At 62.5% G+C, this 225,061-nt stretch carries 214 protein-coding genes and 2 tRNA genes (1 of these 216 cut by a window edge); 121 read left to right on the forward strand and 95 right to left on the reverse strand.

Annotation, left to right across the window (positions count from 1 at the left end; genetic code table 11):
* Window positions 1-163: 163 nt before the first annotated feature.
* The 10 genes from ACSSV3_RS04490 to ACSSV3_RS04535 all read right to left on the reverse strand — a co-directional run bounded on the left by ACSSV3_RS04490 (window position 164) and on the right by ACSSV3_RS04535 (window position 4,057).
* Window positions 164-574 carry a SufE family protein gene (locus ACSSV3_RS04490; protein WP_354322472.1) on the reverse strand — a complete coding sequence of 137 codons (411 nt, stop codon included), beginning with the start codon at window positions 572-574 and terminating at the stop codon, window positions 164-166.
* A 185-nt stretch (window positions 575-759) separates the two neighbouring features.
* On the reverse strand, window positions 760-936 hold the full coding sequence (locus ACSSV3_RS04495) for a hypothetical protein (protein ID WP_354322473.1): 177 nt from the start codon (window positions 934-936) through the stop codon (window positions 760-762).
* Window positions 933-1,184 carry a hypothetical protein gene (locus ACSSV3_RS04500; RefSeq protein ID WP_354322474.1) on the reverse strand — a complete coding sequence of 84 codons (252 nt, stop codon included), beginning with the start codon at window positions 1,182-1,184 and terminating at the stop codon, window positions 933-935. The genes ACSSV3_RS04495 and ACSSV3_RS04500 overlap by 4 nt, the downstream gene beginning before the upstream one ends.
* Window positions 1,181-1,504, reverse strand: a complete 324-nt coding sequence (locus tag ACSSV3_RS04505; RefSeq protein WP_354322475.1) for a hypothetical protein — start codon at window positions 1,502-1,504, stop codon at window positions 1,181-1,183. Before ACSSV3_RS04505 ends, ACSSV3_RS04500 begins: the two co-directional genes overlap by 4 nt.
* Entirely contained in the window at window positions 1,504-1,860 is a 357-nt protein-coding gene (locus tag ACSSV3_RS04510; protein WP_354322477.1) for a hypothetical protein, read from the reverse strand. Before ACSSV3_RS04510 ends, ACSSV3_RS04505 begins: the two co-directional genes overlap by 1 nt.
* Complete coding sequence (locus ACSSV3_RS04515) at window positions 1,860-2,171, reverse strand: hypothetical protein (protein WP_354322479.1); 312 nt, start codon at window positions 2,169-2,171, stop codon at window positions 1,860-1,862. The genes ACSSV3_RS04510 and ACSSV3_RS04515 overlap by 1 nt, the downstream gene beginning before the upstream one ends.
* 26 nt (window positions 2,172-2,197) lie before the next feature.
* Complete coding sequence (gene pspC / locus ACSSV3_RS04520) at window positions 2,198-2,575, reverse strand: envelope stress response membrane protein PspC (protein WP_354322481.1); 378 nt, start codon at window positions 2,573-2,575, stop codon at window positions 2,198-2,200.
* Window positions 2,572-2,883 (reverse strand): envelope stress response membrane protein PspB, encoded by a 312-nt coding sequence (pspB, locus tag ACSSV3_RS04525; protein WP_354322483.1) that lies wholly within the window; start codon window positions 2,881-2,883, stop codon window positions 2,572-2,574. The genes pspC and pspB overlap by 4 nt, the downstream gene beginning before the upstream one ends.
* A 3-nt stretch (window positions 2,884-2,886) precedes the next feature.
* The gene (gene pspA, locus ACSSV3_RS04530) at window positions 2,887-3,732 is read right to left on the reverse strand and encodes a phage shock protein PspA (protein WP_454184754.1); all 846 of its coding nucleotides are present in this window, start codon (window positions 3,730-3,732) and stop codon (window positions 2,887-2,889) included.
* 139 nt (window positions 3,733-3,871) lie between these two features.
* Window positions 3,872-4,057, reverse strand: coding sequence for a hypothetical protein (locus tag ACSSV3_RS04535; RefSeq protein ID WP_354322485.1), 186 nt, complete (start codon window positions 4,055-4,057; stop codon window positions 3,872-3,874).
* On the opposite strand from ACSSV3_RS04535, the gene ACSSV3_RS04540 reads away from it, so the two are divergent.
* The 10 genes from ACSSV3_RS04540 to rbfA all read left to right on the forward strand — a co-directional run bounded on the left by ACSSV3_RS04540 (window position 4,056) and on the right by rbfA (window position 12,833).
* On the forward strand, window positions 4,056-4,208 hold the full coding sequence (locus ACSSV3_RS04540; protein WP_354322487.1) for a hypothetical protein: 153 nt from the start codon (window positions 4,056-4,058) through the stop codon (window positions 4,206-4,208). The genes ACSSV3_RS04535 and ACSSV3_RS04540 overlap by 2 nt on opposite strands.
* Window positions 4,209-4,216: 8 nt before the next feature.
* Window positions 4,217-5,263, forward strand: coding sequence for a phage shock protein operon transcriptional activator (gene pspF, locus ACSSV3_RS04545; protein WP_354322489.1), 1,047 nt, complete (start codon window positions 4,217-4,219; stop codon window positions 5,261-5,263).
* Between the two features lie 43 nt (window positions 5,264-5,306).
* Window positions 5,307-5,627 carry a hypothetical protein gene (locus ACSSV3_RS04550; RefSeq protein WP_354322491.1) on the forward strand — a complete coding sequence of 107 codons (321 nt, stop codon included), beginning with the start codon at window positions 5,307-5,309 and terminating at the stop codon, window positions 5,625-5,627.
* 95 nt (window positions 5,628-5,722) lie between these two features.
* A complete protein-coding gene (locus ACSSV3_RS04555; protein WP_354322493.1) occupies window positions 5,723-6,124 on the forward strand; it encodes a PilZ domain-containing protein in 402 nt (133 codons plus the stop codon).
* 159 nt (window positions 6,125-6,283) lie between these two features.
* Complete coding sequence (rimP, locus tag ACSSV3_RS04560; RefSeq protein WP_354322494.1) at window positions 6,284-6,853, forward strand: ribosome maturation protein RimP; 570 nt, start codon at window positions 6,284-6,286, stop codon at window positions 6,851-6,853.
* The gene (gene nusA, locus ACSSV3_RS04565; RefSeq protein ID WP_354322495.1) at window positions 6,853-8,502 is read left to right on the forward strand and encodes a transcription termination factor NusA; all 1,650 of its coding nucleotides are present in this window, start codon (window positions 6,853-6,855) and stop codon (window positions 8,500-8,502) included. Before rimP ends, nusA begins: the two co-directional genes overlap by 1 nt.
* Window positions 8,483-9,274 carry a DUF448 domain-containing protein gene (locus ACSSV3_RS04570; protein WP_354322497.1) on the forward strand — a complete coding sequence of 264 codons (792 nt, stop codon included), beginning with the start codon at window positions 8,483-8,485 and terminating at the stop codon, window positions 9,272-9,274. Before nusA ends, ACSSV3_RS04570 begins: the two co-directional genes overlap by 20 nt.
* A 9-nt stretch (window positions 9,275-9,283) precedes the next feature.
* Complete coding sequence (gene infB / locus ACSSV3_RS04575; RefSeq protein ID WP_354322499.1) at window positions 9,284-11,836, forward strand: translation initiation factor IF-2; 2,553 nt, start codon at window positions 9,284-9,286, stop codon at window positions 11,834-11,836.
* 154 nt (window positions 11,837-11,990) lie between these two features.
* Window positions 11,991-12,431 (forward strand): PaaI family thioesterase, encoded by a 441-nt coding sequence (locus ACSSV3_RS04580; protein WP_354322501.1) that lies wholly within the window; start codon window positions 11,991-11,993, stop codon window positions 12,429-12,431.
* Between the two features lie 3 nt (window positions 12,432-12,434).
* A complete protein-coding gene (gene rbfA / locus ACSSV3_RS04585) occupies window positions 12,435-12,833 on the forward strand; it encodes a 30S ribosome-binding factor RbfA (RefSeq protein ID WP_354322503.1) in 399 nt (132 codons plus the stop codon).
* Window positions 12,834-12,843: 10 nt separating this feature from the next.
* Here the strand turns inward: rbfA and ACSSV3_RS04590 are convergent, their stop codons facing one another.
* Window positions 12,844-13,425: a YceI family protein gene (locus ACSSV3_RS04590; protein WP_354322505.1), complete on the reverse strand. Its 582-nt coding sequence runs from the start codon at window positions 13,423-13,425 to the stop codon at window positions 12,844-12,846.
* An 81-nt stretch (window positions 13,426-13,506) separates the two neighbouring features.
* On the opposite strand from ACSSV3_RS04590, the gene ACSSV3_RS04595 reads away from it, so the two are divergent.
* From ACSSV3_RS04595 to ACSSV3_RS04620, 6 genes are all read left to right on the forward strand, one after another.
* A complete protein-coding gene (locus ACSSV3_RS04595) occupies window positions 13,507-14,082 on the forward strand; it encodes a thymidine kinase (protein WP_354322506.1) in 576 nt (191 codons plus the stop codon).
* Window positions 14,083-14,134: 52 nt separating this feature from the next.
* The gene (locus ACSSV3_RS04600) at window positions 14,135-14,860 is read left to right on the forward strand and encodes a site-2 protease family protein (RefSeq protein ID WP_354322508.1); all 726 of its coding nucleotides are present in this window, start codon (window positions 14,135-14,137) and stop codon (window positions 14,858-14,860) included.
* Window positions 14,861-14,916: 56 nt separating this feature from the next.
* On the forward strand, window positions 14,917-15,861 hold the full coding sequence (truB, locus tag ACSSV3_RS04605; RefSeq protein WP_454184755.1) for a tRNA pseudouridine(55) synthase TruB: 945 nt from the start codon (window positions 14,917-14,919) through the stop codon (window positions 15,859-15,861).
* 12 nt (window positions 15,862-15,873) lie between these two features.
* On the forward strand, window positions 15,874-16,143 hold the full coding sequence (gene rpsO, locus ACSSV3_RS04610) for a 30S ribosomal protein S15 (protein ID WP_354322510.1): 270 nt from the start codon (window positions 15,874-15,876) through the stop codon (window positions 16,141-16,143).
* A gap of 172 nt (window positions 16,144-16,315) precedes the next feature.
* Window positions 16,316-18,613 carry a polyribonucleotide nucleotidyltransferase gene (gene pnp / locus ACSSV3_RS04615; protein ID WP_354322511.1) on the forward strand — a complete coding sequence of 766 codons (2,298 nt, stop codon included), beginning with the start codon at window positions 16,316-16,318 and terminating at the stop codon, window positions 18,611-18,613.
* A 77-nt stretch (window positions 18,614-18,690) separates the two neighbouring features.
* The gene (locus ACSSV3_RS04620; protein ID WP_354322513.1) at window positions 18,691-19,368 is read left to right on the forward strand and encodes a spermidine synthase; all 678 of its coding nucleotides are present in this window, start codon (window positions 18,691-18,693) and stop codon (window positions 19,366-19,368) included.
* 109 nt (window positions 19,369-19,477) lie between these two features.
* On the opposite strand, the gene ACSSV3_RS04625 is transcribed toward ACSSV3_RS04620, so the two are convergent.
* The 12 genes from ACSSV3_RS04625 to ACSSV3_RS04680 form a co-directional block, all read right to left on the reverse strand.
* Window positions 19,478-20,890: a peptide MFS transporter gene (locus tag ACSSV3_RS04625; RefSeq protein ID WP_354322514.1), complete on the reverse strand. Its 1,413-nt coding sequence runs from the start codon at window positions 20,888-20,890 to the stop codon at window positions 19,478-19,480.
* A 5-nt stretch (window positions 20,891-20,895) separates the two neighbouring features.
* Window positions 20,896-22,260 carry an APC family permease gene (locus ACSSV3_RS04630; protein ID WP_354322516.1) on the reverse strand — a complete coding sequence of 455 codons (1,365 nt, stop codon included), beginning with the start codon at window positions 22,258-22,260 and terminating at the stop codon, window positions 20,896-20,898.
* Window positions 22,261-22,309: 49 nt separating this feature from the next.
* Window positions 22,310-23,542 (reverse strand): DUF418 domain-containing protein, encoded by a 1,233-nt coding sequence (locus tag ACSSV3_RS04635; protein ID WP_354322518.1) that lies wholly within the window; start codon window positions 23,540-23,542, stop codon window positions 22,310-22,312.
* Between the two features lie 198 nt (window positions 23,543-23,740).
* Window positions 23,741-24,196, reverse strand: coding sequence for a hypothetical protein (locus ACSSV3_RS04640; RefSeq protein WP_354322520.1), 456 nt, complete (start codon window positions 24,194-24,196; stop codon window positions 23,741-23,743).
* 59 nt (window positions 24,197-24,255) lie between these two features.
* Window positions 24,256-25,644, reverse strand: a complete 1,389-nt coding sequence (locus ACSSV3_RS04645) for an MFS transporter (protein ID WP_454184756.1) — start codon at window positions 25,642-25,644, stop codon at window positions 24,256-24,258.
* A gap of 407 nt (window positions 25,645-26,051) precedes the next feature.
* Entirely contained in the window at window positions 26,052-26,222 is a 171-nt protein-coding gene (locus ACSSV3_RS04650) for a hypothetical protein (protein WP_354322524.1), read from the reverse strand.
* A 46-nt stretch (window positions 26,223-26,268) separates the two neighbouring features.
* A complete protein-coding gene (locus ACSSV3_RS04655) occupies window positions 26,269-27,552 on the reverse strand; it encodes a TRAP transporter large permease (protein ID WP_354322526.1) in 1,284 nt (427 codons plus the stop codon).
* The gene (locus tag ACSSV3_RS04660; protein ID WP_354322528.1) at window positions 27,552-28,025 is read right to left on the reverse strand and encodes a TRAP transporter small permease; all 474 of its coding nucleotides are present in this window, start codon (window positions 28,023-28,025) and stop codon (window positions 27,552-27,554) included. The genes ACSSV3_RS04655 and ACSSV3_RS04660 overlap by 1 nt, the downstream gene beginning before the upstream one ends.
* The gene (locus tag ACSSV3_RS04665) at window positions 28,022-28,960 is read right to left on the reverse strand and encodes a TRAP transporter substrate-binding protein (protein ID WP_354322530.1); all 939 of its coding nucleotides are present in this window, start codon (window positions 28,958-28,960) and stop codon (window positions 28,022-28,024) included. Before ACSSV3_RS04665 ends, ACSSV3_RS04660 begins: the two co-directional genes overlap by 4 nt.
* Before the next feature lie 118 nt (window positions 28,961-29,078).
* Window positions 29,079-29,294 (reverse strand): hypothetical protein, encoded by a 216-nt coding sequence (locus ACSSV3_RS04670; RefSeq protein WP_354322532.1) that lies wholly within the window; start codon window positions 29,292-29,294, stop codon window positions 29,079-29,081.
* On the reverse strand, window positions 29,294-30,283 hold the full coding sequence (locus ACSSV3_RS04675; protein WP_354322534.1) for an alpha/beta hydrolase: 990 nt from the start codon (window positions 30,281-30,283) through the stop codon (window positions 29,294-29,296). Before ACSSV3_RS04675 ends, ACSSV3_RS04670 begins: the two co-directional genes overlap by 1 nt.
* A gap of 103 nt (window positions 30,284-30,386) precedes the next feature.
* Window positions 30,387-33,131: a TonB-dependent receptor gene (locus tag ACSSV3_RS04680; RefSeq protein WP_354322536.1), complete on the reverse strand. Its 2,745-nt coding sequence runs from the start codon at window positions 33,129-33,131 to the stop codon at window positions 30,387-30,389.
* A gap of 225 nt (window positions 33,132-33,356) precedes the next feature.
* Between ACSSV3_RS04680 and ACSSV3_RS04685 the strand changes: the two genes are divergently transcribed.
* Both ACSSV3_RS04685 and ACSSV3_RS04690 read left to right on the forward strand, forming a co-directional pair.
* Entirely contained in the window at window positions 33,357-34,643 is a 1,287-nt protein-coding gene (locus ACSSV3_RS04685; RefSeq protein WP_354323017.1) for a pectate lyase family protein, read from the forward strand.
* Window positions 34,644-34,645: 2 nt separating this feature from the next.
* On the forward strand, window positions 34,646-35,071 hold the full coding sequence (locus ACSSV3_RS04690) for a cupin domain-containing protein (protein ID WP_454184765.1): 426 nt from the start codon (window positions 34,646-34,648) through the stop codon (window positions 35,069-35,071).
* A gap of 5 nt (window positions 35,072-35,076) precedes the next feature.
* Here the strand turns inward: ACSSV3_RS04690 and ACSSV3_RS04695 are convergent, their stop codons facing one another.
* From ACSSV3_RS04695 to ACSSV3_RS04715, 5 genes are all read right to left on the reverse strand, one after another.
* On the reverse strand, window positions 35,077-36,648 hold the full coding sequence (locus ACSSV3_RS04695; RefSeq protein WP_354322537.1) for a carboxylesterase/lipase family protein: 1,572 nt from the start codon (window positions 36,646-36,648) through the stop codon (window positions 35,077-35,079).
* Complete coding sequence (locus ACSSV3_RS04700) at window positions 36,635-37,639, reverse strand: sugar kinase (protein WP_354322539.1); 1,005 nt, start codon at window positions 37,637-37,639, stop codon at window positions 36,635-36,637. The genes ACSSV3_RS04695 and ACSSV3_RS04700 overlap by 14 nt, the downstream gene beginning before the upstream one ends.
* Before the next feature lie 9 nt (window positions 37,640-37,648).
* A complete protein-coding gene (gene kduD, locus ACSSV3_RS04705; protein ID WP_354322541.1) occupies window positions 37,649-38,404 on the reverse strand; it encodes a 2-dehydro-3-deoxy-D-gluconate 5-dehydrogenase KduD in 756 nt (251 codons plus the stop codon).
* 22 nt (window positions 38,405-38,426) lie between these two features.
* Window positions 38,427-39,059, reverse strand: coding sequence for an RpiB/LacA/LacB family sugar-phosphate isomerase (locus ACSSV3_RS04710; RefSeq protein ID WP_354322542.1), 633 nt, complete (start codon window positions 39,057-39,059; stop codon window positions 38,427-38,429).
* A 111-nt stretch (window positions 39,060-39,170) separates the two neighbouring features.
* A complete protein-coding gene (locus ACSSV3_RS04715) occupies window positions 39,171-40,190 on the reverse strand; it encodes a LacI family DNA-binding transcriptional regulator (protein WP_354322544.1) in 1,020 nt (339 codons plus the stop codon).
* A gap of 144 nt (window positions 40,191-40,334) precedes the next feature.
* Between ACSSV3_RS04715 and ACSSV3_RS04720 the strand changes: the two genes are divergently transcribed.
* The 4 genes from ACSSV3_RS04720 (at window position 40,335) to ACSSV3_RS04735 (ending at window position 43,145) form a co-directional block, all read left to right on the forward strand.
* Entirely contained in the window at window positions 40,335-41,138 is an 804-nt protein-coding gene (locus tag ACSSV3_RS04720; protein ID WP_354322546.1) for a 2-keto-4-pentenoate hydratase, read from the forward strand.
* A gap of 413 nt (window positions 41,139-41,551) precedes the next feature.
* Window positions 41,552-41,770, forward strand: coding sequence for a nitrate/nitrite transporter NrtS (gene nrtS / locus ACSSV3_RS04725; RefSeq protein WP_354322548.1), 219 nt, complete (start codon window positions 41,552-41,554; stop codon window positions 41,768-41,770).
* Window positions 41,771-41,991: 221 nt separating this feature from the next.
* Window positions 41,992-42,384: a thioredoxin family protein gene (locus ACSSV3_RS04730; protein WP_354322549.1), complete on the forward strand. Its 393-nt coding sequence runs from the start codon at window positions 41,992-41,994 to the stop codon at window positions 42,382-42,384.
* Window positions 42,385-42,425: 41 nt separating this feature from the next.
* The gene (locus ACSSV3_RS04735) at window positions 42,426-43,145 is read left to right on the forward strand and encodes a cytochrome c biogenesis CcdA family protein (protein ID WP_354322551.1); all 720 of its coding nucleotides are present in this window, start codon (window positions 42,426-42,428) and stop codon (window positions 43,143-43,145) included.
* Here the strand turns inward: ACSSV3_RS04735 and ACSSV3_RS04740 are convergent.
* The 5 genes from ACSSV3_RS04740 to ACSSV3_RS04760 all read right to left on the reverse strand — a co-directional run bounded on the left by ACSSV3_RS04740 (window position 43,129) and on the right by ACSSV3_RS04760 (window position 48,546).
* Entirely contained in the window at window positions 43,129-43,920 is a 792-nt protein-coding gene (locus ACSSV3_RS04740) for a YiiX/YebB-like N1pC/P60 family cysteine hydrolase (RefSeq protein ID WP_354322552.1), read from the reverse strand. The genes ACSSV3_RS04735 and ACSSV3_RS04740 overlap by 17 nt on opposite strands.
* Before the next feature lie 3 nt (window positions 43,921-43,923).
* Complete coding sequence (locus tag ACSSV3_RS04745; RefSeq protein ID WP_354322554.1) at window positions 43,924-44,379, reverse strand: CBS domain-containing protein; 456 nt, start codon at window positions 44,377-44,379, stop codon at window positions 43,924-43,926.
* Window positions 44,380-44,471: 92 nt separating this feature from the next.
* Window positions 44,472-45,449: an MBL fold metallo-hydrolase gene (locus ACSSV3_RS04750; RefSeq protein ID WP_354322556.1), complete on the reverse strand. Its 978-nt coding sequence runs from the start codon at window positions 45,447-45,449 to the stop codon at window positions 44,472-44,474.
* 89 nt (window positions 45,450-45,538) lie between these two features.
* Window positions 45,539-46,864: a sigma-54-dependent transcriptional regulator gene (locus ACSSV3_RS04755; protein WP_354322558.1), complete on the reverse strand. Its 1,326-nt coding sequence runs from the start codon at window positions 46,862-46,864 to the stop codon at window positions 45,539-45,541.
* A complete protein-coding gene (locus tag ACSSV3_RS04760; protein WP_354322560.1) occupies window positions 46,861-48,546 on the reverse strand; it encodes a sensor histidine kinase in 1,686 nt (561 codons plus the stop codon). The genes ACSSV3_RS04755 and ACSSV3_RS04760 overlap by 4 nt, the downstream gene beginning before the upstream one ends.
* Before the next feature lie 212 nt (window positions 48,547-48,758).
* On the opposite strand from ACSSV3_RS04760, the gene ACSSV3_RS04765 reads away from it, so the two are divergent.
* From ACSSV3_RS04765 to ACSSV3_RS04780, 4 genes are read left to right on the forward strand one after another with little or no spacing between them, the layout of a single operon-like run.
* Window positions 48,759-50,150 carry a dicarboxylate/amino acid:cation symporter gene (locus tag ACSSV3_RS04765; RefSeq protein WP_354322561.1) on the forward strand — a complete coding sequence of 464 codons (1,392 nt, stop codon included), beginning with the start codon at window positions 48,759-48,761 and terminating at the stop codon, window positions 50,148-50,150.
* The gene (locus ACSSV3_RS04770) at window positions 50,147-51,115 is read left to right on the forward strand and encodes an alpha/beta hydrolase (protein WP_354322563.1); all 969 of its coding nucleotides are present in this window, start codon (window positions 50,147-50,149) and stop codon (window positions 51,113-51,115) included. The genes ACSSV3_RS04765 and ACSSV3_RS04770 overlap by 4 nt, the downstream gene beginning before the upstream one ends.
* Window positions 51,115-54,162 carry a TonB-dependent receptor domain-containing protein gene (locus tag ACSSV3_RS04775; RefSeq protein ID WP_354322565.1) on the forward strand — a complete coding sequence of 1,016 codons (3,048 nt, stop codon included), beginning with the start codon at window positions 51,115-51,117 and terminating at the stop codon, window positions 54,160-54,162. The genes ACSSV3_RS04770 and ACSSV3_RS04775 overlap by 1 nt, the downstream gene beginning before the upstream one ends.
* 23 nt (window positions 54,163-54,185) lie before the next feature.
* The gene (locus ACSSV3_RS04780) at window positions 54,186-55,355 is read left to right on the forward strand and encodes a M14 family metallopeptidase (protein ID WP_354322567.1); all 1,170 of its coding nucleotides are present in this window, start codon (window positions 54,186-54,188) and stop codon (window positions 55,353-55,355) included.
* Between the two features lie 13 nt (window positions 55,356-55,368).
* Here ACSSV3_RS04780 and ACSSV3_RS04785 read toward each other — a convergent pair whose 3' ends face one another.
* Window positions 55,369-58,407 carry a TonB-dependent receptor gene (locus tag ACSSV3_RS04785; RefSeq protein WP_354322568.1) on the reverse strand — a complete coding sequence of 1,013 codons (3,039 nt, stop codon included), beginning with the start codon at window positions 58,405-58,407 and terminating at the stop codon, window positions 55,369-55,371.
* A gap of 285 nt (window positions 58,408-58,692) precedes the next feature.
* Between ACSSV3_RS04785 and ACSSV3_RS04790 the strand changes: the two genes are divergently transcribed.
* From ACSSV3_RS04790 to ACSSV3_RS04820, 7 genes are all read left to right on the forward strand, one after another.
* A complete protein-coding gene (locus ACSSV3_RS04790; RefSeq protein WP_454184757.1) occupies window positions 58,693-59,016 on the forward strand; it encodes a BufA1 family periplasmic bufferin-type metallophore in 324 nt (107 codons plus the stop codon).
* Window positions 59,017-59,037: 21 nt separating this feature from the next.
* Window positions 59,038-59,376: a BufA1 family periplasmic bufferin-type metallophore gene (locus ACSSV3_RS04795; RefSeq protein ID WP_354322569.1), complete on the forward strand. Its 339-nt coding sequence runs from the start codon at window positions 59,038-59,040 to the stop codon at window positions 59,374-59,376.
* A gap of 66 nt (window positions 59,377-59,442) precedes the next feature.
* A complete protein-coding gene (gene bufB, locus ACSSV3_RS04800) occupies window positions 59,443-60,312 on the forward strand; it encodes an MNIO family bufferin maturase (RefSeq protein ID WP_354322571.1) in 870 nt (289 codons plus the stop codon).
* Window positions 60,299-61,042 carry an HvfC/BufC family peptide modification chaperone gene (locus ACSSV3_RS04805; RefSeq protein ID WP_354322573.1) on the forward strand — a complete coding sequence of 248 codons (744 nt, stop codon included), beginning with the start codon at window positions 60,299-60,301 and terminating at the stop codon, window positions 61,040-61,042. The genes bufB and ACSSV3_RS04805 overlap by 14 nt, the downstream gene beginning before the upstream one ends.
* Before the next feature lie 32 nt (window positions 61,043-61,074).
* Window positions 61,075-61,533: a DoxX family protein gene (locus ACSSV3_RS04810; RefSeq protein WP_354322574.1), complete on the forward strand. Its 459-nt coding sequence runs from the start codon at window positions 61,075-61,077 to the stop codon at window positions 61,531-61,533.
* Complete coding sequence (locus tag ACSSV3_RS04815) at window positions 61,530-62,054, forward strand: sigma-70 family RNA polymerase sigma factor (protein ID WP_354322575.1); 525 nt, start codon at window positions 61,530-61,532, stop codon at window positions 62,052-62,054. The genes ACSSV3_RS04810 and ACSSV3_RS04815 overlap by 4 nt, the downstream gene beginning before the upstream one ends.
* A gap of 3 nt (window positions 62,055-62,057) precedes the next feature.
* On the forward strand, window positions 62,058-62,702 hold the full coding sequence (locus ACSSV3_RS04820; RefSeq protein WP_354322576.1) for a DUF1109 domain-containing protein: 645 nt from the start codon (window positions 62,058-62,060) through the stop codon (window positions 62,700-62,702).
* A 13-nt stretch (window positions 62,703-62,715) separates the two neighbouring features.
* Here the strand turns inward: ACSSV3_RS04820 and ACSSV3_RS04825 are convergent, their stop codons facing one another.
* A complete protein-coding gene (locus tag ACSSV3_RS04825; RefSeq protein WP_354322578.1) occupies window positions 62,716-63,366 on the reverse strand; it encodes a DUF6969 family protein in 651 nt (216 codons plus the stop codon).
* A 77-nt stretch (window positions 63,367-63,443) separates the two neighbouring features.
* Entirely contained in the window at window positions 63,444-63,593 is a 150-nt protein-coding gene (locus ACSSV3_RS04830; protein ID WP_354322579.1) for a hypothetical protein, read from the reverse strand.
* 529 nt (window positions 63,594-64,122) lie between these two features.
* Here ACSSV3_RS04830 and ACSSV3_RS04835 point away from each other — a divergent pair.
* The 5 genes from ACSSV3_RS04835 to ACSSV3_RS04855 all read left to right on the forward strand — a co-directional run bounded on the left by ACSSV3_RS04835 (window position 64,123) and on the right by ACSSV3_RS04855 (window position 71,872).
* The gene (locus tag ACSSV3_RS04835; RefSeq protein ID WP_354322581.1) at window positions 64,123-65,331 is read left to right on the forward strand and encodes an acyl-CoA dehydrogenase family protein; all 1,209 of its coding nucleotides are present in this window, start codon (window positions 64,123-64,125) and stop codon (window positions 65,329-65,331) included.
* A 25-nt stretch (window positions 65,332-65,356) separates the two neighbouring features.
* The gene (locus ACSSV3_RS04840) at window positions 65,357-66,487 is read left to right on the forward strand and encodes an acyl-CoA dehydrogenase family protein (RefSeq protein ID WP_354322582.1); all 1,131 of its coding nucleotides are present in this window, start codon (window positions 65,357-65,359) and stop codon (window positions 66,485-66,487) included.
* Window positions 66,488-66,506: 19 nt separating this feature from the next.
* Window positions 66,507-67,409, forward strand: a complete 903-nt coding sequence (locus tag ACSSV3_RS04845; protein WP_354322583.1) for a DUF1295 domain-containing protein — start codon at window positions 66,507-66,509, stop codon at window positions 67,407-67,409.
* A 145-nt stretch (window positions 67,410-67,554) separates the two neighbouring features.
* Window positions 67,555-70,188 carry a TonB-dependent receptor plug domain-containing protein gene (locus tag ACSSV3_RS04850; RefSeq protein WP_354322584.1) on the forward strand — a complete coding sequence of 878 codons (2,634 nt, stop codon included), beginning with the start codon at window positions 67,555-67,557 and terminating at the stop codon, window positions 70,186-70,188.
* A 250-nt stretch (window positions 70,189-70,438) separates the two neighbouring features.
* On the forward strand, window positions 70,439-71,872 hold the full coding sequence (locus ACSSV3_RS04855; protein WP_454184766.1) for a porin: 1,434 nt from the start codon (window positions 70,439-70,441) through the stop codon (window positions 71,870-71,872).
* Between the two features lie 25 nt (window positions 71,873-71,897).
* On the opposite strand, the gene ACSSV3_RS04860 is transcribed toward ACSSV3_RS04855, so the two are convergent.
* Both ACSSV3_RS04860 and ACSSV3_RS04865 read right to left on the reverse strand, forming a co-directional pair.
* On the reverse strand, window positions 71,898-73,673 hold the full coding sequence (locus tag ACSSV3_RS04860; RefSeq protein WP_354322588.1) for a DEAD/DEAH box helicase: 1,776 nt from the start codon (window positions 73,671-73,673) through the stop codon (window positions 71,898-71,900).
* 171 nt (window positions 73,674-73,844) lie between these two features.
* Complete coding sequence (locus tag ACSSV3_RS04865; RefSeq protein ID WP_354322590.1) at window positions 73,845-74,105, reverse strand: hypothetical protein; 261 nt, start codon at window positions 74,103-74,105, stop codon at window positions 73,845-73,847.
* On the opposite strand from ACSSV3_RS04865, the gene ACSSV3_RS04870 reads away from it, so the two are divergent.
* Entirely contained in the window at window positions 74,098-74,259 is a 162-nt protein-coding gene (locus ACSSV3_RS04870) for a hypothetical protein (protein ID WP_454184758.1), read from the forward strand. The genes ACSSV3_RS04865 and ACSSV3_RS04870 overlap by 8 nt on opposite strands.
* A gap of 12 nt (window positions 74,260-74,271) precedes the next feature.
* Here the strand turns inward: ACSSV3_RS04870 and ACSSV3_RS04875 are convergent, their stop codons facing one another.
* Both ACSSV3_RS04875 and ACSSV3_RS04880 read right to left on the reverse strand, forming a co-directional pair.
* A complete protein-coding gene (locus ACSSV3_RS04875; RefSeq protein WP_354322592.1) occupies window positions 74,272-75,297 on the reverse strand; it encodes a LacI family DNA-binding transcriptional regulator in 1,026 nt (341 codons plus the stop codon).
* 2 nt (window positions 75,298-75,299) lie between these two features.
* The gene (locus ACSSV3_RS04880; protein WP_354322594.1) at window positions 75,300-76,628 is read right to left on the reverse strand and encodes an MFS transporter; all 1,329 of its coding nucleotides are present in this window, start codon (window positions 76,626-76,628) and stop codon (window positions 75,300-75,302) included.
* 176 nt (window positions 76,629-76,804) lie between these two features.
* Between ACSSV3_RS04880 and ACSSV3_RS04885 the strand changes: the two genes are divergently transcribed.
* The 3 genes from ACSSV3_RS04885 (at window position 76,805) to ACSSV3_RS04895 (ending at window position 81,299) form a co-directional block, all read left to right on the forward strand.
* Window positions 76,805-79,270: a TonB-dependent receptor domain-containing protein gene (locus tag ACSSV3_RS04885; RefSeq protein ID WP_354322596.1), complete on the forward strand. Its 2,466-nt coding sequence runs from the start codon at window positions 76,805-76,807 to the stop codon at window positions 79,268-79,270.
* An 86-nt stretch (window positions 79,271-79,356) separates the two neighbouring features.
* Complete coding sequence (locus tag ACSSV3_RS04890; RefSeq protein ID WP_354322597.1) at window positions 79,357-80,442, forward strand: glycoside hydrolase family 68 protein; 1,086 nt, start codon at window positions 79,357-79,359, stop codon at window positions 80,440-80,442.
* Complete coding sequence (locus ACSSV3_RS04895) at window positions 80,439-81,299, forward strand: ROK family protein (protein WP_354322599.1); 861 nt, start codon at window positions 80,439-80,441, stop codon at window positions 81,297-81,299. The genes ACSSV3_RS04890 and ACSSV3_RS04895 overlap by 4 nt, the downstream gene beginning before the upstream one ends.
* Here ACSSV3_RS04895 and eda read toward each other — a convergent pair.
* The 4 genes from eda to ACSSV3_RS04915 all read right to left on the reverse strand — a co-directional run bounded on the left by eda (window position 81,291) and on the right by ACSSV3_RS04915 (window position 86,527).
* The gene (eda, locus tag ACSSV3_RS04900) at window positions 81,291-81,902 is read right to left on the reverse strand and encodes a bifunctional 4-hydroxy-2-oxoglutarate aldolase/2-dehydro-3-deoxy-phosphogluconate aldolase (RefSeq protein ID WP_354322600.1); all 612 of its coding nucleotides are present in this window, start codon (window positions 81,900-81,902) and stop codon (window positions 81,291-81,293) included. The genes ACSSV3_RS04895 and eda overlap by 9 nt on opposite strands.
* 2 nt (window positions 81,903-81,904) lie before the next feature.
* Window positions 81,905-83,716, reverse strand: coding sequence for a phosphogluconate dehydratase (gene edd, locus ACSSV3_RS04905; protein WP_354322602.1), 1,812 nt, complete (start codon window positions 83,714-83,716; stop codon window positions 81,905-81,907).
* Window positions 83,709-85,148, reverse strand: a complete 1,440-nt coding sequence (gene zwf / locus ACSSV3_RS04910; RefSeq protein WP_354322604.1) for a glucose-6-phosphate dehydrogenase — start codon at window positions 85,146-85,148, stop codon at window positions 83,709-83,711. Before zwf ends, edd begins: the two co-directional genes overlap by 8 nt.
* 89 nt (window positions 85,149-85,237) lie before the next feature.
* Window positions 85,238-86,527, reverse strand: a complete 1,290-nt coding sequence (locus ACSSV3_RS04915) for a sugar MFS transporter (RefSeq protein WP_354322605.1) — start codon at window positions 86,525-86,527, stop codon at window positions 85,238-85,240.
* 138 nt (window positions 86,528-86,665) lie between these two features.
* On the opposite strand from ACSSV3_RS04915, the gene ACSSV3_RS04920 reads away from it, so the two are divergent.
* Window positions 86,666-87,700: a LacI family DNA-binding transcriptional regulator gene (locus tag ACSSV3_RS04920; protein WP_354322607.1), complete on the forward strand. Its 1,035-nt coding sequence runs from the start codon at window positions 86,666-86,668 to the stop codon at window positions 87,698-87,700.
* Between the two features lie 22 nt (window positions 87,701-87,722).
* Here the strand turns inward: ACSSV3_RS04920 and ACSSV3_RS04925 are convergent, their stop codons facing one another.
* Window positions 87,723-90,503 carry a phosphoenolpyruvate carboxylase gene (locus tag ACSSV3_RS04925; protein WP_354322609.1) on the reverse strand — a complete coding sequence of 927 codons (2,781 nt, stop codon included), beginning with the start codon at window positions 90,501-90,503 and terminating at the stop codon, window positions 87,723-87,725.
* Window positions 90,500-91,498, reverse strand: coding sequence for a glucokinase (gene glk, locus ACSSV3_RS04930; RefSeq protein WP_354322610.1), 999 nt, complete (start codon window positions 91,496-91,498; stop codon window positions 90,500-90,502). The genes ACSSV3_RS04925 and glk overlap by 4 nt, the downstream gene beginning before the upstream one ends.
* Before the next feature lie 166 nt (window positions 91,499-91,664).
* Between glk and ACSSV3_RS04935 the strand changes: the two genes are divergently transcribed.
* Window positions 91,665-92,504 (forward strand): hypothetical protein, encoded by an 840-nt coding sequence (locus ACSSV3_RS04935; protein WP_354322612.1) that lies wholly within the window; start codon window positions 91,665-91,667, stop codon window positions 92,502-92,504.
* A 32-nt stretch (window positions 92,505-92,536) separates the two neighbouring features.
* Here ACSSV3_RS04935 and hemN read toward each other — a convergent pair whose 3' ends face one another.
* From hemN to ACSSV3_RS04990, 11 genes are all read right to left on the reverse strand, one after another.
* Window positions 92,537-93,847: an oxygen-independent coproporphyrinogen III oxidase gene (gene hemN, locus ACSSV3_RS04940; RefSeq protein WP_354322614.1), complete on the reverse strand. Its 1,311-nt coding sequence runs from the start codon at window positions 93,845-93,847 to the stop codon at window positions 92,537-92,539.
* A gap of 45 nt (window positions 93,848-93,892) precedes the next feature.
* Window positions 93,893-94,111 carry a hypothetical protein gene (locus ACSSV3_RS04945; protein ID WP_354322616.1) on the reverse strand — a complete coding sequence of 73 codons (219 nt, stop codon included), beginning with the start codon at window positions 94,109-94,111 and terminating at the stop codon, window positions 93,893-93,895.
* Complete coding sequence (gene ccoS, locus ACSSV3_RS04950; protein WP_354322618.1) at window positions 94,108-94,257, reverse strand: cbb3-type cytochrome oxidase assembly protein CcoS; 150 nt, start codon at window positions 94,255-94,257, stop codon at window positions 94,108-94,110. The genes ACSSV3_RS04945 and ccoS overlap by 4 nt, the downstream gene beginning before the upstream one ends.
* Window positions 94,254-96,374, reverse strand: coding sequence for a heavy metal translocating P-type ATPase (locus tag ACSSV3_RS04955; RefSeq protein ID WP_354322620.1), 2,121 nt, complete (start codon window positions 96,372-96,374; stop codon window positions 94,254-94,256). Before ACSSV3_RS04955 ends, ccoS begins: the two co-directional genes overlap by 4 nt.
* Window positions 96,371-96,829 (reverse strand): FixH family protein, encoded by a 459-nt coding sequence (locus ACSSV3_RS04960; RefSeq protein WP_354322622.1) that lies wholly within the window; start codon window positions 96,827-96,829, stop codon window positions 96,371-96,373. Before ACSSV3_RS04960 ends, ACSSV3_RS04955 begins: the two co-directional genes overlap by 4 nt.
* On the reverse strand, window positions 96,826-98,367 hold the full coding sequence (gene ccoG / locus ACSSV3_RS04965; RefSeq protein ID WP_354322624.1) for a cytochrome c oxidase accessory protein CcoG: 1,542 nt from the start codon (window positions 98,365-98,367) through the stop codon (window positions 96,826-96,828). Before ccoG ends, ACSSV3_RS04960 begins: the two co-directional genes overlap by 4 nt.
* Window positions 98,360-99,286 (reverse strand): cytochrome-c oxidase, cbb3-type subunit III, encoded by a 927-nt coding sequence (gene ccoP, locus ACSSV3_RS04970; protein WP_354322626.1) that lies wholly within the window; start codon window positions 99,284-99,286, stop codon window positions 98,360-98,362. The genes ccoG and ccoP overlap by 8 nt, the downstream gene beginning before the upstream one ends.
* Entirely contained in the window at window positions 99,276-99,440 is a 165-nt protein-coding gene (locus ACSSV3_RS04975) for a cbb3-type cytochrome oxidase subunit 3 (protein ID WP_354322627.1), read from the reverse strand. Before ACSSV3_RS04975 ends, ccoP begins: the two co-directional genes overlap by 11 nt.
* Complete coding sequence (ccoO, locus tag ACSSV3_RS04980) at window positions 99,437-100,201, reverse strand: cytochrome-c oxidase, cbb3-type subunit II (RefSeq protein WP_354322628.1); 765 nt, start codon at window positions 100,199-100,201, stop codon at window positions 99,437-99,439. The genes ACSSV3_RS04975 and ccoO overlap by 4 nt, the downstream gene beginning before the upstream one ends.
* Window positions 100,202-100,223: 22 nt before the next feature.
* Window positions 100,224-101,891 carry a cytochrome-c oxidase, cbb3-type subunit I gene (ccoN, locus tag ACSSV3_RS04985; protein ID WP_354322630.1) on the reverse strand — a complete coding sequence of 556 codons (1,668 nt, stop codon included), beginning with the start codon at window positions 101,889-101,891 and terminating at the stop codon, window positions 100,224-100,226.
* A gap of 88 nt (window positions 101,892-101,979) precedes the next feature.
* Window positions 101,980-102,729: a Crp/Fnr family transcriptional regulator gene (locus ACSSV3_RS04990; protein ID WP_454184759.1), complete on the reverse strand. Its 750-nt coding sequence runs from the start codon at window positions 102,727-102,729 to the stop codon at window positions 101,980-101,982.
* 148 nt (window positions 102,730-102,877) lie between these two features.
* Between ACSSV3_RS04990 and ACSSV3_RS04995 the strand changes: the two genes are divergently transcribed.
* Both ACSSV3_RS04995 and acs read left to right on the forward strand, forming a co-directional pair.
* Entirely contained in the window at window positions 102,878-103,558 is a 681-nt protein-coding gene (locus ACSSV3_RS04995; protein ID WP_354322634.1) for an OmpW/AlkL family protein, read from the forward strand.
* 275 nt (window positions 103,559-103,833) lie between these two features.
* The gene (gene acs / locus ACSSV3_RS05000) at window positions 103,834-105,765 is read left to right on the forward strand and encodes an acetate--CoA ligase (protein WP_354322635.1); all 1,932 of its coding nucleotides are present in this window, start codon (window positions 103,834-103,836) and stop codon (window positions 105,763-105,765) included.
* A gap of 13 nt (window positions 105,766-105,778) precedes the next feature.
* Here the strand turns inward: acs and ACSSV3_RS05005 are convergent, their stop codons facing one another.
* From ACSSV3_RS05005 to ACSSV3_RS05025, 5 genes are all read right to left on the reverse strand, one after another.
* Window positions 105,779-107,554 (reverse strand): sodium:solute symporter family protein, encoded by a 1,776-nt coding sequence (locus tag ACSSV3_RS05005; RefSeq protein WP_354322637.1) that lies wholly within the window; start codon window positions 107,552-107,554, stop codon window positions 105,779-105,781.
* Between the two features lie 13 nt (window positions 107,555-107,567).
* A complete protein-coding gene (locus ACSSV3_RS05010) occupies window positions 107,568-107,939 on the reverse strand; it encodes a DUF4212 domain-containing protein (RefSeq protein ID WP_354322639.1) in 372 nt (123 codons plus the stop codon).
* A 163-nt stretch (window positions 107,940-108,102) separates the two neighbouring features.
* Entirely contained in the window at window positions 108,103-108,405 is a 303-nt protein-coding gene (locus ACSSV3_RS05015; RefSeq protein ID WP_354322640.1) for a hypothetical protein, read from the reverse strand.
* Between the two features lie 155 nt (window positions 108,406-108,560).
* Window positions 108,561-111,410: a M16 family metallopeptidase gene (locus ACSSV3_RS05020; RefSeq protein WP_354322641.1), complete on the reverse strand. Its 2,850-nt coding sequence runs from the start codon at window positions 111,408-111,410 to the stop codon at window positions 108,561-108,563.
* 40 nt (window positions 111,411-111,450) lie between these two features.
* Window positions 111,451-113,652: an acylase gene (locus ACSSV3_RS05025; protein WP_354322642.1), complete on the reverse strand. Its 2,202-nt coding sequence runs from the start codon at window positions 113,650-113,652 to the stop codon at window positions 111,451-111,453.
* A 204-nt stretch (window positions 113,653-113,856) separates the two neighbouring features.
* Between ACSSV3_RS05025 and clpB the strand changes: the two genes are divergently transcribed.
* On the forward strand, window positions 113,857-116,433 hold the full coding sequence (gene clpB / locus ACSSV3_RS05030; protein ID WP_354322644.1) for an ATP-dependent chaperone ClpB: 2,577 nt from the start codon (window positions 113,857-113,859) through the stop codon (window positions 116,431-116,433).
* A gap of 90 nt (window positions 116,434-116,523) precedes the next feature.
* Here clpB and ACSSV3_RS05035 read toward each other — a convergent pair whose 3' ends face one another.
* Window positions 116,524-119,715, reverse strand: a complete 3,192-nt coding sequence (locus tag ACSSV3_RS05035) for a TonB-dependent receptor domain-containing protein (protein WP_354322646.1) — start codon at window positions 119,713-119,715, stop codon at window positions 116,524-116,526.
* Between the two features lie 336 nt (window positions 119,716-120,051).
* A complete protein-coding gene (locus ACSSV3_RS05040) occupies window positions 120,052-122,997 on the reverse strand; it encodes a TonB-dependent receptor domain-containing protein (protein ID WP_354322647.1) in 2,946 nt (981 codons plus the stop codon).
* A 270-nt stretch (window positions 122,998-123,267) separates the two neighbouring features.
* On the opposite strand from ACSSV3_RS05040, the gene ACSSV3_RS05045 reads away from it, so the two are divergent.
* The 6 genes from ACSSV3_RS05045 to ACSSV3_RS05070 all read left to right on the forward strand — a co-directional run bounded on the left by ACSSV3_RS05045 (window position 123,268) and on the right by ACSSV3_RS05070 (window position 128,222).
* Window positions 123,268-123,822 (forward strand): hypothetical protein, encoded by a 555-nt coding sequence (locus ACSSV3_RS05045; protein ID WP_354322649.1) that lies wholly within the window; start codon window positions 123,268-123,270, stop codon window positions 123,820-123,822.
* A gap of 226 nt (window positions 123,823-124,048) precedes the next feature.
* The gene (locus tag ACSSV3_RS05050) at window positions 124,049-125,218 is read left to right on the forward strand and encodes an acetyl-CoA C-acetyltransferase (RefSeq protein ID WP_354322651.1); all 1,170 of its coding nucleotides are present in this window, start codon (window positions 124,049-124,051) and stop codon (window positions 125,216-125,218) included.
* A 112-nt stretch (window positions 125,219-125,330) separates the two neighbouring features.
* On the forward strand, window positions 125,331-126,116 hold the full coding sequence (locus ACSSV3_RS05055) for an SDR family NAD(P)-dependent oxidoreductase (protein ID WP_354322652.1): 786 nt from the start codon (window positions 125,331-125,333) through the stop codon (window positions 126,114-126,116).
* A gap of 169 nt (window positions 126,117-126,285) precedes the next feature.
* A complete protein-coding gene (locus ACSSV3_RS05060; protein WP_354322654.1) occupies window positions 126,286-126,597 on the forward strand; it encodes a GIY-YIG nuclease family protein in 312 nt (103 codons plus the stop codon).
* Window positions 126,598-126,880: 283 nt separating this feature from the next.
* A complete protein-coding gene (locus ACSSV3_RS05065) occupies window positions 126,881-127,753 on the forward strand; it encodes a crotonase/enoyl-CoA hydratase family protein (RefSeq protein WP_354322656.1) in 873 nt (290 codons plus the stop codon).
* Window positions 127,746-128,222 carry a MarR family winged helix-turn-helix transcriptional regulator gene (locus ACSSV3_RS05070; RefSeq protein ID WP_354322658.1) on the forward strand — a complete coding sequence of 159 codons (477 nt, stop codon included), beginning with the start codon at window positions 127,746-127,748 and terminating at the stop codon, window positions 128,220-128,222. Before ACSSV3_RS05065 ends, ACSSV3_RS05070 begins: the two co-directional genes overlap by 8 nt.
* 44 nt (window positions 128,223-128,266) lie before the next feature.
* Here ACSSV3_RS05070 and ACSSV3_RS05075 read toward each other — a convergent pair whose 3' ends face one another.
* The 7 genes from ACSSV3_RS05075 to ACSSV3_RS05105 all read right to left on the reverse strand — a co-directional run bounded on the left by ACSSV3_RS05075 (window position 128,267) and on the right by ACSSV3_RS05105 (window position 135,695).
* A complete protein-coding gene (locus ACSSV3_RS05075) occupies window positions 128,267-129,262 on the reverse strand; it encodes a type II secretion system F family protein (protein ID WP_354322659.1) in 996 nt (331 codons plus the stop codon).
* A 19-nt stretch (window positions 129,263-129,281) separates the two neighbouring features.
* A complete protein-coding gene (locus ACSSV3_RS05080; RefSeq protein ID WP_354322661.1) occupies window positions 129,282-130,253 on the reverse strand; it encodes a type II secretion system F family protein in 972 nt (323 codons plus the stop codon).
* A gap of 107 nt (window positions 130,254-130,360) precedes the next feature.
* Window positions 130,361-131,641, reverse strand: coding sequence for a pilus assembly protein CpaE (locus tag ACSSV3_RS05085; RefSeq protein ID WP_354322663.1), 1,281 nt, complete (start codon window positions 131,639-131,641; stop codon window positions 130,361-130,363).
* A 3-nt stretch (window positions 131,642-131,644) separates the two neighbouring features.
* On the reverse strand, window positions 131,645-132,322 hold the full coding sequence (locus ACSSV3_RS05090; RefSeq protein WP_354322664.1) for a CpaD family pilus assembly protein: 678 nt from the start codon (window positions 132,320-132,322) through the stop codon (window positions 131,645-131,647).
* A gap of 19 nt (window positions 132,323-132,341) precedes the next feature.
* Entirely contained in the window at window positions 132,342-133,928 is a 1,587-nt protein-coding gene (locus tag ACSSV3_RS05095) for a type II and III secretion system protein family protein (RefSeq protein WP_354322666.1), read from the reverse strand.
* 85 nt (window positions 133,929-134,013) lie between these two features.
* Window positions 134,014-135,114 carry a Flp pilus assembly protein CpaB gene (cpaB, locus tag ACSSV3_RS05100; protein ID WP_354322667.1) on the reverse strand — a complete coding sequence of 367 codons (1,101 nt, stop codon included), beginning with the start codon at window positions 135,112-135,114 and terminating at the stop codon, window positions 134,014-134,016.
* A gap of 89 nt (window positions 135,115-135,203) precedes the next feature.
* Window positions 135,204-135,695: an A24 family peptidase gene (locus ACSSV3_RS05105; RefSeq protein ID WP_354322668.1), complete on the reverse strand. Its 492-nt coding sequence runs from the start codon at window positions 135,693-135,695 to the stop codon at window positions 135,204-135,206.
* Between ACSSV3_RS05105 and ACSSV3_RS05110 the strand changes: the two genes are divergently transcribed.
* The 3 genes from ACSSV3_RS05110 to ACSSV3_RS05120 all read left to right on the forward strand — a co-directional run bounded on the left by ACSSV3_RS05110 (window position 135,679) and on the right by ACSSV3_RS05120 (window position 138,134).
* Window positions 135,679-136,770 (forward strand): alpha/beta hydrolase, encoded by a 1,092-nt coding sequence (locus ACSSV3_RS05110; RefSeq protein ID WP_354322669.1) that lies wholly within the window; start codon window positions 135,679-135,681, stop codon window positions 136,768-136,770. The genes ACSSV3_RS05105 and ACSSV3_RS05110 overlap by 17 nt on opposite strands.
* A complete protein-coding gene (locus ACSSV3_RS05115) occupies window positions 136,767-137,894 on the forward strand; it encodes an NAD(P)/FAD-dependent oxidoreductase (RefSeq protein WP_354322670.1) in 1,128 nt (375 codons plus the stop codon). Before ACSSV3_RS05110 ends, ACSSV3_RS05115 begins: the two co-directional genes overlap by 4 nt.
* Before the next feature lie 63 nt (window positions 137,895-137,957).
* Entirely contained in the window at window positions 137,958-138,134 is a 177-nt protein-coding gene (locus ACSSV3_RS05120) for a YegP family protein (protein WP_354322672.1), read from the forward strand.
* A 36-nt stretch (window positions 138,135-138,170) separates the two neighbouring features.
* Here the strand turns inward: ACSSV3_RS05120 and rnhA are convergent, their stop codons facing one another.
* From rnhA to ispH, 3 genes are read right to left on the reverse strand one after another with little or no spacing between them, the layout of a single operon-like run.
* Window positions 138,171-138,617 carry a ribonuclease HI gene (rnhA, locus tag ACSSV3_RS05125; RefSeq protein ID WP_354322673.1) on the reverse strand — a complete coding sequence of 149 codons (447 nt, stop codon included), beginning with the start codon at window positions 138,615-138,617 and terminating at the stop codon, window positions 138,171-138,173.
* Window positions 138,618-138,643: 26 nt separating this feature from the next.
* Entirely contained in the window at window positions 138,644-139,615 is a 972-nt protein-coding gene (locus tag ACSSV3_RS05130) for a homoserine kinase (protein WP_354322675.1), read from the reverse strand.
* 16 nt (window positions 139,616-139,631) lie between these two features.
* The gene (gene ispH, locus ACSSV3_RS05135; RefSeq protein ID WP_354322677.1) at window positions 139,632-140,624 is read right to left on the reverse strand and encodes a 4-hydroxy-3-methylbut-2-enyl diphosphate reductase; all 993 of its coding nucleotides are present in this window, start codon (window positions 140,622-140,624) and stop codon (window positions 139,632-139,634) included.
* A 102-nt stretch (window positions 140,625-140,726) separates the two neighbouring features.
* On the opposite strand from ispH, the gene ACSSV3_RS05140 reads away from it, so the two are divergent.
* The 9 genes from ACSSV3_RS05140 (at window position 140,727) to tatC (ending at window position 148,174) form a co-directional block, all read left to right on the forward strand.
* Complete coding sequence (locus ACSSV3_RS05140) at window positions 140,727-141,377, forward strand: hypothetical protein (RefSeq protein ID WP_354322679.1); 651 nt, start codon at window positions 140,727-140,729, stop codon at window positions 141,375-141,377.
* Window positions 141,378-141,563: 186 nt separating this feature from the next.
* Entirely contained in the window at window positions 141,564-143,312 is a 1,749-nt protein-coding gene (argS, locus tag ACSSV3_RS05145) for an arginine--tRNA ligase (RefSeq protein ID WP_354322680.1), read from the forward strand.
* Between the two features lie 31 nt (window positions 143,313-143,343).
* Window positions 143,344-144,036: an SPOR domain-containing protein gene (locus ACSSV3_RS05150; protein ID WP_354322681.1), complete on the forward strand. Its 693-nt coding sequence runs from the start codon at window positions 143,344-143,346 to the stop codon at window positions 144,034-144,036.
* Between the two features lie 197 nt (window positions 144,037-144,233).
* Complete coding sequence (gene nagZ / locus ACSSV3_RS05155) at window positions 144,234-145,256, forward strand: beta-N-acetylhexosaminidase (RefSeq protein ID WP_354322682.1); 1,023 nt, start codon at window positions 144,234-144,236, stop codon at window positions 145,254-145,256.
* Window positions 145,253-146,044, forward strand: coding sequence for a segregation and condensation protein A (locus ACSSV3_RS05160; protein ID WP_454184760.1), 792 nt, complete (start codon window positions 145,253-145,255; stop codon window positions 146,042-146,044). Before nagZ ends, ACSSV3_RS05160 begins: the two co-directional genes overlap by 4 nt.
* Window positions 146,041-146,646: an SMC-Scp complex subunit ScpB gene (gene scpB / locus ACSSV3_RS05165; protein WP_354322684.1), complete on the forward strand. Its 606-nt coding sequence runs from the start codon at window positions 146,041-146,043 to the stop codon at window positions 146,644-146,646. The genes ACSSV3_RS05160 and scpB overlap by 4 nt, the downstream gene beginning before the upstream one ends.
* Window positions 146,647-146,743: 97 nt before the next feature.
* The gene (gene tatA, locus ACSSV3_RS05170; RefSeq protein WP_354322686.1) at window positions 146,744-146,980 is read left to right on the forward strand and encodes a twin-arginine translocase TatA/TatE family subunit; all 237 of its coding nucleotides are present in this window, start codon (window positions 146,744-146,746) and stop codon (window positions 146,978-146,980) included.
* Between the two features lie 35 nt (window positions 146,981-147,015).
* Window positions 147,016-147,390, forward strand: a complete 375-nt coding sequence (gene tatB / locus ACSSV3_RS05175; protein WP_354322688.1) for a Sec-independent protein translocase protein TatB — start codon at window positions 147,016-147,018, stop codon at window positions 147,388-147,390.
* Window positions 147,377-148,174 carry a twin-arginine translocase subunit TatC gene (gene tatC, locus ACSSV3_RS05180; RefSeq protein ID WP_354322690.1) on the forward strand — a complete coding sequence of 266 codons (798 nt, stop codon included), beginning with the start codon at window positions 147,377-147,379 and terminating at the stop codon, window positions 148,172-148,174. Before tatB ends, tatC begins: the two co-directional genes overlap by 14 nt.
* Here the strand turns inward: tatC and ACSSV3_RS05185 are convergent, their stop codons facing one another.
* On the reverse strand, window positions 148,175-149,827 hold the full coding sequence (locus tag ACSSV3_RS05185) for an amidohydrolase (protein WP_354322692.1): 1,653 nt from the start codon (window positions 149,825-149,827) through the stop codon (window positions 148,175-148,177).
* Window positions 149,828-149,980: 153 nt separating this feature from the next.
* On the opposite strand from ACSSV3_RS05185, the gene ACSSV3_RS05190 reads away from it, so the two are divergent.
* The 4 genes from ACSSV3_RS05190 to ACSSV3_RS05205 all read left to right on the forward strand — a co-directional run bounded on the left by ACSSV3_RS05190 (window position 149,981) and on the right by ACSSV3_RS05205 (window position 158,824).
* Window positions 149,981-151,243: a threonine ammonia-lyase gene (locus ACSSV3_RS05190; protein WP_354322693.1), complete on the forward strand. Its 1,263-nt coding sequence runs from the start codon at window positions 149,981-149,983 to the stop codon at window positions 151,241-151,243.
* A 207-nt stretch (window positions 151,244-151,450) separates the two neighbouring features.
* Entirely contained in the window at window positions 151,451-152,296 is an 846-nt protein-coding gene (locus tag ACSSV3_RS05195) for an arginyltransferase (protein WP_354322695.1), read from the forward strand.
* Window positions 152,265-154,601 (forward strand): BamA/TamA family outer membrane protein, encoded by a 2,337-nt coding sequence (locus ACSSV3_RS05200; RefSeq protein WP_354322697.1) that lies wholly within the window; start codon window positions 152,265-152,267, stop codon window positions 154,599-154,601. Before ACSSV3_RS05195 ends, ACSSV3_RS05200 begins: the two co-directional genes overlap by 32 nt.
* Entirely contained in the window at window positions 154,601-158,824 is a 4,224-nt protein-coding gene (locus tag ACSSV3_RS05205; protein ID WP_354322699.1) for a translocation/assembly module TamB domain-containing protein, read from the forward strand. The genes ACSSV3_RS05200 and ACSSV3_RS05205 overlap by 1 nt, the downstream gene beginning before the upstream one ends.
* On the opposite strand, the gene ACSSV3_RS05210 is transcribed toward ACSSV3_RS05205, so the two are convergent.
* Window positions 158,818-159,483 carry a lysozyme gene (locus tag ACSSV3_RS05210; protein ID WP_354322701.1) on the reverse strand — a complete coding sequence of 222 codons (666 nt, stop codon included), beginning with the start codon at window positions 159,481-159,483 and terminating at the stop codon, window positions 158,818-158,820. The genes ACSSV3_RS05205 and ACSSV3_RS05210 overlap by 7 nt on opposite strands.
* Before the next feature lie 131 nt (window positions 159,484-159,614).
* Between ACSSV3_RS05210 and ACSSV3_RS05215 the strand changes: the two genes are divergently transcribed.
* On the forward strand, window positions 159,615-159,788 hold the full coding sequence (locus tag ACSSV3_RS05215) for a hypothetical protein (protein WP_454184761.1): 174 nt from the start codon (window positions 159,615-159,617) through the stop codon (window positions 159,786-159,788).
* 37 nt (window positions 159,789-159,825) lie between these two features.
* On the opposite strand, the gene ACSSV3_RS05220 is transcribed toward ACSSV3_RS05215, so the two are convergent.
* On the reverse strand, window positions 159,826-160,212 hold the full coding sequence (locus ACSSV3_RS05220) for a hypothetical protein (RefSeq protein ID WP_354322704.1): 387 nt from the start codon (window positions 160,210-160,212) through the stop codon (window positions 159,826-159,828).
* 175 nt (window positions 160,213-160,387) lie between these two features.
* On the opposite strand from ACSSV3_RS05220, the gene ACSSV3_RS05225 reads away from it, so the two are divergent.
* Window positions 160,388-160,594, forward strand: coding sequence for a helix-turn-helix transcriptional regulator (locus tag ACSSV3_RS05225; RefSeq protein WP_354322706.1), 207 nt, complete (start codon window positions 160,388-160,390; stop codon window positions 160,592-160,594).
* Entirely contained in the window at window positions 160,591-161,268 is a 678-nt protein-coding gene (locus ACSSV3_RS05230; protein WP_354322708.1) for a hypothetical protein, read from the forward strand. The genes ACSSV3_RS05225 and ACSSV3_RS05230 overlap by 4 nt, the downstream gene beginning before the upstream one ends.
* 27 nt (window positions 161,269-161,295) lie before the next feature.
* Here the strand turns inward: ACSSV3_RS05230 and ACSSV3_RS05235 are convergent, their stop codons facing one another.
* From ACSSV3_RS05235 to ACSSV3_RS05265, 7 genes are all read right to left on the reverse strand, one after another.
* Window positions 161,296-162,519 (reverse strand): IS256 family transposase, encoded by a 1,224-nt coding sequence (locus ACSSV3_RS05235; protein ID WP_354322710.1) that lies wholly within the window; start codon window positions 162,517-162,519, stop codon window positions 161,296-161,298.
* A 94-nt stretch (window positions 162,520-162,613) separates the two neighbouring features.
* Window positions 162,614-163,573 carry a calcium/sodium antiporter gene (locus ACSSV3_RS05240; RefSeq protein WP_354322711.1) on the reverse strand — a complete coding sequence of 320 codons (960 nt, stop codon included), beginning with the start codon at window positions 163,571-163,573 and terminating at the stop codon, window positions 162,614-162,616.
* 156 nt (window positions 163,574-163,729) lie between these two features.
* Entirely contained in the window at window positions 163,730-165,139 is a 1,410-nt protein-coding gene (gene glnA / locus ACSSV3_RS05245) for a type I glutamate--ammonia ligase (RefSeq protein ID WP_354322713.1), read from the reverse strand.
* Window positions 165,140-165,218: 79 nt separating this feature from the next.
* Window positions 165,219-165,557: a P-II family nitrogen regulator gene (locus ACSSV3_RS05250; RefSeq protein ID WP_354322715.1), complete on the reverse strand. Its 339-nt coding sequence runs from the start codon at window positions 165,555-165,557 to the stop codon at window positions 165,219-165,221.
* Window positions 165,558-165,756: 199 nt separating this feature from the next.
* On the reverse strand, window positions 165,757-166,692 hold the full coding sequence (argC, locus tag ACSSV3_RS05255; protein ID WP_354322717.1) for an N-acetyl-gamma-glutamyl-phosphate reductase: 936 nt from the start codon (window positions 166,690-166,692) through the stop codon (window positions 165,757-165,759).
* A gap of 3 nt (window positions 166,693-166,695) precedes the next feature.
* A complete protein-coding gene (locus ACSSV3_RS05260; protein WP_354322719.1) occupies window positions 166,696-167,058 on the reverse strand; it encodes a hypothetical protein in 363 nt (120 codons plus the stop codon).
* Between the two features lie 106 nt (window positions 167,059-167,164).
* Window positions 167,165-168,562, reverse strand: a complete 1,398-nt coding sequence (locus tag ACSSV3_RS05265) for a leucyl aminopeptidase family protein (protein ID WP_354322721.1) — start codon at window positions 168,560-168,562, stop codon at window positions 167,165-167,167.
* A gap of 221 nt (window positions 168,563-168,783) precedes the next feature.
* Between ACSSV3_RS05265 and map the strand changes: the two genes are divergently transcribed.
* Complete coding sequence (gene map / locus ACSSV3_RS05270; protein WP_354322723.1) at window positions 168,784-169,611, forward strand: type I methionyl aminopeptidase; 828 nt, start codon at window positions 168,784-168,786, stop codon at window positions 169,609-169,611.
* A gap of 267 nt (window positions 169,612-169,878) precedes the next feature.
* On the opposite strand, the gene ACSSV3_RS05275 is transcribed toward map, so the two are convergent.
* Window positions 169,879-170,529, reverse strand: a complete 651-nt coding sequence (locus ACSSV3_RS05275) for a heme exporter protein CcmB (protein WP_354322725.1) — start codon at window positions 170,527-170,529, stop codon at window positions 169,879-169,881.
* Window positions 170,526-171,137: a heme ABC exporter ATP-binding protein CcmA gene (gene ccmA, locus ACSSV3_RS05280; RefSeq protein ID WP_354322726.1), complete on the reverse strand. Its 612-nt coding sequence runs from the start codon at window positions 171,135-171,137 to the stop codon at window positions 170,526-170,528. The genes ACSSV3_RS05275 and ccmA overlap by 4 nt, the downstream gene beginning before the upstream one ends.
* 64 nt (window positions 171,138-171,201) lie before the next feature.
* Between ccmA and ACSSV3_RS05285 the strand changes: the two genes are divergently transcribed.
* Complete coding sequence (locus tag ACSSV3_RS05285; protein ID WP_354322728.1) at window positions 171,202-171,501, forward strand: 4a-hydroxytetrahydrobiopterin dehydratase; 300 nt, start codon at window positions 171,202-171,204, stop codon at window positions 171,499-171,501.
* 132 nt (window positions 171,502-171,633) lie between these two features.
* Here the strand turns inward: ACSSV3_RS05285 and ACSSV3_RS05290 are convergent, their stop codons facing one another.
* The 3 genes from ACSSV3_RS05290 to ACSSV3_RS05300 form a co-directional block, all read right to left on the reverse strand.
* Complete coding sequence (locus tag ACSSV3_RS05290) at window positions 171,634-172,446, reverse strand: SDR family oxidoreductase (RefSeq protein ID WP_354322730.1); 813 nt, start codon at window positions 172,444-172,446, stop codon at window positions 171,634-171,636.
* An 83-nt stretch (window positions 172,447-172,529) separates the two neighbouring features.
* Window positions 172,530-174,605: a S9 family peptidase gene (locus tag ACSSV3_RS05295; RefSeq protein WP_354322732.1), complete on the reverse strand. Its 2,076-nt coding sequence runs from the start codon at window positions 174,603-174,605 to the stop codon at window positions 172,530-172,532.
* 89 nt (window positions 174,606-174,694) lie between these two features.
* Entirely contained in the window at window positions 174,695-175,312 is a 618-nt protein-coding gene (locus ACSSV3_RS05300; protein WP_354322734.1) for a DNA-3-methyladenine glycosylase family protein, read from the reverse strand.
* 107 nt (window positions 175,313-175,419) lie between these two features.
* Here ACSSV3_RS05300 and ACSSV3_RS05305 point away from each other — a divergent pair, with 107 nt between their 5' ends.
* The 27 genes from ACSSV3_RS05305 (at window position 175,420) to ACSSV3_RS05435 (ending at window position 203,139) form a co-directional block, all read left to right on the forward strand.
* Window positions 175,420-175,737 carry a 2Fe-2S iron-sulfur cluster-binding protein gene (locus tag ACSSV3_RS05305; RefSeq protein WP_354322735.1) on the forward strand — a complete coding sequence of 106 codons (318 nt, stop codon included), beginning with the start codon at window positions 175,420-175,422 and terminating at the stop codon, window positions 175,735-175,737.
* Window positions 175,738-175,761: 24 nt separating this feature from the next.
* Window positions 175,762-176,133, forward strand: a complete 372-nt coding sequence (locus ACSSV3_RS05310; RefSeq protein ID WP_354322737.1) for a DUF1905 domain-containing protein — start codon at window positions 175,762-175,764, stop codon at window positions 176,131-176,133.
* Window positions 176,134-176,192: 59 nt separating this feature from the next.
* On the forward strand, window positions 176,193-177,221 hold the full coding sequence (locus ACSSV3_RS05315) for a cysteine synthase A (protein WP_354322739.1): 1,029 nt from the start codon (window positions 176,193-176,195) through the stop codon (window positions 177,219-177,221).
* A complete protein-coding gene (locus tag ACSSV3_RS05320; protein ID WP_354322741.1) occupies window positions 177,218-177,652 on the forward strand; it encodes a hypothetical protein in 435 nt (144 codons plus the stop codon). The genes ACSSV3_RS05315 and ACSSV3_RS05320 overlap by 4 nt, the downstream gene beginning before the upstream one ends.
* A complete protein-coding gene (locus ACSSV3_RS05325) occupies window positions 177,633-178,412 on the forward strand; it encodes a motility-associated ABC transporter substrate-binding family protein (RefSeq protein ID WP_354322743.1) in 780 nt (259 codons plus the stop codon). The genes ACSSV3_RS05320 and ACSSV3_RS05325 overlap by 20 nt, the downstream gene beginning before the upstream one ends.
* A 351-nt stretch (window positions 178,413-178,763) precedes the next feature.
* The gene (locus ACSSV3_RS05330; RefSeq protein ID WP_354322745.1) at window positions 178,764-179,258 is read left to right on the forward strand and encodes a division/cell wall cluster transcriptional repressor MraZ; all 495 of its coding nucleotides are present in this window, start codon (window positions 178,764-178,766) and stop codon (window positions 179,256-179,258) included.
* The gene (gene rsmH, locus ACSSV3_RS05335; RefSeq protein WP_354323023.1) at window positions 179,258-180,199 is read left to right on the forward strand and encodes a 16S rRNA (cytosine(1402)-N(4))-methyltransferase RsmH; all 942 of its coding nucleotides are present in this window, start codon (window positions 179,258-179,260) and stop codon (window positions 180,197-180,199) included. The genes ACSSV3_RS05330 and rsmH overlap by 1 nt, the downstream gene beginning before the upstream one ends.
* Window positions 180,196-180,732 carry a hypothetical protein gene (locus ACSSV3_RS05340; protein WP_354322747.1) on the forward strand — a complete coding sequence of 179 codons (537 nt, stop codon included), beginning with the start codon at window positions 180,196-180,198 and terminating at the stop codon, window positions 180,730-180,732. The genes rsmH and ACSSV3_RS05340 overlap by 4 nt, the downstream gene beginning before the upstream one ends.
* 5 nt (window positions 180,733-180,737) lie before the next feature.
* On the forward strand, window positions 180,738-182,453 hold the full coding sequence (locus ACSSV3_RS05345) for a peptidoglycan D,D-transpeptidase FtsI family protein (RefSeq protein ID WP_454184767.1): 1,716 nt from the start codon (window positions 180,738-180,740) through the stop codon (window positions 182,451-182,453).
* Window positions 182,453-183,940, forward strand: coding sequence for a UDP-N-acetylmuramoyl-L-alanyl-D-glutamate--2,6-diaminopimelate ligase (locus ACSSV3_RS05350; protein ID WP_354322750.1), 1,488 nt, complete (start codon window positions 182,453-182,455; stop codon window positions 183,938-183,940). Before ACSSV3_RS05345 ends, ACSSV3_RS05350 begins: the two co-directional genes overlap by 1 nt.
* Window positions 183,907-185,418: a UDP-N-acetylmuramoyl-tripeptide--D-alanyl-D-alanine ligase gene (locus tag ACSSV3_RS05355; protein ID WP_454184762.1), complete on the forward strand. Its 1,512-nt coding sequence runs from the start codon at window positions 183,907-183,909 to the stop codon at window positions 185,416-185,418. The genes ACSSV3_RS05350 and ACSSV3_RS05355 overlap by 34 nt, the downstream gene beginning before the upstream one ends.
* Before the next feature lie 33 nt (window positions 185,419-185,451).
* Window positions 185,452-186,522 (forward strand): phospho-N-acetylmuramoyl-pentapeptide-transferase, encoded by a 1,071-nt coding sequence (gene mraY / locus ACSSV3_RS05360; RefSeq protein WP_354322752.1) that lies wholly within the window; start codon window positions 185,452-185,454, stop codon window positions 186,520-186,522.
* 14 nt (window positions 186,523-186,536) lie between these two features.
* Window positions 186,537-187,910, forward strand: a complete 1,374-nt coding sequence (gene murD, locus ACSSV3_RS05365; RefSeq protein ID WP_354322753.1) for a UDP-N-acetylmuramoyl-L-alanine--D-glutamate ligase — start codon at window positions 186,537-186,539, stop codon at window positions 187,908-187,910.
* Window positions 187,907-189,136 carry an FtsW/RodA/SpoVE family cell cycle protein gene (locus tag ACSSV3_RS05370; protein WP_354322755.1) on the forward strand — a complete coding sequence of 410 codons (1,230 nt, stop codon included), beginning with the start codon at window positions 187,907-187,909 and terminating at the stop codon, window positions 189,134-189,136. Before murD ends, ACSSV3_RS05370 begins: the two co-directional genes overlap by 4 nt.
* On the forward strand, window positions 189,133-190,356 hold the full coding sequence (murG, locus tag ACSSV3_RS05375) for an undecaprenyldiphospho-muramoylpentapeptide beta-N-acetylglucosaminyltransferase (protein ID WP_354322757.1): 1,224 nt from the start codon (window positions 189,133-189,135) through the stop codon (window positions 190,354-190,356). The genes ACSSV3_RS05370 and murG overlap by 4 nt, the downstream gene beginning before the upstream one ends.
* Window positions 190,353-191,786 carry a UDP-N-acetylmuramate--L-alanine ligase gene (gene murC, locus ACSSV3_RS05380; protein WP_354322758.1) on the forward strand — a complete coding sequence of 478 codons (1,434 nt, stop codon included), beginning with the start codon at window positions 190,353-190,355 and terminating at the stop codon, window positions 191,784-191,786. Before murG ends, murC begins: the two co-directional genes overlap by 4 nt.
* Window positions 191,783-192,748 carry a UDP-N-acetylmuramate dehydrogenase gene (murB, locus tag ACSSV3_RS05385; protein WP_354322760.1) on the forward strand — a complete coding sequence of 322 codons (966 nt, stop codon included), beginning with the start codon at window positions 191,783-191,785 and terminating at the stop codon, window positions 192,746-192,748. Before murC ends, murB begins: the two co-directional genes overlap by 4 nt.
* Window positions 192,745-193,737 (forward strand): D-alanine--D-alanine ligase, encoded by a 993-nt coding sequence (locus ACSSV3_RS05390; RefSeq protein WP_354322761.1) that lies wholly within the window; start codon window positions 192,745-192,747, stop codon window positions 193,735-193,737. The genes murB and ACSSV3_RS05390 overlap by 4 nt, the downstream gene beginning before the upstream one ends.
* Window positions 193,715-194,638 carry a cell division protein FtsQ/DivIB gene (locus ACSSV3_RS05395; RefSeq protein ID WP_354322763.1) on the forward strand — a complete coding sequence of 308 codons (924 nt, stop codon included), beginning with the start codon at window positions 193,715-193,717 and terminating at the stop codon, window positions 194,636-194,638. Before ACSSV3_RS05390 ends, ACSSV3_RS05395 begins: the two co-directional genes overlap by 23 nt.
* A complete protein-coding gene (gene ftsA / locus ACSSV3_RS05400) occupies window positions 194,638-195,972 on the forward strand; it encodes a cell division protein FtsA (RefSeq protein ID WP_354322764.1) in 1,335 nt (444 codons plus the stop codon). The genes ACSSV3_RS05395 and ftsA overlap by 1 nt, the downstream gene beginning before the upstream one ends.
* Before the next feature lie 157 nt (window positions 195,973-196,129).
* A complete protein-coding gene (gene ftsZ / locus ACSSV3_RS05405; RefSeq protein WP_354322766.1) occupies window positions 196,130-197,878 on the forward strand; it encodes a cell division protein FtsZ in 1,749 nt (582 codons plus the stop codon).
* A gap of 127 nt (window positions 197,879-198,005) precedes the next feature.
* Complete coding sequence (locus ACSSV3_RS05410; protein ID WP_354322767.1) at window positions 198,006-199,448, forward strand: SPOR domain-containing protein; 1,443 nt, start codon at window positions 198,006-198,008, stop codon at window positions 199,446-199,448.
* A gap of 161 nt (window positions 199,449-199,609) precedes the next feature.
* Window positions 199,610-200,116, forward strand: a complete 507-nt coding sequence (locus tag ACSSV3_RS05415) for a YbjN domain-containing protein (protein ID WP_454184763.1) — start codon at window positions 199,610-199,612, stop codon at window positions 200,114-200,116.
* A gap of 15 nt (window positions 200,117-200,131) precedes the next feature.
* Window positions 200,132-200,935 (forward strand): pyrroline-5-carboxylate reductase family protein, encoded by an 804-nt coding sequence (locus ACSSV3_RS05420; protein ID WP_354322769.1) that lies wholly within the window; start codon window positions 200,132-200,134, stop codon window positions 200,933-200,935.
* 139 nt (window positions 200,936-201,074) lie between these two features.
* A complete protein-coding gene (locus ACSSV3_RS05425; RefSeq protein WP_354322770.1) occupies window positions 201,075-201,818 on the forward strand; it encodes a Bax inhibitor-1/YccA family protein in 744 nt (247 codons plus the stop codon).
* Between the two features lie 193 nt (window positions 201,819-202,011).
* Entirely contained in the window at window positions 202,012-202,959 is a 948-nt protein-coding gene (locus tag ACSSV3_RS05430) for a hypothetical protein (protein ID WP_354322771.1), read from the forward strand.
* A 104-nt stretch (window positions 202,960-203,063) separates the two neighbouring features.
* A tRNA-Ala gene (locus tag ACSSV3_RS05435) sits at window positions 203,064-203,139 on the forward strand.
* A gap of 116 nt (window positions 203,140-203,255) precedes the next feature.
* Here ACSSV3_RS05435 and merA read toward each other — a convergent pair.
* Genes merA through ACSSV3_RS05450 form a run of 3 tightly spaced genes read right to left on the reverse strand, consistent with a single transcriptional unit; the run spans window position 203,256 to window position 205,434 of the window.
* Window positions 203,256-204,680, reverse strand: coding sequence for a mercury(II) reductase (gene merA / locus ACSSV3_RS05440; protein WP_354322772.1), 1,425 nt, complete (start codon window positions 204,678-204,680; stop codon window positions 203,256-203,258).
* A 20-nt stretch (window positions 204,681-204,700) separates the two neighbouring features.
* Window positions 204,701-205,024 carry a heavy-metal-associated domain-containing protein gene (locus ACSSV3_RS05445; protein WP_354322773.1) on the reverse strand — a complete coding sequence of 108 codons (324 nt, stop codon included), beginning with the start codon at window positions 205,022-205,024 and terminating at the stop codon, window positions 204,701-204,703.
* Window positions 205,025-205,038: 14 nt separating this feature from the next.
* Window positions 205,039-205,434 carry a mercuric transporter MerT family protein gene (locus tag ACSSV3_RS05450; protein ID WP_354322774.1) on the reverse strand — a complete coding sequence of 132 codons (396 nt, stop codon included), beginning with the start codon at window positions 205,432-205,434 and terminating at the stop codon, window positions 205,039-205,041.
* 76 nt (window positions 205,435-205,510) lie between these two features.
* On the opposite strand from ACSSV3_RS05450, the gene ACSSV3_RS05455 reads away from it, so the two are divergent.
* The 4 genes from ACSSV3_RS05455 (at window position 205,511) to pssA (ending at window position 208,928) form a co-directional block, all read left to right on the forward strand.
* Window positions 205,511-205,918, forward strand: a complete 408-nt coding sequence (locus tag ACSSV3_RS05455; protein WP_354322775.1) for a MerR family transcriptional regulator — start codon at window positions 205,511-205,513, stop codon at window positions 205,916-205,918.
* A gap of 151 nt (window positions 205,919-206,069) precedes the next feature.
* Window positions 206,070-207,236: a beta-ketoacyl-ACP synthase III gene (locus ACSSV3_RS05460; RefSeq protein WP_354322776.1), complete on the forward strand. Its 1,167-nt coding sequence runs from the start codon at window positions 206,070-206,072 to the stop codon at window positions 207,234-207,236.
* A gap of 58 nt (window positions 207,237-207,294) precedes the next feature.
* Complete coding sequence (locus ACSSV3_RS05465; protein ID WP_354322778.1) at window positions 207,295-208,047, forward strand: phosphatidylserine decarboxylase; 753 nt, start codon at window positions 207,295-207,297, stop codon at window positions 208,045-208,047.
* Entirely contained in the window at window positions 208,044-208,928 is an 885-nt protein-coding gene (gene pssA / locus ACSSV3_RS05470; protein ID WP_354322779.1) for a CDP-diacylglycerol--serine O-phosphatidyltransferase, read from the forward strand. The genes ACSSV3_RS05465 and pssA overlap by 4 nt, the downstream gene beginning before the upstream one ends.
* Here pssA and ACSSV3_RS05475 read toward each other — a convergent pair.
* Window positions 208,864-209,118, reverse strand: a complete 255-nt coding sequence (locus ACSSV3_RS05475) for a hypothetical protein (protein ID WP_354322780.1) — start codon at window positions 209,116-209,118, stop codon at window positions 208,864-208,866. The two genes, pssA and ACSSV3_RS05475, sit on opposite strands and share 65 nt — an antisense overlap.
* A gap of 290 nt (window positions 209,119-209,408) precedes the next feature.
* Here ACSSV3_RS05475 and rpsB point away from each other — a divergent pair, with 290 nt between their 5' ends.
* The 13 genes from rpsB to rpmE all read left to right on the forward strand — a co-directional run bounded on the left by rpsB (window position 209,409) and on the right by rpmE (window position 222,061).
* Window positions 209,409-210,215: a 30S ribosomal protein S2 gene (gene rpsB, locus ACSSV3_RS05480; protein WP_354322782.1), complete on the forward strand. Its 807-nt coding sequence runs from the start codon at window positions 209,409-209,411 to the stop codon at window positions 210,213-210,215.
* Between the two features lie 142 nt (window positions 210,216-210,357).
* Window positions 210,358-211,284 carry a translation elongation factor Ts gene (gene tsf, locus ACSSV3_RS05485; protein ID WP_354322784.1) on the forward strand — a complete coding sequence of 309 codons (927 nt, stop codon included), beginning with the start codon at window positions 210,358-210,360 and terminating at the stop codon, window positions 211,282-211,284.
* Between the two features lie 144 nt (window positions 211,285-211,428).
* A complete protein-coding gene (locus ACSSV3_RS05490) occupies window positions 211,429-212,337 on the forward strand; it encodes an alpha/beta hydrolase (protein WP_354322786.1) in 909 nt (302 codons plus the stop codon).
* Between the two features lie 108 nt (window positions 212,338-212,445).
* Window positions 212,446-213,165, forward strand: coding sequence for a UMP kinase (gene pyrH / locus ACSSV3_RS05495; protein WP_354322788.1), 720 nt, complete (start codon window positions 212,446-212,448; stop codon window positions 213,163-213,165).
* 36 nt (window positions 213,166-213,201) lie between these two features.
* Window positions 213,202-213,759, forward strand: coding sequence for a ribosome recycling factor (gene frr, locus ACSSV3_RS05500; protein WP_354322790.1), 558 nt, complete (start codon window positions 213,202-213,204; stop codon window positions 213,757-213,759).
* Window positions 213,760-213,826: 67 nt separating this feature from the next.
* Window positions 213,827-214,468 carry a polyprenyl diphosphate synthase gene (gene uppS / locus ACSSV3_RS05505; protein WP_354323027.1) on the forward strand — a complete coding sequence of 214 codons (642 nt, stop codon included), beginning with the start codon at window positions 213,827-213,829 and terminating at the stop codon, window positions 214,466-214,468.
* Window positions 214,455-215,225, forward strand: coding sequence for a phosphatidate cytidylyltransferase (locus tag ACSSV3_RS05510; RefSeq protein ID WP_354322792.1), 771 nt, complete (start codon window positions 214,455-214,457; stop codon window positions 215,223-215,225). Before uppS ends, ACSSV3_RS05510 begins: the two co-directional genes overlap by 14 nt.
* Window positions 215,226-215,232: 7 nt before the next feature.
* Complete coding sequence (gene dxr / locus ACSSV3_RS05515) at window positions 215,233-216,399, forward strand: 1-deoxy-D-xylulose-5-phosphate reductoisomerase (protein WP_354322794.1); 1,167 nt, start codon at window positions 215,233-215,235, stop codon at window positions 216,397-216,399.
* A gap of 16 nt (window positions 216,400-216,415) precedes the next feature.
* Entirely contained in the window at window positions 216,416-217,513 is a 1,098-nt protein-coding gene (gene rseP, locus ACSSV3_RS05520) for an RIP metalloprotease RseP (protein WP_354323029.1), read from the forward strand.
* 255 nt (window positions 217,514-217,768) lie between these two features.
* Window positions 217,769-220,480, forward strand: a complete 2,712-nt coding sequence (gene bamA / locus ACSSV3_RS05525) for an outer membrane protein assembly factor BamA (protein WP_454184768.1) — start codon at window positions 217,769-217,771, stop codon at window positions 220,478-220,480.
* The gene (locus tag ACSSV3_RS05530) at window positions 220,480-221,166 is read left to right on the forward strand and encodes an OmpH family outer membrane protein (protein WP_354322795.1); all 687 of its coding nucleotides are present in this window, start codon (window positions 220,480-220,482) and stop codon (window positions 221,164-221,166) included. Before bamA ends, ACSSV3_RS05530 begins: the two co-directional genes overlap by 1 nt.
* 27 nt (window positions 221,167-221,193) lie before the next feature.
* The gene (fabZ, locus tag ACSSV3_RS05535; RefSeq protein WP_354322796.1) at window positions 221,194-221,667 is read left to right on the forward strand and encodes a 3-hydroxyacyl-ACP dehydratase FabZ; all 474 of its coding nucleotides are present in this window, start codon (window positions 221,194-221,196) and stop codon (window positions 221,665-221,667) included.
* 169 nt (window positions 221,668-221,836) lie between these two features.
* Entirely contained in the window at window positions 221,837-222,061 is a 225-nt protein-coding gene (gene rpmE, locus ACSSV3_RS05540; RefSeq protein WP_354322797.1) for a 50S ribosomal protein L31, read from the forward strand.
* A 97-nt stretch (window positions 222,062-222,158) separates the two neighbouring features.
* On the opposite strand, the gene ACSSV3_RS05545 is transcribed toward rpmE, so the two are convergent.
* The gene (locus tag ACSSV3_RS05545) at window positions 222,159-222,476 is read right to left on the reverse strand and encodes a TraR/DksA family transcriptional regulator (protein ID WP_354322799.1); all 318 of its coding nucleotides are present in this window, start codon (window positions 222,474-222,476) and stop codon (window positions 222,159-222,161) included.
* Window positions 222,476-223,111: a prolyl hydroxylase family protein gene (locus ACSSV3_RS05550; RefSeq protein WP_354322801.1), complete on the reverse strand. Its 636-nt coding sequence runs from the start codon at window positions 223,109-223,111 to the stop codon at window positions 222,476-222,478. The genes ACSSV3_RS05545 and ACSSV3_RS05550 overlap by 1 nt, the downstream gene beginning before the upstream one ends.
* A 231-nt stretch (window positions 223,112-223,342) precedes the next feature.
* Between ACSSV3_RS05550 and ACSSV3_RS05555 the strand changes: the two genes are divergently transcribed.
* The 3 genes from ACSSV3_RS05555 to ccmC all read left to right on the forward strand — a co-directional run.
* Window positions 223,343-223,419 (forward strand) — tRNA-His (locus ACSSV3_RS05555).
* 50 nt (window positions 223,420-223,469) lie between these two features.
* Window positions 223,470-224,537 carry a Glu/Leu/Phe/Val family dehydrogenase gene (locus ACSSV3_RS05560; protein WP_354322803.1) on the forward strand — a complete coding sequence of 356 codons (1,068 nt, stop codon included), beginning with the start codon at window positions 223,470-223,472 and terminating at the stop codon, window positions 224,535-224,537.
* A gap of 97 nt (window positions 224,538-224,634) precedes the next feature.
* On the forward strand, window positions 224,635-225,061 hold the 5' portion of the coding sequence (ccmC, locus tag ACSSV3_RS05565; RefSeq protein WP_354322804.1) for a heme ABC transporter permease CcmC. It continues 332 nt past the right edge of the window; the window shows 427 of its 759 coding nt (coding positions 1-427); the start codon lies at window positions 224,635-224,637; its stop codon lies off the right edge, out of view.

Consider the following 225,061-nt stretch of genomic DNA (forward strand, 5'->3'; position numbering starts at 1 on the left):
CCAGCCATCCAAAGCCCTTCGTCTGGAAGGCGGACCCCGACGAAATCATCGCCGCACGTAACCGGGGGTTCCAAACGTTGGAGTCAATCCACTAGACTCTTGTTAGTCTGCTTTTGGGCGGATGTTTCACGTGAAACATTGCTGGCTGTTGAGTGTTTGGCGGTCAGCCCGCCGCCAACCGCGCGGCGTGTCCTTTCACAAGTGCGATCATATTGGGCACGCCCTGGGTGCGGTTGCTCGATAGCTGGTTTTTGAGGTCAAACGGGGCCAGCGCGCCCATCACGTCCATTTGCGCGACTTCGGCGGCGGGCTTGTCCTGCACGGCGGCGATCACCAGCGCGACGATGCCCTTGGTGATCGCGGCATTGCTGTCGGCGAGGAAGTGGAGTTTCTGCTCCTGTTGCGAGGCGGGATAGACCCACACTGCGGCTGAACACCCGCGCACCAAAGTCGCATCGGTTTTCAGCGCATCGGGCATCGGTTCCAGCGTCCGGCCCAGCTCGATCAGCAACCCGTAACGGTCATCGCCTTCGAGGAATTCATACTCTTCGAGAATGTCGGAAAGGGTGCGCATGGAGTGCAGTTAGTTTGCCTTTTGCGAAAACCCAACCCCCTTCGTCCCACCCCCCCTTCGTCCCAACCCCCCTTCGTCCCAACCCCCCTTCGTCATTGCGAGGAGCCAAAGGCGACGCGGCAATCCAGAGCGTAGCGCGCGCCGCGCTGGATTGCTTCGCTACGCTCGCAATGACGCAATCAGCCTCACCCGCTCAGCCCGCCGGGGCGGGTGAAGGCGTGGTAGATGACATAGAACCAGCCGAAAAACCCGTGGACGATGGCCCAGATGATCGACTTGTTGAGGCTCCAGCTGATCGCCACCGCAATCGCGCTGCCAAGCCCGATCCCCGCCTGCGCGGCGGTATTGGCCCCGCCGCTCACAGTTCCACCCCGCTGGCGATGGCTTCCAGTTTGCGGATGCGTTCCTTGAGGTCAGCCAGTTCGATCCGCGCGGTGCCGATGGTCGAACCTTCGTCGGAGGCAGGGCGGTGGCCGCTGCGCTCCAGCTCCTGCCGTTTCAATTCCAGCCAGCCGTTCCATGCGCGCAGCAGGGCGGCGGCGATGACGATGATCGCGATCAGGCCGGATGTGGCGGTGATCAGCGTCGGGTCGAGAAGGGGCGTAATCATTCGCTGCGTTCCTCCTTGCTTGGCTTGTCTGTCGCAGGCAGTGCCCGCAGTGCTTCGATTTCGGCGGCGATGCGGTCGCGTTCGCGCGCCTCGCCGGTGTTGCCATCGGTGGCGATGCGTTCGAGCACCTTCACCCGTTCGCGCAGTTCTTCGACTTCGCGGCGTGCCTGTTCAAGCTCGGCAGCGCTGCGGCCATCATCGCGCGGGGCGAGGGTTTCCTTGCCATATTCATCGGAAATGATCCCCGCGCGGGCCTTGGCATATTGCACCACGCCCCAAACGATGATCGCGATGACGGCAACGATGGCCCAACCGCTCATCACGCTTCACCTTTGTCCTTGAGGTTCGACAAGGCCCGATCCCTGAGCGCATCGATTTCCGCGCCGAGGTGATAGCCGCCATCGGTCACGATTCGTTCGACATTGGCCATGCGATCCTTGAGGCTGCCGAGTTCAGCGCGCAGTTCGGCGTTTTCCTGGGTCAGCAGGGTGACGCGCTGGGCGTTCTGGGCATCCGATCCGGGCTTCAATGACTGGCCCCACATCCCTTCGAGCGGGTAGCCATTCTTGATCTTCATCCGGGTGGTCTGGAACGAGGTGAGGATTCCCGCCACGCCCAGCACAAACGCCCCGCCGATGATCCAGCCGAGATAGGGGAGAAAGTCGGCAGGCTCCATCACACGCGCTCCTTGCTGCCAAGGCCGAGCGGCACGCCCGCGCCTTCCTCGTCCACCCGGCGCTGGTCGCGCAACGCTTCGATCTGGGTGGCGATGTCGTAACCGCGATCGGTGACGATGCGTTCTAGCACCTGCACCCGGTCTTCCAACCGCTGGATGTGGGTCGCATATTGCGCGGCCTTTTCAGCGGTCTGTTCGGCAGTGGAGCCGATCTGCATTTCGGTCATCTTCTGCTGATGCTTGGTCCAGATTGCCACAAGGGGAATCGACAGGACGATGACGGGTAGCAGCAGTGCGAGTATGCCTTCCATTATTCAAACCCCCTCAGGTCAAAAGTTCAGCGCAGCCGCTCGATTTCGGCGGTCAGGCGCGGGTTGCTGCTGACATAGTGGTGTTCCACCGCCGCCAGCCGCCGGTCGATATCGCGGAAATTGGCGCGGATTTCGCGCGCGGTGCGCTTGGGATTCTGGCGCACGCCCTGCCAGTATTTCTGCTCGCTTTCATCGCGGTAAAGATAGGGCGGTTTTTTGTTGAGCAGGAACCCGGCGATCAGATAGCCGATGATCGATGAGCCGCTAGTGATGAAGAGCGAAGCAACGGCAGCCAGCCTGACCCAGAACACGTTGACCCCGGTGTAATCGGCAATCCCGGCGCAAACGCCCATCAGCTTGCCGTTATGCTTGTCGCGGTAAAGCGTGGTGTGGGGGGTGTTCATGCGCGGGTTCCTTTCTTTTCGGCCATCAGCGCGTCGAGTTCGCGCAGTTGCTGGTTGTCCTTTTCCTGATCGGAAATCAGGCGGCGGGCGGGGGTGAAGGCGGGGTCGTCACTGGCGACCAGCCGTTCCACCGTGTCCATCCGCTCATCCAGCCGCTTGGCGAGGTTGTAGAGTTCCTCCAGCAGCACTTCGTCATCGGTGGTGATGGTGGCGGCGGTTTTCCACTTGGTCATGTAATGAAGGATGACCCATGGCAGGCCGATGAAAAGCGTGGCGACGATCATCACCGCGATAAGTCCGTCTTCCATGGTCTATTCCCCCTTGCTGTCGTCGGCTTTGCCGAGCGCTTTTTTCATCGCTTCCAATTCATCATCAATCGCGTCCGATCCGGCGAGCGCCGCAATTTCATCGGCGAGCGTCGGGGGCTTGCCTTCGGCGATCTGCAAAGCGTCGGCGCGGCCTTCGGCGTAATCGACCCGGCGTTCGAGCTGGTCGAAGCGGGCGAGCGCCTCGTCGGTGCGTTCGGTGCTCATCAGCGTGCGCAGCTTGACGCGGTTTTCCGCGCTTTCGAGCCGCGCGGCGATCGCAGTCTGGCGGCTGCGGGCTTCGCGCAGGCGGTGCTGCAGCTTGGCGATATCGTCTTCGTAAGCGCGCAGCGCATCATCAAGAACCGCGATTTCGGTCTTGAGCTGATCGGCCATGTCACCGGCCTTCTTCTTTTCCACCAGCGCCGCACGGGCGAGGTCTTCGCGATCCTTGGACAGGGCGAGCTGCGCCTTTTCCCCCCAGTCGGCCTGAAGGCGGTCAAGCTTGACCGTGTGGCGGTGCATTTCTTTCTGATCGGCAATCGTGCGCGCCGCGCTGGCGCGGACTTCGACCAGGGTTTCCTCCATTTCGAGGATGATCATGCGGATCATCTTGGTCGGATCATCGGCCTTGTCGAGCATATCGTTGAAATTGGCGGCAATAATGTCGCGGGTGCGGCTGAAAATGCCCATGAAGGCTACTCCATCAAGAAACGAATTGATCTGGTCGCGGGGAGCGACTCGGTCTTGCTCCGGTTCACCGGTGCGCCCGCGCGTTTGCTTCGCGGAAGGGTTGCGGCGCAAGGCTTCGATTTCCTCATCAAGCCGCGACAGCCGCCCTGCGCTCAGCAAGCGGGAAGGTTGGGCCGGAGCGTCGCTGCTCTGGTCGACGCCTGCGGGGCTTGCGTCACCGGCAGCATTTGCGGGGGGGACATTTCGCTCCGGCCCGAGGGGATCGTGTTGGTCACGCGGGTTTCTGGGATTACCCATATCAGGCGATCTCGATCATCGCGCCGACTTCGGACGCGGGGTGAACGATCGGGGCGGCGCTGACCGCACCCGGCTGGATCTGCGAAGACAGCGCGATCATCATCACCATGGCGGCAATGCTGGCCATCGCGGCGTGCCCGAGCTTGCTGCTCCAGAAGGTGTTAGTGGCGGGTTTGGAGTTGATCATGATGAGCCTCTCAGGTGGTATCCGTGGTCTTGCCGAGTATTTTGCAACCCCCGTGCCAAATCGCAAAAATGGCGGATTATCACGGTTTTTTGCTGAAAATCAGCCACGCCCATTGGGGTCTATTGCCAAGCATTGGGAAATTTCACTATAAGTTTGGATATGCAGCACGAAACCCAATTCATCGGCCAGTCGGGGGCTTTTCTGGATGCGGTCGAACGAGCCAGCCGCGCGGCATCGATGAACCGCCCAGTGCTGGTGATCGGTGAGCGTGGCACCGGCAAGGAACTGATCGCCGAACGCTTGCACCGCCTGTCGAGCCGCTGGGACGAGCCGCTCGTCACCATGAACTGCGCGGCCTTGCCCGAAACCCTGATCGAAGCCGAATTGTTCGGGCACGAAGCCGGAGCGTTTACCGGCGCAACCAAATCGCGCGCGGGCCGGTTTGAGGAAGCCGACCGCGGCACGCTGTTCCTTGATGAACTCGGCACGCTGTCGATGGGCGCGCAGGAGCGGTTGCTGCGCGCGGTCGAGTATGGCGAGATCACCCGCATCGGTGCCTCCCGCCCGATCCGGGTCGATGTGCGAATTGTCGCGGCGACCAATGATGATCTGCCCGCGCTGGCAGCGGCGGGCGAGTTTCGCGCCGACCTGCTCGACCGGCTGAGCTTTGAGGTCATCACCTTGCCGCCCTTGCGGGTGCGTGAGGGTGATATCGGCGTGCTGGCGGAATATTTCGGGCGGCGCATGGCGGCAGAGCTGGAATGGGATCGCTGGCCGGGATTTGCAGATCACGTGATGGATGCGCTGGAAGATCACCAGTGGCCCGGCAATGTCCGCGAATTGCGCAACGTGGTTGAACGCGCGGTCTATCGCTGGGCCGATGCAGAAGCGCCGATTGCGCACGTGCAATTCGATCCGTTCGACAGCCCGTGGCGGCCGCAACCGCCGCAGCATCGCCGCGCGCCAACCGCGCCACCTGCCACCGGTGCCGCTGCCCATATTGTGTCTGCTGCAACCGAGGTCGACGCAATCGACGACCTGCGCGCAGCGGTTGACGCGCACGAACGCACCATCCTGCAACATGCGCTGGGCAAGCATCGCTGGAACCAGCGCCAGACCGCGCGGGCGCTTAACCTGACCTATGACCAACTGCGCCATGCGATCCGCAAGCACGGGCTGATGGAGGGGCAGGAGGAGGGCGCCTAATCAGGGATTAATCGCAACCTCATGTTCGTTTGGGAGCGGGACGATGCGCGCACTTCTCGATATTGTTGAAAACCTCACCAGCACTGTCCGGTTCATTTTCGGGATCATTGCGCTTGGCTTTATTGTCACGGGCCTGATGTTCACCATAGGCGCGTCCTATTTCGTGCCCAAGGCAGTCGATTCAGTAGGCGAACGGGCCGAGCGGATCGGCGAAAAGGCGATTATCGCCGCTCAGGAGGAACGCCGCGCTGCAGAAATGGCCAAGGATGGCTGGGGCTACCGGCCGCCAAGCGCGGCATCCCAGCGCGATCGGCAGCCCGATAACTCGCGCGACAGCCACAAGGATGGTGGCTGGGGCTATTAGCTCCTGACCTTATGATCGCCGTCTGATGTCTCAGTAAAAACCCGTAGGTGCATGGTCGCACCGCGCTTACCATGCTGCTGTTATCCTGCAGCACTATGTTGCCGAAACTTGCCACGCCTGATCGCGGCCCGCTGGAAAACGTCGGGCGGCGCGGCGCATCGCGATTGCGGCTATCGATACCAGCGCGGTTGATTACGACCTGCGAAACACAGATGTGCGTGCTGCTCGACCTATCACGAACAGGGGCGCGAATCGGGTTGGCGCGTCCTCTCAATGAAGGCGCAAGCGGCTATCTCCGGATCGAAGGCATGGAGATGTTCGTCACCGCGATCCGGCGCACTGCTGGCATTGATGGCGGCACCAATGGTTTGGCGTTCGACCTGCCGATTGCGCATGATGCGGTCGTGGCGATGCGGCATTACGCAGCCTCCTTCGAACGGCGCAAGCGTGAGGACTTGCGCGATCAGGTTCGCCGCTGGGTCACTGGCTGCAACTGACAGTTGCGACACGGCCCGCTGCCTTCGCGCTTGCCAAACCGGGCGCGCGCGCCTAATGGGCCGCTAATCCCGGCATTGTGGTAACAAGGTTTGGATGCTGGCGCCGCTTGGGGCCGGCACAAACCCGCATTTCTGCATGGCGGCCCTGATGGAGCAAGAATGGCCGATATCGCGCGCCTTATCCAGTTGATCGAACCCGAGGCGCAGGCGCTCGGGTTTGAACTGGTGCGCGTGGCGATGATCGCTTCTGAAGCGGGTGATGGCGGCATGGCGCTGCAGATCATGGCCGAAGACCCGGCTACCGGACAGCTGGTGATCGATCAATGCGCGGCCCTGTCGCGCCGGGTATCCGACGTGATCGACGCCGCCGAAGAAGCGGGCGACGTGCTGATCGAGGGGGCATACCACCTCGAAGTCAGTTCGCCCGGCATCGACCGCCCGCTGACCCGCGAAAAGGATTTCGCGAATTGGGCAGGTCACGACGTGCGGATCGTGATGGACAAGGGCTTTGACGGCCAGCGCGTCAACAAGGGCGTGCTGCATGGCCTTGAAGATGGTATGGTGCATATTACCGAAGTCAAGGCAGGCGATGTTCGCCTGCCGCTGACGCAGATTCACACGGCCAAGCTCGTCCTGACCGACGCGCTGATCGCCGCTACCCGCCCGCTGGATACCAGCGGGGCCGACGAACTTATCGAAGACAACGTAGAAGAAAAGGCAGACGACTGATGGCCAGTGCCATTTCCGCCAATAAGGCCGAACTCCTTGCGATTGCCAATGCGGTCGCCACGGAAAAGATGATCGACAAATCCATCGTTATCGAGGCGATGGAAGAAGCGATCCAGAAATCCGCGCGTAACCGCTACGGTGCGGAAAACGACATCCGGGCCAAGCTTGATCCGCTGACCGGCGATCTGACGCTGTGGCGCGTGGTCGAGGTGGTCGAAGAGGTTGAAGACTACTTCAAGCAGGTCGATCTGAAGCAGGCTGAAAAGCTGCAACCGGGTGCGACCGTTGGCGATTTTATCGTCGATCCGCTGCCGCCGGTCGATCTTGGCCGCATCGACGCGCAATCTGCCAAGCAGGTGATCTTCCAGAAGGTTCGCGATGCTGAGCGTGAGCGCCAGTTCGAAGAATTCAAGGATCGTCAGGGCGAAGTCATCACCGGGGTGATCAAGTCGGTCGAATTCGGCCATGTGATCGTCAACCTTGGCCGCGCCGAAGGCGTGATCCGCCGCGATCAGCAGATCCCGCGCGAAGCCGCCCGCACGGGTGAGCGCGTGCGCGCGCTGATCACCAAGGTCGAACGCAATAATCGCGGCCCGCAGATTTTCCTCAGCCGCGCGCACCCCGATTTCATGCGCAAGCTGTTCGCGCAGGAAGTGCCCGAAATCTACGACGGCATCATCGAAATCAAGGCCGCCGCCCGCGATCCGGGCAGCCGCGCCAAGATTGGCGTGATCAGCCACGATTCCAGCATTGACCCGGTCGGCGCCTGCGTCGGCATGAAGGGCAGCCGCGTGCAGGCGGTGGTGCAGGAATTGCAGGGCGAAAAGATCGACATCATCCCGTGGTCGGAAGACACCGCGACCTTCGTGGTCAACGCGTTGCAGCCCGCCACTGTCAGCCGCGTCGTGCTCGACGAAGATGATGGCCGCATCGAAGTCGTGGTGCCCGACGATCAGCTCAGCCTGGCAATTGGCCGACGCGGCCAGAACGTGCGGCTGGCGAGCCAGCTGACCGGCCACCAGATCGACATCATGACCGAGGAAGAAGCCTCGGAAAAGCGGTCGAAGGAATTTGCCGAGCGTTCGAAGATGTTCGAGGAAGAGCTCGACGTCGACGAAACCCTGTCGCAGCTGCTGGTGGCCGAAGGCTTCGCCGAACTGGTCGAAGTCGCTTATGTCGACCTGGCTGAACTCGCGACCATCGAAGGGTTCGACGAAGAACTCGCCGAAGAATTGCAAAGCCGCGCGCTCGAAGCGCTCGAACGTCAGGAAGCAGCCCACCGTGAGGTGCGCCGCGAACTGGGCGTTGAAGACGCGCTGGCGGAAATGCCGCACCTGAACGAAGCGATGCTGGTCACGCTCGGCAAGGCGGGGATCAAGACGCTGGATGATCTGGCCGATCTTGCCACTGACGAATTGATCGCCAAGAAGCGCGAAGCCCCGCGTCGCCGCAATAATGATGCCGCCGGCCCGCCAATGCGGCGCCCGCAGCGTGAACAAGACAAGGGCGGCGTGCTGGGCGAATATGGCCTGAGCGAAGAACAGGGCAACGAAATCATCATGGCAGCCCGCGCACACTGGTTTGAAGACGAAGACTCCGTCTCCAACCCCGACACTCAGGAGGCCGCCCATGCGGACTCCACCCAATGAGCGCCTGACGTCCGACATCGTTGAGCCGGAACTCCCCGCTGCGGTCGCCAATGACCCGGGGAGCGAGCGGCGCTGTATCCTTTCCGGGGAATGCTCGGCGCGGGATGATCTGCTGCGTCTGGCGATTTCGCCCGACGGGCTGGTGCTGCCCGATGTGGCCGGCAAGGCCCCGGGGCGCGGGGCTTGGATCACGCCGGACCGCGCGCTGCTGGAAACTGCGCTGGCCGATGGCGCGCTGAAGAAAGCACTGCTGCGCGCGTTCAAAGGTGCAGCTCTGACTATCCCCGATGACCTGGCTGACCGCGCGGAAGCCGCGCTGGCGCGCCATTTGTGCGACCGGCTGGGGCTTGAACTGCGTTCTGGCAAGATTGTGCTGGGATCGGCGCGGATCGAAGAACAGGCGCGATCAGGCAGGCTTGCCGCCTTGCTCCACGCCAGCGACAGCAGTGAAGACGGGCGGCGCAAGCTGGATCAGGCCTGGCGCGTCGGGCGTGAGGTTGAAGGCTCGGGCGAACGGGGCCAGGTCTTGCCACTGGACCGCACCGCGCTGTCTGTGGCATTGGGCCGCGACAATGTCGTCCACTTGGGCGTTGCCGGGCATCCCGGCGATACACGCGCGGCGAAGCGGGTGCTCGATCCGGTCACTCGGCTGACGAACTACCTTGGTGAGCGCGGCGCGCACATAACGAATGATATCGGTCGGGACGCATCCGGCCACGGCGACCAGCCCATATCGGGGCTGGCGACAATTGATGAATACGTGAAGGATTAAAGAGTTACAATGAGCGACGACGACAACCAGCGCACCCGCAAGCCCCTCGGCCTCAAACGGTCGGTTGACGCGGGCGAGGTCAAGCAGACCTTCAGCCATGGCCGCACCAACAAGGTGGTGGTCGAGGTGAAGCGTCGCCGCGCGATCGGCAAACCCGGTAGCGAGCCCGCTGCGCCTCCGCCGCCCGCGCCGCCTCCGGTCGCCGAAACGCCCGCTCCGGCGCCAACCCCGAAGCCGCGCCCGGCGCGCGCCGCGCCTGCTGGCGAAACCCCGCAAGAGCGTGTCAAACGCCTCCAGCTTGAAGCCGAGGAAGAGCGGCTGCAACGCGCCCAGGAAGCGCGCAAGCGTGAAGAAATCGAAGCGCGCGAGCGCGATGACGAAGAACGCCGCCGGGTTGAGGACAATCGCCGCGCTGAAGAAGAAGCCGAAAAGCAGCGCGGTGAAGCTGCAAACGCGGCGCCAGCGGTTGAGTCTGAACCTAGTGATGCCGCGCCGGTAGCTCCGGTTGAGGCAGAGTCTGCAACCCCTGCCACAAAGGCGGACGCTGCGCCCAGCCCGCGCCGCTTCACCCCGATCGAACGGCCCGAGCCCAAGCGGCCCGAGGTCAAGAAGAAGAAGGAAGACAAACGCGCCGCGCCAATCGATGCTGACAAAGACAAGCGCCGTTCAGGCAAGCTGACCGTCACCCGCGCACTCAACGAAGACGAAGGCCGCCGCGCCCGCAGCCTCGCCGCGCTCAAGCGTGCGCGCGAAAAGGAACGCCGCGGGCAGGGTGGCCCGTCCAAGCCGCGTGAAAAGCAGGTGCGCGACGTGGTCGTGCCTGAAGCGATCACCGTCGGCGAACTGGCCAACCGTATGGCCGAAAAGGGCGCGGATCTGGTGAAGGCGCTGTTCAACATGGGCATGATGGTCACGGTCAACCAGACCATCGATCAGGACACTGCCGAACTGCTGGTCGAGGAATTCGGCCACAATATCACCCGCGTATCGGCCAGCGATGTCGATATCGACAATTCCGAGGCAATGGACCCGGCAGAAACGCTGCGTCCGCGTCCGCCGGTGGTAACGATCATGGGCCACGTCGATCACGGCAAGACCAGTCTGCTGGATGCGCTGCGCGGCACCGATGTGGTGAAGGGCGAAGCTGGCGGGATCACACAGCATATCGGTGCCTATCAGATCACCGCGAAATCGGGTTCGGGCGATGAGCAGAAGATTACCTTCCTTGATACGCCGGGCCACGCCGCCTTTTCCGAAATGCGTATGCGCGGTGCGAACGTCACCGATATCGTGATTCTGGTGGTCGCGGCGGATGACGGGATCATGCCGCAGACGATTGAAGCGATTAAACATACGCAGGCAGCGGGTGTGCCGATGATCGTGGCGATCAACAAGTGCGACAAGCCCGAAGCCAATCCGCAAAAGGTGCGGGAGCGCTTGCTTGAGCATAACGTGATGGTCGAGGCGATGTCGGGCGAAGTGCAGGATGTTGAAGTATCGGCAACCACCGGCGCGGGGCTTGATAAGCTGATCGAAGCGATCGGATTGCAGGCTGAATTGCTCGAACTCAAAGCCCGGCCTGACCGTGATGCCGAAGCAACCGTGATCGAAGCGCAGCTCGACAAGGGCCGCGGCCCGGTGGCGACTGTGCTGGTGACGCGCGGCACGTTGAAGCGCGGCGACAACTTCGTGGTTGGCACCCAAAGCGGCAAGGTGCGCGCGATTGTCGACGACAAGGGCAATCAGTTGAAGGAGGCCGGGCCTTCGATGCCGGTTGAGGTGCTGGGTCTGGGCGGTGTGCCGTCAGCAGGCGACAACCTCACCGTGGTCGAAAACGAACAGCGCGCGCGCGAAGTTGCCAAATATCGTCTCGAAATCGCGACCGAAAAGCGCACCGCGCTGGCCCCGACCAATTTCGACACGATGTTCAGCACCTTGTCTTCCAGCGTCATCGAATTCCCGGTGGTGGTGAAGGCCGATGTGCAAGGCAGCGTCGAGGCGATCGTCAACGCGCTCCACAACCTGTCGAATGACGAGATCAAGGTGCGCGTGCTGAATGCCGGCGTGGGCGCGATCACTGAAAGCGATGTGACGCTGGCAGCAGCGTCAAAGGCGCCGATCATCGGCTTCAACGTGCGTCCCAATGCCAAGGCGCGCGATTTGCTGAAACGCGATAATGTCCGGATGATGTATTATGATGTCATCTATCACCTGACCGATGCCATCGCCAAGGAAATGGCGGGCGAGCTGGGGCCGGAACGGATCGAAACCGTGGTTGGCCGGGCCGAAGTCAAGCAGGTGTTCCCGGCGGGCAAGAAGGACAAGGCAGCCGGGCTGCTGGTTCTGGAAGGCGCGATCCGCAAGGGCCTGTTCGCGCGCCTTACCCGCGCCGATGTTATCGTTTCGGCGACCAAGATCCAATCGCTGCGGCGGTTCAAGGACGATGTCGACGAAGTCCGCACCGGTCTGGAATGCGGCGTAGTGCTCGAAGACACCAACGACATCAAACCGGGCGACAACCTCGAAGTCTTCTCGGTCGAGGAGCGTGAGCGGACGCTCTAGTCTTGCCTCGAATGCATGACTTTCGACGAGGAGGTTGAATGCCATATAGACCAAACAGGTGGCCTCGATTTGCCGCAGCGATTGTCTTGGCACCAATTGCCTTGATGATGCTCGTGTTTGGTCTTTACGTCCTATGGGGCGCTGGAGTGGGACTGTGAGCGACGACGCCTTTTACCCTGACGATGCCGGGCAGTCGCCGCATACGGCGCTGCTCGGCTCGCAATTTGTGGGCTGGGATTCCGCCAGCCAGACTGCCACCATGCGTTTCACCGTGAAGCGTGAAATGACCACCTGGCGCGGCGGCGTGCAGGGGGGCTTGGTTGCGGGCTATCTGGATGATGTGATGGGCTATGCCTATGTCGCGTCAACCGATGGCGAGATGGCGCCGCTGAACCTGGAAATTTCCATGTCGCTGATCCGCCTGATACCCGAAGGCGCGACGATTATCGGCAAGGGCAGGGTGGTCAAGGCCGGTCGGCGCGTGGTGTTCCTTGAAGGTGAATTGCTGGGAGAAGACGGCACGCTCCACGCCCGCGCCACCTCAACCGCAATCCCGACCCCGCGCCCCACGCCAACCTCCACCGGGATGGTTTGAGGCATGGCAAAGACCCCTTTCACCCCCGAACAGCAATCGGTACGCGTGCTCAAGGTGGGCGAGCGGGTGCGGCATATCCTGTCGGAACTGCTGGCGCGCGGCGAAGTGCATGATGATGTGGTCAGCGCGGCGAACATTTCGGTCACCGAAGTGCGCATGACGCCCGATCTGCGCCACGCCACCGCTTACATCAAACCGATGCTGGGTGCGGGCGAGGATGAGGTGGTGCACGCGCTGCGCCAGAACACCGCGTTCCTGCAGCGCGAGGTGGCCAAACGCCTCGGCCTTAAATTCGCGCCCAAACTGCGCTTTCGCAAGGATGAAAGCTTTGCCGAGGCTGACCGGATCGAGGCGTTGCTGCGCGATCCCAAGGTGGCGCGCGATCTGGGCGAAGAAGAGTGAATCCCCGCCTCTAACGCGGCACCATTCGTGCCTTCAGCATGATGTCCACCTTGTTGCCGACGATCAGCTGATAGGATTTCATTCCATATTGCCGCCGGTCAATCGTGGTGGTGCCGGTGAAGCTGACCGGCTGGCCTACCTGCGTCAGTGGGTCGGCATCGAAGGTGACGGTAAGCGTCTGCGGCTTGGTCACCCCGCGCGCGGTCAACTCGCCTTCCACGGTGCCGCGCGTCGGGCTGGTCAGCTTCAACGATCGGCCGACGAAGTGCACGGTCGGGTATTTTTCGACCCAGAAGAACTTCTCGCCGCGCAGGCGGCTTAACGTCAGGTCATCGGGCGCTTCAATCGCGGTGGCATCAAACGTCACGTCGATTACCGCGCGTTCGGGCGCGCCGGGAACAATCGTGACTGCACCCTGCATTTGGGGAAAGCGTGCGGTTTTGCTGGCGATCCCGAAGAACGGAACCTTGGCCGATACATTGCTGGCGCTGGCATCAAGCGTGTAGCGCTGCGGCGCGCCGATATTCGCAATCGCAAATATCGCCAGCAGCGGCAGCAGGATGATCCGAACAAGGACGGCTGGTTTGCTCATTATGCTGCTTATACGCCTCAACCGGGCAAAAGGTCCAAGCCCTATCTCGCCGTGCGCGCGACGAATCGTTAGGTTGGCGCGATGGCCAAACTCTATTTCTACTATGCCAGCATGAACGCGGGCAAATCATCGCACCTGTTGCAGGCGGATTTCAATTACCGTGAACGCGGGATGCGCACGATGTTGTGGACCGCCGCGCTTGATAGCCGATCAGCCGGGATGGTGCGCAGCCGCATCGGGCTGGAAAGCGCGGCGCAGCGGTTCCACCCGGACACTGATCTGTGGGCAGAGGTTGCCGCTGCCCATGCTGCCACGCCGCTCGATTGCGTGCTGGTGGACGAGGCGCAGTTCCTTGACCCCAAACAGGTTTGGCAGCTTGCGCGGCTGGCGGATGAGACCGGGGTGCCGGTGCTATGCTACGGATTGCGCACCGATTTTCAGGGCGAATTGTTCCCCGGTTCGGCGGTGCTGCTGGGGATTGCGGATGCACTGGTGGAACTGAAAGCGGTATGCCACTGTGGGCGCAAGGCGACGATGAACTTGCGGGTTGATGCCAGCGGAAAAGCCGTGCGGCAGGGCCAGCAGACCGAAATCGGCGGCAATGATCGCTATGTCGCGCTGTGCCGCAAACATTTTTCGCAAGCGTTGGCCGGGTGATTGTGCCCTGCGCCTCTGGCTTTCGCCGGGCTGCACCCTACATGCTGCGGCGATGACCCAAACCCTCTCCCTTGCGCTGGTGCTGATCCCGGCGCTTGTCATTGCCATCGTGTTTCACGAGGTCGCGCATGGCTATGCCGCCAAATTGCTCGGCGATACCACCGCGTCGGATCGCGGGCGGTTGACGCTCAATCCGATCAGGCATGTCGACCCGGTCGGCACGCTGTTGGTGCCGGGCGCGCTGGCGCTGCTGGGCGGGCCGGTGTTTGGCTGGGCCAAGCCGGTGCCGGTCAACAAATGGCGGCTTAGCAATCCGCGGTTCGGGATGATGGCGGTGGCCGCCGCCGGGCCGGGGAGCAATTTCGTGCTTGCAGCTGTGGGCGCAGTGCTGCTGGGGCTGGCGATGCCTTCGGGCGTTGGCATGGGCGGCGATGTGGACGGCGGCGCGGCGCTGCTGGTCAATCGGCTGGGTGAGACCCAATGGCTTGCTACCGGCTTATTTTACTTCATCCTCATCAACATCTTCCTCGGCCTGTTCAACCTGTTGCCGATCCCGCCATTTGATGGATCGCACATTGTCGGCGGGCTGTTGCCAGCGCGGTTGCAGGCGGGGTGGGAAAAGTTGCAAGGCATTGGCATGGCGCTGTTGTTGATCCTGATCGCGGCAAGCTGGGTGTTCGGAACGGGTTGGCTTAGCCAGGTGCTGATGCCGCCGGTCGCCGCGATGATGGGCCTTTATCTAGGTCTGGCAGATGCGATTGCGGCGCTGATTGCCTGATTTGTGCGCGGGCGCATTGCGTGGCGTTTTGGGCGCGGCCTGATTAAGAGGACACGGTGAACGATAGCGTTAAACCTGTGCCGCTGTCTGGCTGGCTGATCCTTGATAAGCCGCGCGGGCTGGGCAGCACCCAAGGCGTGAGCGCGGTCAAGCGCGTGCTACGACAGGGGGGCTATGCCAAGACCAAGGTGGGGCATGGCGGCACGCTCGATCCGCTGGCTGAAGGCGTGCTGCCGATCGCGCTGGGGGAGGCGACGAAACTTGCCGGGCGGATGCTCGACGCCAGCAAGATCTACGAATTCACTGTGCAGTTTGGGGCTGAAACCGCAACGCTTGATACTGAAGGTGAGGTGGTGGCGACCAGCGATCACCGTCCGACGATGGCTGAGATAGAAGCGATACTGCCGCGCTTTACCGGGCCGATCGAACAGGTGCCGCCGGCCTATTCCGCGCTGAAGGTCGATGGCCAGCGCGCCTATGACCGCGCACGGGCGGGCGAGGCGGTGGAATTGCAGGCGAGGGCGGTGACGATCCATTCGCTCGCTATCCGTCATTCCGGCGAAGGTCGCGGTGACGATATTGTGCAAGACATCACCCTTGCCGCCCACGTGTCCAAAGGCACCTATATCCGCAGCCTCGCGCGCGACATTGCCAGCGCGCTTGGCACCTGCGGTCATGTCACCTACCTGCGCCGCACCAAGGCTGGGCCGTTCACCGAGGCCCAAGCGATTTCGCTGGACTTGCTGGAGGAATCCGCTAAGCGCCGCGCATTAGAAAACCTGATCCTGCCGTTAGAGGCAGGGCTGGACGACATCCCGGCCCTCCACCTCGATCAGACAAGCGCGCAGGCGGTCCGTCAGGGCCGGGTATTGTCTGACATGCCCCAATCATCCGGGCTTTATCTGGCGAAACTGGGCGCTGTCCCGGTCGCGCTGATGGAAATCACGGATGGCATGGCCGCGGTCGTGCGGGGTTTTAACCTTCCCGATGTCGCTGAGTAAGGATGAAAAACTATGTCGGTAACCGCCGAAAAGAAGCAGGAAATCATTGCTGACAACGCCCGCGATCCCAAGGATACGGGCAGCCCCGAAGTTCAGGTTGCGATCCTCACGCAGCGCATCCGCAACCTCACCGAACACTTCAAGGGCCACCACAAAGACAACCATTCGCGTCGCGGCCTGTTGATGATGGTCAACAAGCGTCGCACGCTGCTGGCCTACCTCAAGAAAAAGGATGTGGAGCGCTATAATGCTCTGATCCAGAAACTGGGCCTGCGGAAATAAGAGTTTTGCGAAAAGGCGGCTCAACGGGCCGCCTTTTTTGCTTTTGGGGCAAGCAGACATCCGGTCTGCCCGCCTTGGGGCCAAAGCGCCCCACACCGGACCGGGACGGTCTTTTCCCCGGCACATGAGGCCCCGCACGCAATAGGGCGACCGCGGGACAGAAGGAAAATCAATGTTCGACACGAAAACCGTATCGCTGGAATGGGGCGGCAAAACCCTCACTCTGGAAACCGGGCACGTTGCCCGTCAGGCCGATGGCGCAGTGCTGGCCACCTATGGCGAAACCGTGGTGCTGTGCGCCGTGACCGCCGCCAAGAGCGTTCGGGAAGGGCAGGATTTCTTCCCGCTTACCGTCCATTATCAGGAAAAATTCTCAGCCGCCGGACGCATTCCGGGTGGCTTCTTCAAGCGTGAACGCGGCGCGACCGAAAAGGAAACGCTGGTTTCCCGCCTGATCGACCGTCCGCTTCGCCCGCTGTTTCCCGAAGGTTTCTACAACGAAATCAACGTGATTTGTCAGGTTCTTTCGTTTGATGGCGAAACTGATCCCGATATGGTCGCGATGGTCGCCGCTTCGGCTGCGCTAACGATTTCGGGCCTGCCGTTCATGGGCCCGATTGGTGGCTGCCGCGTGGGTTATATTGATGGCGAATATGTCCTCAATCCCAAGCAGGATCGCGCGCTCGCCGAAGGCCGGCTCGATCTGATCGTCGCTGCCACCGATAAGGCGGTGATGATGGTCGAATCCGAAGCCAAGGAACTGACCGAGGAAGAAATGCTCGGCGCGGTGATGTTTGCGCATGACGAATGCCGCAAGGTCATCGGCGCGATCGTCGATCTGGCTGAACAGGCGGCGAAGGAACCGTGGGTGATCGACACCTCGGATGACACCGCCGACATCAAGGCCAAGCTCAAGGATCTGGTGGGCGCGGATATCGCCGCAGCTTACAAGATCACTGACAAATCGGTTCGTTCCAACCTTATCAACGAAGCACGCGCCAAGGCCAAGGCTGCGTTCGCCGATGAAGGCGGGCAGACCCAGAACGTCGCCAGCAAGGTGATGAAGAAGCTCGAAGCCGAAATCGTGCGCGGGGCGATCCTCAAGGATGGCCAGCGGATCGACGGACGCAAGCTTGATCAGGTGCGCCCGATCGAAGCGATCGTTGGCTTCCTGCCGCGCACGCATGGTTCGTCGCTGTTCACCCGCGGTGAAACGCAGGCGATCTGCACCACCACGCTGGGCACCAAGGATGCCGAGCAGATGATCGACGGGCTCGAAGGCCTCAGCTATACCAGCTTCATGCTTCACTATAACTTCCCGCCCTATTCGGTCGGCGAAGTGGGCCGGTTCGGTGGTTCAAACCGCCGCGAAATCGGGCACGGCAAGCTGGCGTGGCGCGCGCTCAACCCGATCCTGCCGTCAAAGGAAGACTTCCCCTATACCATCCGCGTGTTGTCGGACATCACCGAGTCCAATGGCTCGTCCTCGATGGCGACGGTGTGCGGCGGGTGTCTGTCGATGATGGATGCCGGCGTGCCGGTGAAGGCGCCGGTTTCGGGCATCGCGATGGGCCTGATCCTGGAAGGTGATGAATTCGCCGTCCTGTCCGACATTCTGGGTGATGAAGATCACCTGGGCGACATGGACTTCAAGGTTGCGGGCACCGAAAACGGTATCACCACCATGCAGATGGACATCAAGATTGCCGGCATCACGCAGGAAATCATGGCCAAGGCATTGGAACAGGCTAAGGCTGGCCGTGCGCACATCCTGAGCGAAATGACCAAGGCGCTGGGCTCTGCCCGCACCGAAGTTTCCAAGCACGCGCCGCGCATCGAAACGATCCAGATCGACAAGTCGAAGATCCGCGACATCATCGGCACCGGCGGCAAGGTGATCCGCGAAATCGTGGCTGAAACCGGCGCCAAGGTCGACATCGACGATGAAGGCGTGATCAAGATCTCATCGAGCAACGTCGATGAAATCGAAGCCGCCAAGAAGTGGATCCTCGGCATTGTCGAGGAAGCCGAAGTCGGCAAGGTCTATAACGGCAAGGTCGTGAACATAGTCGATTTCGGCGCATTCGTGAACTTCATGGGCGGCAAGGACGGACTCGTCCACGTTTCGGAAATGCGCAACGAGCGGGTTGAAAAGCCCACCGATGTCGTTTCCGAAGGCATGGACGTGAAGGTCAAGGTGCTCGAAATCGACCAGCGCGGCAAGGTGCGCCTGTCGATGCGGGTGGTCGATCAGGAAACCGGCGCAGAGCTTGAAGACACCCGCCCGCCGCGCGAACCGCGTGAGCCGCGTGAAGGCGGCCGGGGCGGTGATCGGGGTAACGACCGGCGCGGGCCCAGAGGTGATCGCGGCGGTGATCGGGGTGGCCGTGGTCGCAGCGGCGGCGGTGATCGCGGTGGCCGTGATCAGGACAGCGGACCGGCCGGTCTGCCCGACTTCCTCAAGGACTGATCGTCTTATTTGAGGGTAACAATTGGGGCCGCCCGGAGCGATCCGGGCGGCCTTTTTGTTGAAAGGGATATCTGAGGATGCTCAAACGCGAACACCTCGCCAGCGCACAGATTGCCGATGGCGAATTGCTCGATCTCTATACCCACGCTGGCCACTTCATGATCGTGATGGGGCGTAATGAGTTGATGAGCTCGCGGATGCGCTTTTCCGAAGAACAGCTCGCCGAACTCACCATCGACCGGCTCGGCAAAGCCAATGCGCGCATCCTGATCGGCGGTTATGGCATGGGCTTCACCTACCGAGCCGCGCGCGCGCGGCTGGGTGACAAGGCACAGATCATAATCGCTGAAATCGCCGAGGCGATCATCGATTGGGCCAAGGGTCCGATGGTCGAGTTGACCGGAGACAGCCTGTCAGACCCGCGCCTCGATCTCAGGATTTGCGATGTCGCGGCGCTGATCGATGATGCCAATGATGGCACCTCGGCCAAGTTTGATGCGATCCTGCTCGATGTCGATAACGGCCCCGATGGGCTGGTGCGCGAGGCGAATAACCGGCTCTATTCGCGCACGGGTCTTGCCAAGGCGCGCGATGCGCTTGCACCCGGCGGTATTCTGGCCGTGTGGTCAGCTGCGCCCGACCCCGCATTCCGCAAGCGGTTGTACGACACCGGCCTCACCGTGATCGAGTGGAACGTGCGTTCGCGCCCCAACAACAAGGGCGCGCATCACGTGATCTGGTTTGCACAAAAATGATCGCGCACTGTGAGAAGCTGGATCGGGAATTTGCGCGTGATGGCGTCGATCACACCCGCTACATGCTGCGGCGCAGTAACGCTGATAAATATAGTAATTGCATGATTAGTCAGAGAGCTTTTAATGGGCCAATGCGTTGCCCTGCGAAGGGCTGCTCTGCCGCGCCTTTGTGCAGCCCCCGCACCAGCATCGGGCCGAAGACATAGAAGGCCGCGCTGCCTGCAAAGCACACGCCTGCATTCAATGACCAGAACAGCGCAGGCGACATGGTTTCGTAGAAAGTGGCGATGTAGCCGCTGATTACGTTGCCGAAAAAGGCGACCAGATAGGCGGCAGCCATCATGCGTGCGGCAATCTTGGCCGGTGAATAGCGCGATACCAGTGCGAGCCAGGTCGCCCAGAACCAGGCAAAACCAATCCCGGTGAATGCAAAGGCCAGGACGGGGAAAGCGATACTGACCTTGCCACTTTCCGCCATCGCTGCGCCGACAGCGATGATTGCGACCCCGATGGTGGTCAATGCCCCGCCAATCGCGATCTTTGTGCTTTCAGAACTGCTACGCCCGTGGTTCGCCTGCCATTGCCATAATGCAATCACGCCGGCCGTAGCCGCGACGATCGCGACGGAATCTATCGATACGAACCAGGCGACCGGCAAGCGCCCCAGCGCAGTGTCCAGATCAACCGCCTGATCGATCCAGACCATGCCCATATTGTACATCTGATCGTAGCCCAGTCCCAGCACAACCATCATCGACAGCATCGCCATGATCGCTGCGATGCTGCGCCATTCCTGCATCGTCAGCGCACCTTCCTGCGACCGGTCGCGCCGGACAGGCGGTTCCTCCGGAAAATAGCGCAGGCCCTTCAGGTATACGCCCAGCGCTACCAGCATCAGCAGGCCTGCCACACCAAATCCATAATGCCAACCATAGGCCTGCGCCAGCAAGCCGCACGCCAATGGGCCAAATATCGCGCCGATATTGATGGCCATGCTGAAGGCGGCAAAGGCGGTAGTCCTGCGCGCATCCTGTGTCGCGTAAAGTTGACCGACCTGTGCTGCGATATTGCCCTTGAGTGCGCCCGAACCCAGGATCAGCAGCAACAGCGCCAACAGGAAACTCTGGTCGAACACCATCGCCGCGTGTCCGGCGGTCATAAGCACGACACCGATGACCACGGTTTTTTTCGAGCCAAGCCAGCGATCCGCCACCCACCCGCCGATCAGCGGGGTGAAATAGACCAGTCCGGCATAAAAGCCGAAGGTCTGCCCGGCCAAGGCCTGCGCCGAAAGCGGCCCCAGCATTGCCTCAATCGCGCTGCGATAGGCCGCCATCCCTGCCACATTCTCGATCTGCCCTGGCACGAACAGCGACTGCACCATGTACAGCACCAGCAGCGACTGCATCCCGTAGAACGAAAACCGCTCCCACGCCTCGGTAAACGCCAGATAGGCTAGCCCGCGCGGATGGCCGAGGAAGGTGGCGTCAGTGCCTTGCGATCTGATTGAAAGGGATGCCATGTTCGTTAATTCCCGGCCTTTCGGTGGCGGTGCAGCAGGATGCCGACCGGAATGCAGGTGGCGATCAGCGCGGCCATATAGGCCCCGCTTACCGGATCGGCTGCGATGAAAGCGATCAGCAATGATCCGTCGATCAGCAGCAATAATGCTGGCAGGAATGGATAGCCGATGGCGCGGAACGGTCGCGGCAGATCCGGCTGCTTCCAGCGCAGGCCGAACAAGGATGCGTCGTAAAGAATGAAGGAGAAGATGATCAGCGCGCCCATCAGCCGGAATACAAATTCAAACCCGCCGGAGAAGATCAGCAGCACCGACAACGCCAAAGTCATCGCAAACGCAATATCAGGCGTGCCGCCCGCATTGACCCGCATTGTTGATCGTAGGAACAGGCCATCGCGCGCCATTCCGTATAATATGCGCGGGCCGCCCATTATGTTGGCATTCAGAGACGTTGACGCCATGACGATGGCCAGCACAGCCACTGCAATGGCACCGGCAGGGCCAAATATATTCGCCAGCACCAACGCAACGGGGAGATCGGACGTGCGGATCGCATCAAGGTCGAGCGCCTTCATGATGCCCAGATTGAACAGCACATAAACCGCGCTGATGGCGAGGATCGATAGCGCCAGCGCACGCGGAATATTGGTCAGCGCATTTTCGTCTTCTTCGACGAAATTGATCGCGCTGTCCCACCCGGCGTAGGCACCGTAGATCATCTGATAGGCGGCGATCACAGCGAAAGCGCCAAGGGCAGCTGTACCGCCTTGCGTCCCGACACTCGAGAAACCGGGCCGGGGCGGCTCGGCAAAAAACGCGATGGCGATCACGATGACGAGCAGCGCGAATTTGATGGCGCTGCCAGCGGTTTGCAGCGCCGCCCCTTCGCGCACGCCGAGCCAGTTGAAACCAAAGAGGATCACGATAAGACTTGTCGCGATACCAATACTGTGGACGGCCAACGGAGGGAAGATGACGGCCGAAAAGTCGGCGCAGACAATCGCGAGAGATGCGCCAGCGGCCACATAGGAAAGATAGCTCGCCCAGCCGGACAGCAGCCCCATTGAATCGCCAAACGCCGCACGAACCGGCACAAAAATACCCCCAGCCTTGGGGATGCTGGTAACAAGTTCGGACGCCACATTGGCTGCCAGCATCACATGGACACCGCCGAGCGCCCATAACAGGATGACAAGCCAGGCGAGCGGCACCTCGTCGATGACCGAGCCGCTGGTGCGCATCAGACCTGCGCCGATCACCGCACCCAGTCCGATCGCGGCTGCAAAGGCGAAACCCAATCGCTTTTGCAAGCCGCGCGGCTGGCTGGAAAGAAGGGCATCAGCCTTGGCTGCAGCTCTGCCCATTGTCATGCCGCCGCATCCATCAGGACAATGTCCCCGCGATACCCGGTGGGCGCGTTCATGCTTGCACGCCCGCTATGGCGGCGCGGCGCATCGGCGGTGGTTTGCCATAGGTCAGCGCGCGCCAGAGCCATTCCGCAGGGCCAAACGCGAAGGCCTTCATCCAGACGTGGCTGAACACGATCTGCGCGGCGAAAAAGGCGATGACGAGCGGCAGGAAGGTTGAAACACCCGCTTTCCCGGCAAGACCAAGGCCCGGCCCCACGCTGGTCAGGATCAGAATGATCGCGACGCTTTGCATAAGGTAATTGGTCAGCGCCATCTGGCCGACCGGGGCAAACGGTTTTACCAGCCATGCGAGCGAGCGTTTCTGGAACAGCAACACCAAAGCGCAGACATAACCTGCCGCGATCATCGGTGTGGCGACCGCGTGGATAGCACCGCGCGCCAGTTCAAACCACGGCGCATCGGCAGCATCGATGCTGAGCAGGTGCACCAGTTCCAATGCCAGCCCGCCCAGCAGCAGCGGCCACAACCACCGCCGGAACAGCGGCAGATTGGCAGGTGCGTTCTGGATCCACTCCTTACGCGCAACCCATGCGCCCATCAGAAACCGTCCCAGCGCATAGGCAATCCACGCCATCAGGGCGCCGGTCATCAGCCACTCGTAATAGAGCATCTCGCGCATCGCCGCAGTGAAGGCGAAAAGATCGCCCGATTGCGCCGCCGCCTGACGCGCGAGCACCGCCGATTCTGCTGTCCAAATGGCATCGAAAGGCCCAGAAATGCCGCTCGCTGCAAATATCCAGGCAATCAGCGGCTTACCAAACAACAGCAGTGCCGCGCCTAGCCAAAACAAGGTGCGATCAGGCAGCTTGCGGCAGAAAAACAGGATGACGGCTGCGATGGCGTAAACATGCAGGATGTCCCACGCGAACAAGAACATTACATGCGCCAGACCGATCATCAGCAGGATCGCGATACGGCGCAGATAGATTGGCGCGAACGCCGCACCGCGTGCTTCCAGCCGCTGCATCTGGATTGCAAACCCCAGCCCGAACAGGAACGCGAACAGCGTGTTGGCCTTGTCATAAACCAACAGCTTCACACAGAATGACATTGCATCATTCAGACCGGCTGATGGCAATGCCGCCAATTGCTGGGCGGTGATCAGAACATCTTCGCCGCCCAGTTCGTAAATGTTGACCAGCATCACTCCGAACAACGCAAAGCCGCGCAGCACATCCATGATGAGGTAGCGGTCGTCCTTTGCCGTCGGCGCGAGTGCCATCGTTTTTTCCTTTGGGTTTTGGAGTGATGAAGCCCCGGGGAATCGCCATTCGACCATTGCGTGCGGCGTTGCGGTCGAAAAAACAGCCCGGCGGATGACATTCGCAGTTCCACCCGCCGGGCCGTTGCCTGATCATAATCGCCCGCACGCTTCAGAATTACGGGCGCAGCGCACACTACGGTCAGGGTTTTCGCAGTTCTAGCGCTTGGTCCACTCCTGCAGCATCATCGAGCCGCGAACGGTGCGGAATTCGGCGCGATTGCCGTTTTCCGCTTCCAGCTGCGCGTCAGACTTTTTTGCCCAGGCGCGGTAGGCCGCGCCGCGCCGTTCACCTTCAGCGGCATCGGGAACGGAGGGGTAAGTGACCACCAGATACAGATCAGGCTCACCATCGCGCCTGTTCACATTCGCATAAATCCTGTAATCCGTGATCCAGCCTTGCGACTTGGCAAATTCCTGATTTTTCACCCATTGGTCAGCCAGATAGGTGGCATAGGCCAGGCCGCCGCCATCCTTGACGGTGATGCCGGTAATGTCCGAATATTGCCCACCAACCAGCGGGAATTCTTGCGCCGCAGCGGCGGTTGGCAGCGCCATCGGCGCAGCGATCAGGGCGACACTGGCCGCCATCATCATGGTTTTGATCAATTTCATTGCTTCTCTCCTGTTTGGTGCCCTCGGGACTGAGGGCGGCTCGTAAAAACTTGCTGCGATTATGAGATTGCGCTGCCTGCCGGGACGCCGGGCAGTGGTGCGGGATCGGTCATGATGCGGGCGCTGGCAGGATTTCGGATCGTCTCCAGCCGTCCATATCCGGCGATCAGACACAGGCCGACACCCATGGCGACAGAGCCAGCCGCGACCAGAAAAGCAGCGTCATAGCCGTAGCTGTCGACAATCTGGCCATGACCGCCCGAGCCAAGCGAGCGCACGAAGTTGGGAATGGCCATGAACAGCGCATACTGGCTGGCGGCGACCACCGGATTGGTCAGGTTCATCGACCAGGCAATGTTGAGGACGAAGACACCTGCAAAACCACCCCAGAACATAGTGATGTAGGTCTGCATGGCCAGGGTTCCGAATGTCCCTGCCGGGGCAAGATAGGCTGCGAGGTTGGGCAGCAGCATCAAGCCTGCGAAAAATACCATCAGGATGCGGTTGTCGAACCGGCTGCACAGGGGGCCGATCGCCACCATCACGAGCAGCGTGGTGGCCATCGCGCTGATGCTGCTGTAATTGGTGAATGCTTCGCTGCTCCAGCCCAATTCGGATACGCTGAAAACTGGGGAGACCACGTCGACCATACCCACGCTTGACGTGATGAACCCAACGCCAGCCATAAACAGCGCGGTGCGCCATTGTGCCAGCCCGCGCAGCACTTTCCCCAGAATGGGCAGGAACTTGGTGTGCGCGCTCGCCAGACATTCCGCCGATGCCAAACCAGCAGTCCACGGCAGAAACTTCTCGCCGGGCCGTTCGCGCAGCAAGGTGACGGTGATGGTCAACACCACAATCACCGCCGCAGCCATAGCGGCGGCCAGCTCCACGCCGCCCGCGACAAGAGCCGCGCCCGCCATGATCGCGGAACCGGAAATGCCAATGATCTGCCCACCCGCCATGGCTCCGTTAACCTTCTCGCGCTCATCTTCGGGCAAGATGTCGACCGCCATCCCGTCGACCGCGACATCGTTCACCGCGGCGCACAGGTTGAAGGCGAAGGCCAGACCGGCAAGCAGGGCGATCTCGTCAGGGCCGGGCGCAAGAGAGGCTGTGACAATCAATGCGGCAATCATCATCACTTGCGAACCGATGATCCACGCCCGCCTGCGTCCCATCGGGCTGTAGCAAAAGCGGTCCATCACCAGCCCGTTCACCAGCTTAAAGGACCACGGCAGCATCGCGGTGCCGATGAAGAACCCGACTTGTCCGGCGCTCGCGCCATTGGCGGCGAGCCATGCCGGGATCGCCGTCATTACCAATCCCATGGGCACGCCCTGCGAGATATACATGAGAAAGAAGCCCACCAGCCGCAGGCGGCGGCTTTCGGATAGCGCAGGCAGCGCAGACAGCGCGCCCATCACCACGCGCCGTCCCGCCCACATCCGTCCTGAACCGCGTTTGGCGGTGACACCATCCGTTTCAGAAATCGAACTTCGCCGCCTATGCAATCGGAATGGGATGAAGGTGGTATGCCAGCATCGACTTGATCAGGCAGCGGGCCCACAGCTTCGAACTGGGCGGCCGTTTGCTGTTCGTTTGCAGCATCCGCAGTTGTCAACGCGGTAGCAATGGCCGCTGCGGCTACCAGCCAAAATCCAGCGCTGACGCGTGATGATCCCGGCTTCAACGAAGTAATCATGGACGCCCCCCAGCTACACACACAGCTTCCCCGCAGGCGGCAACGCGGTTTCCCGGGCCGGTCCAAGGATCTGAGCTGTTTGCGATTTCCCCGCGCCGTTAATGCGCCAAAGCGGGATTCGGCGTCAACGCCGCTACCGTCAATAAAACGTCAATAATCGCCTATCTGGCGCTGGCAGGGGCCGGGATCAGGTCTGGGATCAGGGTCAGGCCAGCCATCTTTGTGCCAACCGATGCGTTCGGCAAAGCTCAGAAAATCGGACTGGGTGCGAGTCTGCCTGACCGGTTCGATGTCGGCCCACAGCGCCATCAGGCCGACCATGGCGCGGGCGCATCACTTGCGACCGCCTCGGGCGCGCGGATAAGCTTTATCCGGCAAACCGCGCTGGAAGCCACAGAGACAGCGCGGGAACATAGGTTATCAGCAACAGCGCCGCAATTAGTGTAAGGTAGAATGGCAAGATGGTGCGAACCAGCGTCGTCACCGGGATATTGCCCACCGCAGAACCGACAAACAGCACTGAACCGACTGGCGGCGTCACCAGTCCGATGCCGAGATTGATCATCATGATGATCCCGAAATGCACTGGGTTCACCCCGACATCCATTGCCACCGGCAGGAAAATCGGCGTGGTGATCACGATCAGCGGTGCCATGTCCATAAAGGTGCCGAGCAGCAGCAGAAGCACATTGATGATCAGCAGGGTCAGCAACGGATTGTCGGTCATGAACCCGATCATCTGGCCCAGAGCTTGCGGCACTTCCAACAGCGCCATGGCAAAACCGAACGCGGTGGCGGCTGCGATGATGAACAGCACCATTGCTGCCGTCCGCACTGATTTGCCCGCAGCTTCCCAGAAACTGTTCCAGCCCAGACTGCGATAGACCAGCACGCCGACCAGCACGGTATAGAGCACCGCCACGGCGGAACTTTCTGTCGGTGTGAAAATACCGCTCAGGATTCCGCCCATGATGATGATTGCGGTCATCAAACCGGGCACCGCGAAAACCAGTGCGCGGGCAAATGCGCGCCAACCGGGAAAGTTGCCGTGCGGCAGATTGCGGCGGCGCGCCACCAGCCAGGTCGTGCCCATTAGCATGATCCCGGTCAGCAAGCCGGGGATCACCCCAGCCAGAAACAGATCGCCGATCGACACGCCAAGGCCCGAAGCCGCCGAATAGATGATCATGTTATGCGAAGGCGGAATCAACAGCCCGACAATTGCCGCTGTCACCGTGACATTGACTGCGAAATCGGGCGGATAGCCTTTTTCCTTCATCAACGGCACCATCGTCGATCCGATAGCCGATGCGCTGGCAATGGCCGATCCCGATACCGCGCCGAACATCATCGAAGCGCCGACATCGACCAGCCCCAGCCCGCCGCGCACCCGGCCCATCGCCGCATCCGCGACGCGTACCAACCGTTCGGCAATCCCGGCGCGGTACATGAGGTCTCCGGCAAAGATGAAGAACGGGATCGCCATCAGAGTGAATACGCTGATGCCCGCCGCCACTCGTTGCACCGCGACCAGTGGGGGTATCCCCATCACCGCAAAACAGGCCAGCGCCGCGCCCAGCAGCGCATAGGCGACCGGCACACCCAGGATCAGCAGCGCGAACAGCGCGCCGAACAGAACCACCACTTCCATCAGTTGTCGTCCCTTGCGCCGCGCGGTTTTCCGTCAAGGATCTGCGGTACTGAAAACAGCGCCATCAACAGTCCGGCCACCGGCATGGGGGCATAGGCAACAGCGCGGCTGATCCCCAGCGACGGCACAACATTGCCGCGCACCAACCAGACCAACTGCGCGCCATAAACCAACAGCACCAACCCCAGCCCCAAGACGATCAGCGCAGTAATCCGCCGGACGGGCTCAGCGCGTGCGCCCAACCGTTCTTCCAACAGCGCGATACGGATGTGGAAACCTTCATGCACACCTGCCGCCGCAGCGAACATCACGTACCAGATCATCAGGATCAGGGCCGCCTGTTCGGTCCAGGATGGGCTGGCATCAAGCACATAGCGCCCGAACACCTGCCACACCACGATCGCTGCCATCGTCACAAGACCCAGTGCGGCAAGACTGGCCAGCCAATCGGACATTCGTGTCATCCAGTTCATGGCGCGCGCATTTCCAATATCCGTTGAACCACTGATTTTTGTGCAGGCGTGGTGGTGAAACGATCCCAGACCGGGCGCATCAGTGCGGCGAATGGCGCCCTGTCCACATCATTCACCTGAACTTGCGACCCCGCCAGCGTTGCACGCGCATCGGCCACCCGCGCATCCCATAATTTCCGCATTTCAGGCACTGAACGCCGAGCGGCCTCGCGTACCAGTTCCTGGTCGCTGCCCGACAGGCGATCATAGCTGGCCTTGCTCATCACCAGAGCTTCAGGCGTAAGCAGGTGATCGGTGATGCTGAAGAAAGTCGCAACTTCGTAATGGCGGGCACTTATGAACGACGGCAAGTTGTTCTCAGCTCCGTCAATAACCCCCTGCGCGAGCGATTGATATGTCTCCCCAAACGGGATGGGGACGGCATTGGCTCCCAGCGCATTGATCATCGCCACGGCAAGATCGGACCCCGGCACGCGCAGTTTTAAGCCAGACATGTCAGCCGGGCTGCGGATCGCACGTTTTGTGTTGTAAAAGCTGCGCGATCCGGAATCGTAGATGCACAGCCCGACCAACCCATGCGGTTCCAGCGAAGCCAGCACTTCATCGCCAACCTTGCTGTCAACCACGCGGCGCATATGATCAATCGTATCGAAGACGAACGGAAGCGAGAATGGCAGCGTCATCGGTTCGACCGAATTCAGCGCCGCGAAATAGACACGATTGATATCAATCCCGCCGAAGCTGGTAAGTTCCAGCGTGTCGGTCTCGCTGCCCAGTTGACCACCGGCAAACATCTTCACACCCAGTCGCCCTCCGGTCCGTTCGGCCAGAAACTGCCCCATGAATTCAACCGCGCGCACTGTGGGATAATCGGCCGGGTGGGCATCGGCCGCTGTGAACATCCCGCCAAGTCGCGGCGCACATCCCGCCAGCATTGCGCCCGCGGATAGCAATAGTCCGCCGCCAAGAACGCCGCGCCGCGTGTGCCGACCTGCACCCACCCGTGGGTCTGCTAATGTCTGCCCAGCTAGTGTCCTCGAAGCCATTTCCATCTCAATCGTCCAGCGCGGTGAAGCGGAAATTGCGAAACCGGGAGTGCCTCGGCCTCGCCGCGAAAAGTCCCGGGCGCAGCATCAGGAATTCGCCGTGTACATTATGGTGATAGGCCGAAACTTCCATCCCCTGATCGAACCACAAGCGGGATTTTCCGCCATCACAGCCGGTGGTTCGCATGAGTGCGGGAATCAGGGTGCGGCTTTCGGTCTGCATCAGCCCAGACCAGCGCCCCGCGCCCATTCCCGCCACAGATCGGGCCATGCTGCAACCGGCTTGCCCACCGCTTGGCGCAGACCAAAGCCGTGACCGCCATGTTCGAACAGGTGCATTTCGACCCTGACTCCCTGATCGCGCAAAGCTGCACGCATCAAGAGGCTGTTTTCAACCGGAACCACATCGTCATCGTCGGCATGGAGGAGGAAGACGGGCGGCGAGTCCTTCGGCACGTTGCGATCGGGGGAATGTATGATCTCCAGCGCGGGCGCGGGGTTCGCGCCGAGCAAGCGTTCACGCGACCCGGCGTGGGCGGTGGGTAGTCGCATTGAGACAACCGGATAAATTGGCGCGGCGCATACCGGCTTGGCGCTGAGACTGTCGGCGCTGTCAACTGCAGCATAGGTTCGCGTGGCAAAGCGCGTGCAGAGGTCAGCGCACAAATGGCCCCCTGCGGAAAAACCCATCGCCGCCACCCGTTCGGGGTCTATGGCAAAATCGGCATGGCGATGGCGGATCAATCGCATGGCCCGCTGCGCGTCGGACAGGCATACATTCGGCCCCGCAGACCAGCCGTCAGTGGGCAGCCGATAGAACAGCACGAACGCCGTGAAGCCACGCGCTGCCAGCCAGCGCGCCATTTCATAGCCTTCTTTGTCGACCACAACATGGCGGTAGCCCCCGCCAGGGATCAGCAGCACCGCTGCACCGTTGGGTCGATCGGGGCGGAACACTGCCATCCGGGGAACCGCAATGCCCATCACCGCGCGATCTGTGACCAGTGGATTGATCGAACGTTCGGTTGTCACTTCGGTCGGCAAAAGCGCCGGTGCCCCCGGCGCGCCAGACGGCCACAGATCAACCGTTTCGCGGGGCTGCGGCAGGCCCGGCGGCGGCTGACCGACTGCCGTCGGTGGGGCGGTCTGAGCGGCCGCGCCGCTGGCCCATAGCGCGATCGTACCGCCAAGAAATATCCGTCGGTCGATCATCCGTGCCGCCTTTCGGTCAAAACCACCCTGCCGACCGGTCTGATCGTGCGGCGATTCCTCAATATAAGGCGCTGCACGACCGGACTGGCGGGCAGACCTGGCATTACAGCGTGAAGCGTGCCCCGAACAAAATGGTTCGCCCGGTGTGGTTATGCGTAACCGGACGCTGGCCGACGCTATCGACAAATTGCGTGCGGATTTCGTCGGTGAGGTTAATCCCCTCCAGCGTGAGCTTGATCTGCTTGGTCAAGGCATAGCTCATCGACGCATCGATATTCAGCGTTGCATTTGTGCCCTCGATGTCATTACCGTTCTGCCCGGGAACCCGTGTCAGGAAGCTGCTGCGATAAGCGCCGGAAACGCGCGCGCTGAATTTCTCGTCCTCATAATACAGCGTCGAATTGAACCCGGTCTTGGACAGACCGGTAAGCTGGTTGAGGTTGGGATTGGCCAGCGTCCCGAAATTCACTTTGGAATCCAGCAACGTCAGGTTGCCGATGAAGCCGAAATTACGCAGCACCCCGGGTAAGAAGGTGAAGGGCTGCTGGTACTGGATTTCCACCCCCTTCAGATTGCCGCCTTGCCCATTGATGTTGCGTGTAACGGTGAAGATATTGTCGGGCGATGACGGCGTGCCGTCCAACAGGCTGTCGGGCAGGCCAAGATCCCTGAACGGCACCGATGCCGTCTCGCGTGTCACAAAAGTCCTGATATCCTTGTAGAAAAATGCTGCCGACAGCAAGGCTTCGGGCGCAAAATACCATTCCACCCCGACATCGATTGAATTGGCCCGGAACGGATCAAGCTGCGGATTGCCAAAGGACAAGGTCTCGCTGAACGCGCTGAAGGTGCCGCCGGGGGTCAGGCTGGTCAGCGTGGGCCGCGCCATCTGCCGCGCCACATTGGCGCGCAGCAGCAGCTTGTCGCTGGGTTCCAGCACCGCAGACAGCGATGGCAGCCAGTCGTTGTAGCTGTTGTCGACTGAGACCGTAGTGCCGCTCAGGATACCGGTTGCGGTGACTTCAGTGCGGACATAGCGCAGCCCGCCCAGCAAGCGAAGTCGCATCGCCCCCAATTGCGTATCGATCGCGCCCTGCAAGAAGGCGGCATAGTCATCTTCCACCACATCGTTGACAGCGCCGTTCTGTAGCACGAGCGGGAAATTGCCTGTGAACAGGCCGATCTGGCTGGCAATGCTATCAATATCGGGGGTCACGAACACCCGGTCGATCCCGTCGGGCGCGCCAAAACCATTTCCTAAAGTGGCGAGCGTGGACGTGGCGTCGGTCAGCTGAAACGGCTGAACCACGGTGGCACCGGAAAGCACCGTGTCGCGCCGCGATTCCGTCGAAGAAAATTCGAACTTCTTGTAAGACCCGCCCGCCTGGACGCTCAAGATATCGCTGGCTTGCCAGTCAGCCTCCATCGACAAGGTCGAAAACTGGTTCAGCGTCGATTGCGGACGGTCGCGCACTTCATTGACCAGGAAATTGGCCGGATTTGTGGGATCAATTCCAAAATTGATGAAGGGCACATTGCGGTTCTCAGTGAAATCAAGCCCGAAGCCATCCACATTCAAAGCATCAGCAATGATCGTGGTCTGCTGTTTGACCTTGAAATCGGATTCCGACAGGCCGCCCAGCACACGCACATTGAGGCGATCCGAAAACTCATGCGTAAGTTCCAGTGTCCCCTGCGTGAAATCGGTTTTCAGATCATCCAACCGGTTTTCGATGCGGACATCGACATTGTTGAATGTGCCGCTGACGATGTTACTCGTGGCGGGGTCAACCGTCAGACTGACGATCTCGGTCTCGCGGATACCGGTCGCATTGTTGCGGCTGAAGGAAATGGCTTCCACAAATTGTTCGCGCCTGGTGCCCTTGAACTGGGAGTAGAGCAGGTCGAGCGAAATCAGAGTGCGGTCTGACGGACGAAACTGCAGCGCACCGGTAATGCCCAGCCGTTCCTGATCAGACGTTAGCACGCCATAGCGCGGAATGCGCGGGAAGAAGGTTGTGGCAGCATCGGGAAAAGCTGCCTCGTTCGCAAAGGCATTGCGCTGCGTGAAGGATTGCGCGCCCCCGGCTGCGGGCGGGGCATTGCCGGCAAACCGCACCGAGGAAAAACCTTCCTCGATAATGTCCCGTTGACTGAACGCGACCGACACCAACGCCCCGAACGTTTCGTCCTCATTGGACCAGCCAAGCAGACCGGCAAGGCGAGGGTTCAGCTGCTCGGATGCATCATTATACAGCCCCTGCGCCGACAGGGCGGCGGTAACTCCGGCACCAAAGTCCAGCGGCCGTCCGGTCGAAAGGTCGACCACTGCGCCCAATGAGCCTTCTTCGGTCGACGGCATCGGCGATTTGCTTACCTTGATGCTGCGGAACAGTTCAGAGGCAAAGGTATTGAAATCGAATCCGCGCCCGCGATTGGTGCCTCCTGATGAATCAGTCGAACCCGTGGTCGAAAGCGTCTCCATTCCATTGATCCGCACGCGGGTGAAATCAGCATTAAGACCGCGCACCGTGATCGTCCGGCCTTCGCCATTGTCGCGGTCAATCGAGACGCCGGGGATGCGTTGAATGGATTCGGCAAGGTTGAGATCAGGGAAGTCGGCAATATCCTCGGCTAGAATGACATCAACCGCATTCACCGCTTCGCGTTTTTGCCCAAGCGCCGCGTTCAGGCTGTTGCGAAACCCAGTAACAATGATGTCCGGCGCATTCTCGTCCGCACTTACCGAAGCTTCAGCCGTCTGGCCTAGCGCCGCAGTCGGCAGAAACAGCGCGCTGCCGACCAGCAGAGCAGACTTGAAACCAAAGTTACCGAAAATGTGTGACACGCCGCCTTCTCCCTCTGTTTGAAGAAGTGACACCGGTTTCCGTTCGCGACACAAAGTCCCGATCCTGTCCCTGCATCTCTCTTCTTCCCGATTTTGGTAACCGGTGTCATTATGAATTGCCATGCCCTGTCGTTTCTGTCAAGCAGATAGGAGAAACTTGGGAGAGTGGCGGAAATGCGTAGATTATTCACCCTGATTGCAGCCTTCGCGCTGCTTGCTGTGTTCATGCCGCAACAGGCCAGTGCGCATCCCGACGATCCAACCCAAGGCGGCGCGGGCGGGCAGATCATTCGCGTTACGACGCTCGCCAAATCGGGGCCGGGAAGCCTTGCCGAGGCATTGAAAAAGAAGGGGCCGCGCATCATCGTGTTTGAAGTGGGCGGTGTGATTGATCTTGAACGGTCAACCCTTTCGATCCGCGAACCCTTTGTCACTATCGCCGGTCAAACCGCGCCATCGCCCGGGATTACATTGGTCAAGGGCGGGATCGATGTGCGCACCCATGACGTGAAGGTACAGCACCTGCGTATCCTGAGCGGAGCCGATGGTCAGGCCAGGCGTAGCGGGTGGGAAGCCGATTCAATCTCGACCGTCGGTGCGGCACGCGTGGTGATTGAAAATTCCACCTTCATGTGGGGGGTGGATGAAAACATGTCCGCGTCCGGCCCGCGCTTTACCGGTTCCACTGTTGCCGAATGGCGCGCAGGCACCAGCCACGACATTGTGTTTCGGCTCAACATCGCCGCCGAAGGGCTGGCGGATTCGAGCCACCCCAAGGGCGAACATTCCAAGGGGTCACTGGTTCACGACAACGCCACCGGGATCGTGTTCGATCGCAATATCTGGGCGCACAATGTCGAACGCAGCCCGCTGGTAAAGGGCGGGGCGCAGGTGTTGATGGTCAACAACCTGATCTACAATCCAGCCCGGCGCGCGGTGCATTACAACCTGATGGATCTCGAATGGGCCGGGCAACCACACGTGACCGGAGAGATCACGGCGATCGGCAATGTCATGCGCGGCGGCGACAATACCGATCCTGGCCTGCCGTTCCTGATGCTGGGCGGGGTGGGCGATCTGGCCTATTACGGGCGCGATAACAGCGCGGTCGACCGGCTGGGCAATCCGCTGCCGATGTTCGGCCGCTATGGCAAGACACAGGCGAAGCTGATCGAGGCTGACGCTCCGCTCGCCAGTCTTGATGGTTACGATATTCTGCCCACCGACGACGTTGAAACCACCTTGCTCGCCACTGCTGGCGCGCGCCCGTGGGATCGCGGCGAGCATGAAATCAGGATGCTGTTCTTCGTGGCCGAGGGGCGCGGTGCCATCATCGACGATGAAAGCGAAGTCGGCGGCTATCCGGTGATCGAACCATCGGCGGCTCCGTTCGTTGAGGCCGATTGGGATCTTGCCACCATGACGCCCCGTTCAGGCACCTTTCCGGGGCAGAAGCCCGGCGCGCAGGAGCATCTGTCGCCGCGAGACCGCGCAATGCGGCAGCAGCCATGACCATGATCGGATGCCTGTTTCTGCCGCTGCTGATCGGGGCTGTGCAACCCGCACCAGCCGCACCGACTGCTGCCCCGCCGATGGTGGTGATCCACGAGGCCGATACGCAGCGCGAAGAACCGCCGCCGCATGGGGCAATCGGCATGAGCACCGCGTTCCGCATATCCGATGCAGCGGCGCAACCGCGGGCGATGGAATTCCGTCGCCGGGTATTGCATCCAGGCGCCGCGATTGGCGAACATCTGATCGATCATGATGAGGTCTATTATGTTCTGTCTGGTCGGGGGGAGGTGGTGTCGGATGGGGTAAAGGCGACGCTTGAACCAGGGATGGCGGCCTATCTCTATCGCGGCGCAGTGGTGGGAATCGTGCAGGTCGGCGATGCACCGCTGAACCTGATTATAAGCTATCCCAACTCGCCCCGTTAAATCGCTCAGGTGCCCGGCTGCACGTAGGGCACGCGGGCGAATAGCCGCCGTTCCCACCCTCGCGGATCGCTGACCACTTGGCTTTGGCGGTCGAACACCATGGTTGCGCGGGTATCCAGATCGTAGGCTGGCCAGCCAGGATCGCCGCTGCGGGCAAAGCGGACGAAGGTGTCCATCATCACCGCGCTCATCGTGGATTGCGCCGCAGTGGAATCGGGCACTGTGCCAAATGCCAGTCCGATATCGTCGGTATGTCGGGCGTTTTCAAAATCAAGCTGATAAACGAACGTGTTACCCTGTGCGCTGCGGGCCCGCGCTTCGGCCTCCTCAACCTGTCCGCGCCAGCTGCGCGCTGCGGTGACAATGCGGTGGAACAGGTCGAGCGGGGAGGCTTCGGGGTAACGCACGCGGAACTGATCGACCACCCAATCAGGCGCGATATCGATCCGCATTTCGGGCGCGATCCGGGCTGCGAGATTTTCAAAATCCAGCCCTTTCAGTACCTTGCCATCGGCAGGATAGAAGGCGCGCGTCTCAGCAATGGTGTTCCCCAGCAACATCGGAATCTGTGCCGATTGCGAAGGGGCATCGGGCCAGAACGGGTGGCGCAGCAGGCTGCGCATATCCATCACCGGCCCCATGTAAACCCGCCCGCCCAGCACCGGATCGGTGGCATCAAGCGCCATCAAGAGCTGGTCTAGCGGCACCAAGACGGGGTCAAGCCGAGGCAAGGCGGGGTCAAGACCGCCCCTAAGCCGGGCAAGAAACGCCTCGGCGCGCTTTTTCGCGTTCAACGGGCCGGACGCGGTGACCTGCTGGCCGCTCATGGTGATGGCCTTGTGAAATAACCCGGCGGCAGCGGGCATTGCCATCAGCGTCGCGATTTTCGCGCCGCCGCCAGATTGACCGAACAATGTGACATTGCCCGGATCGCCGCCAAACGCCGCGATATTGCGCTGCACCCATTTGAGCGCGCAGATCAGATCAAGCTGCCCGGCATTCCCGCTGTCAGGGAAGCGGTCTGGCAAGTAGAGATAGCCCAGCGCGTTCAGCCGGTGGTTTACCGTCACCACCACCACATTGCCGCGCGCCGCCAGCGCCGCGCCATCGTTCAGCGGATCGGTGACGCTACCGGTCGAGTAAGCGCCGCCGTGGAAATACACCATCACCGGCAGTTGCGTGCTCAGGCTACGCTGCTCCCTTGCCGGAACCCAGACATTTAGGAAAAGACAATCTTCCGATTGCGGCTGATAGGCCCCCACCCCTGTCTTCGGCCCCGGCTGCGGGCAGGCTGGGCCGAAGCCGGGGGTTTGTTCCGCCATCGGTGCGCTTGAAACGACCGGCACCGGCGGCTGGAACCGCTCAGCACGGGCATAGCGGATGCCGGCGAAGCGGTGGGCGCGCACCGTAACGCGGTCGGCGGGGTCATAGACGAAGCTGCCGACATATTCGCCCGAGGCGCTGCGCACCTGCGGGCTGAATATGGTCGTCGCACCAGCAGGCACCGCCATCGCGCCCACCGCCGCCGCGCCGCCCGCCAATACAGCGCGGCGCGTGATGCCGTCAGCGGCGGACATCGCCGGCGCCTATGCTGAAGCTGTTCAGCGTCGCCCGGTTGATCAGGCACATATCGCCGGGGATCGTGTGCTTGAGCGCGGCCAGCGCCAGCCCGCGATGCGCCATCACCGCCAGATCGCCCGCTTCCATCCAGCCATCTAGCACGCCTGCGGCAAAGGCATCGCCGGTGCCGATCCGGTCGACGATCCCGGTTACGTCAATCTCGTCGGTCTGATATCCGCCAGCGCGGCTATCGACCCGCGCTGAAATCCGGTGGTGATCACTGGTGACCAGATGGCGCGCGGTTGAGGCGATCAGTTCAAGGCCGGGGAAGGCGGCAAACGCTGCCTCCGCCGCCTCGCGCCGCCGCGCCTCACCCTCGCCCGAAAATTCGCGGCCCAGCAGCAACGAAATGTCGCGGTGGTTGCCGATCAGGATGGTTGCCTGACTGACCAGATCGCGCAGGATCGCGCGCGGATCGCTATCCCATGCGTCCCACAATTGCGCACGGTAATTGCCATCAAAACAGATCGGCACACCCGCCGCGCGCGCCGCGGCCTGCGCCGCCTGCGCCAATTTTACCCCGTTCCTGCCCAATGCCGGAGTGATCCCGCCGCAATGAAACAACGTCGCGCCGGTCAATGCCGCCGTAAAATCAATCTGGTCTGGATCGGCCAGCGCAAATGCGCTTCCTGCCCGGTCATAGGTGATTGCCGCCGGACGCGGGCCTGACCCTGTTTCGAGGAAATAGAGCCCCATCCGCCCTGATGCGCGGGCGATGAAGCTGGTGTCGATCCCGCAGCCCCGCAGCGCGGCCAGCGCCCGGTCACCCAGCGGATTATCGCTCACCATCCCGGCAAACCGCACCACGTGGCCAAGCGAGGCGAGCGCCGAGGCAACATTGGCCTCTGCCCCGCCAACTGCCAGATCAAACCCGCCTGCCTGCACCAGTAATTGCCGCTGGGGTGGCGAAAGGCGCAGCAGAATCTCGCCAAAGCAGGTGACGCTCATGATTGCTGCCTACCGTGCCAGCCAGCCGCCGTCGACCGCGAGGATATGTCCGGTGACATAATCCGCCGCGCCCGATGCGAGGAACACCGCCGCCCCGGCAATATCCTCAGGCTTGCCCCAGCGTCCCGCCGGTATCCGTTCAAGGATCTGGCGATTGCGGGTTTCATCCGCCTGCAACGCGGCGGTGTTGTTGGTGGTGATATAGCCCGGCGCGATTCCGTTGACCTGCACGCCCTTGGGCGCCAGTTCGTTCGCCATCGCCTTGGTTAGCCCGGCCACGCCCGATTTCGCCGCCGCGTAACTTGGCACCCTGATGCCGCCCTGAAAACTGAGCAGGGACGCGATGTTGATGATCTTGCCCGATCCCTGCGCCATCATCGCCCTGGCCGCTGCCTGGCTGAGAAAGAACAGCGTCTTCAGATTGGTATCGACCACCGCATCCCAATCGCCTTCGGTGAAATCGGCCAGATCATTGCGGCGGATGATCCCGGCATTGTTCACCAGGATATCGATCCCGCCCAGCGCCGCGACGGTCTGATCGACCAGCCCCTGCACCGGGGCGATGGAGGACAGGTCGGCGCGCAGATCAAGCCCCACGCGCCCCGTCTCCGCGATCAACGCCAGCGTTTCGGCAGGTTCGCTGCGTCCGGCCAGCGCAATATCGGCGCCCGCCTGCGCCAGCGCGACTGCAATCGCCTGACCAATGCCGGTATTGGCACCGGTCACCAACGCGCGTTTGCCGGTCAGATCAAATGATATCGCCATGATTGCCCTTTTCCGATCTGTATCACAGCGCTTTCAGATAGGCCGCAATCCCGGCGTCCTGCGCATTGGGGTAGAAATAATCCGCGAACCTTTCACCTGCGATCGCAGCGCGCAGCAGATCCTGATCGACCGTCTTCAGCACCGTCAGCATATCGTGGCAGCTTGCCGCCTTGACGTCGGCCAGAATCCCGCGATTGGTGGCCATGATCGCGGCGCGTTCTTTCGGATAGCCCAGCCCCGGCTCGCTTTCGAACAGCTTGCGATAACAATCCTGCAAGTTGAGTTCTGCCGCCCAGCCAAAACCCTTGGCATAGGGCATCGACATCGCGTTGCCCGCGTTGATCTGGCTGAACAGGAAGGCATCGGTCGGATCGATAACCAGCCCGCAGAATACCCCCGGCATGGCGTTGCAGGCGAGCATCGATCCCATGCCGGTGCCGCAACCGGTAACGACGAAATCAGCCGCCTTGGCGTTGAGCAGAATTCCGGTCAGCAGCCCGTTCATCACGTAGGTTAGCGAAGCGTTGTCTTCAGCGCTGTACATGCCGTAATTGAACACCTCGTGTCCCAGCGGTTCGGCAACTGCGGTCAGCGCGTCGTGGATGATGCCGTTTTTGGCAGCCTGACTGTTCTCGGTAATCAGCGCTATCTTCATGATCTCTCTCTTTCGCCCCCCTGAGTGAGGGATTGCCTTCATGGCCGTGTTAGGAAACCGGTGTCATCAGCCGGTATAGCCGCAAACCCATCCACCTTTCAACCGTGCATTTCATCTGCGCGGTGGGCCGACTGACTGGCGCTTTACCAAGGTTGCGGGAAAGCGGTATTGCTGCGCGGCTTCATCGGTCGGCGCCATCAGTTTGAGCGCGGCGGCACGTCCCATTTCGCGTATCGGCCAGCCAACCGTTGTCATTGGCGGCCAGATGTGTGCGGCGATGGGCGAATCGTCGAAACCGATGATCGACAGGTCGTCGGGCACCTTGAGTTCGCGTTGGCGCGCGGCGTGAAATGCGCCCGCTGCCATTTCATCATTGCTGGCAAAAATTGCGGTCGGCCGGTCGGCAATGTCGAGCAGGCGGCTAGCGGCGGCGATGCCGGAATCGAACCGATAATTGCCTTGTGCACGCATTTCCGGCGGCAAGGTCAATCCGTGCGCCTGCATCGCCGCGAGAAACCCCTCCCGCCGTTCGAAGGCGGAACGGAATCCTTCCGGCCCTTCGATCAACGCAATCCGCCGGTGCCCCAGTTCGATCAGATAATCGACTGCCTGGCTTACCACTTCGCGATCATTCGAGGCGACGATATGGTCGGGATCGTCAAGCATGGCGGATCCCATGCGAACATAGCCGCAGCCCATTTCGTGGCACAGTTCGGCAAGCGCATCATTTTCGGAAATCGGCGGCAGGATCAGCACGCCGTAAAGCCGCTGCAATTCCAGAAACCGCCGGATATCATCCATCATCCTTGGCGAATGGCGATCCACCGGACGCACCACCAGCGCAAATTCGGTTTCGCGGATCGCGTCAAGCACGCCTTCCTGAAAATTGAGCACGGTCTGCGCATTGGGATTGTCGTGCAGCAACCCAAGCAGGAAATTGCGCCGCAGCGCCAGCGCGCGGGCCTGCGGATTGGGGACATAACCAAGGTCGGCAATCACCGCCTCAACCTTGATTCGGGTATCTTCGTTCAGCAAGGCAGAGCGGTTGATGACGCGGCTGACGGTCTTTTTCGACACCCCGGCAAGCCGGGCCACGTCATTGATCGTTGGCGTCTTGTTCGGCTTTGACATATCGAGTTTTGAACGCCTTTTGTTTGATCGGACACCCTCATAAAGAACAATCGCGCGATTGCCAAAATCCCCTGCAGGACATCAGACTGCGGCTGCGTGGAAAGCTTTTGACACCGGTTACCTTTTTCGCCAAGGCTCCGTTTCGTGAGATTAAGAGACGAGAGGAACATTGTGCCTTACGAAGCTCGCGAAATCGCTGAAGCGTTCGTTGCCGCGCGTCGCAGCGGAACTGCGATCAGCCAGTTTCCGGGCCGCCGTCCGCGTGATCTTGCCAGTGCTTACGCCATTCAGGATTGTGCTATTTCGCTATGGGACCGGGAGATCGGTGGCTGGAAAGTCGGCCGGATCAACGCGCCTGATGATGTGCGGCTGGGTGCCAATCGACTGGTCGGCCCGGCGTTCAGCGACGCGATTATCATGTCCGCAGATGGCCCCGGCACATTGCAAGTGTTTCACGGCGGATTCGCTGCGGTCGAGGCTGAATTCATGTTGCGGCTTGCCCCGCAGGACGGGCCGCTGCCCGCGACTCCCGATGCCGCGATGGCGTGGATTGACGAGGTACGAATCGGCATCGAAATCGCATCGTCCCCCTATGCTGCAATCAATGCCGATGGCCCGTGCGTTACCATTTCGGATCACGGCAATAATGCCGGGCTGCTGCTTGGCCCGCTCGTGCCCCGAGCCTTGTGGGATCGGCTCGACGAGGTTGAGGCAGAACTGGTGATTGACGGGCGCGAGGTCGGCCGTGCGACGACGGCATCCATGCTTGATGGCCCCTTCGGCGCGGCACGGTTCCTGATCGAAAATCTTGCCGGACGAGGCATCGCGCTGAAGCCCGGATGGTGGATTTCAAGCGGAGCGATTACCGGCGTCCATAAGATTTCGCCGGGCAGCAAGGCGGTGGCCACCTTTGCTGATATCGGATCGGTGGAGGCATGGGTCAGCTGATCACACTGGCTTTCCAGACGGATCGATCACGCCGGGTGTGACGAACGCGAACCAACACGGGACTGCTCCGGCCAAGCAAATGGCGCGGATTACAGGTTTCTTTCCTTTGAGGGGGGGCTCGGTCTAGGTGCACCACAAGCGCCATCGGCACCGTTAGAGAAGTGGGCCGCGCTGCCCGATCATGCGATCTTGTAAGCGGCGCGGCCCCGACCAGCAGTTGGGGTTGGGGGGGGGAGCTGCTGGTTCAATGGGTCATTCGCGATAAACCCGCAAACGGTTACAACACCGATTTCAGCGCCCGCTTGTTTCCCGATGTCTTGCGTGTAACCCGCAGGGGGATCGCGCCGAACGGGGTCGGGTGCGGCAACCATGCTGTGCTGGCATGCTGGTGCTGGAAAGGAAAAGGGCCAATCATGAAGCTGTTGCAATATGCCTTGACGCGGCCTGTGATCACCAATGCGTTGAAGGTGGCGCTGGTTGTGGGGCTCTGCCTCAATGCCATCAATCAGGGGTCGCAGCTTTGGCATGGTGTGGGGATTGACTGGCCCAGAGTCGGGATGAACTTTCTCGTCCCCTACCTCGTGGCAAGTTACAGCGCGGCCCGGATGTTCATGAAATCGGGCCCTGATTAGAGCATCGTGCTGAAAAGTGGGAACCGGTTTTCAGCTTTTCACGATGCGACAACCAAAGTTAGAGCGGGCGACCTGCGTCAGATTTAACGCAGCCCGCTCTGGATCGCCGATCCGTCTGCGCAATTGTAACCTTTGGCGCCGCGCGGCCGAAAGGAAAGACAGCATGCCTGCAACAGGCAACCTGCAATCCCATAGCCATTCGACCTGAAAGGACGCCGCTGATGTTTGTTCGAGCCATAAGCACCTTTTTAGCTTTTCTTGCTGTTGCCTTCACGGCACCGGCAATCGCGGCCCCGGCATGGCAGGATTACACCCCGGCCGCATTTGCCCGCGCGCAAGATGCCGGCAAAACGATCGTGGTTGATGTTCATGCCGTGTGGTGCCCAACCTGCAAGGCGCAGGCACCGACATTGGATGCCTTGCGCCAAGAACCCCGGCTTAAGGACGCGGTGTTCTTCAAGGTCGATTTCGACAAGGAAAAGGCGTTTCTGCGTCAGCACCGCATTCCGCGCCAATCGACCGTGCTGGTGTTTCGCGGCAAGCAGGAATCGGTGCGCTCGATCGCTGAAAGCCGGCCAAAACAACTGCGCCAAGCGGTGATGGCGGGGATCTAGATTCTGACCTTACGGCGCTTGCTCCATTTGAATGGGAACTGATGTTCAGCGAACTTGCACTTGCGTTCGTTGCCGGTCTGGTAACGATCCTCAACCCTTGCGTCTTGCCCTTGATCCCGATCCTGGTCGGATCGGCGCTGGGCAAGCACCGCATGGGGCCGGTGGCGTTGGCAAGCGGGCTGGCGCTGTCGTTTTCGACATTTGGCTTTGTGATCGTCGCTTTCGGATTTCAGCTGGGCATTCCCGAACAAGGCATCCGAATGTTCGCCGGAGGCCTGCTTGCGGCGACGGGGGTTATCCTGCTGGTTCCGGCCTTGCAGACCCGGTTGACGATGCTGTTTGCGCCCCTCACCAACCGCGCCCAGGGCGCGCTTGAACGCACCAGCGGCGATGGGCTGGGCGGCCAATTCGCAATCGGGGCGCTGCTCGGTATTGTCTGGGCACCCTGTGTCGGCCCGACGCTGGGCGCAGCCATCGCTGCGGCCAGTCAGGGTGAAGACCTCGCATCGGCATTTGTGACATTCCTGGTGTTTGCCATCGGCGTCGCGCTGTCGGTGACGGGCTTTGCCTATGGATCGAGGCGCGCCATCGGCAAACGGGCCGGAACGCTGCAAAAGCTGGCCCGTTATGCCAAGCCGGTGTTCGGTGCGATGTTGGTGCTGGTCGGCGCATTGGTGCTGACGGGCGCGGACAAGCTGATTGAAGCGGCGCTGGTGAACATCATGCCCGACTGGCTGATCATTTTCACGACACGCTTTTGACCGGCGCGCTTTCGATCAGATCGGCAGGATCGCTCCAACTGATGGCCCGGTGATCGAAACCTGCACGAAGCGTCGGCTTGATCACCTCAAAATAGGGTGAGACATCGAAATCGCGCGGGGTAAACAGGCTGTGGTGGCGAATATGCATGATGTCACGCACGCAGCCTTCACAATCGGGGTCGTTGCTGATTTGCTGCGTGATTTCGGGCAGGATCGGATAGCGGATTGACTGGAACGCTTGGGCGATCAGCGTCGAACAGATCGCCTTGGTCGGCTCCCCGCTGCCCAGCGCAATCATCCGCCGCCGCCAACTGGTCGGCACTGGTGGGGTGGGGATAAGGTAGCGTGCGAGGTCGATGACATTGTCGAGATCATATTCGTCGCCAATATGGCTTTTGGCAAAGGCGACAATCTGCGCCACCTCGTCATCGCTCAACCCCGGGGGCCGGCAGATTCTGGTGTGGTTATCAGCAAACTGGCTAAGCGAAACCTGCCGAACGCCATCCACGACATCGGCTTCGACGAACAGCGGTAACGCGCCGGTTTCGCGGTCCTGCCCGGCCACGCACAAGGCGGCGTGTGACCAGGTTGATTGCGTTAGATACTTGATCGCGGTGCTGACCCGCTGGCGTCCGTCAACCAGCAGGACATCGCCGGGGCGCAGGCAATTGGCGAGCGCATCGGGATCGGCTGGCAGTGCAGCATAGGGAGCGCGCGAGGGGCCGGTGAGGAAGCCTGCCAGAAGGCGGCCCACTGTCCTCAGCACCAGCCCCATCCGTCAGGCCGATTCGGACAGAAGATGCGATCGTGCCATATCGCGCAGCACGCCCGCTTCAAGCTGTGCATCTTCAAGCAGCGCGGCGACCAGATCGCCCATCGATACCAGCCCGGCCACATCGCCTGTTTGATTGCGGACAATGGCGTGGCGGCTGCGCGCGCGGGTCATCGCCTGCATCACGCTGGATGCATCATCCTCGCACGTGCAGCTGAGGATCGATCGGCGCACGAAGATGACGACGGGCAGGTTGAGGCCATGGATGCCGCGGGTGGAAATGGCTTCCATCAATTCCGGCTGCGACACGATGCCGATGATTTCGTGCGTATTGTTCGCCGCAACCCCGATAGAGCCGATCGACAGTTCGTGCATGATCCCGACCGCTTCGATCAACGGAACCGCTTCCCGCACTGTTTCAAAATGGCGACCCTTGCGATTGATGATGGAAGCGATCTTCATTCTAGGCACTCCTTTACGAGACCCCTTCCATTTGTTCGACGCGCCGCAACAATCCGTTACAGATTAGCCTGTTTGATTTGCGGTTGGGCCTGTCAGAGTGTGACGCAGGTGCCGTCCGCAGCGATCAGCGTGGCGCCATCATAGTTACGCGCAATCGCCGACAGGCTTTCTTCCAGACGCGAAATCGAACGCTCCATATGGTGTGACAGCAGCAGTTGGCGCGGGGCGATACCCGCCGCCATTTCGCCGATCCCGCTGGGCGGGCGATGCAGGCCGATCGGCTGGCCATCACCTTCGGGGATCACGTGATGCGCGATCAGCAGATCGGGCTTGCTGTCGCGCAATTGCCGCTCAAACCCGATCGAGGACGCGCTCTGATCGCTCGCAAACACGATGGAGCGGCCCTTGACCTTGACCAGATAGGCCAGCGTAGGGACAACGCCGTGGTGAACGGGAATGGCGGTAATCGTCAGATCAGGGGCGATTTCCACCTCAGCAGTGGGGGATTCCTGGGTATTGTTGGCCGCGATCTCGCGCACATCCAGCTTCCGCTTGTCCTCGGTGCCGTCCATGTAACCGCCCAGATAGCTCCACGCGCCGCGCTCGCGCCCGATCTGTGCCCGGATAAAATCGCCCGCACCGGGAAACACGCTGCCCGCAGCCGGGCCGATGACCGTCAGCGGTTCGCCTGATTGTTCAAACCCGCCGGAATTGAGGATGCCGGTCAGGCCTGCGCTGTGATCGGCGTGAAAATGGCTGAGCGCGATGGCTTTGAGGTCCGCGACCTTCAGCCCCGCCTCGCCAAAGCGGATAAAGCTGCCCGGCCCGGCATCGATCAGCAATTGCGCGCGTCCATCGATCCATACCGCGTAACTGGTCCCGGCGCGCGAACCTTCGGCAATCGGCCCGCCCGAGCCCAGCACCTGCACGCCGACTTCGGCCTCGCGGCAGATGTCAGCGCCGCTTGCCGCGGGCGGCAGTTCTTCCGGGCTGGCGGACGTATTGCTGCACGCTGCGATCAGGATACAGCACGCGGCAGAGGCGCGCAGCGACAGGGAATTTTTCAGCATGGAGTGACCTTTCGCCTGATCTTACGTTTGCTGCCGCCGAATTACTACAGCGCAGCATCATTCAGCAACCGCTGATCCCGCCTGCGGTTCTACCGGAAGCGGGCAGGCTTTAGATCGTATTTCGCCAGCTTGTCGTAAATCGTCTTGCGCGGGGTATTGAGCAGGGCTTGCAGTGTGGCGATGTCTCCGCGAGTTTGTCGCAGCCCGTCTTCGAGCACCGTCCGTTCAAAATCCGCGACGATCCGTTGCAGCGTGCGCTGCTCACCGCCTGACGTGGGCGCGGTGCTGATATCCGCCAGCCCCAGCACGAATGCGCGCGCGAAGCCGCCGAGTTCGTGCAGGTTGCCCGGCCAGTCATGCGACTGGACGTGGTGCCATTGCCGTTCACCGATGGCGGGTGCGGGAAGGCCGAGTTCGCGCGCGTGACGGGCAACGAACAGCCGGAAAATCTCGGGAATGTCCGCGCGCCGTTCGGACAGCGGCGGGAACGCGATCTGCACCGCGCCGAGCCGGTGCCACAGCGGATCGCGCGGCAGGGGCGCTGGCCCCGCGCTGTCATCCAGCAAATGCGATACGATGATACGGATGTTGAGCCTGCGCGCCCGGTCCGCGCCGATTGGCAGCACCTGCCGTGTTTCGACCAGCGATAGCAGCCGGGCGGACAGCGCGCTGCTCGCGCTCTCGATCCCGTCGATGAACAAGGTTCCACCATTGGCGCGTTCGACCAGGCCGGTGCGCGATAGTCCTGCGCCGGGGTCGCGTCCGAACAGCAGCAATTCGGCATCCTCATGCGCCATCACCCCGGCATCAACGCTGATGAACGGCCGTGCGCGGCGCGGGCTGGAATCGTGAATCAATCGCGCCGCATGGGTCTTGCCAGTCCCCGGCGGCCCGATCAGCACCACATCGATTTCCGAGCGCGCCACCCCTTCGATCACCGATCGCAGCCGTTCGGCGGTTGGTGATGTGCCGGGAATTGCGGCACCGGCGCTGCGCCCGGCTTCCTCTCGCAGTCGGCGGTTTTCCAAGGCCAGCCCGCGCCGCGATGCCGCCGCGCGCACCGCGCGGATCAGGTTGGCTGAGGCGTAAGGCTTGGTCAGAAAATCCGCCGCGCCATTCTTCATCGCTTCCACTGCCATCGCGATGTCGCCATGTCCGGTGGTGAGGATCACTGGCAGATCGGGATCGATGTCGCGCAGCCGGGTGAAGAATTCGATCCCGTCGATGCCCGGCATCCGCACATCACTCACCACCACTCCGGGAAAGTCTGCCGATAACCAGCCGAGCGCAGCGCGCGCATCGGGAAAGGCAACCACTTGCGCCCCGTCAAGCGATAATGCCTGCGTGGATGCATCGCGCAGCGCCGTATCATCCTCGACCAGCGCGACGTGTATGGGCTCATCGGCGGGGTTCATGCGGCGGGCATGATCATGGTGAAGCGCGCGCCCTTTTCCATGTCTTCGTGGATCAGATCGCCGCCCAGCTGCCGCATGATGTCGCGGGAAATTGCCAGCCCCAGTCCGATGCCTTCAGCCTTGCCGGTGACGAAGGGCTGGAACAGTTCATCGCGCAAGTTCTCCGGCACGCCCGGCCCATCATCGCTTACGCTTAGCCGGATTATTGGCCCGTCCGCCACAATCGTCACCACAATCTGCCCGCCATCCGTCTCGGTAGCCTGTAAAGCGTTCTGGAGCAGATTCACCAGCACCTGTTCCAGTTGGACGTGCGGCGCACACACCGCTGCGCCAGCCGCTTCGGCCCCCGGCAATGTCAGGCTTATGCCCTTTTGCCGAATCTGATCGCGCAGCAGCAGCAGCGAACCGTCGATCACTTCGGCAAGGCTGATCTGTTTGGGTTCACCCACCGATCGCCGGCTGAATTGCAGCTGTTCCTCGGTAATCTGGCCGATCCGCCCTGCAAGCCCGGCGATCTTGTCGAAATTCCCGGCTGCTTCTGCGTGGCGTTGGGCCTGGATCAGGCGTTCGCCGCTTTCGGCATAGACCCGCATTGCGGCGAGCGGCTGGCGAATTTCATGGCCAAGCCCGGCGGTAATCTGGCCCAGCGTTGCCAGCCGGTTGGCCTGTTGCAACTGTTCGCGCAGAACTGCCGTATGCGCATCGAGTTGCGCCGTCGCGCGAGCTTCGCGGCGGCGTTGCCATACAAATGCACCAGCCGCCATCAGACCCAGCACACCCAGTCCGACAACTCCCGCCAGCCGCCCATTGGCGACGGCCGCCGACAGGCGCGGGGCCGGATCGGTGAGCAGGTGCAATTCCCAGTCGATGGGGGCGATTGGTTGGATATTCTCGATCATTCGCACCGGCGATCCGGCTGCACCGGCATCCGGAAGTGCCAAGGGGGCGATCCGGTCTTTCCCGAACCGCATCGCATCGCGCGCTGGATCGCGGGCTGCCAGGCGGCTATCCTGATTGTCGCTGGCCGCCGCCCGAAAACGCCAGTCAGGATTGCTGCTCAATAGCACGATCCCATCGGCATCGGTAACGAACACGCCTGCCTTGGCATCGCGCCATTTGCGTTCGAGGGTATCGAATTCGACCTTTACGGCGACCACGCCCTGCGGGCTTTGGGATGTGCCGACCCGTTCGGAAAGATACAGGCCCGGACGGCGGCTGACCGTGCCGAGAGCAAATTCACTCGCAGTGCCATCGCCCAATGCGTCCGTGAAATAGTCGCGGAAGCCATATACCGACCCGACAAAGCTATCAGGCCGCTCCCAGTTGCTCGCCGCCAGCGTCAACCCGTCAGCATCCATCAGGTAGATCGCCGCAGCATTGGTCTGCTGTGCCAGCGCGGCCAATCGCCGGTTGAGCACATCGCGCTGGCTTCGATCCCCGGCGAGCAACGCGGAGACTTCGGGATCGACCGCGAGCACCTGCGGAACAAGCGAAAATTTGTTGAGTTCGCTTTCGAGGCCCGCCGCCAGTATAGCCGCGTCGCTTGTCGCCTCTGCGCGGGTTTCTTCCAGCGCGTTGACCCGCATTGCGCGGTCAAGCCCAAGCATCGCCAGCGCGCCGATCAGGAACACGCCGATCAGTGCGATCAGCAGCAGATTCCGGCGTTCCATTCTGCTGCGCATGATGCGCGCTCCCTTGGTATCCCGAGCAGGTCTTGTGCGGATTTTCGCACTCAGCGCAAGAAATTTGTGCGGATTTTCGCACAAAATGGTCACGGTGAGGTCACAACCTGTTGAATTTGCGCCGCTGTTCTGTGGGTTGCGATTTGCTTGCAGCCGGGCTCCTGTGGCCCGATCCTGCGGATGGGAAATATGGGGCAGAGGATCAGCGACCAATGGTATCGCACGCAGCGATAATGCCGGAAATACCAATGGTGCCGCCGCGCCGAAAGCCGCTGTATCAGCAGTTATACGTGCAGGTGCTGACGGCGATCGTGCTGGGCGCGCTGATTGGCCATTTCTATCCCGAATTCGGAACCGCGCTGAAACCGCTGGGCGATGGCTTCATCAAGCTGGTCAAGATGATCATTGCGCCGGTGATTTTCCTGACGGTCGCCACCGGGATTGCCGGGATGAGCGACATGAAGGCGGTCGGCAGCGTTGCGGGCAAGGCCTTTGCCTATTTCCTGTTCTTTTCCACGCTGGCGCTGATTATCGGGCTGATCGTCGCCAACGTCGTGCGGCCGGGCGAAGGGCTGAATATCGATCCCGCCACGCTCGATGCGGGCGCCGTTGCGACCTATACCAAAAGCGCCGAAGCCCACACGATCAGCGCGTTTCTGCTCAACATCATCCCCGAAACCCTGTTCAGCGCGATGACCGAAGGGCAGATTCTGCAAGTGCTGCTGGTCGCTATTCTTGCAGGAGTAGCGTTGGCCATGACCCGCCCGGCGAGCGATCTGGTGCTGGACGTGCTCGCCTCGTTCAACGCGGTGGTGTTCCGGCTGGTGCATATGCTGATGAAGCTGGCCCCGATCGGCGCGTTCGGTGCGATTGCGTTTACCATCGGCGAATTCGGGATCGGCAGCCTCGCCAATCTCGCCGCGCTGATTGCGACCTTCTATCTCACCTCGCTATTTTTCGTGATCGTAGTGCTGGGGCTGGTCGGTTGGTTCAACGGCTTTTCGATCTTCGCGCTGATCCGTTATCTGCGCGAAGAATTGCTGCTGGTGCTGGGCACGTCATCCTCCGAAGCCGCGCTGCCGAGCCTGATGGAAAAGATGGAGATAGCCGGATGCCGCAAGGCGGTGGTCGGGTTGGTGGTGCCCACCGGTTACTCGTTCAACCTTGATGGCACCAACATCTACATGACGCTCGCCGCGCTGTTCATCGCGCAGGCCGTTGGGGTCGATCTGAGCCTTGGCGAACAGCTGACGCTGGTGTTGGTGGCGATGATCAGTTCCAAGGGCGCAGCAGGCGTGACCGGCGCGGGCTTCGTGATCCTGGCCGCGACGCTTTCGGTCGTGCCGAGCGTTCCGGTGGCGGGCATGGCGCTGATCCTCGGGATTGACCGGTTTATGAGCGAATGCCGCGCGCTGACCAATTTTGTCGGCAATGCCGTGGCGACGATTGTGGTGGCGCGCTGGGAAAGCGCGTTGGACAAGACCCGGCTGGCAGCGGCGATGGCGGGCGCTCCGATGCCGCTCCCGGAGGAGGACATCGAACGCCACGAACGCAGCGGCCCGGTAAGCGAGAAAATCGCCGAAGTGCTGGAGGAGCGGCAATGATCGCGCCAATTTTCGCACGCCGCATGATGATTGTCGCAAGCGCGGCGCTGGTGTTGCTGGCAGCCGCGTTCCCGGCTTTTCCGCTTGCGGCTGCCGCGCCTGAGGAGATCCTGCTGTGGCCGGGCACACCGCCGGGCAATGGCGCGGTCACCGGGCCGGAAAAACTGGGGGAGGCGGGCGCAGGTTATGGCGCGGTCTCCAATATCGCCACGCCGCGAATGCGGGTCTTTCGCCCAGCGGTGCCCAATGGCGCGGCGGTGCTGGTGGCAGGCGGGGGCGGCTATTTTCGCATCCAGTTGTGGAAGGAAAGCACCCCTGCGGCCGAATGGTTGCAGGCGCAGGGCTTTACCGTGTTCGAACTCATCTACCGCTTGCCCAATGATGGGTGGGACGCGCCTGCGCCGTTTATGGACGCGCAGCGGGCGATGAAGATCATCCGCACCCGCGCGGGCGAATTCGGCATCAAGCCTGACCGCATCGGGATCATGGGCTTTTCTGCTGGCGGGCATCTGGCTGGTTTCACCGCGTATCAGCCCGAACGTGCGCTGTATGCCGGGGCGGATGCTTACGAGCGGGTGTCCGCGCGGCCCGATTTCGCGGTGCTGCTGTTCCCGGTGGTGACGCTGCGCAAGCCGTATGACACCACCCGCACCCGGCGCGAGATCATCGGCGAAAAGCCCACGTCCAAGGCCGAGGCCGAATGGTCGCTTGATACGCACGTCAGCAAGGACGCGCCGCCGACGATTATCTTCGCTTCGGCCGACGATAAAACCACGCCGCCGGGGCACAGTATTTTGTTGTTCGAAACCCTGATTGCCTCCAGAGCAAGTGCAGAACTGCATTTGTTCCGTGACGGCGGTCATGGCTGGGGTCTGGGCAAGCCCGAGCAGGTTATCAGCCAATGGCCCGCGCTGTTCGCGAAGTGGGTCGAATCACTTAAAATCATTGAAAAACGGGGAGAATAATGATGTCGATTACACTTTTAAGCAGGCTCGCCCTGATGTGCGGTGGCAGCATGATTGCCGCCAGCGCCCTCCACGCGCAAGAGGCTGAGGCGCCCGCGAATGCACCGCGTCCCGAACGTGAGATTATTGTTACCGGCACGCAGATCCAGGGGGCCAAGATCAACGACGTGCTGCCGGTCACGGTGGTGGACGAAATCGATATCGAAAATACCGGCGCGGTATCGGGCGACGAGATTTTCAGGGCGATCCCGCAGGCTGGCTCAGTAGCGTTCAACGAACAGAACGCCACCACTCAGAACAATGCACGCGGCGATGTTGCATCGATCAACCTGCGCGATCTTGGCACCGGCAATACGCTGCTGTTGATCAATGGTCGCCGGATGAACCTGCATCCCGGTTTCCAGACCGAATTGCTGGTTCCGGTGGTCAGCCCCGACGCCAATGAAATCGCACCGGGCAGCGTGCGCCGGATCGAGGTGCTGCGCGATGGCGCTTCGGCGCTTTATGGTGCGGATGCGGTTGCGGGTGTGGTCAACACTGTTCTGCGCGGCAAGCGCAAGGGCGGTTTTATCGAGGCCGACTGGCGCGGCTCGGATGAAACCGACCTTTACAACGTCACCATCAACGGTGGTTTTGGTTTCGATTTCGGCGGCGGGCGCGGCAATCTGACGGTCTATGGCGGCTATTTCCACGAAAACGGCATCGCTGCGTCCGAACGCGATTTTTCCGCCGATGATAACCGGTTGCCGCTGGTCGTCGGCACGGATTTCGAAGGCGATGCCTCGTTTAACAATCGCAACACTTTTGGCCCGTTTGGTCAGTTTGATATTCAGGCACCAGCCAACCGCACGCCGATTGGCGATGATGATTTCTTTCTTCAGCCGAGCAGCTTTCCCGGTTGCAGGCTCGATTTTGGCAATGGCCTGTGTGCCCGCAATGGCACAACCCCAGTCACCGCAGTGCGTTTCAACACCCTCGACGGCGATACCCTGATCAGCCGCAAAAACCGCTATAACGCGAGCGCGCTGCTCAGCTATGACCTGACCGACAACGTCGAAGCCTATTTCGAAGGCAGTTTTTTCCGGTCAGAAAGCCAGCGCAATAATGATGCATCGGCCATCCTGAGCGCGGTGCCGGTAGGGATTGCCCGCGATGCATTCTGGAACCCGTTCGGCCCGGTTCTGTTGGCTGATGGCTCGCCCAATCCCAACCGACTGCCCGGAACCACGATTGCGGCGGGAGGGGCTGACGTTATCTTGGAACGTCTTCGGTTCGTGGATGTCGGCAATCGCAATATTACGGTAAACAAGGACTCCTATCGTCTGGTGACCGGTCTGCGCGGTGACTTGGGCGCATGGAATTTTGACACGGGCTTCGTCTATTCCGACGCCAGGCTGAGCGATATCACCGGCAACCGCGTTTCGCTCACGCTGTTGCAGCAGCAGATGAATCTTACCACGCCGGATGCTTTCAACCCCTTCAACGGCGGCTGTGTTACCGGCGATCCGGGGATCGGCGATTGCACCCCCAACCCGGCTTCTTCGATTGATCCGTTCCGCATCAATGTGTTCCGCAAGGGTGGAACCACGCTGGCGCTGGCCGATTTCAAGGTCAGCCGTGATGATCTGTTCCAGCTGCCGGGCGGCGACCTTGGCGTTGCGGCGGGGATTGAATGGCGGCGAGAAACCTTTTTCGATGACCGCGATCCGCGGTTGGATGGCACGATCACCTTCACTGACAGCGTGACCGGTGTGTTCAACGGCAGCGACGTTTCCGGCACCAGCCCCACGCCTGATACCAATGGTGCGCGGCAGGTTTATTCCGCCTTTGCCGAAGTGTTCGTCCCGCTGGTTAGCGAGGACATGAACATTCCTCTGGTTGAGGCGCTCAACCTGCAAGTTGCCGGCCGGATGGAATATTTCACCGATATCGAAGAGACCGCCATCGTCCCGCGTGTTGCGGCATCATGGACCGCCATCCCCGGTGTCACCTTTCGCGGTGCATGGTCGCAGGGCTTTCGTGCCCCCAACCTTGTTCAGGTGAATGATACAGGCACCACCCGGGTCAACACGCGCGACGATTTTGTGATTTGCCAGGCGCAGCTTGAAAAGGGGCTGATTGCCAATCTTGGCGTATGTACCGGTGGGGGCACGGTCAGCTTCCGTTCGGGCAGCGACCAATTGGAACCTGAAGACAGCACCAGCACAAATTTTGGCGTGGTGCTGGAACCCCGGTTTCTGCCGGGGCTGACGCTGACCGGGGATTACTGGCGGGTCAAACAGACTGGGCTGGTCGGCACACTTGGCGATGATAATGCCATCGCGCTTGATCTGCTGCGGCGGATCAATGGTAGCACCAACCCGAATGTCATCCGTGCCGATCCGACTCAGGAGGAGCTTGACCTGTTCGCCGGCACCAGCCTTGCGCCGGCTGGCAGGATTATTCAGGTGCTGGACCCCTTCTTCAATCTCGACAGCCGCATTTCCAAGGGTTGGGATTTCGGGATGTCCTACAATGTGCCGGACTTTGGCGTGGGCAAGTTCCGGCTGCGCTTCAACGCTGCGCGGCTGGAAAGCATTGTCCAGAATGCCGGGGCGGATGGACAGGAAATCCTTGATGCGATTGATAGCGGAGTGCTGCCGCTTGATGTTGCGGTTGAGGGGCTGGGCCAACTGCTCGAAATTGATGGTCGGCCAAAATGGCGCTTCAGCAGCTCGATCAACTGGGACAATGGGCCTCTCGATATTGGCCTGTTCGGCCGATATGTCGGTAAGGTGTGGGATACCAGTGTCATCCGTGACGAGTTGATCGTGAGTGACGACCCCAATGCCAATTTCTTCCGGGTGGATTCGTTCTTCACAATGAACTTTTCGATCGCTTACACCATCAACAATGACACCGCGCTTGATGGCACGCGGTTGCGGTTTGCGATCAACAACCTGTTCGATGAGGATCCGCCGCTGGCTGACGAAACCTTTGGCTTCTTCAGCGAGCTGCACAGCCCACGCGGGCGACAATTCGCGGTGCAAGTGCGCAAGACGTTCTGATCGGAACGTCGATGGAGATGTCGGTGCGATATTTGTTGGTCGCAATGGCAGTGATGCTGGGGGTGGGCGCGCAGGCGCAGCCCCCGGCAACTTCCGTCGATCCAATCGTCCCCGCTAACGAATGTCGCACCGCATCAGCGACGATCGCGTTCGATTTCGATGGCGCGTCAGCCTCTGCCTGCGCGATTTTGGGTGAGCGCGAATTTGCGGTGCTGGTGTCACCCGAACACGCTCCGCCGATCAATCCGAGCCCGTGGTATGCATTTCGTTATGAAAGCACGGGCGATGCACCGGTCACGATAACCTTGCGCTATCTGGGTGGGAAACACCGCTACGCGCCGAAATGGAACGGCGGTGGTGGCTGGCGCGAATTGGTGGCCGATGTCGCCGATGACGGCGCGGCGGCGCGCCTGCGTGTGCCGGGCGGGACGGGCATGATCGCAGCGCAGGAAGTGATCGTGCAGGACAATCACGCAGCCGATCTGCGGCGCTGGAGCGCGGCGACCGGCGCACCGGTATTCACCCTTGGCCAGTCTCACGATGGCCGCCCGGTCGAGGCTTTGCGCTTAGGCCGCCACGATGCACCGCGGCTGGTGGTGCTGATCGGCCGTCAGCATCCGCCCGAAGTGACCGGGGCGATTGCCATGCAGGCATTCGTCGATGAACTGGTGGCGATCGCCGGGCGCGATCCGGGGCTGGGCGCTGACACGCAATTTCTGATCGTGCCGCTGATCAACCCCGATGGCACCGCGCGCGGGCATTGGCGTGCCAATCGCGGTGCGACCGATCTCAACCGCGACTGGGGCGCTTTCGCCCAGCCGGAAACCCGCGCGGTGAAAGCATGGCTGGATGCGTTACCGGCCCACGTCCGGCCAGTGTTGATGATCGATTTCCATTCGACTACCCGCAATCTGTTTTACGTGCAAGGCGATGAGGCAAGCGCGGTGCAGCAGCGGTTTCTGGCGGCATGGCTTGCCGGACGGGAGGATGATTTTGTAGGCTATCCCTTCACAGTCGAACCGCGCAACGCCAACCCCGACAGTGGCACCGCCAAGAACTGGTTTTATGCCACCTATGACATCCCCGCTTACACTTACGAGGTTGCCGACACCGCTGATCGTTCCGCCGCACGACGGGCGGCTGGCGACCTGGCCGCCAGCCTGATCACGGCGCTTGCGGAACTGAAGCGTTAGAGCTGCCTTAGCCTCAGAATTTTATCGCCAGCCCGAACTGGAACTGGCGCGGCGGGCCGGCATTGCGTTGAACAAATGGCGCGCCGCCGCCGAACTGCACCTGGTTGGAGGTGGTCGCGGCGTTGGCAAAACCGCTTTCGTTGTTGGTGTTCAGCAGGTTGAACACATCCGCGCTCACCTCGATCCGTCGGCCCAGCACCGGCAGGGCATAACGCAGGCCCAGATCGACCGTGGCTGACCACGGCAGGCGTTCGCTATTGCGGCTGGCACCGGGGAAACGGTCGGAATTGCCGACGAAGTTCTCGCCAAAGCTCGCCCCGTCGCCGTTGAGATCCTGCGTGCCGAAGATCAGCGCATCGGGCACCAGATTGACCGGTTGGCCCGATTGAAACAGCCCCGCCAGCGTCACCGTCAACCCGTCAACCGGATACACATATCCCACCGCCGAAATGACATGGCGGCGATCATTGGCTGATGGCCCCCATTCGGTGCTGAAATCATTGGCATTGGGGCTGCGGAAATTGATGTCGTCGGTATCATTGCGCAGCCGCGACAGCGTGTAGTTGATCTGAAAGCCATAATCATCATCGCCGCGCGCCTTGTTCGCCTGCAGGATCAGCGCGAGATATTCGGCCTTGCCTTCGGTTTCGGAGGTGGTGATCTGGCGCGCGCCGCCGGGCAACAGGCCGACCGGGCGCGACGCATCGGCATCAGCTTGCGAACGCACCAGCCCCAGGTTTTGGGCGAGCGCAAACCGGGCGGCATTATCGGGCTGGCTGCGCAACAGCGCAATGTTCGCTTCGGTCAGATTGGCGATGTTGGGCGTGAAGGATGCGGGCGCATTCAGATCGCGCAGCCGCACCAGATTGTGCGAGCGGCTATACAGCCCATCAATTGATAGCGTCAGATTATCGGCGGCCTGATACTGATAACCGCCGCTCAATTGCAGGCTCCATGGATTGTCAAAGCCATCGGGGTTGAGCACCCGCGCCTCATTGATGATCGCGGTGTCGCGCAAGTCCTGCACCTCAGCCGGGGTGGGGCATTCGGACACGGTCGCACAGGGCGGCGATACGGCAAGGTTGCCGTCAAAGGTAATCTCACTCAGATCGGCCCCGGCAGGGATCACGCCTGCCGCTTGCAATTGGCTGAGCTGGGTCAGGAACCCGGCTGAGGTGGTGTTGCGTTGCAGGGCGTCGGAAATCACCGCGTAGGATAGCTTGCCGGTGAAAATCCCCGCGCCAAACCGCACCGATGATCGCGCATCGGGCTGCCAGTTGAGCGCAAAGCGCGGGGCGATGTTGTCATAATCGCCGCCCCCGCCGCCGCGCGCGGTCAGGGTGTCGTAATCCCACCGCAGGCCCAGCGTCGCCGTGACATTGGGGGTGAGCTGCCACTGGTCTTCAAGGTAAAAGGCGATCAGGCTCTGGCTGGTACCGAAACTTTGCGGGCGCAATTCAACCGCGAAATTGGCAACCACCGGGTTGAGCGCGAGCACATCCTGCGCGGTCAGCCCCAGCCCGGGCGCGGTCAGGCTGGCGAGTTGATCGGCGGTCAGATCGACGGTGAAATTGCCCTCGGGATTGCCGCCGCCCAGCAGCGAAAAATCGGAATGGATCAGGTCCGCGCCGATGCTCAGCCGGTGCGCGCCGAAATCGCGTTGCAGTTTGTGGGTGGTCTGCCAGGTTTCCTCCAGATCATCGAACACAAAGCCCGGATGGCCAACCACGCCCGCCACCAGCCCCGATGGATCGCGCAGCGTCACCTGCGGCCCCGGTTCGCCGATCGGCTCACCGAAATCCCAGCGAAAGCGGCTATATTGCAGAGCCCCGTCATAGCTCCATTCCAGCCCGGAATAGCTGGCGGTGGCGGCCAGCAAGGTCGAAAACCGATCCTGCTTTGATCCAGCCGAGGGGAAGGTGGCGTTGCCGCCGCCCAGCCCGCCGCCGGGCCGGTCAATCGTCACCCGCCCGACATTGGCACGAAAACCCAGCGTCCAATCCTCGGTCAGCCGGTGGTCGAGCCGCAGCGAGCCGAGATGAAATTCATTATTGCCGGTGACAGTATCGACAATCCCCAGCGCGGGCGCATCGACCACCTGGGTGTTGCGATCACGGGTATATTCGTAATTGGCGTAAAAGAACGTGCGGTCGCGTTGCAGCGGCCCGCCGACGGCGAACCCGGTCTGATAGCGTTCAAAGCTTTCGCCCACGGCATTGCCCGAAAGGTCGCGGCGCGGGAACGGGGATCGCGAATCGAGCGGGCGGCCGGGGCGCACCAGCGCATAGACTTCGCCAGTATAGTCGTTGCTGCCCGAAGGCGTGGTGTAATTGACAATCCCGTTGGCCGTGCGCCCGAAGGCGGCGGAATAGCTGTTGGCCAGCACGGTCACTTCGCGGGTGAACCCCAATGGCACGGGAAACTTGATCCCACCGAGGAAATTCTCGTTATTGTCCATCCCGTCGATCAGGTAATTGGTGTCCAACCCGTTCGATCCGTTGATCGAAATCGACGGCGCTTCGGCAAAGAACCCGGTTGATGGCACCACGCCCGGCAGGCGGATCAGTGCGCCGATCACGTCGCGCCCTTCGATCGGCAAGGCCACCAGTTGTTCGCGCCCCAGCGAAGCGGAGATTTCGGCGTTGGAGGTGTTGAGCCCGGTAATCGCGCGCGATGCGGTAACGGTGATGCCTGCGCTGCCGACGTCGGCCAGTTGCAGGATCACGCTGCGCGAGAAATTGGCGCGCAATTCCACCGGGCGGGCGGCGATGGCTTCATATTTGTCCGAACCGGGAACCGAGACGAGGTATTCGCCCGCCGTGGTCAATCCGTCGACCCGCGCCTGCCCGCGTGCGTCGGTGCGAACTGTGCGGGCAAGGCCGATGGCGGTGTTTTCGATGACAACCTCGGTATCGGCGACCGGCGCACCGCCCGCATCGACCACCGCAATTTCGATGCCCGCCTGCTGGGCATATGCGGGCGGGGCAAGCACAAGCGAACCCGCGCCAAGCGCCGCAGCCCCGACGCTTGCGCGCAGAATATTCAAGATCATCAATGTCCTCGTATTGTTTTACCGCGCGGCACAGGCGGGTAGCGCGTCTCCGCCATCGTTCGTCTGTCTTGGGCAGGAGGTTACATGGCGTGGCCGATGCGCATTGGCAATGTTGATTGGGCGCGGGGCGCTCCCCTCCCTGCCGCGCTGGCAAGTTACCATTGCACCAGAGCGGCAATAGTGCCATGTTTTACCGCAGGATTGGTGTCCAGCTGCGGTTGGTCGATTTACCTGTAACCAATCCACGCATGCATTCGAACAAGTGCATGTGAGCCCACGAGGCTCATGCTGGTATGGGAAAGGAACCCCAACATGAAATCGACATTTGGTATGGCAGCTGCCTCGATGGCATCGCTCGCAGTAGCTTCGCTGATCACCGCTTCACCCGCCGTTGCTCAGGAAATGGGCGCCAAGGAAAAATGCTATGGCGTCGCGCTTAAGGGCAAGAATGATTGCGCTGCGGGCCCGGGCACCAGCTGTGCTGGCACCTCGACCGTTGACTATCAGGGCAATGCCTGGAAGCTGGTTGACAAGGGTGAATGCGAAAAAATGGGTGGCTCGCTCGCTGCCAAAAAGGGTAATACCAAGCCCGTGCCCAAACAGGGCTGATCTCGTTAGAAGGAAACACGAATGAATATTGCATTGGAAACCCGTGGCCTGATGGCCGTGATGGCATCGTCCGCACTGCTCGCAGCCTGTGGCTCGGGCGGCACCGCTCCTGCCGCTGAAGGTGACGGCGCGGCCGAAGCCACCAAAACTGCAGCAGCGGAACAGGAAAAATGCTTTGGCGTGGCGCTCAAGGGCGAAAATGATTGCGCTGCCGGGCCGGGCACGAGCTGTGCTGGCACTTCGACGGTAAACTATCAGGGCAATGCCTGGAAGCTGGTTGACGCCGGGGCCTGTGAAACCATGGGCGGGTCGCTGGTTGCCAAGGAAGGCAATGAAGCTCCGGTTCCCCAGCAGGGCTAACGCCCTCGGGTTGCCGCAATGCTGGCCGATATCACCCCACCTAGTCCTCTCCCCCCAGGTACTGGGGTGGGGCTCAAGCCGCAGCATTACTCGCAAGCGCTTGATCTGGTATCGGCCAGTACTTTCTGCACTGACAGCGTCCTCAGCTGGTTTGAGGTGCATCCGCAGAACTACTTTAGTGCAGGTGGCCCGCCACATCGCTGGTTGACCGCCTTTGCCGAACGCGTCCCGCTCAGTTTTCACTCGGTCGGCCTGTCGCTGGGCAGCCGCGATGGCGTGGATCTCGATGAGCTGGAGCAGCTCGCCGCGCTGTGCGATCGCTATGCGCCAGCGATGGTGTCCGATCACCTCAGCTGGAGCGGCAGTGCCAGCAACCGCTACCCCGATCTTCTCCCGGTGCCTTACACCGACGAGGCGCTCGATCACTTCGCGGCGCAAGTCGCCCGGGTGCAGGATCGCTTGGGCCGCACCATGCTGATCGAAAACCCCTCGCGCTATCTGGCCTTTGCCCGGGATGACATGAGCGAGGCTGATTTCCTGCACGCGCTGTGCGCCCGGACAGGCTGCGGTATCCTGTTTGATATCAATAATATCGAAGTGTCGGCCACCAATCTCGGGCTTGATGCCGATGCGATGGTCGATGCGATCGATCCGACGCTGGTCGGCGAAGTGCACCTGGCGGGCCACGCCCGTGAAGATCATGTGCACGGCGCGCTGCTGATCGATGACCATGGTTCGCAGGTGACTGATGAAACCTGGCACCTGTTCGAACGGTTCGCACTGCGCGCAGGCGCGCGTCCGGTGCTGATCGAATGGGATACGGATATCCCCGAATTTGATGCCCTGCTGGCCGAAGCCGCAATCGCCGCTGCAATCACCCGGCGGGCAACGCGCAACCGCCAATCGGTGCGGGGAGAGCTCCATGCGCTGGCTTGACAGCGGCCAGAGCGCGATGATGGCGGCGCTCGATCACGGTCCGGCGCATCTGCCCGCAGAACTGTTTGCCGGGTCGCCCGAACGGGTGCTGGCGGGCATGAAGGTTCATGCCAACACCATTTCCCATGCCCGGCTGGTGGCGCTGGAAGAGACATTTCCGCGCACCCGCGAACATATCGGGCATGATCGGTTTAACGAACACTCCCGGTTGTTCCTCCTTCAGCCGGGAGTGACCGCGCAGCCGCTTACGCAGATTGGCGCGGGGTTTGAACAGTTTCTGATCGATCAAGGCGAAGCCGCAGGCACCGCCGATCTGGCCCGGTTTGAATGGCTGTGGCTTACCGCCTATCACGCTGCCGAGGCAGAGCCGCTCGCGCTTGACGTGCTGACCAGCTTTGCGCCCGATGAATTGCTTGAACACACAATCGTGCATCATCCGGCGGCCATTGCCAGCCGGTTTGATCCGCTGGTGCACCAGGTGATCGGCGCGGAGGTTGCCGGGCTCGACGCGGCGGAGGCGATCGTCATCGCCCGCCCGCAAGCCCAAGTTCTGGTTTCCCCGGCGAGCGCGTTGATGGCGCAATTGCTGGCCGAGGCAAAAAATCCCGTCACCATCGGTAACCTTCTGATGCAGACGGGCGAAAGCATGGATAACAACGAGGCTGCGGTGGCTGCAATCATGCAGGCGCTGGTGGCGCTCATCAATGCAGGTGCCATCGCCCGATTGTGATGGTATCTGTTCGATAATTTAAGGGGACCGACATGAAAGCCATTTTTTCTGCCTATGATCGCGCCGTCGCATTTGTCAGTGGCACCATGGTGGAAGGCCTGACGCTGCTGCTCACCCGCATCGTGCTGGCGGGCATTTTCTGGCGTTCGGCGCGAACCAAGGTTGAAGAGGGTAGCTGGCTGTCGATCAATGACGGCACCTATTACCTTTTCGCCAATGATTATTCGGGTGTTCCGCTGCCCAGCGAATTTGCCGCTGTGCTGGCGACGGTTTCCGAACACGTCTTCCCGATCCTGTTGGTGCTGGGTCTGTTCACGCGCTTTTCTGCCTTGGCGCTGCTGGGGATGACGATGGTGATCCAGATCTTCGTCTATCCCGAACAATGGTGGGCGGTGCACTCGCTTTGGGCCGCGCTGGCGCTGATTCTGGTAGTGCGCGGCGGCGGGATGATCAGCCTTGATGCGGTCTTGCTTAAGGCTCGTCCCGCATGAGAGCTGACGAAGCCTCGCTGGCACGCCTGATGGCGATGTCGCAAAAAGGCGATCGGCACGCCTATGCGACGCTGCTGACGGAATGCCAGCGTTGGCTACAGAGGTATTACAGTCGCCGCATTGCTCCGGCGCAGCTTGATGATCTGGTGCAGGAAACGCTGATGGCGCTGCACAACAAGTTGGCCACGTGGGATTCCTCGCGCCCGTTCTTGCCGTGGCTGGCAGCGATTGCGCGCTATCGCTGGGTTGATCACCTGCGCCGCCTGTATCGCGCGGATGAATGTGAATTGGATACGGATTTTGCCGGGCATGATGATGAGCCTGCAATTTCCGCGCGGATCAGCATTGATCGGTTGCTGGGCATTCTGCCCGACGCTCAGGCCCGCGCTATCGAATTGGTAAAGATCGAAGGATTAAGCATTGCCGAGGCATCACAAGCCACCGGACAAAGCGAATCGCTCATTAAAGTAAACATCCACCGCGGCCTCAAGAAGCTGGCCCACATGGTCGAGAAAGCCTGATAAATGACACACAACTCCGATGTCCTGATTGCGAATCTGGTCGGCAATCTTGAGCCGGTAAAGCCGCTGCGCTTTGCCCACGGGTTTGGGCTGGCGCTGCTGGCTGCGGCGATATCGACGGTGCTGTTGATCGGCCTCTATGGAATGCGCCCGGATCTTCAGGTGGGCCACGTCAATCCGGTGCACCTGATCGCTACGGGCCTGTATCTTGGGCTGGCGATTGCCGCGAGCGTGACGGTAATCGTGATGAGCCGTCCGTGCGTTGGCACGGATCACAGCGGCTGGACATGGGCGGCGGCGATGGCTGCGCTGTTACCGGCGGCCGGGCTGATTGTCGGGCTGGCGGGCGGCGGCGACTTGTTGTCGCAGGACAGCCTTCGTCACGGGATTAATTGTTTCATGATCGGCGGGGCTGGCTCGCTGCTGGTGTTCGCGATGCTGGTGTGGTGGCTGCGCAAGGGCGCGCCGACCGCGCCTGATCGTGCTGGATTGGTGGCCGGGATCGCGGCAGGCAGTTTCGGCATCTTCGCCTTCTCGCTGCACTGCGCGGAAAACGATATCGTCCATATCGGTGTGTGGCACAGTGCTGTGGTGCTGGCGATGGCAGGCGTGGGCCGCGCGATTGTGCCGTCGCTGGTGCGCTGGTAATCGGCCCCGGCTTCTATTCGAGGTCAAGGCTTTCGATCTTGGCGTCAAGATCAATCGGGATGATTGCCAACACGGCATTGTCCGCCTCGTAAGCGGCTGGCCCTTGCGCCTCGATCAGCGGCACCATTGCAGCGTCGCGCGCATGCAGCAGGTCAACCAGCTCATCCCGATAAAGCGCGACCATTGCGGTCAATAACCGATTGACGAGCGTATCTTCAGCCGTCTGGTCGACATCGTAGCGCGCCAGATGCGCTGCCATGAACGGCGCCGGGTACAGAAACTCGTCAGTGACCCAGCGATTGGTGACAAACCAGCTGATCGGAATGCCGACATGGTTGACCGACAGCCCGGCAATATGCGTGACGTGCGCGGGTGCGTCTTCGCCCGCAGCTGGCGCCACGGTAAACGCTGCCGGATCATCCAGCTGGGTGCGGTGCAGGAAAAGATGGAAATGGCCATGTTCGCCCGGATCACGATCGCCCGGCGCATGTACGTGGTAATACCAGCGTGAGCGGGTGCGTTTGTCGCGGGCGTCTTTGTCGGGATAGTGTTGCCAGAACCGTACATCGGTCTCTGGTAAAACGCGCTGCATCAGCGGAACGCCTTCACCGGCCATCGCGGTGATCGTTTCGATAACGGTCAGGGCTGCTTGCCGCTGATCCATTGCTGCAATGCTCCTGCGCGTCATGGTGGGTCTGACGGGCAGCTATTGCCTCCGCCAGACCCGAACCAATCAAGCTGTCAGCGATTACTCGGCTGCAGCGGCGCAACCAGCGGCAGCACAACCAGCAGCAGCGCAACCAGCAGCGGCGCAGCCAGCAGCGGCGCAACCGTCAGCGGCGCAACCAGCAGCGGCGCAACCGTCAGCAGCGCAGCTGTTGGCAGTTTCATCAGCAGCCGCTTCGGCAGCGGGAGCGCAGTTGGCAGCTTCACAGGTGCCCGAGCAGGCGCCGGTTGCGAGCGTCAGGCCGCCCATGACGGCGAGCAGGCTGGTCAGTTTTGCATTCTTCATCGAATAAGCCCCTTATTGATCACGGTGCGATTGTTGAACCCTGATCCGCCGTGCACCAGCGACGAATCAGAACCTTGCAGGATTGCTCCTGCACAAATGGCGGCACTCGTTTGGCGCGAAACACAGGTTCGTGACAAGGTGGAAATGCCCCCCGGTCGCTTTTCGCTTCGTAGCGCGCCGTGGTTACAAGCGAAAAAAAATTATCAAACAGGCCATCTCATCAAGCCATCCGCGCCCGTGCAGACTTACTGACCGCACACTACGCCGACAATCGATCCGATCGACAATGGCCACATAGCTGCCACTTTGTCTTGGTGCAACGATTGCGTTCAGATTGCCTCTTTCAGTCCAGCCGCTCTCGTGACAAGAGGCAGGGTAACAACAGTCCCATCCAGGAGTGCCAAAATCATGAATCTCGAATTCACCCCGGAAGAGCAGGCGTTTCGCGACGAAGTGCGCAGCTTCATCGCTGACAATTATCCCGCGCATCTGGCCGATTTCGGTATGCGCGAAGATATGTCGCCTGAAGACATGCTCGCCTGGCACAAGATTCTGGGCGCGAAGGGATGGTCGGTTCCGGCCTGGCCGGTCGAATATGGTGGCACCGGCTGGACCCCGACCCAGCGTTATATCTGGTCGGAAGAAAACGCCCGCGCCAGCACCTTCATGCCGCTGCCGTTCGGCGTTTCGATGGTTGGCCCGGTAATCTACACCTTCGGCAACGAAGCGCAGAAAGCCCAGCACCTGCCCGGCATCCGCAGCGGCGATGTGTGGTGGTGTCAGGGCTATTCCGAACCGGGCGCGGGCAGCGATCTTGCCAGCTTGAAAACCACCGCCGTGCGGGACGGCGATCACTACGTCATCAACGGGCAGAAGACCTGGACCACGCTGGCGCAGCACGCCGACTGGGGTTTCTTCCTGTGCCGCACCGATCCCGCTGCTGCCAAGCCACAGGAAGGTATCAGCTTTATCCTGGTCGACATGAAAACGCCGGGCATCGAAGTGAAGCCGATCAAGCTGGTGGACGGCAGTTACGAGGTCAACGAAACCTGGTTGACCGATGTGCGCGTGCCGGTTGAAAATCTGGTGGGCGTCGAAAACAAGGGCTGGACCTATGCCAAGTTCCTGCTCGCGCATGAACGCAGCGGGATCGCCGGAGTCGCCCGGTCAAAACGCGGGGTGGAAAAGCTGCGCGAAATTGCTGCGGCTGAAACGCTGGACGGCGCGCCGCTGATCAAGGATTTCGATTTCGCCCGCAAGGTCAGCCAGCTGGAAATCGATCTGGCCGCTTTGGAAATCACCGAATTGCGCACGCTGGCAGGCGAACAGGCGGGCAAGGGGCCGGGGCCGGAAAGTTCAATCCTCAAGATCAAGGGCACCGAAATCCAGCAGCGCCTGACCGAACTGACACTGGAAGCGGTCGGCACCTATGGCACGCCGTTTTACGGAAATATCGCCAAGGTGCCGGGCGATGCGGGGTCGAACCAGTATCCGGTCGGCCCGGATTACGCGCAGCACGCCGCCGCGACCTATTTCAATATGCGCAAGACCTCGATCTATGGCGGATCGAACGAAATTCAGCGCAACATCATCAGCAAAATGATCCTCGGCCTTTAAGCGCCTGAGTGACGGGAGAGTTTACGTGGATTTCAATTTCACCGAAGAACAGGAAATGGTGCGCGATGGGCTGTCGCGGCTGGTGCGCGAACAATATGACTGGGAAACGCGGCGCAAAGCGGTCGCCAGCAATGATGGCTGGCGTCCCGAAATCTGGGCGCAATTGGCTGAACTGGGCATTCTCGGGATGCCGTTCAGCGAAGCTGATGGCGGCTTTGGCGGCGGCGCGGTTGATTCGATGATCATCATGCAGGAATTCGGCAAGGGGTTGGTGGTTGAACCCTTCCTGCCCACCGTGGTGTGCGCGGGCGGCTTTCTGAAGCACGCGGGCACGCCTGCACAAAAGGACGAACATATCGGCGGGATCGTGGCGGGCAGCCGGGTGTTCGCCTTTGCCTATGCCGAACCGCGCGGGCGCTATGACTATGCCGATCTGGAAACCACCGCGAAGAAGGACGGCAGCGGTTATGTGCTCAATGGGCACAAGGCGGTGGTGATCGGCGCGCCGTGGGCGAGCCATCTGATCGTGACCGCGCGCACCAGCGGCGAACGGCGCGATCGTGCTGGCGTGTCGGTGTTCGTGGTCGATAAATCCGCCCCCGGCATCGTTACCCGCGATTACGAGACCTTTGATGGCCGCCGCGCGTCGGAAGTCTATTTCGAAAAGGTGGCGATCCCGGCTGATGCCTTGATCGGGGAAGAGGGCGCAGGCCTGCCGCTGATCGAACTGGTGACAGATGAAGCCATCGCCGCGCTGTGCGCCGAAGCCTGCGGGGCGATGAAGGTCGCCCACGCGATGACGGTCGAATATTCGCGCCAGCGCAAGCAGTTCGGGGTGGCGATTGGCAGCTTCCAGGTGCTCCAGCACCGCATGGTCGATATGTACACCGCCTACGAACAATCAGTGTCGCTGACTTATCTTGCGACGCTGCGGCTTGACGCGCCCGACGCCGAGCGCGAGCGCGCGGTTTCGGCAGCCAAGGTCGGGGTTGGGCAGGCGGCGCGGCTGATCGGTCAGGATGCGGTGCAGATCCACGGCGGCAACGGCGTGACGGATGAATATGCGATTGGCCATTACTTCAAACGGCTGACCATCTTCGATTCCGAATTCGGCAATGTCGATCACCATATGAAGCGCCACATCGCATTGGCCTGAAAAACGACGGGGGGTAGACATGGAGAAAGACGGCTTATCATTCCGCCATGCACCGCGCAGCCTGCTGATTACAGTTGTGGCGGCGAATATCGGCCTCGCTTTTGCATGGCTGTCCGGTAGCGCTAGTATTGTGATTTCAGGGGTGCCAGCGGTGTTTTTGTGCGCGTGCCTGGCATTCGCGGTCAACTGGCTGGCATTCATACCGGCCGCGCTGTTCCAAAGCGACCGGTTTTACGACACGACCGGCGCGCTCACTTATCTGACGGTGATCGCGGCGGCGTGTCTGGCCGCTTGGCCGCTGGATAGCCGCGCGGCGGTGGTGGCGGTGATGGTGGCGATCTGGACGGTGCGGCTCGGCAGTTTCCTGTTTACGCGCATCCATGCCTCGGGCGGCACCGATCAACGGTTCGCAAAGATCAAGATCAACCCCCCGCGCTTTCTGGTGGCGTGGACGTTGCAGGCGGTGTGGGTGATTTTCACCGCATCAGCGGCGCTGATCATCATCACCGCGCCCAATCCTGTGCCGCTCGACGGCTTCTTCTGGGCGGGCGCGTTGCTGTGGGTGATCGGCTTCGCGTTCGAAGTGATCGCCGATGAACAGAAACGCCGGTTCAAGGCTGACCCCGCGAATGAAGGTCGCTTCATCACATCGGGCCTGTGGGCATGGTCACAGCATCCCAATTACTTTGGTGAAATCACGCTGTGGCTGGGTATTCTGGTGATCGCGCTGCCGCTGCTGTCGGGCTGGAGCTTCCTTGCGATTATCTCGCCGCTGTTTGTGGCGCTGTTGCTGACCAAGGTGAGCGGGATCAACCTGCTCGATGGCATCGCCAGAAAACGTTGGGGCGATGATCCGGCCTATCAGGCCTATCGCAAGACCACCCCGGTGCTGTTCCCACGGCCGCCGCGCGCGAACGGCTGATCTGATCCGAACAGAAGTTGCTCTAAACTGTGGCCTCTCGGTAACATGATGCAAACGTTTGTCGCTGTGTTGAATTTTTATTGCACCATTTTGACACTTTTGCGTTCATGGCGCGTCTCAGAAAAAATTTGAAACAGGGGTCTCTATGCGAATTCGTGCTCTGCTGCTTGCCAGCCTCGTCATGCCTGCAGTGCCCGCCTATGCGCAGGATGCCGACACCGCCGTTCAAGACGCCGGGCAGGCGATCATCGTTACCGGTTCGCGCCGGGCCGACCGCACCGTGGGTGACAGCGCGGTGCCGATCGATGTGATTTCTGCTGAACAGCTCAGCAATTCCGGCTTCACCGAAACCACGCGTCTGCTGCGCGATCTGGTGCCCAGCCTCAATTTCCCGCAGCCGTCGGTTACCGATGGCACCGATGTAATCCGCCCGGCAACCCTGCGCGGGCTGGGCGCGGATCAGACGCTGGTGTTGATCAATGGCAAGCGGCGCCATGCCTCGGCCCTGCTCAACATCAATGGTTCGGTCGGGCGCGGCACGCAGGCGGTGGACATCAACTTCATCCCCTCCTCCGCGATCCGCCAGGTCGAAGTGCTGCGTGACGGCGCGGCGGCGCAATATGGCTCGGATGCGATTGCAGGTGTGATCAATTTCCAGCTGAATAACGCCAGCGAGGGTGCAACCTTCAGCGCGACCTACGGCGGCTACATCACCTCGATTGAGGGGGTGAACCAGATTGACGGGCTGGCGTTGGATGGCAACGGTCAGCCCACCCTGGCACCGGACGGCACGCTGGCGGTCAATGATACCGGGCGCAACCGGAGCGTCGAAGATGGCGGCGTGCTGACGCTGGCGTCCAATTTCGGCCTGCCGCTGGGCGAAAATGGCTTTCTCAACCTGACGGCGGAATATCGTGACCGCAATGCGACCAACCGCACCGGCGCTGATCGCCGCCCGCAATTCAATGTGGTCGGCGGGGTGTTTGACCCGCGCGAGCAGAATTTTGATCGCCTGTCGCACCGGTTTGGTGATGCCAAGACCGAAGATTTCTCGCTGTTCGCCAACGCGGGCATCGAACTGAACGAGCAGGTCAACCTCTATGCCTTTGGCGGATATGGTGAACGCGATGGCAATTCTGCCGGATTTTTCCGCAGACCATCGGATGCGCGCAATGTGCCAGCCATTTTCCCTGACGGGTTCCTGCCCGAAATCGATACGCAGACGACCGACTGGGCGATTACCGGCGGCGTGCGCGGCGAAGTCAGCGGCTGGAATTACGACCTGTCGACGCAGTATGGCCGGAACGAGGTCGATTTCGAGATCCTGAATACGCTCAACGCATCGCTCGGCGCGGCCAGCCCGACTGAATTTGATGCGGGTGGCCTCGAATATACCCAATGGGTCAGCAATTTTGACGTCAGCCGCGACATCGCAGGCTTGTTCCAACGCACGACATTGGCCCTGGGGCTCGAATACCGGCGGGAAACCTTTCAGTTAAGCGCCGGTGAACCTGACAGCTTCCGCTTTGGCGGCGTTACCATAAACCAGAATAACCCGCTCAATTCCAGCACGGCAGGCGCTGCGCCCGGTAGCCAGGTGTTCCCCGGCTTCCAGCCGACCATCGGCGGGGTGTCGGTGGTGGACGGCAATGCCCGCAACAACTTCTCGGCCTATGCCGAACTCGACATCGACGTGATCGAACAGTGGAACGTCCAGTTGGCTGGCCGCTATGAAGATTATTCGGATTTCGGCAGCGACTGGAACGGCAAGATCGCCACCCGGTTCGAAGCGACCGATTGGCTGGCGCTGCGCGGTGCGGTTTCCACCGGTTTCCGCGCGCCGGGTGTGGCCCAGCAGTTCTTCGCCGCTGCGGCTACCAATAACGTGAACGGTGTGTTGGTGGATGCGGTGACGCTGCCGGTTGGCAACCCGGTTGCACAGGCGCTGGGTTCTACCCCGCTCAAGGCTGAAACCGCGGTCAACTGGTCGGTCGGGGCGGTGTTCAATCCGATCCCGCGGTTCAACCTGACCGTCGACTGGTTTCAGATCAATATCGATGATCGGATCGTGCTGACCGAAAACCTGACGGCGTCGCGTGACGCTGCCGGCAACCCCAACGGCAATCCCACGCAGCAAGCGATCGCGCAGATCCTGAATGATGCCGGGTTCAACACGATTTCCGCCGCGCGGTTCTTCATCAACGGGGTCGACACGCGCACGCGCGGGATTGATGCGATCGCCACCTATCGCATGGATGTTGGCGATGAGGGCAAGCTCAATCTGACCGCAGGCTACAACTGGACGCAAAACCGCATTACCGCGCGCAATGATACGCCCGGCGCGCTCAATCAAGTGCCGGGGATTGAACTGTTCGGGCGGCAGGAATCGCTGCGGATCGAACAAGGTCAGCCGCGTAACCGGACGAATCTTGGGCTGGATTATTCGCAAAACTGGCTCGGGTTTACGCTGCGCGGCAACCGCTACGGACGGGTGCTGGCTGCGGGCGGCAGCGAGTTTACCGATCTGAACATTGAATCGGCCTGGGTAGTGGATGCCGAAATCCGGGCGGAAGCGGTCAACGGGCTAGAGTTTGCGGTGGGTTCGAACAACCTGTTTGACAAATTCCCGACCAACCTGCCGACCGGCGTGGGCGTTGATCCGGACACCGGCAACCCGCGCAACAATTCAGCGAACAATTTCTTCCTGCCGTTTTCCAGCTTTTCACCGTTCGGGTTCAATGGCCGGTTTGTCTATGGCCGGGTGAGCTACCGGTTCTAGGGCAGTCTGGGCCAGTCTAAGGCAGGGCAAGAAAGAACTGATGCCAAAGGTCGACGAGTCAGACTCGTCGGCCTTTGGTTATGCCTGCGAACCAAGCTGGGCAAACCGGACTGGTCGCATTTGTCACATGGATGACACATAAACGCCATAATGGCGCGCAGGTGCTCACGCTTTGGTGGGCGTTTGCCAAAGGCTGTTGTCGATGCCGTTTGCGGTTCGGAATATTGGTGTGAGTGTTCTGGCTTTGGCGATGGCGGCAGGTGCCCATGCGCCGGTGCTAGCCCAATCCAACGCTGCTGCCGAAGCGGGCGAGGCCGATCAGGCCCGAACCATCGCCGATCTTCAGCGCCAGATTGATGAATTGAAGGCGGTGGTTGAACAGTTGAAAGCGGCGCAAGTGGCGACCGGACCTGCGCCCGAACCCGCCGGCACGGCGCTGGCGCAGCAGCAGCCTGTCCAGCAGGCAGTCAACCCGACTCAGCCGACTCCAGTTCTGGCACAGGTCGAAGCCCCCACCCGCGCCGCTGCGCCAACGCGCAAGGCCTGGTATGAAAAGCTGTCCCTGCGCGGCTACACCCAGATGCGGATAAACGAGATCGTTTCCGGCGATTCGACCGCACCTGCGGGTGTTTCGCGCCTGCGCACGATCGGCGATAGCGGCGTTCGCGATAACAGCAATTTCAGCCTGCGCCGCGTCCGCCTTGCGGTGCAGGGCGACGTCAACGACCATGTCTCGATCTACCTCCAGCCCGATTTCGCCGTTGCGGTATCCAACCAGACAGCGGGTGAGCGGCGCGAGGGGTTTGTGCAGTTGCGCGATGCCTATGCCGACGTGTTCCCGACCGGCGACAAGTCGTTCCGTATCCGGCTTGGCCAGGCGAAAGTGCCCTATGGCTGGGAGAACCTGCAATCGTCGTCCAACCGCCTCGCGCTGGATCGGACGGACGCGATCAACAGCGCCGTTCCGGGGGAGCGCGATGTGGGGATCGCCGCCTATTACACCCCGCCTCAGGTGCGCAAGATCTGGGATCGCTTGTCAGCCGATGGGCAGAAACTTTTCGGCAATTACGGCGCGTTCGGGCTGGGCGTGTTCAACGGACAGGGCACCAACCGCACCGAAACCAATGATAGTGTGATGACTGTGGCGCTGGCCACCTGGCCGTTTGAACTTGATGGTCTGGGGCTTGATGGGCAGGTGCTGGAACTGGGCGGATCGGCGATCCGCAACCGTTTCAACCCAGAACTGCGCAGCGGCGGGGTCAGCCCTGTCAGTTTCAAAGACAATCGCGCCGGGGTGCACGCGGTGCTGTATCCGCAGCCTATCGGTCTGCAGGTCGAATGGAACTGGGGCACCGGGCCGGAATTTGATCCGGCGACCGGGCAGATCGAACAACGTTCGCTCAATGGCGGCTATGTGCAGGCGATGGGGCGGGTCAAGCAGTCACCGCTCGGGCCGTTCTATCCCTTCGCGCGGTGGCAATATTATCGTGGCGGCTTCAAGGGCGCGGTCAATGCCCCCCGGCTGGAAACCGAGGAGCTGGAACTGGGTCTCGAATTCCTGCCAACTTCGGCGCTGGAACTGACCGCGACCTATGGCTGGGCATCGCGCAAGGAAGCCGACGAACGCCGGTTAGGGCAGGCTGACGGCCAGATCCTGCGGTTGCAGGCGCAGTGGAATTACTAATACCGGCGCGCTGGCATAGCGCGCTTTAGCCGCGACCCGTGGGTTTTGGCTTTGGCTTTGGCTTTGGCCTGCCATGCGCTGGGGCGTGGGGTTTGGCCTGTGCGCCCGCATGGGGCTTGGGCTTGAACGGGCGTGCCTGCGCGGGGCCGTTGGGTTTGCCGCGCTTGGCATTTTCGCGCGCGGCCATGCGCGGCGGTTCGGTGGAGGGGGCAATCGCGACATAACCGCCGTCCTCCTCGTTTCCGGCGGTTGCCACAATCGCTTCGGCAAATTTGCCTGCAATCGCGCGCGGCACCTGGAAAAAAGTTTCCTGCTGGCCGATGCGGATCGCGCCGATTTCGTTGCGGGTGATGTGACCGCGGCGGCAGATCAGCGGCATCACCCAGCGCGGATCGGCGTTCTGGCGGCGGCCGATATCCATCTTGAACCAAACCGTATCTTCAAATCCGGGGCGGTGTTTATCCTGATGCGCGCTACGCTGCGCTTCGACCGAGGCGGCGAGCAGTTCTTCGGGTTCGGGCATCGACGCGCGGTGCGCCTGCACAAGCATCGCGGCGATTTCCTGCGGTGAGCGGGTTTCGAGCAGCTTGTCCGCCAATTCGCGGTCGCCATCGGTCACTTCGACCGGCTGCATCAGCTTGTCGAGCAGCCGCACCCGGTCTTGGGCAATGATCGCATCACGATCAGGCGCGGTGGTCCATTCGGCGTTGATCTTGGCATGGCGCAGCATCGATTCGATCCGCTTGCGGCGCGGGTAGGGGACGATGATGACCGCCACGCCTTTCTTGCCCGCGCGCCCGGTGCGGCCCGAACGGTGCTGCAGGGTTTCGGCATCGCGGGGGATTTCGACATGGACGACCAGGCTGAGCGACGGCAGATCGATCCCGCGCGCGGCCACATCGGTCGCCACGCAAACGCGGGCGCGGCGGTCGCGCAGCGCCTGCAACGCCTGATTGCGTTCCTGCTGCGAATGTTCGCCCGACAGTGCGACCACGCCGAACCCGCGTTCCTGCAAGGTGGCATGGAGGTGGCGCACATTTTCGCGCGTCGCACAGAACAACATCGCGGTTTCCGCCTCGTGGAAACGCAGCAGGTTGACCACCGCGTTTTCAATCTCTGACGGTGAAACGGTGACCGCCTGATAGGCAATATCGCCATGCCCACGCTCGCTGCCGGCGGTGGAGATGCGCAGGGCGTTCTTCTGGTAACGCCGGGCCAGTGCCTCGATCGGGCGCGGCATGGTCGCCGAAAACATCAGCATCCGCCGTGTTTCGGGGGTGGCATCGAGGATTTCTTCCAGCTCTTCGCGGAACCCCATGTCGAGCATTTCGTCGGCTTCATCGAGCACCACGACCGCTAGCGATGACAGGTCGAGCGCACCGCGTTCCAGATGATCGCGCAGCCGCCCCGGCGTGCCGACAACTATGGTCGCCCCGGCTTGCAGCGCGCGGCGTTCGACCTGCGGGCTCATGCCGCCGACGCAGGTGGCGATGCGCGCACCGGCGGCCTTGTAAAGCCAGTCAAGCTCGCGCGCGACCTGCAACGCGAGTTCGCGGGTCGGCGCAATCACCAGTGCCAGCGGCGCGCGCGCGGGCGGCACCCGGCCATTATCGCCCAGCACCTGTTCGGCAAAGGCAAGGCCAAACGCCACGGTTTTGCCCGAACCGGTCTGCGCCGACACCACCAGATCGCGCCCATGCGCTTCGGGTTCCAGCACGGCGGTTTGCACCGGGGTGAGCGCTTCGTAGCCGCGCTGGGTCAGGGCCTCGGCAAGGCCAGCGGGAAGATCGGGAAATGGCATGGAAAAAGGCTTTCAGGCGAGTGCGCGCGCCAAGGGCAGGGGCACAAAGGAATGTGAAATCGACCGAGCAAGAACGGGGCGCTTGGCCCGTTCGCGGGTGCGTCGATGCGCGGCCCATACACGTTTGCAGGCGGTTTGGCTTGCGTTTAATTATACGGGCGCGGGCAGGGGTCAATCAGGCGCGGCGGCGGCCAGCATATCGATCAGATTGCGCGCGGCTTCACGGTCTTCCTCATGCGCGAAGGCAATGTCGAGATCGGGCGCATCGCCCAGCACCATCAACAGCGTCCACAGGGCAAAGCGCTGCCCGCGATCCTGCACCATGCCGAAATCCACCCGCATCCGCTCCACCCCGGCGGGCAGCGCAGCGGGCGCGACCTCGGCCAGATCGCGGGTGCCGAAATAACGTTGCAACAGGTCAGCCATGTCCATGACGGGGGCTTTATCGCAGCATTGCCCGCTTGGCTATCGGGTCATCGGGCGCTCAGAACGACTGCACCATTTGCAAGGGCATTTCATCGGGCGGCCACTGACTGCCGCAGATCTGGCCGCGCTGGTCAGCCAGCCTGAACCTGTCGCCGCCTGAAGGCCGCCAGCGTCAGGCGGTTTGCCGCACCACCAGTTGCGGGGGCAACACCAGGCTTTCGGTCTGTTCCCCGGCCAGCCGCCGCAGCAGCAGGTCAACCAGCCCGCGCGCGCCGGCCGCGATGTCCTGCTTGACCGTGGTCAGCAGCGGCACGGTATGCGACGCGATCGGCAGATCATCGAACCCGATCAGCTTGATGTCACCCGGCACCGCCACTCCGCGTGTCCGCAGGGCCGTGAGGCATAGCGCCGCAAGCGTGTCGGTCGCAGCAAAGATCCCGTCGATCCGGCCCATGACGGTGTCAAGATGGCGGGCAATTTCATCGCTCGCTCGCTCGGGGGAAAGGTGGGTCGGCAGTTCGATAATTGGCGGCAGGCCCATGCGCCGCGCGACATCTTCGGCGCCGGCAAAGCGCGCGGCGAATTCGATCGCGGTGGTGTCGCCCAGAAACGCCAGCCGCTGCGCTCCGGCAGCGATCAGGCGTTCAGCCGCCTGCCTGCCGCCCAGCCGGTTATCGGTGCCGACCACGCAATGGCGCTGGCCTTCGGCATGATTGCCCCACACCACCATCGGGCCATAGCCATCGGCGACCTCCTCGATCCGGTCGAACTGATCGGACTGACCGATCACGATCACCCCGTCGATCATGCCTGATCCGATGAACCGGTCGAGCCAGTCGGCGTCGTCCTTGGGCACCACGCGCCGCAGCATCAGGTCATAACCTCTGAGCGTAAGTTCATCGGCAAGGAAGCCGAGCAGGGTCATGAAGAAGGTGTCGGAAATCTGCTGGCGGGTGTCATGCCCCAGCGGGATGACCACCCCGATCACCCCGGTTTTCTGGCGGCGCAGCCCGCTCGCCATCTGGTTGGGGCGGAACCCGTGTTCGCGGGCAATCGCTTCGATCTTCTCGCGGGTTTTGGCGTTGACCAGGCTCTTGCCCGCCAGCGCGCGCGATACCGTTCCGGGCGATACCCCGGCCAGCCGTGCCAGATCGGTGATGGTGCGCACTGCGGTGCGCGCCGTTCTGTCCTCGCCCATGTCTAGCTTGCCACCAGCCCCTGTTCGCGCGGGCGGCGGTGCCCGGCATCGACCCGCAGCGTAGCTATCGCGCCAGCCAGCATCAAGACGCCGCCCAGCATCAGCACATTGCGCGGATCGCCGCCCAGCAGCGGGCGATAGATCAGCGGCATGGTGAGCGTCTGGATCAGCATCGGGATGACGATGAACAGGTTGAAAATGCCCATGTAAATGCCGTTTCGCGCCGGGGGGATGCAATCGGCCAGCATCACATAGGTGTTGCCCATCATCCCCGCCCAGCCAATCCCGATGCCCAGCATCAGCACAAACAGCGCCGCAGGCGTGCTGGCGCCAGGGATCATCAGCATCGCCGCGCCCGATGCGGCGAGGCACACCGCATGGACGTGCCGCGCCCCGAACCGCGCCACCACCGGGATCAGCGCCAATGCGCCCAGAAACGCGATGAAATTATACAAGGCACCCGCCTGCTGGGTGGTCAGCGTGGCTTCACGAAAGGCGGCGCTGGCAGGCGCGCTAGTATTGTAGATGCTGCGCCCCACGGCAAAGGTGATATATTGCCAGTATGCGAACATCGCATACCATTGGCACAGCATCGCGGCGGCAAGCTGGCGCATCGGGCGCGGCATATCGCGGATGGCGGAACCAATGTCAGCAAAGGTGGCGCGCACGGTCAGCGGTTTGGCCTCCAGATCAGCCAATTGTTCGGGCGACAGCGGCAGTTCGCGCACCCGGAATACCGACCACACAATGGTCGATATCGACAGGATCGCCCCGATGATGAAGGCAATCCGCACGATCACCGGAATGCCATTGGCGTCGAGCACATCGCGCGCCACGAACGCGGTCAGCAGGCTCGGCGCGAGATAGGACAGCGTCTGCGCAAGCCCGGTAAAGGCGCTCTGGGTCAGGAACCCGACCGAACGCTGGCTCGCCTTGAGCCGGTCGGCAACATAGGCGCGGTATGGCTCCATCGTGATGTTGTTGCCCGCGTCGAGGATCCACAGCAGGCTGGCTGCCATCCACAACGTGCTGGAATAGGGCATGGCGAACAGCGCCAGCGAACAGATCACCGCGCCGATCAGGAAATAGGGCGTGCGGCGGCCCAGCCGGGTGTTGGTGCGGTCGCTCATCGCGCCGACAATCGGCTGGATGATCAACCCGGTCATCGGGCCTGCCAGCCACAACAGCGGCATGGTTGCCTCGTCCGCGCCAAGAAAGCCGTAGATCGGCCCCATATTGGCCTGTTGCAGCCCGAAACTGAATTGCAGCCCGAAGAAGCCGATATTCATTTCGATGATTCGCAGCAGCGAAAGCCGGGGCTTTTCCGTCATATGCGCCTGTCCGATCCTCTTGTCCGCACGGATCTGTCGCCGCGCTGTGACATGGAAGTGACACGTTTCCCGGTAAAATGCAAACGTTTGCAAGATTCCTGTTGCAAACGTTTGCAATGGGCGTAGTCATGAACGTGTCGGCGCCACAGAAGCGCGAATTCGAGAGGAGACTACCCATGAAATTGCGTATCGCGCTTTGTGCAAGTGCAGCCCTGTGTGCCATCGCCAGTCCGGCTGTGGCGCAGGATAATCTCGCTGATGAAACGGCTGAGACCCAAGGCAACGAAATCATCGTCACCGCGGTTGCGCGCGGCCAGAACCGGATCGAAAGTTCGGTTTCGGTCAGCACCATCGGCGCGGACACCATCGCCAATCTTGGTTCGCCGTCTTCGGCTGACCTGATCCGCCAGATCCCCGGCATCCGTTCCGAAGCATCGGGCGGTGAAGGCAACGCCAACATCGCGGTGCGCGGCATCCCGGTATCAACCGGCGGGGCACGCTATATCCAGTTGCAGGAAGATGGCCTGCCGATCCTTGAATTCGGCGACATCATCTTCGGCAATGCCGATAACTTCCTGCGCGCCGATCGTTCTGTCGCCCGCGTCGAAGCGGTGCGCGGCGGCTCGGCCTCGACCTTCGCCTCGAACGCGCCGGGGGCGGTGATCAACTTCATCTCCAAGACCGGCCAGCAGGAAGGCGGCGCGATTCAGGGCAGTGTCGGGCTGGATTTTGAAAGCTACCGGCTCGATTTCGATTACGGCGCGCCGCTGGCTGATGACCTCTATTTCCATGTCGGCGGCTTCTACCGCACCGGCGAAGGCCCGCGCGATATCGGGTTCAACGGTTATGATGGCGGCCAGATCAAGGCCAATATCACCAAGGAATTCGATGGCGGCTATATCCGCTTTTCGGCCAAGTATCTGGATGATCGCACCCCGACCATTCTGCCGCAGCCGGTATTTGTGGGCGGGACTGACGCCAGCCCGGATTTCAACGCGATCCCCGGCTTCAACCCGCGCCGGGATTCGCTGCTCAGCCCGTTCCTGACCCCGGCGGTGACGCTGGATGGCAACAACAACCCCGCCAGCTTTGATTTCCGCGACGGGCTTTCGGTCGAAAGCTTCGCCTTCGGGATCGAAAGCGAGATCGACGTGGGTGGCGGGTGGACGCTGACCAACCGGTTCCGGTTTGCGGACAATTCGGGCAGCTTCCAATCGCCCTTCCCGGCGAGCGCCGACACCGCGCAGAATGTTGCCGACGCCATCGGCGGCGCGGGTTCGACGATCGAATTTGCCTCTGGCCCCAACACCGGCGCGGTCGCCAATGCGGCCAATATCGGCGGCAACGGGTTGCTCACCAATGTGGTGGTGTTCAACGTCCGGCTCAACAGCCTCGACAACATCACCAATGATTTTCGGGTGAACAAGGAATTCGATTTCAGCGGCGGTTCGGCCAATTTCACCACCGGCTTCTACCTGTCGCGCCAGACCATTGATACCGACTGGCTGTGGACGTCACACGTCCAGACCGTGCAGGGCAATGGTGAGGCGGTGCTGGTCGATATCCGCGATGTGAATGGAGATCTCGTCACGCAGAACGGCACGGTCGGGTTCGGCGCAAGCTTCTTCGGCAATTGCTGCCGCCGCAATTATGATGTCGATTACAGCACCTACGCACCCTTCGCGTCGCTTTCGCTGGAACTTGACCGACTGACGCTCGATGGCAGCATCCGTTATGACTTTGGCGATGCCGATGGCACGATCACCGGGGCTGACAGCGGCTTTGGCATCGGGCTGACCAGCTTTGATTTCGATAATGACGGCGTGATCAGCCCGGCTGAGGCGCAGACCAGCGTGCTCCCGCTCGGCAGTGCGCGTCCGGTCAATTACAACTTCGATTATTTCAGCTTCTCGCTCGGCGCGAATTACCTGCTGACCGATGATCTGGGCGTCTTTGCGCGTTACAGCCAGGGCGGCCGTCACACCGCCGACCGCAGCCTGTTTTCGCCCGCAGTCAGCGCGGTCGATGGCAGCCTGCCGGGCGGCGATTCCGGGGTGATTGCCAAGGTCGATCAGCTTGAAGCGGGGCTGAAATATCAGGCCAACGGATTGTCGGTATTTGCCACCGGCTTCTATGCTGAAACATCGGAAACCAATGTCGATATTGCCCCGGTGGTGCTGTTCGATACCGAGTTTGAGGCTTACGGTGTCGAACTCGAAGCTGCATACCGCATGGGCGGTTTCACCCTGTCAGGCGGCGCGACCTGGACCGATGCGGAAATCAAGGATGCGCTTGACCTCACCGTCATCGGCAACACGCCGCGGCGTCAGGCTGATCTGGTCTATCAGGCGACCGCGCAATATGATGCCGATCTGTTCACGCTGGGCGCGAATGTGGTGGGCACCACCAACAGCTTCACGCAGGATTCAAACCAGTTGAAGCTGCCCGGATTTACGCAGGTGAATGCGTTTGTCGCGGTGCGCCCGGTTGACCGGATCGAAATCGGGCTTAACGCGCAGAACCTGTTCAATTCCAACGGGTTCACCGAAGCGGAAGAAGGCGCAATCCCCGGCAACAACATCGTGCGTGCGCGCTCGATTGCGGGCCGGACGGTGCTGGCTTCGGTGCGGTTCGACTTCTGATCCACACCATCGCAAACGGGCTGGCCGCCAACTCTCCCGGTGGCCAGCCCGGTTTTTTGATTCAAGATTTGGGATAAGCTGCTGCCATGACGACAGCCTGGACCGCGGAGCACGTGCGCCAGATTACGCCGGGCGCTGCGGCGTTGATCCCGCCGATTATCGCGCCGGATTACTCGCGGCTTGATCCCGCGCGGCTCTATTGGGATATGTGGCCGGTGCAGGACGCGCACGGCCAGCCCGCCACCATCGCCGGGCGCGCGCTATGGATGGCCCTGACCGCGCCTGACAGGGGCGATCCGGGGCTGCGCCACTTCGAAGCGAAGATACACCTGATCGAACGGCGAGAAGGTGAATGGCTGGATCTTGGCCCGGTCCTCCCTGATTTTGATGTGCCATACGAACGCGAATGGGCAGGATCGGCGCTGTTTGATGACGGGGTGATGACGCTGTTCCTCACCGCCGCCGGCACCGCCGCAAAGGCCGGGGGCTATCAACAGCAGCTTTGGCAGGCGAGCGCGGCGGTAGGGGCCGATGGCCTGCCGGGCGAATGGAGCTTTCCCACCCCGTGTTTTGATAATTACGGCGCAGATTACATGCCCGCCGATGCCCATGATGGCGCACCCGGCATGATCAAGGCGTTCCGCGATCCGGCCTATTTCCGCGATCCGGCGGACGGCACCGAATACCTCGCCTTCACCGCGTCGCTGGCCGGGTCTGACAACGCGTTCAACGGTGCGTTCGGATTGGCGCGCAGGGATGCGTCAGGGTGGGTGTTGATCCCGCCTTGCCTCCATGCAGACGGCGTCAATAATGAGCTGGAGCGCGCGCATCTGGTGTTTCACGGCGGGCATTACTATGCCTTCTGGTCAACGCAGACAGGGACATTCGCACCCGAATTGCGCCATGCGCCGGGGGGGCTTTACGGGATGGTGGCGACATCGATGCAGGGGCCGTGGAAGCCGTTGAACGGCACCGGGCTGGTGCTTGCCAACCCGGCCGACCGCCCGCTGCAGAGCTATAGCTGGTTCGTCGATGCCAGCCTGACGGTGTGTTCCTTTGTCGATATGCTGCCCGATGGCGGTTTTGGCGGCGTGCCCGCGCCGTTGTTGCAGCTGGAACTGGATGGCGAGCGCGCGGCGCTGCGCGCGGTGCAATCACAAGGGGTCGCATGATGCTGGGCGGGATCGAGGCGGGCGGCACCAAATTTGTGCTGGCGGTGGGTTCTGCGCCTGATGCGATCAGCGCCCGCCACACCATCCCCACCCGCGATCCGGCCACGACGCTGGCCGAGGCGGCGGCGTGGTTCAAGACGCAGGGCGCGATCACAGCGCTGGGGATCGGCAGTTTCGGCCCGGTTGAACTTGACGCAGGCAGCCCACGCTGGGGCTTCATCACCAACACGCCCAAACCGGGCTGGGCCGATTGCGACATTGCCGGGTTCTTTGCAGGCAAGCTTGGCGTGCCGGTCGGCTTCGATACCGACGTGAACGCCGCCGCGCTGGCCGAATATGTGGCGGCCGGGGGGCAGGGCGGCAGCCTCGCCTACCTTACCATCGGCACCGGCATCGGCGGCGGACTGGTGCTGGATGGCGAGCCGGTGCATGGCATCGCGCATCCGGAAATGGGCCACATCTACCCGCGCCGCCACGCGGATGACCGCGACTTTGCCGGGATATGCCCGCATCATGGCGATTGTCTGGAAGGCCTTGCCAGCGGCCCCGCGATTGCCGCACGCTGGGGCAAGTCATTATCGCAATTGCCCGCGGATCACCCCGGCCATGCGATCATCGCCGACTATATCGCGCAGGCCTGCCATATGCTGTTCGCGAGCATCGCGGTGGGCGAAGTGGTGATCGGCGGCGGCGTGGCGAACACGCCCGGTCTGATCGAGCGGGTGGCTGATCGCGCACGGGAACTCGATGCGGGCTATCTGCCCGGCGGCCCGCGCCACCGCATCATCCGCCCGCGACGCGGCGCAGACGCCGGGATTATCGGCGCGCTGATGCTGGCGAAAGGTGTCTCAGCCTAAGCCGTAAGCGGCCTTTGCCATCGCTTCGATTGCTGCCTTGTCAGGCGCGCCCTTGGGAGACACCCAGCTTCCGCCAACGCACAGCACCGGATCGAAGGTGAGCCATTCGGCGGCATTGTCCGGCCCGATCCCGCCGGTGGGGCAGAACCGGCACTGACCAAACGGCGCGGCCAGCGCCTTTAACGCGGGCAAGCCGCCCGCCGCCATCGCGGGGAAGAACTTGAACCGGGTCAGCCCCATGTCCAGCCCGCGCATGATGTCACCGGCATTGGCGATGCCGGGCAGGAACGGGACACCGCTGGCAATCGCCGCCCTGCCCAATGGCTCGGTCAGGCCGGGGGAAACGATAAACTCGCTCCCCGCCGCCAGCGCCGCGTCCAGTTCTGCCGGGTTGGTGACGGTGCCCGCGCCGACAATCGCGCCGGGAACCTGTTTCATCGCGGTAATCGCGGGCAGCGCCGCCGGGGTGCGCAAGGTGACTTCGAGCACGCGCAATCCGCCTGCCACCAATGCCTCGGCCAGCGGCACCGCGTGGGCGACATCGTCAATCACGATCACCGGGATCACCGGGGCGATGCGCATCAAGTCATCAATCGTGGCCATCGTCAGATTCCCCCGGTGGCGAGCATCGCGCTCGCGCCTTGTTCGGCCCCATCGGCAAAGCGGCGCATCATCCCGAACAATTCGCGCCCCGTGCCCATGTCGGCGCGCGGATCGGGCACCGGATCGCGGGCCGAAAGATCGGCGGTGGTCGAAAGCTCACCCGTGACCGCGCAGACCTTGACCACATCGCCATCGCGCAGGCGCGCCAGCGGGCCGCCACCCAATGCTTCGGGCGTGCAGTGGATCGCGGCGGGCACCTTGCCGCTCGCCCCCGACATTCGCCCATCGGTGACGAGCGCCACGCGGAATCCGCGATCCTGCAACACGCCCAATGGCGGGGTGAGCGAATGCAGTTCGGGCATTCCGTTGGCGCGCGGGCCCTGGAACCGCACCACCACCACCACATCGCGGTCAAGCTCGCCCGCCTTGAACGCAGCCGAAACGGCGGCCTGATCGGCAAACACGCGGCACGGCGCCTCGATTGTCCAGCGTTCGCGATCAATCGCCGAGGTTTTGATGCAGGCGCGCCCCAGATTGCCGGTCAGCAACCGCATTCCGCCATCGGGCTTGAACGGGTCAGACACCGGGCGCAGCATCGTATCATCGCCCGCCGCGCCCACTTCGCGCCACGTCAGTTCTTCGCCATCAAGGCCGGGTTCGCGCGCATAGTCGCTGAGATCGCTACGCCCCACGGTCAGGATATCGCGGTGGGCAAGGCCCGCTTCGATCAGCTCGCCAATCACATAGCCCATGCCGCCCGCCGCGTGGAACTGGTTCACATCGCCCGATCCATTGGGATAGACCTGCGCGATCAGCGGGACGACCGATGACAGCGCCGACAGATCATCCCAGTCAAACACGATCCCCGCCGCGCGTGCCATCGCGGGAAGGTGGATCGCGTGGTTGGTCGATCCGCCGGTCGCCAGCAGGCCAACCGCGGCGTTGATGATCGCCTTTTCATCGACGCAGCGGCCCAGCGGGCGGTAATCATTGCCCTTGCGCCCCAGCGCGGCGACACGGTGCACCGCTTCACGGTCAAGCGCCTGACGCAATTGCGTGCCGGGCTGGATGAAGGCGCTGCCCGGAATGTGCAGCCCCATCATCTCCATCATCATCTGATTGGAATTGGCGGTGCCGAAAAAGGTGCAGGTGCCGGGCGAATGGTAACTGCCCATTTCGCTGGCCAGCAGTTCGGCGCGGGTCGCCTTGCCTTCGGCATACAGCTGGCGGACGCGCTGCTTTTCCTTGTTGGGAATGCCGCTGGGCATCGGGCCGCTGGGGACGAAGATGGTCGGCAGGTGTCCGAACCGCAGCGCCCCGATCAGCAATCCGGGCACGATCTTGTCGCAGATGCCGAGCATCAGCGCGCCATCATACATCGCATGGCTGAGGCCGACGGCGGCGGACAGCGCAATCACATCGCGGCTGAACAGCGACAATTCCATGCCGCTTTCGCCCTGTGTCACCCCGTCGCACATCGCCGGGGTGCCGCCCGCCACCTGCGCCGTGGCACCGATTTCGCGGGCGTAAATCTTCAGCCGATCGGGATAGCGGCCATAGGGCTGATGGGCGGACAGCATATCATTATAGGCGGTGATGATCCCGATATTCGCGCCCTTGCCCGCAACCAGCGCGGCCTGATCTTCCACCGCCCCGGCATAGGCATGGGCGAGGTTGGAGCACGATACAGCGCTGCGTTCACCCATATTATCGGCTTCGCGCGCGATCAGATCGAGATAGGCGGCGCGGCTGGAGCGGGAGTTTTCGATAACCCGCTGGGTGACGCGGTGAAGCGTGTCGTTGAGATCATTCATGCCACGTTACTCCGTCGCGTTCCGCCAGCGCGATGGCGGCGCTTGGCCCCCAGCTTCCGGCGGTATAGGTTTTTGGCGTCAGGCCTTCTTCTTCCCAGCCAGCGCGGATTGCGTCGATCCAGTCCCACTGCGCTTCCACCTCGTCGCGGCGCACGAATAGGGTCTGATCACCCTCAATCAGATCGAGCAGCAGGCGTTCATAGGCAATCCGCCGCACCGCGCCGCTGAATGCATCCTGCATCGCGATATTGAGCGGCACCTGCCGCAGACGGATGCCTTCGCGGTCCAGCCCCGGCACCTTGGCCATCAGCGACAAGGTGATGTTTTCTTCCGGCTGAATGCCGATCACTAGCTGGTTGGGCTGCATCGTTGCGCCTTTTCCGGCGAAAATGCTGTGCGGCACACTGCGGAACTGGATGACGATTTCGGTCACGCGCCGGGGCATCCGCTTGCCGGTGCGCAGGTAGAACGGCACGCCCTTCCAGCGCCAGTTATCGACGTGCGCCTTGATCGCGACAAAGGTTTCGGTGTCCGACGGCTTGCCCAATTCATCGTCATAACCCGGCACCGCAGCACCGTTTATGGCACCTGCACGATATTGCCCCGTCACCGTCTCGCCCGCTTCGACGGCGCGTAGCGCGCGCAGCACCTTGACCTTTTCATCGCGCACAGCCGTCGCATCGAAATGCGCGGGCGGCTCCATCGCCACCAGCGCGAGCAATTGCAGCATGTGGTTCTGCACCATGTCGCGGATTGCGCCCGCATCATCATAGAACGCGACGCGGCCTTCCAGCCCGACGGTTTCGGCGACGGTGATCTGCACGTGATCAATATGCGCCGCATTCCACAACGGTTCGAACATCAGATTGGCAAAGCGCAGTGCCAGCAGGTTCTGCACCGTCTCCTTGCCAAGATAGTGATCGATCCGGAAAATGCGGTCTTCGGGGAAGGCGGCGGCGACCGCATCATTGATTTCGCAGCTGGTAACGAGATCGGTGCCGAGCGGCTTTTCAAGGCACATCCGCACATTATCACCTGTCAGCCCGGCGGATTGCAGCCCCTTGATGGTGGGTTCAAACAGGCTCGGCGCGGTCGAGAGGAAGATCGCAAGCCCGCGCGCCGGGGTGCCGACTCTGGCGGCAAGATCGCCATAACCTTCAAGCGTGGTCGCATCGAGCGTCTGGTAGCTGAGGCGGTTGAGGAAATCCGCCATCCGCCCGCGCCGGTCAGCGGGGAGGTATTTCTCCAGCGCCGCGCGCGCGAAGCTGCGATATTCGCTGCTGGTCAGCTGGCTGCGGGCGGTGCCGATAATCTTGAGGTCATCGGCCAGCAAGCCATCGGCATCGAGCGCAAACAGGCTGGGCAGCAGCATCCGTTGGGCAAGGTCGCCCGTGGCTCCGAACAACAGCAGGCGGTCAGCGGTGAAGCTCATGCAGGGCGGCCTTTTTCCTAGAGCCCCCTACCTAGGCGCACGCGGCCGTCGCCGCCACCCCGCGCATACTTATTCAAGTGTGCGCAGGGTCATGCAGGTCGGCGGGCAAAGATCCCGAAGCCCGCAATAATGGCATAGCAAACAGCCGGCAGCACCAGCGCAAACGCCAGGCTGGTGGCATCGGCCAGCGCGCCATAAAGCACCGGCACCACCGCGCCGCCGCAAATGGCGACGTTGATGATCCCCGATCCGTCCGCAGTGCGCGGCCCCAGCTTTTCGCAGGCGAGGCTGAAAATGGTAGGGAACATGATCGCGTTCATCAGACCCACTGCCAGCAGCGAATAGCCTGCGATCACCCCGGTCGAATTGGCCGAAATCGCAATCAACGTGATCGCGCCCGCCGCCACCGTCGCCAGCAACAGGCCGGGGCTGACCATGCGCAGCAGGCCCGAGCCGATAAAGCGCCCCACCAACGCGCCGCCCCAATAGATTGAAATCAGCTGCCCTGCGCCTTGTTCGGGCAGGTTCAGCACGTGCGATTGCATCAGGTAGTTGACGATGAAACTGCCAATCGCGACTTCCGCGCCGACATACAGGAAAATTGACGCCGCGCCGTAGCCAAAGCGCGGGCGCTTGAGCAGGCCAAGCCCTTCGGCAAGGCTGGTGTGTTCGTGCTTTTCACCCTTCAACCGGTTGCGGAACAGCCAGACCACGCCCGCGACCACCGCAAGAGCGGCGGCAAGGCCGAGATAGCCGTTCACGATCGCCTGACTTTCCGCCGTGCGATAGGCGGCCAATTCGGCGCCTGACAATTCGGCGGCGGTGACGCTGGCTAGGCTGCCAAGGATCAGAATCGCGCCGAAATAGGGGAAAATCGTGGTGCCTAGCGAATTGAACGCCTGTGCAAAGGTGAGCCGGCTATGCGTCGTCTTCGCGGGGCCAAGCACGCTGATCAGCGGATTGGCGACAATCTGCACCAGCACCACGCCGGTGGCGAGGATGAAATAGGCCAACAGGAACATCGGGAACAGCGCCGTCTGGCTCGCCGGGATGAACAGCAGGCAGCCTGCCATCATCGTTACAAGCCCGGCCACCGCGCCGCGCATATAGCCCAGCTTCTTGACCAACCGCGCGCCGGGAATGCCGACCACCGCATAGGCGATGAAGAACCAGAACTGCACCAGACTCGCTTCAAAAAAGCTCAGCGTGAACAGTTCTTTCAGCTTGGGGATGATCACATCGTTCAGGCTGGTGATCCCGCCGAAGATGAAGAACAGCGCGAACACGAAATAGTTCAGCCCCGGCGCATCGACCTGCGGTGTATCATCCGCCCCGCTTGCCAACACCTCTGCCGGACTCACGCCTGGTGCAATTGCCATCGCTGCTCTCTCCTGTTGCGAACGTTCTCTCGACGCTCCCGCGCAATCCATGCGCGAGGCCGCTCTACAATTCCAGTGAGAATAGGAATGCACACGCGCGCTTGCACAGGGATATCAACAGGCCGTAGAGGTGCGAGCATGAGCGGAGCATCACGCAGACGGCCAACATCATTCGACGTGGCAGAGCGGGCGGGGGTCAGCCAGCCCACTGTCAGCCGCGCGCTATCCGGATCGCCCGCGATTGCCGAGGCGACCCGGCGCAAGGTGGTCGAGGCTGCCGAGGCGCTCGGTTACTTCGTCGATGAACGCGCCGCGCGGCTGCGGCGCGGATCGACCGGGACGCTCGCGGTGGTCGTCATCTGCCGCGAAGGCGATAGCGCGGCCACTATCAACCCGTTTGCCTACGCGCTGCTCGGCTCTGTCTGCGTCGCCGCGTCGGAACGCGGGTTTGAAACGCTGGTGTCGTTTCAGGCGCGCGCCGAGGCGTTTTTCGGCCACTATCAGGAACAGGGCCGCGCCGATGGTCTGGTGGTGATCGGCACCACCACCAACACCCCCGCATGGGAACATTTCCGCGCGCTTGATGGGGAAGGGCGCAGGGTCGCCTATTGGGGATCGCCGTTTGACGAGCTTGATTGGGTGCGGTCAGACAACCGCGCGGCGGGCAGGCTGGCGGTCGAACATCTGCTGGCCGCAGGCTATCGCCGCCCGTGCTTCCTCGGCGCGCTGAATACGCCGCAGGTGCAGTTTACCGAACGCTATGAAGGCTATGCCGAAGCTATGCGCGCCGCCGGGCTGGAGCCGTGCCTTGCCCCCACCGTCAACGCCGCCAGCCGCGAAGAAGAAGGCCGCCGCGCCGCGCGCCGCCTGATCGAGCGGGGCGATTTCGAACAGGGGGGCGTGGACGCGGTGTTCGCCGCCTGCGATGCGATGGCGCTGGGCGCGATGGAGGCCTTTGCCGCCGCCGATCTGACGGTGCCTGCGGATATGGGGGTGATGGGGTTCGATGATCTGCTGGCGGGCCGCTTCGCCCGTCCGGGGCTGACCACGATTGCCCCCGATCCCGCCGAAGCGGGCGCGGCGCTGGTCGAAGCGGTGCTCGATGAGAACGACGATAATGCCCGCCGCCGGGTGCCGGTATCGCTGATCGCGCGCGGCAGCACGGCGCGTTAAATCCTCCCCCACGGGAGGAGGATTACCCATGCGCCCCGAATTCATTGGCAATCGCGGTGCTGATCCTGAGCGATAGTGCGTGGGCGCGGGCGATCGGGGTCAGGAAATCGCGTTCAATCGCGCCGTAACCTTCCTCGCCGCCATCGGGGTAATCGCTGGCTTCATCGAGCGTGAAGTCGTGCGGCCCCGGCACCCGCACCGGAAACGCGCGCCGCAATTGCGCCAGCGCCTCGTCCACCCGCAAGGTCAGCACCATTTCGATCACATCGCCGCGGCTGATGTCGTTCGCGCGGCTGAAGGCGGGGACAGACACCGCCTTCAGGAACATATGCTGCAGCAGCGCGAGGCGCAGCGCCTGCAACACCCCGATACGGCGGCGCACGCGTTCGCGCCCAGGGGTATCGGCGGGGTTATCGGCGGGATTATCGAGGATCAGATCGGTCAACTGATGGAGTTTGAGCGCATCAATCCTGAGGTGTGAGGCAAGGCGGCGAAACACGCTGGTGCGATCATCGGCGACCAGATATTCGGCAAGGCTGGCACACGCCCCAGCCAGATGATCCTCTGTCCCGCGATAGGTGCGGCTGGCCCAATAGGCCGAATTGAACAGCTCGCCATAGGCCGCCACGGTCTTGATACTGCCCAGTGCATTGGCGGCGTTGAGCAGCCGCAGGATCTGCCGCCCGCGCGCGCTTTCAGTCAGCAGCGTGGCGATGTCTTCGCGGTTGGCGTCCGCCGCGCTGCCGATCCCGGCGATGACATTGACGGGGTAGCCAAGCTGCTGGAGAATCGCGTTGTGCGGGATCGCGCGGATCTGGCGCAGGCTCATCTCGCGGTCGGCGTTGATATCGCTCTGACGGCGCGACACGCGGCTGCCGGTGGTATTGAGCAGCCCCAGCCCGAACGCGGTAACGGCGCGGGCATAGGTGCGGCTGGCGAGGTGATCGCTCTGATGATCCTTCACCGCACGATAGAAATCGAGGCTGATGTCGGTGCGGTGGTAAAACGGATCGGCGGGCGCGGCGAGATCGGTTTCCGCCGGACGCAGCTCGGCAATGCGGGTGAGGGTGGCGAGCGCCAGTTCGGGGGTGGCGAAGAACAGGTAGCCATCGCCGCCCTGAAAGCTGACTTCGGGTTCCAGCCGGATACCCGCCCGCGCAAACCGCCGCCGTGCCCACGGGGACAGCGGCCATTCGAGCCGGTCCTGAAACGACGCCGGATGCGCGCCGCGGCCCATGCTTTCGCCGTGGGTGTTGAACACCAGCGCGGCGACATCGCCCAGACCATTGGCGGCCATCGCTTCGGCCAGCCGCCCTTGCAGCCGCTCAATCGCGAGGCTCGCCGGGATCTGCCCGACGAAACGCCCGGCATCGGAAAAGCCGGTCTGCACCGCCACCCGGCCCCGTTGCCGGGCGTAGGCGCGATAGGCAGGCTCTGCCAGCAAGGCATCCAGAAACCGCCCGCCATGTTCAAGCGCAGCCTCGGTTTCGAACAGCGGCGAGACATCGACCTTGCTCTCCACCCCGAACAGTTTGGCAAAATACAGCGCGGCGAGCACCGTGGCGGGCTGTTCGCATTCGGCCACCAGCATCCGGATCGGGGCATCGGCGTCGATGTGTTTGAGGATTTGCGCCATCGCGATGAATTGCCGGATCGCGGTGGAGCTTTCGGTGGCAAGGGCTGCAAAATTGGTGCGCAGCGGAGCGGCTTCATCCACCATCGCGCGCAGGGTGGCGAGCGCGCCTTTGCTCGCGAGTTCGATTACTTCGCCTTCGGGCAGCCGGCGGCGGATCGCGTTGTGGAGCTGTTTGGCGTTCACGCGGAAATGAATCCAGCCCATCCCCAGCCCATCGGCGCGCATCGCGGCGGCGAGCGTCAGCAGGGCGATGGCGCGGGTCTGCGGGGCGGTATCGGCCTCGGTTTCGAGCGCGGTGATCAGCGGCGTGAGCGACAGCAGGTTGTCGGGGCTGTGGGTGGTCAGCCGGTTGGCGGCGGCGGCCAGCGCTGCTTCGCTGCTGAGATCGCCTGCGAAATCGGCGGCGCGTTCAGCGGCGAACCGCGACGCGGGGCGCAGAGTGTCGAGCAGCGGGTGCGCCGGGTCGATGGCTTCCAGCGCGGCAGTGTAGCGCGCCAGCCGTTCAGCCTTTTCGGTCAGCCGGAACCCGATCGAGGTGTGCCAGCCAATATCGGTGCGCCCGTCCATGTCGTATCCGACCCAGCTGGCAAAGCGGAACGGCAGCGGGCGCAGGTCGCGCCATTGATCGGGCCAGCTCTGGCGCGCTTCATCGAGCAAGCGGGCGACAATCGCATCGCGCGCATCCTGCGCCCGGCCCATCGCGGCCATTGCGGCGCGGTGTTCGTGGTCAAGCGTCACGGCGGCGTGTTCGGGCGCGGCGACGCAGGCGCTATCGTCGATCACTCCATCGCCAGAGGCCGCAGCGGCAACCGCCTCGGCCTGTTCCGGCGCGAGCAGGAAGGTGGGGTGTGCGGTGAACACGGCGTGGAGTTGCGGGCGTTCCCAGCACGCGCGAAAGGCGTCGAAATCCGCATCCTCACCCGCCAATGTGGCGGCGCTATCGGCGGTTGGAGCCAGCAGCTTGCGCAGCTTGGCCGCGCGGGTTTTCAGCCCATCGCATTCCAGATCAGCCACCAGCGCGGCCAGATCATCTAGGCTCACCTGCCCCGCCTCAAGCCCGCGCGACAGATCGAGCGACAATTGAAACACCGGGTTGAACAGCGGGGTTTCACGGGTGCGCTGATGCAGGTCAGCCAGCCGTGCTTCAAGATCGGCGATGGTCTTCATGGCGATTCCCCGTGCTCGGTTGCAAAGGCCGCGGCCGCGCCAAACAGGCCGGGTTGCGGGTGGACGATCAGCTTGACCGGGATGCCTGCCATCAGGCTTTCAAACCGCCCCTTGGACTTGAACCTCGCAGCAAAGCCCGATGCGAGCAGCGTGTCGCGGATGCGGTAGCCAAGCCCGCCCGCGATCACCACGCCCGCAAACCCGCCCTGCGCCAGCGCCAGATCGCCCGCGACCGACCCCAATGACAGGCAGAAGCGGTCAACCGCTGCGGCTGCCAGAGAATCCTCGCCAGTGGTGCCGAGCGTCCAGATCTCAATCGCATCGCGTTCAGGCACGGTGCGGTGTTCCATGGCGGCGAGCGCCTGATAAATATCGACGATGCCGGGGCCAGCCACCACCCGCTCCACCGAAACGCGGTTGTGGCGGCTGCGCAGACGGGCGAGGATCGCGTCCTCGATGGTGTCGAGCGGGGCAAAGTCGATATGTCCGCCCTCGGTCGCCTGCACGCGGTAATTGGCGCCGGATCGCCACAGATGCGCGACCCCAAGCCCGGTGCCGGGGCCGATCACGCTGATCGTGCCATCGCGGCCCAGCGGCGCATCGGGGCCAGCCAGATGCAGGAATTGGTCGTCATCCGCGCGCGCTACGGCGTGGGCGACGGCGGCGAAATCATTGACCAGCGTGAAGCGTTCCACGCCGAGCTTGTCAGCGATCAGCGCGGGACGGATGATCCACGGATTGTTGGTAAAACGGATCACCGGATTGAGATTGCCGGGGCTGCCCACCGGCCCGGCAATCGCCATGCTGACCGCAGGTGGCAGGGTGCCGCCCTTGCGGTTGCGGAAGGCTTCCCACGCGGTTTGAAAGCTGGCGTGATCGGCGGTGTGGAGCGTTTCGGGCGCATCAAGGCTGATCGCCCCATTCGCGCCAATCGACGCGATGGCGAAGCGCGCATGGGTGCCGCCGATATCGACTACCACCAGATCGCGCATCATCTTTTCTCCCGCCGGTTGTGTAAGCAAGTCGGTGTTAGCAGGCGGCGCGCACAAATCCCACGCGCCGCATACTTATTCAGATTACACATTGGCTACTTGCGAATGATTATTAACTCGGCCATGGGGAATGCCAACCCTCGGTTTCACGCAAAGGACGACCCGTTCGATGAAAAGCACGCTCAAAATCTGGACTCAGTTGGGCCTTGGCACCGCGTTGGCGGGCGGCGTGCTGTCGGCGTGCAGCGACGAGGCGGGCGGCGAAGGCTCAGGTGGCGAAGGTGCGGGCACGCAAGCGGTCGCCCCCGGTGATAGCGCCGCTACAATCGGCGGCGGCACTGCAGGCGGTGAGGGTGAGGGCGGCGTGGCGGTGGCTGATGCGGGCCACGATCCGATCACCTATGGCATTGCGCTGGCCGTGACCGAGGCCCACGTTGTCGCCGCGCGCGATGCCTATGCGGCGGGTGAGAAACAGGCAGCCGCCGAAATGTTCGCCCATCCCGCGGCTGAAGTGCTGGTGGAAATGGACCCGGTGTTCGCGCAGTTGGGGGTTGCCGATTTCAAGCAATTGCTCACCGATGCCTCGATCGCCGCCTATGACGGCAAAAGCGCCGCAGAGGTGAACAAACGCTATGATGCGATCATCGCCGCGCTGCGCGGTGCGGCGACCAAAGCGCCCGATAATGGCGCATCCGAAGCCGCGGTGACCGCAGGCGTGATCGCCGACCAGATCGAACGCGCCAGCGCGATGTATCGCATCAGCGCCAGCGATGACCGCTTCGAACCGTATTTGGATGGCTATGGCTTTGCCAAGGTTGCCGAAACCGCATTTGCGGCATCGGGCGCGGCGATCAAGGCTGACAACCCGGCGCTCCACGCCCGCATCACCGAGGCGCTGGCTGTGCTGACACAGGCCTACCCCACGGCCACCCGTCCGGATGCGCTTGCCTTGAACCCCGGCGCGTTGTCGGCGGCGTCATCCAAGGTGTTGCTCGCGCTGGGCAGTTGAACGTTGCGGCGCAGGCGCTCGGGAATCAGTGATCAGATCGCCGAACTGAACTTGCGCTGCGTGATCGCGCGGTAACTATCGAACAGCGATGCGATCACCCGGGCATAGGGCAATCCGTCAGGCGCAATGCGCAAGCTGTTATCACTCAGCGTCGCCAGCCCGGCAGCGATAAACGGCGCAAGCTTATCCTGCACCTCGGCCAGCAGGCACGGCGACAGCGCCGCCTCGCCCCGGCACAGCAGCGCCTCGATCACGCCGCCGCGCAGCCGGTCTTGCGCCGCGCGCGCGATCCCGTGGTTGGCCGATAGCCGCCCTTCGCCGGACAGCGTGCGATAGCGGCCATTATGCTTGTCGTTCTGGGCAAGCAGGCCGGGAAAGCCGCTGATCGCCGATGAGCCCATCCCGATCAAAACCTCGGCCTGATCATCGGTGAAGCCCTGAAAATTGCGCCGCAGCATGCCATCCCGCGCCGCGCGCGCCAGCGGATCATGCGGCAGGGCGAAGTGATCGAAACCGATAGCGTCATAGCCGTTGCCGGTCAGGAAGGCGTGAGCCGCGCTCGCCATGGCAAAGCGCGCCTCGGCCCCCGGCAGCGTATCTTCGGGGATGACTTTCTGGCGCGGAACGAGATGGGGGACGTGGGCATAGCCGAACACCGCCACCCGGTCGGCCCCCAGTTTGCGCGTGTATTCGAGGCTTTCGGTCAGATCAGCAATGGTCTGATGCGGCAGGCCGTACATCAGATCGAAATTGAGCGAGGTCACGCCGCCGCTGCGCAGCCAATCGACACTGCGGCAGATCATCGCGGTGGGTTGTTCGCGCCCGATCACCTTCTGGCAATGCGGGGCGAAGGTCTGCACCCCCATGCTCGCGCGGGTGATGCCGACTTCGCTGATCACGTGGCTCCATTGCGCGTTCAGGCTGCGCGGATCGAGTTCGATTGACCATTCGGGAGCGAATAGCGGGAAATGGGCGTGAATCGCGTCAACCAGCGCCAGTAGTTCGCCCGGTTCAATCGCGTTGGGGCTGCCGCCGCCAAAGGCAATGCGCCGCACCCGCGCGGCTTCGGGAAGCAGGCTGGCGACCGTGGCGATTTCCTGATGCAGCGCGGCAAGATAGCTCTCCACCCGCGCACGCTTGCCCGCCGCCCCGGTGTTGCAGCCGCAATAATAGCAGATCTGTTCGCAAAACGGGATGTGGAGATAGAGCGAGATGTCACCATCCGCCCCCGCAATCGCACGCTCGATCGCGCCTTCGGGAAGCGCGCCGAAATCCGCCGCAGTGGGATAGCTGGTGTAACGCGGCACCGGCGTAGCGAGCAGTTCGGGATGATATTGCCACATGAGTGCGCTTAAAGCGGCTGCGCTGGCCCACGTCTTTGCGTGAGATCAAATTGTGCGTTTGGCCTTTTCGCGGCTGGTGCCCGCGTGGCATCCGCTGGGGTGGCATTGGCGGTTATCCATCGGCGCTTCGCCGTCACCCAGCGGGATGGTGAGGGTGCCGCCATTGCACAAGGGGACGGTCATCGCTTGGCTGTCCACTGGCAAGGGGCCGATCAGCACCGGCACCAGCGCGGTGATGGCATAGGGCAGGGCGGCGGCGCTCATAATTCGTCCTCTTCATCAATCAGGATCCGGCTGGCGGCCCCGTCCATGTCTTCATACTGCCCATCGCGCAGCGACCACAAGAAGGCGGCGAGGCCGAGTAACCCCATGCCGATGGCAATCGGGATCAGGAACGCAAGGCCGGTCATTTCGTCGATCTCGCCAGCCGTAGCGAATTGGCGACCACCACCAGCGAGCTGACCGACATGGCGATAGCCGCGATCAGCGGGGTGACGAGGCCGAACAAAGCCAGCGGCACTGCCAGCACGTTATAAATAATCGAAAAGCCGAAGTTCTGGCGCACGATCCGCATCGTCGCCTTGGCGACCCGCACCGCGAGCGCGACCGGCATCAGTTTCTCGCCAATAAACACCGCATCGGCGGCCTGCTGGCTGGCATCGGACGCGGTGCCCGGCGCGATCGAGGCGTGCGCGGCGGCCAATGCCGGGCCATCGTTCAAGCCATCGCCCACCATCAGCGGGCGGCGGCCCTGTGCCTTCAGCGCTTCCAATGCGGCGAGCTTGGCCTGCGGGCTGACTTCGGCTGTGGCAGCAAGGCCCAATTCGCGCGCCGCGGCGTCCACCGGCGCGGCGCGGTCGCCCGACAGGATGCTGGCTTCGATCCCCTCGGCCCGCAGCGCCGCAAGCGTCGCCGCAGCATCGGCGCGCAGCGGATCGGCGAATGCGATGGTCTGTGCGGTCTCCCCGATTCGCAGCCGGGCGGCGAGGGATTGCGCGGCATCGTCGGGCCGTTCGAGCGCGACCTCGACGCCGTTCCAGCGCCCCGAAAGCCCCGCACCGCTGACTTCGCGCACATCCGCGATTACCGCAGGCACCACGCCTTCGTGCAGCAAAGCAGCGGCGAGTCCCTGGCTCAGCGGATGGCGGCTCGCCTGCGCCAGCCCCAACGCGACGCTGCGCGCCTCAGCACCCAGCGCGGTAATATCCGCGCGCGGGGTGCCCAGCGTCAGCGTTCCGGTCTTGTCGAACAGCGCGATGTCGCATTCGGCGAGGCGTTCCAGCGCGCTGCCATCTTTTACCAGCAGGCCCCGGCGCAGCAACGCGCCGCTCGCCACCACCTGCGCGGCGGGCACGGCGAGGCCCATCGCGCAGGGGCAGGTGATAATCAGCACCGCAATCGCGATGGTGAGCGATTGGTGCCAACCCGCGCCCGCGATCATCCAGCCAACAAACGCCAGCGCGGCGAGGCTGTGCACCACCGGCGCATAGAGGCGGCTGGCGCGGTCGGCGATGCGGACATAGTGGCTGCGCGATTGGCCCGCCTCGTCCATCAGCCGCGCGATTTCGGCAATTGCGGTGTCATCCGCCACGGCGGTCAACCGCACCCGCAGCGGCGCGGAAAGGTTGATCGCGCCCGCGTGGACAATCGCCCCCGGCGCGACCGGTTCGGGCGCACTTTCGCCGGTCAGCATGGCGTTGTCGATGGCGCTTACCCCGTCTTCAACCGCGCCATCAGCGGCGAGCGCTTCGCCAGCCGCGACCAGCACCAGCATTCCCGGCTCAAGCTCTCCGGCAGCCACGCGGCGGGTGCTGCCATCGGGGCCGATCACGCTGGCGCTTTTCCCCATCCGGCCCAGCAAAGCGCCGATCCCGGCGCGCGTGCGGTCACGCATCACCGCATCGAGCACGCGCCCGGCGAGCAGGAAGAACAATAACATCACCGCGCTTTCAAAATAAGCGTGCCCGCCGCCGGTGATCGTTTCATAGAGGCTGAGCGCGGCCGCGAGGATCACGCCAATCGAAATCGGCACGTCCATATTGGTGCGGCGATGCGACAGCGCCATCCACGCGCTCGCGAAGAACGGGCGGCCCGAATAGGCAATCACCGGCATCGCGATCAGCGCCGACAGCCAGTGGAACAGATCGCGCGTCGGCCCATCCGCGCCCGACCAGATGCTGACCGACAGCAGCATCACATTCATCATCCCGAAGCCCGCCACGCCGAGCGCACGGATCAAACGCTTGCGCTCCTGCGTTTCCACGCCGAGCGGATTGTCCGCCACCGGCTGCGCTTCAAACCCGATCGCCAGCAGCGCGGCGGTGAGCGCGGTTTCATCGAGCGCGGGATCATGCTGGATCGCCACCCGCTTGGCCGAAAAATTGGCGCGCGCCGCGATGATGCCGTCAACCTTGGGCAGTTCCCGCTCAATCTTGCCGATGCAGCCAGCACACCGCATCCCTGGCACGGTGAAGCGGGTCGAGATCAGCGCGGGGCTATCGGCAAGGATGGGGGCAGGGGCGTTCACGGCAGCTTGCTTTCCCCTGTCCAGGTCTGGCCGCCAGCGGTCACGGTAAGGTGCAACGTCCAGCGCCCTTGCGCCAGCGCTTCGTTGGCGGTCCACGCATCTGCGCCCGCCGAGGCGAAGGTGAGGTTGGCGAGTTCGTGCTGACCCAGCGGTCGGCGTGCAATCGCGGTGATGGCCGCGCCTTCGGGCACGTCGGCGGTGGTCAGCGCGATGCGCCCGTCGGCAAGGTGGCGCGCTTCCACCTTCCAGCCGAGCGCGCGCGATTTTTCGGCCTCATCCATCCAGCCGTTGAATTTCTGGCTGGCGACATAGGAGTTTTCGACCACCAAGCCGTGAAAGCCGCTGACCGCAAAGCTCGCCATCACCAGGTTGACCGCGATCACCACGCCGAACCCGCCGATGAACACCATCGCCATGTGCTTGCCGGTGAATTTTTTGCTGTTGCTGGCCATCATTCGTTCCCCGGCATGGCAAATCTGGTTTCTGCCAGATCCTGTTCGCGCTGTTCATCAAGGCTGGTCAGGCGGAAGCTGAAACTGTCTGCCGTCGCACCCGGTGGCAGCATCACATAGGCGCGCACCACCTTGGTTTCATTGGCGGGCACGGCGATCACTTGCACCGGCGCGGCGTTTTCAAGGCTTACTGCGTCAGTCCAGATCACCGCGCCTTGCGGCAGGCCGGTCAGCGCAACTTCCATATCGCGCGGGCGAGCCTCCATATTGCGCAGCCGCAGCGTGTAGGCATTGCGCACCGATCCATCCTTCATCAGCATGAACGGCGGGTTGCGATCAGGCGAGACGGTAAGATCGGTATGCGTGCGGGCGCCCAGCGCAAATAACAGGCCTGCGCCAATCGCGCCCCAGACGCCGAAGTAGATAAAGACGCGCGGGCGCAGCAGCGCTTTCCACGCAGGCGTTGCGGGCGCGCCCGCCGCTTCGGCCTCGCATTGTTCGAGCGTGGCGTAATCGATCAGCCCGCGCGGGCGGCCGATGTCCTTCATCACCCGGTCGCAGGCGTCGATGCACAATCCGCAGGTGATGCAACCGATCTGCTGGCCTTCGCGAATGTCGACCCCGGTGGGGCACACCGCGACGCATTGCAGGCAATCGACGCAATCGCCGTAGGCTTCGGGGTTTTTGGCCGCTTTCTTCAGGCTGCCGCGCTGTTCGCCGCGCCAGTCCTTGTAAGTGACGATGAGGCTTTTTTCATCGAGCATCGCGGTCTGGATGCGCGGCCACGGGCACATATAGATGCACACCTGTTCGCGCATGAACCCGCCGAGCCAGAAGGTGGTTCCGGTCAGGATCGCCACGGTCGCATAGGCCACCGTCGCAGCTTCGCCGCGCCAGAAATCATAGGTGAGAGTGGGCGCGTCGGCGAAATACATGATCCATGCGCCGCCGGTCCAGAAGCTGATGACCAGATAGACCGCCCACTTTGAGGTGCGGCGGGTGATCTTGCCCGCCGTCCACGGTGCCTTGTCCAACCGTGCGCGGGCGTTGCGATCGCCATCGAAAAAGCGGTCAATATGCTGGAACAGATCAGTCCACACTGTCTGCGGGCAGGCATAACCGCACCACGCCCGGCCAACCGCGCTGGTGACGAGGAACAGCCCGATCCCCGCCATGATCAGCAACCCGGCGACGAAGTAAAATTCGTGCGGCCAGATTTCGATATCGAACATGTAGAACCGGCGATGCGCCAGATCGACCAGCACCGCCTGATCGGGTGCATATGGCCCGCGATCCCAACGGATCCACGGGGTGATGTAATAGACCGCCAGCGTGACCACCATCACCAGCCATTTGAACCGCCGGAACGGGCCGTCGATCCGCTTGTTATGGACGGTCTTGCCCTTTTCATAGAGCTCGATCTTCGCCGGGCCGGCAGCAGCGGGGGCGGGTTGCGGCGCGGCAGAGCCGAGCGCACCACTCCAGTCGCGAGGCTTGCCCGCTGGCGGATTGGTGCGCTCAGGCTCCTTGATGTCAGCCATCGGTTTCGGCCTTCGGCGCTTGCGCGACATCGGTTGCAGGTTCAGCCGCCGGGGCCGCCTGCTGCCCGCCGCCGCGCGAGTGCACGTAGGCTGCCAGCATCTTGATCGTCACCGGATCAAGCCGGTCTTTCCATCCCGGCATCACGCCGTGACGCGGGGCGAGGATCTGCTTGCGCACCGCCGCTTCGCTGCTGCCATAAAGCCAGATCGCGTCGTTGAGCGCCGGTGCGCCCATTTCGGGCAACCCGGCACCGGCCGCGCCGTGGCAGGCGACACAGTTTTCGGAATAGAGCACCCCGCCAGCGGCGTTCGGTTTGGCCTTGCCGCTTAATGACAGGACATGGCTGGTCAGCGCCGCCACCTGGCCTGCATCGAACATCCCTTCGAACGCGGGCATATAATTTGCCCGTGTCGCGTCAGACCCTTCCCAGCGGATACCGTGGGTAAGGGTGGTTTCGATATCGGTCAGCGTGCCGCCCCAGATCCAGTCATTATCATTGAGGTTGGGGTAGCCATATTCCTGATAGCCCGCCGCGCCCGCGCCGTGGCACTGCACGCAATTGACCTTGAACGCGGCCGCCCCCCCGGCAATCGCCTGCGCCATCAGTTCGGGCGAGGCGGGCAGGGCTTCGATATCGGTCGCGGCGATCTGGGCGATCACGCCTTGGCGCGCGGCATCGGCGGCGCTCATTTCCTTGGCGAGGTCGCCGCGGCTTGACCAGCCGAGCGTGCCCGAAGTCGCCTTGTCGATCATCGGCCACGCGGGATAGAGCACCACATAGACCAGCGACCATGCAATCGTGGCGTAGAACGTCCACAACCACCAGCGCGGCAGCGGGGTGTTGAGTTCTTCGATCCCGTCCCATTCGTGGCCGACGGTTTCGGTGCCGGTGGGTTGGTCAATCCGCTTATTGGACATCGTCTTCATCCTTGAAAATCGAATGCTTGGCTGCCTCCACATGGGCTTTTGCCCCGGGGCGGAAGTGCCACAGGCACAGCGTCAGATAGAGCGCGAAGATCACCACCAGTCCGAAGGAATCGGCGAAGTGGCGCAGGATTTCGTAAAGGCTCATCGCCCTTTCTCCTCAGCCAGTTCCTCCTGCGCGGCGGCGCTGTTCACATCGACCAGCGTGCCAAGCATCTGGAGATAGGCGACCAGCGCATCCATTTCGGTGACGCGGGTGGGATCGCCATCGAAATCGCGGATCTGCGCCTTGGGGTAACGCGCCGCCAGATCGCCCGCATCGGCATCGGGGTTGGCCTGCGCCATCAGATCAGCCCCGGCCTGCGCGATGTCGGTATCGGAATAGGGCACGCCCACGCGCCGCAACGCGGTGAGATTCGCCGCCGGATCGGGCACGTTCAGCGCCGTTTCCGCCAGGAAGCTGTAATTGGGCATGATGCTTTCCGGCACCACCGAACGCGGCGCCTTGAGATGCTGGACGTGCCATTCATCCGAATAGCGCCCGCCCACGCGCGCCAGATCCGGCCCGGTGCGTTTCGATCCCCATTGGAACGGGTGATCATACATCGATTCCGCCGCGAGGCTGTAATGGCCATAGCGTTCGACCTCGTCACGGAACGGACGGATCATCTGGCTGTGACACAGGTAGCAGCCTTCGCGGACGTAGATATCCCGCCCGGCCTGTTCCAGCGGGGTATAGGGACGCATCCCCTCCACCTTTTCGATTGTGTTATCGATCCAGAACAGCGGGGCGATTTCCACGATCCCGCCGATGGCGACCACCACAAAGGTTGCAGCGGCGAGCAGGGTGACGTTCTTTTCCAGCCGCTTGTGGCCTTCGAAGGGTTCCTTGCGCTTTGTATCAGTCATTGTTCGCGTTCCTTCCTGCCGCTTATTCAGCGGGCTGGGCTTGCGGTTCAGACAGGATCGGGCGATCGGCGGCTTCATCATGGGCGGTGTCACCCATCGGCGCTTCGTCGCGAAGCTTGCCGGCGATTGTCATCCAGATATTGTAAACCATGATGATAGCCCCGGAGAGATACATCAGCCCGCCGACAGCGCGCAGGATGTACATCGGGTGCAGCGCCGTAACCGTGTCGATGAAGCTGTTCACCAGATAACCGTCAGACCCGTATTCGCGCCACATCAGGCCCTGCGTGATCCCGGCGACCCACATGCTGGAAGCGTAAAAAACGATCCCCAGCGTCGCGAGCCAGAAGTGCCAGTTGATCATCCGCAGGCTGTATAGCCGCGGCTTGTTCCACAGGCGCGGCACCAGGAAATAGACACAGGCGAAAGTGATCATCCCGTTCCATCCCAGCGCGCCCGAATGGACGTGGCCGATGGTCCAGTCGGTATAGTGCGACAGGCTGTTGACCGCCTTGATCGACAGCATCGGGCCTTCAAACGTGCTCATCCCGTAGAACGCCAGCGCCAGCACCATCATGCGGATGATCGGATCGGTGCGCACCTTGTCCCATGCGCCGTTGAGCGTCATCAGACCGTTGATCATCCCGCCCCAGCTGGGCATCCAAAGCATGATCGAAAACACCATGCCCAACGTTTGCGCCCAATCGGGCAGGGCGGTGTAGTGGAGGTGGTGCGGCCCGGCCCAGATATAGAGGAAGATCAGCGACCAGAAGTGGATGATCGACAGGCGGTAGGAATAGACCGGCCGCCCCGCCTGTTTGGGCACGAAGTAATACATCATGGCGAGGAAGCCTGCGGTCAGGAAGAAACCCACCGCGTTGTGGCCATACCACCACTGGGTCAGCGCATCCTGCACCCCGGCAAAGGCGCTGTAGCTTTTGGTGCCAAGGAAGCTGACCGGGATCGCCAGATTATTGACCACGTGCAGCATCGCAATGGTGACGATGAAGGCGAGGTAGAACCAGTTGGCGACATAGATATGCGGTTCATGACGACGCAGCAGCGTGCCGACGAACACCGCCAGATAGGCGAGCCACACCACCGTTAGCCACAGATCGACATACCATTCGGGCTCGGCATATTCTTTCGATTGGGTGATACCGAGCAGGTATCCGGTCGCGGCCAGCACGATGAACAGCTGATACCCCCAGAACACGAACCGCGCCATGCCGGGGAACGCCAACGTGGTGCGGCAGGTGCGCTGCACGACGTAGAAACTTGTCGCGATCAGGGCATTGCCCCCGAACGCGAAAATCACCGCCGAGGTATGCAGCGGGCGCAACCGGCCGAAATTGAGGTAAGGTTCAAGGTTCAATTGCGGGAAGGCCAATTGCGTGGCGATCACCACGCCGACCAGCAGGCCCGCGATCCCCCAGAACATGGTCGCAATCACGCCCCAGCGCACCACGTCATCATCATAGCGCGATGGGCCAGGAGGCATCTTGAAGATGCTTTGCGCCTTGGCCAGCGGATCATAGCTGCGCAACGTGGCAATAATCACGATCAGGGCTGCCAGCCCCACGATCCCCATATGGATCGCAAACCCACTATCCGGGGTCAGTGCGATAGCGATAATGGCGAAAAGCAGGACAAATGCCCAGCCCCCCAGCCGCCTTACGACTGCTTCCATGTTGAATTGTCCCTTTCGTTGGCCCGCTGTAACCGGCCCCCGCATTGCGGTAGTTGATTCATATCAAAATTGCGAATTTTCGTCCGGCCTATCCCGCTTGCAGCTGCCCGCGTCCGGCCAGCCGCGTCAGCGCGGCAATATCGGTGAGCAGGATTTTTGAACGCCCCTCAGTCGTCAACAGGCCCGCCTCGCGCAGATCGGTCAATTGGCGGCTGACAGTCTCGATAGTGAGGCCAAGGCTGTCGCCGATGTCGCGGCGGCTCATTGGTAATGACATGGCGCAGGCCCCGGTGGTGCGATTGGTTAGCCTTTCGGCCATCGAAACAAGGAAATCGGCAATCCTTTGCTGCGCGGACTTGTGCCCCATCTGCATCATCCGCGTGCGGGAACGGTGCAGCGCCTGCAAACTGCGCGCCAGCACCGATCGCAGCACCGCCGGTTCAGCTTGCGCGATATCGAGGAACCGGTCGGCCGGAAAAATAACCAGATCGCAATTGGTCAATGCGACCAGCCGAAAGTCGCCCCACGGTTCACTGGCGCTTTGGCGCAATACCGAAATCAGATCACCGCCGAAATGGAATGCCAGCACCTGATTGACTGGTGATCCCGCCCCAGACGGCGCAACCAGTTTGGCGGAACCGTTGGCGATATAGACCAACCGGTCATCGCGCGGATCGGGGGCGAGCTGTTCGCCCTTGGCCAGATGCGCGAATGTGCCGATGGCACACAGCCGGTCAGCGGTGTCGGCACCGCGCGTTTCCTTCGGCAATGCAGCGCGGAATGCGGCAAGACCAGCGTCCAGATCAGAGCGCGGGGATGAAGGACTGAGGGTCGCCATGATGATGAAATATTGCCGCGAATTTCGCCACGCGTCTTTGATCCTGATCAATGATCGCAGGCATCGGCCAAGCCTATCGGGCGGCCACAGGCAGCAACCATCCTGGGCCGCGCAAGGCGGCCACTGCTGCTGGATGAAGGACACGAAAATGAAGACTATTCTGATGCTTGCCGGTGCCGCCTTGGCGCTTGCTGCCACGCCCGCCATGGCGCAGGATGACACTGACCGTGCAGGCGATATCCAGTTCAAACTGCTGGGCACCGCGGTTCTGCCCGATGGCAAGATCACTGACATCAGGGTCAACCTGCCGGGCCTGCCTGCGACCACGCAGACCCGCGCGAACGACAATGTCACGCCCACCATCGCGATCGAATATTTCATCAGCAACAACATCTCGATCGAAACGATTGCCGGGATGACCCAGCATGATGTTGATGCCACCGCCGGCCTTCCGGTCGGCGCGGAGCTGGTATCGAATGCCAAGCTGATCCCGGCGACGGTGACCGCCAAATATCACTTCGATCTGGGCGCGGTGAAACCCTATGTCGGGGCCGGGCCATCCTACTTCCTGTGGGTGGATGATGATCCGGGCGCGGCGACTTTGCCGCTGGGCGTGACCAAAAACACCTTGTCGAACGAGTTCGGCATTGCGTTGCAGGCCGGGTTCGATGTGCCGCTGAACGACACCGGGCTTGGCCTCAGCGTCGATGTGAAGCGTTACTTCATCGACACCACCGCGCGCTGGTTTGTGGGCAACACGCTGGCGATCGAAACCGAACACAAGTTGGATCCGTGGGTGATCAGCGCCGGGGTTGCCTACCGGTTCTGAACCTGCTGGTAATGACACGAAGCCCCGCTGGCATCATGTGATGCTGGCGGGGCTTTTTTGCGCCGGTCCAGGGTTGGGTTAGACCCCGGTTAGACCCCCTCTAGGTCGCGCTAGACCCCGCTTAGGGGCAGGTTTGGGCAATGTTTCACGTGAAACATCGCGCCGCAACGGCGGTGTCAGATGCGCCGGATGCCTTAAACGCCGTAAGCTCTTTGTCTGAACGCGCAGCGCGTGTAGCCTGCCGCCAACCCGCGTTCAGAACAGAGAGAATCGCCATGACCCCGATCGTCAAACGGCCAGAGCCCCACGCCCCGACCCATTGCACGCCCGAACAATACGCCGAAATGTATCGCCGCTCGATTGAGGCGCCCGACGCGTTCTGGCTGGAACAGGCGCAGCGGCTCGATTGGGTCAAGTCCCCGACGCAAGGCGGCGAGTGGGCCTATAGCCCGGTGGGTATCAGCTGGTTTGAGGACGGCAGCCTCAACCTGTGCCACAATGCGGTTGACCGGCACCTGGCGCAACACGCGAACACCACGGCACTGATTTTTGAGCCTGACGATCCAGCGAGTGCGGGCCGCAGCCTGACCTATGGCGAACTCCACGCCGAGGTGGTGCGGATGGCCAACGCGCTGAAATCGCTGGGCGTGACCAAGGGCGACCGGGTGACGATCTACATGCCGATGATCATCGAAGGCGTCACCGCGATGCTCGCCTGCGCGCGGCTGGGGGCGGTGCATTCGGTGGTGTTCGGCGGCTTCTCGCCCGAGGCGCTGGCGGGCCGGATCGAGGATTGCGCCAGCCGCTTTATCGTCACCGCCGATGAAGGCCTGCGCGGCGGCAAGCGGGTGCCGTTGAAAGCGAACGTCGATGCGGCCTTGAACCTCTCCGCCCATGCCATCCCGGTCGATGGGGTGCTGGTGGTGCGCCGCACCGGCGGGGCCATCGCGATGCAGGAAGGCCGCGATCACTGGCTTGAAGACATAGCCAGTAACGATGATTGCCCGTGCGAAGTCATGGCGGCAGAAGACCCGCTGTTCATCCTCTACACCTCAGGTTCCACCGGCAAGCCCAAAGGGGTACTCCACACCACCGGCGGATACGGCGTGTGGACGGCGAGCACGTTCCACTACGTTTTCGATTATCAGCCGGGCGAAGTGTTCTGGTGCACCGCCGATATCGGCTGGGTCACGGGGCACAGTTACGTGGTCTATGGCCCGCTGATCAATGCAGCGACCGCGGTGGTGTTTGAAGGCGTGCCCAATTACCCCGATCACGGGCGGTTCTGGGATGTGGTGGACAAGCACAAGGTGAACATCATCTACACCGCCCCCACCGCAATCCGCGCGCTGATGCGCGAAGGCGACGCCCACGTCACCAGCCGCAGCCGCGCGTCCTTGCGCCTGCTCGGCAGCGTCGGTGAGCCGATCAATCCCGAGGCGTGGCGCTGGTATTTCGACGTGGTGGGCGAAGGGCGCTGCCCGATCATCGACACCTGGTGGCAGACCGAAACCGGCGGCTGCATGATCACTACGTTGCCGGGCGCGCATGACATGAAACCGGGCAGCGCGGGCCTGCCGTTCTTTGGAATCCGCCCAGAGCTGGTCGATGGCGATGGCAAGACGCTTGACGGAGCAGCCGAGGGCAACCTGTGCATCACGCATAGCTGGCCGGGGCAGGCGCGCACCATTTACGGCGACCATGACCGCTTCGTGCAGACCTATTTCAGCACCTATGCGGGCAAATATTTCACCGGCGACGGGTGCAAGCGCGACGCGGACGGATATTACTGGATCACCGGCCGCGTCGATGATGTGATCAACGTCTCCGGCCACCGCATGGGCACCGCCGAGGTCGAAAGCGCGCTGGTGCTCCACCCCAAGGTGGCCGAGGCGGCGGTGGTCGGCTATCCCCACGATATCAAGGGGCAGGGCATCTATTGCTACGTCACCCTGAACGTGGGGGAGGAGGGATCGGACGCGCTGCTGGCCGAGTTGAAAGCCCATGTCCGCAAGGAAATCGGCCCGATTGCCACGCCCGATATCATCCACTTCACCGACGGCCTGCCCAAAACCCGATCGGGCAAGATCATGCGCCGCATCCTGCGCAAGATCGCCGAGAACGACTTCGGCGCGCTGGGCGATACTTCGACGCTGGCCGATCCGTCGCTTGTTGAGCGGCTGGTTGAGGGACGGCAGAACCGCTGAGCGCGACCTCGCTTTAGTGAGCCTGCGCCTCACCCACCCCGCGCGGGACGCGGATCGAATCGACCAGCTTGCGTACTTCGAGCGGTGGGCTTGCGGCTACCGATGACACCGCCAGCGCGATGCCAAAGTTGATCAGCATCCCGATCACCCCGATGCCTTCGGGCGAAATGCCCAGCAGCCAGTTCGCGGCATTGCTGGCTTGCGGGTTCACCAGCTTGAAATAGACGATGTAGCCGAAGGTAAACACCAGGCCTGATACCATCCCGGCAATCGCGCCTTCCTTGTTCATGCGCTTGGAAAAGATGCCCATGAAGATCGCCGGGAACAGCGTCGCTGCCGCGAGGCCAAAGGCGAACGCCACCACCTGCGCGACCCAGCCCGGCGGATAGACGCCGAGATAGCCCGCAATCACGATCGCCACCGTCGCCGCGATCCGCGCCGCGCGCAATTCGCCCTTTTCCGAAATGTCCGGGCGGAAGGTCTGTTTCAGCAGATCGTGGCTGACCGAGGCCGAGATCACCAATAGCAGGCCCGCCGCGGTGGACAGCGCCGCCGCCAGCCCGCCTGCCGCCACCAGCGCCACCACCCAACCCGGCAGATTGCCGATTTCCGGGTTGGCCAGCACCATGATGTCCTGATCGACATAAAGCTCGTTGGCGTTGCCTTCGACCGGAGCATTGCTCACCGCGCGTTCGCCCGATGCGCCGGTTTCTCCGGTGAATTCGGGCTTTCCGGCAAAGGCATCGCCCTTGCGGTATTGCATCACCCCGTCGCCGTTCTTGTCCTTGAACGCGATCAGGTCATTGCTTTCCCAATTGGTGAACCAGCCGGGGGCTTGGCTATAGGATTGCTCGTTGACGTTATCGATGAAGTTGAGCCGCGCAAAGGCGCCGACCGCTGGCGCGGTGGTGTACAGCAGGGCTATGAACACCAGCGCCCACCCGGCCGATTTGCGCGCATCAGACGCCTTGGGCACGGTGAAGAAGCGCACGATCACGTGCGGCAGGCCCGCCGTGCCGACCATCAGCGCCAGCGTGATGCAGAACACGTCGATCATGCTCTTCTGCCCATCGGTATAGGCGCCAAAGCCCAGATCGCCGAGCACCAGGTTGAGCTTTTCAAGCACATACAACCCCGACCCGTCGTTCACCGTCGAGCCCAGCCCCAGTTGCGGGATCGGGTTGCCGGTAATCATGAAGCTGAGGAAGAAGGCGGGCACCATATAGGCGAAGATCAGCACGCAGAACTGCGCCACCTGCGTATAGGTGATGCCCTTCATCCCGCCGAGCACCGAGTAGATGAACACGATCCCCATGCCGATGATCACCCCGGTGGTGATGCCCACATCAAGGAAGCGCGAAAACACGATCCCGACACCGCGCATCTGCCCGGCGATATAGGTGAAGCTGATGAAGATCAGGCAGATCACCGCAACCACGCGGGCGGCCTTGCTGTAATAGCGGGTGCCGATGAAATCGGGCACGGTGAACTGCCCGAACTTGCGCAGGTATGGTGCCAGCAACAGCGCCAGCAACACATAGCCGCCAGTCCAGCCCATCAGATAGACCGACGCATCATAGCCGACAAAGGCGATGATCCCGGCCATCGAGATGAAACTTGCCGCGCTCATCCAGTCGGCGGCGGTGGCCATGCCGTTGACCACCGGGTTTACTCCGCCGCCCGCGATGTAGAATTCCTTGGTTGATCCCGCGCGGCTCCAGATGGCGATGCCGATATAAAGCGCGAAGCTTGCCCCCACGAACAGGTAGATCAGGGTTTGCGTGTCCATTGTCTGCGCCCCCTCAATCGTCGAGATCGTACTTGCGCTCAATCCGCTTCATTGTGACGACGTAGACGAAAATCAGCCCAATAAAGACGTAGATTGAACCCTGCTGGGCGAACCAGAAACCGAGCGGGTATCCGCCCAGCATGAACTGGTCGAGAAATTCGCGAAACAGGATGCCCGCGCCGAACGAGCACGCGAACCAGATCGCCATCAGCACTATCAGCAGGCGGATATTTTCATGCCAATAGGCATCCTCGCGCAGATTGGTTTCACCGTCGGCGGTGGTTTGATTGATGTCGGGCAGGGCATCGACCCCATCGTGATGCATCGGCGCTGCGTCCGGGTCATCAGATCCCGGCACGTCGCCCTGCGGCGTCGGTTGGCTCATCTGTCATCCCCCTTTGTTGAGTGCGCCTGTGCGTGAGGGTGTGCCTGATCCCAAAGCGCCTTACCATCATCGCATTCACACAAAACGCCGCCGAAGCAGGTGCTCCGGCGGCGTTTTGCAATTTTGTGGCCTGACTACGCGCAAATCACGCAAGCCGGGACGATCAGGCTTCGCGCTGGCCCGTCAGCGGCATCGCGCCAAACGCGCCCGCATTGACCGAACCGGTCAGCTGGTCGCCGTCCACGGTCGCTTCGCAATCCAGCGTCATCGGCATCGGCACGACCATGTTCATCTTCCAGGTCAGCGTGTTGCCGGCAATCTTGCCATCAACCACATCCATCGAGCCCAGGCTGCCGACCAGCGAGCCAGTGAAGCTGTCACCATCACCCGGAACGACAGTAAAAGTGCCCGACTGATCGCCCATCGGGCTTTTCACGACGGATTTATAGGTACCTGCAACCGACATAATCTAACTCCTCGATTGGCCCGGAGCCGTGCGGCGATCCGGGCGTTGAAACACGTGTGGCCGGACGCTCCCGACCACGCAAACTTGTGGCCTGTTGTTTACACTTATGTCAGCGCGCTTCAACCGGATTTGGGCCAAAGCGCGCTGATCAAGGCTTATTCGCCTTCCAGCTCGCGCTGTTCGATCGGCAGGCCGAGCGGTTCGAGCTGGCTGCGTACCTTATCGGCATCGCCAACCACCACCCACACGAACTTGCCGGTATCAATGCTGGCGCGGGCGACGGCATCGAGGCTGTCCGCCGTCTGCGCGCGGTAGATGCTGGCGAGCGTTTCGGAAAAATTATCTGGCCGTCCGTAAAGCGCGTTGTTCTGCATTTCGCGCAGCACCGCCGGGGAGGTTTCGAACAGGCCCGGCAGCCTGCCAACCGACGATGCAATGGTGCGGTCCAGTTCGTCAGCGGTGACGCCCTTCTGGGTCAGGAACTCTTCTGTTTCGCGCAGCATTTCCGCCAGCGAATCCCCGGTGCGATCAGCCTGCACGCCGCCCGAAATGGCATAGATCACCGCATTTTCACGCGGTTGCGCGCCGCCACGCACGCCGTAGCTCCAGCCCTTGGTCTCGCGCAGGTTCATGTTGAGGCGGGCGAGGAAATCACCGCCCAGCGCGTTATTGGCGCTGTTAAAGGCAACGAAGGCCGGATCGCCTGCATCCAGCGGGGTGACTTGGCCGCCGTAGATAAAGCTCTGCGGCGAATTGGGGCGGTTAATCAGGATGATGCGCCCCCCTTCGCTGACCTGCTCGGCCGCGATCTGCTTGGTGCCCTTGGGCGCAGCCGGAGCCGCCCAGTCGCCAAACGCGCCGTTCAGTTCGGTGACGATGTCGGCCAGCGGACGATCGGAAATGACGAAGACTTCGCCATTATCGGGGCGGATCCAGCTGTCCTTGAACGCAATCAGATCATCACGGGTGATCGCGCTGACGCTTTCGACCGTGCTGACCCCGCCATAGGGCGTGTCCGCGCCGAACAGTTCGGGTGCCAGCGTGCGCACGGCGACGCCTTGCGGCGACTTCATCGCCTGACGGATGCCGGTAACGGTCTGGGTGCGCACGCGCTCCAGATCGGCCGGGTTGAACGCCGGTTCGCGCATGATCTGGCGCATCAGATCAAGGCTGGGGGCAAGGTTGGCGGTCAACGCCGACAGCGTGAAGGTTGACCGGTCATCGCCGCCGCCGACCGAGATATTCGCGCCCAGCCGTTCGCTGGCCTCGGCAATGCCTTGCCCGGTCAGCTTCGCCGTGCCTTCGTCGAACAACTCCATGGCGACGTTTTCAAGCCCGCGCTTGCCCGCCGGATCGGCGGCGCTGCCTGCGTTGAAACTCATCGCCACATAGGTCGCGGGCACCGCGGTGCGCTGGGCGTAAGTGACCTTCATGCCATTGGCGAGGGTTGCGCGTTCGAGATCGGGGAAATCAAGCTCTGCCACAGTGTCAATCGCGGGCTTGGGCCGTTCGACGGTGACGGTCAGCGTTTCGGCTTCGCGGTCGCGTTCCGAGGCATTGTCCGCAGCGGCGACCGAGGCGGCCTCCTGATACTCCGCATCGCGCGCGCCCGGTTCGAGCACCAGCGTGAAGGCGGGCTTGGTCATCCACCGTGCCATCGCGTCCTTGACCTCGGCGGGGGTGACTTTGGCGAGGCGTTCAAGCTCGGTCGCGTAGAACGAAGCATCGCCCGCCAGCACTTCGCCATTGGCCAGCGTCACTGCCTTGCCGCTGAACCCGCCGACCTGCTCCAGCCCGCGAATGGTGCGGGCAAGCTGACTGGTGGCTGCGCGGCGCACTTCGTCTTCGGTGGGGCCTTCAGCGATGAATTGTGCGACCAGTTCATTGAGCCGCGCTTCGAGCGTCGCAACATCCACGCCCGGCTTGGCCGTCGCGCTGACCGACAAAAGGCCGACCCGTTGGAAATTGCTGCTGTTTGCAGACACCGCGACTGCAAGCTGTTCATCGCGCACCAGCACTTCATCCAACCGGCTCGAAGCCAGCCCGCCCAGAATGCTCGTGCCAACATTGAGCGCGGTCAGATCGGCATCGGTGATGCCCGGCGCGGGCCAATAGCGGGTGACGCGGGTGGCCGCGACCTGATCTTTCATCACTGTGCGCACATCCTCCGCCAAGGTTGGCACGTCCGCAGCCTTGGGCGTGTTGACCGGCCCGCGCGCAATCGGGCCGAAATACTTTTCGGCCAGCACCTTTGCCTCAGCCGCCGAGACATCGCCCGCCATCACCAGCGTGGCGTTGTTGGGGCCGTATTTGTCGGTGAACCACTTGCGCACATCGTCCATCGACGCGGCGTCGAGATCGGCCATCGAGCCGATTATCGAATGGTGATAGGGGTGGCCTTCGGGGAACAGGGTTTTCAGCAGTTCATAGAACACCAGCCCGCCCGGCTGGTTATCGCCCTGCCGTTTTTCGTTCTGCACCACGCCGCGCTGGTTATCGAGTTTTTCCTGCGTCACCGCGCCGAGAAGATAGCCCATCCGGTCGCTTTCCAGCCACAACGCGCGCTCCAATGCCGGACGAGGCACGGTCTGGAAATAATTGGTGCGGTCGAAATTGGTGGTGCCGTTGTAATCGGTCGCGCCCATTTCGGCGAGGTATTGGAAGTAATCCTGCGGCGCGTTTTCCGAACCGTTGAACATCAGGTGTTCAAACAGGTGGGCAAAGCCGGTCTGGCCCTTGGGTTCGTCTTTCGAACCGACATTATACCACACCGCAACGCCGACCACGGGGGCCTTGCGATCTTCGTGCACGATCACGGTCAACCCGTTGTCGAGCACGAACCGCTGATAGGGAATCTGCACCTGCGCAACCAGTGCAGGCAGATCGGCGCTCGCCTGTGGGGCGGCGCTGCTGACGGCGTGATTATCGGCAAGCGCCGGGGTGAGCGGTGTGGCGAGCGCGAGGGCAAGCGCCGAAAGGCTGGTGGCAGCAAAACGGATGGTCATGTGTGATGGCTCCGGTGAGAAAACGAAAAGAAATTATCGGTTAGCGGGCGTTGGTAACGGTCGCCCGATTGCTGGCATTCGCCAGCACATCATCGCGCCAGAAATGCACCGGCTTCAGCTGTTGATCGACGAACAGCCGCATCTGGTCGGTGTAATGCGGGCTTTGGGGCCGGGTGGAGGCTGCACCAAACGGTTGAACCGAGCGGGAAAAAACCCGCTGACCCGGCTGCCATTCGATCCACATGATGAAACTGTCTCCATGTTTGAGGCTGAGACGCCCGTCGTCGTCCACATCCCATGTGGTCGAGGCGCGCAAGGTGTCCGACCCGCCATCGAGCGGCAAATCGACATCGCCCTGCCGCAACCGCAGCAGATCGGCCATCGGCGGATCAAGGCGCCCGAAATGGGTGGTGAGGTGATCGGCGGCGGCTTGCAGCTTTTCTTTGACGTCCGGAAATGGCTTGTTGGAATAGTCCGCCGACATGAAATCACGGATCACCAGCAGCGCAATCGCATCGGCACGGCCATTATTGTCAGCGGTGAAATCCCAGCTCAGCAGCAGATCGCGCGCTTCGTCCAACTGCCCATCAGCCTCCATCGCCGCCAGCGCATCGAACAGCCGCGCGACATAGCCTTCGCGCTCGTAAGCGGTATCATATTTGATCCGCTCCAGTGTCGCCCGGTCAAGCACGCTGGCTTCGCCCAGCAGCTTGTAAGCGCGCCACGAACGGTTGGTCTGCTTGCGCTCGATCCCCAGCACCGGCGAAAAATCATCGGGCGCAAGATCATCGCCCGCGCCCGCTGCGGTGAAGGGTTCGTTGTTGGAATTATACAGCCACCCGCTCGCCGGGTTCACCAGCTTGGGCAGCGCGGCGTAATCGACCGCGCCGTTCCAGATCAGGTCTGACCGGTCACCGGGCAGCACACCGCGCCAATCGACCCTCACATCTGCGGGCCGGTTGGGGATGGCGGCGTTGTAAACATAGGCGATGGTGCCAGTCTTGTCGGCATAGATGAAGTTGGTCGAAGGGATCGCCATCCGCGCCAGCTGCGCTTCCCATTCGGCAAAGCTGGTCGCCTTGTTGATGCGGTAATAGGCATCAAGCTGGTCGATCCGGCCAATCCCGCCATAGCGGATCGCAAAGGCGCCCTTGGCGTTGCGGATCACCGGGCCGTGGACCGAGCGCAGCACTTCGCGCCGGATTGGCAGCACCACCGGACCAACCTTGACCGGCAGCGTCACCCATGTGCTGTCCAGATCGCGCCATTCGCCATCCAGCCGGTAGCGGGTGCCTGTCTCGTCGAGTTCCAACTGGTAGATATCGATCATGTCCGGGGTGTTGACCGTGTTGGTCCAACCCAGATGTTCGTTATGGCCGAGGAAGGGGAAGGGCGATCCGGGGAAGTTCGCGCCGGCAAAATGCCAGCCCTCACCGCTTTCCACCACCAGTTCATACCACGCCACCCCGCCGCGCAAGGGCTGATGCGAATTGGAGATCAGCGTGGTCGGCCCGCCCGATTTTTCGGGACTGACGGCAAAGGCGTTGGAGCCAAGGTGCTGCGCGTCTTCGCCCAGCGGCAGCACCAGCGCCTTGGTCTGCTTCGGCGCAGCTTGGGCAGCTTCAGCTTCGGGCACTTGAGGGCGCGGGAAGCCGGGGATGTCGGGGCCGTGTTCGCGCGGCAAGGTGTCTCCTGCCACCAAGGGGCCGATCACCGCGTCCAGCCCGAAAAAGAACGGCTGGCGCAGCGCAAACCCGGCGGCGACGTCCACGCCAGTGACCGGAAACAGGTTGGCGAGCTTGAGCTCCGCAGGGTGCTGCTCGGCATAGTGGTTAAGACCCGCAGCATAGGCTTCAAACAGTGCGCGGGTATCTGCGGGAAGTTCTGGATAGCCGCGTTCAGCCGTGCCGCGCGCGTCGATCAGGTGGTAGGCGTAATCAATTTTCGCCCCGTCCTCGCCTGCAATAGCGCCGTAACGCCCGCGCGACATGGCGACCACGTCCTGCAAGGTGAAGAAATCATCCTCGGCATGGGCGACCGCAACCCCGAACGCGGCGTCGGCGTCAGTTTCGCCATAGATGTGCGGCACACCGAACTGGTCGCGGATGATTTCAGCGGTATAGGTGCGGGCGGCGGGCGCATTAGCGGCGCTGGCGAAATACGGCTCCCACGTGGCGAGCACCGTCAGGCCAAGCGCCAGCACACCGCCAAACGCAATCACGCCGCCCTTGATCCACTTCATCCGATTTCTCTCCCAAATCCTGCGCGATATGCATCGCTTGTGCGGGCAATCCGGTCAAGCGGACGAGCGCCCTCTTGCCGAAGTCAGTTGTCCGACCCACCTAGTTAGATAATACACCGGGCACCAATTATTTGCTTGCCGGGCTCTTGTGTTGCCAATTTACAACACTATCTCGCGGCGGTACGTTTGGAAGGGTTAAACGCCATGAATCTCGAAAAGTTCACCGACCGGGCCAAGGGCTTTCTGCAAAGCGCGCAAACGGTTGCGATCCGTATCAATCATCAGCGCATCACCCCGCTGCACCTGTTGAAGGCGCTGCTGGAAGATAGCGAAGGCATGGCTGCGGGTCTGATTCAGCGCGCAGGCGGTGAACCTGCCTTGGCGGTGGCGGCGGTCGATGCGGGGCTGGCCAAGATCCCGGCAGTGACTGGCAGCGGCGCGCAGGCGACGCCGGGGCTGGATAATGATGCGGTGCGGGTGCTGGATCAGGCCGAACAGATCGCAGACAAGGCGGGCGATTCCTACGTCACGGTAGAACGCCTCTTGGTCGCGCTGGCCCTGTCGCAGACTGCCGCAGGGGAGGCCTTGAAGGCCGCCAGCATCACTCCGCAAGGCCTCAATGCCGCGATTGAACAGCTGCGCGGCGGCAAGCGCGCCGATAGCGCCAGCGCCGAAAACACCTATGACGCGATGCAGAAATTCGCGCGCGACCTCACCCAGGCCGCGCGCGATGGCAAACTTGATCCGGTGATTGGCCGCGACGAGGAAATCCGCCGCACGATCCAGATTCTCGCCCGCCGCACCAAGAACAACCCTGCGCTGATCGGCGAACCCGGCACCGGGAAAACCGCGATTGCCGAAGGGCTTGCGCTGCGGATTGCCAATGGCGACGTGCCTGACAGCCTCAAGGGCCGCACCCTGATGAGCCTTGATATGGGCGCGTTGATTGCGGGTGCGAAATATCGCGGCGAGTTTGAGGAACGGCTGAAGAGCGTGCTCGACGAGGTGAAGGGCGCGGGCGGCCAGATCATTCTGTTCATTGATGAAATGCACACCCTGATCGGCGCGGGCGCGTCCGAAGGATCGATGGATGCATCGAACTTGCTCAAGCCCGCTCTGTCGCGCGGCGAATTGCACTGCATCGGGGCAACCACGCTCGACGAATATCAGAAATACGTCGAAAAAGACCCCGCGCTCCAGCGACGCTTCCAGCCGGTTTTCATCGCCGAGCCGAGCGTTGAGGACACCATCAGCATCCTGCGCGGGATCAAGGACAAGTACGAACTCCACCACGGCGTGCGCATCACCGATGGCGCGATTGTGGCGGCGGCGAAGCTGTCTGACCGCTACATCCAGAACCGCTTTCTACCCGACAAGGCAATCGACCTGATGGACGAAGCGGCCAGCCGCATCCGCATGGAGGTGGAGAGCAAGCCCGAGGAAATCGAAACGCTCGACCGGCGGATTATCCAGCTGAAGATCGAGGAATCAGCGCTCGGCAAGGAGAGCGATCAGGCGTCGAAAGACCGGCTGATCGCGCTGCGTGAAGAACTCGCCAACCTCGAACAGCAGTCGGCCGAACTCACCACCCGCTGGCAGAATGAACGCGACAAGATCGAGGCTGAAAGCCGGATCAAGGAACAGCTCGATGCCGCACGGCTGGAACTGGAACAGGCGCAGCGCACCGGCGATCTCGCCAAGGCGGGCGAGCTGTCTTACGGGCGCATTCCGGCACTCGAAAAGCAGCTCACCGACGCGCAGGCGCTGTCCGAAAACGCGCTGCTGCGCGAAGAAGTGACCGAGGAAGACATCGCCGGTGTCGTCAGCCGCTGGACGGGTGTGCCGGTCGACAAGATGATGGCGGGGGAACGCGAAAAGCTGCTGGCGATGGAGGCTATCCTTGGCAAGCGGGTGATCGGCCAGCGCCAAGCGATCGAGGCCGTCTCCAAGGCCGTGCGCCGTGCGCGCGCGGGGCTGCAAGACCCTGGCCGTCCGCTGGGCAGCTTCCTGTTCCTCGGCCCCACGGGCGTCGGCAAGACCGAGCTGACCAAGGCGCTGGCCGGGTTCCTGTTCGATGATGACAGCGCAATGGTGCGCATCGACATGAGCGAATTCATGGAGAAGCACGCAGTCGCCCGGTTGATCGGCGCGCCTCCGGGCTATGTCGGCTATGAAGAAGGCGGGGTGCTGACCGAAGCCGTGCGCCGCCGCCCCTATCAGGTGGTGCTGTTCGACGAGGTGGAAAAGGCGCACAGCGATGTCTTCAACGTGCTGCTGCAAGTGCTTGATGATGGCCGCCTGACCGACGGGCAGGGCCGGGTGGTCGATTTCAGCAACACGCTGATCATCCTCACCTCAAACCTCGGCAGCCAATATCTCGCCAACCTGCCCGACGGCGCGGAGCCTGCTGCGGTCGAAAAGGACGTGATGGACGTGGTGCGCGGGCATTTCCGGCCCGAGTTTCTCAACCGTCTGGACGAGATCATCCTGTTCCACCGGCTGGCGCAGGAACACATGGCGCCGATTGTCGAAATTCAGGTGGGCCGGGTGCAGAAGCTGCTCAGCGACCGAAAGATCACGCTTGAGCTGACCGATGCGGCGCTGCGCTGGCTTGGCCGGGTGGGCTATGATCCGGTTTACGGCGCACGGCCCCTGAAACGCGCGGTGCAGCGTTACCTGCAAGACCCGCTGGCGGAAATGCTGCTGGAGGGCAAGATCAGCGATGGTGCCACGCTACATATTGATGAGGGTGACGGCCAGCTTTCCATACAGGTCAGCTGATCGGAGACTTTACCCTTACGAGTGGCAACAAAAAAAGGCCCCGGTTTCCCGGGGCCTTTTCGTTTTCAGGCCTGCGCCCTTCCGGTCGAATTACAATTCCGCCCGGAACGATGCGAAGAACGTGCGGCCGCGGTTCGAGAAAATCCCTGAACCCGCGCCAGCTCCGGTAAGGCCGAACGGCGGCAGCTTGTCAGTGATATTGTCAACGCCGACCGTGAAACGGTAATTATCTTCGATGTCGATATCCAGCCGGACGTCCTGGGTAAGGCGCGTCGGAAATTTCTGAAACTCGGCATCGAACACATCAGGATTGCGCGGCGGTGCCTTGACCAGTTCACCGGTCGTGCAAGGGGTGTCTGTGCGGGGAATGGTGCCGGTCGTGCACAATTCGATATTGTTGTTGATGTTTTCACGAGCGCCGTTGAACTGACTATCGACAAAACGACCTGACCACGACAGCGTGAACGCCCCGGCGGTGTAGGCCGCGTTGAAGTTCGCCGCCCAGACCGGATCGCCAAGTTCGCCGCGGACATCATTGGGCACTTCCGGATTATTGGTATCGAGGAAGTTGGTCCGATCGATCACATAGGTCGCAATCGCACGCAGCGACAACCGGTGGCCATTGCCGAATGTCCTGACGTAGCGCGCGTCGAAATCAAGCCCTTCGGCTGTCAGTGCCGCAAAGTTGATCGGCCCGGTCACGAGCGCCGCATTGACATCGAGCGAGCCATCCGGCTGGCGTGGCCTGATCGCCTCGCAGAACGTATTGTTGAGATCGGCGGCATCGAAGCAATTGTTCAAAATAGCTTGCGGGCCGACGTTTGCGATCACGTTGTCAATGTCGATATTGTAGTAGTCGACCGACAGGCTGAAGCCCGGCAGGAACCGCGGCTGGATGATCGCACCCGCGGTAAAGCTGTCCGAAGTTTCTGCCCGCAGCAGAGTATTACCACCCTGTAAAACCGAGCGGTTGCCAGTGATGTTCTCGTCAAAACCGACAGGCACCCCGGCAGCAAGGCAGTTCGCTGCGCGCGTGCCCGACCCCTGATCGATGAAGTCCACATCGCACGGGTCATCGAAGAACAGGAAGTTGACCGTTTGCGGTGAGAACAGGTCAGACAATGTCGGCGAACGAACCGACCGCGAAAAGTTGGCGCGGAAGCGGAGATCACGGATCGGTGCCCAGATCCCGTTCAGGTTCCACGCTTCAACCGTCCCGGTCGATCCAGCGCCCGAGTTGTAATCGGAGATACGACCAGCAGCTGTAAAGGTCAGCTCTTCAAAGAAGGGCCGGTTCGCGAGCAGCGGTACGTTAATTTCGCCGAACAGTTCATACACTTCAAGTGCCGGTGGATCGAACACGTCAAAGGCGTTGAAGAAGGTGTTTCCGCCCGCCGAAAATTCATCGGGCTGTTCAAACGCGGTTTCGCGCCGCCATTCACCACCAACAACCACACCTACCGGGCCACCGGGCAGTTCAAAGAAGGGTGAACTGTCGGTCGAGATGAACCCAAGAACGTTGTATTGTTGTGCTTTCCCATCCAATTGCGATGTTGTGTTGATGAACGCGAGCGCTTCATCGCTCGGCGCGCCAAACCCGAACGGGTTGAGCGGAACACAGCCCGGCAGGTCGTTGGACGGATCGGCATCGACGTTGACGCGGCAGACAATGTTGCCGCCGTCAACCACCGAATCAAGCGCAGCGCGCGTGTTTGCGAAAATCAGATCATTCTGAGCCTCAAGCTGGGTAGTGAACCGGCCATAACTGAACGACAATTCATAGCGCGTGTTGCTGGAAATATCGCCATCAACCCCGCCGACGAAACGATAGGTTTCGCGGTTGAGCTTGTCATTGCGGGTGCCAAAATCGCTGTTGTTGCGATTGATGAAAAAGCCCTGCGACAGGCCAGCAGGTAGCCCGAAAAAGCCGAGCAGTTCATCCTGAATATTCGTGATCGTCTGTGCGTCAGCCGGATCAAGGAATGCGTTGGTAATCGGCACAAAGAAGAACGCCGATGATGCTACGTCAGCGCAACTCGGATCAAGCCCTGAGGCACCGGCCAGACCGCCGCAGAAGCTGTTGAAGAAAGACGGTGTTCCCTGACCCAAAGTGTCGATATTGACATATTTGAATTCAACAAACGGACGAAACGCGGACGACACCTCAAAATTGGCCAGAAGATTGATGGTGGTGCGTTCAATATCCGGAAGTAAAGTGCCGTCAGACAGTGCAGTACCCGTTCCGTTTGAGGCAAGCCCGTCAGCAGCGAACTGATCGGTGACTTCGCCGAACAGGCGTCCATCCGCGCCGAAGCGGAAACGGCGCTCCAGCCCGTTTGCATCGCATGCCAGAGGCTGCGAAACTTCGTCGGAAAGGCAGAAAGTCTGCACCGTCCCGCCATCGGAAATAAAGTCGAGCAGCAGGTTGCGGGCGAGGATGTTGTCGGGGATGCCGTTGCTGTTGGTCAGACCTTCGGCCGTAGTATCATCGGGGTTGACGACGAAGCCCGTAAAGCCAATGCCAAAACCCGAAATTTCCGGACGCTGTGAATTGAACACGCGTTGGCTATCGGCGTACTCAGCGGCCAAGGTGATGTTGCCGCGGCCATCGGCGAAATTCTTGCCCCAAACGCCTTCAACGCTGAACTGACGGCCATCTCCACGGTCAGAAATGCTGACAAGGCTATCAAGCTGGAGGCCTTCATAGTCGTCGCGCAGGACAAAGTTGACGACACCGGCGATGGCTTCTGAACCATACACAGCCGATGAACCACCGGTAACCACATCGACCCGTTCCAGCAGTGCGCTGGGGATCGTGTTGGTATCAACCTGGAATGATCCGACGCTGGACGTGACGTGCCGACGACCATTGACCACCGTCAGTGTGCGCGCCGTGCCCAAGCCGCGAAGATCGAGGAGGTTGAGGCCGGTCGTGCCAATGAACCGCTGCGAGTTCGAGCTGTTAAAGGTCGAACGCAATGCAGGCAGATCGTTCAGGGCATCGCCAAGGCTGATGTTGCCGTCGTTCAGGATTTCGTCGCGGGTCACCGAAATCACCGGAACCACCGAGTCGAGGTTTACGTCGCGGCGAATGCGCGAACCAGTGACTGTGATCCCGCGTGTTTCTGCGGCAGTTTGTTCGGGAGTTTCGGCGGTGGTGACCGCTACCTCTTCTTCAGTCTCCGCATCCTGCGCCAGCGCCGGAGCGGACATTGCCAGCGCGGCAACGCCAACACTTGCAAAAAGGCCGACGCGGCGTTCTGCATTGAAAAACCTGATCATGTATGAGGTCCCTTGTTAAGAGCGGAGCGCCCCCGCTTCCAAAGCGCAACCTAATTGCGTTCGCACCCGCTACGCAACGCCCAGACAGGTTCCTGAACAAAAATTCAGAATTAAATTGTTCAAAGTTGCAGTTTTGCAACATTCTAGCGTTAGATATGGCCCCTTGCGCGCCCAGCCTTTCGCGAGGGCCCGCCCGGCTTTGCCAATGTCCTGTGGCGAGCTTCCGCCGGGCCTAAGCTGCGTTGATTGCCCCTAACAGCCAACAGTTTGTGCGCTGGACAAAAAAAGAGGGCGCAGCTTGCGCTGCGCCCTCTGATTTTGTGCCGGAGCGACGTCTTAGAAGGTGACGCGACCGGTAACCGAGAACCGACGGCCCAACGGATCGTAGGTCGATGGGAAAATGTTCCCGCTGTTGAACGAAGTCGAACCGATGTTGCTGCCAACCACCTTCGGATCATTGTCGAAGAGGTTGATAACCGCAGCGGTAAACGCGAAGTTTTCGGTCGCCTGGAACCGCACGGTCAGGTCAAAGTAATGCTCTGCCCCGATGGTTTCAAATTCATCGAGGAACGGAGCCTGGCCGGCAGCGTTGAACACCGAACGTTCAAGCTTAACACCGTCGATGTAGCGCCACAGGAGCGATGCATCGACACGTTCAAACGACAATGTCGAACGCTGGGTGAACGCGAAATCAGGTGTGATCGATCCACAGTTGGTCCCGAAGAACCCGGCGCATTCAAACACCGTGTCAGTCGGGTCATTCGTGTTGGGATCAAAGCTGTTCGTGTCGGTCCAGTTACCGTTGAAGTTAAGGTTCAACCCGGCAAAGCCAAGATCGGTTGCGTAGTTGATCACCAGATCAATACCGTCAGTCTTGATCTGCCCGAGGTTCGACACGGAGGTCAGGATACCCGGGGTGGTTGCGACCGAGCCGAACAGGTTGCCGGTCGCCGGGTTGCGGCGGATGCTGTCGGTGCACAGCGGATCGCTGGCCGATGCAGCCGTCACGACTGGGGCGGTACGGAAGTTCGAACCAAAACAACCGATGAACACGCTATCCACGGTCGGCGAGGTGATCGCATCGGTCAGATTGATGTTGTAATAATCAACCGTGACCGACAGGCCCGGGACGAAGTCAGGTGTGAACACCACACCAACTGTCCAGGTGTCGGCTTCTTCCGCTTGGAGGTTCGGATTGCCGCCTTCGGTCAGGTTTACCTGACCCGCCGGATCGACGATGATGTTGCCGATCGAGGTGGCCGGAGCGCCCTGAGCAATACAAACTGCCCGAAGATCCGCGTTGGTGATGGCACCAGCGCAAGGGTCGCTGTCAAAGTTGTCAAGCCCGGTAACCCGCGGCGAGAACAGTTCACCAATGTTCGGCGCACGCGTCACCTGCTGGTAGTTGCCGCGGATCTGAACGCTGGGGATCGGGCTGATCGTGCCGCCCGCTTTCCAAGTATATTCAGTGCCGGTGGTCGAATAATCCGACACACGACCAGCGAGTTGCAGGGTGGCTTCGTGAACGAAACCGCCTTCAACCAGCGGAACGTTGAGTTCGCCGAATATTTCGCTGACATCATAGGTGCCGAAGCTATCAGGGCTAGCCGCACCATTGCCGAGCACTTCGCCCGGGGTCTGGGTCAGCAAGTCCGAACTGGTTCCAGCTTTATATTCCCGATATTCAGCGCCAACCACGAAGCTGACCGGGTTTGTTGCCCAGGGCAACGAAGCGCCGAAGTCGCCCGAAATGAAGCCCTGCACCTGGCCCAGCGAGGTTTCAGTCCCGGCCGAGTTGCCGGTATCGAGGAAGCCCTGAACTGCTGGCGTAATGCTGCCTTCCGGCCCGAACAGATCGATCGGCACACATCCGTTTGACGGATCGAGGCAAGCTGCCGGATCGGTCGAAAGGATCGACTGTTGCAGGCGCGAGAACAGGCCGTTGCCGCTCTGCCGCGAATCGATTTCGCTTTCACCATAGGCACCGAAAACTTCGTAGCTGATGTTATCGGTAATTCCGCCGCGGAAACCGGTCTTGAACTGCCAGAGCTGGGTTTCACGTTCGTTGTTGCGGGTGCCGAATTCTGTAAAACGACGACCGAAATCGATGTCGACAGTCTGGAAGTTGGGATCGGTCGGATCGGTCGCCAACGCACCGGCATCGCACTGAGCTTGCGTGAACAGCGGCGTACCACCACCAGTATCAAATCCGCAAATCTGGTTGCGGATACCGGCGGGCAGGAACGGGTTGGAAAGCGGGGTTTCAAACACGTTCCGGAATGTGCCCGAGGACGCGATGATCGTGCTGTTGGTGCTCTGCACGTACATCGCTTCGGAGAAGATTTCGACTCCCTCCGTAATTTCGTAGCGAGCAGTCCCAAAGAGGCGGTACTGTTCGAGCGGCACCTGGAAAATGTTCTGCGGGTTGAAGTTGAACGGCCGATCAAACGGAACCAGCGAAGTGCCATCAGGCGAGATTTGCAATGTTCCGCTGGTCGTCCCCGGAACGGAAATGACCGTTGGGACAGCAGTGCTCGACCCGCCCGCATTGCCAGTGACCGAGCTCAGGTTGAATTCACCGAAGGGGCGATCACCCTGAAACACGGCCTTGCGATCGGTGTAACCCATGCTGAGGGTGGCGTTACCGCGACCATCATCAAAATTGGCACCGATCGTCAAATCGACACGGTAGGTATCGCCGTCACCTTCGTCAGTAATCTGACTGGTGCCCGAAAGATCAACGCCAGCAAAATCACTTTTGGTGATGAAGTTGACGACACCCGAAATGGCATCCGCACCATAAGCAGCGCCAGCGCCGCCGGTAAGCACATCAACGCGCTCAATCAGCGCGACCGGAATGACATCGAGGTTGGTGATGCCGGCAAGGCCAGCCGGAACAACGCGCGTGCCATTGAGCAGCACGAGGTTGCGGTTTGCACCAATGCCGCGAAGATCGACAAAGGTCGAACCGCCGTTACCATTGTTCACCTGCGCGCCGATGCTCGGCGTGATGCCCGGAATTTCGCGAAGGAAATCATCCACCACGGTCGCCTGGCGAAAATCAATATCGTCCGCCGTGACCACGGAAACCGGGCTGGATGCCGTCAGGTTCGGGTTGTTAATACGCGAACCGGTCACGACAATCGTGCTCGCCGGATTTGCGGCGATATCGTCCTGCGCTGCGTCGTCCTGTGCGAACGCCGCCTGCGGCGCGAGCGCGAAGCTTAGCGCCGCAGTAGCGACACCAGCGTTAAGCGCCCTCAAAAACAATTTGCTTTTCATCAAGATCACCTTCTGTTGTGATGTGGTAATAAGATTACCGATAAACGCGGCCGACCGAGCATCTTTCGACCATCACATGCCAAGCCGCACTACCAATCCGCTGATTGACCCAAGGGGTAGCGGGTGTAAAGCGAAGGCCTGCCGCTGCGGGGAAGTTCCCCCCCCGGTGTGATTGAATTGCAACAGTTATCGACGTAGCGTTCTGGTTGCGCCAAGAGGTGGAGCCAGAGTCGCAAAAACGACATTTTTGCCACCCAGGAGACGCCCCCCATGTTTGTCCGAACAGCCTGCCGATCTGCAGGTCTTGCAATCGTTGCCGCCGCCATTCCTGTTGCGCTGCTTGGCGGCCCGGTTTTGGCGCAGACTGCGCCCTCGCAAGATGCCGCCAAAAGCGACGCGCCAGCGCAATTATCGGCCCTGCTCGCATGCCGCGATATCGGCGATAAAAGTGATCGGCTGGAGTGTTTTGACCGTGCGGCGCAACAGGTTGCAAACGTGCGGGATTCAGGCGATCTGCTGGTCGCGGATCGCGATATCGTGGAGGCCGAGCGCGAGGCGCGTTTTGGCGCAACCAGCAATGTGGACCTCTGGCTTGGCGATAACCAACTCGCCGAAAAGACCTATCGCCTCACCGCAGTCCAACTGAACCCGACCCGCTTATATACGTTCACGATGGACGATGGGGCGGTGTGGCAGCAGCTTGAAAGCGCCAGCATGCGTCCACCCAAGGCGGGTGATGAAGTGACGATCAAAGCTGGCATCATGGGCAGTTTCCGCGCGCGCATCAACGGCGGGCGGCCGCTGCGGGTTAAGCGCATTCGCTGATAGCGGCCTCGCTTTGCGTGGCAGTTTCCTGCGACCGTCGCCGGAGCCGAGCAACGCCATGAAAAGCAAGTAGAACAACAGGAACGAGATATCCTGCCGCGCGCCACCTTGCTTTGCCCGCTTGATTTGCAACTTCCGCTCCCATAGGCGCTACAGCACAAGCAAGTGGCGAAGCGAAACTGATTACTCGCCGCCGACGCGTTCGGATCAGCGCAAGGAGAGAGAAATGACCACAGCCTATATCGTAGAAGCCGTGCGCACTGCTGGCGGGCGTCGCGGCGGGCGGCTTGCCGGAGTGCACCCGGTTGACCTGCTGGCGACCTCGCTCGATGCGATAGTCGAACGCAGCGGGATCGATCCGACCGCGATCGAGGATGTGATCACCGGCTGCGTCAGTCAGGCAGGCGAGCAGGCGCTGCAGGTCGGGCGGATGGGCGTGCTGGCGTCAAAGCTGCTGCCGCAGTCCACGCCAGCGGTGACGATTGATCGCCAGTGCGGTTCCAGCCAGCAGGCGATCCAGTTCGCCGCGCAAGCCGTGATGAGCGGGACGCAGGACGTGGTGATCGCCAGCGGTGTCGAAAGCATGAGCCGCGTGCCGATGGGTTCCAACGTCACGCTGCACATGAAAGAAGGCCTCTACAGCAAGGCCGACGGGCTTGAGGAAAAGTTCCCCGGCATCAACTTCAGCCAGTTCATGGGCGCCGAGATGATCGTCAAGAAGCACGGGCTTTCCAAGGACGATCTTGATCGCTTTGCCTTCGCCAGCCACCAGAAAGCGATCGCCGCGACCAAGGGCGGGGCGTTTGATGCTGAAATCGTGCCGGTGCTGATCGAAACGCCTGAGGGCGCGCAGTTGCACACGATTGACGAAGGCATCCGGTTTGACGCGACGCTGGAAGGGATCGCAGGGGTCAAGCTGCTGTCGCCCGACGGCCTGCTGACCGCTGCATCGTCCAGCCAGATCTGCGACGGGTCGTCGGCGGTGCTGGTGGTATCCGAGGCAGCGTTGAAGCGCCACGGCCTGACCCCGCTGGCGCGCATCCACAACCTGACGGTGACGGCGGGCGACCCGGTGATCATGCTGGAAGAACCGCTGTTTGCGACCGATCGCGCCTTGCAGCGCGCAGGCCTCAGCATCGCCGATATCGATCTTTACGAAGTCAACGAAGCCTTCGCTTCGGTGCCGCTCGCGTGGCTCAAGCATACCGGCGCTGATCCCGAAAAGCTGAACGTGCACGGCGGCGCGATTGCGCTCGGCCACCCGCTCGGCGCGTCGGGCACCAAGCTGATGGCAACGCTGGTTCACGCGCTGCAACGCCACGGCAAGAAATATGGCCTGCAGACCATGTGCGAAGGCGGCGGGGTCGCCAACGTGACGATTATCGAGCGGCTTTGATTTGCCACGTCACCCCGGCGCAGGCCGGGGCCCAGGGCCGCAATCGCTCTGCCTATTTGCATGAGATCCCGGCCTTCGCCGGGATGACGATTTGATTGAGAGGAACACGAAAATGGAAGTTTCAGCCAACACCCCCGCCGTTGTCACCGGCGGCGCATCCGGCCTTGGGGCCGCCACCGCCCGCGCGCTTGCGGCCAAGGGCGCCAAGGTCGCGATCTTCGACATGAACGAGGAAAAGGGCGAAGCGGTCGCTGCCGAAATCGGCGGGGTGTTCTGCAAGGTCAACGTGACCAGCGATGACGATGTCGACGCCGGTTTCGCCAAGGCCCGCGCCGCCCACGGGCAGGAACGCATTCTGGTGAACTGCGCCGGGATTGGCAATGCGATCAAGACCGCCAGCCGCAGCAAGGAAGACGGTTCGATCAAGCACTTCCCGATTTCAGCCTTCGATTTCGTCATTCAGGTCAACCTGATCGGCACCTTCCGCTGCATCGCCAAATCGGCGGCGGGGATGCTGACCCTCGATCCGCTTGACGAGAATGGTGAGCGCGGCGCGATTGTGAACACCGCATCGGTGGCTGGCGAAGATGGTCAGATCGGTCAGGCGGCCTATTCGGCATCAAAGGCCGGGGTGATCGGCATGACCCTGCCGATCGCGCGCGACCTGATGAACGAAGGCATCCGCGTCAACACCATCCTGCCGGGCATTTTCGACACCCCGCTGCTGGCCGCAGCCCCGCAGAACGTCCGCGATGCGCTCGCCGCATCGGTGCCGTTCCCCAAGCGTTTGGGCACCCCCCCCGAATATGCCAAGCTCGCCATGTGCATGATCGAAACCGGCTATTTCAACGGCGAAGACGTGCGGCTGGACGGCGGCATCCGCATGGCACCGCGCTGAATCCCGGCCTTCCCGAATAAATGGAAAAGCCGCCCCGCGCCCAAAGGCAAGAGGGCGGCTTTTCTGTTTCTCACGTTACACTCGTCGCCCCGTGCTTGCCTGCCCCGGCGCAGGCCGGGGACACGGGGCTTGGCTTTCTTTTTCCCACGCGCCCGCCGATACACGGCTGATGGAAAAGGGTGGCTGGGTCTACATCATGGCGAACCGCTATCGCGGCGGGATGTATGTGGGTGTTACATCCAATGTGCTGCAGCGGGTTTACCAGCACCGCGAAGGCACCGGTTCCACGCATGTTGCCGACTTCGACAAGACGCGGCTCGTCTATGCCGAGCGTCACGACGAGATAGAGCGCGCAATTGCCCGTGAAAAGCTCGTCAAGAAATGGAAGCGTGAATGGAAGTTCGCGCTGATCGAAGCGGACAATCCTGACTGGGACGATCTCTGGGAAAAGTGGTTCACATTGAGCGCAGCGCAAGAATAGCCAAGCCCCGTGTCCCCGGCCTGCGCCGGGGCAGGCAAGCACGGGGCGACGAGGAAGTAAGCGGACGTTGGCAATGGATCGCCCGCTGATCGGCAGCTTTCCTACTTGCGGGGGCTGGCGCTAGATTCCCCGTATGCTCCGCACGCCGATCGCCTGCCTTCGTGCCCCTCGCAAAAATACGCCCGCGCGCGGGCTTGTTTTCCTGTTCTGGACAGTGTCACATGTGTCTCCAACAGGGCGCAGGCAGGCTGGCCGGTTGACCCGTCGAGGAAGAGAGAATCGCATGACCCAATACACCCAGATCATCGTCACCAAAGCCGATGGCATCGCCACCATCACCCTGAACCGCCCGGACAAGATGAACGCTTACACCCGCACGATGGGTGAGGAAATCATCGCGGCGATGGACGATATTGATGCCGACGATGCGGTTTGCGCGGTGATCTTCACCGGATCGGGTGAACGGGCATTCTGCGCGGGTGCCGATCTGACGCCCGAAGGGGGAGGGCATGTCTTTTCTGATCCCACGCAGGTTGATGATCTGTCCGACCCACGCGTGCGTGACGGCGGAGGGCGGCTGACGCTGCGGTTGTTTGAATCGAAAAAGCCGCTGATTTCCGCCTGCAACGGCGTCGCGGTAGGCGTCGGCGCGACGATGCAACTGGCGATGGACATCCGCCTCGCCAGTGACACCGCGCGTTATGGCTTTGTCTTTGCCCGGCGCGGGATTGTGCCTGAGGCCGCGTCAAGCTGGTTCCTGCCGCGTATCGTCGGCATCAGCCAGGCGCTGGAATGGTGCTACACAGGCCGGGTGTTCGACGCGGCTGAGGCCAAGGCGGGCGGGCTGGTGCGGTCAATCCATGCGCCGCAAGACCTGCTGCACGCGGCCAAAAGCCTCGCGACTGAAATTGCCGAAAATACCTCGGCCATTTCGGTGGCGATGACGCGGGCGATGATGTGGCGGCTGATGAGCGCGGATCACCCGATGGAAGCGCACAAGATCGATAGCCGCGCCATTTATCGCCTGTCACGTGGGGCCGATGCCAAGGAAGGCATCGCCAGCTTCCTTGAAAAACGCCGCCCGATGTATCCCGGCAAGGTCAGCGCCGACATGCCCGATTTCTACCCGTGGTGGGATGATCGCCCGTATGAGTGAGGAAACGGGCCAGCTCGGCGGGTTCCTGCCGTATCAGCTTTCGGTTGCCTCCAACGCGGTCAGCAGCCTGATTGCCGAGCGATATCGCAAGCGGTTTGGCCTCAAGATCCCTGAATGGCGGGTGATGGCGGTGCTGGGCGATGCAGGAACGATGACCCAGCGCGGGCTGACCGCGGCCACGGTGATGGACAAGGTCGCGGTCAACCGCGCAGTCAAGGTACTTGAGGAGCGCGGGCTGATCGCGCGTGTGCCCAATCCCGGCGACGGGCGTTCGCACCTGCTCGCATTAACGGGCGAGGGGCGTGCGATCCATGCCGAGGTGATGCCACTGGCCAAGGCGACCGAGCAGGAATTGATCGCAGGCTTGGCACCGGGCGAAGAAGCAATGCTGCGCGGCTTGCTGGCCGGGTTGCGCCAACGCGCCATGGAACTCGCGCGCCGTAACGATGCGGGGCCGGAGCAGGGTTGAAACCTGCCCCGGCCCACGCGCATCGGACTTTGGTGTTGCCGTTGCTATTTGACCAGGTTGTCCGAGATCGAACAGGCCGCCGGGCCAAGAATGACCACAAACAGCGTCGGCAGAATGAACATAATCAGCGGGATGGTCATGATCGCAGGCAGACGCGCGGCTTTTTCTTCGGCGCGCATCATACGTTCGTTGCGGAACTCAGCGGACAACACGCGCAGCGCACTGGCGAGCGGGGTGCCGTAACGTTCGGTCTGGATCATGGTCGTCACCACGCCCTTCACCGCGTCAAGATTGACGCGAAAGGCAAGGTTGTTGAAGGCCATCTTGCGTTCGTTGAGGAACGACAGCTCGATCGCGGTGAGGGCGAATTCATCACCCAGTTCGGGATAGGCACGGCCCAGTTCCTTGGCGACACGGTTGAACGCGGCGTCGACGGTCAGACCGGCTTCGGCGCAGATCACCAGCAGATCGAGCGCATCGGGCAGGCCCTTCTGGATTTCCTTGGTGCGTTTGGTCGCCTGATTGCCGATGTAGAGTTCTGGTCCCTTGTAGCTCAGGAACACGATCAGCGCGAAGGCACCAAGGCGCTTGAACGGGCCAAGATCGGGCCACAATTCGATGCCGTAAATCAGCAGCGCCGCAAGTCCGCCAAGCACCACCGGCATGATGGCACGCAGACCGATGATGATGACTGCCAGTTCTTTGTTGCGGTACCCTGCATGGGCGAGCTTCTGCTGAACAGCTTTGATCTGGCTTTCCTGCAGAATGTTGAGCTTGCCGAGGCTGTCCTTGACCTTGTCGGTCGTGTCGGTCCGACGCACCAGACTGGCGCGCTTCTTTGACCCCGAGATGATGATCCCGGCCTTGAGCTGTTCGCGCCGCGCTTCGAGCGCCTTGACACGCTTGGCCATCGGGTCGCGGATCGTGACTGCTGCATAGATGGCCAGCATCACGGCAAAAGCGGCAAGACCGGCCAGCATGGTTCCGACGAAAATGACGTCGAAGCCGAGCAGCGTGGGGCCAGTGGGTTGATCGATCATGGTTCAGATTCCCCCGGCGTCAGATTTCGAAATTGACCATCTTGGCCATGATGAACACGCCAATGCCCATCCACACCATCGCGCCCAGTCCGGCCACGATCAGGCGGTCATCGATGAAAAAGCCCCCCATGTATTCGGGGTTGATGAACGAGATCAGCCCGAAGACGATAAACGGCAGCGAACCGACGATGTAGGCCGATGCCTTGGATTCCGAGCTCATCGCGCGGATCTTGAGCTTCATCTGCGCGCGTTTGCGCAGCACCTCGGCCAGGTTTGAAAGCGTTTCGGCCAGGTTGCCCCCGGTTTCGCGCTGGATCGCCAAAGTTATCGTGAAGAAGTTGAATTCGGAAATCGCAAGCCGATCGGCCGTGTCCTGCAACGCATCTTCCATGGTCTTGCCGACCTTGATGCGGTCGATCACGCCCTTGAATTCAAGACCCACCGGGCCGGGCACTTCCTGCGCGACAATTCCCAGTGTTTCGGTAACGGGCAGGCCGGAACGCAAGCCGCGCACCAGCAATTCGATGCCGTCAGGAAACTTCGTGATGAACGCATTGGTGCGTTTGCCGATCAGACGGTTGATCCACAGGTGCGGCAGGCCGGCACCAATCAGCAGGCCCACGCCAAGCGACAGGAAGGGCGCCTTGGTGGCGATGAACATCACCACGGCAATCCCCAGAATCAGCCCGATCGAGGTGTAGGCATATTGCGTGACAGTCCAGTTCTTGCCCGTCCGGTCGAGCCGGGCGGCAAGCGCTTCCAGACGCGAGCCGGAGCCCTTGATCTTGAAGGTTTTCGGCTTGCGGGCGGCGACGGCCCGTTTGAACTGGGCATCGACCTTGGCGTCAAGGCTTTCCGAATGGCGATAGCGCAGCGACTGCACACGGCGCTTTTGCGCCTTGGCTACGCTCGAACCGCTCGCCAGCAGATAGCCCATGACCAGCACGGCGAAAATCACCAGCGTGATGAGCAGGGTTTGGAAAAAGTCCATGCTGTTGCTTCCTGCCTTGTCCCGCCGGAATGTGGCGGTCCCCTTCCAATGCCGACCGGCGCGGGGCGGGCGCGCGTTGGCGCGTCACACCCCGTACCGTCACTTGCTTATTCGACCTCCACGGGCTCGCTCTTCGCCTTTTTGGCGAGCAGCGACTTCAGATCGAATCCGCCAAGCAGCGATTTCTTCTCTTCGCCCAGCGAAGCCAGATCGTCTGTGGTCGCGCCCATCACGCGTTCGGCAATCTGCCGGATCGCGGCTGTGGCCTTGCTCGACCGGTTGGCATCGACGAACACCTGCCCCAGCTTCGCCGCGTTGGACGCAGCCTTGATGTCGTAGGGCACGACGAAGTCGATCTTGCGTTCGATAGACGCCTCGAAATCGGTGCGGCTGATCTCGGCAACGCCCGGTTGCACCTTGTTGGCTACAATCATCGGATGCGCGTGCCCGGCATTGGTCTTGAGCCAGGACAGAATGCGGATCGTGTCGCGCGCCGAGGCGAGGGTGAGCTCGCACGCCAGCAGCACCACATTCACGTCAGCCAGAAGCTGCGGGAAGTTGATGAGCATGTTGCGCGGCAGATCGATCACCGTCATTTCGAATGCCTGACGGAATTCGTCTTCCAGCTGCACAAACGCCGCACCATCGGTCATCAATGGCTGGTTGATCGGTGCTTCGGCCGACAGGATCGACAGATTGTCACCCGCCCGCACCATCGCCCGTTCAATGAACAGCGGGTCGATGCGGCTGGGGTTTTCGATCGCGTCGGTCAGGCCGCGGCCCGGTTCGAGATCGAGCGCCAGCGCGCCGGTGCCGAAGTGGACGTCCAGATCGAGCAATGCGGTCGGTGACTTGTGCTGTTCGCTGAACAACCAGGCCAGCGAGGTCGCCAGCGTCGAGGCTCCCACCCCGCCGCGCGTGCCGACCACAGCAGTCGAAATGTGCCGCCGGGCTCCATCGGCATCGCCTCCCTTGGGCGCCATGAAGACTGCCAGTGCCTGATTAAGCGCATCATGCACCTGCTGCGGCGATAGCGGCTTCAGCAGATAATCATGAATCCCGCTCGACAACAGGTCGCGGTAAAGGCGCACGTCATTGACCTGGCCCACGGCGATCACCACCGTGCCCGGTTCGCACACTTCAGCCAGTGCGTTGATATCGTTCAGCGGATCGCCGCATTCCGACAGGTCGACCATAAGGATCGCCGGGCTAGCGCTGACCGAAAGGGATTGCACTGCATTGCGCAGGCCACCCTTGTTGCACTTCTCCGGCTGCCAGCCCAGTTCGATGGCTACGGGACGGATTACGTCCAGTGCATTGTCATCGCAAATATAGGCCGAAAACGGATCACGATTGCCGGGCAAGCCCGATTTCCAGGGAGCGTTCATTGGTCAGTTTCCTCCGCCGCCACCACCGCCGCTGCCGGTCGACGCATCCATCAACCCGGCGGCTCCAGTAGGAGCTGTTTCACGATAAGTTGAGATCGCCTTGTTCGACGTGGCGATCACGGTTTCGCTCGCGCCCTTCTTGCCTTCGAGCAGGTCCTGCGGGTCGGCTACCATCGCCGCCAGGTTGCTGTTGATGGCGCAGCCATAGTTAGGGCTGGTGGCGTTGTTATAGTTCATGTCGGACTTGGCCGACCAGTCCGGGCAACCCGGAACCGAAGCGGTCGAGCGGGTAATCACCACCCTGGCCTGCCCGGGTTCAATGAAACCGTTGGTGACCGGTGCGGTATCGCTGATCATCAGACCATAACGCGATGCCAGATCGCCAACCGCAGTGGTTACTGCCGGGTTCTGGCCGGGGTTGTCGATCGCGACGCGATCACCGTAGCGCAGATCCATCGTCTCGAACCAGCCAATCAGGCGCTGTTGTTCCGAAATCGGCAGGCCGCTTGCGCTGGTGGCCACATCCATCGTGAAGGTGGCGCGTTCCACCACCGCCTGTTTGGTGCTGTAAAGCGAGGTATTGGTGGGCATCCCACCGCATCCCGCCAGCCCCAGGCCAAGCGTAACGGCAAGGGCGAGGGCGGGCATCCGTGCCAGCGTATTGTTTCGTGCAGGAGGCATCGTTTTGACCTTTCTCACGTTAGAGGCTGAAGCCCGGGGCAGCTGCGCTGGCCTCGCGTTCGTTCTTGCGGGTTTTCTTGTCGGCGCGGCGCGGCTTTTCAGGCTGCGTCGGTACGATTGCGGCCGGATCGGCTGCGCTCACTTTGGGCTCCGGCGCATCGGGCTGCGACGATGTCGGCGCGGGGCGCTGCTCACCCGAGACACCCGCATTTTCCTGGTAGCCAAGAAATTGCTGGAACTCGTTGGCGGAGCGGAAGCCATCAGTCGGCAGCTTGATGTCCTTGGCGTCCACCGGCTTGACCAGATAGGGGGTGACAACGATCACCAGCTCGGTTTCACCACGGCGGAATTCGCGGCTGCGGAAGAGGTTGCCGAGGATCGGCACGTCACCAAGGCCGGGTGCCTTGTCGAGCGTATTTTGCGAATTGGCGCTCATCAGCCCGGCGATCATGAAGCTTTGGCCCGAACCCAGTTCGACCGTGGTTTCAGTCCGGCGGGTTGTCAGCGCAGGCACCTGGAAGCCGTTCAGGACAATCGACCCCTGGGTCGACAGTTCCGAAATTTCAGGGCGCACGCGCAGCGAAATGCGGCCGTTTGACAGCACCGTCGGGGTGTAGGCGAGGCTGACGCCGAACTCGCGGAACTGCACTGTGACCTGGCCCAGACCCTGCGCGATCGGGATCGGGAACTCGCCGCCCGCAAGGAACATCGCGGTTTCACCTGAGAGGGCGGTGAGGTTCGGTTCGGTGAGCGTCGTCACCAAGCCGAGGCGTTCCGACAGATCAAGCGCGCCGAGTGTGTTGATACCAAAGAGCCGACCAAGGCCCGCGATCGAAGTTCCGTCAGCCGAATTAACCGAAGGCCCGACGATTTCGGTGCCGTCCGGCAGCAGCATAGACGTCTGCCCGGCGCCATTCCCGACACCCAGCGGCCCACGATAGTTGAACTCCTCCCCGCCAATCGAGCGGCCAGTGCCTACCCCGAAGCGGAAGCCGCCGGTGCCATCGGCGGTCTGCAGATTGCCGCCAATCTCGCGCAGCAGGCTGCGGCTGACTTCGGCGAACTTCACATGGAGGTTCACCTGCAACGGCGTAGCGGTCTTGAGGCGGCTGATGACGTTGGCTTCTTCGCCAAGGAAGGCCTGGACAAGGCGTTCAGCCTCCGCAGCGTCTTCGGGGGCAGCCACGGTGCCGGTCAGCAGCACGGTATTGGTGCCCATCGTCGACACGCTCACCTTGGCATCGGGCATCGCCATTGCCAGCATCTGATCGACGCTGCCAATGTTCGAGCCGACCCGGATATTGGCCGAAAAGATCACATCGCCGCTTGCGTTGCTGGCGTAGATGGTGGTTTCACCGCCCGCCTTGCCGAACACATACAATTGGCGCTGCGATTTGACCTGCACATCGGCAACGGAGTCATTGGCGACGAACACGTCCGCCATCGCGCCAGGCACCGTTACCAGCTCGCCGCGACCGATCGACAGGACGATTTCCTGCGCCGGGCTGACGACCTGCTGGGCAATCGCCGTGGTCGCGGGCATTGCCACCATCGGGACTGCCGCAAGGGCAGCCACCAGCAGCTTGGTCTTGAACTTGCGTGTCATGGGTTGTCCCCCCTCGGGTTTACCATTGCTCGCCTTGGTCGAAAGCGGACGAAACGAAGTGATGATCGGCATGGTGCGGTTCCCCTCAGAACGCCAAGGTCGAACCAGCGGCGGGCAGTTTGGCCCCGGCGCTGCGCGTGCCGCTCGATTGAGCGCTCAGGATGGCAGTGCTCGAGGCCTTGCTGCTGACCGGTGTTTCGGTGGTTGCATTGCCGCGGGTCACTCGCACGCTTGGGCCAACATTGACCGGCGCGCCGCCTCCACCCGAAGCCCGGGCAGGCGAGGAGTCATTGCTGGCCGGCGCATCCTTGACCCCTGCGGTCGAACGCTGGAAGCGCGACACGTCGGCACCGGTCACGAAGGACGCAGTCTTGTCGATCGGACGGGCCATCGCAGCTTTCAGCAGTTTTTCTTCCTGTTCGGGCGAGGCATTGGCCGGGATCTGGACATCGCCTGAGGCAATCGCCCGTTCGAGCTCCGACTGGTTGTCCGCGATCGAACGCAGCGCCAGATTGATCGTGCCAAAGGTCTGGCCCACCGCAATCTTCTCGGCGATCTTGGGCGTTACCTCGAGCGTAACGGTGCGGAATTCGGTCACCACGGTCTTGCCGTCTTCATCGGTGGTCTTTTCCGTGGTCTGGTCAGTGGCGAGCACACGCAGGTTGCGCACTATCGTTTCGGCAGCCCGCAGCGGCGGACCATCGTCCAGACTTGGGATTTCCTGGCTCAGCACCAGGTCGACACGGTCGCCCGGGAAGATGAACCCGGCAACCCCGGTCATCGCCGACACCGGCACCGTCACGGCGCGCATACCCGCCCCGAGCGCTGCGGCGAGGAAGCCACGGTCGCCCGGGCTTACCAGCGATCCTTGCGTGACTGGTTCACCAGCGGTGACGGGATAACGCACCACGGTGCCGAGCAGCTTGTTCATGTCGGCTTCGCCGTCGATGAAGTAGGCGTCCTGCACCAATTCTTTGGGCCAGGGCTGAAAGCCCAGCGCATCGATGGTGATGATTGTGCCTGCGGGCAGAGCGCGCTTGGCGACCAGAACCCGTGGGCCGGTTGGCTGAGCGGCGGCCTCGGCTTTGGGGGCCGCGTCTCCAACGAAGATGCTCCGAGCAGCAAAGGCTGTTCCGATCGCGATGATCAGCGCGCCGAGCAGCAGAACCAGTTTCTTCCTATCCATGGCTTGTATAGCCCCCTCGTAAATGCCCTTAGCTGGTTAGCGGGCAGGTATGGTTTCTGCGTGTAAGTCCCGATTGGTTAAAATCGGGTTCACAGCGACTGAGCCGCAACAGCGGCGCTCGGCAGATAGTTGGCGGCGAGCACCCACAGCCCGCCAAACGCGATGGCGACGCCGTAAGGGATCGCCAGCCGTTCCTTTTGCCGACGAATGGTGTGCCAGAAGAACATCACAATGGTCAGCACGCCTCCGGCGATCGCCATGATCACCAGCAGCTGCATGAACAGTTCGGGCCGCACCCACAGCGCGAGCACAGTAAGCAGCTTCACATCGCCGCCGCCCATCGCCTTTAGCGCAAACAGTCCGGCCAGCAGCGCGAACGCGGCGAGCGCCATGCCAAGCTGGATCGCAACATCGGGCCAAAGGGACAGGCCGCTTGACCACCAGAACAGCGGCGCGCCCAGCGCAATCGCGCCGTTCAGCCAATTGTCGATCTGACGCCGGCGGATGTCGGTAAATGCGGCTACCACCAGTGCAATTGCCAAGGCGATCAGCAGTCCGTAGGTTATGGTGTTCGTCAACATTGTGCCCCCGAAGTTGCCGTGCGATGCGCACGGGCGGCCCTTCATTGGGGACATTGCTACAGCTTATGACTTACCAAATAGTAACCATGCTGGGAGGCTGGCCATTCACGATAATTCAACAAGCGCGGCAACGGACAGGAGAGCGATCCCCGCTGATGCGCGTGAGAGCACATGGCAGGCGGGCGATGGCCATGCGATCCGGCGGATCGACTGGCCCGGAGCAGGCGAGGGCGATACCCCGCGCGGGTCAATCCTGTTCTTTCCGGGGCGCGGTGATTTCTACGAAAAATATCTCGAAACGCTTGATCAATGGCACCGTGAAGGCTGGCGGGTCACAGCGTCGGACTGGCGCGGGCAGGCGGGGTCTGGGCGATTGGGCAAGGATGCAGTCACCGGGCATATCGAGGATTTCAACGTCTGGATCGATGACCTCGCGTATTTCTGGCCGCGCTGGGTCGCCGCAACACCGGGGCCGCATGTGCTGGCGGCGCATTCGATGGGCGGGCATCTGGTGCTGCGCGCGTTGGTTGATCATCGGGTCAGCCCCGATGCGGCGGTGCTGAGCGCGCCGATGACCGGGGTCAGCGGCCCGCCATTGCCGCTGCCATTGCTGCAAGCGGTCGCCAAACTGATGTGCACCGTGGGCGATCCCACCCGGCAGGCATGGAAGTGGAGCGAGAAGCCGGGTGAACTGCCTGCCGACCGCGCTGACCTGCTGACTCATGACGCGGAGCGCTACGCCGATGAAATCTGGTGGCGCGATCACCGCCCACAACTGGTGATGGGCCCGGCGAGCTGGCGCTGGGTCGAGCGCGCCTATGCCTCAACGCGGCGGTTGGAGGCGGCTGGCGCGATGGAGGCGGTGGACGTGCCGGTGCTGATCCTTTCGACATCATCCGACAAGCTGGTTAGCCACCCGGCCAATGTCGCCGCCGCGCGCCGTCTTCCCAAGGGCGAATTGGTGGCATTAGGCGAAGAAGCGCATCACGAAATCCTGCGCGAAGTCGATGCAGTGCGCGACCGCGTGATCGCAGCCATCAGCGAATTTCTTGATCGGGAGGCACCGCAAAAGTGACCGCCGCGACGATCTATGATTTTGCCGTGATCGGGGCCGGAATGGCCGGTGCCAGCATCGCCGCCGAACTCGCGCCCCATGCGCGCGTGCTGCTGATAGAAGCCGAAGACGCGCCGGGATACCACGCCACCGGACGCTCAGCCGCGTTCCGCGAAGAATGCTATGGCGGGCCGGGCGTGGTGCCATTGACGCTGGCATCGGGGGCCTATCTTGAAGAGCACGGTTTTCTGACCCCGCGCGGCGCACTTTACGTCGGGCGGGGAAAAGACCGCGCGGCGATGGATGCGTTTTTCACCACCTTCGCCGGGACGGGCGTGACGATCGAACGCCTGTCATCCGCAGCGCTTGCCGACATGGTGCCGCATATCCGCCCTGATTGGAGCGAGGCGCTGTATCAGCCGGCCTGCGCCGATATTGATGTGGCGGGGCTGCACCAGCATTATCTGGGCGCAGCACGGCGGCATGGGGTCGACGTGGCCTGCCGGGCGCGGGTGGCCCGGATTGATCGGCATGGCGGCGTGTCGACGATCACCAGCGAGCGTGGGCAGCAATGGCGCGCGGCCACGATTATCAACGCGGCGGGTGCGTGGGTGGACGAGGTGGCGCAGATCGCGGGCGTGCGCCCCATCGGCATCACCCCGCTGCGCCGCACCGTGGCGGTATTGCGGGTTGCTCCGCACGCGCCCGCTGATCTTCCGCTGGTGCTCGACATCAACGGCGGCTTTTATTTCAAGCCTGATAATGGCCGCCTGTGGCTCAGCCCGCATGATGAAGTCCCGTCTGATCCGTGCGACGCCGCTCCTGAGGAAATCGATGTCGCCATTGCCATCGACCAGTTTCAGCAGGTGACTGACTGGCGGATCGAAGCGGTTGAGCGGCGCTGGGCGGGCCTGCGAAGCTTTGCGCCTGATCGCCTGCCGGTTTACGGGGCGGACCCCGATCAACCGGGCTTCTTCTGGTTTGCCGGCCAAGGCGGATTCGGCATCCAGACCGCGCCCGCTGCTGCCCGGTTGGGGGCGCAATTACTGCTGGGGCAGGAGGCGGACGCGATGACCGCACGGATCGATCCGGCAATGTATGCGCCGGGGCGGTTTTACCTTACCAGACAAGCGCAAGCGGGCTAGCCAAGCTTTGCCCGATCTGGCAGGTTCGCTTTGTCAATCAACCACAAGGGAAGGGGAAAGCCGATGGCTCACAAGTTTGAAATCTACAAGGACAAGGCGGGCGAGTTTCGCGTGCGGTTCAAATATAATTCCGAGATCATGTTCTCGACCGAAGGTTATTCCAGCAAATCGAGCGCGCAGAATGCGATTGATTCGATCAAGAAAAACGGCCCCGGTGCCGAGGTTGAAGATAATAGCTGATTTGTGACGGTGCTGGCGGGGGCAGGCTGACGGTTGTCAGGCGTTCCCCGCCGCGATCCGCGCGGCTTCTGCGCTGGCGAGCGCATCGACCCGTTCGTTCTCCGGGTGGCCATTATGCCCGCGCACCCAATGCCATGTCACCTGATGCGGGCGCGCGGCTTCGATCAGGTCGTGCCACAAATCGGCATTGCGCACCGGCTTTTTGGATGCATTGATCCAGCCATTCCGCTGCCAGCCGTGAATCCACTTGCTCATTCCATCGAGCACATATTTGCTGTCAGAATACAGATCGACCGCGCACGGCTCGATCAGCGCGTTCAGTCCCATGATCGCGGCGGTCATTTCCATGCGGTTATTGGTGGTATCAGGCTCTCCGCCCGACATTTCCTTTTCGTGATTGCCCATCCGCAGCAGCACGCCCCAACCTCCGGGGCCGGGATTGCCTTTGCACGCGCCGTCAGTAAAGATTTCGACCTGTTTCATGGGCAAGAGCCTTGGCGGGCCTTGGTTCAGCCTGCAAGCACGTCCGCGCCTACAGTGTCGTAAAACTTCCAGCGGGCGGCGAATTGCATCGGGTCCTTGTGGGTGACCAGCGCATCATCGGGGGTGTCCAGCCAGTCTTCGGCGCGGCTGGCGACAAACCGCAGGCACGCGCCCTTCGCAATCGCTGGAAATAGCGCACGCTCCGCCAGTTCGAGCGGACGGATGCTTTCATAGCCTGCGATCAACGCGCTGCCGAGTTCGGGCTGAAACCGGTTCGCGCCATCAAAACACCACGCCGCATGGGTCACCGCCAGATCAAGCGCCATCGGCCCGGTGCAGGCGAAGTAGAAATCGATCAGGCCTGTCACCCGGTCGCCCAGCATCAGCACATTGTCGGGAAACAGATCAGTATGCGTCTGCGATACGGGCAGCGCGGCCAGATCGAGCGCCGCCGCCGCATGGGCGTGATCCAGCATCGCCGGAAGCTGCGGGTGAATGGTCGCCAGCCGTTCAGCACCGCAGGCATCAAGGATTGCCGCGGTTGCGGCGAAATCCATCGCATTGGCGCGGGTGCGCGGAAAATCGCGCGCGGCCAAATGCATCTGCGCCAGCACTGCGCCGACGCTGCGCGCCTGTTCTGCGGTGGGCCGGGCGGGTGAGACGCCGGGGAGGAATTCAATCAGCGCCGCCGCCTTATCCTCAACCATGCGGAACGACGCGCCTGACCGGTCGTGCATGGTGCGCGGCACCGGGCACCCTTTGGCCGACAGGTGATCGAGCAGGTCGAGGAAGTAAGGCAGATCAGCCGTTTCGATCCGCCGTTCATACAACGTCAGGATGAACCGTGCGCCGCACCCTTCAACGCCGGTGGTGTCCACCAGCCAGTTGGAGTTCGACACGCCTTCGGCAATGCCTTTGGCCGATACCAGCTCGCCCACGTCGTATTGCGCGATCAGGAGGGCAAGTTCTTCGGCCCCAAGGTGCGTATAAACCGCCATAGCGCGCGCCGTGCCGTTACTCGGTCAGCTGGCGCGGCAGTTTGAACACCATCTTTTCTTCCGCTGCGGTGATGGTTTTTTCCACGACCGGGCGATAGCGCCCCAGCGCGTCAACCACTTCGCGCACCAGAATTTCCGGTGCCGATGCGCCAGCGGTCAGCCCCAGCGTTGTCACCCCATCGAGCCAGGCAAAATCGATCTCGCTGGCGCGCTGGATCAGCTTGGCAGGCGTACCCAGCCGTTCAGCGACTTCGACCAGCCGCAGTGCGTTGGACGAATTGGGTGAGCCGATCACCAGCACCAGATCGCAATCCTGTGCCAGATCCTTGACCGCCGCCTGCCGGTTCGACGTGGCGTAGCAGATATCCTCTGCCCGAGGCCCGCTGATATTGGGGTAACGCCGTTCGAGCGCCGCGATCACTTCGGCCGTGTCATCGACCGACAAGGTGGTCTGGGTGAGGTAGGCCAGTTCCTCGTCGGAATCGAACGGCAGCTTGTCGACATCCTCGATCGTTTCTACCAGCGTCATCTGCCCCGGATTGACCTGACCCATCGTGCCGATCACCTCAGGGTGGCCTTCGTGGCCGATGAAAATGATGTGACGGCCCTTTTCGATCTGGCGTTCGGCCTGGCGGTGCACCTTGGAAACCAGCGGGCAGGTGGCATCGACATATAGCAGCTTGCGGCGCATGGCTTCGGCCGGAACCGCCTTGGGCACGCCATGGGCGCTGAACACCACCGGCGCATCATCGGGCACATCGTCCAATTCCTCGACGAAAATCGCTCCCTTAGCCTTCAGCTCATCTACAACGTATTTGTTGTGGACGATTTCATGCCGGACATAGACCGGCGCGCCATAGCGTTCGAGCGCCTTTTCAACGATTTCGATCGCCCGGTCGACTCCGGCGCAGAACCCGCGCGGGGCGGCGATCAGCAGGTCGAGCGGGGCGCGCGAAGCAATGGCTGTGTCGCGGTTGGTGGGGGCGGTGGCAGGAAAGGGCGCGTTCATGTCGCTTCCTCTAGCGCTTTGCGGTGTCTCTCGCTAGAGCGCGGTTGCGATATGGCTCTGCACAGAGCAGCGCACCGGATTGGGATTATAGGACGGCTTCTGATGATGCTTCGCATGCGTTCACTTTCTGCCCTTGCTGTCATGGCGGCGCTTGTTGGCTGCGCCAAGGAAGGTGATCTGGTGGTCGATCAGGGCGTTGGCGTCACCAGCGTGCTCACGCTGTGCCCGGCGGTCGGCATCCCTGACTATACCGGCGATGTCACCACCTTTCGCAGCGGCGATGATCGCAGTATCGACAGTCTTGATATCAGCGCGGCAATGACCAATCTGCGCGCCACCTGCAACGACACCGGCGAACAGGTCTACAGCGAGGCGACGTTTGATGTGAACGCCCGCCGCTCCGATACGCGCGGCGCGCGCACGGTGACCTTGCCCTATTTCGTGACTGTGCTGCGCGGCGGCAGCGCGGTGGTGAGCAAGCGGGTTGGCGAAGTCACCCTGACCTTTGCTGATGGGCAGGAACGCGCGAGCGCCGCTGGCAAGGTCGGGTCATACATCAACCGTGCCGATGCCGCGTTGCCCGACGATATCCGTGAAAAGATCACCAAAAAACGCCGTGCCGGGGATGCCGAAGCTGCACTTGATCCGCTGGCTGATCCCGAAGTAAAGGCCGCGATTGCGCGCACCCGGTTCGAAATGCTGGTCGGCTTCCAGCTGTCTGAATCGCAACTGGTGTATAATGTGACGCGTTAGTTTGTCCGCAGCCCATCCGGGCTGCGAAATCCTCGCTCATGCGGCCTGGCGGCCGCGTCGCTGCGGGCGGCCGGTCGGCCTTGCGACGCCTTTGGCGCCAAATTTTGGCTAATTCTATCGTCTTCCCGGGCTTGACCCGGGACCCCGCTTCCTTTCTTGCATCCGCGCAAGACGCAAGAGAAACCGATGACCGAAACCACAACCCTTTATGCCGCCTATGCGACGCTGATCGAAACCGTGCTGGGTGAACTGGTGATAGAAGGCGTGCTGCCTGCTGGCACGTCGTTCGCCAATGTCACGCTCGAACCGCCGCGCGATCCTGCGCATGGCGATTTAGCGACCAACGCGGCTATGGTGCTGGCCAAGGGCGCAGGCACCAATCCGCGCGCATTGGCCGAGGCAATTACCGCCAAGCTGCGCGCGCAGCCTGCGATCACCAACGCCGACATTGCCGGGCCGGGGTTCATCAACCTGCGGCTTGCGCCCGGCGCGTGGCTGGACGAGCTCAAAACCATCGCCGCGCTGGGCGATCAATATGGCCGTTCCAGCATCGGTGCGGGCCGCCGGGTCAATGTCGAATATGTCTCTGCCAACCCGACCGGGCCGATGCACATGGGCCATTGCCGCGGCGCGGTGGTGGGCGATGCGCTGGCCAGCCTGCTCGAATGGGCCGGGCACCGGGTGATCCGCGAATATTACATCAATGATGCGGGCGGGCAGGTGGATGTGCTCGCGCGCTCGGTGCACCTGAGATATCGTGAGGCGCTGGGTGATGATATCGGCGCGATTCCCGATGGGCTTTATCCCGGCGATTATCTGAAGCCGGTCGGCGCGGCGCTGGCCGCGGAGTTTGGCGACCAATATCGCACTGCGCCAGAGGATGAATGGCTGCCATTGTTCCGCAAGCAAGCCGTGGCGCGGATGATGGAACTGATCAAATCCGATCTCGCGATGCTGGGCATCCACCACGATATTTTTGCGTCAGAGGCCGAATTGCAGGCGGCAGGCAAGCCCGAAGCGGCGGAAGGCTGGCTGCGCGCGCATGATCTGGTTTACGATGGCGAGCTGGAAGCCCCCAAGGGCAAGGCCCCGCCCGAAGATTGGGAGCCGGTCGAACTTCCGCTGTTCCGCTCGACCAGATTTGGCGACGATCAGGATCGCCCGATCAAGAAATCGAACGGCGCATGGACATATTTCGGTGCCGATCTCGCCTACCATATGCAAAAGGCCGAAACCGCCGATGAGCTGATCGACATCTGGGGCGCGGATCACGCCGGCACGGTCAAGCGGATCAAGGCGGCGGTCGCGGCGCTGTCCGAAGGCGAAGGCCGCCCGATTCCGTTCGACGTCAAGCTGGTGCAGATGGTGCAGCTGATGCGCGGCGGTGAGCCTGCGAAAATGTCCAAACGCTCGGGCAATTTCATCACTATTGCCGATATGATCGATGAAGTGGGCAAGGACGTGGTGCGTTTCACCATGCTGACCCGCAAGCCCGAAGCGCAGATGGAGTTTGACTTCGTCAAAGTGGTCGAAGCGTCAAAGGACAATCCGGTGTTTTATGTGCAATATGCCCATGCCCGGATTCAATCGACGCTGCGCAAGGCGGCGGAAGCCGGGTTTGCGCCCGATCCAGCCGCGATCGACCGGTTGGGGGACGAGGAAATCGCGCTGATCCGCCGCGCCGCGCAATTCCCGCGCGAAATCGAGGCCGCCGCCCGCGCGCGCGAACCACATCGGATTGCGTTCTATCTCTATGATCTGGCAGGCGACCTCCATGCCTTCTGGAACCTGGGTAATGACCGTGTTGAAAAGCGGTTCATCGTGGAACAGGATGCGCAGCTGACTGCGGCAAGGCTTTTCCTTGGCACCGCAATCGGGCAAGTGATCCGCAATGGGCTTGGCGTGTTGGGCGTCCAAGCTGTAGAGACGATGTAGCCGTTTTTGGGGGAAAGCCACGAGGTTCGCCATGATCGATGCTGAATATGAAGAACTGAACGAGGCTGACGGCAAACTTGACCTTGCCGACACCGATAGCCTGCCGTGGCTCGAATCCGATGAGGAGGATGATGGCGCGGGCGGGCTGGATACGGCGCAGATCCTCGGCTTTGCCGCGGCGTTGGTGTTGTTGCTGGGCGCGGTTGTTGGCGGCGTTTGGTTCTTCACGAACAAGGCGGCTGGCGGTGATCTGGTGGCCGATGGCAGCGTGATCGAAGCCCCCGCCGGGCCGATCAAGGAGCGTCCCGAAAACCCCGGCGGCAAGACCTTTGCCGGAACCGGCAATGTTGCCCCCGTAGTGGGTGAAGGCGGCACGCGCCCGGCGGTGGTGGCGACCAAGGATGCGCCTGCGGCAACAACAGCGCCCAAACCGTCGATTTCAACAGTATCGAGCACAGATGCTGTTCCTGCCAGCGCGCCTGCCGCCATAACCGGCGTCGGCGTTCAGCTCGCCGCCTATGGCACGCGCGCGCGGGCCGAACAGGGGTGGAACGACCTGTCGCGCCGCACTGACAAGCTGGCGGGCGTGAAACACCGGGTGGTCGAAGGCAAGGTCGATATCGGCACGGTTTATCGCTTGCAGGCTGTGGTGCCGGATCGGGCTGCGGCCGAACAGCTGTGCGCGGCGCTGAAATCTGACGGGCTCGACTGCCAGATCAAGTAAGGGCGGCGTCAAAGGCGACCTATGCCAGCGCGCTGAGATGCTGACGCATCACGCGCTGGTTATGCTCAAGCGCCGCACGGGCTTAACCAAATCGCGATGGGCGATGCTCATCGCGCTTTGGTATTAGATCGGCTTTTCCCCGCCCTAGACACCCCCTTGCCCTTGCTTGCGCCGCGCTAGCCTGCGATTTTGCCCAGATGATTCCGGCAATCTTCGGCCTCAGCGGCCCGCATCTGACGGCAGACGAGCGCGCGTTTTTCCGCGATGCTGATCCGGCGGGCTATATCCTGTTCGCTCGCAATTGCGCCAGTCCTGAACAATTGCGCAGCCTGACCGATGACCTGCGCAGCATCCATGGGCGCGACCATCTGCTGGTGTCGATCGATCAGGAAGGCGGCCGAGTGGCGCGGCTCCGTCCGCCGCTGTGGTCGGCCTATCCCTGCGGTGAATCCTTTGATAAACTATATGAACTGGCACCGGCCAGCGCGATAGAGGCGGCCCGCGCCAATGCCACCGCGATGGGCCAGGAACTGTCGGCGATGGGGATCACGGTCGATTATCACCCACCGTTAGACCTGCGCCTTCCCGGCGCGCATGATGTGATCGGAGACCGCGCGCTGGGCCGCGATCCGATGCAGGTCGCCGCCTTGGGCCGCGCGATCATCGACGGGCTGGCCGCAGGCGGGGTTGCCGGGTGCATCAAGCATATGCCGGGCCACGGCCGCAGCGATGTCGATACCCACAAGGCGCTGCCCACCGTGACCGCGAGCGCTGCTGATCTGGAGGCCGACATCGCCCCGTTCCGCGCGCTGAATCAGGCGCTTATCGGCATGACCGGGCATTTGCTGTTCCCGGTGTGGGATGCGCAAAACCCCGCCACGCTGTCCCCCACCATCATTGCCGATATTATTCGTGGGTTAATCGGCTTTGATGGCCTGCTGCTGACCGATGATATCGACATGGAGGCGCTGGGCGGCACGATCCCCGAACGCGCCGCCCGCGCCCACGCGGCGGGGTGCGATATCATCCTCAATTGCTGGGCGAAGATGGCGGACATGCAGGGCATTTGCGCGGCGCTCCCGCCCATGTCAGCCGCCACCACCGCGCGGCTTGATCGCGCGCTGGCGGGCACGCGGATTGCCCCGGCGATGGCGCCCGACCATGCCGAATTGCTGGCGAAACGCGATGAATTGCTGGCGCTGACCGGGGCGGCGGCATGAACGACGTGGCCGAACCTTTCATGTTCCCGCAGACCGATCCGGCCAAGCCCGATACGGACGCGCTCTATCTCGAACTCGATGGCTGGGAAGGCCCGCTTGACCTGCTGCTCGATCTGGCGCGGCGGCAGAAGGTCGATCTCAGGCAGATTTCGATCCTCGCGCTGGTCGATCAATACCTGATCTATATCGAACGGGCCGGCGCGCTCAGGTTGGAACTTGCGGCCGATTACCTCGTGATGGCGGCGTGGCTCGCCTACCTCAAATCGGCGATGCTGCTGCCCAAGGCCGAGCAGGAAGACCCTTCGCCCGAAGAACTGGCGCTGCGCCTGCAATTGCGTCTGCAACGGCTCGGCGCGATGCGTGAGGCGGCGGCGCGGCTGATGGGGCGTGACCGGATCGGGCGCGATGTGTTTGTGCGGGGCGCGCCCGAAGGCCTGCGCACCGATCGCAAGACCGTGTGGCGCAGCGATATGTTCGCGCTGATCCAGGCCTATGGGCAGGTGAAAGCGCGCACTGCCCCGCGCATCTACCACGTCGCTAATCGCCCGGTGATGACACTCGATTCCGCGCTCGAACGGGTGTCGGCGATGTTGGGCGTGACGCTCGACTGGATGGATATCCGCGATTTTCTGCCTCCCCATGCTGAACCGGCACTGCGGCGCTCGGCATTGGCATCGAGCTTTGTCGCGGCGCTGGAACTGGCGCGGCGCGGGCGGGCGGAGTTGGCGCAGGAAGCGGCCTTCGCTCCCTTGCGCATCCGGCGGTTGAAGCAGGAAGCGTGCCCATGAGCAGCGAACCCGGAACGCTGGAACGCGCGGTCGAGGCGACCCTGTTCGCGTCAGACGAACCCATGACCATTGCCGCGCTGGCCGTGCATCTGGGCGGGGTTGAGCCTGCCGACTTGCGCGATGCGCTGAGCGCGCTCGCCACGCAGTATGCGGCGCGCGGGGTGCATCTGGTTGAGCGCGGCGGGCGCTGGCATTTTGAAACCGCGCCTGATCTTGCCCACTTGCTGCGGCGCGAAAAGGAGCAGGTGCGCCGGTTAAGCCGCGCGGCGACCGAAGTGCTGGCGATCATCGCTTATCACGAGCCGGTCAGCCGCGCTGAAATCGAATCGATTCGCGGGGTGCAGACCAGCGCAGGGACATTGGACGTGTTGATGGAGGCAGGCTGGATCAGACTGGCGGGCCGCCGCGAAGTGCCGGGCCGCCCGGTGATCTATGCCACCACGCCCGAATTTCTCGACCATTTCGGCCTCGCCAGCCGCCGCGATCTGCCCGGAATCGACGAATTGCGCGCCGCCGGGTTGCTCGATCCGGTCGATGATGCGCTGGAAGAAGCGATGCGGTTTGATCCCGATGATGCCGAAGCAGAAGGAGATAGCGCGTAACCGCGTTATCCTGCTACGAAGCCACCTGCGCAGCCGGGTGGCATCCCGGCGGCAAGGCCCCTATATAAGGGGCGCAACCCAACACGAGTCTCGCCCCATGAATATCGGTATCTGGCAAATCCTCATCCTCGCACTGGTCGTGCTGGTCCTGTTCGGGCGGGGGCGCATTTCGGAAATGATGGGCGATTTCGGCAAGGGCATCTCCAGTTTCAAAAAGGGGATGAGCGAGACTGAAGAGCCCGCGCCCAAGGCCCGGATCGAACCGCCTGCCAACGGCGCTCCCCCGGCAGAAACCCCTGCTCCGGCAGATAAAAACGACACGACCGGCGCGTAACCTCGCCTGAAGGAGGCGGTAGAGCCGCACCTCGCATGTTCGATATCGGCGCCGCAGAACTGCTGGTCATCATCATCGTCGCGGTCGTTGTGATCGGGCCGAAGGACTTGCCGCTCGCCATGCGCGTGGCGGGCCGGTGGATCGGTAAGCTGCGGCGGGTCTCGGCCCATTTCCGCAGCGGTATCGATACGATGGTACGCGAAGCCGAGCTGGAAGACATGGAAAAGAAGTGGAAGGCGCAGAACGAGGAAATCATGCGCCGTTCCGCTGCCCTGACCGAGGCTGAGGTGGCGGCCAGTTCCGATGCGGAGCTGATGGCCGGGCCGCCCCCGGTTGATGCGCCTTCCGATACTCCGGCGGAACCTGCGCCCGAAACCCCTCGCAAAGGCAGCGATCATGCTCAAGATTGATGATCTTGACGAGAGCCGCGCGCCGCTGCTCGATCACCTGATCGAACTGCGCACCCGCATCATCCGCGCCTTATTGGCGCTGGCGGTGGGGTTTGGGGTGTGCCTGTATTTCGCCGACGATATCCTCGGCTTTCTGGTGTGGCCATTGAAGCAGGCGTTCCCCGATGGCGAGGGCCAGCTGATTTTCACCAAACTGCCCGAAGTGTTCTTTGTCGAGCTGAAAGTCGCGCTGTTTGCGGGCTTCATGGTCAGCTTTCCGATCATCGCCAACCAGCTCTGGGCGTTTGTCGCACCGGGGCTGTATGCACGTGAGAAGAAGGCGTTTCTGCCGTTCCTGATCGCGACCCCGCTGCTGTTTCTGGGCGGCGCGTCGCTCGCCTATTTCGTGGTGATGCCCACCGCGTTCCGGTTCTTCCTCGGGTTTGGCGGGGAGGCGGGGGGGATGCAGCTACAGGCCTTGCCCAGCGCGGGCGAATATCTCAGTCTGGTGATGCAGTTTATCCTTGCCTTCGGGCTGACGTTTCTGCTGCCGGTGCTGTTATTGCTGCTGCACCGCGCAGGGATTGTCACCCGCGCGCAGATGGCGGGCGCGCGCAAATATGTGATCGTCGGGATTTTCGCGATTGCCGCGATTGTCACGCCGCCCGATCCCGGCTCGCAGGTGATTCTGGCGCTGCCGCTGATCCTGCTGTTCGAGGCATCGCTGGTGCTGATGCGGTTGCAGGAGCGCAAGGTTGAGGCTGGGCGCGTGGCCGACACCGAGGAACAGGCGGCGGCGGAGTAATTACTCGCCGCTCACCTTCACCCCGCCGATCCACACCTCATGCACCTGCGCGGCGCGAATATCGTCGGGCGAGGCGAGCAGCGGGTCGCGGTCAACCAGCAGGAAATCCGCGCGTTCGCCGGGGATCAATCGGCCGAAGCGCCCTTCGGCGAACCCGGCAAAGGCCGCGTCGGAGGTGAACCCTGCGAGCGCCTGTTCACGGCTGACGGTTTCTTGCGGCAACCACCCGCCGAACGGCTGGCCATCGGCATCGGTGCGGCTGATCGCGGCGGCGAGGCCCGTGAAGGGATCGGCAGGTTCAACCGGCGCGTCCGATCCGAACGCCAGCCGTCCGCCCGCTGCCACGATGCTGCGCCACGCATAGGCCCCGCCCAGCCGATCCGGCCCCAGCCGCGCTTCGGCCATTGTCCGGTCAGACGTCTGGTGCAGCGGCTGCATCGAGGCGATGATGCCGTGCTGGCCCACCCGCGCGATGTCAGCCGGATCAATGATCTGCGCGTGCTCAATCCGCCAGCGCCGGTCGCCGGCATAGCTTTCGGAAAGTTCCTCGATCGCCGCCAGAACATCGGCATTGGCCGCATCGCCGATGGCGTGAACGGCGGTCTGGAAATTGTCCATCGCGGCGCGGCTCATCAGGTTGCGCAATTGCGCCGGGGTGAGGAACGCCAGCCCCTTGACCCCGGCTTCATCGGCGTAAGGCGCCTTCAGGCTCGCCCCGCGTGATCCCAATGCGCCGTCGAGGTAAATCTTGATCCCGCCCATCCGCAGTTTGTCGTCATACAGCCAGCCAGTCGGCTGCGGCCCGGCGACCAGTTCCAGCGTGTCGAAACTGTCGGCATAGGCCATGATCCGGATGCGCAGCCGTCCGGCATCGCCCGCGCGGCGATAGGTGCCCCAATCAGCCATGTCGGTGCCCATATCGGCAACCGCTGTCACACCCTTGGCTAGCAGCACTTCCTGCGCGCGAAAGAAGGCGAGATCGCGGTCTTCGGGGCGCGGCGCGGGAACGACCTTGGCGACCAGACCGATGGCGTTGTCGATGAACACGCCCGTTGGTTTGCCGCTGGCGTCGCGGATGATCATGCCGCCTGCCGGATCGCGCGTTTCGGCGGTTACGCCTGCGGTGGTGAGCGCCAGCGTGTTGCCCCAATTGGCGTGATTATCCGCGCGTTCGAGCCACACCGGACGATCTGCCACCACTCCATCAAGCTCAGCCGCCGTGGGGAAGCGGCCTAAGCCCCACTTTTCCTGATTCCACCCGCGCCCCAAAATCCACGGGCGACCGGGATTGTCATCAGCAAACGCCTTGACCTTCGCCAGCGCATCGTCAAGCGAGGTGGTGTCCGATAGGTCGAGCGTCAGCGCGGCAAAGCCGATATCCATCACGTGCACGTGCGCGTCGATCATGCCGGGGATCATCACGCGCCCCTGCCCATCCAGCCGGAAATCGACCACGGGGCGTTTATCCCGGCGCCCCAGCACCGCCGCAACCTTGCCCTCATCATCGAACACCAGCCCGGTGAAGCGCAGCACCTTGCCTTCGCCATCAATCGTCACGCCATCGACATTATCGATCAGCGTATCGGCCAGCGCAGGGGCAGAAAGGGCGAGCAACGAGCAGGCGGCAAAGGCAAAAGCAAGGGTGCGGCGCATGGGTTTCCTTTGGGCAGGGTGATTGTGTCGGGCAAGACAGACCGGACGCGGTGACTATCGCCTTGCCGCGCGCTTGCCAATCGCAGCCGAATAGAAAATCCCTGCGTAAACAAATTGCCCTTGGCGCGCCGAGCCTCTAATCGCCGCGGCATCATGTCGACACAGCCTGTATCATCCCGCCCCAAAGGTGCCGCCGCCAGCCCGGCCGACCTTACCATTGACGATGTCCGCGCCGCCGCCGCGCGGATTGATGGCGCGGTGGTCAAAACCCCGATGATGCATTCGATCACCCTGTCGGAAATCACCGGCGCGGATATCTGGTTGAAGTTTGAAAACCTGCAATTCACCGCTGCTTACAAGGAACGCGGCGCGCTCAATGCTTTGCTGCTGCTCAATAATGAACAGCGCGCGCGCGGGGTGATTGCGGCCTCGGCGGGGAACCATTCGCAAGGCCTGTCGTACCACGGCACCCGGTTGGGCGTGCCCGTCACCATCGTCATGCCGCGCACCACCCCCACGGTAAAGGTGATGCAGACCGAAAGCGTCGGCGGCAAGGTGGTGCTCGAAGGCGAAACCTTCGACGAAGCCTATACCCATGCCCGGATGCTGGAAAAGGAACTGGGCCTGACCTTCGTGCATCCGTTTGATGATCCCGATGTGGCAGCGGGCGCGGGCACGGTGGCGCTGGAAATGTTCGCCGTGAAGCCTGATCTGGATTGCATCGTCACGCCGATTGGCGGGGGCGGGCTGATTTCGGGCATGGCAACCGTGGCCAAGGCATTGAATCCGGACATCGAAGTTATCGGCGTGCAGGCCGGGCTGTTTCCTTCGATGTTCGACCGAATCAAGGGTGAAAGCCACGATTGCGGCGGCGATACGCTGGCCGAAGGGATCGCGGTCAAACAGCCGGGCGATTTCACCGCGCAGGTCATCGCCGAGAAGGTCGACGACATTCTGCTGGTGGATGAACCCGCGCTGGAAAAGGCGGTGGCGCTGCTGCTCCAGATCGAAAAGACCGTGGTCGAAGGTGCGGGCGCGGCGGGGCTGGCGGCGGTGCTCAGCAATCCGGAGCGGTTTGCCGGCAAAAGCGTCGGCCTGGCGCTGTGCGGCGGCAATATCGACACCCGGCTGCTCGCCAATGTGCTGCTGCGCGATCTGGCGCGGCAGGGGCGGCTGGCGCGGCTGCGGATCACCTTGCAGGATCGCCCCGGCGCGCTGTTCAAGGTGATGCGCCTGTTTGACGAACACAACGTCAACATCATCGAAATCTATCACCAGCGGATTTTCACCACGCTGCCGGCCAAGGGCCTGATTACCGATATCGAATGCGAAGCGCGCGATGCCGATCAGGTCGATCGGCTGGTTGAAGGCCTGCGGGCCAAGGGATATTCGGTGCAGATGGTCGAACTGGCCTGATCCGCGCGAAACTTCGCCTTGCGGGGAAGGCGAAACCTCCCGATTCAAGCCATCGCCGATGATCTTCGTGCGGCAGACCGTGCATTCCCGCGTATAATTCGCATGGATTTATGGTTAAGGGACTTTTACCGCGGGGCCAGTGCAGGCATAAGATTTTCTTAACGCTTGCACTGACGCGATTCACGCGTGAAAGGATACGCCCAACCCGTGACGGCACCGATCCGCTTTCCCCGGTTCTTCGTGACCAGCCCGGCGCCGTGCCCCTATCTGCCGGGGCGCAGCGAACGCAAGGTGTTCACTGAACTTAAAGGCCCCCACGCCGATCAGCTGAACGAGGCTTTGGGCCGCATCGGGTTCCGCCGCAGTCAGACGGTGGCTTATCGCCCGTCCTGCCTCGATTGCCAGGCCTGCGTTTCGGTGCGGGTGGTGGCCGGCCAATTCCAGCCTTCAAGCACGCAAAAACGCGATCAGAAACGCAATGATGATCTGATCGTCACCGAATGCCGCCCGTGGGCGACCGACGAACAGTTTGACTTGCTGGCGAAATATCTCGGCGCACGCCATCCTGATGGCGGTATGTTGGCGATGGATGAACTCGATTATGCCGACATGATCGAACATACCCCGGTGTCCAGCGTAGTGACCGAATATCGCGAACCGGGGCTGGGCGGAGGTCCGGGGCGGCTGATCGGTGCCTGCCTGACAGACCGGCAAAGCGATGGCCTGTCGATGATCTATTCGTTTTATGATCCCGACCATCAAACGCGCGCGGGGCTGGGCAATTTCATCATCCTCGATCACATCCGCCGTGCTGCCGCCGAAGGCCTGCCCTATGTCTATCTTGGCTATTGGGTCGAAGGCAGTCCGCGGATGCAATACAAGGTGCGTTACCGTCCGCTGGAACGGCTGACCCGCGAAGGCTGGCAGTTGATGGATGCGGAAGAACAGCAGCGGCTGATCGCTGCGGCGACCGCGCCGCGACAGCCGCAGGACGCGCCGCTGGTCGGTGCGCGGGGCAAGGATGGCCAGCCTGTCAAGTTTCCGGAAAGCTGAGCTCCGCCGCTTTTTCAAGCTTGCTCTCGCACTCACCGCAGGATTGGGGCAGGGCGCGCTGGCGCTGACAGCGGTGCCGGTGGCGGCACAAGACGCGCCAGAGGATGTTGGCACCGCGGCAGAGCCGCCGGGCGAGGCCTTGCCCGCCCCGGATTTTGCGCCCGAACCAGCGCCGGTTCCGCTGTCGCTGGACGCGCTGATCCCGGTTGACGCGGTTGATGACCCCGATCTCTGGGCCGCAGCCGGGGTTGCCAATCCGGCCGCAGCATCCGAAGAAGTCGGCTTCGCGCTAGACACGTCCAGCCCCGTGCTTGACCCCGCCTTGACCGGGCTTGCCTCCCAGTCAGACTCGGCTTTGATGGCTGACATTGATGCGGTTTTTGCCGATCTGACACTCGATGCGCCAACCCCGCTTGAACCTGATCCCGAGCTTGAAGCGCTCGCCAGCATTGCCGCGCCAGTGTTGGCTGAGTTGCCCGAACTGGAAGAAATCCGGATCAATAAGACTGTCGTGGTGGCGGTGCCGGTGGCGCCGGATGCCTTTCCTGAGGGTCGTAGGTTTATACAACGGTTCAGAGAGTTGTCGAACTTGCGACAGATCGGCGACGATCCGGAATCGGTGCCGCAGGTGGCTTCCAGCGCCCGCGCGGACGAAGAATTGCTCGGTAATATGCTGCGCACTTACGGCTATTATGATGGCGACGTGGTGCGCCAGCTATCGGGTGGCCGCCGTGCGCGCGAAAACGGCGATGCCGATGTCGAAAATGTCGCCACACAGCCCAGCGTCCGGTTCGATATTCTGCCCGGCACCCGCTACCAATTCGGCCGCGTTGACCTCGGCGCGCTGCCTGCTCTGCCGGAGCCTGACGCCAGCCGGTTGATGGCGGCGTTCGCGATCAAGCCGGGCGATCCGCTTTATGCCGATCGGATCATAGAGCGCGAGATCGAACTGCGTGTGGCGCTGGGTGAAAGCGGTTATCCCTTTGCCAATATTGAAGAACCCGAACTGCTGATCGATCACGCCCGGAGCGAAGGCGATCTGACGCTGGATGTCCAGCCGGGCGGTAAATATGTGTTTGGCGAAATCGTTAGCAGCGACCCCCGGTTCCTGTCCGGGCGGCATTTTGCACGGATCGCCCGGTTCGACCCCGGTGATGGGTTCCAGCAGAGCCTTGAAACCGACCTGCGCCGCGCGGTGATCGCCACCGGGTTGGTGTCGAGCGTCACCGTCACCCCGCGCGAAACCCGCGCGCCCGAAGGCGATCAACCGGGCGAAGTCGTGCTCGACGTCGGGTTTGAACGCGCGCCGCTGCGCACCATCGCGGGGGCCATCGGGTATGGCACCGAAGATGGTTTCAAGGTCGAGGGTCGATGGGAGCACCGCAACCTGTTCCCGCCCGAAGGCGCGCTGCGGCTGCGCACGATCCTTGGCACGCGCGAAGCGCTTGCCAGCATCGGAGTGCGCCGCAACAATTTCCGTGGCCGCGATCAGGTGCTGAGCGTCGATCTGTTTGCCAGCGACATCACCACGCAAGCGGTGGATTCGCGTGGCTTCGGGACGCGCGCAACCTTTGAAAAAGTGTCGAACCTGCTGTTTCAGAAGCCGCTGAGTTGGCAAATCGGCGGTGAGTTGCTCTATACTGACGAGCGCAATCGCACCGTCAGGATAGCACCTGGAGGCCCGCTGCCGCGCCGCAGCTTTCTGATCGGCGGGCTGTTCGGCAGCGTCACATTGGATGGCAGCGATGATCTGCTCGATCCCACCAGTGGTTATCGCGCGACGCTCTATCTCGCCCCGGAAGCGTCACGTTCGCAAGGGGCGGGGTCGTTCTATCTGCGCACGCAGGGCGATGCCAGCTACTACCAGTCGGTTGGAACAACAGTGCTGGCCGGGCGTGTGCGAGTGGCAACCATTCAGGGCGCTGATGCCGATGATATCGCACCTTCGCGGCGGCTTTACGCTGGCGGCGGCGCATCGGTGCGTGGTTTCGGGTTTCAGGGTGTTGGCCCGCGCGATGCTTTCGGCAACCCGATTGGCGGGGCATCGCTAGTCGAATTTGCGCTCGAAGCACGGGTCGATACGCCGTTGTTCGATGGCGCGCTTGAAGTGGTTCCGTTCATCGATGCGGGTTCGGTCAGGCGCGGATCGACCCCCGGGTTTGATGAATTTCGTGTCGGCGCCGGGATTGGTATTCGTTACAAGACCACCTTCGGCCCGATCCGTGTCGATGTGGCGACCCCGGTCAATCCGACCCCGTTTGATAGCCCGGTGGTGGTCTATGTCAGCCTTGGGCAGGCGTTCTGATGGCCGATATGCCTGATACCGCGCCCTCAAAGCGCCGCCGCTGGGGCAAGCGGCTTGGGTGGGCGCTGGCGCTGTTGCTCGCCCCGTTTGTGCTGGTTGCCGGGTTTCTGGCTACACCAATCGGCAAGCGTGTCATTGCCGATCAGATTGCCGCCGCCGCTCCGGCATCGGGCCTGCGCTTCAAGGTCGGACGGATTGAAGGCGATATCTATAGCAAGGCGGTGCTGCGATCGGTCGAGGTAAGCGACCCCAAAGGCGTGTTCCTGACTATTCCCGAAGTCCGCCTTGACTGGCGGCCGCTGCATTGGCTGTGGAGCGGGCTGGATATTCGTGAGGTCACAACCCGGCGCGGGCGGCTTGAACGGCTGCCCGAACTGCTGCCCGGCGATTCCGATGCACCATTGCTGCCCGATTTTGATATCCGGGTGGACAAGCTCGCGATGGAAGACCTGGTGATTGCCAAGGGGGTGGCGACCGACAGCGATGAACGCGCCAACCTGCACGCCAAGGTTGATATTCGCGCAGGCCGCGCGCTGATTGATGCCAAGGCGCAATTGGGCGCGCAGGATCGCATTACGCTGCTGCTGGATGCAGAGCCTGATGGCGACCGCTTCGATCTTGATGGCGATTATCTTGCGCCTGCAGGCGGGGTGTTGGCCGGGCTTGCCGGGTTTGAGGCGGGCTATAGCGCCAAGGTGGTCGGGGATGGAACCTGGGCGCGCTGGCGCGGGGTGGCAGTGGCGCGGCGCATTGCAAAATCAGCCGATGGCGACAGGGTTACAGCGCCAGTGGCGGCGTTCCAGATTTCCAACGACGCGGGGCGTTACGGCGTGCTGGGGCAGGTGCGCGCCGGTTTGGGTGACCGAACCGTGGTTGCACGCGCGCTGGGCGACCAACTGTCGCTGGCCGCGAATTTTGCGCTCAAGGACAGCGTGATCGAAGGGCGCGCGGCGGCGGTATCCAACGCGATTGACCTGCGCAGCGGCGGGGTGGTCGATCTGGCGGATAAGGCGGTAGACGGCGCGCGGGTGATGTTGACGTTGCGCGATCCCGATCTGCTGGGGGCAGGGCTGCGGCTGGAGGGTGCCAAGCTGGCCGCCAATCTCAGCGGTGACTTTGATGACCTGGCGATCAAGCACCGGATTGATGTTGCTCGGCTGCAATCGGGTGACGTGACGGCAGATGGGTTGGTGCAGGAAGGCAGCGCGCGGTTCAATGGCAAAGCGATTTCAGTGCCGCTGGCGGTGACGGCTGAGCGGGTGACGACCGGCATTGCGCTGGCCGATCCGCGATTGGTCAAAGGGCGGCTGGGCGGCGCTCTGACCTATGATTTTGCGCGCCAGCGGCTTGATGCCGATAATGCCCGGATCACCTTCCCCGGTTTGGAGGCGGTGCTGGCGCTGCGCGGCGATGTGGCAGCTGGAGCCTATGCGCTGGCGGGGCCGGTCACCGCGCGCGGGCTCAAAATTGATGGCGCGGGTGATATCACCGCCAATGCCAAGATCCTTGCCAAGTTCGGCCCCACTGTGCCGTGGAGCCTGCGCGCCAATCTGGCGGGCGTGCTCGACGCGATCGGCAATCCCACCATCGTCAATCTGGCGGGCGAGCAGATTCGATTTAATGGCGCGTTGGGCATGGGGGCAGGCGAACCGATAATCCTGCGCGAAGTGGCGATCACCTCAGCCCGGCTCCACGCGCAGTTCGATAGCAAGCTGGTGCCGGGCAGCGATGGCACCCGCACGACGCTGGCGGGGAGCGGGCGGCAGGCGGACTACGGCCCGTTCACCTTCGATGCCGAAATCGCCGCCGATGGCCCGCGCGCGGTGATGGTGCTGGCCGATCCTTTGCCAGCAGCAGGCCTCAAGGATGTGCGTGTGGCGCTTGCGCCCAGCGACGAAGGGTTCGGGTTTGATGTCGCAGGCCAATCGCTGCTCGGGCCGTTTTCCGGCGCACTCGAACTGTTTTTGCCTGATGCCGCGCCAGCCAGGATCGCGGTCAACCGGCTTGAAGTCTATCGCACCAATGTGACCGGCGCGCTCACGTTGGGCGAGGCAGGCATGACGGGCGACTTGCGGCTGGCGGGCGGCGGGGTGAACGGCACCGTGAACTTCCGGCCACAGGCCGCAGGGGCAGTTGGTTTTGCGGTCAATCTGGCCGCCCGCAATGCGGCATTCGCAGGGGAAACCCCGATCAGCATCGCCCGCGCCGACATCGCCGCCACCGGCCGCTATGCCGATGGCAAGGCGCGGGTTGATGCCGATATCAGCGCGGCGGGGGTGGAATATGGCGCGCTCAACATTGCCAATCTCACCGCCAAGGCGGCGATTGATGATGGACGCGGCAAAGTGACAGGAGCGATTGCCGGGCGGCGGGCAGATCGCTTTGCGCTCAATTTTGATGCCACACTCGCGCCCGAACAAATCGCCGCTGCGGTGCGCGGGGAATATGGCGGGGAGGCTATCACCATGCCGCGCCGCGCGGTGCTGACCGCGCAGGAGGATGGCGGATGGCGGCTTGCCCCAACGCAGATCGGTTTTTCGCGTGGTTACGCCATTGCCGAAGGCCGCTTTGGCGGGGATGAGACCGCGCTAGAGGTAAAGCTGGCGCGGATGCCGCTGCGACTGCTTGATCTGGCGGGGGCGGGGCTTGGGCTGGGCGGGCGGCTTTCGGGTGTCATTGATTACCGCCAACAGGGCCGCGCGCCGCCATCGGCCACGGCGCGGGTGCGGATTGACCGCTTCAGCCGCGCCGGGCTGGTGTTGTCATCCAAACCGGTCAATGTGCTGGGGGTCATCGACCTTTCGGCAGATCGGTTGACGGCAGCCGGACGCCTTCTTGAAGGCGATGCACGGCTTGGTGATGTGGCGGTCAGGATCACCGGGTTGGGCGAGGACGGTGCGTTGATGGAGCGGCTGACGCGCGGGCGGCTGGATGCTCGGTTGGCGTTTGATGGCGCGGCGGAAACGTTGTGGCGGCTGGCAGCGATCGAGGCGTTCGACCTCACCGGCCCAGTGACCATCGCCGCACGCGCCACCGGAACGCTCGGCGACCCGCGCATATCGGGAACGCTGGCGAGTGATAATCTGACGCTCGAAAGCGCTGTGACCGGCACCCGCATCGAAACGGTGAAAGCCCGCGGGCGGTTTGCCGGTTCGCGGCTCGAACTCTCCCGCTTTGCCGGAAACACGCGCGGCGGCGGAACAATCACCGGCAGCGGCACGGTCGATCTGGCCGGGATCAGCGCAACGCGCGGCCCGCAGCTTGATCTGCGCGCTGCGGCCAGGAATGCGCGGCTGCTGGACGCAACCGGGCTGGAGGCGACCATCACCGGTCCCTTGCGGATCGTCTCCAGCGGGCGGGGCGGCACCATTGCAGGGCGTGTGACGATCAATCGCGCGCGCTGGGCACTGGGGGTCGCAGCCGAAGACGTCGCCCTGCCGCAAATCGCCACGCGCGAAATTAACGGCGAAGGCGGGGGCGGGCGCACGCAGGTATCGGCGCGGGACAACGCATGGCGCTATCTGGTCAATGCCACGGCCCCGAACCGGGTCGCAGTGGACGGCATGGGGCTTGAAAGCGAATGGGGGATCGACATTGCGCTGCGCGGCACGGTCAATGATCCGCGCATCGGCGGCAGTGCGCGGTTGGTGCGCGGGGATTACACCTTCGCCGGAACCCGGTTCGAACTCACCCGTGGCCGCATCCTGTTTGATGAGAACGAGCCGATTGATCCGCGGCTGGATATCCTTGCCGAAACATCGCGCAGTGGCACCAATGTCGATATTGCGATTACAGGTAACGCGCAGTCGCCCGCGATTGCGTTTTCGAGCGAACCGGCGCTGCCAGAGGAAGAAATCCTGTCCCGGCTGCTGTTTGGCGGGTCGGTAACATCGCTGTCAGCGACCGATGCTGTGCAACTGGCCGCTGCGCTGGCGGCATTGCAGGGCGGCGGCGCAGGACTTGACCCGATTGGCGAGCTGCGCCGTTCAATCGGGCTGGATCAATTGCGGATCATCAGTGCAGATCCGCTGATCGGGCGCGAAACCGGGGTTGCGCTGGGCAAGAATATCACCCGCAACCTTTATGTCGAATTGCTGACCGATGGGCGCGGATACAGCGCCACTCAGGTCGAATACCGGATCACCAGCTGGCTGGCGCTGCTGGGTACGGTATCGACCATTGGGCGCGACAGCGTGCTTGTGGAAGTGTCGCGGGATTATTGAAGGTAAAGTTCAGCCTCAGCCGCGCGGCGACGCACAAGCCCTTTGAGCACCCGCCCGCCCGCGCGGTTCCAGCGCGCAAATTCGCGCGCGGCGCCCTGATAGTCACCCACTATGTGTTTTTTCGTCAGCGTCGCACGGGCAATCGCGCCGGTGTTGTAGTGAAAGCTGACCAACGCATCGAATTGCGATTGCGTGGCGGGGGCTTCCCCCAGCGCGCGCGCAACATCGGCGGCATAGCGCACCAGATCATCGGTCAGCCGGGCATCGCATTGCGCCTGCGTCCAGACAGTGCCCTTGGCGATGCGTCCGCCATGCACATGATCGCGCCCCGTCGCGCCCCAGCCGATGGTCCAAGGATCGCCGCCGGTGCCGGGATCGGGGTAGGCCTCGACCAGCCCATCGGTGCGCAGCCGCGCGCAGCCTTCAAACCGCTTGATCAGGGCGATTCCGGCAGGGCCGATGGTGCGCGGCTGGCGCTGGCGGCGAATGGAGGGGACAGACGCGGTGGCAGGCTCCCTTTCCAGCGCCGGTTTCGGCCTTTCAACGTCATCGAGCGCGGCGTCGATTTGCCTGACCTCCGACTGCCGGAATCCGCGTCCAAGCAGGCGGTGAATGATGTCGAAGACCGGCTTGCGGTCGGGGGCGGCGGTTTTGGTCATGGGGGCACCTCGATGGCTGGGGGCGGAAACACGAGGTCTCCTGACTAGGCAGAAAAAGGTGGTGTAGGAAAATGCAAAATCGCCCGCGCGGCACCTGATTGCTTGCCGGAGGGGTCATTCCTGCCCGATGATTGCACCCGGCCTATGGCGCGGACCATGCGAGCGTGGCCGGGGCGTGTGTGACGATCCGCAAAGCGTGGTTCGACACCTCCGCCGTGCTGGCCGAGGTTGGCGGCAAGGTCGCACTCCACACCGCCGAACAGATCGCGGCTGCGGGCGGGCCTGTGACCAATGGGGGGCAGTAGGCCGTCCGGGCAACCGGGCGGCCTTCGTGCGTCAGGGTTACGGTTTGAGCGCGGTGAGCAGGGTTTCGCAGGCGTAATAGTCCCGTGCGCATTCCGCTTCGAGCAAGGCGGCGGCTCCGGCGCGATCGATGTCGCCGCCGCGCCCATCGATCATCATGTCGGCCAGCACCACGCAGCTGTCGCGGTCGCCGGTGTCGCAGCCCTGACGATAGGCGCGGCGCGCCTGTTCCCACGCGGCGGTCCGTTGCGCGTCAGTGGCAGCTCTGTCGCCAGCGTCGCAGGCTTCGGTCACGATCGCCCGAGCACCTTCGTTGTCGTATTGCGCTGCGGCAGCGCGCGCGGCTTCAACCGCCGGACTTTGTCTAGACGCGATTACTGGTGCCGCGAGCAAGGCCAGACCGGCAAGCATCTTCAAGAATGGCATCGAATTTCCCCCAAGGCCCCACAGGAGCTACGCGAATTCCAACGGGAATCGTCGGCGGGGGGAGCCGAATTGTGCAGGCTGGATGGGTCGTTCCTGTAAAGATCTCTTGACTGACAAGAGGTCTTTACAGTAAAGAGCTCTTTACAGGAACGAATCGCTGCAAGGGGAAACCGATTTGCTCAACCGCTTGAAGGAATATCGCGAGGCGCACGGCTGGAGCCAAGGCGAATTGGCCCGGCGGCTGGGTGTGTCGCGGCAGACCATCAACGCGGTCGAAACCGACAAATACGACCCCTCGCTGCCGCTGGCGCTGCGTATGGCAAAGCTGTTCGCGGTGAGCGTGCCCGAGCTGTTTATTGATGATTGGGAGCCCGAACAATGACGACGGATGGCAATGTACAAGCGGGCGGAAAATGGCGACCCAAGGGCCTTAAGGGTACGGTGATTCTGAGCATTTTCGGCGGTTTGGTCGGCTATCTTGTCGGTAAACTTGTCGCCAGGACTGGATTGGATATCGACACCTCCATGCTGGACGCACTCGGCCTGTCGGGCATCGTAGCGCTCAGCATCGGGGGCTTATACCTGATTGTTGGACTGATCCTGCTGGCAGTGCTTGCCGCGCCCAAGGTCGGGCAGAATTTCCTGACGGGTCCGAATGCGCAGGACCTTGAGGATTCCCGTTCGCTCTATCTCTTGCAGACTGCGGCAGTCGTATTTCTGGGGCTGGCTCTGATTGTCCTGACGTTATCAGGACCCAGCATTTGGCTGAATCCGATGGCCGGCGGGGTAATTTTCTTCGTGTTGATGATCGTAGGTTTGGCGTTCTGGATGAAGAGCCTGCCCCTTATGGACGAGCTGGTGCGCGCGGCGACCCTCGAATCGGCTGTCTGGACTTATGGCTTCATGCTGGCAATCGGGGGCAGCTGGGCAGCAGTGGGGTATCTTGGCCTCGTCAGTGCACCGTCTGCGCTGGATTGGCTCAGCCTTTTTTGGGGGTTCTCGCTTGTGGGATCGTTCATCGCGGCAACCAAGCGGGGCATGCGGGAGTGTCATTAATTTCGTGTTTGGGCGGGCGGTTTAACATTACGCCGCCATGGCTTTGGTAAAGCGCTCACCGAACATGACGGCGAACTGGGCCTTTGCCATGGTCCATTCACGAGGCGGCATCTTCCACTCTTTTTCCGATCTGTTCAAGATCAGATAGAGCAGTTTCATTGCGGCGTCGTCACTCGGGAAGTGCCCTCTGGCCCGGACCGCCCGGCGCAGCTTGGAGTTCAGCGCCTCGATCGCGTTGGTCGTATAGATAATCCGGCGCACTTCGGCCGGGAACGCGAAGAACGGGACGACCTCGGCCCAGGCGCGCCGCCAGCTCTGGGCGATAGCGCCATAACTCTGGCCCCATTCGCTGGCCTCAAAGGCGACGAGGGCCTCTTCTGCGGCTTTGGCATCGGCGGCACGGTAAATGGCCTTCAGCGCCTTTGCCAGGGGCTTCCTGTCTTTCCAGGACACAAAGCTCATCGAGTTGCGCAGCAGATGGACGATGCATGTCTGAACGACAGCATCAGGGAACACTGCCGTGATCGCATCGGGGAAGCCCTTGAGGCCGTCGACCACTGCCAGCATGATGTCGTCGACGCCGCGGTTCTTGAGCTCGTTCATGACGCGCAGCCAGAACTTGGCGCCTTCATTCTCCTCGATCCATAACCCCAGGACTTCCTTGCGGCCATCGGCGCGGACACCCAGGGCAATGTGGATGGCTTTGTTACGCACCAGGCCTTCGTCGCGGATCTTGACCCGGATCGCGTCAAAGAACACCAGCGGATAGGCCGGATCAAGCGGACGCGCCTGCCAGGCCGCAACCTCTTCGAGCACCGCATCAGTCACCGTCGATATCAGGTCGGGCGATACGTCGAGACCGTACAACTCACGCAGACAGCTGGTGATCTCACGCGTGCTCATACCACGTGCATACATCGCGACGATCTTGTCATCGAAACCGGGAAAGCGGCGCTGGTATTTGCCGATCAGTTGCGGATCGAAGCTGCCGGATCGGTCGCGCGGAATCTCGATGTCGATCTTGCCGTTGTCGGTAAACACAGACTTCTGGCCATAGCCGTTGCGGATATTGCCTGCCTGCTCATCAGTGGCCAGATGATGGTCCATCTCGGCATTGAGCGCCCGTTCGGACAGCGCCTTCTTCAACGCATCGAACAGACCTCCCTGGTCAAATGCCGCACTGACATCGCTGCCAGCAAGCAACTGGTCGAGAAGTTCATTCGGAATACTGGGTGCTTTGCGTCGTGACATAGTGGGTCTCCTTTTGATCCATTATGCCCGCCCAAACACGAAATTAATGACACTCCCGGGCATGCTCGACGAATGAGCCGTCCCGCCAACCACCTCACCGCATCAGCAGGAACACCGTGTAACCCGCGAACAGGCTGACCAGCAACGCACCTTCAACCCGCGACAGCCGCCAGCCGCTGCGCAGTTGCACGATCAGCAGCGCGGTCACGCCAAGCATCACCCAGACATCGATCCTGGCAATTTCGGCAGGCACCTCAATCGGATGGATCATCGCGGTAAGGCCCAGAATACCGCACAGGTTGTAGATGTTCGACCCCACGACATTGCCCAGAGCGACATCGCCGTGCTTACGGATCACCGCGATCACGCAAGCGATCAGTTCGGGCAGGCTGGTGCCGATTGCGACCACGGTGAGGCCGATCACGCTTTGCGAAACCCCAGCCGCGCTCGCCAGCACGACTGCGCCGTCAACCAGCAGTCCTGCACCGAAAATCGCGGCGGCAAGACCGGCGATAATCAGTCCGCCCAACACCACCGGGCCCGTATCGGGCGGCACGGTGTGTTCTTCAGCTTCGGCTTCGTGGCGGTGCGCTTCATCGTCATCCGACGCGCTTTCGGACTTGTACGCCCACCAGATATAGCCCGCGAGCGCGCAAAACAGGATGGCGCCCGGCACCATCCCGATCACGCCGAGCATCACTGCCCCTGTCGCCAGCAGAGCGGCCCCGCCCATGGCGATCGAATCGCGCTTGAATGATGCCGGGTTGACCGCGATCGGCAGGATCAGCGCCGACACCCCAAGCACAAGCAGACTGTTGGCGACATTCGACCCGATCACATTCCCAAGCGCAATCCCCGGTGAGCCGCCCATCGCGGCCTGCACACTGGTGGCCAGTTCGGGCATCGAGGTGCCAAAGCCAACGATGGTAAGCCCGGCGAGCAAGGGCGATATGCCCAGCCGTGCCGCCATCCCCACCGCGCCACGCACCAGCAATTCGCCGCCCAGTGCCAGCAGCACCAGCCCCCCGGCCACCAGCAGGATTGAATTGGTCATGATTGTTCCTGATGTTGTGACACGCACGCGGCCATAGCCTTGCGCGAAGGGCAGAGAAAGGGGTGACATTTGAGAAAAAGGGCCGCCCGGATCACCGGACGGCCCATTGCATTTTACCAGACTGCCTCTGCCCGTGGCGGGTTGAGAGGCGCAAAATCACATCGAATAATACATGTCATATTCGACCGGGCACGGGGTGGTTTCGGTGCGCATCACCTCTTCCCACTTCAGTTCAGCATAGGCATCGATCTGATCTTTGGTGAACACGTCGCCCTTGAGCAGGAATTCGTAATCGGCCGCCAGCGAATCGAGTGCTTCACGCAAGGAACCGCACACCGTCGGCACCTCGGCGAGTTCGGCCGGGGGCAGATCATATAGGTTCTTGTCCATCGCCTCGCCCGGGTGGATCTTGTTCTCGATCCCGTCGAGCCCCGCCATCAGCAGCGCCGCATAGCACAGGTAGGGGTTCGCCATCGCGTCGGGGAAACGGAATTCCACGCGCTTGGCTTTGTCGCCCGATCCGTACGGAATGCGGCAAGACGCCGAACGGTTGCGCGCCGAATAGGCCAGCAGCACCGGCGCTTCGAAGCCCGGAACCAGCCGTTTATAGCTGTTTGTGGTCGGGTTGGTGAAGGCATTCAGCGCCTTGGCATGCTTGATCACGCCGCCGATGAAAAACAGGCACATTTCCGACAGGCCAGCATATTCATTGCCGGCAAACATCGGCTTGCCTTCTTTCCAGATCGAGATGTGGGTGTGCATCCCCGACCCGTTATCGTCCTTGATCGGCTTGGGCATGAAGGTTGCGGTCTTGCCATAGGCGTGGGCAACCTGATGCACGACATATTTGTAGATCTGCATCCGGTCGGCGGTCTGCACCAGCGTGCCGAAGGTCAGGCCCAATTCGTGCTGCGCCGCGGCGACTTCGTGGTGGTGTTTGTCACACGGAAGGCCCATTTCGAGCATCGTGGTGACCATTTCGCCGCGGATATCCACGGCACTGTCGACCGGCGCGACCGGGAAGTAACCGCCCTTGGCGCGCGGGCGGTGGCCCATGTTGCCGCCGTCATATTCCTTCGAAGTGTTGCCCGGCAATTCGATATCGTCGATCGCAAAGCCTGAACCGGCATAGCCATCTTCAAACCGCACATCGTCGAACATGAAGAATTCAGCCTCGGGGCCGACATAGACGGTATCACCGATCCCGGTTGATTTCAGGTAGACTTCGGCGCGCTTGGCCGTGGTGCGCGGATCGCGCGCGTACCAATCGCCGGTTGATGGCTCAACAATGTCGCAGTTGATGATCAGCATCGGCGAAGCGCTGAATGGGTCGATCCAGGTTTCGGTCAGATCGGGCTTCAGGATCATGTCGGATTCGTTGATCACCTTCCAGCCTGCGATTGACGAACCATCGAACATCAACCCGTCTTCCAGCTCGTCTTCGCCCATGACGCCGGCGACCATGGTCAGGTGCTGCCACTTGCCCTTGGGGTCGGTGAAGCGCAGATCGATCCACTCGATTTCTTCGTCCTTGATCAGTTTCAGGACGTCTTTTGCTTTTGACATTTGTTTGGTGACTCCGGGTTATTCTGGCGTGTTAGGCAAAGCCGGCCTGCCATTGCGGCAGGCAGGAGAGGGTGGAAAATCAGATCGCATCGTCGTTGGTTTCGCCGGTGCGGATGCGCAGCGCGCTTTCGATCGCGGTGACGAAAATCTTGCCGTCGCCGATGCGGCCGGTCTGCGCGGCGGCGGCGATGGCTTCGACCACACGTTCGGCCTGATCATCGGACACCACCACCTCAAGTTTTACCTTGGGCAGGAAATCGACGACATATTCAGCGCCGCGATAGAGTTCGGTATGGCCTTTCTGGCGGCCAAAACCCTTGGCTTCGATGACGGTGATGCCGGACACGCCGATTTCGTGCAGCGCCTCCTTCACTTCGTCGAGCTTGAAGGGTTTGATGATCGCTTCGATCTTTTTCACGTTTTCCCCATCCGCGCCTGGCTGATTGCTGACCAATTCTTAACAAGAATCGTGCCAAGCATCATGGTGCTCGCATTGAACGATCCTTGCCGCCTGAAGACTCAGGACGAAGGATGTCTTTCGTCGAAGGCCAGCGGTTAGCAAGATTATGGTGCACTGCGCAATGGTGCACAGCATCTGATCGGGGCTTGCCTAAATTTTAAGCAGGCCCGAGGCGCAAGCCGGTGGTTTCGGGCAGGCTGCACATCAGGTTGAGGTTCTGGATCGCCGCGCCCGATGCGCCTTTGCCGAGGTTGTCGAGCACGGCGACAAGGCGGGCGTGCCAGCCCCCGTCGTTGCCAAAGACGTGCAGCGTCATCGAATCGGACGGCGCGGCCGCGCGTTCCAGTAGAATCTCGCCCGCGTCACAATTTTTACTAACCGAAATCACTTCTGATCCGGCGTAGAACTGGCCGAGCGCATCGCGCAATTGGTCGGCGGTCGGCTCACCGCGCATCGCGCCAAGATGCAGTGGCACTTCGACCACCATCCCGCGATAGGCCGGGACGACTGCGGGGGCGAAAATCACGCCATGTTCCAGGCCCGCGTGCAGCTGCATTTCCGGGCGATGTTTGTGCGCCATGTCATACCCATAGGAGCGGAACGCGGGCGCGCCTTCGGCTTCGAACCGGGCAATCAAGGCATTGCCGCCGCCCGAATATCCGCTCACCGCGTTGACGGTATAGGGCCAGTCGACGGGCAACAAACCCGCGCGCACCAGCGGCGCGATTAGCGCGAGGAAGCCGGTGGGATAACAGCCGGGATTGCTCACCAACCGCGCGTTGGCGATGGCAGAGCGCCCGATGATTTCGGGGAAACCGTAAGTCCACCCCTCGGCCACGCGGTGCGCCGATGAGGCGTCGATGATGCGGGTGCCAGACCCTTCAGCCAGCTTCACCGCCTCTTTCGCGGCCTCATCCGGCAGGCACAGAATCGCAATATCGGCGGCGTGGAGCGCATCGCGGCGCGCGGCTTCGTCCTTGCGCTGGGCATCGTTGAGCACGATCAGATCGAACTCATCGCGCCCCTGCAACCGCTCGCGAATCTCAAGGCCGGTGGTGCCTGCCGCACCGTCGATGAACAGGCGGATCGCCATGGCCTACGCGCCTTCCGGGGCGAGTTCGCCCGTCCGGCACCAGCCTGCGGGGCCGTGCGGGCCGGGGCAGCCCCATACCCATCCGCCAGCGACATCGAGCAATTCGAACCTTGTGCCGGGGGCAAGCTGCGCAAACACCTCGCTATCATCGCGCGGGGCGATCCGCAGGCCTGCGCCAGCTTCGCCCACCACGCGCACCTGCGGGATCACGTAATGCGCGGCGAGATGCGTTCCGGCGAGCGCGATATGCGCCAGATCCCCGCGCAGCGGCAGCGCGCCGGGCGCAGGCTTTTCGACCGGGCCTTTCAGACCCAGCACGCCCGCAGGCACAGCGTATTCCGTTTCCTCGCGCGTCGCGCCGCTCATTTGCGTTCCGTCAGCTAAAGTCGGTGTGGCCGCGCTTTCCCCGGCGGCGGCGTGGGAGGCCCGTTAGCGACAAGTCGCGATCAGAGCAAGCGGGCGGCCATCACCGTCACCCGTCATAACGCGCCTTAATCGCGTGCCAGGCAGCGCGCAGCCCCAAACCGCGCCCGCCGCGCGCGCGTCCGGGCTTGGGCGCGGGGTTCCACGCGAAGGTATCGAAATGCACCCAGTCCAGCCCTTCTGTCACGAACCGGTCGAGGAACAATCCAGCGACGCTCGCCCCGGCAAAGGGATTGGCCGAGGCGTTGGTCATATCGGCGACGTCCGATGATAGGTATTCGCGGTAAGCCTCGGGCAGGGGCAGGCGCCAGGGCGGATCATCATTGGCTGTGCCCGCCGCCAGAAACGCCTCCGCCGTTGCGTCACTGCGCGCCATCATCGCCGGATAATCGGGGCCAAGCGCCACCCGCGCCGCGCCGGTCAGCGTGGCAAAATCGACGATCAGATCGGGGTTCTCCTCGCTCGCGCGGGTCAGCGCATCGCCGAGGATCAGCCGCCCTTCGGCATCGGTATTGTGGATCTCAACCGTCAGGCCCTGACGGCTCTTGAGCACATCGCCGGGGCGGAAGGACGAACCCGAAATCGCGTTTTCCACCGCCGGGATCAGCAGATGCAGCCGCACCTTCAGCCCCGCGCCCATGATCAGATCGGCCAGCGCCAGCGCGTGGGCCGCGCCGCCCATGTCCTTCTTCATCAGCCGCATTCCTGACGACGGCTTGATATCCAGCCCGCCAGTATCGAAACTCACCCCCTTGCCCACGATGGCGAGCACCGGGTCGCTGTCCTTGCCCCACACAAGGTGCATCAGCCGCGGCGCATGGTGGCGCGTGGCGGCGCGCCCGACCGCATGAACCATCGGATAGCCTTGTTCCAAAGCATCGCCGCGCACGACGGTGAGCTGCGCCTTGTGCGCCTTGGCAAGCCGCTCGCACTCGGCCTCCAGCGCGGCTGGCCCCATGTCTTCGGGCGGGGTGTTGACCAGATCGCGCACCAGACATTCGGCCTCGGCCTCGGCTGTGACAGCGCCGATTTGCCCGACCTGCGTGGTCAGTAGCACCCGCGCGCCTACCGGCTTGTCATCGCTGCGATAGCGGGCAAAGCGATATTGCCCGGTGATCCAGCCGAACATCGCCGGGCCGGGGCCAGAACCTTCAGCGCCATTCGCCACACGATAGGTTCCCTCGGGCAGGTCTTCCGCCAGCTTGGCAAGGCACCAGCTCGACAGGCTTTCGGGGTCGGCAACCCCGCCCACCGCGAACCAGCTATCGCCATCGGGGACGATCCCGACCTGATAGCCGCCGCCTTCAAACTTCTGGCCCGCAAGGCTTGCCCGCTGGCCAGCCGACAGGGTCTTGGTGAAGGCGGCAAAGCCATCCTTGTTCACCAGATGGATGGCAATCGCGTCGGCTCCGCGATCGGGCTGGATCAGTGCTTTGGGTTTGCTCATGCCTGTTTCATAATCGCGGCTGGCGGCTTGTCACCCATAGATTGAGATTGCCCGGCAGCGCGATGGCGGCAAGCCGAATGTTTCACGTGAAACATTGACCAAGGCGGGCCTAGAAGGGGTCTAGCCGGGGTCTGGGCGGAAGTTTGGGCGCAGATGACGTGGCCGCTGGCCCATGCGCGTGAAATGTAGCTTTTCGCCGCGCGCGGCGCTATATGGCCGCTATGCACCAATACCAACTCGTTGACAGCGATCAGACCGTTTACCGCGACGGCACCATCAAACTGCATGGGCCAGAAGGCTTTGACGCGATGCGCAAGGCGGGGCGGCTGGCCGCCGAAATCCTTGATGCCTGCGTTGATCTGGTCAGGCCCGGCGTTACTACCGGCAGCATCGACGATGCGATCCGGGGTATGATGCTGGATGCAGGCGCGGTGCCCGCGACGCTCGGCTATCGCGGCTATGCGCATTCGTCGTGCATTTCGATCAACCACGTGATCTGCCACGGCATTCCGGGTGACAAGGTGTTGAAGGATGGTGACATTCTCAACATTGACGTGACCCCGCTGGTCGATGGCTGGCACGGCGACACATCGCGGATGTTCTACGCGGGTGAGCCGTCGTTGAAGGCGAAGAAGCTGGTCGAAGTCACCTATGAATGCCTGATGCTGGGCATCGCGGCAGCACAACCCGGCGCGCGGCTGGGCGATATCGGCGCGGCGATTGAAGCCCACGCCAACCAATTCCGTTACGGCGTGGTGCGCGAATTTTGCGGCCACGGCGTCGGCCGCCTGTTCCACGACGCGCCCGAAGTGGTCCACGCGGCCAAGGCCGGGACGGGGCCGGAATTGAAGCCGGGGATGTTCTTCACCATCGAACCGATGATCAACCTCGGCAAGCCTTGGGCCAAGGTGCTGGGCGATGGCTGGACCGCGGTGACGCGCGACAAGTCGCTGAGCGCGCAGTTCGAACATTCGATTGCGATCACCGACACGGGCAACGAGATTTTCACGAAAAGCCCGACGGGTCGGGATTGCCCGCCTTACGTTTAGGTTTTTCGCACGCCCCTCCGGGCGCGCGATCCTCGCTAGACGGGCAGCAAAGCTGCCCCCGCTGCGGGCGGGCGCCCCATCTCTTTGGCGCCCTTGCGGCCCTGAGGGCCGAGACAACACTGCGTCATCCCGGACTTGATCCGGGATCCCGCTTCCTTTTGATCTCCGGGCAGCGACAATGCGCGATCTGATCGAGAATGCGAGCCGCCAATTGTTCCCGCGTTGAATAAGCTGGACCCCGGATCAAGTCCGGGGTGACGATGGTAGTCAGTTCTCCCGCGCCGCGCGGATTGCGGCTCCGGCGGCAAATGGGGCGATGGCCACCAGCGCTAGGCTGATTGCGGCGACGAAGCCGAGGCTGACCTGATCCTGACGCGCCAGCGCGCCCGCGCCGAAAATCAGGATCGGCAGCGCAAGCGGGATCAGCAGCAGGCCGGACAGTGCCGCGCCTGCGCGCAAGGAGGCGGTGAGCGCGGCGATCATCAACCCGATTGCCGCCAGCCCCGGTGTCCCGACCAGCAGGCCTACAGCCAAAATCTGCAAGGTCTCGCCCTCGATCTTCAGCAGCGCCGCCGCGGGGAAGGTCGCCAGTACCAGCGGCGGGCCAAAGCTGAGCCAGTGGGCGATCAGCCGCACTGCCATCATCGCTTCTTCCGCCATGCCACGCAGTTTCAACTGGTCGAAGAAACCGAGTTCAATATCGCGCGCCACCAGCTTTTCCAGCGGCAGGATCGCCGCCAGCAGCGCCGCGATCCACACCACCCCGCCGCCCGTCCGCGCCAGCAGATTGGCATCCGGCCCAACCGCGAAGGGGAACAGCATCGCCACCGCGACGAAGAACACCACCGGCAGGGCTGCACCACTTCCCGTGAAGGGGAAGAGTTGCGCCAGATCGCGTTTGAGAAGCGCGGCGATCATGCGCCGTGCTCCTGAGGCGCGAAGTCCTCGATGGCGAAACTCGTCATCCTCGGCACATCGAGCATCTGGTGCGATGCGATCAGCGCGATCCCGCCGCCATCGCGGTGTTCGCGCACCAACGCGCTGACGAGCGTCTGCGAGGCGGCGTCGAGGCCCGACAACGGCTCATCCAGCAGCCAGATTTGCGCCTGCTGGCCGACCAGGCGGGCGAGCGCGGCGCGCTTCTTCTGCCCGGTCGAAAGAAACCGCACCGGCACTTCGAGCAGGCCGCCCAGACCGAGCCGATCACAGCAGCTTTCCAGCGCGAGGAACCCGGCCCGGTCGATCTGCGCCCAGAACGCCAGCGCGCGGCCCAATGGCAGATCGGGATCAAGCCCGCTGGCTTCATCGAGCAACCCCAGCGCGCCCTCGCGCCGAACCTCACCCGCATAGGGCGTCATCAGCCCCGCCAGCGCGCGGATCAGCGTGGTCTTGCCCGTGCCATTCGCGCCCGTCACATGGCACGCCGCGCCAGCTTCCAAGGCGAAGGACAGCCGCCGGAACAGCAACCGCTCACCCCGCCGACAGGCGAGGTCATGCACAGACAGGGCGGGCGAGGGTGCTTGCATTGGCTTGCCGCGTTAGGGAAAAGAGCGCCTGCAAACAAGCGACACCCAACAAGGAACCTGCGCCATGGCCGTCCCCGAACTCGACCCCAGCGAAATCGAACAACTCCTCGCCGATCATCCTGCATGGAGCCTGACGCGCGATGGCAAGGCGATCACCCGCACGTTCCAGTTCAATGATTTCTCTGAGGCCTGGGGCTTCATGAGCCGCGTCGCCCTGCTGGCCGAGGCGCAGGATCACCACCCCGAATGGTTCAACGTCTATGCCAAGGTCGAAGTGACCCTGACCACGCATGATGCCGGGCCAAGCGGCGGCTTGTCCCACCGCGACGTGCGGCTGGCGCACGCGATTGATGCGCTTTTGTGATTTCGCACGCCGTCCGGCGTGCGGTATCCTCGCTCATGCGACCTGAAGGTCGCATCGCTGCGGGCGGCCAGTCGGCCTTGCGGTCGCTGGCGCGACCGTTTCAGCACTACCCGGTTGCATCCGTCGCTTAACTTACTTCCCCAGCAACCCCTGCCGCCCGGCGGCGCGTTGCTGTTTGCGCACCTTGCCGGGCATCCAGCGCTTGGCAAAGGCCAGCTGGCGCGCGGTCTTGCCGACCAGATAGTGCAGATCATCACCGTGGACCGCGTTCCACACCGCCTCGGCGACCTGCTCTACCGGAGTGATTTCCAGCCCTGCGGCTTTGACCCGCGTGCGGATATCCTCGTTGGCGTTGCGATTGCCGGTGCCATCCAGCAGCGGGGTATCGATGAAGCTGGGGCAGATCGAGGAGACTTTGATCCCGTCCGGCGCCCATTCGGCATCAAGGCTTTCGGCAATCCCGCGCACCCCGAACTTTGTCGCGCTGTAAACGCTCATCCCGCTGCCGCCGTTAAGCCCCGCCGCGCTGGCGATGTTGACCAGCGCCGATCCGGGCGCGCTTGCCTTGAGATAGGGGTAGGCCGCCTGCGCGCCATACAGCACCCCGCGCAGATTGATGTCGAGGCAGGAGTCGATCTCGTCCTTGCTCAATTCGGCCAAAGCGCCGCCGGTGCCGATCCCGGCATTGTTGATCATCGCGTCAATCCGCCCGCCTGCCGCGGCGGCAAAGGCCGCCAGCACATCGTCCCAAGCCGCGCGGTCACGCACATCAAGCCGGTGCGCGAATTTTGCATCGCCATCGATCAGGGATAGCGTTTCAGCCATCCCGGCTTCGTTGACATCGGCAATCCCGACAAACCACCCGTGCGCGCCGAAATGTAGCGCGACGGCGCGGCCAATGCCCGATGCCCCGCCGGTGATGAAGATGCTGCGCTGCTGTGCCATATGATCCCTCTCGATTGCGTTTTGCAACCTGTGTAGAGCGGTCTGCGGCGCTTGTCAGCAGTGCGAATGCAGCGTCCCCGGGGCTATCCCCCGCGCGTTGCCTCAAGGCCCTGCACGTGCTGTGCGCCTTCGACGATCTGCGCGCTTGACGGCACCAGCGCATCGCCCAGCGGTTCAGCCCGCCCGCCAAGACATTCGGCGAGGAAATTTTCAGCGATGGCGTAGAAGGCAATGCTGTTTTCGGGGCGGGCAAAGCCGTGGCCTTCATCCGGATACAGCACATAGGTCACTGGTATCCCGGCGGATGTCATGGCGCTGACGATCTGATCGCTTTCCGCCTGTTTGACGCGCGGATCATTCGCGCCTTGCGCGATCAGCAACGGCTTGATGATCTGGTCAGCCTTGTAAAGCGGGCTGGCGGCGCGCAGCAAGGCGCGGCCTTCTTCGGTATTGGGGTCGCCCATGCGTTCGTGGAAGGTCTTGACCACCGGTGCCCAATAGGGCGGGATGGTTTCCAGCAGGGTTTGAAGGTTCGACGGGCCAACAATGTCGACCCCGCAGGCAAAGGTTTCGGGCGTGAACGCCAGCCCCGCCAGCGTGGCATAACCACCATAGGAACCGCCCATGATCGCCACCTTGTCGGCCTGCGCAATGCTCTTGCCGATCGCCCATTGGGTCGCGTCGATCAGGTCATCGTGCATCTTCAGGCCCCACTGCTTGTTGCCTGCATTGATGAAGTCCTTGCCGAACCCCGTCGAGCCACGGAAATTGACGCTGAGTACCGCGTAACCGCGATTGGCGAGCATTTGGTGGGTAGAATTGAAGCCATAGGTATCGCGCCCCCACGGCCCGCCATGCACCAGCAACACCATCGGCACCGGGCTGTCCGGGCGGCCATCGCCATCGGCATCGCTGCCCGGCGGCAAGGTGAGGTAGGATGGCAGGGTAAGCCCATCGCGGCTGGGGATTTCCAATCCGTGCATCACTTGCAACGGCATCCCGGCCAGCGCGGGCCGCGACGTGTAAAACGGGGTCAGCGTTTTGGCGGTGCGATCATAGATGTAGGTCGATACCGGCTGGGTCAGCGGATCATTCCAGACGATCCATGTCTGGTCATCATCGGTGCGGCTGGAGACGCCGAAATCGCCGTCCAGTCGTTCGCCCAGCCATGCCAGCGCAGCGCCGATATCAGGATCGATCGCAGTCCATTCGGTCTTGAGGTAATCGACCGCATAGGCCTGCACCTCGCCTGTCAGCGGATCGCGCATGGTGCTGACGATATCGGCCTTGGCATCTTCGGCAATCACCCGCTTTGCGCCGGTCGATGTGTCTTGCGCAAACACGGCGGCGGTGTTGCGCCCGCGGCTGTCGATCCAATACAGCGTGGCACCATCAGTGGTGTATCCGGCGGGCATGGTGGTGAGCGCATCCTCCATCGCCGTGGTCTCGAACGGCTCAGCCGCGACAACATCATTTTCAACGCTGAAATAATCAGTTCCCCCCGCCGCGTTCTGGCGCATCGCCATGCGCAAGGTCAGGCTGTCATCGGCCATGAACCGGGCGTAGGAATTATTCTGCAGCACCAACGAAAGCGCGCCAGTCGTCAGATCAAGCAGGTGGACATCGTGCCAGCGCGGATCGCGGTTGTTGATGCCGATCAGCAGCTTGTCCTTGTGGGTGGTCGACCCGCCGACGATCTGAACCCGCGTGTTTTCAAATGGGGTCAGCGTGGTTTCTGCGCCACTGGCGATATCGATGCGGTAAAGCAGGAAATTTTCGTCCCCGCCCTTGTCTTGGATATACAATACGCCGCGCGAATCCGGCGACCAGAAATGCTGGCGGATCGGACGGTCAGTCGCGCTGGTGATCGCGCGCGCAGCGGCCGGATCATCGGCCGGAGCGACCCAGATATTGAGTACCCCGTCCTTCGGCGCGAGCCAGCTGAGCCATTGGCCATCCGGGCTGATCTGCCCTGCCGCACGGGTCGGGTTGCCGAACAGGGCACTGCGCGCGATCAGCGGGGCGGTTTGCGTTTGGGCGGTCATTGCGGTTCCATCAGTGGCGGTGTGATTATTGGCAAGAACAGCAGCAGGCAGCGCCACAATGCTCGCCGCTACGGTGGTCAGGAAACGGGCCCGCGTGCGTGTGAATGGCGACATGACTGCTTTCTCCCGATCAGAGCCGGACAGGCTAAGTGTGTTGCATACGTAATACACAAAGACAGTAAGCGCAAGCGCTGGGATGTGCCTTACAATGCCGGGTTGGCGTAGAAATGCCACGTAAAGATCGCCATGCTGCCGCGCTGCGGGGCCCAGCGTTCGGCAAGCTGGCGGGTGGCCTTTTCCGCCGGGCGTTCGGGCAGATCGAGCAAGCGTTTCACCCCTTCCTGCACCGCCAGATCGCCCGCAGGCCAGATATCGGCGCGGCCTTCGGCGAACAGCAGGTAGATTTCGGCTGACCAGCGCCCGATGCCCTTGATCCGGGTGAGGTGTGCGATCGCGTCCTCATCGTCGGCAGGCAGTCCGCCCAAATCAAGTTCGCCAGCCTCAACCAATTCGCACAAGGATCGCGCATAGCCCTGTTTCTGATGCGATAGCCCGCAGGCGCGCAGGGTATCGAAATCGCGGGCGAGCAGGCAGGCCGGGGTGAAATCCGCGCCCAGTTCGGCCTCCAGCTTGCGCCACATCGAAGCCGCCGCCGCAACCGAGACTTGCTGGCCGACGATGGTGCGCAGCAGCGTCTTGTACCCGCGTTCCCGCAGGCGCGGTTCGGGATAGCCGATCCGTTCAAGCGCACTCGCCAGCTGCGGCTCGCGCAGCGCCAGCGCGCCCAGATCCGCGCGCAATCGTTCCGCCGTCAGCCCCACTGCCACTTTCCTTAACTTGCCTTGCGCTTCAGACTATCTTAGCAGCCCGCCAAACACCCTCACAGCGCACTCCCTTGCGCGCAATAGCCCAAAAGGAAGTTTGATCCATGCCCAGACTGGTCGTCACCAACCGCGAAGGCGAAACCAGCGAGATTTCCGTCGGCGATGGCCTGACCGTGATGGAAGCGATCCGCGACAATGGTTTTGATGAACTGCTGGCGCTGTGCGGCGGGTGTTGTTCGTGCGCGACGTGTCATGTCCATGTTGATCCGGCCTTCGCCGACAAGTTGCCGAAAATGAGCGAGGACGAGGATGATCTGCTCGAATCCTCCGATCACCGCGCGGCGACCAGCCGGTTGTCGTGCCAGATTGCCCTCACCGCCGATCTTGATGGTCTGCACGTCACGATTGCACCGGAAGATTGATCGCGGGGCGTTGGGAGCAGGCCGGTGGACGATGATCTGGCCCGTTTCCTGCGCGAAGAACTGGGCCATGCGCCCACCGGCTCTGCGGGGCCGTGGCGGGTGTGCGGGACGGTGTGGCTGTGGCAGGGCAGCGCTGGCGCTGCAACCAAAGGCAGCTGGTTTTTCCTGACCATCGACGGCGAGACGGCGGCCGCGATCCGCGCCCACGCTGTCAATGCCGCGGCCTGGGGATCGGTGTATGTCGTGGCGACGATTGGCGCGACGACATGGCGAACGTCGCTGTTCCCTTCCAAAGCGGCCGGTGGCTGGTTGCTGCCGCTAAAGGCCGCAGTGCGCAAGGCAGAGGGGATAGACGAAGGCCTTGCGGTCGAGGCCATGCTCGCGCTGGCATCCTGATCGCTGGACGCGCGCCTTGACCGTTGCGGCGAGCGGCGCGAGCGACTAATCCCTGACGCATGAACATTACCCGCCCCTTTGGCGATACGCTCGCCCTGATCGGTAACACCCCGATGGTAAGGCTTGCCGGCCCCAGCGCGGTGGCGGGCTGCGACATCTGGGGCAAGTGCGAATTCGCCAACCCCGGATCGTCGGTCAAAGACCGCGCGGCCTTGTGGATCATCCGCGATGCCGAGGCGCGCGGCGAATTACTGCCCGGCGGCACTGTGGTTGAAGGCACGGCGGGGAACACCGGGATCGGCATCGCGCTGGTCGCCAATGCGCGCGGTTACAAGACGATTATCGTCATGCCCGACAACCAGTCGCAGGAGAAGATGGACACGCTGCGGGCGCTGGGTGCGCAGCTGGTGCTGGTGCCGCCGACCAAATTCGCCAATCCCGGCCATTTCGTCCACACCTCGCGCCGCTTGGCCGAAGAAACGCCCGGTGCGGTGTGGGCCAACCAGTTCGACAATATCGCCAACCGCCGCGCCCATATCGAAGGCACCGCGCCCGAAATCTGGAAGCAGCTGGGCGGGCGCATCGATGGCTTCACCTGCGCGGCGGGCACCGGCGGAACGATTGCGGGTGTGGGCCTTGGCCTGAAAGCGCAGGACGAAAATATCCGCATCGCGTTGACCGACCCGCACGGCGCGGCACTGTATAATTACTACGCTCACGGCGAATTGCAGGCAGAAGGCTCCTCGGTTGCCGAAGGGATCGGGCAGGGGCGCATCACCGCCAATCTCGAAGGTGCAGTGATCGACACGCAATACCGCATCAGCGACGAAGAAGGCCTGATGTGGGTCGCGCGGTTGTTGAAGGATGAAGGCCTGTGCCTTGGCCTGTCATCGGGGATCAATGTGGCCGGTGCGGTAATGCTGGGCAAGGAGTTGGTAGCCGAAGGGCGCGCCAATCCGCAGGTGGCGACGATCCTTTGCGATACGGGCTTTCGTTATCTTTCAACGCTCTATAATCCAGAATGGCTGGCGGCCAAGGGCCTGCCGGTGTTCGATTGGCTGGTAAGCGCGCAGGAGAGCGGCGCATGACCGGGCCTTCGCTGCTTGATCGGTTGCGGGGCATGAACCAGCGCAGCCTGTTCGGGCCGGGAAGCGGTCGTCGCGGCCTGTTTTCCGATGAGCCGGGCGAGGGCGAAGGCCCCGCACCCGCGAGCCAAACGCGCGCCGAGGCGATCCAGCGGCTGCAGGTCGGGCTGTTCGGGATTGGCGCGATGGTGCTGCTTGTCGGGTTGGCGAGCATCATCGGCAGCCAGGCCGATCTGGCCGATGAAGCCGCCGTGCCTGATGCTGCACCGACTACCGAGCCAAGCCCCGCGCCATCGCAGGCCAATCCGCTCGCCGATGCCGGGGTGGTGCCCGATATTACGCTTGAGCCAAGCCCCACGCCATCACCCACCCCGCTCGACCTGCCGCCGCCACCGCGCCCATCCGGTTCGGGCAATGCCGCGCCGTCGCAGTAATCGCGGCCATGTGCTGGCGGCGATGCTGCTGGCGATGGCCGGATGCAACCCTGCGCCGACCGACGAGACGGGTGCAGCGCAATCGCCGCAGCAGACGATCGGATTGATGACCAGCCTGCCGCTATATTGGCCTGAGGGGGCGCAGCTGCACGAACTGGCCGCCGGAAACACCGCGCCGCCATGGCAGCGCCAAGCGATTGAGGCACGCTATCGGATTGCCCCGCTCGACACGCTCTCCCCCATTCCTGCGCTCCCCCCGGATGCGGCCGAGGTTGATCCGCTGGCCGGACTTGCACGGCTGGCAGTGATCCAGCCGCGCGGATTGTCGCCTGCGGATAATGTCGCGCTGGATGCATGGGTGCGGCGCGGGGGGCGGTTATTGCTGGTGCTCGATCCGGCGCTGACGGGGGATTACGATGCGCCGCTGGGCGATCCGCGCCGTCCGGTGGATGGCGCGCTGATCCCGCCCGTGGTGGCACGCTGGGGGCTGGCGATCAGCTTTGACGAAGGCCAGGAACTGGCAGTCACCACCACGACGCTGGCAGGCGGGCAATTGCCGCTGGCGCTGGCGGGGCGCATTGCCATCACCGATCCCGGCGTGGCTGATTGCACGCGGCTGGCCGCAGGTGCAGCGGCAAGCTGCCGGGTGGGCAAGGGCCGGGTGATGGTGATCGCCGATGCGGCGCTGTTCGAGCATCCGGAACTGGCGGGCGAAGGCGGGGAGCGGCTGCACGAAGTGCTGGCCGCCGCGCTGGATTAACCACCCTTGGGGAAATCGCGGGAGCAGTCAGACTCGGAGTCGCGACGCCCGGCAAAACCACCACAAATCGGCTGATTCGCGTGCGTGTCACGGGGAGATATCGCGTCAATCACCTGCCGAGTGAGCGCCCTGATATTGGCATTAATCAATTAAAAACAATATTATAGCAAGTTATCCCGCATTTTCCCGTAAAAATCCCTTCCATCTCCGTGTCTTCCCCGATATTACCGGGGGGTATCAGACATGCTTGCTCGCACCGCGCCCGGCTGATGGGCGTCGGCGCACCGCTCGCGCTTGCGCGGGCGGCGGGGAAGAAGGCGTGTTGCACAGGGCGAGAGGGGATCAGGGAGGGTGTCTGCGTTTGGAGGATATAGCGGCCAAGCCTACTCGCCTTCGGGCGATAAGGGCCGCTTTGTCCTGCCGCCCGCCTTCCGCAAGGCTGTAAAGGAAAGTTCAGGCGGCAACCGCATCCTGTGCCTTGCCGCGCATGACCGGTTCGATTGCCTGATCGGGTTCGGCCTGTCGCGCACTGACAAACTCAACCAGCAACTCGAACGCGAAGAAGAACGCGCGATCCGGTTGGGCGATGCCGATTTCGACCGCGATGTCCGCGCCCAGCAGCTCTTCGGCTTTGAACAGCTCCCCTTCGACGACAGCGGGCGCTTCATCATGCCCGAACATCTGCGCGATCTCGGCAAGGTTGGCGATGGGCTTTATTTTCAGGGCGCGGGCGATTTCTTCTTCGTCTGGAACCCGGCCGAACTCGCGCGGATGGACCCCGCGTGGAAGGGCGCGCAGGCCGCTTGCGCCAAGCTGATCGCCGCCGCAAACAAGGGGGCGGCGTGATGGTCGACGCTCCGCACATCCCCGTGCTGCTCGGCGAAGTGATCGCGGCGATCAAGCCTGCCCCCGGCATGACCATCATCGATGCGACCTTCGGCGCGGGCGGCTATACGCAGGCGCTGCTCGATGCGGGTGCGCAGGTGCACGCGTTTGATCGTGATCCCGATGCCATTGCTGCCGGGCAGGTGATGGTGGCGCAATATCAAGGCCGCCTCGCGCTTCACCCGGCGCGCTTTTCCGCGATGCGCGAAGAATTGGCGCGGCTCGGCATTGCGCAGGTCGATGCGGTGGTGATGGATATCGGCGTGTCCTCGATGCAGCTTGATCAAGGCGACCGGGGCTTTGCCTTCATGCACGATGGCCCGCTCGATATGCGGATGAGCCGGGATGGCGAAAGCGCGGCCGATTTCCTCAACACAGCCGATGAAGAAGCAATTGCGAACGTGCTCTATCGTTACGGCGAAGAACGCCAGTCGCGCCGCGTCGCCCGCGCGATTGTCGCTGCGCGCCCGCTGGCGACCACCGGCGAACTCGCCCGCGTGGTGCGCCGCGCGCTGGGCCACAAGCCGCACGACAAGAAAGACCCCGCCACCCGCACGTTTCAGGCGGTGCGTATCCATGTGAACGATGAATTGGGCGAGCTCGAAGCTGGCCTTGCCGCGGCCGAGGCGCTGCTGGGCGAAGGCGGGGTGTTGGCGGTGGTCAGTTTTCACAGCCTTGAAGACCGCATCGTCAAACACTTCCTGCGTGAACGCAGCGGCGCGGGGCGTTCCGTATCGCGCCACCTGCCCGGCGAAATCCCCGGCCCGCCGCCGACCTTCGCCAACCTGTCAAAGGGCATCCGTCCGACCGAAGCGGAACTTGCCCGCAACCCGCGTGCCCGTTCATCCACCTTGCGCCATGCAATCCGCACCGGCGCGCCAGCCAGGAGCATTGCAGCATGATCAGCAGCACTCAGGCAAGGTCGCTGGGATGGATGGCGGTGCTGGCGGTTTGTTTTGCGCTGGTCGTCATCCTCAGCTTCAAGGTTCATGCGGTCAAAAGCCAAGTGCTGCTGGCCGAACGCCAGGTGATCGCGCTGCAACGCGAGACGCTGCTGCTGGAAACCGAATTCCAGACCCGCGCCAGCCAGCGCCAGCTTGCCATGTGGAACACTGTCGAATTCGGTTACGCCGCCCCGCGTGCCGGGCAATTTCTTGATGGCGAACGTCAGCTTGCCAGCCTTGGCCAGCGGCCCGGCCCGAATGCGCCCGCACCGATCCGCCTTGCGCGGGCGGACATCCCCGATGGGAGCCTTGCCGCCGAAGCCCCGATGCGTTCACCAGTGTCGGGCGCGACCGTCACGCTCGCCTCGGCCGTCGGCGAAAGGGGCGCGGGCGAAGTGTTCAGCGATGCCTTTGGCGATTTCCTGATCGAAGCCTCCCCGATCCGCGCCGCGCAGGCCCAAACCATCTCCGCCAAGGGTGTTGGCGAATGAACACCATGACTGCCACCACGGCAGTCCCTTCAATTCCGGCTGGCCGCTTGCAGAGTGTCAATCTGCGGGCGCAATTATTGTGGACGGCCCGGTTCCGGGTGCTGTGGATCTTTGCCGCATTTGCCCTGATTACGCTGATCGCGCTGTTGCGGATCGCTTCTTTGGGGCTGGCCGGGCAAACCCCGCAGCGCACCAGCCTGCAGGACGCCTTGCTGCCTTCGCGCGGTGAGATTACCGATCGCAATGGTGCCCCGCTGGCACGCGCATTTCCGGCCTATGCCTTGTGGTTCGATCCCAAGGCAATGGGCGATGTTGGCGCGCCGCTGGTGCGCAGCCCGCAGGACGTGGCGCGCGAATTGAAGGCGATTTTCCCCGATATCGACGAAGCCCGCATGGCCAGCCGCCTGGCATCGGGCCGGGCGGGCTATCTGCGCCGCCGCCTGCTGCCCGAAGAGGCCAACAAGGTGTTTGCGCTGGGCGAAATCGCGCTGGAAATCCCGCGTGAGACTGATCGTTACTATCCCCAAGGCACGCTGGCAGCCCATGTGCTGGGCTATGTCGTCGAAGGCAAGGGCGGTCAGACCGGGATGGAGCAGGTGCTCGATGCGCGGCTCAGCAATCCCGATACGCGCGCAGAGCCGGTGGCGCTGTCGATCGATGTGCGGGTGCAGGGCGCGCTTGAAGATGAATTGCGGCGCGGGATGCTGGCAACCAACGCGATTGGCGCAGCGGGGATCGTGCTGGATGTCGATACCGGCGAGGTGATGGCGATGGCCTCCTTGCCCGAATTCGATCCCAATACCGCGGGCGCAGCCGGGGCCGAAAACGGGTTCAACCGTGTCACCAACGGGGTTTATGAACTGGGTTCGACCTTCAAACCGCTGAGCATTGCCGCCGCGATTGATGCAGGCGTGGTGCGCGATTTGGGCAAACCATGGAATGCCGCCCCGATTTCAGTTGGCCGCAGCACGATAAGGGATCTCAGGCCCAAGGGCGAAACGCTCAATGTCCCGCAGGCGCTGGTTTATTCCTCCAACACCGTGACCGCGCGGGTGGCGGATGAACTCGGCGCCGAACGCCTGCGCCGCACCATGATCGATCTGGGCATGGACAGCCGCCCGTTTATCGACCTGCCCGCGCGCGGGTTTCCGTTGTGGCCCAAGGGCAAGTGGACCCGCATCACCAACATGACCGTCAGCTATGGTCACGGCCTCGCCGTCACGCCGCTGCATCTGGCAAGCGCCTATGCCGCGATGGTCAATGGCGGGATCTGGCGTCCGTCGACGCTGATGAAGCTTGATCCGGCCGATGTGCCGCGTGGGCGGCGGGTGTTCAAGGAATCGACCTCGTCGCGGATGCGGCAGATGCTGCGGATGATCTCGCTTTATGGCACTGGCAGGAACGCCGATGCGCCGGGATACCGGGTCGGAGGCAAGACTGGCTCGGCCGAGAAAGCTTCGGGCGGGGGGTATAACAAAACCTCGCTGGTATCATCCTTCGCTGCTGCGTTTCCCATGGATGCGCCGCGATATGTGGTGGTGATCGTGATCGATGAGCCCAAAGGCACAGTGGCATCATCATTCCAGCGCACCGCCGCGTTCAACGCCGCGCCGGTGGTGGGCCGGCTGGTGCCGCGCATCGGCCCGATGCTGGGGGTGCAGCCCGATGAGCGGCGCGATGTCGATATTTCCGATCTGCAATATCTGGTGGACAAGCACTGATGCGGCTGGCCGACCTGATGCAGCGCGCGGGGATTGCGCCGGGCGGGGCGGGCGATGTCAGCGTCACCGGCTTTGCGATCGATCACCGCAAGGTTGCCCCCGGCACGGTGTTCGGCGCGTTTCAGGGCGCGGCGGTCAATGGTGAGGATTTCATCGCCGCCGCGATTGAGGCGGGCGCGGTCGCCATCGTCGCCCGGCCCGAAGCGCGGGTTGCAGGCGCGCTCCACATTGCCGATGCGCAGCCGCGCCGCGCCTTTGCGCAGCTGGCGGCGGGGTTCTTTGCCCCGGTGCCGCACACCATCGTGGCGGTAACGGGCACCAACGGCAAAACCTCGTGCGTGGAAATGACGCGGCAAATCTGGCGCATGGCGGGCGAACGCGCGGCGAGCATCGGGACGCTGGGGGTGACCACCCCCGATGGCTCGGTTTCGACCGGGCTGACCACCCCCGACATCGTCACCTTCCTCAGCAATATGAGCGGGCTGGCGCGTGAAGGCGTGACCCATGTGGCGTTTGAGGCATCAAGCCACGGCCTGTCCCAATACCGCAACGAAGGGCTGTGTGTGGCAGCCACCGCCTTCACCAATTTCAGCCGCGATCACCTCGATTACCATGGCACGATGAAGGGCTATTTCGCGGCCAAGATGCGGCTGTTTACCGAAGTCGCCGCACCCGGAACCCCGGCGGTGATCCATGATGCGGGCGATGGTTCGAAATGGACAGCACAGGCGATCGCCACCGCCTCAGCGCGCGGCTTGGATGTGTGCACCGTGGGTGAGGGCGGCAGTTTTTTGCGGCTCGTCAACCGGGAACCCGGCCATCTTGGCCAGACGCTGGTGATTGCGCATGGCGATGAGACGCGCTCGGTCAATCTCCCGCTGATCGGTGCCTATCAGGCTGCCAATGCGCTGGTTTCCGCCGGACTGGCGCTGGCGACGGGGATCGCGCCTGCTTCGGTGTTCGATGCACTCACCCGCCTGCAACCGGTGCGCGGGCGGCTGGAACGCGCCGCGCTCAACCCTGCCGGTGCGCCTGCCTATGTCGATTATGCCCACACCCCCGATGCGCTGGAGGCCGCGATTGCCGCGCTCCGCCCCCACGTGGCAAGCGGCGGCCGGTTGATCGTGGTGTTCGGCGCGGGCGGTGATCGTGACACCGGCAAACGCGCGTTGATGGGCGAAGTCGCCGCGCGCATGGCTGATCTTGCCATCATCACCGATGATAACCCCCGCAGCGAAGACCCCGCCGCAATCCGCGCCGCCATCATGGCCGGAGCAGGCGGATCAGCGCGCGAAATCGGTGATCGCCGCGCCGCCATCGCCGCCGCAGTTGGGGAAGCCGGGCCACGCGACATTGTGCTGATCGCTGGCAAAGGGCACGAGCAGGGACAAATATTCGGGTCTGGAGAAACTATGCGGATCGAAGCCTTCGATGATGTCGAGGTCGCGCGCCAATGCGCCGCGTTTGGTGGGAGCGCGCCGCGATGAATGCGCTGCACCCGATGCTGCGCCAATGGCCCGTTGCCGCGCGCGATGCCCTGCAACACGCATTGTGGAGCGCTGCTGAAATCGAAGCGGCGACGGGCGGGATTGCCAGCCACGATTTTCAGGCCGCGGGCGTCGAAATGGATTCGCGCGATGTCAAACCGGGCGATGTGTTCGTGGCGCTGCGCGGCGAAGCGATGGACGGTCACAAGTTCATCACTCAGGCCTTTGAAAAGGGCGCGGTTGCCGCGATTGTCGATCGTCCGGTCGATTTTCCCCACGTGCTGGTCGCAGATACAACCGCCGCGCTCCACGCGCTCGCCCACGCCGCGCGGGATCGGGCTGCGACGGTGCGGATTGCGATCACTGGATCGGTCGGCAAGACCGGGGTGAAGGAAGCGATTTTCGCCTGTCTTGACCGCGCCAGCCGCGGCGCAGCGCATCGCTCTGTGCGTAGCTACAACAACCATGTCGGTGTACCGCTCAGTCTTGCGCGGATGCCTGCGCGGGCCAAGTTCGGCGTGTTCGAAATGGGGATGAACCACGCGGGCGAAATCGCGCCGCTGGCCGATCATGTGCGCCCGCATATCGCGTTGATCACCACCATCGCGCCCGCGCATATCGAAAACCTTGGCAGCCTCGAAGCGATTGCCGACGAAAAAGCGCAGATATTTACCGGGCTGGTTCCCGGCGGCACGGCGATTATTCCCGCTGATGCCGAACACGCCGACCGGCTGATCGCCCATGCAAAGGCGTTCGGGGCGAGGGTCATCACGTTCGGGCGCGCAGATGGTGCGGACGTGCGCCTGCTCGATGCGATCCCGGCAGCCAGTGGCGGGGCGCTGGTCACGGCGGATATGGGCGATATCCGGCTGTGCTACACGATTGCCGAACCGGGCGAGCACTGGGTGCTCAATTCGCTTGGCGTGATGGCTGCGGTGCGCGCGGCGGGCGGCGATCTGGCGAGCGCCGGGCTGGCGCTGGCCGAAATGGGCGGGCTGAAGGGGCGCGGTGCGCGCCATACCTTAAATGTGCCCGGCGGCAGCGCGTTGCTGATCGATGAAAGCTACAACGCCAACCCCGCATCAATGCGCGCGACGCTCAAAACACTCGCCGCCACCAACGCCGTCCGCCGCATCGCGGTGCTGGGTAGCATGAAGGAACTGGGCGATTTTGCCCCCGCCTTTCACCGCCAACTGGCCGAGCCCTTGGCCGAAGCCGGGGTGAGCCACGCAATTCTGGTGGGTGACGAGATGCGCGCGCTGGCGGAGGAACTGGGGAAACTGCCCGCCGCCGCGCTTGGCAAGCCCATCACCTTCGCGCATTGCGGAACACCTGCCGAAGCCATCGCGGCGCTCGGGCAATATGGTCTTGCTCCGGGGGACGCGGTGCTGGTCAAGGGTTCCAATTCGGTCGGGTTGGGCCGGCTGGTGACACATTTTACCGATAACGCCCCTGCCGGAACCGCAGCGGGAGGCTGAGGCCCGAAGCACCGGGCGCCGAGGAACGATTAAATGCTCTATCTGCTTGCCGAGTGGCTTGGCTTCGAAGGCATCTTCAATCTGGTGCGCTACCAGAGCTTTCGCGCCGGGGCGACGCTGATGACAGCGTTGCTGATCGGCCTTGTAATCGGCCCGCGCTTCATCAACCTTTTGCGCGTGCGGCAGGGCAAGGGCCAGCCGATCCGCGAAGACGGGCCGCAAACCCATTTCGCCAAGCGCGGCACTCCCACGATGGGCGGGTTGATGATCCTGACCGCGCTGACGCTGTCGCTGCTGTTGTGGATGGATTTGGAAAGCCCGTTTGTCTGGGCCTGTCTGGCGGTGACAATCGGGTTCGGTTTCATCGGTTTCCTTGATGATTATGACAAGGTATCGAAGAACAGCCACGCAGGCGTTTCGGCGCGGGTGCGGTTGGCGCTGGAATTCGTGGTGGCCGGGGTGGCGAGCTACCTGATCGTCAGCCAGATCAACACCAACCTCTATCTGCCGTTTCTGACCGGCGTCAGCATCCCGCTCGGCCCGGCCTATTACGTGTTTGCCGCGTTTGTGATTGTGGGCGCGGGCAATGCGGTCAACCTGACCGATGGGCTGGACGGGCTGGCGATCATGCCGGTGATTATCGCTGCCGGCACCTTTGCGATCATCGCCTATCTGGTGGGACGGACTGATTTCAGCAGCTATCTTGGCATCCCGCACGTGCCCGGAGCGGGCGAGTTGGCGATTTTCTGCGCGGCGATCATGGGCGCGGGGCTGGCGTTCCTGTGGTTCAACGCGCCGCCCGCTGCGGTGTTCATGGGCGATACCGGATCGCTGGCCCTTGGCGGGGCGCTGGGCGCGATCGCGGTGGCTTCGCACCATGAAGTTGTGCTCGCCATCGTCGGCGGGCTATTCGTGCTTGAGGCGGTGTCGGTGATCGTGCAGGTGTTTTGGTTCAAGCGCACCGGCAAGCGAGTGTTCCGCATGGCCCCGATCCACCATCATTTTGAACAGCTCGGCTGGAGCGAAAGCAAGGTCGTGATCCGGTTCTGGATCATCGCTATCGTGCTCGCGATGATCGGCCTGTCGACGCTGAAGCTGCGGTAAGGGGCGATGCGCGCGTGATCACCTCCCCCGCCTTTGCCGGTCAACGCTTTGCGGTGCTGGGCCTCGCCCGATCGGGCGCTGCGGCGGCTGAGGCGTTGATGGCCAGCGGGGCAGAGGTGGTCGCGTGGGATCGGCAGGACGTGGCGCGCGCGCCGTTTGAAGGCCGTTGCCAGTTGGTCGATCCGCTGGAGCTTGACCTGACTGGGTTTGCGGGCGTGATCGTGTCGCCCGGCGTGCCATTGAACACCCATCCGATCGGGCCCCATGCGTGGCAATATGGCCTGCCGGTGATCGGCGATATCGAGCTATTTGCGATGGCACGGGCAAGCCTGCCGCCGCACAAGGTGGTCGGCATCACTGGCACCAACGGCAAATCGACTACCACCGCGCTGGTGCATCACATCCTGACCGAAGCTGGCGTGCCATCGGTTATGGGCGGCAATATTGGTGAGGCGATTCTGGCGCAGGAACCCTTGGCCGAAAAAGGCGTCTATGTGCTCGAACTGTCGAGTTTCCAGCTCGATCTCACCTTCACGCTCGATTGCGATGTCGCCGCGCTGACCAACATCACCCCCGATCACCTTGATCGCTATGCCGGGTTTGCCGCCTATGCCGCGTCCAAGGAACGCCTGTTTGCGATGCAGGAAACCGGCACCGCGCTGATCTGCGATGAGGATGCCCCGACCAGCGCGATTGCCGATCGCATCGCCGCAGCGGGCAAGCCGGTCGTGCGGGTCAAGACCGATGATCTGGCGGCCGCCGGGTTTGCCGAAGGGCGTTCGCCCTCGCTCGCCGGGCCGCATAATGCCCAGAACGCGGCGGTGGCGGTTGCCATCTGCCGCCAGCTTGGCCTGAACGATGCGACCATCGCCCACGGGCTCGCCTCCTACCGCGGCCTGCCGCACCGGATGGAGCGGGTGTGCGACGTCAATGGCGTGGTCTATATCAATGACAGCAAGGCGACCAACGCCGCCTCTGCCGCCCCGGCCTTGGCCGCGTTCACGCCCGATGCAGCCATCAATGACGGCGCGCCGCGCATCCACTGGATCGTTGGCGGCCTGCCCAAGGAAGATGGGCTGGGCGCCTGCGGTGATCACCTTGGCAATGTCGCGGCGGCCTATACCGTGGGTGAGGCTGGGCCGGTATTTGCCGACCTGCTCGAAGGGCGCGTCCGGGTTGAACGCTGCGAACTCATCAGCGAAGCCGTGCGCCGTGCTGCCGAGGCCGCGCGGCCGGGAGAGGTGGTGCTGTTGTCCCCTGCCTGCGCCAGCTATGACCAGTTCCGCGATTACGAAAAGCGCGGGCACCATTTCCGCCAGATGGTTGGTGCGATCACCGGCTGCGATACTGGCACAGGTGGCGCTGCAAGCCGGAGCCCCTTGCCATGACCGCGCCGACCTATACCGCAGCGGCGCGCGGACGCAGCAATTCGCTCACCCCGGTTTCGATCCAGCGCCGCTGGCGTGATGCCCTGCGCATCTGGTGGAGCGAAATCGACAAGGTGTTGCTGGCGCTGATCGTTACCCTGATGGCGGTCGGCATCGTCGCGGTGGCCGCCGCGTCACCTGCCAGCGCCGATCAGCTTTCGACCGCCACAGTCACGCTCGACGAATTCATGTTTTTCAAACGCCACATCGTGTTTCAGCTGATGGGCCTGACGCTGATGATCGGGTTGTCGTTTGCCAGCCGGGATCAGGCACGCCGCATCGGCATTCTGGTCGGAGCGATCATGCTGGCGCTGATGTTTCTGGTGCCGATCATCGGTGAGGAAAAAAACGGCGCGCGGCGCTGGATCAATCTGGGCATGTCGCTGCAACCGTCGGAGTTTCTCAAGCCCGGCTTTGCGATCATCTGCGCGTGGATTTTAAGCTGGCGGCTGCGCGATCCCGGCCTGCCGGTGATTCTTTATGTCAGCGCGCTGATGGCGCTTATCGCCGGATTGCTGATGTCGCAGCCCAATCTGGGAGATGCGATCCTGTTTGCGGGCATCTGGCTGGTGATGGTGTTGCTGGCGGGCATCCCCTGGCAACGCATCGGCGCAGTGATCGCACTGGGCACGGGCGCTTTGACGCTGGCCTATTTCTTCTACGACAATGCCCGCCACCGGATTGACGGGTTTCTGGGCGGCGGCACCGCGTTCGATCAGGTTGACCTAGCGCAGCGCACGCTGACAGCGGGCGGGTGGACGGGCAGCGGCTTGTGGCTCGGCATCCGCAAGATGAACCTGCCCGAAGCCCACACTGATTATATTTTCTCCGTGATTGGTGAGGAATTCGGGCTGATCATCTGCGCCCTGATCGTATTGTTATATTGCGGGTTGGTGCTGCGCGCGTTGATGCGGTTGGTGAATGAAGACAACCTGTTCGCGCTGCTCGCCGGTGCGGGGCTGATCACCCAATTCGGCGGGCAGGCCTTCATCAACATTCTGGTGAACCTCAAACTGTTCCCGTCCAAGGGGATGACTTTGCCGCTGATATCCTATGGCGGATCATCGACACTGGCGGTGTGCTTCACGCTTGGGCTATTGCTGGCGATCACCCGGCGCAATCCGTTCCTCGCTCGTGAGGGCGGCGGATTGCGCGGGTTGATCGATCGCAAGGAGGAACGCGCATGACCAGCCAGATACCGACAGGCGCGTCACGCCATTTCGTGTTGGCGGCGGGCGGCACCGGCGGGCACCTGATCCCGGCCTTCGCGCTGGCGGCAGAACTGCACGAGCGCGGGCACCACGTCGCGCTGATCACCGATGAACGCGGGGCGAATATCCCCGGCAAGCCCGATTACCTGACCGCCCACGTGTTGCCCGCAGGCCGGTTTGGCAAGAACCCGCTGGGCTGGCCTGCGGGTGTGCGTGCTGTGCTCGAAGGGCGGCGCATGGCGCTGCGGCTGTTTGACGCGTTCGAGCCTTCGGCCATCGTCGGCTTTGGTGGCTATCCCGCGCTGCCCGCACTGCTGGCGGCGACGGCGGCGGGGTTGCCGAGCGTGGTGCACGAACAGAACGCGGTGCTGGGCCGGGTCAACCGGCTGCTGGCGGGCCGGGTCGATGGAATCGCGACGTCTTATGCCAAGGTTGACCGGCTGAACCCGAAACACGCCGACAAGGTGCACCTGACCGGCAACCCGGTGCGCGCCGATGTGGGCGCTTTACGCGAACAGGATTTCCCCGCCTTTACCGAAGACAGCCTGCTGCGCATCCTTGTTACCGGCGGCAGTCAGGGCGCACGGGTCTTGTCCGAGGTCGTGCCCGATGGATTGGCGATGCTGCCCCCGGCGCTGCGTCAGCGTTTGCAAGTGACCCAGCAATGCCGCGCAGAGGATATCGACGCGGTGCGGGCGCGCTACGCCGAACATGATATTCCCGCCGAACTCGGCACCTATTTTGAAGATATGCACGAACGGCTGGCGGACGCGCATCTGTTTATCGGGCGCGCTGGCGCTTCGACCATTGCCGAGCTGACGGCGGTCGGGCGGCCCGCGATCCTGATCCCGCTGCCGATTGCGACCGACGACCATCAGGCCGCCAACACCCGCGAGATGGTCAAGGCGGGCGGAGCGCGGATGATCCGGCAGGCTGCGTTCCAGCCGAAAGAACTGGCCAAGCAGATACAGGCGATGGCGATGAACCCCGCCAGCCTCGCCAATGCGGCGCATTGTGCGTTCAATTGCGGGCGGCCCGATGCGGCGAAGGACTTGGCCGATCTGGTCGAAAGCATGAGCGGGATTGATCTGATGGACGTGATCCGGGTGGGAGAGGGCGCGCCCCGCGCCGCGCAAACCGCCACGCGCCCGCAGACCGCAACCCGCAAGGCTGCCAAGGACAGGGCCTACCCATGAAGGGTGTTGGAACCGATATCGGCACCATCCACTTCGTCGGCATCGGCGGGATCGGGATGTCCGGCATTGCCGAGGTGATGCGCAACCTTGGCTATACCGTGCAGGGCAGCGACATCGCCGAAGGGGCGAGCGTAGAACGCCTGCGCGCGCGCGGGATTACCGTGCATATCGGCCACGCGCGGGAGAATGTGGAGGGCGCGGCGGTCGTCGTCACCTCGACCGCGGTGCGCCGCACCAATCCCGAAGTTGCCGCCGCGCTGGAAAACCGCATCCCGGTGGTGCGCCGCGCGGAAATGCTGGCGGAACTGATGCGGCTCAAATCCACCGTCGCGGTGGCGGGCACGCATGGCAAAACCACCACCACCAGCATGATCGCGACCTTGCTGGATGCAGGCGGGGTCGATCCCACCGTCATCAATGGCGGGATCATCGAACAATATGGTTCGAACGCGCGGCTGGGCGATTCCGATTGGATGGTGGTTGAAGCCGACGAAAGCGATGGCAGCTTCCTGCGATTGGACGGCACCATTGCGGTCGTCACCAATATCGATCCCGAACACTTGGATCACTACGGCGATTTTGATGGGGTGAAACGCGCGTTTGTGGAGTTCATCCACAATGTCCCGTTCTACGGCGCGGCGGTCTTGTGCATCGATCACGCCGAAGTGCAAGCGGTGATCGGGCAGGTGCGCGATCGCAAGGTGGTGACTTACGGCTTCTCGCTGCAAGCCGACATCTGCGGGGTCAATGTGCGCAGCAGCGCAGGCGGGAACACCTTCGATGTGATCGTGCGTCAGCGCGGGGCGGAGGACAGGCGCATCGAAGGCGTGCACCTGCCGATGCCGGGGCGGCACAATGTCCAGAATGCACTCGCCGCGATTGCGGTGGCGATTGAAATGGGCTGCTCTGACGAAGTGATCCGCACCGGCTTTGCCCGGTTTGGCGGGGTGCGGCGGCGCTTCACCAAGGTTGGCAGCGTGGCGGTGGATGGCGGCGCGGCGACGATCATCGATGATTACGCCCACCACCCGGTTGAAATCCGCGCGGTGCTTTCCGCCGCGCGTGAGGCTGTTTCAGGCACGGAAGGCCGCGTGATCGCGGTCGCCCAGCCGCATCGCTATTCGCGGCTCAATGATCTGATGGAGGCGTTCCAGTCCTGCTTTGACGATGCCGATATCGCCTATGTCGCCCCGGTCTATTCTGCGGGTGAGGAGCCGTTGCCCGGTATCGATCACGCTGCGCTGGTCGCAGGGATGAAGGCGCGCGGGCACCGGGCGGCGCGGGTGATCGACGGAGCCGATACGCTTGCCCAAGCGCTGGCGGACGAACTCGCGCCCGGCGATATGGTTTTGTGCCTTGGCGCGGGGGATATTACCCGCTGGGCGGCGGGCCTTGCCCCGGCGATTGCCGCGAAGCGAGGCGCGGCATGAACCAGCCGGGCGATGATTATGAATATGATAGCGGCGCGGCCCCGACCTGCGCGGTTGATGGTGCGGTTGCCGCGCCCATCCCGCTCGAAGGCATTCGCGGCAAGCTGACCTGCAAGGCACCGCTTGCGCCCTATGTCTGGTTCAAGACCGGCGGCGCGGCGGACTGGTTGTTTGAACCGGCGGATCTGGATGATCTCAAGACCTTTCTCGAACGGCTTGGCGGGGAAATCCCGGTGATGGCGCTGGGCCTCGGATCAAACATGATTATCCGCGATGGCGGGGTTCCCGGCGTGGTGGTGCGGCTGGGCAAGGCGTTTGCGGGCTGCGCGGTGACGGGCGAAAACGAGCTTACCTGCGGCGGCGGGGCGAGCGGCATTCTGGTCGCCTCCACCGCGCGCGACAATGGCATTGCGGGGCTGGAGTTCCTGCGCGGCATCCCCGGTACGGTCGGCGGGTTTGTGCGCATGAACGGCGGGGCTTACGGGCGCGAGGTGGCCGATATTCTCGTCACCTGCGACGTGATTTTGCCCGATGGCGAGTTGGTGACGCTGCCGGCGGATGACCTTGGCTATACCTATCGCCATTCGGCGCTGCCTGACGGGGCGATTGTGGTTTCAGCGCGGCTGCGCGGCCACCCCGGCGATCCCAAAGAAATCGGCGCGGAGATGAACCGCATCGCCGCCGCGCGCGAAGAATCGCAGCCCTTGCGCACCAAGACCGGCGGTTCGACCTTCAAGAACCCTGCTGGCATGAAAGCGTGGCAGCTGGTCGATGAGGCCGGATGCCGGGGGTTGACGCTTGGCGGGGCGCAGGTCAGCGAAAAGCACACCAATTTCCTCATCAACACCGGCACCGCCACCAGCGCCGATATCGAAGGGCTGGGCGAATTGGTGCGTGAAAAGGTCTATGCGAACTCGGGCGTGAGCCTCGAATGGGAAATCCAGCGGGTGGGGCGGCCATGAGTTTCGACACCCCCCTCCACGTTGCAGTCCTGATGGGCGGTTGGGCGAACGAACGCGAAGTCTCGCTCTCCAGCGGCGCGGGCGTCGCCGATGCGCTGGAAAGCAAGGGCCACCGCGTCACCCGCATCGATATGGGGCGTGATGTTGCGCTGCGGCTGGCCGAGGCGAAACCCGATGTCGTGTTCAACGCACTCCACGGCGTTCCGGGCGAGGATGGCAGCGTGCAGGGGATGCTCGATCTGATGGGGCTGGCCTATACGCACTCAGGCCTCGCCACCTCGGTGATTGCGATTGACAAGCAGCTGACCAAACAGGCGCTCGTCCCCCACGGCATACCGATGCCCGGCGGGCGGATTGTCACCTGCGAGGAACTGTTCGAACGCGACCCGCTGCCGCGCCCCTATGTGCTCAAGCCCGTCAACGAAGGATCGTCGGTCGGCGTCGCCATCATCACCGAGGGTAGCAATGTCGGCAACCCGATCAGCCGCGATGCGAAAGGCCCGTGGCAGGAATTTTCCGAACTGCTCGCCGAACCCTTCATCAAGGGCCGCGAGTTGACTTCGGCGGTGATAGACAGCGCGCAAGGCCCGCGCGCGCTCGGCGTCACCGAACTCGTGATCGAAAACGGTTTCTACGATTACGAGCACAAATACACCGCCGGGCGCACGCAGCACATTTTCCCCGCGCAACTGCCGCCCGAAATCACCGCCCTTTGCGAACATTACGCGGTGCGCGCGCATCAGGTGCTGGGTTGCCACGGCACCAGCCGCACCGATTTCCGCTGGGACGACGAAGCGGGCGAGGCGGGGCTGTTCGTGCTGGAAACCAACACCCAGCCGGGGATGACCCCGCTCAGCCTCGTCCCCGAACAGGCGGCGCATTGCGGCATTCCCTATGCCGATCTGGTCGAAATGCTGGTGGCAGAGGCGCTGCGGGTGCACGCGCTGAAACAGGCAGGAGGATCGCATGGCGCAGCAGATCCGGCGTAATGGCACCACCGGGGTGCGCCGCGCCGCCAAGGCGCAGAGCCGCAGCCTGACCGCGCGCCGCGCGCAAGGGCGGGCAAGCCGGTTCCTCGATTGGCTGATGGGCCTGCTGCCGTTCACCGAAGACCAATGGAGCCGCATCTGGCTCGCTATGATCATCGGCGGCGCGGTGGGGATCGCCTTCGTTATCGCTAGCCTCGCCGGTGTGCCTGCGCTGGCCGAAGCGCAGGTGGCGCGGATTGCCGCCGATGCGGGCTTTGAAGTGCGCAACGTGCGCGTCACCGGCACGTCCCGCATGGACGAACAGCAGGTCTATGCCCGCGCGCTTGCCCAGCGCAATCAGGCGATGCCCGATGTGGATATTGCCGCCCTGCGCGCCGAATTGCGTGCACTGCCGTGGGTCGAGGACGCGCGGGTTTCAATCCAGCTGCCGCACACGCTCGCCATCGATATCGTCGAACGCACGCCCCACGCGGTGCTGGAAAAGGCCGACCGGCTGGTGTTGATCGACGCGGGCGGGGTTGAGCTTGAACCGATCAGCGCGGACAAGGCCAAGGGAATGCTGCACCTGTCCGGGCCGGGGGCTGCCAAGCAGGCCCGCAATCTGGAACAATTGATCGCCGCCGCGCCCGCGCTTGGCCCGCAGGTCGAAGCCGCCGAATGGGTCGGCAACCGCCGCTGGAACCTCACCTTCAAGACCGGGCAATTGCTCGCGCTGCCCGAAGGCGAGGTTGAGGCCGCCACTGCTCTGGTCAAATTCGCGCGGCTGGACGGGCAGAACCGCTTGCTGGGCGGCAAGGTGCTGGCCTTCGACATGCGCTCACCCCCGCGCCTGTATATGCGCCTGCCCGAAGGCGTGCGCGAAGGGCCGGTCATCGCCGCCAATGATGGAGGGGGCGAATAATGGCGTCGCGCGCTGCCCCCGCTCGCCGGCTCGCCCGCACCTTTGCGGCTGTGAATGTCGGCAGTTTCCGCATTTCTGCGATGATCATGGGCGAAACCGAAAGCGGTGAATTGCAGGTGCTGGGATCGGGCCACCGCGCCAGCGCCGGGATCAAACGCGGTTATGTCACCGATATGGAAAGCGCGACCTTCGCCATCCGCGATGCGGTGGAACGCGCCGAAAAAAGCGCCAACAGCAACGTGCGCAGCGTGTGGATCGCCTGCGCCGGGGCAGGGCTGGCGAGCAGTGTGGTCGCGGTCGATATCGAGATTGGCGGGCGGCGGATCGAGGATGAGGATGTCGAACAGCTGTTGATCCATGCGCGCGCCATGATCCAGCCTGACGGGCGCACTGTGCTGCACGCGCAGCCCGCGCATTACACGCTCGACGGCGCGCACGGGGTAGCCAATCCGCGCGGGCTCCATGCCGAACGGCTGGGGGTCGATATCCACGTGATGCTGGCCGATGGCGCGCCGGTGCGCAATCTGACCGAAGCGGTGCAGAACGCGCATCTTGAAGTTGAAGGCGTGGTTGCCGCGCCGCTGGCAGCGGGCCACGCCTGTCTGTCGGTCGAAGAACGCGAATTGGGCGTGGCGCTGGTCGAAATCGGCGCGGATGTTACCAATGTGGCGGTGTTTGCAGGCGGGATGCTGCTGGGGCTGCGGGCCTTGCCAATTGGATCGGCTGATATCACCGATGCGATAGCCAGCAGTTTCGGCATCCGCCGTTCGCAGGCGGAGCGATTGAAATGCGTCGCCGGATCGGCGGTTGCCAGCCCGGCTGATCACCGCGAACTGATCCCGGTCAGCGCGCCCGGAGAAGCAGGGGGCGAAGCCGGCGGTGACACGCCCGTCGGCCCGCTGGCGCGCGGCGCGGATGACAAGAACCGGATCGTGCGCGCCGAACTGATCTCGGTCGTCACCCAGCATCTGGAAATCCTCACAGGTGAGGTCGGCAAGGCTCTGAAGGAAATGGGATTTTCCGGCGCGCGCGCAGGGCAAGTGGTACTCACCGGCGGCGGGGCAGAAATGGCCGGGATGGCCGATTTCGTGCAGGGCGCGCTGGGGATGCCGGTGCGGCTGGGGCGACCGCCGCAGCTTGCCGGAATGCCCGAAGCGCATCACGCCCCCGGTTTTGCGACGTTGGCGGGGCTGTGCCTTTACGCCGCCGAAGACCCGGTTGATATCCGCGCAGTGGGCGCTGGGCGTGGCGGGGTCTATCGCGGTTTCGCGCGTGAAAGCGGGACGATGGCGCTTGCAACGCGGCTGTTTCGTGCGCTCAAGGAGTATTTCTGAGGTGGCTGATCATAGGTTCGCCGCGACCTGTCACCTGACCGAGCATTGTGGATAAGGCCTTCGCAGCTATAAAATGTGCAACCTTATTATGTCACAGAGGAAATAAAGTGGGGCGCGCGTCGAACATTCTGATTACCTGCGCCTGGAGGGCAAGCTGATGAGCATCAATATCGGACCTGCGGTGATCGACGATATGCGTCCGCGCATCACGGTTATCGGCATTGGCGGCGCGGGCGGAAACGCCATCGCCAACATGATCCAAGCTGAGATTGAAGGCGTCGAATTCATCGTCGCCAACACTGATGCGCAGGCGCTGAGCACCTCGCCAGCGGAACGCCGCATCCAGCTTGGCCCCGAAATCACCGGCGGCCTTGGGGCAGGTGCGCGGCCCGAAGTTGGCAAAGCCGCTGCTGAGGAAACCGTTGCCGAAGTCGAAAGGGCGCTCGAAGGCGTCAACATGTGCTTCATCGCGGCGGGCATGGGCGGGGGCACCGGCACCGGGGCCGCGCCGGTCATCGCCGAAGCCGCGCGCCGCATGGGCGTGCTGACAGTAGGCGTCGTCACCAAACCGTTCCTGTTCGAAGGCACGCGCCGGATGCGCGCCGCCGAAGCCGGGATTGCCGAACTGCAAGACCATGTCGACACGCTGATCGTCATCCCCAACCAGAACCTGTTTCTGGTCGCCAAGGCTGAAACCACTTTCAAGGAAGCGTTCCAGCTTGCTGACGAAGTGCTGCAGCAGGGCGTGCGCTCGATCACCGATCTGATGGTGATGCCGGGCCTCATCAACCTCGATTTTGCCGACGTGCGATCGGTCATGAGCGAGATGGGCAAGGCGATGATGGGCACGGGTGAGGGTGAGGGAGAAAACCGCGCGCTCGAAGCCGCCGAACAGGCGATCGCCAATCCGCTGCTCGACGGGGTGAGCATGGCCGGTGCCAAGGGCGTCATCATCTCGATCATCGGCGGCGAGGATATGCGCCTGCTCGAAGTCGACGAGGCCGCTAACCACATCCGCGAACTGGTTGATGAAGATGCCAACATCATCTGGGGCAGCGCCTTCAATCCCGATCTGCAGGGCAAGATCCGCGTTTCGGTGGTCGCCACCGGGATCGAACAGAGCGCCGCTGGTGCGGTTGAACGTTCGCAGCCGGTATCGCTCGGCGTTTCGCGCGCGCCCAAGCGACCGGTGCTGGAACTGTCCGAAGACGATGGGCTGATGGAACTGCCGTCCGAAGAGACCGAACAGCCTGCCGCCGCTGCTCCTGTCATCCCCGCGTTTGAACTGACCCCGCCCGAAATGTCGCCTGCGGCTTATTCGGATGAGGACGGGGACGAGGATGAGGCGCTGGAGCTTGCCGATGAGGCAGAGGAGCAACCGGCAGTTGCTGCGCCGTTTGATCTTAGCGGGATGCAGGAATCAGATGGTTACGCCGATGAATATGATGACGATGTCGATGGCATTGTCGATCCGCTCGCCGGACTTCGCAGCGATGAAGATGAGGGCCTTGGCTCCGATTCGTCCCAAGCCGCCCCGGCGGTATCGGGCGAAGATGATGACGCGCTTGAACTCGGCGAAGAATACGCACCCTACACCGATGCAGAGGACGAACCCGATGCAAGGGGCGGGCCGGTGCAGGATGATCTGCTTGCCAATGCCGACCGGCTGGCCGCCGAAAACCGCCCGGTCGAAGCGAAGCTGGGCGGCAATCGTCGGCGCTCGCTGCTTGGCGGTGCGGACGGTGATGGCGGCGATGCCGGTGCGGCTTCCAATGCTGGCAGCACTTTGTTTGAACGCATGGCCAACCTGTCGCGCAGCACCGCGCGCGATGACGATGATGATGGCGACGATGATGGCCCCGCGCTCAGCATCCCGCGTTTCCTCGGGCGGCAGAATAACCAGTAACCGTTGCCAGCCAGCAATTGCCGCAGGAATGCGCCCGGCGATCCATCCGGCGTATTGGCGGTGCCATTCGCCGCTTAGGCAGGCTGATGGCTCTGGCGGGCGACGGTTGGTCGGCTAAATGCAACTGATGAAAGCTGGTTTCCTTGGTTTTGCCCCGCTGACGCTGACGTTGGCGGCGGTCGCCGTGCCGTTCGTCGCATCCCCCGCAGCGGCGCAGGATGTGATCGCGCGCGAAGTGGTGCAGCCACTGCCTTCGCCCGAAGTCCAGCGCCTGAACCGCGCATTGGTCGCGCTGTCCAAGGCCCCGCGTGACCGCGATACCTTGGTTGAGGCCGGGGCGGCGGCGATGGGCGTTGATGATCTTGACGCCGCGATAGGGTTCTTTGGCCGGGCGGCGGAACTTGACCCCAACCATCCGCGTGTGGCGCAGGGGTTGGCTGGGGTTTACCTGCGATCAGGCCGCGCTGGTGAGGCTTTGGTGCAGTTTGAACGGGCGCTGGCGGCGGGGGTGCCGGCGCGTGAGGTGCTCACCGATCAGGCGCTGACGCTTGATCTGGTGGGGGAACAGGCGGCGGCGCAGGCGGCCTATACGCGCGCGCTGGAACTCGATCCGGCGAATGACGAGGCCCGCCGCAGGCTCGCGATCAGCCATGCGATTGCGGGCAACCGTGTGCAGTTTGAAGAAGCCTTGCGCCCGCTGATCGGCAATCGTGATATGGCGGCGCAGCGTGCCCGTGCCTTCGGTCTTGCGATCCTGGGCGATAGCGACCGCACGGCGGCGATTGTCGAACAGATCATGCCGCGCGATATGGCGACCCGGCTGGTGCCCTATCTCGGCTATATGCCGCGCCTGACCAAGCCGCAGCAAGCCGCCGCCGCCAACCTCGGCATTTTCCCGCGCGCTGCTGACATTGGCCGTGATGATCCACGTCTGGCCCGGTTCGCGGCAGAAGAACGCGCCGATAGCAGGCTTGCCCCGGCAGGCCCGCCGCTCGATGCGCGCACAAGGCCGCCGTCAACGCTCGCAGAACTCGTGCCGCCCGCTCCTGCCCCGGTTAAGCCTCCGGTCGCGGTGCCTGCGCCAACGCCAACGCCCGCCCCTGACCCCGCTCCCGCGCCAGCGCCGCCCCCTGCTCCACCTGCGCGGGTGGCCGATGCCTTTGCTGATCTCAGCAGCGCGGCGTTGCCCGATGCGCGGGTTGGCGGCGATGCGGTTGACCTCAGCCGTATCACCGTCAAGCGCGAAGCCCCGCCGCCGCCGCCTGAAAAGCCCAAGCCCAAAGAGCCGGTCAAACCCGTCCATCCTAGCCGCGTGTGGGTGCAGGTTGCAACCGGCCGGAACGCCAAGGCGCTGGGGTTCGATTGGCGCCGCATTTCGCGCGGCGGCGGCGATACGCTGGCCAAGCTGAAACCGCACACCACCCCTTGGGGTGAGGCGCACCGCCTGCTGGCCGGGCCGGTCGACACCCGCGAAAAGGCGCAGGCAATGGTGCGCGAGCTTAAGGGCAAGGGGATCGACAGCTTCCTCTATGTCAGCCCGGAAGGTGAAGAAATTCAGCTGGTTAAATAGTAATTTCCGGCTCTCCCCCACTTTCTTTGCACAGGCTTTGCACAGCTCTATCCGGTTCTCCCCAGCCACTGGGCGATGGCGCATTGCCAACCCCCGCGGTCGGCGTCCAAACGTGCTTCGGACGGCGTGATCGTGCCTTCCCCCCAAGCGAAAGAGCGCCGATGAGAGTGAGCAATATGGAATATTCCGCCGAGGACGATGCCGCCCCCGTCGAAATGCTCGCCAACCTGTTCGCAGCGCGTGGCTGGCCGTATGAGATGGTTTCCGACGACGAAATGAGCGGCGAGGTGCAGGGCAGCTGGACCAATTACCAGCTGCGCGCGATCTGGCGCGCTGAAGACAGTGTGCTGCAATTCCTGTGCCTGCCCGATATCCGCGTCACCGATGACAAGCGCGCGTCCGCCTATGAATTGCTGTGTCTGGTCAACGAACAGATGTGGCTGGGGCATTTCGATATCTGGTCGAACGGCGATGTGCTGCTGTATCGCCACGGCGCGTTGCTGGGCGATGACGGGCGGCTGAGCCTCGACATGGCGCAGGCGCTGGTCGAATGCGCGATCGACGAATGCGACCGGTTCTACCCGGCGTTCCAGTTTGTGCTGTGGGGCGACAAGACCCCGCGCGCGGCGCTGGAGGCGGCAATGGTTGACGCGGCGGGCGAGGCCTGAGAGGTTCGACCTCATATGATAAACCAACTTCTCATTATCGGATGCGGCAATATGGGCGGGGCCATGCTTGCCGGGTGGCTGGCGGCGGGGGCTGACCCTGCGCGGTTTGCGCTGCTCGACCCCGGCCTGCCCGCTGCGCCCGATGGCGTAACACTTTATCGCAGCGCCGATGATGCCGCAGCGGCGGGCGCGCATGACGCGGTGATGCTGGGGTTCAAACCGCAGCAATTGGGCGCGCTTGCGCCGGGATTGCAGCGACTGACCGGCAGCGGCGTTACGGTGTGTTCGCTGCTCGCCGGGATGACCTTGGCGCAGCTGGCGCAGGCGTTTCCCGATGCGGGCGGCCATGTGCGGGTGATGCCCAATCTGGCGGCGCGGATCAACAAATCGCCGGTCATCCTGCTCGAACAGGGCTTGGATGAAGCCGCCCGCACCGATCTGTTTGCACTGTATGACCTGCTCGGCAGTGCCGTGTGGCTGGACGATGAGGCGCAATTCGATCTCGTCACCGCGCTGGCCGGGTCGGGGCCGGGCTTTGTCTATCGCTTTATCGATGCGCTGGCGGGCGCGGCGATCGATCTGGGGCTGGATGCCGATACGGCTGCGCAGCTTGCGCTCGCCACGGTTGACGGCGCAGCGACGCTTGCCGCCGCAGCCGATGTCAGCCCCGCCGCGCTGGCCGACCGGGTGGCAAGCCCCGGCGGGATGACCCGCGAAGGGATGAATGTGCTCGACAATGGTGATGCCTTGCGGCGGTTGTTGGCCGAAACCTTGCGCGCCACCCGCGACAAGGGCGCGGCGCTTTCCAAGGGCGATTAACATTAACGCCCGTTAAGATGAATGAAGTGCATAGTTTGCAATCCGGTTTCGCTTGAAAAGCGCACAGGAAAGCCCGATATTGCCGATCATGGAGAGCGCGACGTTTCGCGCTTTGATTGCAAGGATTAGAGGTTTCGCAATGGCTGACTGGAAAGACACCTCGCGCGATGCGCAGCGGTTGAGCTCCGTGCCCCGCGCGGGCGGCGATGTTGCCGGCCGTGCAGGGTATGATGAGGGCCTGCGCTCATACATGCTCTCGATTTACAATTACATGACCTCGGCGGTGCTGCTGACCGGGATCGTGGCTCTGGTGGCTGCCAGCAGCGGCTTTGCCGCCGCGATGGCGGGCACTCCGTTGATGTGGGTGGTGATGCTTGCCCCGCTCGGCTTTGTGCTGGCGATGAGCTTTGGCTTGCACAAGATGAGCCGGGCGACGCTGAACATCCTGTTCTGGTCATACGCGGCCGTGATGGGCCTGTCGCTGTCAACGATCTTCCTGGTCTTCACCGGGGAATCGATCGCCGTGACCTTCTTCGCGACGGCGGGTGCCTTTGCCGGTCTCAGCCTGTGGGGTTATACCACCAAAAAGAACCTGTCCGGCTGGGGCAGCTTCCTGATTATGGGGGTGATTGGCCTTATTATCGCCAGCGTCGTCAACCTGTTCCTGCAGTCGGGCGCGATGTCGTTCGTGATCAGCGGGCTGGGCGTGCTGATTTTTGCGGGCCTCACCGCCTATGATACGCAGCGGCTGAAAATGCAGTACGAACATCTGCGCGGCACCCAGTTCATGGGCAAGGCCGTGATCATGGGCGCGCTGACGCTGTATCTCGACTTCATCAACATGTTCATGTTCCTGCTGCAGTTCCTCGGCAATCGCGAGTAGCCGCTAGTTCCGGGTCAAAACCTGACGCGGACGCTGAATATCCGATGCCCGGAACCTTTCGTCAGGTTCCGGGCATTTGCTTTGTTGCGTGACGCCGCTATCTCGCGCACTTCAGCTTTGAGCAAGCTGGCGGGCGCGATATAAGCTCGTCAAAGCGGCTGCACCGCTGACAACAAGAGAGGTTGATTGATCCATGAGCGCGGCCACCCACAAGCCTTCGTCAACGTTCCAAAGGCGCAGCGCCGCGCCGCGCGCGCCGTTCGGGTTGAAGATCACCACGGTTGCGGTCGGCAGCGCCTTGCTGGCGGCCTGCGCCACGCCCGCTCCGCCGCCGCCTCCACCGCCGCCGCCGCCCCCGCCTCAGGCCGTGGTTGAGGCCGCGCCCTATCGCCCGCTGCCGCCGGGCGGCGCGCATTACCTGATGGAGATTCCGGCCCGCGGGCCTGATGGGCGGCGCGTCACCGTCAACAGCAACCTTTCTGACGACCAACTGGTGTGGAACTTCCGTTCAGCCTGGAACGTCGCGGCGCTCAATTGCCTTGCGCCCGAATATCAGCCGATCCTTGATGGCTATCGCGCTTTTCTGAACGGCAATGTCCGGCCATTGAAGGCGGTGAATGACCGGATCGAAAAGACCTATACCAGCCGTTTCCGGGCGCGCCGTGATGCGATGGTGGCGCGCGATGGCTATACCACGCAGGTCTATAATTTCTTCGCACTGCCGCCCGCGCGCGCCGGGTTCTGCCGCGCCGCGCTTGATGTTGCCAACCGTATGCTGGCCGCGCCGCGAACCGATCCGCTCAGCTTTGCCCGCGCCAATTTTGATGTGCTGTTGATGCCGTTTGACCAGTTCTTCAACGAATACGAAGCCTATCAGCAGGCCTCTGCGCAGTGGGATGCCAAGTGGGGCGCGCAGTATGGTGCCTCGCAGCCCGGCTGGGTGGTGGTGCAACAGGCCCGCGCCAGCGGTGCCACCGTGCCCAATTTCGCCAGTATGGTCAGCCAGACGGCGGAGGCGCAGACTGTGATCGACCCGGCAACCGGCGTCGCGGTGCCGGTGATCCCGGTCACCGAAGGGTTCGTGTCGCAGCCGGTGGTGGAACCGATCACAGCCTCGCCCGGAAGCCAATCCGGCGAGTAGTGGTGCCGTGCCAGCAGCGGTAAAATCTTGCGTTGCATGGGTGCGTGCTTCGGGTTAATGCGCGCGCCTGCCTGATCGGGGTGCCCGTCAGGCCAACTTGGAACGGGGCCGTAGCTCAGATGGGAGAGCGCGTCGTTCGCAATGACGAGGTCAGGGGTTCGATCCCCCTCGGCTCCACCAGGTTGACCAGGATGCGCGGCGAGGATCGCGAACAGGCAAGGTGCTATGGAAGCGCAAGGGCAAACGGGCGTTTGAGGCCGATGATGACCTGCAATAACCATCCGCAATTGCAATCATCACCCAGCGCAGCACGATAGTTTCGCCACGTCCTTGTCAAACGTCTGCGCGGCCAGTTTCAGCCCTTCGACTGTCGTCAGGTAGGGGAAGATCGTCGCACCCAGTTCTGCCGTAGTCATGCCGTATTTGATCGCCAGCACCAGCGTCTGGATCGAATCCGCGCCTTCGGGGGCCATGATCTGCCCGCCAAGCAGGCGGTCGGTGCCCTTGTTGGCCACAAGCTTGATCATCCCGCGCGTATCGCGCGCCGCCAATGCGCGGGGCACGGCGTCGAGCGGGAGCAGCGAGGTTTTCACCTCCAGCCCCTGCGCCCGCGCCGCCGCTTCGGTCAGGCCGACGCTGGCGACCTGCGGATCGCTGAATACCACGGCGGGCATGGCGGCATTGTCATAACGGTGCTGGTTGCCGGTAACGGCATTGCGCGCGGCCAGTTTTGCCCCGTAGGCCGCCATGTAAACGAACTGGTCGCGCCCGGTGACATCGCCTGCGGCATAGATGCCGGGGACGCTGGTTTCGAGGTATTCGTCCACCACGATCCCGCCCTTGCGATCCAGCGTGATGCCGCGCCCTTCCAGCCCCATCCCATCGCTGTTGGGCTGGCGGCCGGTGGCGATCAGCACCTGCTCGGCGGCGATGACCGCGCCTGCTTCATGGCCATCGCAGGTGAGTTCGACCCCTGCGGCAGTTTGCGCAATGCCTTGATACCGCACCCCGGCACACACTCGCACGCCCTCTGCCTCCAGATAGGTTTGCAAGGCGGCGCTCAATTCTTCGTCGAGTTCGGGCAGCAGGCGGCTGCGGCAGCAGATGGTGACCTCAACCCCCAGCCGGGCAAACATCTGGCCCAGTTCCACGCCAATCACCCCGCCGCCGATCACCAGCAGCGATGTGGGCAGGCGTTCCAGCGCCAGCGCCGTGGTGCTGGTGAGGAAGGGCACGGCCTCCAGCCCTGGGATTGGCGGCACGGCGGCACGCGCGCCCATCGCCAATATGATCTTCCCCGCCTTCATCGGCGCATTGCCGACCATCAGCGCCGCACCATCAAACCGCACCTTGCCCTCGATATAGCTGACGCCTTCGTAAGCGGGCAGCAGATCGGCATATTTCTTCTGCCGCAAGTCGCCCACCAGCGCATCCTTCGATGCCGCCAGCGCGCTCCAGTCTTCAAGCTGCACAGCGCCGCCAACGCCGGGGAAGCGCGCGGCGGCGCGTCCGCCATGCACCGCCTCGGCCGCACGGATCAGCGCCTTTGACGGCACGCAGCCGACATTGACACAGGTGCCGCCGATCGTGCCGTGGCCGATCAACGCCACGCTCGCGCCGAGTTCCGCCGCCGTGATCGCAGCGGAAAAACCCGCCGATCCCGCGCCGATAACGGCCAGATCAAATCCGTCCTGCCGGGGCAGGGTGCAACAATCGTTCATGTGTTAACTTTCAACTGGCTTCAGATGGCCCGCGCCGGATAGCCCGCATTGGTCGATGCAGCGGCAATCGCAGTGGCGCTGGTGCGCTTTGGATCATAGCTGGCGCGCGCGGTCTTGGCGTCGAAATCCACTTCGACAGCGCTGACCCCGGTAACGCCTTCCATCGCCGTCCTGACGGTGATCGGACACATCGCGCAGGTCATGTTTTCGATGGCGAAAGTGGTCTGCGCCTGCGCGGCATCGGCCACCACGACGCGGTCTGCGCCGCCATTGCTGAGCGCAAGTGTCAGCCCGCCGCCAGCCAGCGCCAGAACCGCGACGCCGATCATCATTGTCTTATTCATGCGATTATTCCTTTTCAGTAAAACCAAGGTGCCCACCAGTCGATGGTGAGCGCAAGGAGCACGATGGCGAGGCCCAGCCACAGCACCGTCTTTGTGGTGCGCGCCGACTGTGGCCGCGCGCAGTAAGAGCCATCTTCGCACAGGTCTTTCGGCTTGAAATAGACGTGCCAGAAGCCATAGCTGATCAGCGCCAGCGTAACCGCGCCGACATAGGGTTTATACGGTTCCAGCGCGGTCAGATTGCTGATCCACGCGCCCGAAATGCCCACCGACACCAGCAGCAGCGGCACGATGCAGCAGGCCGAAGCCAGCCCCGCGCCGATCAGCGATCCCGTCGCCAGCCAGTTTGCCGGTTTCGGTTCCGGTATTTTGGCCGGGTTTGGCAATCCGGTTTCCGGTGTTGATGCCATATTCTGATTCCTGCCTTCCAAGTTGATGATTCGGAGTATAGTGTCTGTAGCAACCACAGGCTCAAGAGGTTTTTTCATGACCCATCAGAGTGGCATCCTGCGCGCGCAGCTGGCGCGGCTGACTGGCTGCAATCTGGAAACGATCCGCTATTATGAAAAGGTCGGACTGCTGCCCGATCCGCCGCGCAGCGCCAATGGTTACCGCGTCTATCCGCCCGATCTGGTGCAGCGGTTGCAGTTCATCATGCGCGCGCGCGATCTGGGGTTCACGATGGAGGAAATCCGCTCGCTCTTGTCCCTCACCGATGCCGGGGAGCAGACCTGCGCCGAGGTGATGGCGCGCACGCAGGATCACCTTGCCGATGTGCGGCGAAAGATTGCCGATCTACAGCGGATCGAGGTGACACTTACGAACTCGCTGGCCCAATGTTCGGGTGATACCGCACCCGATTGCCCCATATTGGACGCGCTCAACTGCGCCTGAGGTGCACCCACTTTGTTTCACGTGAAACATTGGGTCAAGTGCGGCCTAAGGCGGGTCAAGGGCATGGCAAGGCCAACCTAACCTCCACGGTTCCCGCAGTTGCTGGTCGGGCTTGCAGGCGGGCGGGGCGAGCAGTAAGGCAATGCGCCCCATGCAAGAGAGTTACATGCAGGAAACGCAATCAACCCCCGCGCTCACTGGCCGCCCGGTCATTTCTGCCACTGGCCTTTTCACGCCCACAGAGTCGATCACCAACGAAGAACTGGTGGCCAGCTTCAACGCTTTTGCCGATCGCCACAATGCCGCCAACGCGGCTGCGATTGCTGCGGGAGAAGTGGAACCCCTGCCGCATTCCTCGGTCGAATTCATCGAGAAGGCGAGCGGGATCAAAGCGCGCCATGTGATGAGCAAGGCGCCGATCCTCGATCCTGACGTGATGGCCCCGCGCTGGGATGAGCGCGGCAATGACGAAATCTCGATCATGGCCGAAATCGGCGTCGCAGCGGCGCGGGCTGCGCTGGAACGGGCCGGGCGCGACCCGCAGGATGTGGACGCGGTGCTGTGCGCAGCGTCGAATATGCAGCGCGCCTACCCCGCGATGGCGATAGAGATTCAGCAGGCGCTGGGGATCGACGGGTTCGGGTTCGACATGAATGTTGCCTGTTCTTCGGCCACCTTCGGCATTCAGACCGCCGCCGATTATATCCGTTCGGGCAACGCCAAAAGCGTGCTGGTGGTCAGCCCTGAAATCACCTCGGGCCACCTCAACTGGCGCGACCGCGATAGCCATTTCATCTTTGGCGATGTCGCCACTGCTGTGCTGGTCGAGGATGCGGCGATTGCTCCGGCGGCGCATTGGGACATCCTCGGCACCAAGCTCAAGACGGTGTTTTCCAACAACATCCGCAACAATTTCGGCTTTTTGAACCGGGCGTCGCCCGAAACCGAAGGCACTGCGGACAAGCTGTTCGTGCAAGAAGGGCGCAAGGTCTTCAAGGAAGTGGTGCCGATGGTGGCACAGATGATCCTGGATGAAGCCGCGCGACTGGGGATTGAGCCTAGCGACTTGCGGCGGCTGTGGCTGCATCAGGCCAATGCCGGGATGAACCGGCTGATTTCGCAGCGGGTTTTGGGCCACGAAGCCTCGGAGGATGAAAGCCCGACCGTGCTCGACACCTACGGCAATACTTCAAGCGCGGGGTCGATCATCGCGTTTCACCTGCATCACGATGATCTGAACGCGGGTGATACCGGGCTGATTTGCAGCTTTGGCGCGGGCTATTCGGCGGGCACGGTGTTCGTGCGCAAGGTTGGCTAGGGCCACTTGCGCGCCGACTTGCTTGCGGGCGCGGCCCCCACTCCCTAGAAGCGCTCCGATGGCAGGTGAAATCCTCGATAACAAAGGCCGCGGTGAGGCAGGCTGGAACTGGCCCGCAATCCATCCGGAAGGGCGCAAATTCGGGCTTATTGCGACCGCGATCAGCCTGTTTTTCCTGCTCGTTCTGGGTTGGGACATCGTCGGCTGGCCGCTGTTATTGCTGTCGGCCGGGGTATTCGCGTTTTTCCGCGATCCCGAACGCGTGGTGCCGCAGGCCGATTCCGCGATTGTTGCGCCCGCTGATGGGTTGGTGACATTGATCGAGGAAGTGCAACCGCCGCTGGAATTGCAGATCGATGATGGGTCAGGCATTGCCGGTCTACCTACCGGCCCGGTCACGCGCGTTTCGATTTTCATGAGCGTGTTCGATGTTCACATCAACCGCACGCCGGTGGGCGGAACGGTGCGGCGAGTGGTGTATATCCCCGGCAAGTTCATGAACGCCGAGCTTGATAAGGCGAGCGACGAGAATGAACGCCAGCATATCCTGATCGAACGCGGCGATGGGCTGAAGATCGGTTTCACCCAGATCGCCGGACTGATGGCGCGGCGGATTGTTCCGTTTGTGAAGCCCGGCGATATGGTGGCGAAGGGTCAGCGGGTGGGCCTGATCCGGTTTGGCAGCCGGGTGGATATATATTTGCCCGCCGGAACTGATCCCAAGGTGATGATCGGGCAGACGACGATTGCGGGTGAGACGGTGCTGGCAGAAATCGGCCAGCGTGGATTGATCGAAGGGATCGCCCAATGAGCCGCGCTCCCAAACAGCGCCGGATGCCGTTTTTCCCCGCGCGGCTTGGCCCCAAGGCGGCTGAGGATGAAGATGTGGGCGACAGTTTGCGCCATGCCAGCCCTGCTGGTGGCCTGACCCTTCGCGCGATGTTGCCCAATGCGATTACGGCAGCGGCGCTGTGCGCGGGGCTGACGGGCATCCGCTTTGCGATCGATAGCAACTGGTCTTACGCGATCCTGCTGGTGATCCTTGCAGGGGTGCTTGACGGGATCGATGGGCGGATCGCGCGGTTGCTGAACGCGCAGTCGCGGTTTGGGGCGGAACTGGACAGTCTGGCGGATTCGCTATCCTTCGGGGTGGCCCCGGCGCTGATCCTGTTCCTGTGGTCGCTCAAGGATTTGCCGAGCTTTGGCTGGTTTGCTGCGCTCGCCTTCGCAATTTGCTGCGCGCTCAGGCTGGCGCGGTTCAATGCCGGGATTGATACTGACGAACAACCGCATAAATCCGCGGGCTTCCTGACCGGGGTGCCTGCGCCGGTGGGGGCGGGGCTGGCCTTCACGCCGTTCTATCTGTGGACTGAAACCGGGGTGGAACTGTTCCGCAACCCGGTGCTGATGACCATATGGCTCGCCGTGATCGCTGTTTTGATGATTTCCAACATGGCAACGTTGAGCTGGGCCTCGCTGCGGCCGCGAAAGACCATCCGGCTGGGGCTAATCGCCTTTGTCGGGCTGGCCTTTGCCGCGATGCTGCTGGAACCGTGGTGGACGCTGAGCGCGATCAGCATCATCTATCTTGTGTTGATGCCCTATGGCCTGTTCAAATATGGGCGGATCAAGCGGCGGCGCAGGCAGGAACAGACCGCATCCGCCGCGCCTGCGGACGGCGAACCGGCGTAACCCGCACCGCATCGCGCCGCACCCGCAATTCGGGCGCATTGACCTGCACCGCAAATCCCGTCTGCATCAGCGCGGCTTGCTGCATCAACTGCACATAGGCTTCGCGCGCCTTGATCGCGCTGTCGGTGATGGTGAGCACCGCAAGGATTGCGGCGAAGGTGAACAGCAGAGTGATGGCAAGTGCAAGCATGGCGGTGTCCTTAACTGACAGTCGTTCATTGTTTGTTCTTTCGCTATGTTCCCCATATGATCCGCCGTGTCAAGCGGCTTTCCTACAGGCGCGGCGGGGATTTTTTGCGGGCAGGGCAATCGGGGCTGGATTTTGTGGCCGCGCAAAGCTAAGGGCGCGCTCGCACGTTGGTGGGCATAAGGCTCCCCCGCGCGCAAATTCACATGGAAGGCGCACATACCGGTGCCGTTTGCGGGAGCTCCGCAGCGCGGTTCCAGCCTTCCAGAGGAACAACCGGAAAGGAATTACCTATGGCGGCACCAGTCGTCACGATGCAGCAATTGATCGAGGCCGGCGCTCACTTCGGCCACCAGACCCACCGCTGGAACCCGCGCATGAAGCCGTATATTTTCGGCGCGCGCAACAGTGTTCACATCATCGACCTGTCGCAGACCGTGCCGTTGTTCGCGCGCGCGCTCGATTTCGTCGAATCGACCGTGCGTTCGGGCGGCAAGGTGCTGTTTGTCGGCACCAAGCGTCAGGCGCAGGAACCGATTGCCGAGGCTGCGCGCATGTCGGGCCAGCATTTCGTCAACCACCGCTGGCTGGGCGGGATGCTCACCAACTGGAAGACGATTTCGGGTTCGATCCGCCGCTTGAAGGCGCTCGAAGAACAGCTTTCGGGTGACACCAGCGGTCTGACCAAGAAGGAAGTGCTCCAGCTCACCCGTGAACGTGACAAGCTGGAAATGTCGCTCGGCGGCATCCGCGACATGGGCGGCATTCCTGACGTGATGTTCGTGATCGACGCCAACAAGGAAGACCTCGCGATCAAGGAAGCCAACGTGCTTGGCATTCCGGTGATCGGGATTCTCGACACCAACGTCGATCCTTCGGGCATTGCTTTCCCGGTTCCCGGCAACGACGACGCCAGCCGCGCTGTGCGTCTGTATTGCCAGGCGATCGGTGAAGCCGCGCTGGCGGGCAAGGGCAAGTTCCAGGCTGACGTGTCGAGCGATTTCGGCGCGATGGCTGAACCCCCGGTCGAAGCCGTGGCCGAAGCTGTGGTCGAAGCTCCGGCTGCCGACGACGTTGCTGGCGAAGCCGCCGAAGCCTGATTTCTCGTGTGACCGGCGCGCATTTTTGATGGGTGCGCGTCAATCACCCGTCACAATCTCTCTATAGCGCGCCCGGCATTGCCTCCCTCTGCGGAAAGGGCAGGGCCGGGCGCCCTTGAAACTGAATGAAAAGGATATTCTCATGGCTGATTTCTCCGTCGCCGACGTGAAGAAGCTGCGCGAGCGCACTGGCGCTGGCATGATGGACGCCAAGAAGGCGCTGACCGAAGCGGGCGGCGATATCGAAGCTGCGGTTGACGCGCTGCGCGCCAAGGGCCTCGCCACCGCGCAGAAGAAGTCGAGCCGCACGGCGGCTGAAGGCCTCGTCGGCGTCGCGGTTGTCGGCACCCGCGGCGTTGCGGTTGAAGTGAATTCGGAAACCGATTTCGTCGCCAAGAACGAACAGTTCCAGGATTTCGTGCGCAAAGCCACGCAGGTAGCGCTCGGGCTGGGCAGCGATGATGTTGATGCGTTGAAGGCGGCGGCTTACCCCGACGGCGGCACCGTGGCGGACAAGCTGACCGACAATGTCGCTACCATCGGTGAAAACCAGCAGATCCGCCGGATCAAGTCGGTGGCCGTCGATAAGGGCGCAGTGATTTCGTACATGCACACTGCCGCTGCCGAAGGTCTGGGCAAGATCGGCGTGCTGATCGCGCTGGAAAGCGAAGCGGGTGCCGACGTGCTCGAACCGCTGGGCAAGCAGCTGGCGATGCACGCCGCTGCCGCCTTCCCGATGGCGCTGGATGCCGATGGGCTTGACCCCGAAGTGCTCGACCGTGAACGCAAGATTGCGGCGGAAAAGGCTGCCGAAAGCGGCAAGCCTGCTGACGTGCAGGCCAAGATGGTCGATGGCGCGGTGAAGAAATTCGCCAAGGAAAACGCGCTGCTCAGCCAGATTTTCGTGATGGACAACAAGACCGTCATTTCCGATCTGGTCGCGCAGGCCGGCAAGGCTGCGGGCACCGCGATCGTGCTCAAGGACTATGCCCGCTTCCAGCTGGGCGAAGGCATCGAGAAGGAAGTGAGCGACTTCGCAGCGGAGGTCGCCGCAGCAGTCGCAGGGTAATTGCCCGAATCGTCGGGAAAAACGCACGGGTCGGGTGGTATTGACCATCCGGCCCGTTGTTTTTGGGGCGAGCCCGGCGCAACCGGTCGTTGCGATCGACAAGGGGGTTTCATGAATTTGTGCAAGTGCGCGTTGGTCGGTTCGATGTTGCTCGCCGCTTGCTCCGCCCCGCTTTCCTCGCAAGCGGGCGTCAGTGCTGACAGCGCACTTCCCAGCCAGCGCGGTGCAGGGCAGGCATACGAGCTACTGGGCTCGCAAGTCTTCGACCTGCCCGACCCGGCCAGCGGCATAACCTATCAGGCCTATGTTAGCCTGCCACCAAGCTATGATGATCGCAACGCGCGAAGCTATCCGGTCGTTTATGTGACGGATGCCGATTACGGTTTCCCCATATTGCGCCTGATTGGTCGCCGCATGAACGGGGCCGGCCCACGGATCGAGGAATTCATTCTTGTCGGTCTGTCCTATGGCAAAGGGCAAGATCCGATGGCCAGCCGCCGGCGCGATTACACCCCGACTGTCAACGGTGCCTCCGGTGCGCCAGCCGGAGCCGTCCATGGAGAATCGCTGCGTTATCGTGATTATCTGCGCGATACGGTGCTTCCGTTCGTTGAAAGTCGCTTTCGTGCGGCACCGGGCCGGCGTGTTTATGTCGGCCATTCCTACGGCGGGTTGCTGGGCGCGCAAATACTGATGACGGAACCGCAGATGTTCAGCGGCTATGTGTTGGGCAGCCCATCGTTCTGGTACGACAGGAAATATCTGCTGAGACAAACGCGAAGCCTGCTGAATCAGATTACTGCAATCGATACCGATGTTTATGTCTATGTTGGCGAATTTGAAGCACAACGAGCAGGTGATAAGCGCTACAATCAAGAGGTGGATATGGTGGCCGATAACGCGACCTTTGCCGGTCTGCTCAGCGCCCAAAATTATCCTGGCCTCAATCTGAAAGCAGAGGTGCTGGCGGACGAGGATCATCTGTCGGTGGCGCCACGCGGCTTCACCAAAGGTCTGCTGCACACGCTTCCGGCGCGCACTCAGGCGGAATAGGCCCTCACCCTAAACTGGGCCTTTCCCTTTGCGCATTGGCCGATTGGCGGTTAAGTGCGGCGCACTCAAATCATTGGCTCAAGATTCCACCCGGAGCATCGTAACCCCATGTCACTCCCTCCGATCAAGCGCGTGCTGCTCAAGCTTTCGGGCGAGGTGCTCATGGGCGGACAGCAGTTCGGAATTGATCCGGCCTTCGTCGCCGAACTCGCCAAGGAAGTGAAGGCGGCGAAAGACACCGGGCTTGAAATCTGCCTGGTGATCGGCGGCGGCAATATCTTTCGCGGGATGGCGGGCGCAGCAGCGGGCATGGATCGCGCGCAGGCCGATTACATGGGGATGCTGGCGACGGTGATGAACGCGCTGGCGATGCAGAACGCGCTCGAACAGATTGGTGTCCACACCCGCGTGCAGAGCGCGATCCAGATGGATCAGGTGTGCGAACCGGTGATCCGCCGCCGCGCTGAACGCCATCTGGAAAAAGGGCGCGTGGTGATCTTTGCCGCAGGGGTGGGCAGCCCCTATTTCACCACCGATAGCGGCGCGGCGCTGCGCGCGGCTGAAATGAAGTGCGACGCGCTGCTGAAAGGCACCAGCGTGGACGGGGTGTATGACAGCGATCCCAAACACAACCCCGCAGCAAAGCGTTTCGATACGGTAACTTACGACCGGGTGCTCGCCGATAATCTCAAGGTGATGGACGCATCGGCGGTGGCGCTGTGCCGTGATAACGAAATCCCGATTGTGGTCTTCTCGATCCGTGAGCAGGGCAACCTTGCCCGCGTGCTTTCAGGTGAAGGCGTACAGACCATTGTGCAAGATAACTGAAACGCAAGACAGCTGATAGAAGAGGGGAGCCTACCCATGCCGCAATATGACAAGGCCGATGTCGAGCGCCGAATGAACGGCGCGGTGGAATCCTTGAAGGGCGATCTTCAGGGCCTGCGCACGGGCCGCGCCAATACCAGCCTGCTCGATCCCGTCGTGGTCGAAGTCTATGGCGCGATGATGCCGCTCAATCAGGTCGCCACGGTATCGGCGCCCGAACCGCGTATGCTGAGCGTGCAGGTGTGGGACAAATCGAACATGACCCCGGTGGAAAAGGGCATTGCCCACGCCAATCTGGGCCTCAATCCGATCATTGACGGACAGACTCTGCGCCTGCCGATCCCCGATCTGACGCAGGATCGCCGCAAGGAGCTGGCGAAACTGGCCGATCAATATGCCGAAAAGGCCAAGATCGCGATCCGCAACGTGCGCCGCGATGCGATGGAAAGCCTGAAGACCGACGAAAAGAAGAAGGAAATCTCCGAGGATGAGCGCAAGCGGTCTGAGGATGAAGTCCAGAAGCTGACCGACAAATATGTCGCCGACACCGACGAGGCGGCGGCGAAGAAAAAGCAGGAAATCCTGACGCAGTAAGGCGGGGGGTATCGGATCGTTAGGAACAGATTTGGATCAGGACCGCGCAAAACACGTTGCCATCATCATGGATGGCAATGGCCGCTGGGCCAAGAAACGCGGGCTGCCGCGCGCGGTTGGGCATCAGCGCGGGGTGGAGGCTGTGCGGCGCTTGGTGCGCGGGCTGGAACCGATGGGCCTGGAATGCCTGACGCTCTATGCCTTTTCGTCTGAAAACTGGAAACGGCCCGATGATGAGGTCGATGATCTGATGAACCTGATGCGGCGGTTCATCAAATCCGACCTTCCCGAATTTGTCGCCAACAGCGTCAAGCTCAAGATCATTGGCGATTGGCAGTCGCTCGCGCCGGATATCGTGGCGATGCTCGAAGATGCGCTGACACAAACTGCAAATGGCACCAAGACACTGGCGGTGGCGCTTAATTACGGCGGGCAGCACGAGATTGCGCGTGCGGCGGCGAAGGCCGCGGCGATAGGGGCCGTCACGGTGGAGAGTATCGCCGCGCAGCTCGACACCGCTGATCTGCCGTCGCTCGATCTGCTGATCCGCACCAGCGGCGAAGTGCGCCTGTCGAATTTCCTGCTGTGGCAATCGGCCTATGCTGAAATGCTGTTTGTGGACACGTTATGGCCCGATTTTGAACCTGCGCATCTGACGCAGGCGCTGGATGATTTTGCCCGGAGGGAGCGGCGCTATGGTGGACGCTGAAACGCCCCGCGTGCCTGACTCCAAAGGGGGGGCTTCGGATTTGCCTGTGCGGCTGGCGTCGGCCATCGTGATGTTGGTGATTGCAGGCGGGGCGCTGTGGCTGGGCGGCTGGTTCTGGAGCGCGTTCATCCTGCTGCTGGTAGGCGGCGTGCTGTGGGAATGGAACCGCTTGGTTGGCCGCTTTGGCGTGTCAGGGCTGGCTGAAACGCTGTGGTTCTTTGCCGGGGTGGTTTATATCGGCGGGGCAGGCCTTGCGATGATGGCGCTGCGCAACGGGCCGACCTTTTTCCCGGTGGATGGGCAAAGCTATGGCTACGGCCCGTTTGAGGTGCTGGCAGGCTATATCCTGCCGATCATCGCGGTGGATGTCGGGGCCTATTTCGCGGGCCGCACGATTGGCGGGCCAAAGATTGCACCGCGCATCAGCCCGTCCAAGACCTGGGCCGGGTTGGGGGGCGGGGCGACGGCGGCGGCTTTGGTTGCGGTTGTGATCGAACTCACCGATTTCGGCCCGGCAGCAGGCGCGCCCGGCTATAATCCGCTCAGCATTGGCTTTGCGGTGTTCGCCGGGGTGTTGATCGCAGTGTTGGCGCAGGCGGGCGATTTCTTTGAAAGCTGGATGAAACGCCGCGCCGGGGTGAAGGATTCGGGCGCGCTGATCCCCGGCCACGGCGGGCTGTTTGACCGGCTCGATGGCTTTCTTGCGGTATTCTTTGTGCTGTTTGTGATTGCCACAATGCTCGCTTTGCTGGGATGATGGGGCAATGACGCGTGCTCTTACCCTGCTAGGTGCCACCGGATCGATTGGCGCATCGACGCTCGATCTGGTGCGGCGTGAGCGTGAACGATGGCGCATAGAGGCGCTGACCGCGCATTCGAGCGCTGCCGAACTGGCCGCGTTGGCGCGCGAATTTGGCGCGAGAATCGCCGTGGTCAGCGATGAGGCGTGCCTGCCCGCATTGCGCGATGCGCTGGCGGGCAGCGGGATAGAAGCCGCTGGCGGGCGAAAGGCGCTGTGCGAAGCGGCCGCGCGCCCGGTGGATGTGACCGTGGCGGCGATTGTCGGCTGCGCAGGCCTCGCCCCGGTAATGGCGGCGATCGAACGCGGCGGCACCATTGCGCTCGCCAACAAGGAAGCGCTGGTTTCGGCGGGCGAGGTGATGATGCAGGCGGTCGCCCGTCACGGCGCGACCCTGCTGCCGACCGATAGCGAGCATAATGCGATCTTCCAGTGCCTCAGCGGCAATCGCCTGTCGGATGTGGCGAAAATCACCCTGACCGCCAGCGGCGGGCCGCTGCGCACGTGGAGCGCCGAGCGGCTGACGGCGGCGACCCCGGCAGAGGCTGTGGCGCATCCCAACTGGTCGATGGGCGCGAAAATCAGCGTCGATTCCGCGACTATGATGAACAAGGGGCTCGAATATATCGAGGCCTTTCACCTGTTCCCGGTCGGGCTGGACCGGCTGGGCATCGTTGTCCACCCGCAAAGCGTGATCCATTCAATGGTGGAATTCCGCGACCGGTCAACGCTGGCGCAACTCGGCCCGTCGGATATGCGCGTGCCGATTGCTTCGTGCCTCGCCTGGCCGCAGCGGATGGAAACGCCGCTTGCCCCGCTTGATCTGGCGGCGATTGGCGAGCTGACCTTTTTCCCGCCCGATGAAACCCGCTTCCCTGCGACGCGGTTGGCGCGAGAAGCGATCGTGGCGGGCGGAAGTGCGCCCGCGATCCTCAACGCCGCGAACGAGGTGGCAGTCGCCGCCTTCCTCGCCGGTCAGATCGGGTTCACCCGCATTGCCGCAATGGTGGAGGAGACGTTGCAGCGCAGCAATGATGCTCCGCGTCCGGCCACGCTTGATGAAGTTCTGGCCGTCGATCAATCCGCGCGGCGGCAAGCGCTCACTCTGTTGGAGACCAACGCCTTTGTTTGATGCACCCCCGTTCTGGATGTATGCGGTCGGCTTCCTGCTGCTGCTCGGCCCGCTGGTAACCGTGCATGAACTTGGCCACCTGCTGGTCGGGCGGTTGTTCGGCGTCAGGGCCGATGCGTTCTCGGTCGGCTTCGGCAAGGAAATCGCCGGGTTCACAGACCGGCAGGGCACCCGCTGGAAACTCTCGGCGCTGCCTTTGGGCGGTTATGTCCAGTTCAGGGGTGATATGAACCCCGCCAGCGTGCCCGATCCCGATGCGCCCTGCGAAGAAGGCAGTTTCCAGCACGCCGCCCTGTGGAAGCGCGCGCTGATCGTGGCGGCGGGGCCGATCACCAACCTGTTGGTGGCGGTTGCAATCTTTGCCGCGTTTTTCGCCATTCTGGGCAAACCGACCATCACTGGCGATGAAGATTCGCGCACCATCGGCCGTTTTACCGAAGCCAGCGTGGCAGAAGCTGCGGGGCTTCAGGTGGGCGATACGGTGGTTGCGATTGATGGCCGCACGATTGCTGATTTCAGCGAATTGCGCACCACCGTTGCCTTGCATCCGGGCAAGCGCATGGTGTTTACGGTTGAGCGGGCAGGCGAGCAGATCACCATTCCGCTCACCACCGCGCGGGTAGTGGAAACCGACGGTTTCGGCAATCAAAGCGCGATTGGCCAGATTGGCGTTGCCGCTGCAGGCGGGGCCTATGAACTCGAAGAGGTTGGCCTGCTTGAGGCGATCCCGTTGGCGGTCAAGCAATGCTGGGATCTGATGGGCATGATGATCACCGGCATTCAGCAGATCATCATGGGCGATCGATCGGTTGATGAACTTGGCGGCCCGCTCAAGATCGCCAAATTCTCTGGCGAACAGATGAGCCTTGGCGCTGTTGCCTTCATCAATTTTGCCGCTTTGATCTCGCTTAATTTGGCATTCATCAACTTCTTGCCAATCCCCGCGCTCGATGGCGGACATCTGATGTTCTATCTGGCCGAGGCGATCCGCCGCAAGCCGGTAGGGCCGCAGGTGACCGAATGGGCTTATCGCACCGGCATTGCGCTGGTGTTGGTGTTGATGGTGGTGGTGACGGTGAATGATCTGTTCTCGCTTCCCATCTTCGGCTCTTGAGGCAAGACTGGCGCGGGCCAGCGGGTTTGCCGGGGAAAGCGCCCCGGTCCGTGTCCTATCCGCGCCGGTGCGGCTTGATTGCGATGGGCACATCGGGCAGAGGCGGGGGCCAGATTTTCAGGGTGCGACAGGCGATCGCACATAAGGTCACTTGCAAGGGTGCATATTGAGGGTCGCAAGGGTGTGACGCCAATACGGCACGGACGGTTGGAACGGGATTTTAGCTGCATGAACGCAATAAGCGAGGCGGGCGTAATGCCGGTCAATGGCAATCTGGCGCATTCGCTGCCGCAGCGCGCGCGCTTTGTCGCGCTGCTGTGCTGTGGCTCGATGCTGGCCGGTGTGCCGGGGGCCGCCTTTGCGCAGCAGCAGGACGCCGCAACAGCGCCCGTTGCCCAGCCTGCCGCAGAGCCTGCGCCCGCCGCGAGCAGCAACGTGATCCGCACGATCAACGTCGTCGGTTCCGAACGGTTGGAGCCGACCACCATCCTCAGCTATATCCGCCTGCGGGTTGGTCAGGAATACACAGCGGTAGCCGCCGACGAAGCCCTCAAGGATCTTGGCGCGACCGAGTTGTTCGCCAATTACACGATCGACAACAGAAACGGCAACGTCGTCATCACCGTGGTCGAAAACCCGGTGATCAATCGCATCGTGCTCGAAGGCAATAAACGCCTCAAGCCCGACAAGATACTGCCTGAAATCAAGCTCGCCCCGCGCCAGATATTCACCCGTTCCAAAGTGCGCGCCGATGTTTCCCGCATTCTTGAACTGTACAAGCGGCAAGGCCGGTTTGCCGCGCAGATTGAACCCAAACTGGTGCAACTGCCGCAGAACCGCGTCGATATCGTGTTCGAAATTACCGAAGGCCCGAAATCCAAGGTTCGCCAGATCAACATTCTTGGCAACGAGAAGTTTTCCGACGGCGATCTGCGCAGCGAAATGGTGACCAAGCAGGCACGTTTCACCAGCTTCTTCAGCTCCAATACCAGTTATGACCCTGATCGTCTGGCGTTTGATCAGCAGAAGCTACGGCAGTTTTACCTGACCGAAGGCTACGCTGATTTCCGCGTGGTTTCGGCGGTGGCCGAACTGACGCCCGATCAGGAAGACTTCATCATCACTTACGTGGTGGAGGAAGGCGAACGCTACAATTTTGGTGAGGTCAAGGTCGACAGCCAGCTGCGCGATTTTGACAGCGATTCGATGAGCGGCAATCTGCCGATGAAGTCGGGCGATTTCTACAATGCCAAAACGGTTGAAGATACTGTCGAGCAGTTGACCGAGTTGGCTGGGCGGTTTGGCTATGCCTTTGCCGATGTGCAGCCGCGCTTCAACCGCAACCCTGACGATCTGAAAATGAATGTCACCTTCGTCCTACGCGAAGCGCCGCGCGTTTATGTTGAGCGGGTTGACGTCAACGGCAATACGTTGACGCAGGACAAGGTCGTGCGCCGCGAATTCCGGCTGGCGGAAGGCGATGCGTTTAATTCGCTGGCGATTCTGCGTACCAATGCGCGCATAAACTCACTGGGTTATTTCCAGGAAAATTTCGAGATCAAGCAGGTCGAAGGCAGCGCCCCTGACCGCATCGTCCTTGAGGCCAATGTCGAAGAAAATCCAACCGGTGAATTGCAGTTTTCGGCGGGCTTTTCTTCGATTGAACAATTTATTCTAGCAGGCAGCATCCGGCAGCGCAACTTCCGTGGGCGCGGGCAGACAATCGGCCTCAGCTTGAATTGGTCGCAGTTCTCGCGCTCGGCGCAGGTCAGTTTCTCCGATCCGTTTATATTTGATCGCAATATATCCGGCGGGATTGATATTTTCCGCAGAGATTCAAATAGTTTCAATTTTACCAATAATGATCGTAACACCACCTTCAAGCAGTCAACAACGGGCTTTTCGTTGCGCGCCGGGGTTCCGCTGACAGAGTTCATGTCGCTGATTGGCAGCTACACTCTCAGCAACGACGATGTAACGCTCGACGAGAATCTGTTTTTCTCGGATATAAATGGCGACGGCATACGTGAATGCGATCCGCTGCTGGCTGGCCGTTTTTTGTGTGATACACTCGGTTCCCGGCTAAGCTCAATCGTCGGCGTCAGCCTCAACTACAACTCGCTCAATTCTCGTCTCCGTCCCACGCGCGGGCGCACGCTGTCGCTCAGCAGTGAAGTGGCTGGGCTGGGCGGGGATGTGCGCTATGTGCGTTTCCGTGGGCGCGGGCAGCAGTTCTGGAATCTTGGCAATAGCGGCTTCATCTTCTCGGTGCTGGCCGAAGGCGGGACCATTATTGCCTTGCAGAACCGCCCGGGCGAAGGCGTTGATGACATTTTTCTGACGGATCGTTTCTTCCTCGGTGAGCCGCAGTTTCGCGGCTTTGCCATTCGCGGCGTTGGCCCACGCGTCCTGACCCAGCAATATGTGCGCGATGCCGATGGTAATCCGGTTCTGATCACAGACCCCGATCAGACCCGCGATGACGCAATTGGCGGGCGCAATTACTACCTCGGTCGCGCCGAGCTTGAAATTCCGCTCGGTTCCGGCGCGCGCGAACTTGGCCTGAGGCCTTCGATCTGGGCTGATATCGGCGGATTGTGGGGCGTGACGCAGCCGGTGCTACAGGACAATCCCAACGGCGTGCAGCAACGCGATGCGCAAGGCAACCCGATCTTCCTGACCCCGCGGCTTGATAGTAATGGCGTGCCGGTCGTTCCGGGCGTGCTTGATTTCACCACCAACCCGCTGGCGCCCGATGGCACGGCCAATATCCCTTCGATCCGCCCCGGCAGCGCAATCAAGGAGACATTCCTTGGCGATTCGGTTAGCCCGCGCATCACAGTCGGGTTCGGGGTTAACTGGAACTCACCCTTTGGGCCGTTTCGCATCGACATTTCCCGCACCATTCGCAAGGTCGAAGGGGACGATGATCGTAGTTTTTCATTCAACGTAGGAACCCAATTCTGATGACACTTTTCACCAAGCTTCTCGCTCCTGCTGGCCTTGCGCTTACGGCGCTGGCTGCGCTTCCCGTTCACGCCCAGATCGAAGGCCGTGTCGCCACGGTCGATATTTCGCGCACGATCATCGCGACCACGGCGTTCCAGCAGGCCTATGAACAGGTCAACCAGACCTATACGCAGCAGAACGACCTGCGCCGCACCAAGGCGCAGGAACGTCAGACCTTGCTGGCCACATTCGACACCAATGGTGACAAGCAGGTTGATGACGCAGAACTGGCAGCCAAGCAGAACTCAGGGGACTTCACCAAGCTGCAAACGCTGGAACAGGAAATTCAGGCGCTCAACAATCAGATCGACGGCGCGCGCATCTTTGCGATCGAACAGATCATCGTGCACTACGGTGCAGCCCTGCAGGATGTCACCACAGCGCAGCAGATCAAGCTGGTGATTGATCCGGGTTCGTTGTTGTTTGCCGTGCCCGAGGCCGATGTTAGTCAGCAGGTGACCACGGCGCTCAATGGTAAGGTTGCATCTGTCGGGGTGGTTCCTCCAGCAGGTTGGCAACCCAGCCGTGAGGGCGCACAGCTCTATCAGGAAATCCAGCAACGCCTGCTGACCGCGCAGATGATGCAGCAACAGCAACAGCAGCAGGCGCAGCAGGGCAACACCGCCGCCCCGGTTGGGCGTTGAGCCGGGCGTTGCGGTAGGAGGCTACGAATGAGCGATGCGGGCAGCGCACCAGCGCAGGTGCTGGATTATGATATCGGCAAGGTCTTGCAGGCGCTGCCGCATCGCTATCCATTGTTGCTGGTCGACCGGGTGCGTTCGATCACGCTGGGTGAACGGATCCACGCGATCAAGGCCGTGAGCATGAACGAACAGTTCTTCCAGGGCCATTTCCCCGGCGCGCCGATCATGCCCGGCGTGCTCCAGATCGAGGCGCTGGCGCAGGCCGCCGGCATCCTCGGGATCGAGACGATGGAACTGGCGGGAACGGGCAAGCTGGTGATCTTCATGGGGATCGAGAACGCCAAGTTCCGCGCGCCCGTGACGCCGGGCTGCCTGCTCGATCTGCACGTGGAATTCACTCAGAAGCGCAGCCGGGTCTACAAGTTCAAGGGCGTGGCCAGCGTCGAGGGCAAGACGACGTGCGAGGTCGAGTTTACCGCAATGATGGTGGATAAGGTTTGATTTGCCCACCCGCGTCTGCGCGGGCGAGGATTTCGCAGCCCGAAGCGGAAGCTAACAACAATGACTCCGCACACAGGCTTGCCATGTACGGCAAACCCGACTAAGCGCGCCGCTTCCCATTCATAGCAACGCCGGTCGGTACCGGCGTCACGCTGCAAAGGATCACGTCATGAAGGCCGAAGGTCACCCCGAATACCACATGATCACGGTCAAGATGACCGATGGCACCGAATATCAGACCCGTTCGACTTGGGGCAAGGAAGGCGACACCATGTCGCTCGAAATCGATCCCCTCAGCCACCCGGCATGGACCGGTGGGCGTCAGCAGGTCAGCGAAGGCGGGCGTGTGGCCGCGTTCAACAAGCGGTTCGGCGGGCTCAGCCTTAAGAAGTAATTCCGTTACACGCTGCGCCGCCGCAAGGCCGCGCGCGACAGTTCGCGGCCCTCGGGTCGTGGGAGGAAGGCGGCCTGACGGGGTCGCCTTTTTCGTTTCAGGCTGCGCAGTTGATGCAGCGGGTCGCGATTGGCCGCGCTTTCAACCGTTCAAGCGCAATTGCCTTCCCGCATTTGGCGCAGGTGCCATAGGTACCATTGTCGATCCGGGTCAGAGCAAGGCGCAATTGGCGTGCCTCGGCGCGCAGCACATCATCGACGCCTTCCAGCGCCTCGTCATCGGCCAGATCAATCGCCTGTTCGGAGAAATCCGCGTCCAGCGGGTGGCGCAGGTCGTCCTCAATCTCGGTTGAGCGTGCGGTCAATTCCGCGAGCCGCTGCCGCAGTTGTTCGGCGATCTTCAAATAATCTTCCATCAGCCTCTCCACTCGTTTTCGCGATACCATTTGGTGATCACGTATTTGACGCCCTTGCGCACCTTCATCCCGTGATGCAGCGTCGCATGATTGACGCCGCCATCAACGAGGCGATTGTTCCAGCACAGCAATTTGCCTTCCTCCGGCTGGAATGTCTTGTCCAGCAGTTTGAACCGGGTAGCGCCGCCCGCCTCGACGTCATTGAGATATATCATGAACGTCCAGGTGCGCTGGCCTGACAATGTGCAGAACCGGGCGAAATCATGCCCGCCCGGATCAAAGTAATCGGTGTGGGCCTTGAACTCCTGCCCTTGCGCATAACGCTGGCCCTGCAACGGTTCGCCGTAAGCCGGATCGATGCCCGAAAGTTGGGTCAGCATCGCCTCAATCCGCTGTACCGGGGGCAGATCGCCTGCCAGATCGCAGGTTTCGCTGGTGCGAAAATACGCATCACCATTATCGTCGGCGATGGTTGATGGGCGGCGATCACGCTCGATCAGCGCGATCAGATCGGTGCACAGGTCAGGCGGCACGAATCGCCGCAGCTGAAATATTTCGGCCTTGATTGTGGGGACGCGCTGCATCCCGATGTGCGCCATCAGCCGCGTGGTTACGGAGTCGCTGGTCAGGGTCATGACGAGGCACGATAAATCCGCATGGCTGCTTGGCAATGGTTTCGGTACCCACGCAATAATCTTGCGCATGGGCGGCGGTAAAACAGTTTTCGCTTCCCAACGCGAACCCTTTGTGCAAGAGGCGCCTCCCCGTCCTCAGCGGACTTGACCGCGCGTCAGCCATGCGTAAACCGCGCGCCTTGCGCGGGCTTGGCAGCGACCGGAAAGGTGGTATGCGGGCAGGGGCGTGTGGCGATCATAGCTCAGCTGGTTAGAGCGCCGGTTTGTGGTACCGGAGGTCACGGGTTCGAACCCCGTTGGTCGCCCCATCTTCCCCTTTCAGCCTGTTTTTCCTGCGCGCGGCAAAGGGATATCACGCATGACCGCTTTCTGGACTGAGGCCGATTTCGACGCGCATGAACTGGTGCAACTGGTGCACCATCAGGCGAGCGGGCTGACAGCGATTATCGCGGTGCATTCCACCCATCTCGGCCCGGCGGCGGGCGGAACGCGGTTCTGGCATTATAATGAACCGGCGGGTGCGATGCGCGATGCGCTGCGGCTGTCGCGCGGGATGAGCTACAAGAACGCGATGGCAGGCCTGCCGATGGGCGGCGGCAAGGCAGTTATCCTTGCCGATGAACAGCGGATCAAGACGCCCGCCATGATCGCCGCATTCGGCGATGCGGTAGAGGCGCTGGGCGGACGCTATGTCACCGCTGAAGATGTCGGCATCACCGAGGCTGACATGGTCGCGGTGTCACAGCGCACGGCGCACGTCTCCGGCCTGCCAGTGACGGGCGAAGGCAGCGCGGGCGGCGATCCCGGCCCGTTTACCGCATTCGGCATCTATCTGGGGATCAAGGCCGCAGTTCAGCACAAGCTGGGCACGGATAGCCTGTCGGGCGTTCATGTCGCGGTGCAGGGCGTTGGCAGCGTGGGCAGCGGTGTGGCGCGGTTGCTGGCGAAAGACGGCGCGAAGCTGACGCTGGCCGATATCAACGCGGCCCGCGCGGGCGCGCTGGCACAGGAACTGGGCGCGACGTTGGTCGCAAGCGATGCAATCATGACAACGCCGTGCGACGTGTTCAGCCCCAATGCGCTGGGCGCGGTGCTGGATGATGAAAGCATCGCCCGGCTCGATTGCCCGATTGTCGCGGGCGGGGCCAATAATCAGCTCGCGCGGGCAGAACACGGCGCGGTGCTGGCGGCGCGCGGCATTCTCTACGCACCTGATTATGTCATCAACGCCGGCGGCATTATTTCCGTGGCGACCGAATACCTCGCGCGGCGCGATGGCCACGCCAGCGATATTGCCGAGGTCAACGCGCTGCTGGCGCAGATCCCCGGCAGGCTCGAAGCGATCTGGCAGGAAAGCGATGCCACCGGCGTTTCGTCCGATGTGGTCGCTGACCGGATGGCGCAAAAATTGATCGGGCGCGGCTGAAACGGCTTGCTTGCCGGTGACGAATTGACTGATGCATGAATTGCAGTCTTGTCCGGTTCGGGTGTAACGCTACAAGCCCGACCAGACGCACATAGATATGCACATTTACGCCAACCCCACCCGTTTCCTGTCACTGGCAAAGTGGCTGATGCCGCTCCTGTTCTGGAGCGGCCTGGTGCTGTCCGTGGGTGCGCTGGCGTGGGGGTTGGTGGCGGTGCCGCCTGATCGGCTAATGGGCGAAACGGTGCGCATCCTATTTATCCACGTTCCCGCCGCATGGCTGGGCATGGGGGGCTGGGCCGGGATCGCGATTTCCAGCGCCATGCTGCTGATCTGGAAACACCCGCTGGCCGCGATTGCTGCGCGCGCGATTGCGGTGCCGGGGATGGTGTTTTGCGCGATCTGCCTTGCCACCGGATCGATCTGGGGTCGCCCGACATGGGGCACCTGGTGGGAATGGGACGGGCGCTTGACCTCGATGCTGGTGCTGCTGTTCCTCTATGTCGGATATATCGCGCTGACGC

It is taken from the genome of Porphyrobacter sp. MBR-49, from assembly GCF_053628655.1.

What these genes read in the sequence shown, in the direction of transcription:
- ACSSV3_RS04490 (WP_354322472.1), bottom strand. Translation starts at nt 574, where the DNA reads ATGCGCACCCTTTCCGACATTCTCGAAGAGTATGAATTCCTCGAAGGC.
- ACSSV3_RS04500 (WP_354322474.1), bottom strand. Translation starts at nt 1,184, where the DNA reads ATGATTACGCCCCTTCTCGACCCGACGCTGATCACCGCCACATCCGGC.
- ACSSV3_RS04505 (WP_354322475.1), bottom strand. Translation starts at nt 1,504, where the DNA reads ATGAGCGGTTGGGCCATCGTTGCCGTCATCGCGATCATCGTTTGGGGC.
- ACSSV3_RS04510 (WP_354322477.1), bottom strand. Translation starts at nt 1,860, where the DNA reads ATGGAGCCTGCCGACTTTCTCCCCTATCTCGGCTGGATCATCGGCGGG.
- ACSSV3_RS04515 (WP_354322479.1), bottom strand. Translation starts at nt 2,171, where the DNA reads ATGGAAGGCATACTCGCACTGCTGCTACCCGTCATCGTCCTGTCGATT.
- pspC (WP_354322481.1), bottom strand. Translation starts at nt 2,575, where the DNA reads ATGAACACCCCCCACACCACGCTTTACCGCGACAAGCATAACGGCAAG.
- pspB (WP_354322483.1), bottom strand. Translation starts at nt 2,883, where the DNA reads ATGGAAGACGGACTTATCGCGGTGATGATCGTCGCCACGCTTTTCATC.
- ACSSV3_RS04540 (WP_354322487.1), top strand. Translation starts at nt 4,056, where the DNA reads ATGATGAGCCTCTCAGGTGGTATCCGTGGTCTTGCCGAGTATTTTGCA.
- ACSSV3_RS04535 (WP_354322485.1), bottom strand. Translation starts at nt 4,057, where the DNA reads ATGATCAACTCCAAACCCGCCACTAACACCTTCTGGAGCAGCAAGCTC.
- pspF (WP_354322489.1), top strand. Translation starts at nt 4,217, where the DNA reads ATGCAGCACGAAACCCAATTCATCGGCCAGTCGGGGGCTTTTCTGGAT.
- ACSSV3_RS04550 (WP_354322491.1), top strand. Translation starts at nt 5,307, where the DNA reads ATGCGCGCACTTCTCGATATTGTTGAAAACCTCACCAGCACTGTCCGG.
- ACSSV3_RS04555 (WP_354322493.1), top strand. Translation starts at nt 5,723, where the DNA reads ATGTTGCCGAAACTTGCCACGCCTGATCGCGGCCCGCTGGAAAACGTC.
- rimP (WP_354322494.1), top strand. Translation starts at nt 6,284, where the DNA reads ATGGCCGATATCGCGCGCCTTATCCAGTTGATCGAACCCGAGGCGCAG.
- nusA (WP_354322495.1), top strand. Translation starts at nt 6,853, where the DNA reads ATGGCCAGTGCCATTTCCGCCAATAAGGCCGAACTCCTTGCGATTGCC.
- ACSSV3_RS04570 (WP_354322497.1), top strand. Translation starts at nt 8,483, where the DNA reads ATGCGGACTCCACCCAATGAGCGCCTGACGTCCGACATCGTTGAGCCG.
- infB (WP_354322499.1), top strand. Translation starts at nt 9,284, where the DNA reads ATGAGCGACGACGACAACCAGCGCACCCGCAAGCCCCTCGGCCTCAAA.
- rbfA (WP_354322503.1), top strand. Translation starts at nt 12,435, where the DNA reads ATGGCAAAGACCCCTTTCACCCCCGAACAGCAATCGGTACGCGTGCTC.
- ACSSV3_RS04590 (WP_354322505.1), bottom strand. Translation starts at nt 13,425, where the DNA reads ATGAGCAAACCAGCCGTCCTTGTTCGGATCATCCTGCTGCCGCTGCTG.
- ACSSV3_RS04595 (WP_354322506.1), top strand. Translation starts at nt 13,507, where the DNA reads ATGGCCAAACTCTATTTCTACTATGCCAGCATGAACGCGGGCAAATCA.
- ACSSV3_RS04600 (WP_354322508.1), top strand. Translation starts at nt 14,135, where the DNA reads ATGACCCAAACCCTCTCCCTTGCGCTGGTGCTGATCCCGGCGCTTGTC.
- rpsO (WP_354322510.1), top strand. Translation starts at nt 15,874, where the DNA reads ATGTCGGTAACCGCCGAAAAGAAGCAGGAAATCATTGCTGACAACGCC.
- pnp (WP_354322511.1), top strand. Translation starts at nt 16,316, where the DNA reads ATGTTCGACACGAAAACCGTATCGCTGGAATGGGGCGGCAAAACCCTC.
- ACSSV3_RS04620 (WP_354322513.1), top strand. Translation starts at nt 18,691, where the DNA reads ATGCTCAAACGCGAACACCTCGCCAGCGCACAGATTGCCGATGGCGAA.
- ACSSV3_RS04625 (WP_354322514.1), bottom strand. Translation starts at nt 20,890, where the DNA reads ATGGCATCCCTTTCAATCAGATCGCAAGGCACTGACGCCACCTTCCTC.
- ACSSV3_RS04630 (WP_354322516.1), bottom strand. Translation starts at nt 22,260, where the DNA reads ATGACAATGGGCAGAGCTGCAGCCAAGGCTGATGCCCTTCTTTCCAGC.
- ACSSV3_RS04635 (WP_354322518.1), bottom strand. Translation starts at nt 23,542, where the DNA reads ATGGCACTCGCGCCGACGGCAAAGGACGACCGCTACCTCATCATGGAT.
- ACSSV3_RS04640 (WP_354322520.1), bottom strand. Translation starts at nt 24,196, where the DNA reads ATGAAATTGATCAAAACCATGATGATGGCGGCCAGTGTCGCCCTGATC.
- ACSSV3_RS04645 (WP_454184756.1), bottom strand. Translation starts at nt 25,644, where the DNA reads ATGTGGGCGGGACGGCGCGTGGTGATGGGCGCGCTGTCTGCGCTGCCT.
- ACSSV3_RS04650 (WP_354322524.1), bottom strand. Translation starts at nt 26,222, where the DNA reads ATGGTCGGCCTGATGGCGCTGTGGGCCGACATCGAACCGGTCAGGCAG.
- ACSSV3_RS04655 (WP_354322526.1), bottom strand. Translation starts at nt 27,552, where the DNA reads ATGGAAGTGGTGGTTCTGTTCGGCGCGCTGTTCGCGCTGCTGATCCTG.
- ACSSV3_RS04660 (WP_354322528.1), bottom strand. Translation starts at nt 28,025, where the DNA reads ATGAACTGGATGACACGAATGTCCGATTGGCTGGCCAGTCTTGCCGCA.
- ACSSV3_RS04665 (WP_354322530.1), bottom strand. Translation starts at nt 28,960, where the DNA reads ATGCTGGCGGGATGTGCGCCGCGACTTGGCGGGATGTTCACAGCGGCC.
- ACSSV3_RS04670 (WP_354322532.1), bottom strand. Translation starts at nt 29,294, where the DNA reads ATGCAGACCGAAAGCCGCACCCTGATTCCCGCACTCATGCGAACCACC.
- ACSSV3_RS04675 (WP_354322534.1), bottom strand. Translation starts at nt 30,283, where the DNA reads ATGATCGACCGACGGATATTTCTTGGCGGTACGATCGCGCTATGGGCC.
- ACSSV3_RS04685 (WP_354323017.1), top strand. Translation starts at nt 33,357, where the DNA reads ATGCCGCAACAGGCCAGTGCGCATCCCGACGATCCAACCCAAGGCGGC.
- ACSSV3_RS04690 (WP_454184765.1), top strand. Translation starts at nt 34,646, where the DNA reads ATGATCGGATGCCTGTTTCTGCCGCTGCTGATCGGGGCTGTGCAACCC.
- ACSSV3_RS04695 (WP_354322537.1), bottom strand. Translation starts at nt 36,648, where the DNA reads ATGTCCGCCGCTGACGGCATCACGCGCCGCGCTGTATTGGCGGGCGGC.
- ACSSV3_RS04700 (WP_354322539.1), bottom strand. Translation starts at nt 37,639, where the DNA reads ATGAGCGTCACCTGCTTTGGCGAGATTCTGCTGCGCCTTTCGCCACCC.
- kduD (WP_354322541.1), bottom strand. Translation starts at nt 38,404, where the DNA reads ATGGCGATATCATTTGATCTGACCGGCAAACGCGCGTTGGTGACCGGT.
- ACSSV3_RS04710 (WP_354322542.1), bottom strand. Translation starts at nt 39,059, where the DNA reads ATGAAGATAGCGCTGATTACCGAGAACAGTCAGGCTGCCAAAAACGGC.
- ACSSV3_RS04715 (WP_354322544.1), bottom strand. Translation starts at nt 40,190, where the DNA reads ATGTCAAAGCCGAACAAGACGCCAACGATCAATGACGTGGCCCGGCTT.
- nrtS (WP_354322548.1), top strand. Translation starts at nt 41,552, where the DNA reads ATGAAGCTGTTGCAATATGCCTTGACGCGGCCTGTGATCACCAATGCG.
- ACSSV3_RS04730 (WP_354322549.1), top strand. Translation starts at nt 41,992, where the DNA reads ATGTTTGTTCGAGCCATAAGCACCTTTTTAGCTTTTCTTGCTGTTGCC.
- ACSSV3_RS04735 (WP_354322551.1), top strand. Translation starts at nt 42,426, where the DNA reads ATGTTCAGCGAACTTGCACTTGCGTTCGTTGCCGGTCTGGTAACGATC.
- ACSSV3_RS04740 (WP_354322552.1), bottom strand. Translation starts at nt 43,920, where the DNA reads ATGGGGCTGGTGCTGAGGACAGTGGGCCGCCTTCTGGCAGGCTTCCTC.
- ACSSV3_RS04745 (WP_354322554.1), bottom strand. Translation starts at nt 44,379, where the DNA reads ATGAAGATCGCTTCCATCATCAATCGCAAGGGTCGCCATTTTGAAACA.
- ACSSV3_RS04750 (WP_354322556.1), bottom strand. Translation starts at nt 45,449, where the DNA reads ATGCTGAAAAATTCCCTGTCGCTGCGCGCCTCTGCCGCGTGCTGTATC.
- ACSSV3_RS04755 (WP_354322558.1), bottom strand. Translation starts at nt 46,864, where the DNA reads ATGAACCCCGCCGATGAGCCCATACACGTCGCGCTGGTCGAGGATGAT.
- ACSSV3_RS04760 (WP_354322560.1), bottom strand. Translation starts at nt 48,546, where the DNA reads ATGCGCAGCAGAATGGAACGCCGGAATCTGCTGCTGATCGCACTGATC.
- ACSSV3_RS04765 (WP_354322561.1), top strand. Translation starts at nt 48,759, where the DNA reads ATGGTATCGCACGCAGCGATAATGCCGGAAATACCAATGGTGCCGCCG.
- ACSSV3_RS04770 (WP_354322563.1), top strand. Translation starts at nt 50,147, where the DNA reads ATGATCGCGCCAATTTTCGCACGCCGCATGATGATTGTCGCAAGCGCG.
- ACSSV3_RS04775 (WP_354322565.1), top strand. Translation starts at nt 51,115, where the DNA reads ATGATGTCGATTACACTTTTAAGCAGGCTCGCCCTGATGTGCGGTGGC.
- ACSSV3_RS04785 (WP_354322568.1), bottom strand. Translation starts at nt 58,407, where the DNA reads ATGATCTTGAATATTCTGCGCGCAAGCGTCGGGGCTGCGGCGCTTGGC.
- ACSSV3_RS04790 (WP_454184757.1), top strand. Translation starts at nt 58,693, where the DNA reads ATGCTGGTATGGGAAAGGAACCCCAACATGAAATCGACATTTGGTATG.
- ACSSV3_RS04795 (WP_354322569.1), top strand. Translation starts at nt 59,038, where the DNA reads ATGAATATTGCATTGGAAACCCGTGGCCTGATGGCCGTGATGGCATCG.
- ACSSV3_RS04805 (WP_354322573.1), top strand. Translation starts at nt 60,299, where the DNA reads ATGCGCTGGCTTGACAGCGGCCAGAGCGCGATGATGGCGGCGCTCGAT.
- ACSSV3_RS04810 (WP_354322574.1), top strand. Translation starts at nt 61,075, where the DNA reads ATGAAAGCCATTTTTTCTGCCTATGATCGCGCCGTCGCATTTGTCAGT.
- ACSSV3_RS04815 (WP_354322575.1), top strand. Translation starts at nt 61,530, where the DNA reads ATGAGAGCTGACGAAGCCTCGCTGGCACGCCTGATGGCGATGTCGCAA.
- ACSSV3_RS04820 (WP_354322576.1), top strand. Translation starts at nt 62,058, where the DNA reads ATGACACACAACTCCGATGTCCTGATTGCGAATCTGGTCGGCAATCTT.
- ACSSV3_RS04825 (WP_354322578.1), bottom strand. Translation starts at nt 63,366, where the DNA reads ATGGATCAGCGGCAAGCAGCCCTGACCGTTATCGAAACGATCACCGCG.
- ACSSV3_RS04830 (WP_354322579.1), bottom strand. Translation starts at nt 63,593, where the DNA reads ATGAAACTGCCAACAGCTGCGCTGCTGACGGTTGCGCCGCTGCTGGTT.
- ACSSV3_RS04835 (WP_354322581.1), top strand. Translation starts at nt 64,123, where the DNA reads ATGAATCTCGAATTCACCCCGGAAGAGCAGGCGTTTCGCGACGAAGTG.
- ACSSV3_RS04845 (WP_354322583.1), top strand. Translation starts at nt 66,507, where the DNA reads ATGGAGAAAGACGGCTTATCATTCCGCCATGCACCGCGCAGCCTGCTG.
- ACSSV3_RS04850 (WP_354322584.1), top strand. Translation starts at nt 67,555, where the DNA reads ATGCGAATTCGTGCTCTGCTGCTTGCCAGCCTCGTCATGCCTGCAGTG.
- ACSSV3_RS04855 (WP_454184766.1), top strand. Translation starts at nt 70,439, where the DNA reads ATGGCGGCAGGTGCCCATGCGCCGGTGCTAGCCCAATCCAACGCTGCT.
- ACSSV3_RS04860 (WP_354322588.1), bottom strand. Translation starts at nt 73,673, where the DNA reads ATGCCATTTCCCGATCTTCCCGCTGGCCTTGCCGAGGCCCTGACCCAG.
- ACSSV3_RS04870 (WP_454184758.1), top strand. Translation starts at nt 74,098, where the DNA reads ATGTCCATGACGGGGGCTTTATCGCAGCATTGCCCGCTTGGCTATCGG.
- ACSSV3_RS04865 (WP_354322590.1), bottom strand. Translation starts at nt 74,105, where the DNA reads ATGGACATGGCTGACCTGTTGCAACGTTATTTCGGCACCCGCGATCTG.
- ACSSV3_RS04875 (WP_354322592.1), bottom strand. Translation starts at nt 75,297, where the DNA reads ATGGGCGAGGACAGAACGGCGCGCACCGCAGTGCGCACCATCACCGAT.
- ACSSV3_RS04880 (WP_354322594.1), bottom strand. Translation starts at nt 76,628, where the DNA reads ATGACGGAAAAGCCCCGGCTTTCGCTGCTGCGAATCATCGAAATGAAT.
- ACSSV3_RS04885 (WP_354322596.1), top strand. Translation starts at nt 76,805, where the DNA reads ATGAAATTGCGTATCGCGCTTTGTGCAAGTGCAGCCCTGTGTGCCATC.
- ACSSV3_RS04890 (WP_354322597.1), top strand. Translation starts at nt 79,357, where the DNA reads ATGACGACAGCCTGGACCGCGGAGCACGTGCGCCAGATTACGCCGGGC.
- ACSSV3_RS04895 (WP_354322599.1), top strand. Translation starts at nt 80,439, where the DNA reads ATGATGCTGGGCGGGATCGAGGCGGGCGGCACCAAATTTGTGCTGGCG.
- eda (WP_354322600.1), bottom strand. Translation starts at nt 81,902, where the DNA reads ATGGCCACGATTGATGACTTGATGCGCATCGCCCCGGTGATCCCGGTG.
- edd (WP_354322602.1), bottom strand. Translation starts at nt 83,716, where the DNA reads ATGAATGATCTCAACGACACGCTTCACCGCGTCACCCAGCGGGTTATC.
- zwf (WP_354322604.1), bottom strand. Translation starts at nt 85,148, where the DNA reads ATGAGCTTCACCGCTGACCGCCTGCTGTTGTTCGGAGCCACGGGCGAC.
- ACSSV3_RS04915 (WP_354322605.1), bottom strand. Translation starts at nt 86,527, where the DNA reads ATGGCAATTGCACCAGGCGTGAGTCCGGCAGAGGTGTTGGCAAGCGGG.
- ACSSV3_RS04920 (WP_354322607.1), top strand. Translation starts at nt 86,666, where the DNA reads ATGAGCGGAGCATCACGCAGACGGCCAACATCATTCGACGTGGCAGAG.
- ACSSV3_RS04925 (WP_354322609.1), bottom strand. Translation starts at nt 90,503, where the DNA reads ATGAAGACCATCGCCGATCTTGAAGCACGGCTGGCTGACCTGCATCAG.
- glk (WP_354322610.1), bottom strand. Translation starts at nt 91,498, where the DNA reads ATGATGCGCGATCTGGTGGTAGTCGATATCGGCGGCACCCATGCGCGC.
- ACSSV3_RS04935 (WP_354322612.1), top strand. Translation starts at nt 91,665, where the DNA reads ATGAAAAGCACGCTCAAAATCTGGACTCAGTTGGGCCTTGGCACCGCG.
- hemN (WP_354322614.1), bottom strand. Translation starts at nt 93,847, where the DNA reads ATGTGGCAATATCATCCCGAACTGCTCGCTACGCCGGTGCCGCGTTAC.
- ACSSV3_RS04945 (WP_354322616.1), bottom strand. Translation starts at nt 94,111, where the DNA reads ATGAGCGCCGCCGCCCTGCCCTATGCCATCACCGCGCTGGTGCCGGTG.
- ccoS (WP_354322618.1), bottom strand. Translation starts at nt 94,257, where the DNA reads ATGACCGGCCTTGCGTTCCTGATCCCGATTGCCATCGGCATGGGGTTA.
- ACSSV3_RS04960 (WP_354322622.1), bottom strand. Translation starts at nt 96,829, where the DNA reads ATGATGGCCAGCAACAGCAAAAAATTCACCGGCAAGCACATGGCGATG.
- ccoG (WP_354322624.1), bottom strand. Translation starts at nt 98,367, where the DNA reads ATGGCTGACATCAAGGAGCCTGAGCGCACCAATCCGCCAGCGGGCAAG.
- ccoP (WP_354322626.1), bottom strand. Translation starts at nt 99,286, where the DNA reads ATGTCCAATAAGCGGATTGACCAACCCACCGGCACCGAAACCGTCGGC.
- ACSSV3_RS04975 (WP_354322627.1), bottom strand. Translation starts at nt 99,440, where the DNA reads ATGAGCCTTTACGAAATCCTGCGCCACTTCGCCGATTCCTTCGGACTG.
- ccoO (WP_354322628.1), bottom strand. Translation starts at nt 100,201, where the DNA reads ATGACTGATACAAAGCGCAAGGAACCCTTCGAAGGCCACAAGCGGCTG.
- ccoN (WP_354322630.1), bottom strand. Translation starts at nt 101,891, where the DNA reads ATGGAAGCAGTCGTAAGGCGGCTGGGGGGCTGGGCATTTGTCCTGCTT.
- ACSSV3_RS04990 (WP_454184759.1), bottom strand. Translation starts at nt 102,729, where the DNA reads ATGGCGACCCTCAGTCCTTCATCCCCGCGCTCTGATCTGGACGCTGGT.
- ACSSV3_RS04995 (WP_354322634.1), top strand. Translation starts at nt 102,878, where the DNA reads ATGAAGACTATTCTGATGCTTGCCGGTGCCGCCTTGGCGCTTGCTGCC.
- acs (WP_354322635.1), top strand. Translation starts at nt 103,834, where the DNA reads ATGACCCCGATCGTCAAACGGCCAGAGCCCCACGCCCCGACCCATTGC.
- ACSSV3_RS05005 (WP_354322637.1), bottom strand. Translation starts at nt 107,554, where the DNA reads ATGGACACGCAAACCCTGATCTACCTGTTCGTGGGGGCAAGCTTCGCG.
- ACSSV3_RS05010 (WP_354322639.1), bottom strand. Translation starts at nt 107,939, where the DNA reads ATGAGCCAACCGACGCCGCAGGGCGACGTGCCGGGATCTGATGACCCG.
- ACSSV3_RS05015 (WP_354322640.1), bottom strand. Translation starts at nt 108,405, where the DNA reads ATGTCGGTTGCAGGTACCTATAAATCCGTCGTGAAAAGCCCGATGGGC.
- ACSSV3_RS05020 (WP_354322641.1), bottom strand. Translation starts at nt 111,410, where the DNA reads ATGACCATCCGTTTTGCTGCCACCAGCCTTTCGGCGCTTGCCCTCGCG.
- ACSSV3_RS05025 (WP_354322642.1), bottom strand. Translation starts at nt 113,652, where the DNA reads ATGAAGTGGATCAAGGGCGGCGTGATTGCGTTTGGCGGTGTGCTGGCG.
- clpB (WP_354322644.1), top strand. Translation starts at nt 113,857, where the DNA reads ATGAATCTCGAAAAGTTCACCGACCGGGCCAAGGGCTTTCTGCAAAGC.
- ACSSV3_RS05035 (WP_354322646.1), bottom strand. Translation starts at nt 119,715, where the DNA reads ATGATCAGGTTTTTCAATGCAGAACGCCGCGTCGGCCTTTTTGCAAGT.
- ACSSV3_RS05040 (WP_354322647.1), bottom strand. Translation starts at nt 122,997, where the DNA reads ATGAAAAGCAAATTGTTTTTGAGGGCGCTTAACGCTGGTGTCGCTACT.
- ACSSV3_RS05045 (WP_354322649.1), top strand. Translation starts at nt 123,268, where the DNA reads ATGTTTGTCCGAACAGCCTGCCGATCTGCAGGTCTTGCAATCGTTGCC.
- ACSSV3_RS05050 (WP_354322651.1), top strand. Translation starts at nt 124,049, where the DNA reads ATGACCACAGCCTATATCGTAGAAGCCGTGCGCACTGCTGGCGGGCGT.
- ACSSV3_RS05055 (WP_354322652.1), top strand. Translation starts at nt 125,331, where the DNA reads ATGGAAGTTTCAGCCAACACCCCCGCCGTTGTCACCGGCGGCGCATCC.
- ACSSV3_RS05060 (WP_354322654.1), top strand. Translation starts at nt 126,286, where the DNA reads ATGGAAAAGGGTGGCTGGGTCTACATCATGGCGAACCGCTATCGCGGC.
- ACSSV3_RS05065 (WP_354322656.1), top strand. Translation starts at nt 126,881, where the DNA reads ATGACCCAATACACCCAGATCATCGTCACCAAAGCCGATGGCATCGCC.
- ACSSV3_RS05070 (WP_354322658.1), top strand. Translation starts at nt 127,746, where the DNA reads ATGAGTGAGGAAACGGGCCAGCTCGGCGGGTTCCTGCCGTATCAGCTT.
- ACSSV3_RS05075 (WP_354322659.1), bottom strand. Translation starts at nt 129,262, where the DNA reads ATGATCGATCAACCCACTGGCCCCACGCTGCTCGGCTTCGACGTCATT.
- ACSSV3_RS05080 (WP_354322661.1), bottom strand. Translation starts at nt 130,253, where the DNA reads ATGGACTTTTTCCAAACCCTGCTCATCACGCTGGTGATTTTCGCCGTG.
- ACSSV3_RS05085 (WP_354322663.1), bottom strand. Translation starts at nt 131,641, where the DNA reads ATGAACGCTCCCTGGAAATCGGGCTTGCCCGGCAATCGTGATCCGTTT.
- ACSSV3_RS05090 (WP_354322664.1), bottom strand. Translation starts at nt 132,322, where the DNA reads ATGCCTCCTGCACGAAACAATACGCTGGCACGGATGCCCGCCCTCGCC.
- ACSSV3_RS05095 (WP_354322666.1), bottom strand. Translation starts at nt 133,928, where the DNA reads ATGACACGCAAGTTCAAGACCAAGCTGCTGGTGGCTGCCCTTGCGGCA.
- cpaB (WP_354322667.1), bottom strand. Translation starts at nt 135,114, where the DNA reads ATGGATAGGAAGAAACTGGTTCTGCTGCTCGGCGCGCTGATCATCGCG.
- ACSSV3_RS05110 (WP_354322669.1), top strand. Translation starts at nt 135,679, where the DNA reads ATGGTGTTCGTCAACATTGTGCCCCCGAAGTTGCCGTGCGATGCGCAC.
- ACSSV3_RS05105 (WP_354322668.1), bottom strand. Translation starts at nt 135,695, where the DNA reads ATGTTGACGAACACCATAACCTACGGACTGCTGATCGCCTTGGCAATT.
- ACSSV3_RS05120 (WP_354322672.1), top strand. Translation starts at nt 137,958, where the DNA reads ATGGCTCACAAGTTTGAAATCTACAAGGACAAGGCGGGCGAGTTTCGC.
- rnhA (WP_354322673.1), bottom strand. Translation starts at nt 138,617, where the DNA reads ATGAAACAGGTCGAAATCTTTACTGACGGCGCGTGCAAAGGCAATCCC.
- ACSSV3_RS05130 (WP_354322675.1), bottom strand. Translation starts at nt 139,615, where the DNA reads ATGGCGGTTTATACGCACCTTGGGGCCGAAGAACTTGCCCTCCTGATC.
- ispH (WP_354322677.1), bottom strand. Translation starts at nt 140,624, where the DNA reads ATGAACGCGCCCTTTCCTGCCACCGCCCCCACCAACCGCGACACAGCC.
- ACSSV3_RS05140 (WP_354322679.1), top strand. Translation starts at nt 140,727, where the DNA reads ATGATGCTTCGCATGCGTTCACTTTCTGCCCTTGCTGTCATGGCGGCG.
- argS (WP_354322680.1), top strand. Translation starts at nt 141,564, where the DNA reads ATGACCGAAACCACAACCCTTTATGCCGCCTATGCGACGCTGATCGAA.
- ACSSV3_RS05150 (WP_354322681.1), top strand. Translation starts at nt 143,344, where the DNA reads ATGATCGATGCTGAATATGAAGAACTGAACGAGGCTGACGGCAAACTT.
- nagZ (WP_354322682.1), top strand. Translation starts at nt 144,234, where the DNA reads ATGATTCCGGCAATCTTCGGCCTCAGCGGCCCGCATCTGACGGCAGAC.
- ACSSV3_RS05160 (WP_454184760.1), top strand. Translation starts at nt 145,253, where the DNA reads ATGAACGACGTGGCCGAACCTTTCATGTTCCCGCAGACCGATCCGGCC.
- scpB (WP_354322684.1), top strand. Translation starts at nt 146,041, where the DNA reads ATGAGCAGCGAACCCGGAACGCTGGAACGCGCGGTCGAGGCGACCCTG.
- tatA (WP_354322686.1), top strand. Translation starts at nt 146,744, where the DNA reads ATGAATATCGGTATCTGGCAAATCCTCATCCTCGCACTGGTCGTGCTG.
- tatB (WP_354322688.1), top strand. Translation starts at nt 147,016, where the DNA reads ATGTTCGATATCGGCGCCGCAGAACTGCTGGTCATCATCATCGTCGCG.
- tatC (WP_354322690.1), top strand. Translation starts at nt 147,377, where the DNA reads ATGCTCAAGATTGATGATCTTGACGAGAGCCGCGCGCCGCTGCTCGAT.
- ACSSV3_RS05185 (WP_354322692.1), bottom strand. Translation starts at nt 149,827, where the DNA reads ATGCGCCGCACCCTTGCTTTTGCCTTTGCCGCCTGCTCGTTGCTCGCC.
- ACSSV3_RS05190 (WP_354322693.1), top strand. Translation starts at nt 149,981, where the DNA reads ATGTCGACACAGCCTGTATCATCCCGCCCCAAAGGTGCCGCCGCCAGC.
- ACSSV3_RS05200 (WP_354322697.1), top strand. Translation starts at nt 152,265, where the DNA reads ATGGCCAGCCTGTCAAGTTTCCGGAAAGCTGAGCTCCGCCGCTTTTTC.
- ACSSV3_RS05205 (WP_354322699.1), top strand. Translation starts at nt 154,601, where the DNA reads ATGGCCGATATGCCTGATACCGCGCCCTCAAAGCGCCGCCGCTGGGGC.
- ACSSV3_RS05210 (WP_354322701.1), bottom strand. Translation starts at nt 159,483, where the DNA reads ATGACCAAAACCGCCGCCCCCGACCGCAAGCCGGTCTTCGACATCATT.
- ACSSV3_RS05220 (WP_354322704.1), bottom strand. Translation starts at nt 160,212, where the DNA reads ATGCCATTCTTGAAGATGCTTGCCGGTCTGGCCTTGCTCGCGGCACCA.
- ACSSV3_RS05230 (WP_354322708.1), top strand. Translation starts at nt 160,591, where the DNA reads ATGACGACGGATGGCAATGTACAAGCGGGCGGAAAATGGCGACCCAAG.
- ACSSV3_RS05235 (WP_354322710.1), bottom strand. Translation starts at nt 162,519, where the DNA reads ATGTCACGACGCAAAGCACCCAGTATTCCGAATGAACTTCTCGACCAG.
- ACSSV3_RS05240 (WP_354322711.1), bottom strand. Translation starts at nt 163,573, where the DNA reads ATGACCAATTCAATCCTGCTGGTGGCCGGGGGGCTGGTGCTGCTGGCA.
- glnA (WP_354322713.1), bottom strand. Translation starts at nt 165,139, where the DNA reads ATGTCAAAAGCAAAAGACGTCCTGAAACTGATCAAGGACGAAGAAATC.
- argC (WP_354322717.1), bottom strand. Translation starts at nt 166,692, where the DNA reads ATGGCGATCCGCCTGTTCATCGACGGTGCGGCAGGCACCACCGGCCTT.
- ACSSV3_RS05260 (WP_354322719.1), bottom strand. Translation starts at nt 167,058, where the DNA reads ATGAGCGGCGCGACGCGCGAGGAAACGGAATACGCTGTGCCTGCGGGC.
- ACSSV3_RS05265 (WP_354322721.1), bottom strand. Translation starts at nt 168,562, where the DNA reads ATGAGCAAACCCAAAGCACTGATCCAGCCCGATCGCGGAGCCGACGCG.
- map (WP_354322723.1), top strand. Translation starts at nt 168,784, where the DNA reads ATGCACCAATACCAACTCGTTGACAGCGATCAGACCGTTTACCGCGAC.
- ACSSV3_RS05275 (WP_354322725.1), bottom strand. Translation starts at nt 170,529, where the DNA reads ATGATCGCCGCGCTTCTCAAACGCGATCTGGCGCAACTCTTCCCCTTC.
- ccmA (WP_354322726.1), bottom strand. Translation starts at nt 171,137, where the DNA reads ATGCAAGCACCCTCGCCCGCCCTGTCTGTGCATGACCTCGCCTGTCGG.
- ACSSV3_RS05285 (WP_354322728.1), top strand. Translation starts at nt 171,202, where the DNA reads ATGGCCGTCCCCGAACTCGACCCCAGCGAAATCGAACAACTCCTCGCC.
- ACSSV3_RS05290 (WP_354322730.1), bottom strand. Translation starts at nt 172,446, where the DNA reads ATGGCACAGCAGCGCAGCATCTTCATCACCGGCGGGGCATCGGGCATT.
- ACSSV3_RS05295 (WP_354322732.1), bottom strand. Translation starts at nt 174,605, where the DNA reads ATGTCGCCATTCACACGCACGCGGGCCCGTTTCCTGACCACCGTAGCG.
- ACSSV3_RS05305 (WP_354322735.1), top strand. Translation starts at nt 175,420, where the DNA reads ATGCCCAGACTGGTCGTCACCAACCGCGAAGGCGAAACCAGCGAGATT.
- ACSSV3_RS05315 (WP_354322739.1), top strand. Translation starts at nt 176,193, where the DNA reads ATGAACATTACCCGCCCCTTTGGCGATACGCTCGCCCTGATCGGTAAC.
- ACSSV3_RS05320 (WP_354322741.1), top strand. Translation starts at nt 177,218, where the DNA reads ATGACCGGGCCTTCGCTGCTTGATCGGTTGCGGGGCATGAACCAGCGC.
- ACSSV3_RS05325 (WP_354322743.1), top strand. Translation starts at nt 177,633, where the DNA reads ATGCCGCGCCGTCGCAGTAATCGCGGCCATGTGCTGGCGGCGATGCTG.
- rsmH (WP_354323023.1), top strand. Translation starts at nt 179,258, where the DNA reads ATGGTCGACGCTCCGCACATCCCCGTGCTGCTCGGCGAAGTGATCGCG.
- ACSSV3_RS05340 (WP_354322747.1), top strand. Translation starts at nt 180,196, where the DNA reads ATGATCAGCAGCACTCAGGCAAGGTCGCTGGGATGGATGGCGGTGCTG.
- ACSSV3_RS05345 (WP_454184767.1), top strand. Translation starts at nt 180,738, where the DNA reads ATGACTGCCACCACGGCAGTCCCTTCAATTCCGGCTGGCCGCTTGCAG.
- ACSSV3_RS05350 (WP_354322750.1), top strand. Translation starts at nt 182,453, where the DNA reads ATGCGGCTGGCCGACCTGATGCAGCGCGCGGGGATTGCGCCGGGCGGG.
- ACSSV3_RS05355 (WP_454184762.1), top strand. Translation starts at nt 183,907, where the DNA reads ATGCGCCGCGTTTGGTGGGAGCGCGCCGCGATGAATGCGCTGCACCCG.
- mraY (WP_354322752.1), top strand. Translation starts at nt 185,452, where the DNA reads ATGCTCTATCTGCTTGCCGAGTGGCTTGGCTTCGAAGGCATCTTCAAT.
- ACSSV3_RS05370 (WP_354322755.1), top strand. Translation starts at nt 187,907, where the DNA reads ATGACCGCGCCGACCTATACCGCAGCGGCGCGCGGACGCAGCAATTCG.
- murG (WP_354322757.1), top strand. Translation starts at nt 189,133, where the DNA reads ATGACCAGCCAGATACCGACAGGCGCGTCACGCCATTTCGTGTTGGCG.
- murC (WP_354322758.1), top strand. Translation starts at nt 190,353, where the DNA reads ATGAAGGGTGTTGGAACCGATATCGGCACCATCCACTTCGTCGGCATC.
- murB (WP_354322760.1), top strand. Translation starts at nt 191,783, where the DNA reads ATGAACCAGCCGGGCGATGATTATGAATATGATAGCGGCGCGGCCCCG.
- ACSSV3_RS05390 (WP_354322761.1), top strand. Translation starts at nt 192,745, where the DNA reads ATGAGTTTCGACACCCCCCTCCACGTTGCAGTCCTGATGGGCGGTTGG.
- ACSSV3_RS05395 (WP_354322763.1), top strand. Translation starts at nt 193,715, where the DNA reads ATGGCGCAGCAGATCCGGCGTAATGGCACCACCGGGGTGCGCCGCGCC.
- ftsA (WP_354322764.1), top strand. Translation starts at nt 194,638, where the DNA reads ATGGCGTCGCGCGCTGCCCCCGCTCGCCGGCTCGCCCGCACCTTTGCG.
- ftsZ (WP_354322766.1), top strand. Translation starts at nt 196,130, where the DNA reads ATGAGCATCAATATCGGACCTGCGGTGATCGACGATATGCGTCCGCGC.
- ACSSV3_RS05410 (WP_354322767.1), top strand. Translation starts at nt 198,006, where the DNA reads ATGAAAGCTGGTTTCCTTGGTTTTGCCCCGCTGACGCTGACGTTGGCG.
- ACSSV3_RS05415 (WP_454184763.1), top strand. Translation starts at nt 199,610, where the DNA reads ATGAGAGTGAGCAATATGGAATATTCCGCCGAGGACGATGCCGCCCCC.
- ACSSV3_RS05420 (WP_354322769.1), top strand. Translation starts at nt 200,132, where the DNA reads ATGATAAACCAACTTCTCATTATCGGATGCGGCAATATGGGCGGGGCC.
- ACSSV3_RS05425 (WP_354322770.1), top strand. Translation starts at nt 201,075, where the DNA reads ATGGCTGACTGGAAAGACACCTCGCGCGATGCGCAGCGGTTGAGCTCC.
- ACSSV3_RS05430 (WP_354322771.1), top strand. Translation starts at nt 202,012, where the DNA reads ATGAGCGCGGCCACCCACAAGCCTTCGTCAACGTTCCAAAGGCGCAGC.
- merA (WP_354322772.1), bottom strand. Translation starts at nt 204,680, where the DNA reads ATGAACGATTGTTGCACCCTGCCCCGGCAGGACGGATTTGATCTGGCC.
- ACSSV3_RS05445 (WP_354322773.1), bottom strand. Translation starts at nt 205,024, where the DNA reads ATGAATAAGACAATGATGATCGGCGTCGCGGTTCTGGCGCTGGCTGGC.
- ACSSV3_RS05450 (WP_354322774.1), bottom strand. Translation starts at nt 205,434, where the DNA reads ATGGCATCAACACCGGAAACCGGATTGCCAAACCCGGCCAAAATACCG.
- ACSSV3_RS05455 (WP_354322775.1), top strand. Translation starts at nt 205,511, where the DNA reads ATGACCCATCAGAGTGGCATCCTGCGCGCGCAGCTGGCGCGGCTGACT.
- ACSSV3_RS05460 (WP_354322776.1), top strand. Translation starts at nt 206,070, where the DNA reads ATGCAAGAGAGTTACATGCAGGAAACGCAATCAACCCCCGCGCTCACT.
- ACSSV3_RS05465 (WP_354322778.1), top strand. Translation starts at nt 207,295, where the DNA reads ATGGCAGGTGAAATCCTCGATAACAAAGGCCGCGGTGAGGCAGGCTGG.
- pssA (WP_354322779.1), top strand. Translation starts at nt 208,044, where the DNA reads ATGAGCCGCGCTCCCAAACAGCGCCGGATGCCGTTTTTCCCCGCGCGG.
- ACSSV3_RS05475 (WP_354322780.1), bottom strand. Translation starts at nt 209,118, where the DNA reads ATGCTTGCACTTGCCATCACTCTGCTGTTCACCTTCGCCGCAATCCTT.
- rpsB (WP_354322782.1), top strand. Translation starts at nt 209,409, where the DNA reads ATGGCGGCACCAGTCGTCACGATGCAGCAATTGATCGAGGCCGGCGCT.
- tsf (WP_354322784.1), top strand. Translation starts at nt 210,358, where the DNA reads ATGGCTGATTTCTCCGTCGCCGACGTGAAGAAGCTGCGCGAGCGCACT.
- ACSSV3_RS05490 (WP_354322786.1), top strand. Translation starts at nt 211,429, where the DNA reads ATGTTGCTCGCCGCTTGCTCCGCCCCGCTTTCCTCGCAAGCGGGCGTC.
- pyrH (WP_354322788.1), top strand. Translation starts at nt 212,446, where the DNA reads ATGTCACTCCCTCCGATCAAGCGCGTGCTGCTCAAGCTTTCGGGCGAG.
- frr (WP_354322790.1), top strand. Translation starts at nt 213,202, where the DNA reads ATGCCGCAATATGACAAGGCCGATGTCGAGCGCCGAATGAACGGCGCG.
- uppS (WP_354323027.1), top strand. Translation starts at nt 213,827, where the DNA reads ATGGATGGCAATGGCCGCTGGGCCAAGAAACGCGGGCTGCCGCGCGCG.
- ACSSV3_RS05510 (WP_354322792.1), top strand. Translation starts at nt 214,455, where the DNA reads ATGGTGGACGCTGAAACGCCCCGCGTGCCTGACTCCAAAGGGGGGGCT.
- dxr (WP_354322794.1), top strand. Translation starts at nt 215,233, where the DNA reads ATGACGCGTGCTCTTACCCTGCTAGGTGCCACCGGATCGATTGGCGCA.
- rseP (WP_354323029.1), top strand. Translation starts at nt 216,416, where the DNA reads ATGTATGCGGTCGGCTTCCTGCTGCTGCTCGGCCCGCTGGTAACCGTG.
- bamA (WP_454184768.1), top strand. Translation starts at nt 217,769, where the DNA reads ATGCCGGTCAATGGCAATCTGGCGCATTCGCTGCCGCAGCGCGCGCGC.
- ACSSV3_RS05530 (WP_354322795.1), top strand. Translation starts at nt 220,480, where the DNA reads ATGACACTTTTCACCAAGCTTCTCGCTCCTGCTGGCCTTGCGCTTACG.
- fabZ (WP_354322796.1), top strand. Translation starts at nt 221,194, where the DNA reads ATGAGCGATGCGGGCAGCGCACCAGCGCAGGTGCTGGATTATGATATC.
- rpmE (WP_354322797.1), top strand. Translation starts at nt 221,837, where the DNA reads ATGAAGGCCGAAGGTCACCCCGAATACCACATGATCACGGTCAAGATG.
- ACSSV3_RS05545 (WP_354322799.1), bottom strand. Translation starts at nt 222,476, where the DNA reads ATGGAAGATTATTTGAAGATCGCCGAACAACTGCGGCAGCGGCTCGCG.
- ACSSV3_RS05550 (WP_354322801.1), bottom strand. Translation starts at nt 223,111, where the DNA reads ATGACCCTGACCAGCGACTCCGTAACCACGCGGCTGATGGCGCACATC.
- ACSSV3_RS05560 (WP_354322803.1), top strand. Translation starts at nt 223,470, where the DNA reads ATGACCGCTTTCTGGACTGAGGCCGATTTCGACGCGCATGAACTGGTG.